This is a genomic window from Paenibacillus sp. FSL E2-0177, assembly GCF_037992975.1.
GTDB classification, from domain to species: Bacteria; Bacillota; Bacilli; order Paenibacillales; family Paenibacillaceae; genus Paenibacillus_AQ; species Paenibacillus_AQ odorifer.
This window is the reverse complement of sequence record NZ_CP150307.1, coordinates 1-230,686: the sequence shown is the minus strand read 5'-3', so window position 1 is coordinate 230,686 and position 230,686 is coordinate 1. Positions and strand designations below refer to the sequence as shown.

General features: G+C 45.5%; 190 protein-coding genes, 12 tRNA genes, 12 rRNA genes, 2 other RNA genes and 3 riboswitches (1 of these 219 cut by a window edge). Of the genes, 27 read left to right on the top strand and 189 right to left on the bottom strand.

Features of this window, described 5'->3' with window-relative positions:
- Positions 1-233, top strand: partial view of a N,N'-diacetylchitobiose phosphorylase gene (locus MHI25_RS01080; RefSeq protein ID WP_326046966.1) — the 3' end only. It extends 2,149 nt beyond the left edge of the window; only the last 233 of its 2,382 coding nucleotides appear in the window; its start codon lies off the left edge, out of view; its stop codon occupies positions 231-233.
- Positions 234-446: 213 nt separating this feature from the next.
- Here the strand turns inward: MHI25_RS01080 and MHI25_RS01075 are convergent, their stop codons facing one another.
- From MHI25_RS01075 to MHI25_RS01065, 3 genes are read right to left on the bottom strand one after another with little or no spacing between them, the layout of a single operon-like run.
- Positions 447-3,032 carry a metallophosphoesterase gene (locus tag MHI25_RS01075; RefSeq protein WP_076279930.1) on the bottom strand — a complete coding sequence of 862 codons (2,586 nt, stop codon included), beginning with the start codon at positions 3,030-3,032 and terminating at the stop codon, positions 447-449.
- Between the two features lie 3 nt (positions 3,033-3,035).
- Positions 3,036-4,301, bottom strand: a complete 1,266-nt coding sequence (locus tag MHI25_RS01070; protein WP_340394818.1) for a class I SAM-dependent methyltransferase — start codon at positions 4,299-4,301, stop codon at positions 3,036-3,038.
- A gap of 25 nt (positions 4,302-4,326) precedes the next feature.
- Positions 4,327-5,118, bottom strand: a complete 792-nt coding sequence (locus MHI25_RS01065) for a nucleotidyltransferase domain-containing protein (protein ID WP_076126909.1) — start codon at positions 5,116-5,118, stop codon at positions 4,327-4,329.
- Between the two features lie 229 nt (positions 5,119-5,347).
- Here MHI25_RS01065 and MHI25_RS01060 point away from each other — a divergent pair, with 229 nt between their 5' ends.
- The 3 genes from MHI25_RS01060 to MHI25_RS01050 all read left to right on the top strand — a co-directional run bounded on the left by MHI25_RS01060 (position 5,348) and on the right by MHI25_RS01050 (position 7,808).
- Complete coding sequence (locus MHI25_RS01060; protein WP_340394817.1) at positions 5,348-6,661, top strand: WYL domain-containing protein; 1,314 nt, start codon at positions 5,348-5,350, stop codon at positions 6,659-6,661.
- Positions 6,648-7,445, top strand: a complete 798-nt coding sequence (locus tag MHI25_RS01055) for a WYL domain-containing protein (protein ID WP_339245722.1) — start codon at positions 6,648-6,650, stop codon at positions 7,443-7,445. Before MHI25_RS01060 ends, MHI25_RS01055 begins: the two co-directional genes overlap by 14 nt.
- 141 nt (positions 7,446-7,586) lie before the next feature.
- Positions 7,587-7,808 (top strand): helix-turn-helix transcriptional regulator, encoded by a 222-nt coding sequence (locus MHI25_RS01050; RefSeq protein ID WP_076126905.1) that lies wholly within the window; start codon positions 7,587-7,589, stop codon positions 7,806-7,808.
- Between the two features lie 143 nt (positions 7,809-7,951).
- On the opposite strand, the gene MHI25_RS01045 is transcribed toward MHI25_RS01050, so the two are convergent.
- Entirely contained in the window at positions 7,952-10,087 is a 2,136-nt protein-coding gene (locus MHI25_RS01045; protein ID WP_339245719.1) for a pectate lyase, read from the bottom strand.
- Between the two features lie 344 nt (positions 10,088-10,431).
- Here MHI25_RS01045 and MHI25_RS01040 point away from each other — a divergent pair, with 344 nt between their 5' ends.
- From MHI25_RS01040 to MHI25_RS01030, 3 genes are all read left to right on the top strand, one after another.
- Positions 10,432-10,608, top strand: coding sequence for a hypothetical protein (locus MHI25_RS01040; RefSeq protein WP_169744731.1), 177 nt, complete (start codon positions 10,432-10,434; stop codon positions 10,606-10,608).
- Between the two features lie 564 nt (positions 10,609-11,172).
- Positions 11,173-11,643 carry a DinB family protein gene (locus tag MHI25_RS01035; protein WP_340394816.1) on the top strand — a complete coding sequence of 157 codons (471 nt, stop codon included), beginning with the start codon at positions 11,173-11,175 and terminating at the stop codon, positions 11,641-11,643.
- A gap of 50 nt (positions 11,644-11,693) precedes the next feature.
- The gene (locus MHI25_RS01030; RefSeq protein WP_076279925.1) at positions 11,694-12,140 is read left to right on the top strand and encodes a YdeI/OmpD-associated family protein; all 447 of its coding nucleotides are present in this window, start codon (positions 11,694-11,696) and stop codon (positions 12,138-12,140) included.
- Between the two features lie 204 nt (positions 12,141-12,344).
- Here the strand turns inward: MHI25_RS01030 and MHI25_RS01025 are convergent, their stop codons facing one another.
- The 16 genes from MHI25_RS01025 to MHI25_RS00950 form a co-directional block, all read right to left on the bottom strand.
- Positions 12,345-13,661 (bottom strand): NAD(P)/FAD-dependent oxidoreductase, encoded by a 1,317-nt coding sequence (locus MHI25_RS01025; RefSeq protein WP_340394815.1) that lies wholly within the window; start codon positions 13,659-13,661, stop codon positions 12,345-12,347.
- A gap of 31 nt (positions 13,662-13,692) precedes the next feature.
- Complete coding sequence (locus MHI25_RS01020; RefSeq protein ID WP_081382950.1) at positions 13,693-15,000, bottom strand: aminoacetone oxidase family FAD-binding enzyme; 1,308 nt, start codon at positions 14,998-15,000, stop codon at positions 13,693-13,695.
- A gap of 405 nt (positions 15,001-15,405) precedes the next feature.
- Positions 15,406-15,531 carry a hypothetical protein gene (locus MHI25_RS01015; RefSeq protein ID WP_256716106.1) on the bottom strand — a complete coding sequence of 42 codons (126 nt, stop codon included), beginning with the start codon at positions 15,529-15,531 and terminating at the stop codon, positions 15,406-15,408.
- A 309-nt stretch (positions 15,532-15,840) separates the two neighbouring features.
- Positions 15,841-21,192 (bottom strand): S-layer homology domain-containing protein, encoded by a 5,352-nt coding sequence (locus tag MHI25_RS01010; protein WP_340394814.1) that lies wholly within the window; start codon positions 21,190-21,192, stop codon positions 15,841-15,843.
- A 792-nt stretch (positions 21,193-21,984) separates the two neighbouring features.
- Positions 21,985-22,350, bottom strand: a complete 366-nt coding sequence (locus MHI25_RS01005; protein WP_076126891.1) for a hypothetical protein — start codon at positions 22,348-22,350, stop codon at positions 21,985-21,987.
- A 408-nt stretch (positions 22,351-22,758) separates the two neighbouring features.
- Positions 22,759-23,121 carry a hypothetical protein gene (locus tag MHI25_RS01000; protein WP_076126889.1) on the bottom strand — a complete coding sequence of 121 codons (363 nt, stop codon included), beginning with the start codon at positions 23,119-23,121 and terminating at the stop codon, positions 22,759-22,761.
- A 295-nt stretch (positions 23,122-23,416) separates the two neighbouring features.
- Positions 23,417-23,781, bottom strand: a transfer-messenger RNA (tmRNA) gene (gene ssrA / locus MHI25_RS00995).
- A gap of 201 nt (positions 23,782-23,982) precedes the next feature.
- A complete protein-coding gene (gene smpB, locus MHI25_RS00990) occupies positions 23,983-24,462 on the bottom strand; it encodes an SsrA-binding protein SmpB (protein ID WP_036687155.1) in 480 nt (159 codons plus the stop codon).
- Positions 24,463-25,206: 744 nt separating this feature from the next.
- On the bottom strand, positions 25,207-28,074 hold the full coding sequence (gene rnr / locus MHI25_RS00985; RefSeq protein WP_340395644.1) for a ribonuclease R: 2,868 nt from the start codon (positions 28,072-28,074) through the stop codon (positions 25,207-25,209).
- Between the two features lie 354 nt (positions 28,075-28,428).
- Positions 28,429-28,662 carry a preprotein translocase subunit SecG gene (secG, locus tag MHI25_RS00980; protein ID WP_076126868.1) on the bottom strand — a complete coding sequence of 78 codons (234 nt, stop codon included), beginning with the start codon at positions 28,660-28,662 and terminating at the stop codon, positions 28,429-28,431.
- 231 nt (positions 28,663-28,893) lie between these two features.
- Positions 28,894-30,180, bottom strand: coding sequence for a phosphopyruvate hydratase (gene eno / locus MHI25_RS00975; protein WP_036687130.1), 1,287 nt, complete (start codon positions 30,178-30,180; stop codon positions 28,894-28,896).
- Positions 30,181-30,253: 73 nt separating this feature from the next.
- Positions 30,254-31,798, bottom strand: coding sequence for a 2,3-bisphosphoglycerate-independent phosphoglycerate mutase (gene gpmI, locus MHI25_RS00970; protein ID WP_076303371.1), 1,545 nt, complete (start codon positions 31,796-31,798; stop codon positions 30,254-30,256).
- Position 31,799: 1 nt separating this feature from the next.
- A complete protein-coding gene (gene tpiA / locus MHI25_RS00965) occupies positions 31,800-32,552 on the bottom strand; it encodes a triose-phosphate isomerase (RefSeq protein ID WP_036687124.1) in 753 nt (250 codons plus the stop codon).
- 26 nt (positions 32,553-32,578) lie between these two features.
- Complete coding sequence (locus tag MHI25_RS00960; RefSeq protein ID WP_036687122.1) at positions 32,579-33,760, bottom strand: phosphoglycerate kinase; 1,182 nt, start codon at positions 33,758-33,760, stop codon at positions 32,579-32,581.
- A 116-nt stretch (positions 33,761-33,876) separates the two neighbouring features.
- Positions 33,877-34,887, bottom strand: a complete 1,011-nt coding sequence (gap, locus tag MHI25_RS00955; RefSeq protein WP_036687120.1) for a type I glyceraldehyde-3-phosphate dehydrogenase — start codon at positions 34,885-34,887, stop codon at positions 33,877-33,879.
- A 113-nt stretch (positions 34,888-35,000) separates the two neighbouring features.
- Positions 35,001-36,053 (bottom strand): sugar-binding domain-containing protein, encoded by a 1,053-nt coding sequence (locus MHI25_RS00950; protein WP_076126862.1) that lies wholly within the window; start codon positions 36,051-36,053, stop codon positions 35,001-35,003.
- Positions 36,054-36,321: 268 nt separating this feature from the next.
- Here MHI25_RS00950 and MHI25_RS00945 point away from each other — a divergent pair.
- Positions 36,322-36,396 (top strand) — tRNA-Arg (locus MHI25_RS00945).
- A gap of 193 nt (positions 36,397-36,589) precedes the next feature.
- Positions 36,590-37,186: an ATP-dependent Clp endopeptidase proteolytic subunit ClpP gene (gene clpP / locus MHI25_RS00940; RefSeq protein WP_036687113.1), complete on the top strand. Its 597-nt coding sequence runs from the start codon at positions 36,590-36,592 to the stop codon at positions 37,184-37,186.
- 89 nt (positions 37,187-37,275) lie between these two features.
- On the opposite strand, the gene MHI25_RS00935 is transcribed toward clpP, so the two are convergent.
- The 26 genes from MHI25_RS00935 to MHI25_RS00810 all read right to left on the bottom strand — a co-directional run bounded on the left by MHI25_RS00935 (position 37,276) and on the right by MHI25_RS00810 (position 65,050).
- Positions 37,276-37,914: a GDSL-type esterase/lipase family protein gene (locus tag MHI25_RS00935; protein ID WP_076126860.1), complete on the bottom strand. Its 639-nt coding sequence runs from the start codon at positions 37,912-37,914 to the stop codon at positions 37,276-37,278.
- A 111-nt stretch (positions 37,915-38,025) separates the two neighbouring features.
- Entirely contained in the window at positions 38,026-39,129 is a 1,104-nt protein-coding gene (locus MHI25_RS00930) for a DUF4163 domain-containing protein (RefSeq protein WP_340394813.1), read from the bottom strand.
- A 126-nt stretch (positions 39,130-39,255) separates the two neighbouring features.
- Positions 39,256-40,011: an SIMPL domain-containing protein gene (locus MHI25_RS00925; protein ID WP_340394812.1), complete on the bottom strand. Its 756-nt coding sequence runs from the start codon at positions 40,009-40,011 to the stop codon at positions 39,256-39,258.
- A gap of 169 nt (positions 40,012-40,180) precedes the next feature.
- A complete protein-coding gene (locus tag MHI25_RS00920; RefSeq protein ID WP_036687106.1) occupies positions 40,181-40,450 on the bottom strand; it encodes an HPr family phosphocarrier protein in 270 nt (89 codons plus the stop codon).
- 97 nt (positions 40,451-40,547) lie between these two features.
- Positions 40,548-41,477 carry a DNA-binding protein WhiA gene (whiA, locus tag MHI25_RS00915; protein WP_036687104.1) on the bottom strand — a complete coding sequence of 310 codons (930 nt, stop codon included), beginning with the start codon at positions 41,475-41,477 and terminating at the stop codon, positions 40,548-40,550.
- 45 nt (positions 41,478-41,522) lie between these two features.
- Positions 41,523-42,470, bottom strand: coding sequence for a YvcK family protein (locus tag MHI25_RS00910; protein ID WP_169744815.1), 948 nt, complete (start codon positions 42,468-42,470; stop codon positions 41,523-41,525).
- Between the two features lie 54 nt (positions 42,471-42,524).
- Positions 42,525-43,424, bottom strand: coding sequence for an RNase adapter RapZ (rapZ, locus tag MHI25_RS00905; protein ID WP_076126855.1), 900 nt, complete (start codon positions 43,422-43,424; stop codon positions 42,525-42,527).
- A gap of 46 nt (positions 43,425-43,470) precedes the next feature.
- Positions 43,471-44,421 (bottom strand): ROK family glucokinase, encoded by a 951-nt coding sequence (locus MHI25_RS00900; RefSeq protein WP_036687097.1) that lies wholly within the window; start codon positions 44,419-44,421, stop codon positions 43,471-43,473.
- A gap of 209 nt (positions 44,422-44,630) precedes the next feature.
- Complete coding sequence (locus tag MHI25_RS00895) at positions 44,631-45,890, bottom strand: DUF438 domain-containing protein (protein ID WP_339245657.1); 1,260 nt, start codon at positions 45,888-45,890, stop codon at positions 44,631-44,633.
- Positions 45,891-45,905: 15 nt separating this feature from the next.
- Positions 45,906-46,130, bottom strand: a complete 225-nt coding sequence (locus tag MHI25_RS00890) for a DUF1858 domain-containing protein (protein ID WP_076280344.1) — start codon at positions 46,128-46,130, stop codon at positions 45,906-45,908.
- 207 nt (positions 46,131-46,337) lie between these two features.
- Positions 46,338-47,828, bottom strand: coding sequence for an altronate dehydratase family protein (locus tag MHI25_RS00885; RefSeq protein ID WP_340395643.1), 1,491 nt, complete (start codon positions 47,826-47,828; stop codon positions 46,338-46,340).
- Between the two features lie 33 nt (positions 47,829-47,861).
- Positions 47,862-49,331 carry a tagaturonate reductase gene (locus tag MHI25_RS00880; RefSeq protein ID WP_340394811.1) on the bottom strand — a complete coding sequence of 490 codons (1,470 nt, stop codon included), beginning with the start codon at positions 49,329-49,331 and terminating at the stop codon, positions 47,862-47,864.
- Positions 49,332-49,488: 157 nt separating this feature from the next.
- Entirely contained in the window at positions 49,489-50,493 is a 1,005-nt protein-coding gene (locus MHI25_RS00875) for a LacI family DNA-binding transcriptional regulator (RefSeq protein ID WP_076126848.1), read from the bottom strand.
- 57 nt (positions 50,494-50,550) lie between these two features.
- Positions 50,551-51,978, bottom strand: coding sequence for a glucuronate isomerase (uxaC, locus tag MHI25_RS00870; protein WP_340394810.1), 1,428 nt, complete (start codon positions 51,976-51,978; stop codon positions 50,551-50,553).
- A gap of 351 nt (positions 51,979-52,329) precedes the next feature.
- Positions 52,330-53,283: a thioredoxin-disulfide reductase gene (trxB, locus tag MHI25_RS00865; RefSeq protein ID WP_340394809.1), complete on the bottom strand. Its 954-nt coding sequence runs from the start codon at positions 53,281-53,283 to the stop codon at positions 52,330-52,332.
- A 150-nt stretch (positions 53,284-53,433) separates the two neighbouring features.
- The gene (locus MHI25_RS00860; protein WP_076277720.1) at positions 53,434-55,173 is read right to left on the bottom strand and encodes a tetratricopeptide repeat protein; all 1,740 of its coding nucleotides are present in this window, start codon (positions 55,171-55,173) and stop codon (positions 53,434-53,436) included.
- Between the two features lie 232 nt (positions 55,174-55,405).
- Positions 55,406-56,356 (bottom strand): ribose-phosphate pyrophosphokinase, encoded by a 951-nt coding sequence (locus MHI25_RS00855; RefSeq protein ID WP_036687083.1) that lies wholly within the window; start codon positions 56,354-56,356, stop codon positions 55,406-55,408.
- A gap of 26 nt (positions 56,357-56,382) precedes the next feature.
- Positions 56,383-57,210 (bottom strand): histidinol-phosphatase HisJ, encoded by an 828-nt coding sequence (gene hisJ, locus MHI25_RS00850; RefSeq protein ID WP_340394808.1) that lies wholly within the window; start codon positions 57,208-57,210, stop codon positions 56,383-56,385.
- 14 nt (positions 57,211-57,224) lie between these two features.
- The gene (gene hisIE / locus MHI25_RS00845) at positions 57,225-57,938 is read right to left on the bottom strand and encodes a bifunctional phosphoribosyl-AMP cyclohydrolase/phosphoribosyl-ATP diphosphatase HisIE (RefSeq protein ID WP_076220888.1); all 714 of its coding nucleotides are present in this window, start codon (positions 57,936-57,938) and stop codon (positions 57,225-57,227) included.
- On the bottom strand, positions 57,935-58,693 hold the full coding sequence (hisF, locus tag MHI25_RS00840; protein ID WP_076101059.1) for an imidazole glycerol phosphate synthase subunit HisF: 759 nt from the start codon (positions 58,691-58,693) through the stop codon (positions 57,935-57,937). Before hisF ends, hisIE begins: the two co-directional genes overlap by 4 nt.
- Before the next feature lie 1,082 nt (positions 58,694-59,775).
- On the bottom strand, positions 59,776-60,513 hold the full coding sequence (gene hisA / locus MHI25_RS00835; RefSeq protein ID WP_076126839.1) for a 1-(5-phosphoribosyl)-5-[(5-phosphoribosylamino)methylideneamino]imidazole-4-carboxamide isomerase: 738 nt from the start codon (positions 60,511-60,513) through the stop codon (positions 59,776-59,778).
- 42 nt (positions 60,514-60,555) lie between these two features.
- Positions 60,556-61,179 carry an imidazole glycerol phosphate synthase subunit HisH gene (gene hisH, locus MHI25_RS00830; protein WP_076126837.1) on the bottom strand — a complete coding sequence of 208 codons (624 nt, stop codon included), beginning with the start codon at positions 61,177-61,179 and terminating at the stop codon, positions 60,556-60,558.
- Position 61,180: 1 nt separating this feature from the next.
- Positions 61,181-61,789, bottom strand: coding sequence for an imidazoleglycerol-phosphate dehydratase HisB (hisB, locus tag MHI25_RS00825; protein WP_036687073.1), 609 nt, complete (start codon positions 61,787-61,789; stop codon positions 61,181-61,183).
- Entirely contained in the window at positions 61,776-63,086 is a 1,311-nt protein-coding gene (hisD, locus tag MHI25_RS00820) for a histidinol dehydrogenase (RefSeq protein WP_076219569.1), read from the bottom strand. Before hisD ends, hisB begins: the two co-directional genes overlap by 14 nt.
- A 38-nt stretch (positions 63,087-63,124) precedes the next feature.
- A complete protein-coding gene (hisG, locus tag MHI25_RS00815; protein ID WP_036687062.1) occupies positions 63,125-63,763 on the bottom strand; it encodes an ATP phosphoribosyltransferase in 639 nt (212 codons plus the stop codon).
- Positions 63,764-63,832: 69 nt separating this feature from the next.
- A complete protein-coding gene (locus MHI25_RS00810) occupies positions 63,833-65,050 on the bottom strand; it encodes an ATP phosphoribosyltransferase regulatory subunit (RefSeq protein ID WP_340394807.1) in 1,218 nt (405 codons plus the stop codon).
- Between the two features lie 280 nt (positions 65,051-65,330).
- Between MHI25_RS00810 and gntK the strand changes: the two genes are divergently transcribed.
- Positions 65,331-66,860, top strand: coding sequence for a gluconokinase (gene gntK / locus MHI25_RS00805; protein ID WP_340395642.1), 1,530 nt, complete (start codon positions 65,331-65,333; stop codon positions 66,858-66,860).
- Between the two features lie 70 nt (positions 66,861-66,930).
- Here gntK and MHI25_RS00800 read toward each other — a convergent pair whose 3' ends face one another.
- The 35 genes from MHI25_RS00800 to rpoE form a co-directional block, all read right to left on the bottom strand.
- Complete coding sequence (locus tag MHI25_RS00800) at positions 66,931-68,088, bottom strand: acyltransferase (RefSeq protein ID WP_339189093.1); 1,158 nt, start codon at positions 68,086-68,088, stop codon at positions 66,931-66,933.
- Positions 68,089-68,199: 111 nt separating this feature from the next.
- Entirely contained in the window at positions 68,200-69,408 is a 1,209-nt protein-coding gene (locus MHI25_RS00795; RefSeq protein WP_076126831.1) for an acyltransferase, read from the bottom strand.
- Positions 69,409-69,707: 299 nt separating this feature from the next.
- Entirely contained in the window at positions 69,708-70,217 is a 510-nt protein-coding gene (locus tag MHI25_RS00790) for an acyltransferase (RefSeq protein ID WP_170914218.1), read from the bottom strand.
- Positions 70,214-70,870 carry a pyrophosphatase PpaX gene (gene ppaX / locus MHI25_RS00785; RefSeq protein ID WP_076126829.1) on the bottom strand — a complete coding sequence of 219 codons (657 nt, stop codon included), beginning with the start codon at positions 70,868-70,870 and terminating at the stop codon, positions 70,214-70,216. Before ppaX ends, MHI25_RS00790 begins: the two co-directional genes overlap by 4 nt.
- Positions 70,871-70,875: 5 nt before the next feature.
- On the bottom strand, positions 70,876-71,907 hold the full coding sequence (lgt, locus tag MHI25_RS00780) for a prolipoprotein diacylglyceryl transferase (RefSeq protein ID WP_076126827.1): 1,032 nt from the start codon (positions 71,905-71,907) through the stop codon (positions 70,876-70,878).
- 12 nt (positions 71,908-71,919) lie between these two features.
- A complete protein-coding gene (gene hprK, locus MHI25_RS00775; RefSeq protein WP_036687047.1) occupies positions 71,920-72,858 on the bottom strand; it encodes an HPr(Ser) kinase/phosphatase in 939 nt (312 codons plus the stop codon).
- Between the two features lie 210 nt (positions 72,859-73,068).
- Positions 73,069-74,190 (bottom strand): sn-glycerol-3-phosphate ABC transporter ATP-binding protein UgpC, encoded by a 1,122-nt coding sequence (gene ugpC / locus MHI25_RS00770; RefSeq protein WP_076126826.1) that lies wholly within the window; start codon positions 74,188-74,190, stop codon positions 73,069-73,071.
- Positions 74,191-74,301: 111 nt separating this feature from the next.
- Positions 74,302-75,396 (bottom strand): helix-turn-helix domain-containing protein, encoded by a 1,095-nt coding sequence (locus tag MHI25_RS00765; protein ID WP_036687042.1) that lies wholly within the window; start codon positions 75,394-75,396, stop codon positions 74,302-74,304.
- 149 nt (positions 75,397-75,545) lie between these two features.
- Positions 75,546-75,618: transfer RNA gene (locus MHI25_RS00760), tRNA-Lys, on the bottom strand.
- Positions 75,619-75,623: 5 nt separating this feature from the next.
- Positions 75,624-75,709, bottom strand: a tRNA-Tyr gene (locus MHI25_RS00755).
- Between the two features lie 8 nt (positions 75,710-75,717).
- Positions 75,718-75,790 (bottom strand) — tRNA-Phe (locus MHI25_RS00750).
- A 62-nt stretch (positions 75,791-75,852) separates the two neighbouring features.
- Positions 75,853-75,930: transfer RNA gene (locus MHI25_RS00745), tRNA-Asp, on the bottom strand.
- Positions 75,931-75,944: 14 nt separating this feature from the next.
- Positions 75,945-76,020 (bottom strand) — tRNA-Thr (locus MHI25_RS00740).
- A 32-nt stretch (positions 76,021-76,052) separates the two neighbouring features.
- Positions 76,053-76,128: transfer RNA gene (locus MHI25_RS00735), tRNA-Val, on the bottom strand.
- An 8-nt stretch (positions 76,129-76,136) separates the two neighbouring features.
- A tRNA-Met gene (locus tag MHI25_RS00730) sits at positions 76,137-76,213 on the bottom strand.
- Positions 76,214-76,243: 30 nt separating this feature from the next.
- Positions 76,244-76,335 (bottom strand) — tRNA-Ser (locus MHI25_RS00725).
- Positions 76,336-76,417: 82 nt separating this feature from the next.
- Positions 76,418-79,344 (bottom strand): 23S ribosomal RNA (locus tag MHI25_RS00720).
- 139 nt (positions 79,345-79,483) lie between these two features.
- A tRNA-Ala gene (locus MHI25_RS00715) sits at positions 79,484-79,559 on the bottom strand.
- Between the two features lie 24 nt (positions 79,560-79,583).
- Positions 79,584-79,660 (bottom strand) — tRNA-Ile (locus MHI25_RS00710).
- Positions 79,661-79,706: 46 nt separating this feature from the next.
- Positions 79,707-79,823 (bottom strand): 5S ribosomal RNA (rrf, locus tag MHI25_RS00705).
- A gap of 124 nt (positions 79,824-79,947) precedes the next feature.
- Positions 79,948-81,505: ribosomal RNA gene (locus tag MHI25_RS00700) — 16S ribosomal RNA — on the bottom strand.
- The 16S, 23S and 5S rRNA genes sit together here with 10 tRNA genes alongside, the layout of an rRNA operon.
- 302 nt (positions 81,506-81,807) lie before the next feature.
- Positions 81,808-82,074, bottom strand: coding sequence for a pro-sigmaK processing inhibitor BofA family protein (locus MHI25_RS00695; RefSeq protein WP_038568084.1), 267 nt, complete (start codon positions 82,072-82,074; stop codon positions 81,808-81,810).
- Positions 82,075-82,107: 33 nt separating this feature from the next.
- Complete coding sequence (locus tag MHI25_RS00690) at positions 82,108-82,359, bottom strand: DUF2508 family protein (RefSeq protein ID WP_340394806.1); 252 nt, start codon at positions 82,357-82,359, stop codon at positions 82,108-82,110.
- Positions 82,360-82,496: 137 nt separating this feature from the next.
- A complete protein-coding gene (gene recR / locus MHI25_RS00685) occupies positions 82,497-83,096 on the bottom strand; it encodes a recombination mediator RecR (protein ID WP_036679922.1) in 600 nt (199 codons plus the stop codon).
- A 38-nt stretch (positions 83,097-83,134) separates the two neighbouring features.
- Positions 83,135-83,446 (bottom strand): YbaB/EbfC family nucleoid-associated protein, encoded by a 312-nt coding sequence (locus tag MHI25_RS00680; RefSeq protein WP_036679924.1) that lies wholly within the window; start codon positions 83,444-83,446, stop codon positions 83,135-83,137.
- 47 nt (positions 83,447-83,493) lie between these two features.
- Positions 83,494-85,263, bottom strand: coding sequence for a DNA polymerase III subunit gamma/tau (dnaX, locus tag MHI25_RS00675; RefSeq protein ID WP_340394805.1), 1,770 nt, complete (start codon positions 85,261-85,263; stop codon positions 83,494-83,496).
- 137 nt (positions 85,264-85,400) lie between these two features.
- Positions 85,401-85,669, bottom strand: an RNA gene (ffs, locus tag MHI25_RS00670) — signal recognition particle sRNA large type.
- A 117-nt stretch (positions 85,670-85,786) separates the two neighbouring features.
- Entirely contained in the window at positions 85,787-85,984 is a 198-nt protein-coding gene (rpmE, locus tag MHI25_RS00665; protein ID WP_036679927.1) for a 50S ribosomal protein L31, read from the bottom strand.
- A 121-nt stretch (positions 85,985-86,105) separates the two neighbouring features.
- Positions 86,106-87,383, bottom strand: coding sequence for a radical SAM protein (locus tag MHI25_RS00660; RefSeq protein ID WP_038568079.1), 1,278 nt, complete (start codon positions 87,381-87,383; stop codon positions 86,106-86,108).
- A gap of 25 nt (positions 87,384-87,408) precedes the next feature.
- Entirely contained in the window at positions 87,409-88,761 is a 1,353-nt protein-coding gene (gene rho, locus MHI25_RS00655) for a transcription termination factor Rho (RefSeq protein ID WP_036679930.1), read from the bottom strand.
- A gap of 164 nt (positions 88,762-88,925) precedes the next feature.
- Positions 88,926-90,179, bottom strand: coding sequence for a UDP-N-acetylglucosamine 1-carboxyvinyltransferase (locus MHI25_RS00650; protein WP_036679932.1), 1,254 nt, complete (start codon positions 90,177-90,179; stop codon positions 88,926-88,928).
- A gap of 188 nt (positions 90,180-90,367) precedes the next feature.
- Positions 90,368-91,222 carry a class II fructose-1,6-bisphosphate aldolase gene (gene fba / locus MHI25_RS00645; RefSeq protein WP_036679934.1) on the bottom strand — a complete coding sequence of 285 codons (855 nt, stop codon included), beginning with the start codon at positions 91,220-91,222 and terminating at the stop codon, positions 90,368-90,370.
- Positions 91,223-91,429: 207 nt separating this feature from the next.
- Entirely contained in the window at positions 91,430-91,816 is a 387-nt protein-coding gene (locus MHI25_RS00640; protein ID WP_036679935.1) for a response regulator, read from the bottom strand.
- Between the two features lie 270 nt (positions 91,817-92,086).
- Entirely contained in the window at positions 92,087-93,694 is a 1,608-nt protein-coding gene (locus MHI25_RS00635) for a CTP synthase (protein WP_076130377.1), read from the bottom strand.
- Positions 93,695-94,019: 325 nt separating this feature from the next.
- Complete coding sequence (gene rpoE / locus MHI25_RS00630) at positions 94,020-94,568, bottom strand: DNA-directed RNA polymerase subunit delta (RefSeq protein ID WP_036679939.1); 549 nt, start codon at positions 94,566-94,568, stop codon at positions 94,020-94,022.
- A gap of 460 nt (positions 94,569-95,028) precedes the next feature.
- Between rpoE and MHI25_RS00625 the strand changes: the two genes are divergently transcribed.
- Positions 95,029-96,195, top strand: coding sequence for a S8 family peptidase (locus MHI25_RS00625; protein WP_036679942.1), 1,167 nt, complete (start codon positions 95,029-95,031; stop codon positions 96,193-96,195).
- 128 nt (positions 96,196-96,323) lie between these two features.
- Here MHI25_RS00625 and argS read toward each other — a convergent pair whose 3' ends face one another.
- The 3 genes from argS to MHI25_RS00610 all read right to left on the bottom strand — a co-directional run bounded on the left by argS (position 96,324) and on the right by MHI25_RS00610 (position 100,259).
- Complete coding sequence (argS, locus tag MHI25_RS00620; RefSeq protein WP_036679944.1) at positions 96,324-98,009, bottom strand: arginine--tRNA ligase; 1,686 nt, start codon at positions 98,007-98,009, stop codon at positions 96,324-96,326.
- Entirely contained in the window at positions 98,006-98,449 is a 444-nt protein-coding gene (locus tag MHI25_RS00615; RefSeq protein ID WP_036679946.1) for a DUF1934 domain-containing protein, read from the bottom strand. Before MHI25_RS00615 ends, argS begins: the two co-directional genes overlap by 4 nt.
- 625 nt (positions 98,450-99,074) lie before the next feature.
- Positions 99,075-100,259, bottom strand: a complete 1,185-nt coding sequence (locus MHI25_RS00610; protein ID WP_340394804.1) for a hypothetical protein — start codon at positions 100,257-100,259, stop codon at positions 99,075-99,077.
- 181 nt (positions 100,260-100,440) lie between these two features.
- Here MHI25_RS00610 and MHI25_RS00605 point away from each other — a divergent pair, with 181 nt between their 5' ends.
- Positions 100,441-102,507, top strand: coding sequence for a PBP1A family penicillin-binding protein (locus MHI25_RS00605; RefSeq protein WP_076305518.1), 2,067 nt, complete (start codon positions 100,441-100,443; stop codon positions 102,505-102,507).
- A 205-nt stretch (positions 102,508-102,712) separates the two neighbouring features.
- Entirely contained in the window at positions 102,713-103,186 is a 474-nt protein-coding gene (locus MHI25_RS00600) for an AbrB/MazE/SpoVT family DNA-binding domain-containing protein (RefSeq protein ID WP_038568063.1), read from the top strand.
- Positions 103,187-103,265: 79 nt separating this feature from the next.
- Here MHI25_RS00600 and MHI25_RS00595 read toward each other — a convergent pair whose 3' ends face one another.
- A complete protein-coding gene (locus tag MHI25_RS00595; RefSeq protein ID WP_036679953.1) occupies positions 103,266-103,772 on the bottom strand; it encodes a YwhD family protein in 507 nt (168 codons plus the stop codon).
- A 103-nt stretch (positions 103,773-103,875) separates the two neighbouring features.
- On the opposite strand from MHI25_RS00595, the gene MHI25_RS00590 reads away from it, so the two are divergent.
- From MHI25_RS00590 to MHI25_RS00565, 6 genes are all read left to right on the top strand, one after another.
- Positions 103,876-105,882, top strand: coding sequence for a M1 family metallopeptidase (locus tag MHI25_RS00590; RefSeq protein WP_076187210.1), 2,007 nt, complete (start codon positions 103,876-103,878; stop codon positions 105,880-105,882).
- A gap of 11 nt (positions 105,883-105,893) precedes the next feature.
- Entirely contained in the window at positions 105,894-106,724 is an 831-nt protein-coding gene (locus tag MHI25_RS00585; protein ID WP_076130393.1) for a hypothetical protein, read from the top strand.
- Between the two features lie 218 nt (positions 106,725-106,942).
- Positions 106,943-107,081: riboswitch (cyclic di-AMP (ydaO/yuaA leader) on the top strand.
- Between the two features lie 57 nt (positions 107,082-107,138).
- Positions 107,139-107,567 carry a C40 family peptidase gene (locus MHI25_RS00580; protein WP_076130394.1) on the top strand — a complete coding sequence of 143 codons (429 nt, stop codon included), beginning with the start codon at positions 107,139-107,141 and terminating at the stop codon, positions 107,565-107,567.
- A gap of 362 nt (positions 107,568-107,929) precedes the next feature.
- Positions 107,930-108,072, top strand: a riboswitch (cyclic di-AMP (ydaO/yuaA leader).
- A 44-nt stretch (positions 108,073-108,116) separates the two neighbouring features.
- Positions 108,117-108,569, top strand: a complete 453-nt coding sequence (locus MHI25_RS00575; RefSeq protein WP_232061490.1) for a C40 family peptidase — start codon at positions 108,117-108,119, stop codon at positions 108,567-108,569.
- Positions 108,570-108,758: 189 nt separating this feature from the next.
- Entirely contained in the window at positions 108,759-109,244 is a 486-nt protein-coding gene (locus MHI25_RS00570; protein WP_076280416.1) for a GNAT family N-acetyltransferase, read from the top strand.
- Between the two features lie 127 nt (positions 109,245-109,371).
- A complete protein-coding gene (locus tag MHI25_RS00565) occupies positions 109,372-109,728 on the top strand; it encodes a cytochrome c (protein WP_036679962.1) in 357 nt (118 codons plus the stop codon).
- A gap of 82 nt (positions 109,729-109,810) precedes the next feature.
- Here the strand turns inward: MHI25_RS00565 and MHI25_RS00560 are convergent, their stop codons facing one another.
- Complete coding sequence (locus tag MHI25_RS00560; RefSeq protein ID WP_076187214.1) at positions 109,811-110,098, bottom strand: 4a-hydroxytetrahydrobiopterin dehydratase; 288 nt, start codon at positions 110,096-110,098, stop codon at positions 109,811-109,813.
- 228 nt (positions 110,099-110,326) lie between these two features.
- Positions 110,327-110,620, bottom strand: a complete 294-nt coding sequence (locus tag MHI25_RS00555) for a hypothetical protein (RefSeq protein ID WP_036679966.1) — start codon at positions 110,618-110,620, stop codon at positions 110,327-110,329.
- Between the two features lie 206 nt (positions 110,621-110,826).
- On the opposite strand from MHI25_RS00555, the gene motA reads away from it, so the two are divergent.
- The gene (gene motA, locus MHI25_RS00550; RefSeq protein ID WP_036679967.1) at positions 110,827-111,627 is read left to right on the top strand and encodes a flagellar motor stator protein MotA; all 801 of its coding nucleotides are present in this window, start codon (positions 110,827-110,829) and stop codon (positions 111,625-111,627) included.
- Positions 111,611-112,426, top strand: coding sequence for a flagellar motor protein MotB (gene motB / locus MHI25_RS00545; RefSeq protein WP_036679969.1), 816 nt, complete (start codon positions 111,611-111,613; stop codon positions 112,424-112,426). Before motA ends, motB begins: the two co-directional genes overlap by 17 nt.
- 112 nt (positions 112,427-112,538) lie before the next feature.
- Here the strand turns inward: motB and rluF are convergent, their stop codons facing one another.
- Together rluF and MHI25_RS00535 are read right to left on the bottom strand one after the other, a co-directional pair.
- Positions 112,539-113,240, bottom strand: a complete 702-nt coding sequence (gene rluF / locus MHI25_RS00540) for a 23S rRNA pseudouridine(2604) synthase RluF (protein ID WP_036679985.1) — start codon at positions 113,238-113,240, stop codon at positions 112,539-112,541.
- Positions 113,230-115,557, bottom strand: a complete 2,328-nt coding sequence (locus tag MHI25_RS00535; protein ID WP_340394803.1) for an ATP-binding protein — start codon at positions 115,555-115,557, stop codon at positions 113,230-113,232. The genes rluF and MHI25_RS00535 overlap by 11 nt, the downstream gene beginning before the upstream one ends.
- 304 nt (positions 115,558-115,861) lie before the next feature.
- Here MHI25_RS00535 and tadA point away from each other — a divergent pair, with 304 nt between their 5' ends.
- Together tadA and MHI25_RS00525 are read left to right on the top strand one after the other, a co-directional pair.
- On the top strand, positions 115,862-116,383 hold the full coding sequence (tadA, locus tag MHI25_RS00530) for a tRNA adenosine(34) deaminase TadA (RefSeq protein ID WP_340395641.1): 522 nt from the start codon (positions 115,862-115,864) through the stop codon (positions 116,381-116,383).
- Positions 116,384-116,953, top strand: coding sequence for a GNAT family protein (locus MHI25_RS00525; RefSeq protein WP_076187218.1), 570 nt, complete (start codon positions 116,384-116,386; stop codon positions 116,951-116,953).
- A 105-nt stretch (positions 116,954-117,058) separates the two neighbouring features.
- Here the strand turns inward: MHI25_RS00525 and MHI25_RS00520 are convergent, their stop codons facing one another.
- The 55 genes from MHI25_RS00520 to pth form a co-directional block, all read right to left on the bottom strand.
- A complete protein-coding gene (locus MHI25_RS00520) occupies positions 117,059-118,150 on the bottom strand; it encodes a hypothetical protein (RefSeq protein ID WP_076130388.1) in 1,092 nt (363 codons plus the stop codon).
- Positions 118,151-118,255: 105 nt separating this feature from the next.
- Entirely contained in the window at positions 118,256-118,408 is a 153-nt protein-coding gene (locus MHI25_RS00515) for a small acid-soluble spore protein P (RefSeq protein WP_036679976.1), read from the bottom strand.
- An 11-nt stretch (positions 118,409-118,419) separates the two neighbouring features.
- Positions 118,420-118,761, bottom strand: coding sequence for a hypothetical protein (locus tag MHI25_RS00510; RefSeq protein WP_036679977.1), 342 nt, complete (start codon positions 118,759-118,761; stop codon positions 118,420-118,422).
- A 405-nt stretch (positions 118,762-119,166) separates the two neighbouring features.
- Positions 119,167-120,927 carry an ATP-binding protein gene (locus tag MHI25_RS00505; protein WP_340394802.1) on the bottom strand — a complete coding sequence of 587 codons (1,761 nt, stop codon included), beginning with the start codon at positions 120,925-120,927 and terminating at the stop codon, positions 119,167-119,169.
- Positions 120,920-122,122: a hypothetical protein gene (locus MHI25_RS00500; protein WP_340394801.1), complete on the bottom strand. Its 1,203-nt coding sequence runs from the start codon at positions 122,120-122,122 to the stop codon at positions 120,920-120,922. Before MHI25_RS00500 ends, MHI25_RS00505 begins: the two co-directional genes overlap by 8 nt.
- 789 nt (positions 122,123-122,911) lie before the next feature.
- Positions 122,912-123,214 (bottom strand): hypothetical protein, encoded by a 303-nt coding sequence (locus MHI25_RS00495; protein ID WP_340394800.1) that lies wholly within the window; start codon positions 123,212-123,214, stop codon positions 122,912-122,914.
- A gap of 1,059 nt (positions 123,215-124,273) precedes the next feature.
- On the bottom strand, positions 124,274-125,161 hold the full coding sequence (locus MHI25_RS00490) for a hypothetical protein (protein WP_340394799.1): 888 nt from the start codon (positions 125,159-125,161) through the stop codon (positions 124,274-124,276).
- The gene (locus tag MHI25_RS00485; RefSeq protein ID WP_340394798.1) at positions 125,158-125,349 is read right to left on the bottom strand and encodes a hypothetical protein; all 192 of its coding nucleotides are present in this window, start codon (positions 125,347-125,349) and stop codon (positions 125,158-125,160) included. Before MHI25_RS00485 ends, MHI25_RS00490 begins: the two co-directional genes overlap by 4 nt.
- Positions 125,350-125,676: 327 nt before the next feature.
- Positions 125,677-125,958 (bottom strand): hypothetical protein, encoded by a 282-nt coding sequence (locus MHI25_RS00480; RefSeq protein ID WP_340394797.1) that lies wholly within the window; start codon positions 125,956-125,958, stop codon positions 125,677-125,679.
- Positions 125,959-126,535: 577 nt separating this feature from the next.
- Positions 126,536-127,588, bottom strand: a complete 1,053-nt coding sequence (locus MHI25_RS00475) for a tyrosine-type recombinase/integrase (protein ID WP_340394796.1) — start codon at positions 127,586-127,588, stop codon at positions 126,536-126,538.
- Positions 127,589-127,721: 133 nt separating this feature from the next.
- Positions 127,722-127,810 (bottom strand) — tRNA-Ser (locus tag MHI25_RS00470).
- Between the two features lie 67 nt (positions 127,811-127,877).
- A complete protein-coding gene (serS, locus tag MHI25_RS00465) occupies positions 127,878-129,164 on the bottom strand; it encodes a serine--tRNA ligase (protein ID WP_038568043.1) in 1,287 nt (428 codons plus the stop codon).
- A 74-nt stretch (positions 129,165-129,238) separates the two neighbouring features.
- Complete coding sequence (gene pdxT, locus MHI25_RS00460; RefSeq protein ID WP_340394795.1) at positions 129,239-129,835, bottom strand: pyridoxal 5'-phosphate synthase glutaminase subunit PdxT; 597 nt, start codon at positions 129,833-129,835, stop codon at positions 129,239-129,241.
- Positions 129,836-129,853: 18 nt separating this feature from the next.
- Entirely contained in the window at positions 129,854-130,735 is an 882-nt protein-coding gene (pdxS, locus tag MHI25_RS00455; protein ID WP_036679980.1) for a pyridoxal 5'-phosphate synthase lyase subunit PdxS, read from the bottom strand.
- 112 nt (positions 130,736-130,847) lie between these two features.
- Positions 130,848-132,242 (bottom strand): D-alanyl-D-alanine carboxypeptidase family protein, encoded by a 1,395-nt coding sequence (locus MHI25_RS00450; RefSeq protein ID WP_076187220.1) that lies wholly within the window; start codon positions 132,240-132,242, stop codon positions 130,848-130,850.
- 125 nt (positions 132,243-132,367) lie between these two features.
- Entirely contained in the window at positions 132,368-133,825 is a 1,458-nt protein-coding gene (gene guaB / locus MHI25_RS00445) for an IMP dehydrogenase (RefSeq protein WP_340394794.1), read from the bottom strand.
- A 432-nt stretch (positions 133,826-134,257) separates the two neighbouring features.
- Positions 134,258-134,374: ribosomal RNA gene (gene rrf, locus MHI25_RS00440) — 5S ribosomal RNA — on the bottom strand.
- 128 nt (positions 134,375-134,502) lie between these two features.
- Positions 134,503-137,428: ribosomal RNA gene (locus tag MHI25_RS00435) — 23S ribosomal RNA — on the bottom strand.
- 232 nt (positions 137,429-137,660) lie between these two features.
- Positions 137,661-139,218: ribosomal RNA gene (locus MHI25_RS00430) — 16S ribosomal RNA — on the bottom strand.
- Between the two features lie 405 nt (positions 139,219-139,623).
- The gene (gene lysS / locus MHI25_RS00425) at positions 139,624-141,141 is read right to left on the bottom strand and encodes a lysine--tRNA ligase (protein WP_076277918.1); all 1,518 of its coding nucleotides are present in this window, start codon (positions 141,139-141,141) and stop codon (positions 139,624-139,626) included.
- A 248-nt stretch (positions 141,142-141,389) separates the two neighbouring features.
- On the bottom strand, positions 141,390-141,869 hold the full coding sequence (greA, locus tag MHI25_RS00420) for a transcription elongation factor GreA (protein WP_036678719.1): 480 nt from the start codon (positions 141,867-141,869) through the stop codon (positions 141,390-141,392).
- Between the two features lie 201 nt (positions 141,870-142,070).
- Positions 142,071-143,087: a tRNA dihydrouridine synthase DusB gene (dusB, locus tag MHI25_RS00415; protein WP_076130084.1), complete on the bottom strand. Its 1,017-nt coding sequence runs from the start codon at positions 143,085-143,087 to the stop codon at positions 142,071-142,073.
- A 33-nt stretch (positions 143,088-143,120) separates the two neighbouring features.
- Complete coding sequence (locus tag MHI25_RS00410) at positions 143,121-143,330, bottom strand: helix-turn-helix transcriptional regulator (RefSeq protein ID WP_076099929.1); 210 nt, start codon at positions 143,328-143,330, stop codon at positions 143,121-143,123.
- Entirely contained in the window at positions 143,282-143,833 is a 552-nt protein-coding gene (folK, locus tag MHI25_RS00405; protein ID WP_076186832.1) for a 2-amino-4-hydroxy-6-hydroxymethyldihydropteridine diphosphokinase, read from the bottom strand. Before folK ends, MHI25_RS00410 begins: the two co-directional genes overlap by 49 nt.
- A gap of 11 nt (positions 143,834-143,844) precedes the next feature.
- On the bottom strand, positions 143,845-144,207 hold the full coding sequence (folB, locus tag MHI25_RS00400; RefSeq protein WP_076138480.1) for a dihydroneopterin aldolase: 363 nt from the start codon (positions 144,205-144,207) through the stop codon (positions 143,845-143,847).
- Positions 144,208-144,237: 30 nt separating this feature from the next.
- Complete coding sequence (folP, locus tag MHI25_RS00395; protein ID WP_076186830.1) at positions 144,238-145,095, bottom strand: dihydropteroate synthase; 858 nt, start codon at positions 145,093-145,095, stop codon at positions 144,238-144,240.
- Positions 145,092-145,973, bottom strand: coding sequence for an aminotransferase class IV (locus MHI25_RS00390; protein WP_339281540.1), 882 nt, complete (start codon positions 145,971-145,973; stop codon positions 145,092-145,094). The genes folP and MHI25_RS00390 overlap by 4 nt, the downstream gene beginning before the upstream one ends.
- Positions 145,970-146,551, bottom strand: coding sequence for an aminodeoxychorismate/anthranilate synthase component II (gene pabA / locus MHI25_RS00385; RefSeq protein WP_036678733.1), 582 nt, complete (start codon positions 146,549-146,551; stop codon positions 145,970-145,972). Before pabA ends, MHI25_RS00390 begins: the two co-directional genes overlap by 4 nt.
- Positions 146,548-148,161 (bottom strand): anthranilate synthase component I family protein, encoded by a 1,614-nt coding sequence (locus MHI25_RS00380; RefSeq protein ID WP_339170692.1) that lies wholly within the window; start codon positions 148,159-148,161, stop codon positions 146,548-146,550. Before MHI25_RS00380 ends, pabA begins: the two co-directional genes overlap by 4 nt.
- A gap of 424 nt (positions 148,162-148,585) precedes the next feature.
- Positions 148,586-149,524 carry a cysteine synthase A gene (gene cysK, locus MHI25_RS00375; protein ID WP_036678737.1) on the bottom strand — a complete coding sequence of 313 codons (939 nt, stop codon included), beginning with the start codon at positions 149,522-149,524 and terminating at the stop codon, positions 148,586-148,588.
- Positions 149,525-149,665: 141 nt separating this feature from the next.
- Complete coding sequence (locus MHI25_RS00370) at positions 149,666-150,610, bottom strand: peptidylprolyl isomerase (protein WP_339170690.1); 945 nt, start codon at positions 150,608-150,610, stop codon at positions 149,666-149,668.
- Positions 150,611-150,619: 9 nt separating this feature from the next.
- Positions 150,620-151,504 (bottom strand): Hsp33 family molecular chaperone HslO, encoded by an 885-nt coding sequence (gene hslO, locus MHI25_RS00365; protein ID WP_036678742.1) that lies wholly within the window; start codon positions 151,502-151,504, stop codon positions 150,620-150,622.
- A gap of 47 nt (positions 151,505-151,551) precedes the next feature.
- On the bottom strand, positions 151,552-152,319 hold the full coding sequence (locus tag MHI25_RS00360) for a type III pantothenate kinase (RefSeq protein WP_036678745.1): 768 nt from the start codon (positions 152,317-152,319) through the stop codon (positions 151,552-151,554).
- Positions 152,316-153,191 (bottom strand): carboxylating nicotinate-nucleotide diphosphorylase, encoded by an 876-nt coding sequence (nadC, locus tag MHI25_RS00355; RefSeq protein WP_340394793.1) that lies wholly within the window; start codon positions 153,189-153,191, stop codon positions 152,316-152,318. Before nadC ends, MHI25_RS00360 begins: the two co-directional genes overlap by 4 nt.
- Positions 153,181-154,797: an L-aspartate oxidase gene (gene nadB / locus MHI25_RS00350; protein ID WP_076130078.1), complete on the bottom strand. Its 1,617-nt coding sequence runs from the start codon at positions 154,795-154,797 to the stop codon at positions 153,181-153,183. The genes nadC and nadB overlap by 11 nt, the downstream gene beginning before the upstream one ends.
- Before the next feature lie 39 nt (positions 154,798-154,836).
- Positions 154,837-155,775, bottom strand: a complete 939-nt coding sequence (nadA, locus tag MHI25_RS00345; protein WP_036678753.1) for a quinolinate synthase NadA — start codon at positions 155,773-155,775, stop codon at positions 154,837-154,839.
- A 259-nt stretch (positions 155,776-156,034) separates the two neighbouring features.
- Positions 156,035-158,089, bottom strand: coding sequence for an ATP-dependent zinc metalloprotease FtsH (gene ftsH, locus MHI25_RS00340; RefSeq protein WP_036678755.1), 2,055 nt, complete (start codon positions 158,087-158,089; stop codon positions 156,035-156,037).
- A gap of 109 nt (positions 158,090-158,198) precedes the next feature.
- Complete coding sequence (hpt, locus tag MHI25_RS00335; protein WP_036678757.1) at positions 158,199-158,738, bottom strand: hypoxanthine phosphoribosyltransferase; 540 nt, start codon at positions 158,736-158,738, stop codon at positions 158,199-158,201.
- Between the two features lie 46 nt (positions 158,739-158,784).
- On the bottom strand, positions 158,785-160,227 hold the full coding sequence (gene tilS, locus MHI25_RS00330) for a tRNA lysidine(34) synthetase TilS (protein ID WP_076130077.1): 1,443 nt from the start codon (positions 160,225-160,227) through the stop codon (positions 158,785-158,787).
- A 36-nt stretch (positions 160,228-160,263) separates the two neighbouring features.
- Positions 160,264-161,208, bottom strand: a complete 945-nt coding sequence (locus MHI25_RS00325) for a serine/threonine protein kinase (protein ID WP_094902328.1) — start codon at positions 161,206-161,208, stop codon at positions 160,264-160,266.
- Positions 161,192-161,938, bottom strand: coding sequence for a VWA domain-containing protein (locus MHI25_RS00320; RefSeq protein ID WP_038568031.1), 747 nt, complete (start codon positions 161,936-161,938; stop codon positions 161,192-161,194). The genes MHI25_RS00325 and MHI25_RS00320 overlap by 17 nt, the downstream gene beginning before the upstream one ends.
- 529 nt (positions 161,939-162,467) lie before the next feature.
- Positions 162,468-164,975 (bottom strand): stage II sporulation protein E, encoded by a 2,508-nt coding sequence (gene spoIIE, locus MHI25_RS00315; protein ID WP_076130076.1) that lies wholly within the window; start codon positions 164,973-164,975, stop codon positions 162,468-162,470.
- 343 nt (positions 164,976-165,318) lie between these two features.
- On the bottom strand, positions 165,319-165,819 hold the full coding sequence (locus MHI25_RS00310) for a S1 domain-containing RNA-binding protein (RefSeq protein ID WP_036678766.1): 501 nt from the start codon (positions 165,817-165,819) through the stop codon (positions 165,319-165,321).
- A gap of 124 nt (positions 165,820-165,943) precedes the next feature.
- Entirely contained in the window at positions 165,944-166,279 is a 336-nt protein-coding gene (locus tag MHI25_RS00305; protein ID WP_076130075.1) for a septum formation initiator family protein, read from the bottom strand.
- Between the two features lie 24 nt (positions 166,280-166,303).
- On the bottom strand, positions 166,304-166,867 hold the full coding sequence (yabQ, locus tag MHI25_RS00300) for a spore cortex biosynthesis protein YabQ (RefSeq protein ID WP_076186815.1): 564 nt from the start codon (positions 166,865-166,867) through the stop codon (positions 166,304-166,306).
- Positions 166,864-167,148 (bottom strand): sporulation protein YabP, encoded by a 285-nt coding sequence (yabP, locus tag MHI25_RS00295; protein WP_036678773.1) that lies wholly within the window; start codon positions 167,146-167,148, stop codon positions 166,864-166,866. The genes yabQ and yabP overlap by 4 nt, the downstream gene beginning before the upstream one ends.
- 159 nt (positions 167,149-167,307) lie before the next feature.
- A complete protein-coding gene (locus tag MHI25_RS00290; RefSeq protein WP_076130073.1) occupies positions 167,308-167,586 on the bottom strand; it encodes an RNA-binding S4 domain-containing protein in 279 nt (92 codons plus the stop codon).
- Positions 167,586-167,858, bottom strand: coding sequence for an HU family DNA-binding protein (locus tag MHI25_RS00285; RefSeq protein ID WP_036678778.1), 273 nt, complete (start codon positions 167,856-167,858; stop codon positions 167,586-167,588). The genes MHI25_RS00290 and MHI25_RS00285 overlap by 1 nt, the downstream gene beginning before the upstream one ends.
- A gap of 289 nt (positions 167,859-168,147) precedes the next feature.
- Positions 168,148-169,647 carry a nucleoside triphosphate pyrophosphohydrolase gene (gene mazG / locus MHI25_RS00280; protein WP_076280240.1) on the bottom strand — a complete coding sequence of 500 codons (1,500 nt, stop codon included), beginning with the start codon at positions 169,645-169,647 and terminating at the stop codon, positions 168,148-168,150.
- Positions 169,648-169,674: 27 nt separating this feature from the next.
- The gene (locus MHI25_RS00275; RefSeq protein WP_340394792.1) at positions 169,675-171,357 is read right to left on the bottom strand and encodes a polysaccharide biosynthesis protein; all 1,683 of its coding nucleotides are present in this window, start codon (positions 171,355-171,357) and stop codon (positions 169,675-169,677) included.
- A gap of 148 nt (positions 171,358-171,505) precedes the next feature.
- Positions 171,506-172,048 carry a stage V sporulation protein T gene (spoVT, locus tag MHI25_RS00270; protein WP_036678783.1) on the bottom strand — a complete coding sequence of 181 codons (543 nt, stop codon included), beginning with the start codon at positions 172,046-172,048 and terminating at the stop codon, positions 171,506-171,508.
- 255 nt (positions 172,049-172,303) lie between these two features.
- Positions 172,304-173,356: a peptidylprolyl isomerase gene (locus MHI25_RS00265; RefSeq protein WP_076282728.1), complete on the bottom strand. Its 1,053-nt coding sequence runs from the start codon at positions 173,354-173,356 to the stop codon at positions 172,304-172,306.
- Complete coding sequence (mfd, locus tag MHI25_RS00260) at positions 173,343-176,867, bottom strand: transcription-repair coupling factor (protein ID WP_076186834.1); 3,525 nt, start codon at positions 176,865-176,867, stop codon at positions 173,343-173,345. Before mfd ends, MHI25_RS00265 begins: the two co-directional genes overlap by 14 nt.
- Before the next feature lie 131 nt (positions 176,868-176,998).
- A complete protein-coding gene (locus tag MHI25_RS00255; protein WP_036678789.1) occupies positions 176,999-177,229 on the bottom strand; it encodes an anti-sigma-F factor Fin family protein in 231 nt (76 codons plus the stop codon).
- A gap of 84 nt (positions 177,230-177,313) precedes the next feature.
- Positions 177,314-177,874 carry an aminoacyl-tRNA hydrolase gene (gene pth / locus MHI25_RS00250; protein WP_076130069.1) on the bottom strand — a complete coding sequence of 187 codons (561 nt, stop codon included), beginning with the start codon at positions 177,872-177,874 and terminating at the stop codon, positions 177,314-177,316.
- 125 nt (positions 177,875-177,999) lie between these two features.
- On the opposite strand from pth, the gene MHI25_RS00245 reads away from it, so the two are divergent.
- Entirely contained in the window at positions 178,000-178,200 is a 201-nt protein-coding gene (locus tag MHI25_RS00245; protein ID WP_036678792.1) for a hypothetical protein, read from the top strand.
- Positions 178,201-178,288: 88 nt separating this feature from the next.
- Here the strand turns inward: MHI25_RS00245 and MHI25_RS00240 are convergent, their stop codons facing one another.
- The 13 genes from MHI25_RS00240 to MHI25_RS00180 all read right to left on the bottom strand — a co-directional run bounded on the left by MHI25_RS00240 (position 178,289) and on the right by MHI25_RS00180 (position 190,932).
- On the bottom strand, positions 178,289-179,242 hold the full coding sequence (locus MHI25_RS00240; protein WP_036678796.1) for a ribose-phosphate diphosphokinase: 954 nt from the start codon (positions 179,240-179,242) through the stop codon (positions 178,289-178,291).
- Positions 179,243-179,329: 87 nt separating this feature from the next.
- Positions 179,330-180,730, bottom strand: coding sequence for a bifunctional UDP-N-acetylglucosamine diphosphorylase/glucosamine-1-phosphate N-acetyltransferase GlmU (gene glmU, locus MHI25_RS00235; RefSeq protein WP_076138495.1), 1,401 nt, complete (start codon positions 180,728-180,730; stop codon positions 179,330-179,332).
- 272 nt (positions 180,731-181,002) lie between these two features.
- Complete coding sequence (gene spoVG / locus MHI25_RS00230) at positions 181,003-181,290, bottom strand: septation regulator SpoVG (protein ID WP_020425826.1); 288 nt, start codon at positions 181,288-181,290, stop codon at positions 181,003-181,005.
- A gap of 209 nt (positions 181,291-181,499) precedes the next feature.
- Positions 181,500-182,327 (bottom strand): pur operon repressor, encoded by an 828-nt coding sequence (gene purR / locus MHI25_RS00225; protein ID WP_036678807.1) that lies wholly within the window; start codon positions 182,325-182,327, stop codon positions 181,500-181,502.
- 75 nt (positions 182,328-182,402) lie between these two features.
- The gene (gene ispE / locus MHI25_RS00220; protein WP_076194958.1) at positions 182,403-183,257 is read right to left on the bottom strand and encodes a 4-(cytidine 5'-diphospho)-2-C-methyl-D-erythritol kinase; all 855 of its coding nucleotides are present in this window, start codon (positions 183,255-183,257) and stop codon (positions 182,403-182,405) included.
- Positions 183,258-183,397: 140 nt separating this feature from the next.
- Positions 183,398-183,574 (bottom strand): small, acid-soluble spore protein, alpha/beta type, encoded by a 177-nt coding sequence (locus tag MHI25_RS00215; protein WP_036678812.1) that lies wholly within the window; start codon positions 183,572-183,574, stop codon positions 183,398-183,400.
- Between the two features lie 143 nt (positions 183,575-183,717).
- Positions 183,718-183,993 (bottom strand): Veg family protein, encoded by a 276-nt coding sequence (locus MHI25_RS00210; RefSeq protein WP_019914493.1) that lies wholly within the window; start codon positions 183,991-183,993, stop codon positions 183,718-183,720.
- A 276-nt stretch (positions 183,994-184,269) separates the two neighbouring features.
- Entirely contained in the window at positions 184,270-185,172 is a 903-nt protein-coding gene (gene yabG, locus MHI25_RS00205; protein ID WP_036678813.1) for a sporulation peptidase YabG, read from the bottom strand.
- A 165-nt stretch (positions 185,173-185,337) separates the two neighbouring features.
- Positions 185,338-186,222: a 16S rRNA (adenine(1518)-N(6)/adenine(1519)-N(6))-dimethyltransferase RsmA gene (rsmA, locus tag MHI25_RS00200; RefSeq protein WP_076138498.1), complete on the bottom strand. Its 885-nt coding sequence runs from the start codon at positions 186,220-186,222 to the stop codon at positions 185,338-185,340.
- Positions 186,219-186,770, bottom strand: a complete 552-nt coding sequence (gene rnmV, locus MHI25_RS00195; RefSeq protein WP_036678817.1) for a ribonuclease M5 — start codon at positions 186,768-186,770, stop codon at positions 186,219-186,221. Before rnmV ends, rsmA begins: the two co-directional genes overlap by 4 nt.
- Positions 186,771-186,946: 176 nt before the next feature.
- A complete protein-coding gene (locus MHI25_RS00190) occupies positions 186,947-188,113 on the bottom strand; it encodes a 3D domain-containing protein (RefSeq protein WP_076105834.1) in 1,167 nt (388 codons plus the stop codon).
- A gap of 285 nt (positions 188,114-188,398) precedes the next feature.
- Positions 188,399-188,628: riboswitch (cyclic di-AMP (ydaO/yuaA leader) on the bottom strand.
- Positions 188,629-188,826: 198 nt separating this feature from the next.
- Positions 188,827-189,597 carry a TatD family hydrolase gene (locus MHI25_RS00185; RefSeq protein ID WP_076179633.1) on the bottom strand — a complete coding sequence of 257 codons (771 nt, stop codon included), beginning with the start codon at positions 189,595-189,597 and terminating at the stop codon, positions 188,827-188,829.
- Positions 189,598-189,648: 51 nt separating this feature from the next.
- A complete protein-coding gene (locus MHI25_RS00180) occupies positions 189,649-190,932 on the bottom strand; it encodes an HD domain-containing protein (RefSeq protein ID WP_076186801.1) in 1,284 nt (427 codons plus the stop codon).
- 295 nt (positions 190,933-191,227) lie between these two features.
- On the opposite strand from MHI25_RS00180, the gene MHI25_RS00175 reads away from it, so the two are divergent.
- Entirely contained in the window at positions 191,228-191,482 is a 255-nt protein-coding gene (locus MHI25_RS00175) for an AbrB/MazE/SpoVT family DNA-binding domain-containing protein (RefSeq protein ID WP_036678829.1), read from the top strand.
- Positions 191,483-191,901: 419 nt separating this feature from the next.
- Here the strand turns inward: MHI25_RS00175 and rsmI are convergent, their stop codons facing one another.
- The 10 genes from rsmI to MHI25_RS00125 all read right to left on the bottom strand — a co-directional run bounded on the left by rsmI (position 191,902) and on the right by MHI25_RS00125 (position 199,546).
- A complete protein-coding gene (gene rsmI, locus MHI25_RS00170; RefSeq protein WP_036678832.1) occupies positions 191,902-192,813 on the bottom strand; it encodes a 16S rRNA (cytidine(1402)-2'-O)-methyltransferase in 912 nt (303 codons plus the stop codon).
- Entirely contained in the window at positions 192,810-193,583 is a 774-nt protein-coding gene (locus MHI25_RS00165) for a tRNA1(Val) (adenine(37)-N6)-methyltransferase (RefSeq protein ID WP_036678833.1), read from the bottom strand. Before MHI25_RS00165 ends, rsmI begins: the two co-directional genes overlap by 4 nt.
- Positions 193,584-193,692: 109 nt before the next feature.
- Positions 193,693-194,058 carry a DNA replication initiation control protein YabA gene (gene yabA, locus MHI25_RS00160; protein ID WP_036678835.1) on the bottom strand — a complete coding sequence of 122 codons (366 nt, stop codon included), beginning with the start codon at positions 194,056-194,058 and terminating at the stop codon, positions 193,693-193,695.
- A gap of 30 nt (positions 194,059-194,088) precedes the next feature.
- Positions 194,089-194,889 (bottom strand): stage 0 sporulation family protein, encoded by an 801-nt coding sequence (locus MHI25_RS00155; protein WP_036678838.1) that lies wholly within the window; start codon positions 194,887-194,889, stop codon positions 194,089-194,091.
- A 139-nt stretch (positions 194,890-195,028) separates the two neighbouring features.
- Positions 195,029-196,003 carry a DNA polymerase III subunit delta' gene (holB, locus tag MHI25_RS00150; RefSeq protein WP_340394791.1) on the bottom strand — a complete coding sequence of 325 codons (975 nt, stop codon included), beginning with the start codon at positions 196,001-196,003 and terminating at the stop codon, positions 195,029-195,031.
- A 17-nt stretch (positions 196,004-196,020) separates the two neighbouring features.
- A complete protein-coding gene (locus MHI25_RS00145) occupies positions 196,021-196,464 on the bottom strand; it encodes a YaaR family protein (RefSeq protein WP_036678842.1) in 444 nt (147 codons plus the stop codon).
- A 51-nt stretch (positions 196,465-196,515) separates the two neighbouring features.
- Positions 196,516-196,845: a cyclic-di-AMP receptor gene (locus MHI25_RS00140; RefSeq protein ID WP_036678844.1), complete on the bottom strand. Its 330-nt coding sequence runs from the start codon at positions 196,843-196,845 to the stop codon at positions 196,516-196,518.
- A 126-nt stretch (positions 196,846-196,971) separates the two neighbouring features.
- Positions 196,972-197,613 carry a dTMP kinase gene (gene tmk, locus MHI25_RS00135; RefSeq protein WP_036678846.1) on the bottom strand — a complete coding sequence of 214 codons (642 nt, stop codon included), beginning with the start codon at positions 197,611-197,613 and terminating at the stop codon, positions 196,972-196,974.
- Complete coding sequence (locus tag MHI25_RS00130) at positions 197,614-199,152, bottom strand: aminotransferase class I/II-fold pyridoxal phosphate-dependent enzyme (protein ID WP_340394790.1); 1,539 nt, start codon at positions 199,150-199,152, stop codon at positions 197,614-197,616.
- A gap of 208 nt (positions 199,153-199,360) precedes the next feature.
- Complete coding sequence (locus tag MHI25_RS00125) at positions 199,361-199,546, bottom strand: sigma factor G inhibitor Gin (RefSeq protein ID WP_036678851.1); 186 nt, start codon at positions 199,544-199,546, stop codon at positions 199,361-199,363.
- Between the two features lie 209 nt (positions 199,547-199,755).
- Here MHI25_RS00125 and MHI25_RS00120 point away from each other — a divergent pair, with 209 nt between their 5' ends.
- The gene (locus MHI25_RS00120; protein WP_076130063.1) at positions 199,756-200,280 is read left to right on the top strand and encodes a hypothetical protein; all 525 of its coding nucleotides are present in this window, start codon (positions 199,756-199,758) and stop codon (positions 200,278-200,280) included.
- 63 nt (positions 200,281-200,343) lie between these two features.
- Here MHI25_RS00120 and MHI25_RS00115 read toward each other — a convergent pair whose 3' ends face one another.
- The 16 genes from MHI25_RS00115 to gyrA form a co-directional block, all read right to left on the bottom strand.
- Positions 200,344-200,757 carry a hypothetical protein gene (locus MHI25_RS00115; RefSeq protein WP_036678856.1) on the bottom strand — a complete coding sequence of 138 codons (414 nt, stop codon included), beginning with the start codon at positions 200,755-200,757 and terminating at the stop codon, positions 200,344-200,346.
- 258 nt (positions 200,758-201,015) lie between these two features.
- A 5S ribosomal RNA gene (gene rrf, locus MHI25_RS00110) occupies positions 201,016-201,132 on the bottom strand.
- A 128-nt stretch (positions 201,133-201,260) separates the two neighbouring features.
- A 23S ribosomal RNA gene (locus MHI25_RS00105) occupies positions 201,261-204,186 on the bottom strand.
- 261 nt (positions 204,187-204,447) lie between these two features.
- Positions 204,448-206,004, bottom strand: a 16S ribosomal RNA gene (locus tag MHI25_RS00100).
- Positions 206,005-206,428: 424 nt separating this feature from the next.
- Positions 206,429-207,580 (bottom strand): amidohydrolase family protein, encoded by a 1,152-nt coding sequence (locus MHI25_RS00095; RefSeq protein WP_340394789.1) that lies wholly within the window; start codon positions 207,578-207,580, stop codon positions 206,429-206,431.
- A 2-nt stretch (positions 207,581-207,582) separates the two neighbouring features.
- A complete protein-coding gene (locus MHI25_RS00090; RefSeq protein WP_340394788.1) occupies positions 207,583-208,641 on the bottom strand; it encodes an aminotransferase class V-fold PLP-dependent enzyme in 1,059 nt (352 codons plus the stop codon).
- Between the two features lie 21 nt (positions 208,642-208,662).
- Complete coding sequence (locus MHI25_RS00085; RefSeq protein ID WP_076187689.1) at positions 208,663-209,412, bottom strand: ATP-binding cassette domain-containing protein; 750 nt, start codon at positions 209,410-209,412, stop codon at positions 208,663-208,665.
- Positions 209,403-210,167: an ABC transporter ATP-binding protein gene (locus MHI25_RS00080; RefSeq protein WP_076187691.1), complete on the bottom strand. Its 765-nt coding sequence runs from the start codon at positions 210,165-210,167 to the stop codon at positions 209,403-209,405. The genes MHI25_RS00085 and MHI25_RS00080 overlap by 10 nt, the downstream gene beginning before the upstream one ends.
- On the bottom strand, positions 210,167-211,033 hold the full coding sequence (locus tag MHI25_RS00075) for an ABC transporter permease (RefSeq protein WP_139330225.1): 867 nt from the start codon (positions 211,031-211,033) through the stop codon (positions 210,167-210,169). The genes MHI25_RS00080 and MHI25_RS00075 overlap by 1 nt, the downstream gene beginning before the upstream one ends.
- Complete coding sequence (locus tag MHI25_RS00070; RefSeq protein ID WP_340394787.1) at positions 211,030-212,016, bottom strand: ABC transporter permease; 987 nt, start codon at positions 212,014-212,016, stop codon at positions 211,030-211,032. The genes MHI25_RS00075 and MHI25_RS00070 overlap by 4 nt, the downstream gene beginning before the upstream one ends.
- Positions 212,016-213,632 carry an ABC transporter substrate-binding protein gene (locus tag MHI25_RS00065; RefSeq protein ID WP_076187697.1) on the bottom strand — a complete coding sequence of 539 codons (1,617 nt, stop codon included), beginning with the start codon at positions 213,630-213,632 and terminating at the stop codon, positions 212,016-212,018. Before MHI25_RS00065 ends, MHI25_RS00070 begins: the two co-directional genes overlap by 1 nt.
- 153 nt (positions 213,633-213,785) lie before the next feature.
- Positions 213,786-213,902, bottom strand: a 5S ribosomal RNA gene (gene rrf / locus MHI25_RS00060).
- Between the two features lie 128 nt (positions 213,903-214,030).
- Positions 214,031-216,957 (bottom strand): 23S ribosomal RNA (locus tag MHI25_RS00055).
- 232 nt (positions 216,958-217,189) lie between these two features.
- A 16S ribosomal RNA gene (locus MHI25_RS00050) occupies positions 217,190-218,747 on the bottom strand.
- 379 nt (positions 218,748-219,126) lie between these two features.
- The gene (locus tag MHI25_RS00045) at positions 219,127-220,224 is read right to left on the bottom strand and encodes an HD-GYP domain-containing protein (RefSeq protein WP_076124333.1); all 1,098 of its coding nucleotides are present in this window, start codon (positions 220,222-220,224) and stop codon (positions 219,127-219,129) included.
- Positions 220,225-220,480: 256 nt separating this feature from the next.
- On the bottom strand, positions 220,481-223,045 hold the full coding sequence (gyrA, locus tag MHI25_RS00040) for a DNA gyrase subunit A (protein WP_036677722.1): 2,565 nt from the start codon (positions 223,043-223,045) through the stop codon (positions 220,481-220,483).
- A gap of 356 nt (positions 223,046-223,401) precedes the next feature.
- Between gyrA and MHI25_RS00035 the strand changes: the two genes are divergently transcribed.
- Positions 223,402-224,277 (top strand): YheC/YheD family protein, encoded by an 876-nt coding sequence (locus MHI25_RS00035; protein ID WP_076181701.1) that lies wholly within the window; start codon positions 223,402-223,404, stop codon positions 224,275-224,277.
- An 80-nt stretch (positions 224,278-224,357) separates the two neighbouring features.
- Here the strand turns inward: MHI25_RS00035 and gyrB are convergent, their stop codons facing one another.
- The 6 genes from gyrB to dnaA all read right to left on the bottom strand — a co-directional run bounded on the left by gyrB (position 224,358) and on the right by dnaA (position 230,686).
- Entirely contained in the window at positions 224,358-226,268 is a 1,911-nt protein-coding gene (gene gyrB, locus MHI25_RS00030; RefSeq protein WP_036677726.1) for a DNA topoisomerase (ATP-hydrolyzing) subunit B, read from the bottom strand.
- A gap of 47 nt (positions 226,269-226,315) precedes the next feature.
- Complete coding sequence (locus MHI25_RS00025) at positions 226,316-226,564, bottom strand: extracellular matrix/biofilm biosynthesis regulator RemA family protein (RefSeq protein ID WP_036677731.1); 249 nt, start codon at positions 226,562-226,564, stop codon at positions 226,316-226,318.
- Positions 226,565-226,581: 17 nt separating this feature from the next.
- A complete protein-coding gene (recF, locus tag MHI25_RS00020; protein ID WP_036677733.1) occupies positions 226,582-227,700 on the bottom strand; it encodes a DNA replication/repair protein RecF in 1,119 nt (372 codons plus the stop codon).
- 23 nt (positions 227,701-227,723) lie between these two features.
- A complete protein-coding gene (gene yaaA / locus MHI25_RS00015; protein ID WP_036677736.1) occupies positions 227,724-227,951 on the bottom strand; it encodes a S4 domain-containing protein YaaA in 228 nt (75 codons plus the stop codon).
- Positions 227,952-227,999: 48 nt separating this feature from the next.
- Complete coding sequence (gene dnaN / locus MHI25_RS00010) at positions 228,000-229,142, bottom strand: DNA polymerase III subunit beta (protein WP_036677739.1); 1,143 nt, start codon at positions 229,140-229,142, stop codon at positions 228,000-228,002.
- A gap of 197 nt (positions 229,143-229,339) precedes the next feature.
- Positions 229,340-230,686: a chromosomal replication initiator protein DnaA gene (dnaA, locus tag MHI25_RS00005; protein ID WP_036677741.1), complete on the bottom strand. Its 1,347-nt coding sequence runs from the start codon at positions 230,684-230,686 to the stop codon at positions 229,340-229,342.

The following is a 230,686-nucleotide window of genomic DNA, read 5'->3' as shown; positions in this document are numbered from 1 at the left end:
TTCAACCGCAATTTGATGGCCTTCGCCTCAACCCGTGTGTTCCTTCCGACTGGACAGATTTTTCCATGGTCCGGGAATTCCGTGGGAAGAAGCTGAACATCCAGGTGGAGAACAAGAAGGGTGTACAAAAAGGGGTTACCCATATCGTTATTAACGGTGAAGAAATTCAAGGCAACCTGATCCCGGTGGCCAAAATGGCGCCAGAAAACAACGTGCTCGTTATTATGGGTTAAGGCGTATTTATGAGGAATAGATAGGAGGACGGACCAATAAGGTGCGTCCTCCTGTTTTTACAATTAGAACGAGGTTTGTACACTTGCCTTCCGGATCTATGACCGCGTTTGAGCTGGATTCAAATGACGAAAAAAAGACTGCCGGGACCTTCCCGACAGCCTGAACTCATTCTCATAATTGGCAAACCAAGTTTCTTCGCCTGTAACAATCCTCTACAACCTCGGGTCGATCTCTTTCTCTTTCGTTACCTCGAATAACAGGTTTGCTGCAATTTGCTTGTAGTCCTCGTTGTCAGACGAGATCTCATCCAGCTTCACTTCTAGCATTTGTCTGCCCAGCCGGTGTTCGATTAAGGACGTCCGAAGCTTAGGAGCGATATTCTTCTGTTTCATCAGCTTGGCATACTTATGTGGAAACTTGTAGTCGTACCCGTAGATGATCGACAGGTAGCCCGGATTGCGGACCTTCATGTATGGGACTACCCCCTGCTGTTCTTGCTCCGGTTTGATTACAATTCCCTCCATATGTTTCTCTACCGTTATCTTTGCGAAATACTCCTCTGCTCTGATGTAGGCATCAGGCTCTTTCAAGTCCAAAACCAGAGATTCATCATCATTTAAGAACCTGTATAATTCGGAGGTTTTACCGTCAGGTACCCGTTCAGCACCATTCTCCAGTACTTCCTTCAGGATTGCAAAAGGTTTGTACGCTAATTCTGCATCACCCGCATACAACTCCAGTTGCTGCTTGTATACTCTGTAAGCTTCCTCACGCTGGTCAAGATCTGCATACGATTCTCTTATGTCACGGACATACTTAAAAGTCTGATAAACATGAGACCCATAGTTGTTGTTAAGCGCCTCTTTCGACATATGGTGCTGGTCTTGTTCAAACCCGCTTGCTTCAAAATCCTGTATCAGTTTACCCAGTGACTCCTCAAATCCATATTGTCTTAAGAAATCCAGCTCTGTCTCCAGCGCCTTGCTAATCGGCCGGAACTGACGCTCAATTAACCCATCCCCCAGCGCTTTCCAAGGCAGCAGCTCGCCATCCAGTAAAAGCACACGGATCCCCTGCTCAGCCATATAGGTTCCGAATCTATGCAGCAGTTGTTCGTAGATAGGCGTCAGATCGACCGCCTTAACCTTGTAGCCGTTTCGGCTAATTGCGTAACACTGCTCTATATCCCGGTAAAGGTACACACTACAGCGTGATCCCATATATTTAGGCTGCAGGACGACTTCAGATATACGACGCTCGGCAAAATAATCCAACCCTTTTCGCAGAGACTCAAGCTCACCGGCAGCCATATCCTTATCCGCAGGTGACATCGTCCCGGAGATGAAGTTGACCCGGTTCTGCGAGGAATACTGCAATCTGCGCACAGACTCGTAATCAAGCTCTAACAAGGATACGGTTTGCTGTTCCCGGAACAGGATAGGTAGCTCTTCGTGCACCGTAGTCACATGCGATTTTTGACTTTTATAGAAAGGTTTAAACGACATGCGAACAGAAGTTAGTTCATTACCCTGCGCACTCCCTGTGTCGAGGTGGAGTTTGTTTTTGATCCGAAAAGTCTGCTTGGCTGCAATATGTCCGAAGAGATGAAAGGGGTGATTACTCACAGCCTCTTGCTTTAGGAAATCAAGCTGTTCCTCAAAGGAAACCTCACGATCCAGCCGAAAGTTACGCTGATGGCGTAGTGAATTCGTATCCAGCTTACCAATGTACTTATTACGGCAAGGAGCATGAGTAACATAAAAAGAAGGACCTTGCATACCTATATAGCGGTAAAAGGGCTGAGATTGCTCCACTAAAGCCGAAAATTTACTAAAAAGCGCGGTATCCTCCTTAAGCACTTGGGTGGAATCAAAGTACGTTCTTAGCAGTTCCGGATCGGTTCCTTGAATCTCACCCTTTACGTACTTGTATACAAAGTTCTCGTGATTGCCCATAACAAATAGGAAATGCTCGCGGTTATCAAATAAGAACTCAATCGTCTCCCGTGTCTTTTTGCCCTTATCAATCCAGTCACCAGCAAGAATGACTCGTGTGTTACTGAGCTTATCTGTTGCACTTAACTTACCTTCGTGCACCCTATAGCCGTAATTACGTAATAGTCCCTGAAGCTCTTCGACGCACTCATGAACATCCCCAACCACAATATACTCTTGTGCTTGTAGAAGTACCGTAGATGCGTAAGTATCCCAATCCTGTATAATCACCCGGTAGTCCGGGTTAGGTATCCCTTCACCCTCGAGAATAAAATCTTTAGCACGCACTTTATGAATCTTGTTGTAACCTTCCCGTGACAGAACAGGCAGGACTTCTTTTCTCAGCCGGTTTAAATGATTGGAGATCAGCTTCTTCGAGCGCTCCGAGACGTAGTAATCCTCCCGTTTACGGTAATCAAACAGAATAACCTCCAGATTGTAATTATTTTGCCCGGCGATCTCACGGACTTTACTACGGTAATCTTCGGATAGCCCAATGGTATCCATCACCACAAACTCCGCATTAATTGGAAAAGAAGTGACTAACTTCAATCTCTCAAACAATAATTGAAAGGTATGCGAACTGGCCTCCAGCATAACCTGATCATACTTATCATAGTCGTAGCCCAATATCTCCTGGCGGATACTATCCGAGGATAAGTACTGCACATTCGTACGTAACCCTTTAGAAGCATCCTCTAGTTTTAACTGCGGGATCAGAACTTCTTTAGCAAAAGTTGACTTCCCGCATTCCGTTGCTCCTACAAGCAGAAATATGGTGTGTACACGTGTTTGAATTTCCATTGCCTATTCCTCCTTTCTTCGCACAATAGCGCATTGCGTCGTACGGATCTCGCCAACCCGGTCACCAACCATCAAATATTCAACCTCGACTGCTAAACCTTGAACCGTATCCAAAACCCATTGCCCGAACGCTTCCTGTCCCATTTCCCACTTGTGATCTTCATACCGGAATCCTTCCAGCTCATAGTAACGATTGAAATCAGCATTCGGTGTCGTCACAATAAGCTGTTGAAAATTCACATTACCGATTATTTGCTGAATAAGCTCTGCCGCTTCACCCTCACTCATGTGCTCTACAACTTCTGTTAGAATCACATCAACCTGCTCCCCATTGTACGACTCCAGAAAATGGTCCAGTGAGCCAAAGGTTGCAATGTTATCAATGTCCTTAGCTTTCGCTTTCCGATTCACAACCTCCAGCAACGCCTCGGCTATATCTACCGCATAATAGGTGCTCTCTATTTTTCCGGCAAACGGAATTGCATAGAAACCTTCTCCGCAGCCGATGTCCAGAATCGGCTTATTGAATGGAAGCACACTCGAAATAAAAGTACGCCGCTGCATCGCAGTACCGCCATACTCCAGCCCAATAGAATACTGGTCTGTTTGTTCGATGGAGGCTTTATATCGCTTGAACCGTTCCTTAGAGGTAAGGAAATTCCTTGCAAATAGACTTCTTATATAAAAAGGTGCATCAATGACGTTAAGGCTGCGGATATATTTATCCAAAATAGCATCCGAAATATCTATGTACTCATCCCCAAATATGGATAAGAACAAGGACAGCACACCAACAACATGTAAGAGGTGATACAAGCTTTTATGTGTGGTAATCGTCAGGGAATAGCTCTTATGTGCCTGATGCTGCAAGGAGAAGGTATATCCCTTTAAATGCTTTTGGAAAAATTCAATATAGTGTATCCGCTCAACCTGAACCATATTGATGAAAAAAGAATGCTCATATCCTTCTTCATCCCGTTCATCCTGGGCTTTGAAGGGTGTAGAGAAAAACTCATTGACCGCATTAAGCGGAAATAGAGGTGTATTAAACCGGGAGACATTTAGATACTCAAAGCTCTCGCTTCCGTTCTGCTTGTAGGATATATCGTTATCTGCGTCCTTAAAATAAACGTTATAAGTTGCCTCATCAGAATACCATCCATACGCCACTCCCTGACGAACCGGACGAAGCTGCATACCTGTCACTGGATTTTTTTTAATTAAAAAAGTGAATTTTGGATTCGTAGATTTCAGTTGTACAATAGCCACTACCATCTTCCTCCTATCAATCTTTCTATAGGGCCCGTCCCCATACTTCCTGTAAAGCTTCTCGAAATAGAGCATCCAGCTGATGATCTCTGTTGTTCTCCTTAGCATTCAAGGACGCCGCCACCTTATCCAACACTTGGAACTGTTCTTCTAAATAATCGTTAATCGCGGTTAGCTGCGGCTCGTAGTCTAGTTCCTCACCGGATTTTTTTCGTGCCAGCAATTGCTGAATCACCTGCCACAGCTCTTCATCCTGCGGAATAAGCCGCTCTACCAGTACATCGAACTCCATCGGCGGCATCTCTCCATATCGGTGAGTCCATTCACAGGCTAGAACGGGACGAAGTACATAAAAGTACTTTTTGATCTTGACCTGTTCGCCTTGCAAATAATCACGGTAGTTCCCTCTTGCCATGTTTAAGTAATGGTACATACAAGACTTCGGTGAAAATGTGTACGGGGAAATGCTTCTAAGCTTCTCTGCTGTACTGTACTTTTCTGCATATTGAATGGGTGATTGCAGCCACTCCAGCAGCGGTGGATTAGACTTCCGAAATAAATTCAGTGCTTTCCGCAAATCCCAGCCATTGATATCAAGCATATTGTTAATAGGACGCTCGATCACATCCCGCTTATCAAAAATAGATAGATACCATTCCGGTTTATGCAGATAAATAAATCTCACATCATAATCACTGTCCTGCGATGGGAATCCCCACGCCCGGCTGCCTGATTCGCAGGCATACAATATTGTAACTTGCTCCTCCTGTTCAATCTGTTCCAGCTGCTCACGGATAAGCTTGTTTATAGGATCCATCTTCATCCCTCCAGATCGGTTACTTCCCTATTCTCTACCCTTGTTACTATTCGAACGCCTCATCAGAATTGCTTCGGCTTCATGGATCTATCTTCGCTCATCTTCCCTGTAACGAACAGGGCGGAAGTATGGCGGCGGCCAAAAACACTTCCATTTTATTCAACTCTGGTGCTTAATATAATGAGTACTACTATTTTTAATGGATTCGCTACAGGCTGGAGGGATACAAATGGCCCGGGAAAGTTTTGATAAGGAGATTCAATTTCTTCGCATGCTCTCTTTAGCGGGGGGAGCTTACAGCAGACAACAATTCGCCGATCGTCTCGGCATTTCTGTACATACCTATGACAAAACGCTGCGCAACCTGAAGGGCATGGTAACCGTCTTACAACAGGACCTGCCTACAGAACAAGGAACAGAACTCTCTGAGTGGCTCCGCTATAACTACTATGAATCTGCCGACCCGCTGCTCCTGTTCTTGTTCCGGGCGAAGTCGCTTAAGGAAACGGAGAGCATCCGGCTTACTCTATTATTAACTGCGCTTCAGACTCAGGAGCTAACAGCTAAAGATCTACAGGATGTCTGCAGTGAGCAAATGCCAACCCATTATCCAATGCCCGATGAGAAGACCATCCGTGGAGATCTGAAATACCTTGAGGAAGTTGGCGTTATTCTTCGTGTAAACGAAGGCCGCCCTTATCGATACAAGGCTGCTAACGATCTGATTGATCAATTATCCGGCGATCAGCTCTTGGATCTTTACGACTATGTTGATGTCATCGCCAACACGCAAACTCCGTCTGTGCAAGGTTACCTGCTGCGCGACACCTTAAAAAAGGTTCTGCGGAAGCGGGGTTATACCCTCGAAGCTACGGAAACCCATAGATACAAATATAATTATCATTCACGTATTCTTGATGAGGCACACCTATATACGATATTTGCAGCGATTCAGCAACGAAAAAAAATTAAGTTTCTATATCTATCCCCTAAAAAGGGCAAAAACTACGCCTCTCAGAATACCAATCCTCTCTTTGAGCGGGAAACAAGGGGCGTCACAGAAACTGTTCTTCCGCTCCGCGTCATCTATGACCATCAATATGGGCGCTGGTATTTAATCGGACATAATTCACGTATGGGCATCATGAAATTCCGAATGGAGGGCCTTACTCAAATTGAGGAGGGCGACACCGTGGAAGAAGCAGAGTTTGCTCTGAAACTCAGCAATCTGGAAGAACAGATGACAAACAGCTGGGTTATAGATACCACCCGTGCGATTAAAGTGGTGGCAAGATTTTATAACCCCAATCGCTCGGGTGTTAATTTTATTCGGGAGCGGGTTGAAGCGCAGGGACAGTGGGGAGAAATTACGGAAGAGTCCGATTCTACATTCCTTTATGAGATCACAGTGAATGGTATTTATGAAATTAAGCCGTGGTTACGAAGCTTTGGTTCAAGCTGCGAGGTATTAGAACCCCCTTGGCTGCGTAAGCAATTTATCGCGGAGTGGAAGGAGATTCACAGCTATTATGAATCCATTTGAGAAAATATTTAACTTCCAAATCATTTCACGCCTCGACGAAGTGGGTTCATTAGCGCTGACCTCCCAGGAACGTTCCTGGCTGAAAACCATGTTAATGCACCCGGCCTCAGAAGCAGCTTTTACACTGGATACCTTAAGTAATTTGAACGCCATATTGGAGGCAGAAGCGTCCACAGAAGTGCGGCAAATTATTATGGAGAAAGCTAAAAGCAAAGAGCGGCAGGTCTATCATCCAATGCTTCGTACACTCCGCCGTATAATCATGCAGAATCAAGCGATCCTTATTACTTTCCATATTAAGCATGGAGGCCAACGAACTGACCAAACCGGGTTCCCTCATAAGCTGGAATACAACATGTATAAGCGGGAGTGGTATCTGCAATGGTACAGCACCCGGCAACGTTCTCTTATGTCCACTAAACTAAAAAACATTATTTCTGTTGAAGTAGCTCCCTTCCCTGCCAAACGGATTAATGATTTAAAAGCAAGGATAATACGATTATTAGAGGATCAGAAGGAATGTGCATGTATTCAAGTCATCCCCACCTTTAATGCTGAGCTATCACGAATTCTGTACGCCTTTTCCTGTTTTGATAAATCCGTGTCCTTTGATGAAAATTCGGGTATCTATCGAATCAAAGTCATCTACATGAGAGACGATAGCGAATTCCTATTGTCCAAAATCCGTTTTCTTGGCCTCCGCGTAAAAATCGTCGAGGGTGAGCATCTTAAGCGGCGCATGCTGAAATCCGCAGCTATGGCGATTGACCGGTATGGGGAATAACCGAGAATTAGTATAAGCTGGTCAACTATCCTGAAGCGCTGAAACGTGCTTATATAGTAAAGTAAAAGACACGGTTAAGATGTCTTTTACTTTACTTACAGCAGCTTTCTTAAAAACTGAGAGTTAGTGAGGGGATTAGAAGTGGGAAAGAGAGTTATAGTAAAAATATCAGAATTGACCAAAAAACATAAGATTTCCCTACGAGAATTGTCCAGAATATCCGATGTCCGACATGCCGCATTAAGTGAGTTAGCTAATGGAAAAAGGGAGAATATTAACTTTAGTCATATAGGCAAAATTGCAGAAGCTTTAAATATTGAGGATATTCGTGAGATTATTGATTTGGTTGATGATAAAGATTAATCAAATCAACACAAAATTAATAGTTTTTGAATCGACAATAACTCAAGTAATAAGATCATAAGAAAAAGCAAAGAAAAGCGACCCCTACAGGTCGCTTTTCTGCGTTTCTGATACTCCATATTAAAGTAGAGGCAGCCATTCCCCTATTCCAGCTTCATATAGTACAGATTCGCCGTACTATCTTTTGTAATGGTATGTGCACCTGCGGCAAGAGAGACAGTGGCAATGCCATTGGTTGTAGGATAACTTGTTCCATCCACTTTGATTTTCGTTCCCTCTGTGTTGAACACTAGGGTTAGCGTTGAAGCTTTAGCAGCAGTGAATTGAATGCTGGTAACACTCTCGATTTTTAGACATTGGGTTAGGGTTAAACCCTGATAGGCCACAGTTCCCTTACTTGTTGAGAGATTGCCTTGAATATTGAAGAAGCTGCTTGTTGTTCCATCCGTAGTAAAGTTGTGAACGTTTGCTCCCGCTGTCGGCACTGGCGTTGTCGTCGGTGCTGGAGTCGCTGTTGGAGCTGGGGTCGCTGTTGGCACAGGAGTTACTGTTGGCGTAGGTGTTACTGATGGAGTCGGAGTCGGGTTCGTTGGGTTTGAATTCCCCCCTACAGAGACAAGTCCCGTTGTGTAGCTTCTGATTGCAGACATCAGCGCTGTATTCAACGCATACGAAACGTCATCCACTGAATCATTAAATTCCCATGTGAAGTCTCCGCCATTCAGACGTCCGGCTTTTGCCATAACAATCTGTTCAACATTGCTTACGTTATCAATATTAGATACGTTCACTCCTGTATTTACGCTCGTGTCGAAGTTGTTATAGGCTGTTCCGCCTTTTAATGCTTTGTATGAGCTTGGGACGGTTTCATTTCTTGACGAAGCTAAGTAAGCATCAAATGAGGTAACATTAGCAGGAGCTGTCCCTGTGTTTGAATTCGCATAGATGAGACTTGAAGCCTCTACAATAAGATTGTTATAGGCTTTAATCACACCTCCATTTTCGCCTGAGAATGTGCCCTCCCCTAAAGCATCTGTACCTTGTAAGGAGATCATCATTGGAAACTTAGCATGTCTAAAATAATTAGATTCTACAAAAGCTGAAGCACCTGTAGTAACACCCACACCGTATTTGGAGATACCATCGAAAAAGTTGTTATAGATATGGACGGATGCCACTCTAATCCGCGGATGACGGGAGTCCGAATGGTCAAACCAGTTGTGGTGGAAGGTAACAAAAAATTCAGCCGGCTCACTCAAACCAACTAGCGAAGATTTTCCGGAATCCCAGTAATGGTTGTAAGAGATTGTAATATAGTTGGATCCATTTTTAAGGTCTGTGGAACCGTCGCCCTTGGCTTGGTCTGCATCGCCTCCAGCAGCTCCATAAAAAATATCATTATTATGCACCCAGACATTCATATTGCCAGAATCCATTGAAATGCCATCGTCGGGGAATAACATTACACCCAGGTTTCTTACTTCCACATTACCTACATATCTTAGAAGCATTCCCCAACCGTATGCGTAAGCATCATTTCCGATACCTTCAATAGTAATATTCATTTCCGAATAATTGTTTTTACCTTTGACTTCAAGATACCCACTGCTGTTAAGCTGTCCACTCAGATCAGCAGCTGTAACTTTCCCGATAATTCGGATCGCAAGTGGAGTGGTATCATAGCCTTTTTGTCTCAGTGCCAAAATTCCGCCCAGGCCAACCCCTGTTTGTACAGCGCCGGAGCTGTTGATTTTTACACCAAGCGTTACGGTTTGCGCATTCTGAGATGTTATATACAGCACTTGAGCACCATTCTTGAGGGTTCCATTCTCATTATAAGCCCCTGATCCTGTACCATATTGCGAACTAGTCGAAAAAGCAAACCCAGAACGGTCATATGACGTTACGGATAGCGGATTTGAAACCGCACTTACCGTCCCACCCCCTGACAACGTAGCTTCAACTTTCATCACATAATTTCCGGCTGCAAGCCCTACAGCATCCGCTCTCCAGTAGGAAGGATATTTGCGGATTAACTCATTATTAATTTGTTGATACCCAGAATCCGCTGCACTTGCCAATTTAACATAAACGTTATACCCTGTCGCATTGCTTACAGGTGACCATTCCACATATGCCGTTTCATTCCAGCCTCCACTGCCTGTTACCGCAAGACCAGCAGCATGCACCACCGTATTTGTCCATCCACCTACTATTAAAGAAAGAGCAAGAGAAAACAACACAACAATACTGGTTACCTTTGCAACTCTTTTTTTCATTTTATTTCCTCCCGATTTTAATTTGTTGCAGATATACTTGTAACCGCTTGCAAAAAAATGAAGTTTCTCTTTTCACCTCCTAAATATTTAGAAAGAGATCCTGCATCTAGCCCCTGTCCCCCTTCGAAAATAATACAAATTCTGGAACCAGAACACGTTCAACATATCAAAACTAAAAAAGGTTCCGAAACAATCATTTACTCATATCTCCCATATCTAACCGTGTTCTGAGCTAATGATTATAGGACAGCGAATGGATTGTGATCATACAACACGAATAGCCACACAGTAGCCAGCACATAATAAAATTCACAACCATTAGGTAATCAAGGAGGAATTTTCAATTGAGCGCAAATAAACCAGACAAGAATCTGATCAACACCGTAAAAGATTTGGAAGCCACGCCCGTAAACAGCCTGGAAGCCCAACAGCAACAACAAGCCCGTAATGATCGCCGCAAGCAATCTCAGCATGACAGCGACGGAAAATTCACGGAAAATGAAACCGGGAACTTTCATTAAAGTCGGGGATAATGTTGGCATCTTCTTTTCAAGCTGCAATAACGTAAAAAGACACCCTTCAAGGTGTCTTTTCTTTTACTACCTATGGAGCCGCATCATAATGTATTTTCCTCTGATCAATACGTATCAACTGCTCATCCTGTAATCCAAGCAATGATTTTGTCACGGTCTCACGCGCCGTTCCTGTCATATCCGCCAGGTGTTGATGCGTTAAATTTCAAATCGATTAGAACACCTTTATCAGAGGGCACTCCGTGCTGTTCTGTTAGACGCAACAACACGTGAGCAACTCCAGATAGAACCAGATAGTGCTCCTCTCCCTCTTCACCCTCAAAAAAGATGGACTCTCCTTTTATATAAGTACGCTCGCCACATACCTTAGCAATTTCAGCTAATTATTCATCATCAAGATGTTCAAAGAACGGAAAATCCCGTAACAGTTGGGTTTGTGATTGAGTATGTTTCACAAATTTTCCAAATGCACCATCGTAAAATGGAAGGTTTTGGTTGCTGAGAACAAGAATAAAGTTAAGATTCTAAAATTCAAGAAGTGAGTTGATGAACATGAGTGATAAGATGGTGGCTGTTTTAAGAAGACAGTTTGATCCAACCGTAGAAATGTTGAAGAATCTTATCGAAGTATGTCCTGATCATTTTTGGAAGAATGCCAAGCATAAATACTGGAAGCATATATTCCACGCTACAACCAGCATGAAATTTTGGTTTAGGCAGCAGAAGGATGAAGAATTCACGATACCTGACTTCGGTAAAGATATAACAGAAGACTTAGATAAGGAGTGCTCTGACTACCCTACTAAGGAGGAAATGACGACGTACCTAGAGGAGATATTGAGTGTGGCTCGTAATTTTTTTGCTGAACTTACTGACGGCAGATTATTGGAACCATGTGTACTATACGAAGAAATAACTAAAACTGATGTTATCCTCATGCAGATAAGGCATGTTCAACATCATATAGGTTATTGCAACAGCATATTGAATTCGAATCACCTACAAACAGCAAAGTGGCTATGATAAAATGAGTGACCGAAATCAGCTTCTTTACCCGAGGAGTGTTATTTAATATGGTTTATGAATTTGATAGTGAGATAAGGCTGCTGGAAGGTAAAATGAAATGGAAAGTAGTCTATTTCCCCTATTCAGTAAGGGAGATATTCAATACTAATGGTAAAGTACCTATTCAAATCTCTGTTGACGGGCACGAATTTGACCATACTTTATTGCCGTCAAAGAATGGGCATTATTTTGTTTATAACGAATTTATTCGAAGAGCAGTACAAAAAGAGCTCGGTGATACATTACATATAATACTTAAGAAATGTGAGGAAAATCGTAAACTGATTGTACCTGATTACATTACTACAAACCTTGAAGAGTACCACATGCTGAATACATTTCTAAACCAGCCTGATTACATTAAACGAGAGCAGATTAATTATATTGAGCTTGCTAAAAAGGAAGATACAAAAAATAGACGAATACTAACTCTAATCGATAAACTTAAGGATTAATAAAGGGACGACAATAAAGTTGAGGTAAAATAAAGACATCAGAGTTAAGCAACGAATAAAATGAGCACAAAACTTTAAAAAATCACAAAAAAAGCGATGAGAAACAATCCTCATCGCTTTCACATTACTAAAACCAGACTTGTTACAGCAAACCTCTGCCATAGTAATAGGTGATCATTTAAGAGTCAGCAACCCTCTGCCCCCTTACGTGGTGCTGGCACGTCGATTAGCAAGCGCCATAGCAGCGGCGTAGCCGGAGCTCCAAGCCCATTGCAGGTTATAGCCGCCGCAATCTCCATCCACATCCATCACTTCACCTGCCAAATACAGCCCAGGGACTAACTTAGATTCTAACGTTCCTTCGATTAGCTCCGTCGTATCGATGCCACCGGCTGTTGTTTGTGCATTCGTGAAGCTATTGGTATCGGTCACTTTAAATTCCCAATGCTTCAAGATTCGATAAAATATTTTCTTGGTTTTCCATGACAAATCCATACAAAGCAAGTGCGGCTGTTGATCAATTCCAGCCTCCTTCAGCAGAACTGGAATCAGTTTCTTGCTGACGATGCCCACAAAAGAATCGGCAACCGTCCGGTGTCCGAAGATCCCCCAGTGGATCTCCAGAAAATCAATTAATTCTTCCTCCGTGCGCTCCGGCATTAAATCAACCGACAATGTCACCGATTCTCCTATTCCGAGATTATACGCAGCCTTTCTGCTGAGCTGAAGTATGGGCGGGCCCGAGATACCATAGTCCGTAAAAAGAATCTCACCAGACTCAGTGCGGATGACTTCATTGTTTACGATAACATGGGCCTCTCCCTCAAATTTGATGCCCGATAGTTCCTTCAAATACGGATAATCCAGCTTCAATTGTACAATGCCTGGCACCGGGTTGATCAGGGTGTGCCCCAGACGTTGGACAAGCGTATAACCGGAGCCGTCCGTTCCCGTTTTGGGAGCGGTAAGGCCGCCTGCACATAGAAAAAGATAGTCGCTGGTATACACAACCTGTTCCTCTGTCTCCGTCTGGCAGGTTATCGCGAACCGCGGATGTCCCGCCGAAACGGTAACATCCAACACTTTATGTTTATAATATACGGGAACATTCCGATCCTCCAGCGCCAGCTTAAATACACCCGGCACCGAAGCCGCCTGCAGCGACATCGGATACATCCGGCCATTCTCCAAGCTTACAAAAGGAAGCCCGAGTGAGGAGAAAAATTCGATCGTTTGGCGGACACCGAATTGCCGCAATACATGTATTGGGAATCCTTCCTGATTACTGTGATACTTGCGTGATAAAGCGGCCGCTTCATCCGTACCGGTGGCGGTGGATTGGTTCGTAATGTTGCAACGCCCGTTACCCGTCGTTATTATTTTCTTCCCAAGCCGGTCATTGCTTTCAATAATTGCTGTATTAATACCTTGATCCCTCGCTGTAACTGCAGCCATTAGACCTGCAGCACCCCCACCGATAATGAACAGCTCGTGGTGCTTAGAAGTCTGATCCTTATACATGTTAATTGATGCATCCCTTTTCCTAATAAATTTATTGAATTGACTTAGCTAGCGCCATGGCGGCCACATATCCGGAACTCCAGGCCCATTGCAGGTTATAGCCGCCGAAATCTCCGTCGACATCCATCACTTCGCCAGCCAAATACAGCCCAGGCACCAGCTTGGATTCCAGCGTTCCTTCGATGAGTTCCGACGTATCAATGCCGCCGGCTGTCACTTGCGCATTCGTAAAGCCATTGGTATCCGTCACTTTAAATTCCCAACGCTTCAAGATTCGATAAAATTTCCCCTTGGTTTTCATCGATAGATCCTGGCAAAGCAGCTCTGGCTGTTGATCTAAGCCAGTCTCTTTTAGTAGGACAGAAACAAGCTTCTTATTGAAGATGCCAACAAGGCAATCCGCCACAGTCCGGTGTCCAAAGGTCTCCCAGAGCCTTTCTAAAAACTCAACTAACTCTTCCTCCGTGCGGCCCGGCATCAGATCAACCGACAATGTTACCTGTTCTCCTCTTGCAAGATGATACGCAGCCTTTCTGCTTAGCTGAAGAATTGGCGGGCCGGTAATACCATAATCCGTGAAGGCAATTTCACCCTGTTCACTGCAGATGACTTTACCGTTCACAATGATATGGGCTTGTCCCTGAGATTTGATAGTGGACAGTGCCCTCATATTCGGATATTGCAGCTTCAATTGCACAATGGCCGGCAAAGGCTCAATCAGGGTGTGCCCCAGACGTTCGGCAAGTGTATACCCAGGAGGTTCTTTTCCCGCATTTGGACCGGCAAGGCCACCCGCAGATAGAAGTAGATAGTCGCTAGTATAAACAACCTCCTCCTCTGTCTCCGTTTGGCATTTTATCTTGAAGCGCGGATGATTCTTCGAAACAGTAACATCCAACACTTTGTTATTGAGGTATACCGGAACATTCCGATCCTCCAGCGCAAGCTGGAAAATATCCAGCACCGCTGCTGCCTGCAGCGACATTGGATACATCAAGCCCTCCTTCAATCTTGTAAGTGGAAGCCCGAGAAAGGAGAAAAAATCTATAGTCTGACGGATGCCAAATTGCTGCAATACCGCAAGTGGAAATCCGGCCTGATTACTGTGATACTTGTGCGATAAAGCAATTGCTTCATCCGTACCCGTCGCAGTGGATTCATTCGTAATGTTACAGCGGCCATCACCTGTCATTAATATCTTCTTTCCAATCCGGTCGTTACCCTCCAGAATGGCAGTATCGATACCCATATCACGCGCAGTAACGGCGGCCATTAGTCCGGCAGCACCTGCGCCGATAATAAACAGCTTGTGGTGCATAGAAGTCTGATTCTCATACATGGTTGGTCAATGCATCCTTTATCCAATTTTTCTAAAACACAGAGTCACTTTATTAAATTATAGCATAAGTATACTGGTTTTCATTTATATCTCCCTATTAACTCTTCCTATCCTAGGTTTGCCTTTTTTATCCCTATATAGAACCTTAAATTTTCCTTCACACCTTCTTCACTGCAATCTTTAATTCCACATACGAAAGATACTGGATCTAGCAAGATACTCATTTTTTTGAACCGCCACGCATAGTCCAGATCATATTCTGAAAATATGAAAAAAGACACCTTTCATGGTGTCTTCAATAGTACTCCATATGGAGCCGAGCCATGGCTGTACAAATCCACAATTCGCCGCCGTGTGATGATTCGGATGTTCGGCGAGGTAGCATAGTTTAAGATCATTCCTTGGTCAGCGTATCGATGCGCGTGTGGCATTGCCCAGCGGATCAAATACGCCATTCTTCTTCCCATTGATAATACTAGCTTCTGCTTCATCTTTAATTAGATTCACTGCATAAGAGCTTGCGGTAGACATATCCGTAACTTTGCCTTTGGAAGCATCTTTATTACACTGATTTAGCCATTCAAGGAAAACAAACTCTCCTATAAAGAAAGGCGATCCTTGAGTAGCATAAAAAAGAGTTGCAACGACAACAAGACCTAGACGAAGCGTTCGAAGCGGTTAATTACAAACTTCGCAAGTACGATCAAATCTAGAAGGGGCAAATAACGGCTGAGCAGGAGTTTGTAATGGGTGATCACGAGGTAATGCATGACGAGTTCCTCTAAATATACACAAAAAAGAACCTTCAACCACTTAGCTTGTGGTTGAAGGTTCTTGCTGTTACGAACTCAGTTTGGCCGCTTCGAGCAAGCGTTGTAAAATGACGGTAGCTTCGGCACGTGTAATGACATTGTTCGGCGTAAGCTGTCCTTGATTGCCTATGATAATTCCGTATTTAACGTTAAGTGCAGCTGCCGCTCTTGCAGACAAGTCGAGCAAATGATGGTCTTTGAATGTGCTAAGCTGTTGAGCGGCTTCGCTATCGGAAATCGCTGTATCCATCCCAGCAAGCTTCATGGCTTTCCCCAGCAACACCATTGCTTCTTCTCGGCTTAGCTTCTCGTTGGGAGTGTACTGGCTGTTGTTACTTGCCGTAACTAACCCGTAGCCTTCCGCAATGGAGACCGTTTCGTAATACCATTGCCCGCTGTTGACGTCAGTAAAGCTAGTAGGCTGATCAACCGTGTGTAATCCGAGAGCCCGGACCAACATCGCCGTGAACTCAGCTCGGGTAATTTGCTTGTTCGGTTGAAAGCTCGATTCAGTGACACCTTGGACGATCAGCTTGGACGCTACTTGTTCGATATCATACTTCGCCCAATGATTCTGAATATCCGCAAAGGTTTTGTCATTCTCTATAACGGCATAGACGCTATTTGTCAGGCTATAAATGACAGCAAAGGTCTTGCCGTTCTCCCTCATCATTCGGGTAGGTACCGGCACGATGTTTCCATCCTTCGTCATCGTAATCCCCGTTATATTTTTATTGTGATCATCTGCTGAATTGGGAATGACAATCGTCCGCTCGACATAGCTAAGAAACTTGTTGAGCTCAATCGTCTTACCGCCATGTGCTGCTGTGATGTTGAAATCAATCGGCGGCGACAAGAGTCTTGCCTTCCCTATACTATTAGCAAGTTGCACGATATCGCTTTCTGGTACATTGGTAATCTCGACTTGAATCACCATGTTTCGCAGTGCATCCTCCGAACCGAAACGCTTCGTGACAAGACTCCAATCGATCCGGTTGGCAGCTAGAAGATAGGAACCAAGCTCCGTTTGAATTAGAATAACTGCGTTTCGGTCATTCAGTGTTGTGATAAGCTGACCGTTTAAGAGCAGAAGAACACGATCTGAATCATTATGGACCGGTATGTTAATGACTGGCTTATCGGGTAAGGAATCGAGGTAACGCGATAATTTCTTCTCGTCGATGGTTACCGTTGTCACTTTCTTTCCGTTCATAACAGCAGTTGTTTCTTTGGCTAAATCCTTCTGTTTAACTCCATTGATCTCGATCTCTAGCCCTAAGCTTGGAATTGGGCTTGTACTTGAGCTTGTACTTGGGTCTGAGCTTGAACCTGAACCGGATTCAGGAGTCGAGATGTTCAGCGTAAACGTGGCAATCGTCTGATTTCCTGCTTCATCGATGACGACTAGCGTGTAGTTGCCAGAAGATATAACTCTCGTTCCGGTTGTGAAGGGCTGACCGTTTAATGTAGCGGTACCTTCATTAAATCCAATCGTCAACGGACTGGTGTAGTTGCTTATTCCTACAGTTAGACCGGTTATAATCGGGTTTGTTCGATCAATTGTGAAAGAAATCATTGTGACGTTACCCGCCTCATCCGTCACCACAAGCGTATAGTCACCTTCGGCAAAAACCGTTGCGCCACTTGCGAATGGATCTCCGTTCAAGGTCGCCGTACCTTCATTGAACGTAATCGATTGATTCGTGTTATAGATAGAGCCGTCGGTCACACCGCTAATGATCGGGACCGTTTTATCGATCGTGAATGCAATGGTTGTAACGTTGCCCATCGCGTCCGTTACGATGAGTGTGTAGTCGCCCTCGGCACTGACTTCAGATCCGCTAGCAAAGGGATCTCCGTTCAATGTTGCGATTCCCGTGTTAAACGTGATCATTCTGTCGGTATTATAACTCGATCCGTAAACAACCCCATTAACGGTTGGGCCGGTTTTGTGGATCGTAAAGCTGACTGTCGTAACGTTGCCCACCGCATCGGTCACAATGAGTGTATAGTTGCCTTCAGCGGAAACGGTCTCGCCACTTGCGAATGGATCTCCGTTCAACGTTGCCGTACCTTCGTTAAAAGTGATCGTTCTGTCGGTGTTGTAGCTCACCCCGTAAACAACGCCGGTGACGGTTGGAGCGGTTCTGTCAATGATGAAGTTGGCCGTCGTAACGTTACCCGCCTCATCCGTCACCACAAGCGTATAGTCACCTTCGGCGAAAATGGTTGCGCCACTTGCAAATGGATCTCCGTTCAAGGTCGCCGTACCTTCATTGAACGTAATCGATTGATTCGTGTTATAGATAGAGCCGTCGGTCACACCGCTAATGATCGGGACTGTTTTATCGATCGTGAATGCAATGGTTGTGACGTTGCCCATCGCGTCCGTTACGATGAGTGTGTAGTCGCCCTCGGCACTGACTTCAGATCCGCTAGCAAAGGAATCGCCGTTCAACGTTGCGATTCCCGTGTTAAACGTGATCATTCTGTCGGTATTATAACTCGATCCGTAAACAACCCCAGTAACGGTTGGGCCGGTTTTGTGGATCGTAAAGCTGACTGTCGTAACGTTGCCCACCGCATCGGTCACAATGAGTGTATAGTTGCCTTCAGCGGAAACGGTCTCGCCACTTGCGAATGGATCTCCGTTCAACGTTGCCGTACCTTCGTTAAAAGTGATCGTTCTGTCGGTGTTGTAGCTCACCCCGTAAACAACGCCGGTGACGGTTGGAGCGGTTCTGTCAATGATGAAGTTGGCCGTCGTAACGTTACCCGCCTCATCCGTCACCACAAGCGTATAGTCACCTTCGGCGAAAATGGTTGCGCCACTTGCAAATGGATCTCCGTTCAAGGTCGCCGTACCTTCATTGAACGTAATCGATTGATTCGTGTTATAGATAGAGCCGTCGGTCACACCGCTAATGATCGGGACTGTTTTATCGATCGTGAATGCAATGGTTGTGACGTTGCCCATCGCGTCCGTTACGATGAGTGTGTAGTCGCCCTCGGCACTGACTTCAGATCCGCTAGCAAAGGAATCGCCGTTCAACGTTGCGATTCCCGTGTTAAACGTGATCATTCTGTCGGTATTATAACTCGATCCGTAAACAACCCCAGTAACGGTTGGGCCGGTTTTGTGGATCGTAAAGCTGACTGTCGTAACGTTGCCCACCGCATCGGTCACAATGAGTGTATAGTCGCCTTCAGCGGAAACGGTCTCGCCACTTGCGAATGGATCTCCGTTCAACGTTGCCGTACCTTCGTTAAAAGTGATCGTTCTGTCGGTGTTGTAGCTCACCCCGTAAACAACGCCGGTGACGGTTGGAGCGGTTCTGTCAATGATGAATTTCACCATCGTGACGTTGCCTGCTGCATCGGTTACAACCAGCGTATACACACCATCCTGATCAATCTTTGTACCGCTTGTATAAGCAGTTCCATTCAATTGCGCTGTCCCTTCATTAAAACTAGGAACTACCGATATATAAATTCCGCCCTCCATTACTCCCGTAACAATTGGCGCCACATTTTCGATCTCAAAGTTAACCGTTGTTACATTACCTACTGTATCGGTTACAACCAGCGTATACACACCATCCTGATCAATCCTTGTACCGCTCATATAAGCAGTTCCATTCAGCTGCGCTGTTCCTTCATTAAAACTGGGAGTTACCGACTTATAAACCCCGCCCTCGCTTACCCCTTTAATTTTAGGTGCTGTTGTGTCTATCTCAAAGTTAATCGTTGTTACATTGCCTGCTGTATCCGTTACAATCAGGGTATACACACCATCTTGTGAAACCTGTGCACCACTAACAAAAGCAGCTCCGTTTAAAGTCGCGGTTCCTTTGTTAAAGGTAATCGTTTTGATTGTGTTGTATATTACACCATTCGCTATTCCCGTTACGGTAGGTGCTATCGTATCAACCTTGAAAACCACCGTCGCACTATTGCCTGCTTGATCGGTGACGATCAGTGTATACGTTCCATCCTGGGTGATGTCTGTACCACTGGTATAGGGACTCCCATTAAGCAATCCGCTGCCTTCATAAAATAGAGGATTAACTTTGCTATTATATACTATGTTATTCACTACATTTGTAATAACAGGAGCTATTGTATCTACTGTAATTGTACTACTAATAGTTGAGTTGCTTGAATTACCAACTCTATCTTTATATTGTACATATACGTTTTTGACTCCCTGTCCAGCCGGAAGGACCCATGACCTCCCGTTCAGATCAGCGATACTGAACCAGCTGGTCTGCCAAGTCCCATTAACATTGGAGAGACGCACCTGCTCAACTCCTGAGCCGCTTCCATCCGTATAGGTTCCTTTTAAAGTGACCATCTCTGATTTCGTCCATGCAGCACCATCATTAATAATCAGTGCACCTGTTGGTGCTGTCTGATCCAATAGAATGATCTGAGAAGAACTGGCAGATATCGCATTGTTGGAATCTCTCACCTGCATATAGATGTTCTTCGCCCCATCCCCTCCACTTAGACTGAATGTTGCTGTATTGCTGAAAGGCAACCAAGATGCCGCCGATAAATTAGCAACGCTATTCGCAAATCTCATATGGGTAACACTATCACCTGCATCAGGATCTGAACCTGTTACGGATAGATTGACTGTGCTGGCGCTTGTCGCTGTTCCCTCCGCAATTTTGAAAGAGCCCGTAGGCGGGGTATTCGTCGGTCCGGTCTCATAAGTAACGACTAGCTTCGGGCGAAATGCAGCATTCGAAGCTTCTAAGGAATACAATAAAAATCTCCCGCTGTCTGCATCTGCTTCATTGCCGTTAAGTGTAAAAGTTACTGTGCGATCAGAACCACCCGTAAAGGCATCGACAGCACTCTTAACATTGAAAGTAATCGATTGATCCTGAAGATAAGTGCCCATCGGCACTTCCGCAGTGCTTTTCGCCGTAAATTTATCTGAAAAAGGGCTATTCACATCTACGAAGGGGAAGGTACCATTAAAATTATGGTCCAAACTATTCGCAGCAGAGCCCCTTGCCTCCATGTACAGCGTGTGATTCGGGACTCTTAATACAGTAGCAACCGTCACAACCAGCTCTGCTGATACAATGGTCCCTTCTGGAGCACCTAAATTGAAAGATGCGGCCATTCTATTGCGCACATTGACGAAGCCGTCATTATTGCTCATGCCGACATATAGATAACCATCTCCGTCATTATCATAGATTCCGTTATATTCCGCTTGACCATTTAATTGCATCGTATCAGCAGTTGCTGTATAGGTCTTTGTAACTGTGCCTCCTGCTGCTTCAGCACTCGGTACCAACCCGGGTGTGATTGTCGTGAATAGAATAGCAATCGTCATGAATAGAGTTAGAATTCTTTCTCTCAATGTTTCTCCCCATTTCATATAAATATCAATATAATACTTTATGTAATATAATTACATTATAAATAAATAATACAAAATAAAAATTTATAGACAATAGCCTTACGAATCCTATCTTGTCTATGTAATCTATCCATTATATAATTCCAGCATTTGAGAGAATAGTTACTGCTGTCATCACTATTGTCACATGACAAATTTGTAAATTTAACCAGTTATTATTCATCCTATTTAGGTATACTTTAGAGAACGAAAAAACTGGCCTCATGTGTGTTCAATCAGTTGAGAACTGTTACGTATCCCTTCTCGTTCAGCTACCTCCTTATAGCTCGATGAACCCTCTTAATACGCTCTGACCGCCTTTAATTTGAATTCCTCTGTATACTTCTGAAATGTTTGACCTTTTTTAGCCATAAAAAATATCCCCTCCAAGTGGCACTCAAGCCTACATGATAACATGAAGGTTTTTTTGAGTGTCTACTTGAAGGGGATAATATCAATCAGCGGGTCTTTCAAATGGAGCCGAGGGGAGTCGAACCCCTGTTCGAAGATAATGACACATAAGCTTCTACGAGTCTACTTACAGTTTTGATGTCATCCTAGAAGCATTCTAACCAATATTTGATAAGTCATTCTGATTAAGGAGACTGGTCATAGGAATAACTCCTTAGTATAGTGATCCATTTATATAAGTTAATCCTGAATATATCGGTTTTTCACAGTGCTTCTTCAATACGCAGAAAGTACCTTTGGCGCTACAGATGATGGCTGGATCCTTTTAATTTTTAGAAGTTGCTAATTCCCTGCGGAATCAAGATACGCTTCAGCTTCTTCTATCGATTCGTACAAGTTTGCAATATCTTTAAACATACGATTCATTTGCGTTTTGTAGAACGCCGTAGGCGCAACATACACCCATTTGTGTTTTGTGGACATTCCAGCTTTCACAGCATCTTCACCAGTTGGAGCAAGAATTGCCATCACCTCTTGCTTAAATACCAGACCACCAGTGATTACAGTCATACCTGTAAACCCTCGCTTAGTTTTCTTCAGTATCTTCGGAAATTGTTCTGCGTACGCAAAGGCATCCTCAACTTCCATACCGTCCGATGTTACAATAATTCTGTTTTTATTTTTAACATAATCAATAGTGAAACTCATAATAGTAATTCCCCCGAATATTTTTGCTTTTGAGTGCTTAATGCCATAATCTAATCTTATATCAGTTCGAGCTCTTATAGATGTAGTTTCGGAAAATGTGCCACTAAATATTAACTTCAAAGTGAATGATCTAATTTTAGATGTAGACAACATGTCTACAAGAATAAATACTTTTAGTTCCCCATAATTCCTTGTCTGCATTCGGTCTACAATTCAATCACTAAACAGCAAAAAAACCGCTATCTCAGCGGGTTCCTCTTATGGAGCCGAGGGAAGTCAAACCCCTGTCCGAAGATAACGGCACATAAGCTTCTACGAGTGTAGTCAGAGCTTTGATGTCACAAAATTCATGACTCCCGCCAGAAAATTGTTTTACGGTGTAGTTGTAATTCTAAACTCAAAACTGTGCTATAGCGAAAAATCGGTAACACCCTTTTTATAGGAAAATTTAAGACTATATGTTTCTTCTTTTCCATAGGGCATTGTAGCAATTTTTATACGAGTATAATCAAGCCTGCTATCTCTTAAAACTCTCTTTACCAAGGCTATACTACGTTCTTCTTCCGTAATGATACAAAATATATTAAGAGCATATTTTTTTGGGTCGGAAATGCATTTGCCCATATCAAAGCCATCAACACAACCTAAGTTAGCATCTATTAGAGATATGTCCAGGTATTCCATTACTTTATCTCTTAACCAGTTATCACGTTGGCTTCCTTTTTCACTTTTTAGAGGATACTGTACTACTAACCAAAATTTTTCACTCATTCATAATCACCAGCCAATGAAGAGATTATTATAATAATTATAACAAAGAAACTTTGCAAAAGGGTATCGTTAACAATAGTATGGGTACCATCCTCATGCGGACGGTATTCGTGGTGGTAGAGAAATCTTTTGCAGTTTAAAAATATGCATACCAAACATTCCGAGACCTCATAGTAGACATGATAAACCACAAGTACACATGTGAAATTGGCTGAAGTCATTAAAAAACATTGCCTAACTTTAATTATGAGGATACAAAAAAGCGACCCCTAAAGGTCGCTTTTTCTAATACTCCATATGGAGCCGAGGGGAGTCGAACCCCTGTCCGAAGATAACGGCACATAAGCTTCTACGAGTGTAGTCACAGTTTTGATGTCACCCGAGTATCGCCCCGTAACCGGCTATACGTTGGGTCAGCCTGATTGTCTTCTTCAGCTCACCGCAGGCGGAGATGAGACAGCGTATCCCACTATTTGTTAGCCCCTATCCCTGTCACATGGGCGATGCAGAGTAGAAGCACGCACACAGTTTCTTAGGCTGCGAAAGCGTAGTTGTTTTGTTGTTTGCCGTTTAATAGGCTTTAGCGTTGATGAAGCGGACGCGTCCCCACTACTCGCTACTCATGCTCGAACTATCCCCGTCGAATCCAAGAACGGCCCCTCATTAAAAAGGGCGCTTCGGATCAAGCGGATCTTCCAAGCAAGAGAGATCCAATCTACAGCTTCTTATTCAAGAAAACTGTAACGAAGCAATAACTAACTTACTTACTCAGTATAGCACATTTATCAACACTTTAACACGTGGGTTAAAGGAATTGAAGGTTGAAACTGGAACTCATTTGAATCGTCTAGTTCTCCCAGATTATCTGGCGATCTTTTGCTTATCACGCAGTACACGCTGGATATCACGTTGAGCATCTCGCTTGGCAGCCGAGTCACGTTTGTCATACTCCTTTTTACCTTTACCAAGACCAATCAACAGCTTCGCATAGCCATTCCGCACATAAATCTTGAGTGGCACAATCGTAAATCCATCTCGCTTGGACAAGCCCAGCAGTTTATGAATTTGCTCCTTATGCATTAACAATTTACGTGTGCGTGTGGGATCGGTAGGATTGGCACGGTTACCTTGTTCAAAAGGGCTGATATGCATGTTGTGAATCTGAATCTCACCATTGCGGATCGTAGCAAAAGCATCTCCAATATTAGCGCGGCCATTACGCAGCGACTTGATCTCTGTACCCGTCAGCACCAAGCCAGCTTCATAAGTATCCTCGATAAAATAATCATGGGAAGCTTTCTTGTTCTGGGCGAGTACTTTCCCGTCTGCTTTTTTACCCATGAGAATCACTCCTTGAATCATATTCATAAGTTAAAGTAACCATGTCTGTCTAATCTTAAACGACACAGCCATCGAACGTCTGATCTATATTGTAACAAATGGAATCAAGTGAGCGCAAGGAACCTTCAACCAAATATACCTCACCTAATTTGTCATATAGTTGTCAGTAACATTACCCAATATCTAGCATTTGTTACAAAAAACATTAATTTGAGTTGATCTGGACTTTTTTGGAAAATAGCGAGGTTACCCTTTTACTTGTGCGCCTTAATTAACAGATAGTTATCCACTAATTTCCACATATCTATATCCATCTACCCTAATTACTTATTACATATTTGTTCTCAATTATCCGCTTCCCCCTACTTGGATATACATCTATTCGACGCCTATTCAAATAGTGCCGCTTTTACCTATACTGTGCCTATCCTATACTGCACCTATCCACTTTGCTATCACCTACGTTTTCTATATAAATGTATTTCGTGCAACTATTTAAGCCTTATCACCGCCAAAAAACTAATTAGTTGCACTTTCTGCAGCTAAAAAAGCAAAGTCAGACCAATTAGAGGTAACTCATCAGATTTAGATGTACAAAATGCAATTAGCTACCACTTTTACTATATAACCCAAATTTAACTGCACATAATGCAATTAACCAAGCCTATTATGAGTTAAAAAGCACCGCCCCAAGAGGGACGGTGCTTAGTATCGTTATAGAGTTAGGCAACGCATAACCGTCATTTATTTCTTTTTACGCTTACGTGGTGCTCCTTCTGGAGCGCCGCCATTATTGTCACTTCGTTTAGAAGTGACTTGCTCAGAAGTCTCTACGTTGCCTGGTGTAACGGACTGGCCGATGAACACGCCGCCTTTGGTTTTCTTTTTGCGGCGGCCTTTGCCTGTAGGAGCGCCGTTACGGCCTTCTCCACCGCCAAAGTTCCCCCCGCGATCCTCGCGGCTGCGGAACTTCGTGCTGCCGTCCACGCCCCGCGCTTCGCCGCCGGAGGAGTCGGACGCAGGAGCGCCGTATCCGCCTTTGCCTGAGCCAAAGCCGAAGCTGATGCCGCGTCCACCACCGGCACCGCCGGTGTCTCCTCCGCGGCCTCGCCCGCCGCTGCGCTCACGCGGCGCGCCTGCGTTGCCGCCGGCTTCGCCTCCGCGCTCTGCGCCCGGCGCAGCAACTACCCGGCTCGCATCCTCGCCGGCCTCGCGCCCGCGCTTCCGCTTACCGCGGCCGCCCGCTGCGCCAACACCGGCCGCTTCGCGCGTCCCTTCACCGGCGCGCACAGCTGCGCCCGGCTTGCCCTTGCCCGCGCCTGCAGCAGCGCCGCCGGGCTTGCCTTTACCGCCGCGTCCCTTGCCCGCGGCGCCTTTGGCCCCGGCCGGCTTAATGAAGCCGCCGCCCGAACGGCCGCCCTTGCCTCCGCGGCCGCCTGCAAAGCCACCGCCGCGGTGCTCACCTGGCGCGCGTGGCTTCATGTCGACCAACTCGAAATCGATCGTGTGGTCATCCATATTTACTTTGGCGACTCGGATCTTCACCTCGTCACCAATGCGGAACACACGCGATGTGCGCTCGCCAATAAGCGCCATATGACCTTCGTCGAAGTGATAATAATCGTCGCTCATTGCACTGAGACGAATAAGACCTTCGACGGTATTATCCAGCTCGATGAACATTCCGAAGCTGGTCACACTGCTGACCATAGCCTCGAATTCCTCGCCTACTTTATCCTGCATGTATTCTGCTTTCTTCAGTTGCTCCGTATCGCGTTCAGCTTCTACCGCCACACGCTCGCGTTCCGAGGACTGCTGAGCAATGTCAGGCATCCGGCTAGACAAATAATCATGCCGTTTCTGGGTCAGTGCCCCTCCATTCTCAATCACTTCACGCATTACGCGGTGAATGACCAGATCGGGGTACCGGCGAATCGGAGAAGTGAAGTGAGAATAGTATTCCGCAGCCAGTCCGAAATGGCCCGTGCTCTCCGCATCATACTTTGCCTGCTTCATAGAACGCAACATCATCGTACTGATGACCGTCTGCTCCTTTGTGCCTTGGATTTGCTCCAACAAATCCTGCAAAGCACGTGGATGAACCGAATTGCCACGACCCTTGACGTGATATCCGAAATTGGCCGCAAAAGCCATGAAATTCTGCAGCTTCTCTGGGTCTGGATCTTCGTGAATCCGGTAAAGGAACGGAACCTTCAACCAGTGGAAATGTTCAGCTACTGTTTCATTTGCCGCCAGCATGAACTCCTCGATAATCTGTTCAGCTACAGAACGTTCACGCTTCACGATATCTACAGCCTTGCCGTTCTCATCCACGATGATTTTGCTCTCTTCAAAATCAAAATCAACCGCACCCCGGCGCATCCGCGCATCGCGCAGCTTCATCGCCAATTCTTTCATGAGGCGGAAATCGTCAATTAGTGGACTATAACGTTCCAGCAGCTCTGGATCTTCGTCTTCGAGAATTTTACGAACATTGGAGTAAGTCATTCTCTCTTTGGTGCGAATCACGCTCGTAAAGACATCGTGCTTCACAACCTTCATTTGCTCGTTAAATTCCATTTCACAGGACATTGTTAACCGGTCTACCTGTGGATTCAAGCTGCAAATCCCGTTCGATAGACGGTGCGGCAGCATCGGAATAACCCGGTCTACCAAATACACACTACAACCGCGGTCATAGGCTTCTTTATCCAGCTCAGAGCCTTCACGCACATAATAACCTACGTCTGCTATATGGACGCCCAGCTTGTAATGTCCATTCTCCAAGCGCTGTACGTTTACCGCATCATCCAAATCCTTAGCATCTTCGCCATCAATCGTAACAATGTTCAGTCCGCGCAGGTCGCGTCTTCCTTGCTCCGCAATCTCCTCTTCTGTAATTGAATCAGGAGCACTATCGGCTTCATCCATCACTTCAGCTGGAAATGCTTCAGGCAATTGATGTTTGCGGATAATGGAAAGAATATCAACACCCGGATCATCCTTATGTCCGAGAATTTCAATAATTTCACCCTCTGCCGCTGCTCGGCCTTCCGGATAACTCACAATACGCACAACGACCTTTTGACCATCTACAGCACCTTTAAAGGATTGCTTCGGAATAAAAATATCACGATTAATCCGCTTATCATCAGGCAGCACAAAACCATAGGTCTCCAGGTTCTGAAAAACACCTACCGTCTGCAACACGCCACGTTTTACAATACGTACTACTTCGCCTTCCATACGTCCGCCGGACGGACTTTTAGAGGTAATACGAATCAGAACGATATCGCCATTCATAGCTCCCTTAAGATCATTTGCATGGATATATACGTCAGGATGATCACGATCATCCGGGATTAAAAAAGCAAAACCCTTCGCATGTGCTTGTAAACGTCCACGCAGTAAATCCATCCGTTCTGGCACGCCATAACGTGCAGTACGGGTCAATACAATTCTTCCATCCTGCTCTAATTCAATCAGCAGCTCCTCGAACTTTTTAAACCCTTCACTATCCTCTAGAGCAAAATGACTCACCAGCTCTTCATAAGTCATTGGTTTATATGCAGTTTCCCGCATGAAATCGAGTAATATTTCTTGTGTTATCATGTTCGTCACCCCAGCCCTCCGCGGCTTCAAGCCGCTGGCAAATATGTATATCTTGTCCTGCCCTGCAGTAATGCCAAGTAAATTTTACCTTTACTACTTCATACCCTAGTATACACGAAATCAATCCTGCGCATCCCTGTTACTGTCATCCAAAGGTTAACACAGTACAAAATTTCCTTTAACTGCTGAAATACATCCATGCCAATTTCAGATTTACTTCCTATCGATCCAGCCTTTTTCTTTGCGAATATGAAAAGAAAAGCACCCTTAGGTGCTTTTTAACTCCTTTTAATATAACAAAAAAGCCTCCGCTCTATTCCATTTAGAACAGAGCGAGGGCTTACGGTAGATCTTTTAGTCGATTAGAATAGCAGCTAGAATCGCCATGATGAAGAAACCAGCAGCAAGTCCAACAGTTACACGTTGTAGTACAAGCTCCATACCACGAGCTTTTGTTTTACCAAAGAGATGCTCAGCACCGCCAGAGATGGCACCGGAAAGACCCGCGCTTTTCCCCTTTTGCAGAAGAACGACCGCAATAAGACCGACGGAAAAAATCAGGAGCACAACTTTCAAAAAGATATCCATTCACTTCCACCTCCTACGCCTAAGCATCACTATCTATGGTAATTTAGGTTATCACGATACATAAACAGTATTCTTATTTTATCATAGCGCTGTCGGTAATACAACAGCTTAGACTGTTAAGTCGTAGCTTTTCTTGCAAGATAAGGATAAACCTATTAAAGTCTATCTTCTTCAAATCATAAAAAAGACCCACCATAACGGCGGGTCTTCGAAGTCTGCTATAAAGGCAGATTATCTTTTAAGGTTGTAGAAGGATTTCAGGCCGTTGTATTGAGCCAATTCACCCAACTCATCTTCGATGCGAAGCAATTGGTTGTATTTAGCAACACGGTCTGTACGGGAAGGAGCACCTGTTTTGATTTGACCAGCATTAGTCGCAACAGCGATATCAGCGATTGTGCTATCTTCGGATTCACCGGAACGGTGGGAGATAACTGCTGTGTAACCAGCACGTTTAGCCATTTCGATAGCATCAAAAGTTTCAGTCAATGTACCAATTTGGTTAACCTTAACCAAGATGGAGTTACCGATACCTTTTTCGATACCTGTTGCAAGACGCTCAGTGTTAGTTACGAACAAGTCGTCACCAACCAATTGGACTTTGTCGCCCAATTTTTCAGTAAGCAATTTCCAGCCATCCCAGTCGTCTTCGGACATACCGTCTTCGATTGTGATGATAGGATATTTTTCAACCCATGAAGCAAGAAGGTCAACATACTCAGCGGAAGTGTAAGATTTACCTTCGCCAGCAAGGGTGTATTTACCGTCTTTGTAGAACTCAGTGGAAGCAACGTCCATACCCAAGAATACGTCAACACCTGGTTTGTAACCAGCTTTTTCAATAGCTTCGATGATTGTAGTGATTGCTTCTTCATTCGAACCAAGGTTCGGTGCGAAACCACCTTCGTCACCTACAGCTGTGTTCAGGCCTTTGGATTGAAGTACGGATTTCAAGTTGTGGAAGATTTCAGCACCTGTGCGAAGAGCTTCTTTGAAGCTTGGAGCTCCTACAGGAAGAACCATGAACTCTTGAACGTCGATGTTGTTGTCCGCATGCTCACCACCATTGATGATATTCATCATTGGTACTGGAAGAGTTTTAGCGTTGAATCCGCCCAGGTATACGTACAAAGGAATATCCAAAGCTGCTGCAGCTGCACGAGCTACTGCCATGGATACAGCTAGGATTGCGTTAGCGCCCAATTTACCTTTGTTAGGAGTTCCGTCCAAAGTAATCATCAATTTGTCGATGCCCACTTGGTCAAGAGCGTCCATACCGATAACTTCTGGAGCGATGATTTCATTTACGTTCTCAACAGCTTTCAGAACGCCTTTACCCATGTAACGGGATTTGTCGCCATCACGAAGTTCTACAGCTTCGTGAGCACCAGTGGAAGCGCCGGAAGGAACGATAGCGCGGCCTTTAGCACCGGATTCCAGATAAACGTCAACCTCTACAGTAGGGTTACCACGGGAGTCAAGGACTTCGCGAGCATATACATCAGAAATAATAGTCATGTAAGTTAATCTCCTTTTAACATTGTTTTGGTCTTACTTGTATAGCTTAAAATCAAAGGCGTTATACCTTACCTTACTTACGGCTAGCAATCATGGATTGTCCGGTCATTTCCGCAGGTTGCGGAAGTCCCATCAAATCTAGGATTGTTGGTGCTACGTCTGCAAGAATACCGGATTCACGCAATACAACATTCTCAGTAGTCACGATGAACGGAACAGGATTGGTTGTATGAGCTGTGAACGGGCGACCGTTCTCGTCAAATACCATATCTGCATTACCATGGTCAGCGATAATAATGGCAACGCCACCTTTGGCAACAACCGCATCCACTACTTTACCTACACACTCATCCGTCACTTCTACAGCCTTGATTGTTGGTTCCAGCATGCCGGAGTGTCCAACCATATCAGGATTGGCAAAGTTAAGAATGATAGCATCCTGTCTTTCCGCTTCGATTTCCGCTACGCAGGCTGCAGCCACTTCGTATGCGCTCATCTCAGGTTGAAGATCATAGGTTGCCACTTTAGGAGAGTTGATTAAGATCCGGGTTTCACCAGGAAGCTCCTCGTCACGTCCACCGCTGAAGAAGAAGGTTACATGCGGATATTTCTCAGTTTCCGCGATGCGCAGTTGCTTCTTGTTTTGTTGAACAAGCACTTCACCCAATGTGTTATCCAGGTTCTTCGGTGAATAGGCTACATAACCTTGTACCGTTTCGCTGAAAGTAGTTAGGCATACGAAGTGCAGGTTTTGCGGGAACAAAGGACCACGGTCGAAACCGCGGAAATCTTGATTCGTGAACACTTGTGACAATTGAATAGCACGGTCAGGACGGAAGTTGAGGAACACGACGGAATCGCCGCTCTCTACTGCCGTTACAGGTTTGCCTTCACTGTCTACAATTACACTAGGTTCAACAAATTCATCAAATACCGAGTTTTCATAAGATGAAGTGATGGCTTGCACAGCATCCGTGTATTTAGGGCCTTCACCATAAACCATAGCACGGTAGGCTTTCTCTACACGTTCCCAACGTTTATCACGATCCATTGCGTAATAACGTCCGGACACCGTTGCAATTGTACCCACGCCAACCTCTTCGATTTTAGCTACTAGATCTTGGACAAACTTCTTCCCACTATCAGGAGCTACGTCACGACCGTCCATAAAAGCATGGATATACACTTCATGCATATCTTCTTTTTTAGCCAGGTCAAGCATAGCAAACAAGTGGTTAATATGGCTATGTACCCCTCCGTCGGATACAAGCGCGTAAAGGTGAAGCTTTTTGCCAGTGTTCTTAGCATTTCTAACTGCGCTAACCAGGGTTTCGTTATCGAAGAACTCGCCCTCGCGGATCGATTTATCAATACGAGTCAAATCCTGATAAACGATCCGGCCTGCACCAATATTCAAATGCCCTACTTCGGAGTTGCCCATTTGGCCTGCCGGAAGGCCTACAGCTTCACCGCAAGCAGTGAGTGTAGTGTTAGGATATTGTTTCAGGTAACGGTCATAGTTAGGTTTGTTGGCTTGAGCAACGGCATTACCTTCTGTCGTTCCACGCAAACCAAAACCATCCATGATGATCAAAGCTACGGGTTTTGGAGCTGACATCTTACTTCGCCCCCTCAACCAATTGAACGAAGGAATCCGGTTGTAAGCTGGCACCGCCAACAAGCGCACCATCGATGTCGCTTTGGCCCATGTACTCAGTTACATTCTCAGGCTTCACGCTGCCGCCGTATTGAATACGAACAGCTTCAGCTGTTGCTGCATCATACAGATCTTTTACAAGACTGCGGATGTAAGCAATAACTTCGTTAGCATCTTGGGAAGTGGAAGATTTACCTGTGCCAATAGCCCAGATAGGTTCGTATGCAATAACAACTTTTGCTGCTTGCTCGGCACTAAGACCTTGGAATGCAGCTTCAGTTTGTACTTTACATACTGCTTTAGTTTGATCAGCTTCACGCTCTTCGAGCTTTTCGCCAACACATACGATAGGAGTAATTCCGTGACGGAATGCAGCATGCATTTTCTTATTCACGATTTCATCCGTTTCGCCAAAATAAGCGCGACGCTCAGAGTGGCCAATGATAACATAGTCCACACCAAGATCACTTAGCATTACACCACTGATCTCGCCTGTGTAAGCACCGTTATCTTCAAAGTGTAGGTTTTGTGCACCAATCTTGATGTTAGTACCTTTTGCAGCTGCTACAAGTGCAGGCAGGTTAGTAAATGGAGCGCAGATTACAGTCTCAACGCCTTCTACTTCTGCTTTGCCTTTAATTTCAGCAATAAAGCTTTCTGCTTCAGGAACTGTTTTGAACATTTTCCAGTTACCTGCAATAATAGGTGTTCTCATGACTTATGTTGCCTCCTTCTTAGGTCTTACTTATCGTTCAGTGCTTCTACGCCAGGAAGCGCCTTGCCTTCCATGAACTCAAGGGATGCACCGCCACCAGTGGAGATATGATCCATTTGATCAGCCAGGTGGAATTTCTCTGCTGCTGCTGCGGAATCTCCGCCACCAATAACAGTGTAACCTTCAGTAGTTGCACAAGCTTTTGCTACTGCAAGTGTACCTTCAGCGAATTTATCGATTTCGAATACGCCCATAGGTCCATTCCAGACAACCAGCTTGGAGTTCTTGATAATATCGGCATAAAGTTCACGAGTCTTAGGTCCGATATCAAGTCCTTCCCAACCTTCTGGGATTTCATTGTAATCAACGATCTTAGTGTTAGCGTCAGCACCAAATTTATCAGCAACAACAACATCAACAGGAAGCATGAAGTTTTTACCAAGTGCTTTTGCTTTTTCGATGAATCCAAGAGCAACGTCAAGTTTGTCGTTGTCTACTAGTGATTTACCGATTTCAAAACCTTGTGCTTTAGTGAATGTATAAGACAACCCACCGCCGATCAGGACGTTATCAGCCAAAGACAACAAGTTATCAATAACATCAATCTTGTCTTTAACTTTCGAACCACCGATGATCGCAGTGAAAGGACGTTCTGGGTTAGAAAGAGCTTTACCAAGAACAGACAATTCTTTCTCCATCAAAAGACCGGATACAGCTGGTAGGAAATGAGCGATACCTTCTGTCGATGCATGTGCACGGTGAGCCGCACCAAACGCATCATTAACAAACAAATCAGCCAATTCAGCGAATTGTTTAGCCAGTTCAGGATCGTTTTTCTCTTCACCTGGGTAGAAACGAACATTCTCAAGTACAAGTACGTCGCCTTCGCCTAGCTCAGCGATTTTTGCTTTTACAGCTTCGCCAATTGCTTCGTCAGCTTTAGCTACTGGTTTGCCAAGAAGCTCGGACAGACGTTCAGCAGCAGTAGTCAAACGCATGGAATCTACGAATTCGCCTTTAGGACGACCCATATGACTCGCAAGAATGATCTTTGCACCGTTCTCGATCAAATATTTAATGGTTGGAAGTGTTTCGCGAATACGAGTATCATCAGTAATTTTACCGTCTTCTACAGGTACGTTGAAATCCACGCGTACAAATACGCGCTTACCCTTTACTTCTACATCACGGACGCTTTTTTTGTTCATGATTAATTCCTCCACACCCAAAATTGTTTCTAGCAGGAAACAAGAAATACATTTAGAAAGAGCGGAAACAAGGAATTTCTGTTTCCGCTCTATAGATGTTGCTTATATCAAGTCAATTACTTAGCGATTTTAGCGAATTTCTCCAAAGTACGAACCAATTGTGCAGTGTAGGACATTTCATTGTCATACCAAGCAACAGTTTTAACCAGTTGTTTGTCGCCAACAGTCAATACTTTAGTTTGTGTAGCATCGAACAGGGATCCGAAAGTCATACCTTTGATGTCGGAAGATACGATTTCATCTTCAGTGTAACCATAAGTGTCTGGATCGGAAGCTGCTTTCATTGCTGCGTTGATTTCTTCAACAGTAACGCTCTTATCAAGAACAGTTACAAGCTCAGTCAGGGAACCAGTTGCAACTGGAACACGTTGAGCTGCACCATCCAATTTACCTTTAAGTTCTGGAATAACCAGACCGATTGCTTTAGCAGCACCAGTAGTGTTAGGAATGATGTTCTCAGCTGCTGCACGAGCGCGTCTGAAGTCACCTTTAGCATGTGGAGCATCCAAAGTGTTTTGGTCGCCAGTGTAAGCATGAATTGTAGTCATCAAGCCTTCAACGATACCGAACTTGTCGTTCAGTACTTTTGCCATTGGAGCTAGGCAGTTAGTTGTGCAAGATGCGCCGGAAATAACAGTCTCAGTACCATCAAGAATGTCATCGTTAACGTTGTAAACGACAGTTTTCATGTCGCCAGTAGCTGGAGCGGAGATAACTACTTTCTTAGCTCCACCTTTCAAGTGTTTTTCAGCTGCTTCTTTAGTTGTGAAGAAACCTGTGCACTCAAGTACGATATCAACGCCTAGGTCGCCCCATGGCAATTCTTCAGGGTTGCGGTTAGCAAGAACCTTAACTTCTTTACCATTGACTTTGAAGAAGCCATCATGCACTTCAACATCACCTTGGAATTTACCTTGAGTTGTATCATATTTAAGCAAATGAGCAAGCATCTTAGCGTCAGTCAAGTCGTTGATTGCTACCACTTCGATACCTTCTACATTTTGAATACGGCGGAAAGCAAGGCGTCCAATACGTCCAAAACCGTTAATTCCAACTTTTACACTCATTGAATAGTTCCTCCTAGAATTCGTTTTATTTATTCAAAACAGACGGTGAGGTCTGTCATGACAACAATGTTAAGTATGATGCAAGAAGTATGTTATTGCCTGCAATCTAAAAACTACGAAGATAGCTGTAGTTGATTGTCAATTTCCTTGCCTATTTCTACTGCAGCAGCCTCGTCCGTGACGAGAATATTCTCCTGCCCGAAACGCAGCATGGCATGAATGGCTTTGGCCTTGGGTTTGCCTCCTGCAATACCGATGACTTTCTCTGTCCGGATAATATCTTCTAGACGTAGACCCATCGTAAGCATGGTATGGACAACCTGACCCTCTTCATTGAAATAATAGCCAAAAGATTCGGCCACTGCCCCTTCACCCTGGATTTCCGAGACTGTAGCCTCGTCCAGTTTGCGGCGGCGGGTCATTTCAATGGCATCCCCAATCCCATGTACAATAATACGCGAACTACGGATGGTTTGTACAATCTCTCCAATATTAGAGTCAAGTGCCAGCGATTGGTATGCATCCCCGCTAAGCAAATCAGGGACATGCAACAACCGGTAGTTGGCTCCAACCCGCTTTGCCATGGTTGAGGCAATCGTGTTGGCTTGAATCTCCATACTCTCTCCTAATCCTCCACGCGCCGGAACAAACCAAGCGTTCTTATAGGAAAGGGACAACGGCGGTGCCAGTTGATCAGCCATATCGGCAAGCGTCGATCCACCTGTGACGGCAACTGTATCATCTGCGCGAAGTATACTCAGCAGCGCTTTCGCACCCGCTCGGCCAAGCTCTCGTTTGGTGAACGGCGATGACTCACAATCACCCGGTACTACAATAACTTTATCCAGACCATACGTTGCTCGAATTTTCTCTTCCAGCTCATCCAGACCAAATAGGCTCTTAACAACCGGCTCTAGCAAATCAAGCAGTCTACGTCCAGCAGCGCTAATGCGCATGCCAACACTCTCGATCTCAATAAGCCCTTGCGATTTCAGAAGATCCGTCTCGGCACGCAGTACCCGCTCAGTCATATCTAGCGAAGCGGCTAGCGTTCTGCGCCCAATAATATCGGACAGCATGATCTGATGAAGAATCGTGTACCGTCTCTTAAGGGTTTCCATGAGATCAGGCAGAAGCTGCTTTTGGATATCTAATAAATTACGCATACTTTCACTCCTGCAACTTCGTCTTCCTCTATTCCCTTGTTCATGGTCTCAAAACGTCCCGGGTAAACTTTTTAAGTCCCACCCATATTCTAACCAAATATTGCTCGAAGCGCAAGTCTTCCGAGAGTAGAATTCTCAAGCGCTTGTCTTCTTATACATTAATAAGGTCAGAAAAAGATATAGCGCCCGATGCCTGTCCCTAGAGCGCTTGTCCAGTATTAATATTACATTGCAATTGTGTAAAAATTGTATTATAATCATTTTTGTTGCGCCCGTGGTCCAATGGATATGACGTAGGCCTCCGAAGCCTGAGATCCAAGTTCGATTCTTGGCGGGCGCGCCATTAATTTCATTTTTGCACATAATTTAGTAGTGCCTATACTACTACTTAACCAAAGAGCCGCTTGTCGGCTCTTTTTTTTGAATATAAGTTTGACTTTCTTTGACTTTTTGTTTGAATTTGTTTATCATGTGGGTAATACGGCAAGAGTAAAAATGAATACATTTGAAGAACCAATATCAAGGAGGTTTTCCACGTGAGTTATATTCCTATGGTAGTAGAACAGAGCAACCGCGGCGAGCGCGCTTATGACATCTATTCCCGCCTGCTGAAGGACCGCATCATTTTCCTTGGAACGGAGGTTAATGACGTGGTAGCCAATTCTATCATCGCACAAATGCTGTTCTTGGCTGCCGAAGATCCTGACAAGGACATTCACCTTTACGTGAATAGCCCAGGCGGTTCCATTACTGCAGGTATGGCTATTTTTGATACAATGCAGTACATTAAACCAGACGTTTCCACCATCTGTGTGGGTATGGCAGCTTCCATGGGAGCTTTCCTGCTAAACGCTGGCGCCAAAGGCAAACGCTTCGCACTGCCTAACAGCGAGATCATGATCCACCAGCCTCTGGGTGGTGCTCAAGGTCAAGCAACGGACATTGAAATCCGTGCCCGCCGCATCCTCAAATTGCGCGATAAGCTGAACCGTATTCTAGCAGAACGTACGGGTCAACCTCTAGAACGTATTGAGAAGGATACAGATCGCGACTACTTCATGACTGCTGCAGACGCGGCTGAATACGGTATCGTAGATAAAGTAATCGAGAAGACATTGCCTAGCGGTGTGTAAGCTATAAAGTAAAAATATAAAGAGGCTGTGCTCTATCCGTTATGGTTAGAGCACAGCCTCTTTATATTTTATAGAAGACCTAAATCCAATTAAGCCAGCCCGCCATAACCTAGCGCATCCAGCTTCTCGGCAATTACGCGATAACCCCGGCCATTCGGATGCAAATGATCAATGGATAACAGCCCTCTCTCATTTCCTGCGAACTCACTGTAAATCGAAGCAAATCCACATACTCGGCTGCTGTACTGTGCTGCGTATTGATTAAACTGCCTGACCCACTCTGTCGCACCAACCACCTGAGGATAGGGGTTATATAATCCCACAATTCTAATGATAAAAGGTCTACGCGTCCTCGCCTTCAATTGTATAAGGATATTCATAATTGCAGAGAAATTTTGTTTGCATTCCTGAAGCGATCTGCGCAGCTCTGCGGATAAGTTGCCTTGCTGTCTTGCTGCTGATTTGGCCGCGTGAATCAAATCATTACCACCGATAGACACAGTGATGATATCGGCTTCTCGAACGGCTTCACGCATCATGGAATTTCCGCGCAGCCGCTGCTCCAGCTCTGAAGTAGTCATTCCGTTCACGCCTAAATTCGTAGAGGCTACAGTAGTCCGCAGTCTCCCTTCTGCCATTCTACGGTACACCGGAACAAAACCGTTACCTGGCAGAGCACCAAATCCAGTCGTCAAGGAATCGCCAATTGCAGTATATTGGTAGCCCATAGCTCTCCCCCGTTCATAAACTAGTTACTCCCTTTAGCATATGAACAAGAGACAACTCTGGTAAGGGGGAGATGTCTTGTGCCGACATTAGCGGAGACGAAGCATTTCCATTTATTTTATGCCAGCAAACGGGCTACTGCCATCCGGCAAAAGCTCTTTGAAACTAAAAGTATACTCAGGGAAGCCTGCAGCATACGCTGTGTACTCATATAATTGGAAGAACAGAACAACCTTGTCGTCCTTCAGATAGAAATATTTCTCCGTATTCAATCCGTTGAATCCTCCCAAATAACTATCCTCTGCCTTCAGTAGCTTGCTCAGCTTTGCATTCAGCTGTTTTTTGTAGTTTGGATTAGCTCCAAACAGGTCGCCCAACAGTAGACGTTTACCATCCTTAAGCGAGAAGGTGAAGGCTTCACGGTTAGTCATTCCATGGGCGCCGCCCGTATCACTATACTGATGCATCACTATGCTGATCACACCATTCTGATTGTAGGTCACTACATAACCTGAATCATAGGTGTATTTGGGCTCTGCTCCATCTCGATCGGAGATATCCTGTTCTGCACCCGCCGCGAATTTCATAACACTTTCCTTCAAAGTATTATTAATAGCTTGTTGCGCACTGGAGTTGCCCAATCCACTGATCTTCGGATAATCAAGCTGAATAAAAGCTGCTGCCCGATCTTTAGCATAAGTTTCCGTGGTTACCGTCAGCGCGTTCTGCGGTCTGTTCACCACATTCAGCCTACTGGCGGCCCGACTCCAATCTACCTTATAACCCATATAATCATTTAACAATCCTGATGGAACATAGAGGCGATTATTAATTAACTTCCCTTCATACTCTCGAATGAAATAGTTGTTCACCCACACAGATGTACCGTAGCTGGATAACATCAACTTGGCCTTGGCCGATCCTTTTCCAATCATGTACGCATTTTCCTTCTTATCATACACAAGCGGTAATCCCAACACATCTCGCATAAAAGTTATGGGAATCCAGGCCAGTCCTTCCTTCAAAATACCTTCCTGCAACGAATTTATCCCGTTCGCCTTTAAAACGATACGCGAATCAATAGCTTTATTCTCCGTTTTACTAGCTGCTGCATAACCCGTTTCGCTGGGCAGCAGGCCTCCAACAAACAATAAACCTGCTGACATCAGACCTATGCCCCATTTGCGCGCTGATTCTTTTGAAATAATATTCATCATCTTATTTTTCCTCTCCTTTCCAATTTATTAAACAGAATCGTAGAGAACTTACACAAAAAAAGAGGCGCCCCCCACTATTACTAGTGGAAGATCACCTCTCCTCTCTGCATTCACCTTGTTCTGATACTATTTCAATTCATACATTACGCTCAGCTGAGTTGTAACTTTAACTACTCCGGGTTGCACGGATGTGCTTGCACCAGCATCTGCTGCAGTCATATTCATTTTTAGATTCTGTTCAAAATAAACCGGAGTGATATCGCCATCATTTTGGCTGACCGTGATCACTTGACCCAAGCTGCGTTTAGCTGCCTTAGCAATAGCCCCTGCTTTAACATCTGCATTCGCCATCGCCTTTTCAATCACCTGAGCTTCAAATGCAGAAGTATCTTCCACAGAAAAACGTGCATTTCCGATATTATTCGCCCCTGCCGCAGATGCAGCGTCCAGCAATTCACCAACCTTGGTCAGATCTCTATAAGACACTAACAGCGTATGATTGGCGTTGTACCCCTTCACTTGCTGTCCTTCTTTTTCGCTGTAACTATAATTGGGTTGCACATAAAACTGCGTGCTTTGAATATCTTTATCTGCAATTTTCCAAGTATTCTTCAGTAAAGTCATAATCTTCTGAATTTTAGCGGCATTGGTCTTCTGCGCTTCTTGCGCAGTTGTGGCCGTAGTATCCACACCGATGGACAAGTATACGATATCCGGCTTGAGGGACAATTCGCCTTTACCTACTACACTAACGACATTTTTCTGCACTTCATCTGCGTAAGCCTTTGCAGGACCTTGGAAAACACCACTCATGCTGATCCCTCCAATTAACAAACTCCCTACGATCATCACTGAACCAATTTTCTTCAATAAACCTTTCATATTTGCCAGCCCCTTTCATTTCTTGTGATTTGTTATTATCCTCTAGACGAGTCTTTTTGGTAAATGTTGCACGTTCTCCATCTATTTTTTGGTATTAAAAAAAGCCCCGAAGGGCTTTTGGTCATGCGATAAATAAAGTCTTCCTAGCAGAAACGATGTTGTCTTCCTATTATTGGTTCTCAAGCTCTTCTTTGCTGACCAGACTTGTCAAAGCGTTTACAGCTTGATCGGCATCCGCACCGTCCGCGCTAATGTAAATCTCCGTGCCGGAACTGATAGCGAGGCTCATAATCCCCATAATACTTTTAGCATTTACTTTTTTATCATCTTTTTCCACGAAAATCTCCGACGAAAACTTGTTAGCTTCTTGCACAAACAATGCTGCCGGTCGGGCATGAAGCCCTGTCTTCAACCGAACAACTACCGGGTGCTTTGTCATGAAACGCTTACCCCCTAATTGAGTTCTCCCCAAAAGTTTCACATTAATTTTATATTATTATATCATTATAACGTAAACCACACTAGAAAAAAAGTAATTAGCCGCCTCGAACCTTGTCCGCCAGCTCATCAATCTTACGAAGCCGATGATTTACTCCCGACTTACTGACTGTACCTTTGAGCATTTCACCAACCTCCTTGAGGTTGATATCTGGATGCGCCATTCGAATTTCTGCTACTTCACGCAGTTTATCCGGCAAATTCTCCAGTCCCATTTCTCGCTGCAACAGCTTGATATTTTCAATCTGCCGCACCGCAGCACTTATTGTTTTGTTGAGATTTGCGGTCTCGCAGTTCACGATCCGATTCACGGAATTACGCATATCGCGCATAATTCTTACATCCTCAAATTTGAACAGCGCCTGATGCGCTCCAATCAAACTTAAGAATTCAATAATCTTCTCGCCTTCTTTAATGTAAAGAATGAACCCTTTTTTACGTTCAATACAGCGTGCGTTTAGGTGGAATTCCCCAGCCAGATCCACTAATGCTTTACAATGTTCCTCATACATCGAGGAAATCTCCAAATGGTAGGAGGAGCCTTCCGGATTATTAACCGATCCGCCAGCCAGAAAGGCACCGCGCAAATAAGCACGCTTGCAGCAGTTATTCCCAACAATCTCATCATCAATACCATCGGTAAAAATAAATCCTTCCGACACAATTCTAAGATCCTTTAAGATCTCTTGTACACGGTTTGGGATTCTGACGATATAGACGTTATTTTTCTTCAAACGCATTTTTTTACGCACGAGTAGCTCAATATGGACCTGGTAATATTTCTTAAGTAAAGAATATACCCGCCTTGCAATCGCGGCGTTCTCCGTCGAAATGTCGAGAATAACCTTTTTGCTTGAAAGCTGCACAGATCCATTCATACGGATAAGCGCTGACATTTCCGCCTTCTCGCAGCAGGGTTCACTCTCCACCATCGTCAGCTCTTTTTTGGTAAGGGCCGCAAAAGACAAGGGTCTCACCTCTTTCTTGATAAGTACTTCGTTCTCATCTATAAGTTATACCCTAGGGTTTCTGTTTATCCAATCCTGCACAAGCTGATAAATGTGATGACTAAGCTTATCGGTATCATGTCTCAAATAAGTTCGGAATAAAACCAGTTTATCGGCTATAACCTTGTATCCATTGCCATCCAGCGCTTCTTTATCAAGCTGCACCGGGCGCGCACCCTTCTCGGCGTACTTCGTCTGGACCTGTTCCGGAATCTCACCGTCATTAACAATAACATAATCGAATAAATCGATCCCGATATGATCATATACAGCTTGAAGATGATCGCTGACGGTATAGTTATCCGTTTCACCCGGCTGAGTCATTACGTTGCAGACGAAAATTTTGATAGCATTCGAAGATACAACCGCTTCTGCCAGTTTCGGAACAAGCAGGTTGGGAAGAATGCTCGTATACAGACTGCCAGGACCCAGCAGGATCGCATCTGCATTCCGAATCGCCTCAAGCGCTTCGGGCAACGGTTCTACATCTGGCGGCTCCAAGGACACTCGTCTGATGATCCCGCCAGCTTCAGGGATTTTGGACTCCCCCGTGATAATCGTGCCGTCCGACATTTCTGCATGCAGGATTACAGCCTCACCGGCCGCAGGCAATACCCGGCCGCGAACAGCGAATAATCGACTGAGCTCCCGTACAGCTGTAACGAAATCGCCGGATATATCCGTGAGCGCAGCAAGAATCAAGTTGCCGAGACTATGACCAGCTAGTCCCTCACCCGTGTTGAAACGGTATCTCATAATCTCTGCCATGAGCGGCTCAACATCAGCCATAGCTGTCAATACGTTGCGGATGTCCCCAGGAGGAGGCATTTGCAGTTCACTGCGCAAAATACCTGAGCTTCCCCCATCATCGGCAACGGTAACAATAGCAGTAATATCTAATGGCTTCTCTTTTAAACCACGAAGCATAACAGATAACCCCGTGCCACCGCCCATAACGACGATACGTGGACGCTGTCTTTGTTCTTCAGCCACTATGACCCCTTCTCTCTAGTGCCGATCACGCTCGGAATCCCGATGACTAACGGTTACGGATTCCGTCTCGCTAACGCCCAGCATTTTACCCAAATACTCGGATATGGCTACGGAACGGTGTTTACCTCCCGTACAGCCAATGCCAATGATAATCTGGGACTTACCTTCCTTACGATATTGCGGAATTAGAAAATGAAGCATATCGAGCAGTTTGGTCAGGAACACCTGTGTTTCAGGCCACTTCATTACATAATCGTAGACTTCACTGTCCTGGCCGGTTTTAGGCCGCAGATGGTCCACATAATGTGGGTTAGGCAAGAAGCGGACATCAAAGACAAGATCTGCATCAATAGGGATACCGTACTTAAATCCGAAGGATGTAATATTGACGGAAAGCGTACTTTTTCCTAGATGCGAAAACCGTGAAACGATCTTCTCCTTAAGCTGCACGGGCTTCATACTGCTGGTATCTAAACATAACGTAGCTGAATTTTTCAATTCTTCAAGCATTTTACGTTCTAGCTTGATACCATCAAGCGGCAGCCCCTTAGGTGCTAATGGATGATGACGTCGACTTTCCTTGTAACGCTGAACAAGTACTGAATCTGTAGCATCCAAAAACAAGATCTCACAGCCAATGGTTGACTCATCCTTGATATAGGCAAGAGACTCAGACAAAGCAGTGAAGAATTCTCGACCACGCAGGTCAATTACAAGGGCTACCTTGGCAATCTTACCCTTTGATTGTTCAATTAGCTCTGCGAACTTGGGAATCAGCACCGGTGGTAAATTATCGACACAGAAGAACCCTAGGTCTTCCAGACTCTGTACAGCAATTGTCTTCCCCGCACCTGACATTCCCGTAATAATAATCAGGGTGGCTCCAGCCGTTGGGGTATTGTCCAATTCGGTCATAAAAGCGTCCCCTCCCTAGATTTAGTATATGAATACTTCCCGTCTTTTAAGAACGCAGCAAAAGGCCGGCAGCCCCAACAATACCTGCGTCATTGCCAAGCTCAGCTGGAATAATCGAAACACCAGTTTGAAGCGGAGCCGGTGTCAATTTCGCAAACACACGACGAACCTCATCAAATAGAATATCTCCAGCCTTAGACACACCGCCGCCAACGATAAATACTTCAGGGTTAAGCACAGCCGCAACAGAAGCCATGGATTTACCCAGATAGTATGCTGCACGATTCACTATACGGATAGCTACTTCATCGCCAGCCTTAGCCGCATCAAAGACTTCTTTCGCAGCAATCTTCTCTACCATAGAGAGGGAAGTACGATCGCCACGAGCTACTGCATCATTAGCCATGCGGATAATACCTGTAGCGGAGGAAACGGTTTCCAGACAGCCCATGTTGCCACAGCCGCATTGAATAGCTTCCAGATCCGGCACTACTGTGATATGACCAAGCTCACCAGCTAATCCCGCAAAGCCTTGATAAATCTTTCCATTAATAATGATTCCGCCACCGACACCTGTTCCAAGCGTATAGCAGACACAGTTATCAACGCCACGTCCCGCACCGCTCCAAGCTTCGCCCAGTGCAGCCACATTCGCATCATTGTCTATTTTGACAGGCTTGTTCCAACGATCTTCCAAAATGGAACGGATCGGCACATCTCTAAATCCTATGTTAGGCGCAAGGATGATGATTCCTTCACGAATATTTGTGAACCCGGCTACACCCGCTCCTACACCTGCAAGCTGATCCCAAGAGTACGGGGAATCCTCCACAATTTGGCGTACATACTTCTCGATATTATCGATAACAGTATCGACACCCTCTGCAGTTCCTGTAGGTCCCTCATAAGTATGTAGCAGGGTACCTTCAGCATTACAGATTCCAACCTTAATTGCAGTTCCACCCAAATCCACGCCAACGTAGATATTCTCAGACATGTAACAAGCCACCTTTTTTTATACTAAAATAGTTAATCCTAAGTACCAACTATAATAGAAGCCCTCTCTGTGGTCAAGGAAAGACAACACACCCGGGAATTCCTTATTTTAAGAGTATACTCTATTATATTCTAAAAAGACCCCCTTACGCCTAAGTAAGAGAGTCTTGTACCTATATTATTATCTGGAAAATAACCCAACGCACCGATTTATTCTGATAAAATGCGCTTTTGGCCCTCTAATGCTCGGATTGGAGCGATATTCTGTGTGAACTCTAGCGTGCCCATATATTGGCCTGACTCGTCTCGTACAGCGAAGTAACGGATGTAGATAAACTTATCCTTGATATTGATCCAGAAGTCTTCAGCATCCTTACGGCCTGCCTTAAAGTCTTCCAAAAGCTTCTCTACCACATGAACACTTTGCGGGGGATGACAGTTCTGTACTGTACGGCCGATAACCGCTTTAGTTCGGGCAAAGATACGTTCCTTCCCGTGTGAAAAATATCGGACAACATCATTCTCATCAATGAAGGTTAGATCTACAGGAAGATGGTTGAGTACGGTCTCCAGCTGATGCAGTGACAACAACCCTGTCTCAAAACGGATGAACCCGCCTTGCGGCGTAGCTCCTTCTGTTTCTTCCAGCACTGTGCCGTCCGGCTCAGCGGCCCGCTCAGGGATCCACTCCTGCTCCGGTGCGGTTAGGCAGAACCCGATCTCATCACTCTCCCGGGCGATTTTGACCCATTCATCTTCCGTCAGTTTGTCCAGGGCCATGGGCAATAGAATATTTTCTTCCTTAAAGATCATTTCATTAACTTCCTTGATGATCTCCTCAAGCTGAATGCCTATTTCTGCTGCGTTTCCGCTATAAGTGCTGAGCGCAGCTTTTGCCTCTTTAATCATACGGCGGATATTATCATCCACTCCCCACATTACCTTGGTTGGGCCATAAATGCCGTATTTTTCGAGGTATGGGAACAGCAGATTTTCTTTTCGGCTATAGTGTTTATCAAGATCCAGCAGCAAGCTAAGATCCTCCAACAATTTGAAGATCAGTTCCTCACTATCATTCTTTTGAAACTTTGTTGCGTGCAGATCCATGCGGAAGTTAACAAGTTTTTCGATCTCACGATTCTCCAATTTGAAGGTGTGTACTGGATGGCCTGGCTGCTCCTCGGGCTGGGACGAGCGGTGAATTTGCTCAATAGAGCCTTTAAAAATGGCTGTATGCACCGAACAAAGACGTTGGACCTCGGATACCGGAATTCCTTCTTCGGTCATTAATGAATGCTCCATCGCGGAAATCTCCGCTACGGTAACATCACCCACAGCTTCGGCGAATCGCGCCTTAACCTCTTCTACACTTTTCCCTGCATGCAGCTCTTTAATAATCTCCTTAAGCATAGCCTGGCGACGAGTCTGTTCCGGCACATCAACTTCACGGTTGTTAATCAGTTCGCTCATATTAACACTCCTTTATTAAATAATCTCGAAACCATGACGTTCAAAAGTTTGCTTCACGTGCTCGAGATCCATTTTTTTCAGCTTAATTCCTTTGGATAAGGTCATGAAACGGCCAGCAGTCTGCAGCATGCCAGGCTTGGCAATATCCTTAAAGCCCAGCTCTACCATAATCTCGATGACCTCCGGATGCCGTGATACCATCTCGAATATAGATTCATCCAAACTCAGCACTTTTTCCATCTGACTCTTCTCCTTTATGTGAGAACTATTCTCAATAAAAGATTAGCACAGGCCGTACAGGACCATTGTGATTGCAATCACTAATTCAAAAGAAAGCAATTATCGTTCTTTTTAAGACGGATTATGTATGCTGTGAACCTAAAAAAACTGCCCCCTACGCTTAAAAAGCATAAGAGACAGCCTGATTTGTCATTAATTAATGATTTATTATAGCGTTACTCCTGTTTTGAATATGGAGATCTCACGGAAATTATTCTTTTCATTATTAACCCATCCACCGCTGGCCACCGCAATAATATAGTTTATGAAGCTGCGCAGGACCTCATCTGGAGAACCATCTTCCACCAACACACCTGCATTAAAATCGATCCAATGACGTTTGCCTTCATACAATGGGGTATTGGTAGATACTTTCATCGTAGGCACGAATGTACCAAATGGTGTTCCCCGCCCGGTCGTAAAGATCACCAATTGGCAGCCAGCAGCAGCCAGTGCAGAGGAAGCCACAAGATCATTGCCAGGTGCGTTAAGGAGATTTAAGCCTTTATTAGTGATAAGCTCCCCGTACTTGAGGACATCCATAACTGTAGCGTTCCCGGATTTTTGAGTACAACCCAATGATTTATCCTCAAGCGTAGTAATTCCTCCGGCTTTATTCCCTGGAGAAGGATTTTCATATACCGGCTGTTTATAGTCCATAAAATACTGCTTAAAGTCATTAATGAGATCGACAATTTTGTTGAAAATAGTTTCGTCCGCAGCACGTTCCATTAGAATTTTTTCGGCGCCAAACATTTCAGGCACTTCTGTCAGTACAGTGGTCCCGCCTTGAGCAGCCATATAATCAGACAGACGTCCAAGGAGCGGATTCGCAGTAATACCGGATAACCCGTCGGAGCCTCCACATTTCAGACCGATCTTCAGCTCGGAGAGTGATACCTCTTCCCGTTGATCACCTTGTACATTATTGTAGATTTCCTTCAGCAGCTTCACGCCTTCTTCAATCTCATTCCCAACCTCCTGGGAGACAAGGAAACGCACACGATCCTCATCATAGCTGCCCAGCATGTCTTTAAAAATATGCAAATTGTTATTCTCACAGCCCAATCCGAGCACAAGCACGCCGCCCGCATTCGGGTGTTTAACCGCGTTAGCCAGAATCGTACGTGTATTGTCATGATCATCGCCCAGCTGGGAGCAACCGTAGTTATGCTTAAGCACGAGCACGTTATCGAAAGGTGCGATATCTCCAACCTCTGCTTTGAAAATATTGATGATCTGCTCCGCCACTCCATTCACACAACCAACAGTAGGGACGATCCAGAGCTCATTGCGGATACCTACAGATCCATCAAAGCGGCGATACCCCTTAAAGGTCAAATTCTCCGCTGCAAAAGGATTCGGCGTCAGCTTCTGCTCAAAGGTATATTCCTCTACCCCTGTTAGGTTTGTCTTAGTGTTATGGGTATGCACCCACTGCCCCGGCGCGATAGACGCTATAGCATGACCAATGGGGTAACCATATTTCAATACGTTTTCACCTTCGCTAATGCTGGATAGTGCAATTTTATGGCCTCTAGCGATATCTTCAGTAATTTTAATCTCTTTTGAACCAATCACAATGGTGTCGCCTGCTTTATAGTCTTTTAGTGCAACAGCGACATTATCAGCCTCATTAATCTGCAATACTTCTTTCATCGTCTTGATCATATCATTGTCACCTCCAGGGTATTAGTTGTGTGCCGGTCTCTTCACGAACGCTTTTAAGGCTTGCTTCATGCCATTTTTCTCAATCGCAATCAGCCCTTCTGTCACCTTGTCAGTAAGTTCAGACACTTCATTCAGGTCACAGCCCCAGCGATTGGTTGCGGCAAGTACTTCGACGGCCAGTGCGCGCAGCCCGGTGTCTGTGCCATCCCATCCTCCCCATAAGGAGGCGAACCATTCCAAAATATCCGCATCATCAGCCAGTTGAATGTTTTCTTCCCCTCTGCGTCCTCTATAAAAGGCAATTAATGCGCTCAATGAGAAGACGAGCTTTTCAGGCAATTGTCCTTTGGCCTCTACATACTGCAGTAAAGAAGGCAGATCTCTTGTCTTAAACTTCGATATAGAATTAAGGGAAATGCTCATCAAGTAATGCTGCACATAAGGGTTCAGGAATCTTTCTAATACCGCGTCTGCAAAAGAATTCAATTCTTCTGCCGGCAGATCCAGCGTTGGAATAATCTCATCATAGATTAAGGACTTCACGTACGCCCCAACCTCTTCGTGCTCAATGGCTTCAGCAACCGTATCAATACCGTACAAATACGCTACTGGTGTCATAGCTGTATGAGCTCCGTTTAAAATTCTCACTTTACGAGTGCGATAAGGGGCCATGTCATCCACCACCAGCACATTAAGACCTGCTAGTTCAGCCGGGAACTCCTTTTTAATCCACTGTGGTCCTTCAATCACCCAAAGATGAAATTGCTCGCCGACAACGACCAGCTTATCCTCATAACCCAGCTCTTCTGTAATCTCGGCAATGCTGTCTCTTGGATAACCGGGAACAATGCGGTCCACCAGACTGCAGCAGAAGGTATTAGCTTCATTCAACCAGTTCACAAAACCTTCTCCAAGATTCCACAGCTCAGCATATTTCAAAATAACCTTTTTGAGCTCATCACCATTCCGGTCAATCAGCTCGCATGGAATGATGATAAAACCTTTAGAAGCATCCCCATTAAAAATTTGATAACGTTTGTACAATAAGGCCGTCAGCTTGCCTGGGAAACTACTCTGCGGCGTATCGGTTAACTTGTCACCAGCTTCAAAAGCAATTCCCGCTTCAGTAGTATTAGACACGATAAAGCGCAGCTCAGGGTTCTCAGCCAGCTTCATATACTCCTCATGCTGTGAATAGGGATTAAGCGTCCGCGTAATACAATTAATTACCTCGTGTTCTTTTACAGCCGCTCCGTCTTTAATGCCTTGCAGATAAAGGGTATACAGCCCATCCTGATCATTCAGCATTTCTGCCAGTCCGTTAGCCAATGGCTGTACAACAACCAATCCACCATTGAAATCCGTTTTTTGATTCATGGTATGAATCTGCCAATCTACAAAGGCGCGCATGAAATTGCCTTCGCCAAATTGTAGAACCTTCTCAGGATACTGCTTGTAAGCTGTCCAATTATCACTATTTAATCTTTTCATATTAACGCCTCCTAATAGTAAATGCACACGATAAACTTATTAAATAAACTATATAAAATCATATTTATATTACTGATTAATTAAATATATGCACACGTGAAAATTATAGATCGCAACCCTTTACGAAGGTAAAGGATCAGGCTGCTATGCGCAGCCTCTACTTCTGCAACTTCCTGACTGATTCTCTGGCAATAAGCTCTGTTTCGATCGAGATCCGCCCGTCTTTTTCTGAGGGTTCCTTGACCAAGCTTAACAGCTGGCGAGCGCCTTGCTCACTAATCTTCTCAATAGGACGTTTGACCGTGGTGAGTGAAGGATTGGCAAAAAGTGAAAACCCAATGTCGTCAAAACCAACAACAGAGATATCATTTGGCACCTGCAGCCCTCGCTCAAACACGCCTTTCATAGCCCCGATCGCCATATCATCATTGGAGCAAAATACAGCAGTCGGTGGCTTCTCGAGATCCAGCAGCTTGCCCATCGCCTCATATCCACTTTGCATATCATAACTACCGCTTATCATGTAGTCATTACGAACAGGGATATTATGGTCAATCAAAGCTTTTATAAAGCCATCTCTGCGTTCCTGTGTGGATTTAAAGCCCTCGACACCTTCAATAATTGCAATGTCTTGATGCCCGTTTTCGATCAGGTATTTGCCTGCATTATAAGCACCTTCCCGGTCGTTCGAGATGATGTTGATAATGGAACGGTCATCAATTTGCCGGTTCAGCACAACGATTGGAATGCCTTGCTGGACAACATGGTAAATGAATTTATTATCTGCTTCACTCTGGCTCATTAGAATAATTCCATCAAAACGTTTGCGATGAATAGAGGAGTAATCCGCATAATCGTCGATCCCACGGATGAACAGATTGTACTCTACATCTATGACCCTATTTACACCACGAATCGTATCAGAGAAGAAACCAGAAGTTGTGCCGTTGGCAATACTCGTGAAGAACAGACCAATGGTATAGGATCGCTGCATCACAAGGCTTTTGGCATTGTAATTAGGGACGTAACCCACTTGCGCAGCGATCTCGGCAATTTTTTTACGTGTGACCTCTTTAATTAGTGGACTATTGTTAAGTGCTCTCGATACAGTTGTATGCGATACATTCGCCAATTTGGCGATATCCTTGATTGTAGGTGCCATGGGTCAACCTTCCTTATTAAACGGGTTTGGCTCTTCCATGTAAGGATATCATAACGATTACCTAGTCACCAATGCCTGTTTCGAGAAATTAAAATAATGATCAGCGTTATTGTAACAGATGTTCTCAATCATACTGCCCATTAACTCCATATCATCCGGGGCTTCTCCAGCTTCTACCCAAGAGCCTACTAGATCACACAAGATTCTTCTAAAGTACTCATGTCTGGTATACGATAAAAAGCTTCTGGAGTCTGTTAACATCCCAACAAATTGGCTAAGTACGCCTAGATTAGCAAGTGTCTTCATCTGTTCCAGCATGCCGTCTTTATTATCGTTGTACCACCATGCGGTTCCGAATTGAATCTTCCCTGGAATACCGCCGCCCTGGAAGCTGCCCATTAGACTGGCAATAACATGATTATCATTAGGGTTCAATGAGTACAAAATGGTCTTAGGCAGCGCATTCTCACGATCCAGCGCATCGAGCAGACCCGCCAAAGGCTTAGCAATCACGCCATCATTGATAGAATCATAACCCGTGTCAGGTCCGAGACGTCCGAACATTACGCTGTTGTTATTCCGTAGCGCATGAATATGGAATTGCATCGCCCAATCCAGCTCGTTATACAATTTGCCGAGGAATACTAGCGTGAATCCTTTATATTTCTTTTCTTCACTCTCACTTACAGTGCCTTCATAAAGTGCTTTAGCGAATATAGCTGTAGCTTCCTCCAAGGTAGTAGGCTCAAACATTACCGCATCCAAAGCATGGTCAGATACACGGCCGGCTCTGGCGTGGAAGAATCTCACTCTGCTCTCCAATGCTGCAAGAAACTGTCCGTAATTCTTAACAGCCATTCCCGAAACTTCGCTTAGCTGAGCTACCCAAGGCTGGAAGGTAGGACGGTTGATTTCAAGCGCTTTATCTGGCCGGAATCCCGGCACAACGCTAGCATTGAATCCACTCAGAGTACTGATTTTCTCATGATATTCCAGATTATCTACAGGATCATCGGTAGTACAAACCGTAGTCACCTTCGATTTAATGATCAAATCTCTTGCTCCGTATCCTTCACCCTGTAACTGTCTATTCACTTCATCCCAAATTTTTGGTGCGTTAGCTTCATTCAGCAACTCATATACACCGAAGAAACGTTGCAGCTCCAGATGCGTCCAATGGTATAGCGGATTCCCGATAATCATCGGAACCGTTCTAGCCCAAGCTAAAAATTTATCATAATCACTGGCATCGCCAGTAATGAATTTCTCTTCTATACCGTTAGCGCGCATCACTCTCCATTTATAATGGTCGCCATACAGCCAAGCTTCGGTGATATTGTTGAACGTTTTGTTCTCATAAATTTCTTTTGGGCTGAGGTGGCAATGATAATCGATAATGGGCATGTCTTTCGCATGATGATGAAACAGCTTAATTGCGGTCTCGTTCAACAATAGGAAGTTCTCATCCATGAATTTTTTACTCATGAGGTTTGCTGCTCTCCTTTAAGTTCGAATGGGAGTTACACAAAGTTTAACGTGAACATTTATTCAATCGGTCGATTTCTTAATAAATATTTTAAACTTAAAATTATTGTTTATAATAGGGTTTGTGTAAATTGTTCACGTTAACATTATATCTTCATTGTAAACGTATTTTTAAAATGCGCAAGTCTTTTTATAAAGACATTGTTACAGTTATTTTAACTTCCGAGCGGTAATAAATAAACAACATATTTAATATCTGGACACGGCCCCGCCAATATTGAAAAAAGCAGGCAACCCTTTAGAAAAAGGATTACCTGCTTATATGTCATCGGACTAAGATTTCTCGCAAAATTAACTATCCAGTGTTTCGCTCCAGTCATGCACCATCGTACCCTCTAGGTACTTCTCAGCATCCATTGCTGCCATACAGCCGGATCCCGCTGCAGAAATTGCCTGACGATAACGGGTATCCTGCACGTCGCCACAAGCGAATACGCCCGGGATGTTCGTTTCTGTCGTTCCAGGGTTGACCACAATGTAGCCGTTGGTATCGGTCGTAATTTGCCCCCCTAAAAATCCGGTGTTCGGCGTGTGCCCGATCGCGACAAACACTCCGTCCGCTTCGATGAGTTCATCAATTCCCGTCTCATTGTTGCGAACCGTCAGCCCCTTAACGCCAGACTCGTCGGTTGTAACCTCAAGCGGTGTACGGTTAAGAGCCCACGATACCTTACTGTTATCCCGTGCGCGAGCCTGCATAATCTTCGAAGCTCTAAGCTCATCACGACGGTGAACCAATGTTACATTAGAAGCGAATCGGGTTAAAAAGCTGGCTTCCTCCATCGCTGAATCTCCACCACCGACGACAATAATCTTTTTGCCACGGAAAAAGAATCCGTCACAAGTAGCACAAGTGCTGACCCCACGGCCCACATTCTCCTGCTCCCCGGGGATTCCTAAATATCTGGCAGATGCACCGGTTGAGATGATCACTGACTCCGCCTCTAATACTCCCAATCCATCTACAGTCACTTTAAATGGACGCTGTGAAAAATTAACTGAATCCACCCAACCATTCTTAAATTCAGCCCCAAAACGTTCAGCCTGCTTGCGCATGTTGTCCATTAAATCCGGGCCTAGAATTCCTTCAGGAAAGCCTGGGAAGTTCTCGACTTCTGTTGTCGTTGTCAGTTGTCCACCCGGTTGCATACCTTCAATCACAAGTGGGTTTAGGTTGGCACGTGCCAAATAAATTGCAGCAGTAAGCCCGGCTGGGCCTGTTCCGATTACAATCGTTTTGTACATAACAGTGGCCTCCTCACAATAGGGTTTATTTAGAAGAAACGGGCCCTTTTTTGGCAAGCATAGCCGCCTTCGGTGCCCCTATAAGGAACATTAGCGTTACGCAAGACATATAAAAAGGGCTCCGTTTCTACGAAATACTACATGATCGATTTAGATATTCTCGGTAAATGGCGGAAGGCTGTCGCTCACACTTCCCTCGAAACTACATTCCTCATCTATGCGCCGAGCATAACGACTGACCATAGAAACGGAAACATTGTAACGCTGGGCTACTTCACGGTAGGTGACCGGCAGGTTATGCGTTTTAGCAATTAGATATTCTAAGGCAGCACACCAGCCATTCGCATGACGGATAAACGGAACATCCGGATAAAGGCTGCTCAGAAATTGCTTCCACAGTAATTCAGCATCTTTTTTGTGGATTGCATCATATCTTCGATCCATCATACTAAGGGTCTGGTCGATAACTTTCTGCCAATCCTCTCTCCATTCCGGCAGTCCCTTCAGACGCGGGGAAGAGGTTTCTTTGACTTCCTGAAGCACATTCTCTTCAGGAACACTTCCAATCAGCCGCTGCAGACTAAGAAGTGCCGCTTCTTGCAGCTTTTCTTCCTGCAAGGGCTGCTGCTTCAGAAGTCCTTGCAGAATTTCGGACATCTCTTCATCTTCGATCCACCGCAGAGCTTCTGTAACCTGAAGCTTCGTATTGGCATCCCCGTAGCGGAGCGCCCAGAAGAAGGAAGAGCGAAGCAGCGGATTGTTCCGTACCTCTTCGGTAAAGCTGCCCTTGTTGTCCTTCCACAGCTTCAGCTGCTCCTGAAAAGGAAGCTGATAGTTGTAGCTGACCAGCGACAGCGTTTTACCTTCCCCCTGCGCCTGCTGCAGCTGAGCCAGAAAAAATCTCGGCACAGCCGATTCCGGATCGAGCTTAGCCGCCTTCTGCCAGCAGCGCTGCGCTTCTGTATACAGGCCACTATTGCTGGCAGCTGCCGCACAGTAATGATAGAGACTGGCGTCGCCACCGACCTCTTCATCCTTCAACAGACGTCTAAAATGGCCATAGGCGGTTCTATGGCGTCCCAGAATCCCCATGGTGGTGGCCATTTTGAACAGATGCTCCTGATGAAACGGAATGGTGGTCTCCAGAAGGTGTAACAATCCATCCAGTTGCCCGCGGTCACCTTCATACTGAAGGAAGATCGCTAAGTTACAGAGTGCATGCAAATTCCCGGAATCCAGCTCCAGCACCCGCATAATACATTCCTTAGCTTTGGTAAAACGACCCATATAAAAATACGCTAGGGCTAGGTTGTTATGTGCCGCCAGGAAGTCAGGCGTATTGCTCACAATCTCTTCAAGCAAAGTGACGGCTTGTGTAAACTTGCCCTCCTCCAACAGTGCTCGGGCTCGCTCATGCTCTATTACACCTTCCCGGCTTCTAATCCGGATAAGTGGAGCAGGACGGTCCAGCTCATATTGCAGCAGCTCCATCAATTCTTCCGATTCGGCCAGAAATTCACCGTTCACATCTTCTTCGAGATAAGTGACGAGTGAGCGTTCTGCCTCCTCATAGCTTTCCATATTGGCGAAGTTGTTAGCCATATAGAAATAACATTCCGTCATTGCCGGATCAATATTCTCCAGTACATGGGTTAAAATGTCGTTGGACGCTTCATAATTACCCATTTCTGATAATACGCCAGCCACGTTGCAATGATTGACCGGATTCTCCGGCTCGTACTCTACAGCTTTGCGAAAATTCTTTAATGCCTTATCATATTGAAAGCGATCCAAGGACCGAACGGCTCTTTCAAAGAAAAAATTGGCATTCAGAGTTACAGGAATCACATTATCATTCCCCAGTTCATACTCTGAAGTTCTCTCAATCATGGAAGCAAGGCACCTCCCTTATAAGAAGCTTCCTTATACTAACGAAAAATAGGAGGGCGGCGCCCTATGGGGTATGCCGGAGCTCCATCCTTAATCGCTATTCCGTTCCCTTATTGGGCGCGGGTATCTCCACACAGTATACCACATGTGACAGCGAGAATCTCAAGTTGAGAAAGACTCTACCACTCTGCTTACAACATCTTTTTTGACAAAAAATAAAAAAGACGGGGAATTAAATTCCCGCGTCTCTAAATAGCTTATCGATCGAACCACCCTCGAGGATGATGTGTGTGGCCTGAGCAAGCATCGGTGCAACAGATAATACTGTAAACCGACTTGAATGGTCATCAGGTAGTGCAATAGAATCTGTCGTAACCACTTCCTGAATAGAAGGATGGTCAAGCCGCTGTAGCGCGGGCCCTGAGAATAATCCGTGCGTCGCGCAGACAATACTGTCCTTCGCACCTCTCTCCTTCAGGCCTTCTACCACATTCACAATGGTCGTCCCAGTATCGATCAGATCCTCAATAATGATAGGTGTCCGTCCCTCGACATCACCAATGACATGAGTGATTACCGATTCATTATGGGCTGGGCGCTTCTTGATCATAATGGCAAAAGGTGAATCCAGCTTATTCGCCAGCTTCTCAGCCATAGACGCACGCCCTGCATCCGGGGAAACAATGACCAGGTCAGACATTGCCTTGGCTTTCAAATGGCTGCTGATCAAATCGAGTGCAGTCAGATGATCGACCGGAATGTTGAAAAAGCCTTGAATCGCCGCTGCGTGCAAATCGATGGTGATTACGCGGGTTGCTCCAGCGGTCGTCAACACATCAGCCACCATCTTAGCCGAGATCGGCTCACGAGGTGCGGACTTCCGCTCCTGCCGAGCGTACCCATAATACGGCACAATAATGTTCACTGTACGAGCCGATGCCCGTTTGGCAGCATCTATCATCACCAGCAGCTCCACGAACATCTCATTAATGGGATGCGAAAGGGATTGCACCAAAAATACGTCGCAGTTCCGGATGCTTTCTTCGTAATGCACGTAAATCTCGCCGCTCATGAAGCGGGTCAGCTTTATCTGCCCCAATTCAACACCAAGTCGCTCCGCAATATCAGCCGCTAACTTTGGATTCGACGAACCGGAAAAAATACGTAATTGTTGATGATGCATAATACCCTCCTGCGGATTATAAATTATTATAGTTTGAACTGAACAGTGGTACGGCGGCGTCCCTCAAATACAGCCAGCTCACGAAAACCAGTCTGCCAAAGCATACTACGCGCCTCTTGCAGCCCGTCCCCCAGCTTGGCAGGATCATGTGCATCGGAGCCTAATGTCAGCGGTATGCCGAGCTTTAGGGCCTCCTGTAGCAGATGCTCGGCCGGGAACATCTCAGCGCAAGGCTTCGTAAGTCCGGATGCATTCAGCTCCATGGCGATTCCGCTATCCGCTATAACCTTTAAGGTCTCTAGCTCCAGCGCCCTTACCTCAGCCGTGCCCTCCGGTGTTTGTGGGCCATAACCGAACCGTTTAATAACATCCATATGTCCTATAATATCATATAATCCCGATAACGCCGACTTCTTTACCGCATCGTAATAAAGACGATATACCTCTAGCGCATCTTTGCCTTCCCAACCATGAACCTGGCGGTGATCCGTAATATCCCACTCCCCAAGAAAATGTACAGAACCTATAAGATAATCCCATGGATACGGCGACAAAATCTCGCGGATTTGCTCTTCATAGCCTTCGATATAATCAGCTTCCAGCCCCACCCGCAGATCTATGACTCCACGGTAACGCTCCTTTAAGGTTAGACATTCCTCCACATAACGAGGCAGCTCAGCCATTGGCATAGCCATTTCTGGATAATAGCTGGCGGGATCTACGTGGATGAGCGGCAAGTGGTCGGATAACCCCAGCTGCTGAAGTCCAAGCTCTATCCCGCGCTGTACATACTCCTCAAGCTTACCCACGGCATGGCCACAGCGTTCATGATGCGTGTGGTAATCAATATGCATCACTCAGTCCTCCCTTAGTACTGATCCCGGCGTGGGCGTTCGTGACGGGTACTCAACTCTTCCATAATCTCATCCAGTGGAAGCTTGCGCTCTTGCAGCAATACCAACAGATGATAGATCAGATCACTGACCTCAAGACGCAGCTCGGCGTTATCTTTATTTTTGGCGGCAATTATGGTCTCGGAAGCTTCCTCGCCTACCTTTTTGAGGATCTTATCCACGCCTTTATCAAACAGATAAGTGGTATACGCGCCTTCCGGGCGTTCCACTTCCCGTTCAGCAATCACACGCTCCAGCTCACCAAGAACAGCAAAACGCTCACCATCCGTCAGACTAGACACTGATTTCGAAGCATCCGTTGTTGGGTTATTCAAAGGAATCTCACGGAAAAAGCATGACGTAGCTCCAGTATGGCAAGCTGGTCCTTCAGGCACAACCTTCACGAGTAGTGTGTCGCTATCACAATCATAGGATATGGAGGTAATAGCTTGTGTGTTGCCTGAGGTTCCGCCTTTATGCCAAAGTTCGCTGCGTGAGCGGCTCCAAAACCAAGTCTGGCCACTCTCCAGTGAGAGCTGTAACGATTCGGAGTTCATATAAGCAACCATCAGTACCTCTAAACTGCTAGCATCCTGAACAACGGCAGGCACTAGACCCGCTTCATTCCAGCGAATGCCTGCCAGAGCTTCTTTTTGGCTTAATGTGGTATTGTTTTGTGTTTCGCTCATCGGATTTCTACCCCTTTTTGCTTCAAATCTGCCTTTAAATCATTAATTGCAATCTCTTTATAGTGAAAAATGGTCGCCGCAAGTCCCGCATCGGCTTTCCCTTCCGTAAATACATCGTAAAAATGCTCCTTCTTCCCAGCGCCGCCAGAAGCAATCACAGGAATACTGAGCAAATCGCATACTGCCGAGGTTAGCTTCAGGTCGAAGCCGTCTTTTGTGCCATCTGCATCCATGCTAGTGAGCAAAATCTCGCCTGCGCCCAGCTTCTCAGCTTCTTTAGCCCAAGCCAGAGCACGGATGCCGGTGGGCTTACGCCCGCCATGAGTGTAAACTTCCCATTCACCAAAAGCCTCATTATATTTAGCATCTATCGCTACTACAATACACTGGGAGCCAAATCGGCGAGCACCCTCCAGAATGAGCTGAGGATTAGTGATGGCTGCCGTATTAATGCCGATTTTGTCTGCGCCTGCACGAAGAATCCTTTTCATATCATCAGTTGTAGAGATCCCTCCACCCACTGTAAAAGGAATGGCAATCTCACCAGCGGTCTGCCGCACAACCTCGATCATCGTTGCTCTACCTTCTACGGAAGCCGATATATCGAGAAACACAAGCTCGTCTGCGCCCTCACGGTCATACAGCGCCGCTAGCTCTACCGGATCTCCAGCATCACGCAGATTCACAAAGTTAACGCCTTTGACTACCCGTCCATCCTTAACGTCAAGACAGGGGATGATACGTTTTGCTAACATTATGAAATCCCCCTTTCTTTAAAAAGCGTTTCAAGCACCTAAAGTGTGTCGGTACCCCTAAAGCCCTCTTAGCCCAGGGGGAGCCCAAGGGCCCCTGCCCCCTCTGGAAACCTTGATTGTTGGCATGGCGGATCATAGCCCATCCGGCTGAACCATAGCCCACACTACTGAACATGTGCTATGATCGCTAACCCCTTCGTGGCCGCTTTCTAGATCCATAACACCCTCATGTTCCGCGGTTTTGGCCCTTATGTGGTCGGAAGGGCTCACGCCACCTGCAAGCCCACGAGTATTTAATTGCACAACGTGCAGTTATTTTATCAGCCTTTTTGCAAGCTACTCTTTTAACTGCATTTCGTACAACTAAATCTGGGGATGAGCTTATAAATCAACTCATCTCTGAGTTATAGCTGCACGAAATACAACTAAATTAGCTAATCAGCTCTAAATGTGAAAAATAGCTGTATAAAGTACACTTAAATCATCATCCGAGGAAAAATACCCTTCCCGCCGCCTCATTACGCCTATTGTAGCAGATTGTGCAGCGGGTTTTAGCTAGCGGGTAACCTCCATTTTCACAGGTATTAAGATTTCACCGGATCCCTCGTTGAAACAGCGCCCAATTCGTTACGCCATTCGTAATGAGATTTTTACAAAGTGCAAACACATTAGCTAGTTGGGTTTGTTGCTTTATTGGCCAGCTGGTTTGTTTTAGCTCTTTTGTTGGTTTATTGCTTTGTTGCTTTGTTATTAAGCCCTTTTGCTGGTTTGCTGGTTTGTTCGTTTAACTTTTGCTAGTTTGCTTCTCTGGGCGTTCATTTAATTATCATTAGTTACTCATTTACTGTTACGTCTATTTCTTTAACCCACTGCTCATTTACTAGTTCATCTATTGTCTTTTTGTTCATTCGCTCGTTTATTAATTAGTTTGGTGATTTAGAGATTTGTGTTCACTACGTTACTGTTAAGTCTATTTCTTTAACCCACTGTTGGTTCTGTCTGTTTCATTGATCCACTATTCCTTGGCTAGCTCATGTCGTCTTTTTGTTCATCCGCTCATTAATTAGCGCGCTCGCCCAACGCTATTTCTGCCCAAGCGCTCGCAAAGCTCCAGAAAGATCAATATTGCCCGTGTATAACGCCTTGCCAACAATAGCTCCACCTACACCACTGCCGCTGTGTACGTTCAGACGCAACAGATCATCAAGACTGGTGACTCCGCCGGACGCGATCACAGTTTTACCGCTGGCCTGCGCCATGGACAGGATACCGTCCACGTTCGGCCCCTGCATCATCCCGTCGCGGGAGATGTCGGTGTAAATGAATGTCTCGGCTCCTTTTGCAGCCAATTCCTTGGCAAGAGCTTCAGCACGTACTTCAGAGGTGTTCAGCCAGCCGTGTGTCGCAACATAACCGTTGCGTGCATCAATGCCGATCGCGACTTTATCGCCGTATTTTGCCAATACCTCTTCGGTAAAAGCATGATCATTAATCGCAGCAGTACCGATAATGACGCGGCTAACGCCAAGTCCGAGCAATTTCTCTACGTCCGCAAGATTGCGAAGACCGCCGCCCACCTGCACAGGAACGTTAGCATTAGCAGCAATAGCACCGATAATCGCATCGTTCACAGGATGACCCGCTTTCGCACCATCTAAGTCCACCAAATGAATGAACTTTCCACCTTGCTCTTCCCATGATTTTGCCACCTTTAGTGGACTATCATTGTATATCGTTTCCTGATTGTAATCCCCCTGCTGCAGCCTGACGCATTTTCCATCCCGGATATCAATCGCCGGATATACAATAAAAGAAGACATTTGGCGCTCCCCACTTTCGTTACATTATATTTATAGCGTGGCTTACGCCCGCTCTCTCTTAATCTTCAAAAAATTACCCAACAGCTTGATTCCCAGCTCTCCGCTTTTTTCCGGATGGAACTGCATACCGAACACATTATCTTGCCCGACAATAGCCGTGACTGGGTAACCATAATCTGTGACAGCCAGCAGATCACTCTCTTTTGCTACAAGCGCGTGATAAGAGTGGACAAAATACACATGCCCCTCCTCAAGGCCAACAAAAAGTGGATTCTCCGGCTGTCTGAAGCTGAGCTTGTTCCACCCCATATGCGGCACCTTATAGCCATCTCTAGGAGCGAACCGCACCACTGAACCCGAGAGAATATCTAGCCCCTCATGGCTGCCATGCTCTTCACCGGTGCTAAACAACAGCTGCATGCCAAGACAGATCCCAAGCAGAGGCTGCTCTCCAGCGGCTACCTGTTTGACGACAAGATCCAAACCATTCTCCCGCAAATGCCCCATCGCATCGCCAAATGCACCGACACCTGGCAGAATGACACTATCAGCAGCGAGAATTTGCTCGGCATCACCCGTCACTACACACTCATAACCGAGACGTTCTACCGCCTTACTCACACTGTGCAGGTTGCCCATGCCATAATCGACGATTGCAACAGTCATCCTACAGCACTCCCTTCGTAGAAGGCACACCCTTCACACGGGGATCAATCAAAGTTGCCTCATCCAGCGCCCGTCCAAGCGCTTTGAATACAGCCTCAATCATGTGATGAGTGTTAGAACCGTAGTGTACGATAACATGTAACGTAATCCGTGCTTCGAGCGCAAACTTCCACAGGAACTCCTGAACAAGCTCCGTCGAAAAGCTGCCCACCTGCTGTGAAGGATAGGTTGCACGATATTCAAAGTGCGGGCGATTGCTGATATCGATCACAACCTGCGCCAACGCCTCATCCATCGGTACAAAAACACTCGCATAACGTTTGATTCCTTTTTTATCACCCAGTGCTTCGTGCAGGGCCTGCCCTAGGCAGATCCCAATGTCTTCAACCGTGTGGTGATCATCAATCTCGATGTCTCCACGCGCCTGTACAGACAGGTCAAATTGTCCGTGCTTTGTGAACAGATCCAACATATGATTCAGAAAAGGAACATCCGTCTCCAGCTCTGAAACTCCACTTCCATCTACATTAAGAGACAACTTTATATCCGTCTCGTTTGTTTTACGGCTTAATCCAGCTTGGCGCAGGGCTTGTTCATTATTGTTCTCCATATCCGTCTCCACCTTTTCCTTCGTTCTTGATTCGAATCTCAATGGCTCGTGCGTGGCCTTCTAAGCCTTCGCGACGTGCCAGCTCTATAATGGTCTTCCCATCACGCAAGAGTGCTTCCTTACTGTAATAGATCAGACTTGATTTTTTAATAAAATCATCCACATCCACTGGTGACGAGAAACGTGCGGTCCCATTGGTTGGGATAATATGATTTGGCCCGGCAAAATAATCACCCACGGGCTCGGAGCTATACGCTCCCAGGAAGATGGCTCCAGCATTCTCAATGCTGCCTACGAGGCCCATAGGATCTTCGACAACAATCTCCAGATGCTCTGGTGCCAGTCTATTCACTACGGAGATCCCTTCCTCCATAGATTCCACAACAATGATCGCGCCGTAATTCTCTACCGAAGAACGGGCGATCGCCTGACGCGGCAGCTCTTGCAGCTGACGCTCCACTTCGGCCGCCACGTTATCCGCCAGGCTCTGCGATGGCGTGACCAGAATCGCCGAGGCCATCTCGTCATGCTCGGCCTGCGAAAGTAGATCCGCTGCGACATAAGCCGGCTCAGCGGTCTCATCTGCCAGCACGACAATTTCGCTTGGACCCGCGATACTGTCGATATCCACGGCGCCATATACCTCGCGTTTAGCCAGCGCAACGTATATGTTGCCGGGCCCACATATTTTATCTACCGGCGCTATGCTCTCCGTACCAAAAGCCAAAGCAGCTACCGCCTGTGCTCCGCCCACACGGTAGATTTCATTCACACCTGCTTCTGCGGCAGCAACCAGGATATAAGGGTCAATCCCTTCCTTGCCGCCGGTGGATGGCGGAGTCACCATGACGATCTCCGGCACACCCGCGATCTGTGCTGGGATCACGTTCATCAGCACCGAGGAGGGATAAGCTGCTTTGCCACCAGGTACATATACCCCTACCCGCTTCAGCGGACGAATAATCTGCCCCAGAATCGTGCCATCCGGCTGCAAATCCATCCATGAATTCCGTTTCTGTCTGGCATGGAACGCCCGGATATTGGCTGCAGCTGCTTGAATAGCAGATACGAAAGATTGCTCTACTCGGCCATACGCTGCCTGAAGCTCTTCCGGCGTTACCCGCAGTTGATTCGGCGTAAGTGCAACCCGGTCAAATTGCTCCGTATAGCGAAGAAGCGCTGTGTCTCCTTCTTTTTTAATGGCGGCCACAATTTCCTTTACCGCCTGATTTTGCTCTGGCGTACCATACTCCACTTCCCGCTCTAGCTTAAAGTCCTTGCTCGACACAACCTTCATCGCTGGTTCCTCCCTTTACCCCTAACATCTGTTGCCGCCTACCGCAAATTAGGTTGCCCTATAACTGCCTGTAGTCGGTCACACAGTTGCTGTATCTCTTCATTTTTCATCCGATAGCTCACACGATTTGCCACCAGGCGGCTTGTAATTTCGAATATACTCTTCATTTCGATTAATCCGTTGTCCCGCAGCGTTTGCCCGGTCTCTACCATATCCACAATACGATCGGCCAGACCAATCAGTGGTGCAAGCTCGATGGATCCATTCAGCTTCACGACCTCGACCTGTTGGCCCTGCTCCCTAAAATACCTTGAAGCTACATTCGGATATTTCGTCGCTACACGCTGCTGAATTCCCGGCTGCCAGTTCGGCAATCCGATGATCGACATCCGGCAGCGGGCAATGCCAAGATCAAGCAGCTCGTATACATCACGATCTTCCTCCAGCAAAACATCCTTGCCCACGATCCCAATATCCGCCACGCCATATTCTACATATGTAGGTACATCTACTGGTTTCGCCAATATAAACTCCATCCCTGCCTCAGGCAGCGGAATAACAAGCTTGCGTGATGCCTCACCGTCCGGTGGAATCGGAAGACCTGCCTGGCGGAACAGCTCAGCAGCCTTTTCGTAAATCCGGCCTTTTGGCATAGCCACCTTCAATATCTGTGCCATTGTTAAGTTGCCTCCTTTTCCATCTCCATGCAAAATTTATGTTAATCGCTTTTTGTACTAGCGATATCCTCAGCCATGCTCACTTACAAAAGATACGAATGTATAGATCTCACCGTACCGTACACCCTCTGCTTCAACCGTGTCCGTATCCAAACGCTTCACCGTTTCAAGCTCTTCTGGACCTGCAGCAAGTCTAGTAACGACTGCATGACCCTCTGACCGCAGGCGTGTTGCCTCTTCCAAGCCTTCTTTTCTGCGAATCGCATCATATTGGATCAAAATAGGCAGCTCTTGCTCTTCGACCACTCCAGTTACACCATCCAGGATGCGATTCGTTTTTAAGGAAAATCCTGTGGATGGGATCGGACGCCCAAACTGTTGCAGCAGATTGTCATATCTACCACCACTGCATACCGGAAATCCTAACTCCGCTGCATAACCTTCAAAAGTCATGCCTGTATAATAGGAAAAGTCCCCGATCATCGTCAGATCAATCAGTACATGCTGTGATACGCCGTAAGAGACCAGCACCTCCCACACCTTGCACAAATGATCAATCGAATGACGCGCGAGCGGATGATTGCTCAGCTCTAGCGCCTGTCCACAAATCTCCTTGCCTCCGCGCAGACGCAGCAGCCCATCCAGTTCGTTCTTCTGCGCTTCTGTAAGATCCAGCCGCCGTAAAGTCTCCCGGAAAGAAACATAGTCACGGCCCAGCAAATGACTTTTCAGCTCCTCTTGAGCCTCAGGCAGTTCAGGAAGTGCCTCTTGAAATAACCCATTCAGAAAGCCTACATGCCCCATAGCGATCTTAAAAGACTTCACACCCGCGGCTTGCAGCGAAGAAATAGCAAGCGCCACTACCTCCGCATCAGCCTCAGGTGAATCATCACCTACCAGCTCTACACCTGTCTGGAAGAACTCCGCTTCCCGCCCCGCTTCTTCCTCAATGGCACGGAATACATTCGCGTGATATGACAGACGCAATGGCAGTGGCTCATCCTTCAATAGAGAGGCAACAACACGGGCAACCGGGGCAGTCATTTCTGATCGAAGCACCAAAGCCTGACCACGATTGTTAAGTAATTTATAGAGCTTCTGGTCCGACGTAGAGCTAGCCACGCCAACTGTATCGTAATATTCCAACGTTGGAGTCATCATTTGCCGATATCCCCAGCGACTCATGCAATGCAGTACATCGTTCTCAATTTTGCGCAATTTCGTTACGGCCCGGGGCAGATAGTCCCGAACGCCAGACGGCTTCTCAAATCCCTTTGGTTTGGACATCTTCATTGTTCACCTCGTCAGTTATCATTAGATACTGTTTATGTTTACTTTACTATGGTAAAGTGGTAGCAAATTAAAGTATTTTCAATATCGTATCATGTTCACTGCTTTTTCGTCAATCAAACCCTTAGTCGAGCGTTTGGCATTTTCTTTATTTTTGCCTCCCCGCTTATCGAATACTATAATGAGCTAATACGATTGTACTTCATAATTTTGTAATTGGTGTTCTAAAAATATACTTTCAACTAGAAAGAAGGGCTAACGCTTGACTAAATCCTATATGATTGGCGTTGATATTGGTACTACAAGTACAAAGGCAGTTCTCTTCGAGGAGAATGGAGCCATAGTTGCACAAGCGAATATGGGTTATCCCTTGCATCAACCCTCCCCTTCTATAGCGGAGCAGGACCCAGAGCAAATCCTACGTGCAGTGTTTCATACCCTCTCTAATGTCATGCGGCAAAGCGCCGTATCTCCAGATAAGATCCTATTCGTCTCCTTCAGTTCAGCCATGCACAGTGTCATTGCAATTGATCAGCTGGGTAAACCACTTACCGCCTGCATCACTTGGGCTGACAACCGTAGTGCCGGGTCTGCACTTCGCCTGAAGAAAGAGTTCAACGGACATGAGTTGTATTTGCGCACAGGAACGCCTATTCATCCTATGTCACCGATTACCAAGCTAATGTGGCTTCGGGAAGAGCAGCCTCAGTTGTTTCAACAAACCTATAAATTCATTTCTATAAAAGAATACATATTCGCTCGGCTGTTCGGCGAATACATCATCGATCATTCCATTGCCTCTTCTACAGGCATGCTCAACCTTGAACTTTTGGAGTGGGATAAAGAGGCCCTGGAGATAGCCCATATTTCACCGGATCAACTCTCACGGCTTGTTCCCACCACAGAGATCATGCAAGGCCTGCTTCCCGGTCTAGCAGAGGAGCTGTTACTGCTCCCGACGACACCTTTTGTCGTAGGAGCCAGTGATGGCGTCTTGTCCAACCTTGGCGTAGGCGCGATTAAACCCGGTGTAGTGGCCGCAACGATTGGAACAAGCGGAGCGATTCGCACCGTAGTGGATCACCCGCTTACCGACCCTAAAGGACGGACCTTCTGTTATAACTTAACCCCAAAACATTGGGTGATCGGAGGGCCCGTTAATAACGGTGGTATGCTGTTCCGCTGGGTACGGGATGAGTTCGCTGCTTCTGAAGTCGAAACCGCCAAACGTCTTGGCATTGACCCTTACGAGGTTCTAACTCGCATCGCGGAACAAGTTCCGGCAGGTAGCGGTGGTCTTCTATTCCATCCTTACTTAACTGGTGAACGGGCACCGCTGTGGAATCCTGATGCTCGTGGCTCCTTCTTCGGCCTTTCTATGAATCACCATAAGGAGCATATGATTCGCTCGGTACTAGAAGGCGTAATCTTCAATATGTATATGGTTCTGCTGGCTATGGAAGAGCAAATCGGGCGTCCTAGCAAAATTCTGGCTACAGGCGGCTTCGCCCGTTCCTCAGTCTGGCGGCAGATGATGTCTGATATTTTTGATCAAGAGGTCATCATTCCGGAGAGTATTGAAAGCTCCTGCCTCGGAGCAGTAGTGCTTGGTCTTTACGCAACGGGCCGCGTGGACTCCTTAGATGTTGTATTCGACATGATCGGTTCAACTTACCAGCATGATCCGATTGATGAACATACCAAAGTGTACAAGCAGCTGCTGCCGATTTATATTTCCGTCTACCGTAGTCTGGAAAGCCAGTATCAAGCTATTGCGGAGTTTCAGCGGGAACAAGCTGGAGAATAGACAAAATATAAAAGCGCCGGTCAACCCGCATATACGGGAGACCGGCGCTTTTATATTACCTAGCAGTAGACTATGCGCTTATGGAGCCTGTTTTTGCTTTCTTTGGTGCGCCTGATCCGAAAATAATCCAAGACGCAGGCACATACCGGAAGACGAGAGCCACTGCCAGCCATGAAACCAGCAGCGCAACAAGCCATCCTCCTACAATCGCTGCGATGTACGCAAGAGAACCCCCGTGAAACGGTAATTTTCTATAGAAATACAGCAGCATAGGGTGCAATAGATAAATTCCGAAGGAGCATGCTCCCACAGATACCAAAAGTCTTGTCAGCAAGCTACGACCCGCCCCATAGAGCAAGAAGGAGATTTGCAACAGCACCACACAAGAGAGCAGCGCATGTAAATTAGAGAAACCCTCATACCATAAGCTGTTGATGACAGTTTTTTTCGTGTAATTGTTAAACCATAGCTCAACATGAACAACCCCTGCTACAATCCATAACAACCACAACGTAATCCAAACCGGACCTTTACCGGCGCGCCAGCCTTCACGTGAAGGCACTAACCATTTTTTCAAAGAAGAGTAATACACTGCAATCCCAGCACCCAGCAGGAAATACGAGAAATAAGTGATCGCCAGACTCCCCTTGGATAACTGCCAATACCCGTGATTGGTCATGTATTTATTCAGCAGCACAAAACCCCACTGTAGTAATAACCCGATCAGTGGCGCCCAAGCCGCCAGATGACGAACCTTTTGCAAACACCACAAAATAAGCGGAAATAACACGTAAAACTGAATAATGATAATAATATAATACAGATGCGTATATGCTGTTCCTGTCCATAAATACTTCCATAGCTTAGAAGCCATCTCCCCCGGAGGTAAGCCCCAAGTATTCCCGGCATTCATTTTTAACGCAAAATACAGCAGTGAAAATACTACATAAGGCACAATAATATAAAGCAGCCTTCTAGTGTAGAACTTTCCTAGCGTTTTGCCACCCAGCGGACGGTCAATATAGTTATAGAAGAGCACGAACCCACTCAAAAATATGAATGAAGGTACGGCGAACTGGCTGAATTTATTAATAAATAAGAACGGATGAAACATGTTTGTACCTAGTGTCTCCGCCAACGTTCGTGAAGTAGCATGAATAGCCAGCACTGCAAAAATAGCAATCGCCCGAAAAATATCCAGCTGCGGAATTCTTTCTTTTTGTCTCATAATCTTTCCTCCTGTTAAGCTCCGCATCGAAATGATGCCTTTTTAATCAAATATTATGAAGGCTACTTCCCCACGTTTTAGCGTGTGCGTGTATCAGACCTTCTTCTAACGCTATTTCTCCTGCTGCACGAACCCCTTTGCCCGTTCCTCAGAGATATAACCTGACTTTTCCTCCGGACTGGATTCCAAAGAGCGAGGCACGCTTCCAAAAATAATCCATGAACCCGGAACTCGCCGGAAAGCAAACTGCACAATAAGCCAGCTCCCTCCCAGTGCGACCACAAGCCCTCCGTAGATGAACAAAACATATGTTAGCGACTCTAGGGGAATCTGATATCGGAACCTGCGATATACCGCCAGCAATAGCGGATGAATCAAATATATCGCAAATGAGAGTTCACCCAAACGTGTTAAAAAAGCAACAATCCCGCGAGAGGCCTTACGATAGATCAGGAATGTAGCATACAACAGAACCAATGCTGATAACATCGTATGGACATTCCATAATAGCTCGTACCACAGCGAATCCGTCCACACCCCAAAATGGCGGGCCACATACCATAGCTGCACATGGATAAAGGCTGCAATTAACCACCCGCTCACTAACAGGGCAGTCCATCCTTTTTGCTTGGCAGTTAGCCCCCTCCATGGCTTCATCAGCCAAGTCTTCACCTTCTCAAAGTGAATTGCGATATAAGCACCCATCATATAATAAGCCAGATAAGAGATCGCGAGGCTCCCTTTTTCAACAATGTGCAGTTCGTATTTATTCCAGAAAATAAACCCCCACTGAAGTGCCAATCCGAGCGGAACCGCCCATTTAATTAAAAAGCGGGAACTCTGGAGTAGCTTAAGCAGTACTGGAAAAAGCAAATAAAACTGAATGCTGATAAATACAAAATACAAATGCGCATATGCGGAACCTGAGAATAACGCTCTAATAAAGCTGTACAGGTTGCCACCGAGGTTCTGGGTCAATCGTCCGTTCACATATAAGGTTAGTGCGTAATAGCCCGTAGAGGCTAGCAGATAAGGTAATAAAATATACTTTAATCGACGACGGTAGAAATTAATAATCAAGCTGCGTGTCACAGGACGCCCATAATAATTATAAAACAATACGAAGCTGCTCAGAAAAATAAATGAGGGCGTACCGAATTTAAAGAAAATGTTGATCCAGTTCAGCCAGTAATAATAAGGGGAATGCAGTGCCTGCTCTCCAGCCGCAAAAGATGAGGAATGCACATGCAATACGCCTAAGATCGCTAATGCTCTGAAAATATCCAGCTGGGGCAGCCTTTCCTGTCTCGCAGTGTTCATATTATATTCCTCTTCTCTACTATGATGGTTGTTCATAGAGACGCTAAGCGGAATGTGGAAACTGAAAATACCAGGAAGCCTGCACCTGCTGATTTTACATTCTGATATTTGAAGCTGAATGCCTAGCGTGGGATTCGCCTTATCCTTATCACTAACGCTAATTATATCGAATGTATCTGTTCTAAAAACTTAAGAAGAACTTAAAGTTTCCTTAATAATCTTCTCTAAGACGCAAGAAACCCTGCAGAACCTGCGCTAAAAAAACGCAATATGTAACTGCAGGGTTAAAAAAGCATCGTTTACACTTGTTCCGCATGTTCTTCCGTTGAAGAGGGGCGCAGCTCTCGCAGAGGATTGCCTCCGACAAAAGAGCCAGCCGCCACATTTTTGTGCACCACGGAGCCAGCAGCTATAACTGCCCAATCTCCAATGGTTACACCGGGAAGAATCGTTGTATTCGCGCCGATCAATACATTTTCACCGATCACCACTTCGCCCAGGCGATATTCCTTGATCAGATACTCATGCGCCAGAATCGTCGTGTTATAACCAATAATAGAATTCTCACCTACCGTTATTTTCTCCGGAAAAAACACATCCACCATTGCCATAAGACCAAAAGCCGTGTGTTTACCAACCTTCATCCCCAGCATCCGTCGATAGATCCAATTCTTTAACGGTAGAATCGGACAATAGCGGGCAATCTGAATAAAAATAAAGTTGCGGACACCCTTCCAAGGGCTGACCGTACGGTAAATATACCAAAGTGAGTTATGACCTTCTACTGGATAACGGGTTACGTTTCTCACGATTCATTCGTTCCTCGCTCCATAATTTCTATAATATCCTTCATGTTATGGATGATAAAGTCCGGATCATACTTGCGGAGCGTATCCTCGCCCTTCAAAGACCAAGATACTCCAGCAGCGTATACACCGGCAGCTTTGGCTGATTGAATATCAACTGCACTGTCACCTATCATTAAGGTTTTGCGAGGATCAACACCAAGGTTGTGGACCGCTGTCAGTACGGGCTCCGGATGTGGCTTTGGTTCAGTAACATCGTTCACAGTCACAATCGTATCCATGTACTTAAGCAAATCGAACCTTTCCAGGGTCTTGATCGTTGTTGGACGGATCTTAGTAGTTACAATCCCAAGTTTGATCCCACGACGCGAGAGCTCCTCTATGGTCTCCTTTACAAGCGGAAAGGAACGCACTAACTCATCATGATGCTCATTATTATAAGAACGATAGGACTTTTCTAACGTACCATTTACATCCTCTAGTCCAGAGAATACTCTCATCTGTTGCTGAAGGGTTGTTCCCATATGCGGAATTATCTCTTCTCTGGTCAGTGGAGCCAGACCATTGTCCTTCAGCGCGTACATAAATGAGCTAATGATTAGCTCATTCGTATCGACAATCGTTCCATCCAGATCAAAAAGAACGCATTCTATCATAAGTTTTACTGCTCCTTCTTATCTCCATCCGCTGGCTGTCCTTGCTCAGGTTGTGTTCCTTGACGAGTTTTCTGCGGTGTATTTACTGCGCTTTCTGGCACTACAGTATCTGCTTGGATCGGTTTAGTACATACGATAGGGTCAGAATAATGTGCTTTAGGCTCTCCGGTTACTCTGCGAATAACGATCAGCAATATAGCTGCCACAATAATCAGTAGAGAAAGCAGCTGAGAAATACGAATATTACCATAGGCAGGATCCAGATATCCTTGTTCAAAACCTAACCATTCCATCGGACTCCATAAGCCATTTATAAACGAAGCCAATCCTGCACTTCCGTTAAAAGCTAAACTGTCAGTACGCACAGCCTCGATGAAGAACCGACCGATGGAATACCATATAAAGTAAGACATGAAGATTTCTCCAGCACGTACAAACTTCTGACGACGGAGAACCATCAATAACGCAATCCCTAGTAAGCTCCAAAGAGATTCATACAGGAAGGTCGGATGATGAAAAGCATCTCCTATGTACATTTGATTAACGATGAAGTCAGGTAAATGCAGTTTATCCCGTAAAAAAGATTCCTCAACTACGCTGCCGTATGCCTCTTGGTTGACAAAGTTTCCCCAGCGGCCAATCATTTGACCCGCCAGTAGTCCAGGTGCACAAATATCAACAATACGCCAGAAAGGGTAACCCTTATAACGGAAATAAATAATTCCGCAAATAATCGCTCCTATTAATGCGCCGTAAATGGCGATGCCGCCATTCCAGATCTTAAAGACGTCTATCAGATTATGCTTATAATCGTCCCATTTAAAAGCTACAAAATAAATCCGTGCCCCTATAATTGCCGAGGGTACACCCAGTAGCAGCATATCCATAAAGAATTCTTGCGGGATTCCGAACCGTTTGCCCTCGCGGATCGCAAGAAATAATCCCGCGAGTGCACCGACCCCTAGTATTAACCCGTACCAGTGTACAGGTAGTGATCCAATTGAGAATACAATAGGATCTATTGCTAATGGGAACATTGTCTCACACTCCTAATCGAGATCGTCCATATCCTCAGATATGGTCGCAGTTAACTTATTCGTAAACTGCAGGGCTGCATTAAAGCCCATTTGCTTCAGGCGATAGTTCATCGCAGCAACCTCAATAATAACGGCAAGGTTACGTCCTGGACGTACAGGAATGGTTACAAGTGGAACATCGGTATCAATAATCCGCGTTGTTTCCTCATCAAGTCCAAGCCGGTCATACTGCTTGTCTTGCTGCCACGCCTCTAATCTAACGACAAGTGTAATCCGTTTATGATTACGGATAGCACCCGCACCAAAAAGTGTCATTACGTTAATGATACCTACTCCGCGAATTTCCAACAAGTGACGGATCAACTCAGGGGCTGTACCATGCAGCTGGTTATCTGAAGTCTGGCGGATTTCCACGGCATCATCAGCGATCAGTCTATGTCCACGTTTTACAAGTTCAAGGGCTGTCTCACTCTTACCAATACCACTACTACCAGTAATCAGCATACCTACACCATATACATCACAGAGTACACCATGAATCGTTGCTGTAGGGGCTAATCTCCCTTCTAAGAAGCTTGTCAAACGGCTGGAGAAAATAGTCGTAGCCATCGAGCTACGAAGCACAGGAAGTCCCTTTTCATTACTTATATCAATTAACTCCTGTGGCACATCCAAACTACGGGTAATTACGATACAAGGGGTATTGTCATTACAGATTCCACGAAGCCTACTTTTACGTTCAGCTTCAGGCAGCATGGAGAAGAATGCGAGTTCTGTCTTACCTAATAATTGAACACGTTCTTCCGGATAATATTCGAAATAACCAGCAATCTCTAGTCCAGGGCGATTCAGGTCATCGACCGTAATAGGTCGTTTTAGACCTTCCTGGCCGGAAATAACCTCTAATTGAAAATGTTGTACCAATTCAGATACTTTTACTTTCTTAGCCATGTAAATTCGTCCTTTCGTCACCTGCGGTATATGTCCGCTTACTGCGTCCGGTTGACAGCGATCTCATTACAATTCCGGAGGTAATTCTCCTGCTATCTTAATTGATAACGCTTGTGAATGCAATCTTAACGCCTATCCATTACGACCCTAATTAAACAATAAAGCCACCCTTTCGGGTGGCTTTATCAAGAGAGAAAAGATCCTGCGATCTTATCCCAACAGAATGTTAACTTCGGATTCTTTATCGAAGAAGTGAACTTTGTTCATATCGATAGCCAATTTTGGCTTGCTGCCTTCGCGAGTAGTGGAACGTCCATCTACACGAGCGATTACAGTAGATTTACCAAGGCCGCTCAAGTAAAGGAGCATTTCGTGACCAAGGTTTTCAGTTACATCAACCAATGAAGTAAAGATTGTGTTCGGGGAAGCTTCCAAGAATACTGGCTCTTCATGGATATCTTCTGGACGAACGCCCATAATTACTTCTTTGCCAATGTAGCCTTTGCTGCGGATGATTTGAGCTTTTCCGCCTGGTACTTCAACATCAAGGTTCTCAGCGCGGAAACGGATAGAACCGTTTGCTTCGGACAAAGTACCATTGATAAAGTTCATTGTAGGGGATCCGATAAATCCAGCTACGAACAGGTTAGTTGGTTCATTGTACAACTCTTCAGGGGAAGCAGCTTGTTGAATGATACCATCATACATAACTACGATACGGTCACCCATTGTCATAGCTTCTGTTTGGTCATGCGTTACGTAGATACAAGTGGTTTCAAGGCGTTTAACCAGTTTAGTGATTTCAGCGCGCATTTGACCACGAAGTTTAGCATCCAAGTTGGAAAGAGGCTCATCCATCAAGAAGACTTGTGGATCACGTACGATAGCGCGTCCCAAAGCGACACGTTGGCGTTGACCACCGGAAAGTGCTTTTGGTTTACGATCTAGCAAATGCTCGATATCGAGAATTCTAGCAGCTTCACGTACTTTCTTGTCGATTTCATCTTTCTTCACTTTACGAAGTTTCAAACCGAAAGCCATGTTTTGGTATACGCTCATATGCGGATACAGGGCGTAGGATTGGAATACCATCGCGATATCGCGGTCTTTAGGTGCAACGTCGTTGACTACACGATCGCCAATGTACATTTTACCTTCGGAGATTTCTTCCAGACCAGCGATCATACGCAAAGTTGTGGATTTACCGCAACCGGATGGTCCAACCAATACTAGAAATTCCTTATCTTTAATATCAAGATTGATATCCATTACTGTTGCTTTATCTGAACCCGGGTATTTTTTGAAAATATGCTCTAAACGTACGCCTGCCATTGTATTTCCCCCTCGAGTTAATTATTGATTAATTGAAAAATTCTTTTTTCCTTGTACATTTATATTACCCTAGACGGGACACGGTGGCTATTTGTAACGTTCACAAAAAACCTATTTCCTTTTCGTCACTTTATACAAAAGCATAGTAAGCTTCACAATAGCAGCGTCCCCAAAGCTACGCACATCGGCACCCGTCTCCTGTTTTATCTTGTCCAGACGGTATAAAAGCGTGTTGCGATGAATATATAGCTTCTTGGCTGTTTCACTTACATTACAATCCATCTCAAAAAACGTCTCCAGGGTCATCAGCATCTCTTTATCCGATAGTACGGAAGAATAGTCGCCAATCTGTCCAAGTAACTGTTTACGCCGTGCATCAGGAATGCTGTTAACCAAACGTTCCAAATGCAGCTCCCAAGGTAAATGAATATATTCACCCACTTGGAAAATACGTCCGAGTACAATGGTCTCCCTCAGCAAGGCCACGGATCCCGTCAATCCCTTAACAGGGACTATAGCCGGAGCTACAGCCAAATGGAATACACCTACCCATTCGCTGGCTATCAGTTCGTGTAAGCCCATACTGGTCTGAGCCAGAATTTCATCTACACTCTCTTCTTCCTCATCCTTATCATCTCCGCCCGTGAGTAGTTCCTTCCGGGCCAATATTAACCATTCTTTTTCTTGAAGAGGTATAAGCAGAATTTCATTCTCAAAATAGCTGCGCAGCAGCTTCATTAAGGAACGATAAGTGATCTGCGGGCTATGTGCATTCTCACTGCTAAGTAGGAATGGAACCATATCTCCGAATAAACGTCCCTTTAGAGCCATCTCATCGGGTATCTCAGAGTCATTTTTCTCTTGCTCCAGTTCGGTGTTCAACCAGGTACCCAGCTGCCGAGCCTCCGCTTCCCCTTCTTCTCTAACCCCAGTAGCTTTTAGTGCAATTGCAAAGTTTCGAACTGCATAATTCACTAATTGTATTTCCAAAGAGTTAAGTCCATCCAATTCCACCCAGACAGCGGTTACACGTCCATCAGTCTCATATAATGGTGCCCAAAGATGACCTTCATGGATTACCGGCTGTTCTTGTGCTTCCAATCCCAGGCTAAAAAGAGAAGCTGAATGTTGCCTCCCTAACTGCTTGATTCCGGTTTTCTTTCCGGTGAGCTGCTCTAACTTTTTTCGCAATGTTTCGCTATCCATAGTCACCATACTCCACCACTTTTGCTCTTTTCGCCTATTTTAGCATATTCTCTAATATTATGTTAATCACTGCAGCAGCGCGCTACTATAATACGACATAAAAACACAAAAAAAGCCACCACCCTAAGGTGATGACTTTCTGTTTGGGATGAGCCATGAAGGACTCGAACCTTCGACACCCTGATTAAAAGTCAGGTGCTCTACCAACTGAGCTAATGGCTCATAAATGGTGGGGGATGATGGATTCGAACCACCGAACACGTACGTGAGCAGATTTACAGTCTGATGCGTTTGGCCACTTCGCTAATCCCCCAAAAAAGGTGGCTCGGGACGGAATCGAACCGCCGACACGAGGATTTTCAGTCCTCTGCTCTACCGACTGAGCTACCGAGCCATAAGATTACATGACAATTAAGCGGAAAAGTCTTACACTTCCCACTCATTTTGTGGAAAAAATGGCGGAACCGACGGGATTCGAACCCGCGGTCTCCTGCGTGACAGGCAGGCATGTTAGGCCAACTACACCACGGTTCCGCATTAATTAAAAATGGTGCCGGCGAGAGGACTTGAACCCCCAACCTACTGATTACAAGTCAGTTGCTCTACCAGTTGAGCTACACCGGCACGGTGTAAAAGCAATTCTAAAAAGATGAAAATGGTGGAGGCTGAGGGGATCGAACCCCCGACCCTCTGCTTGTAAGGCAGATGCTCTCCCAGCTGAGCTAAGCCTCCAGGTATTATGGTAGCGGCGAAGGGGATCGAACCCCCGACCTCACGGGTATGAACCGTACGCTCTAGCCAGCTGAGCTACACCGCCACAATAATTAGTATTGCTATGGATTGAAAATGGCGGAGAGAGTGGGATTCGAACCCACGCACCGCTTACGCAGTCTAACCCCTTAGCAGAGGGTCCCCTTATAGCCACTTGGGTATCTCTCCAAACGATATCAGTACCACAGCAATCCAAACAGGAATTTGACTCCCTGAAAACTGAATCCGAAACGAATTTGCATTCTACGTATAGGATAAGCCCTCGACCGATTAGTATTGGTCAGCTCCATGCATTGCTGCACTTCCACCTCCAACCTATCTACCTCGTCGTCTTCAAGGGGTCTTACTAATTGGGAAATCTCATCTTGAGGGGGGCTTCACGCTTAGATGCTTTCAGCGCTTATCCCGTCCGTACGTAGCTACCCAGCCATGCTCCTGGCGGAACAACTGGTGCACCAGCGGTACGTCCATCCCGGTCCTCTCGTACTAAGGACAGCTCCTCTCAAATTTCCTGCGCCCACGACAGATAGGGACCGAACTGTCTCACGACGTTCTGAACCCAGCTCGCGTACCGCTTTAATGGGCGAACAGCCCAACCCTTGGGACCTACTTCAGCCCCAGGATGCGATGAGCCGACATCGAGGTGCCAAACCTCCCCGTCGATGTGGACTCTTGGGGGAGATAAGCCTGTTATCCCCAGGGTAGCTTTTATCCGTTGAGCGATGGCCCTTCCATGCGGTACCACCGGATCACTAAGTCCGACTTTCGTCCCTGCTCGACTTGTAGGTCTCGCAGTCAAGCTCCCTTATGCCTTTGCACTCTGCGAATGATTTCCAACCATTCTGAGGGAACCTTGGAACGCCTCCGTTACTCTTTAGGAGGCGACCGCCCCAGTCAAACTGCCCGCCTGACACGGTCCCCGTACCCGGTAAGGGTACTAGGTTAGAACCTAGATACGATCAGGGTGGTATCCCAACGGCGCCTCCACCGAAGCTTGCGCTCCGATTTCTACGGCTCCCACCTATCCTGTACAGATCGTACCCAAATTCAATATCAAGCTGCAGTAAAGCTCCATGGGGTCTTTCCGTCTTGTCGCGGGTAACCTGCATCTTCACAGGTATTAAAATTTCACCGGATCTCTCGTTGAGACAGCGCCCAAGTCGTTACGCCATTCGTGCGGGTCAGAATTTACCTGACAAGGAATTTCGCTACCTTAGGACCGTTATAGTTACGGCCGCCGTTTACTGGGGCTTCGGTTCATAGCTTCGGGTTACCCCTAACCACTCCCCTTAACCTTCCAGCACCGGGCAGGCGTCAGCCCGTATACTTCGCCTTGCGGCTTCGCACAGACCTGTGTTTTTGCTAAACAGTCGCTTGGGCCTTTTCACTGCGGCCCCCTCGTGCTATTCACACTACCGGGGCACCCCTTCTCCCGAAGTTACGGGGTCATTTTGCCGAGTTCCTTAACGAGAGTTCTTCCGCGCGCCTTAGAATTCTCTTCTCGCCTACCTGTGTCGGTTTGCGGTACGGGCACCTTCTCCTGGCTAGAGGCTTTTCTTGGCAGTGTGAGATCATGACCTTCGCTACTATAATTTTCGCTCCCCATCACAGCCCAGCCTTAATGATGTGCGGATTTGCCTACACATCAGCCTCACTGCTTAGACGGACATCCATCAGTCCGCGTCACTACCCTCCTGCGTCACCCCATCGCTCATAGCGGATTACGGTGGTACAGTAATTTCAAACTGTTGTCCTTCGACTACGCCTTTCGGCCTCGCCTTAGGTCCCGACTTACCCTGAGCGGACGAGCCTTCCTCAGGAAACCTTGGGCTTTCGGCGGATCAGATTCTCACTGATCTTTTCGTTACTCATACCGGCATTCTCACTTGTGTAGTGTCCAGCGCTCTTTTCAGTACACCTTCAACCCCTACACAACGCTCCCCTACCCCAGATACATACGTATCTAGCCATAGCTTCGGTGGTGTGTTTAGCCCCGTTACATTTTCGGCGCAGAGTCACTCGACCAGTGAGCTATTACGCACTCTTTCAATGGTGGCTGCTTCTAAGCCAACATCCTGGTTGTCTGTGCAACTCCACATCCTTTCCCACTTAACACACACTTGGGGACCTTAGCTGATGGTCTGGGCTGTTTCCCTTTTGACAATGGATCTTAGCACTCACTGTCTGACTCCCGGCAATAAGTATATGGCATTCGGAGTTTGACTGAGCTTGGTAATCCTTGCGGACCCCGCACCCAATCAGTGCTCTACCTCCACTACTCTTATACCGAGGCTAGCCCTAAAGCTATTTCGGGGAGAACCAGCTATCTCCGAGTTCGATTGGAATTTCTCCGCTACCCCCACCTCATCCCCGCACTTTTCAACGTACGTGGGTTCGGGCCTCCAGTGCGTGTTACCGCACCTTCACCCTGGACAGGGGTAGATCACACGGTTTCGGGTCTACGTCCACATACTAATTCGCCCTATTCAGACTCGCTTTCGCTGCGGCTCCACCTTCTCGGCTTAACCTTGCATGTTAAACGTAACTCGCCGGTTCATTCTACAAAAGGCACGCCATCACCCATTAATAGGGCTCTGACTTTTTGTAAGCACACGGTTTCAGGTTCTATTTCACTCCCCTTCCGGGGTGCTTTTCACCTTTCCCTCACGGTACTGTTTCACTATCGGTCGCCAGGTAGTATTTAGCCTTAGCAGATGGTCCTGCTGGATTCATACGGGGTTTCACGTGCCCCGCACTACTCGGGATCCGTCTCGGAGAGAACACAGTTTAGGCTACAGGGCTTTTACCTCTATCGCGGGCCTTTCCAGACCTCTTCACCTACCATATTCCTTTGTAACTCCATGTGAGACGTCCCACAACCCCTAAGAGCAAGCTCTTAGGTTTAGGCTGTTCCGCGTTCGCTCGCCGCTACTGACGGAATCACTATTGTTTTCTCTTCCTCAGGGTACTTAGATGTTTCAGTTCCCCTGGTCTGCCTCTACATTTCCTATGTATTCAGAAATGAGTAACTGCGAATTACCACAGCTGGGTTTCCCCATTCGGACACCCCCGGATCAAAGCTTGCTTACAGCTCCCCGAGGCAGTTTCGTTGTTCGCCACGTCCTTCGTCGGCTCCTGGCGCCTAGGCATCCTCCGTGTGCTCTTATTAGCTTAACCTTGATTCTTCCGAAGAAAAATCTCACTAATAACATTTACTTGTTTGCACAAGTTGCTAAAAGATGTTCTAAAACGCAAATTCGTTTCGGTATCCAGTTTTCAAGGATCAAGTTGAAAAAGTTATTCATTCAAAAATTTATGGTGGAGCCAAGCGGGATCGAACCGCTGACCTCCTGCTTGCAAGGCAGGCGCTCTCCCAGCTGAGCTATGGCCCCATAAAATTACTCTATAATGTTATATGGTGGGCCTTGGTGGACTCGAACCACCGACCTCACCCTTATCAGAGGTGCGCTCTAACCAACTGAGCTAAAAGCCCATATAACATGTATAACATTGTGAATCAACCAATCAATTGGTTGTCCGCTTGGCAACGTCCTACTCTCCCAGGACCCTTCGGTCCAAGTACCATCGGCGCTGGAGGGCTTAACGGTCGTGTTCGGGATGGGTACGTGTGGAACCCCTCCGCTATCGCCACCAAACGCATACGAAAGAGACTTGCTCTTTCAAAACTGAACACGAGTGAGTGTTCGAACCCGAAGGTTCTATTGCGGAAGCTAAGCTTCCGATTTGAATGTTCTCATTGCAGAGAACGATTCTCCATAGAAAGGAGGTGATCCAGCCGCACCTTCCGATACGGCTACCTTGTTACGACTTCACCCCAATCATCTACCCCACCTTCGGCGGCTGGCTCCCTTGCGGGTTACCCCACCGACTTCGGGTGTTGTAAACTCTCGTGGTGTGACGGGCGGTGTGTACAAGACCCGGGAACGTATTCACCGCGGCATGCTGATCCGCGATTACTAGCAATTCCGACTTCATGCAGGCGAGTTGCAGCCTGCAATCCGAACTGAGACCGGCTTTGATGGGATTGGCTCCACCTCGCGGCTTCGCTTCCCGTTGTACCGGCCATTGTAGTACGTGTGTAGCCCAGGTCATAAGGGGCATGATGATTTGACGTCATCCCCACCTTCCTCCGGTTTGTCACCGGCAGTCACTCTAGAGTGCCCAGCATTACCTGCTGGCAACTAAAGTTAAGGGTTGCGCTCGTTGCGGGACTTAACCCAACATCTCACGACACGAGCTGACGACAACCATGCACCACCTGTCTCCTCTGTCCCGAAGGCCGCTGCTATCTCTAGCAGATTCAGAGGGATGTCAAGACCTGGTAAGGTTCTTCGCGTTGCTTCGAATTAAACCACATACTCCACTGCTTGTGCGGGTCCCCGTCAATTCCTTTGAGTTTCAGTCTTGCGACCGTACTCCCCAGGCGGAGTGCTTACTGTGTTAACTTCGGCACCAAGGGTATCGAAACCCCTAACACCTAGCACTCATCGTTTACGGCGTGGACTACCAGGGTATCTAATCCTGTTTGCTCCCCACGCTTTCGCGCCTCAGCGTCAGTTACAGCCCAGAAAGTCGCCTTCGCCACTGGTGTTCCTCCACATATCTACGCATTTCACCGCTACACGTGGAATTCCACTTTCCTCTTCTGTACTCAAGCCACCCAGTTTCCAGTGCGACCTCAGGTTGAGCCCAAGGTTTAAACACCAGACTTAAATAGCCGCCTGCGCGCGCTTTACGCCCAATAATTCCGGACAACGCTTGCCCCCTACGTATTACCGCGGCTGCTGGCACGTAGTTAGCCGGGGCTTTCTTCTCAGGTACCGTCACTCCGGTAGCAGTTACTCTACCGGACGTTCTTCCCTGGCAACAGAGCTTTACGATCCGAAAACCTTCATCACTCACGCGGCGTTGCTCCGTCAGGCTTTCGCCCATTGCGGAAGATTCCCTACTGCTGCCTCCCGTAGGAGTCTGGGCCGTGTCTCAGTCCCAGTGTGGCCGTTCACCCTCTCAGGTCGGCTACGCATCGTCGCCTTGGTGGGCCGTTACCCCACCAACTAGCTAATGCGCCGCAGGCCCATCCCTCAGTGACAGATTGCTCCGTCTTTCATTCTTCTCTCAGGAGAAAAAAGAAATTATCCGGTATTAGCTACCGTTTCCGGTAGTTATCCCAGTCTGAAGGGCAGGTTGCCTACGTGTTACTCACCCGTCCGCCGCTAAGTTATTTTGAAAGCAAGCTTTCAAAGTAACTCCGCTCGACTTGCATGTATTAGGCACGCCGCCAGCGTTCGTCCTGAGCCAGGATCAAACTCTCCAATTAGTATTGAAAAGAGCGATATGCTCATTTTGAAACATCTGACGAGAAAATTAATTCTCTAATTTTGGATTTCACTTGCGTGATTTCCCACTCACTCGTTGTTCAGTTTTCAAAGATCAATGTCTCATCTTTCGTCGTCGTTGCTTGTCAGCAGCGACCTTTATAATATATCACAGCGCCTTTGTTTTCGTCAAGCATTTTTTTAATTTCTTTTTTTGCTTGACCATTTCAGCAAGTTGTTAATCAACAGCTTGTCCAAACGGGCGAGACTTAATGTATCATATTTTTCAAAGCCACGTCAAGCATTAAAATAAAATTATTCTTAATCCGAGTAACATAACCACGCCAGGAAGCCCAAGAACCGTTACTGCGCCTATAGTTGCAGGGTTCAAAGGGATATACACCTGCGTGAGCAAACCTGAGAAGTTCACTACATATATCCCGAGTGCAGCCAATACCAAATGAACCCCAAATAAACTTAGCCACCCAAAACCCAGCTTTTTTCTAAATACAACTAAACCTAATAAGATAACGGATAATATCAATACGCCCATAGCTATCATTCTAAGCATGTAGATCCCCCTTATACATTTATTTATAAGCCCTTATATTTGACTGCTGTTCAACCCCAAGCTTTTTGCATGTTTGAGATGTATCTGATATTTACGTTCTGCAGCCTCCAAAATATATATCGCGTAATCTATCTGATCCTGTCCCAACGCCTCGTCGAACATCAGGTACGCCCTCTCCCACTCTGAATGCGCCTTACGGACCTCTAGGAGGGTTTCCCATCCCTCACTTTCCTTTTCGACTTGTTCCTTATCCACTCCCCACCACAGCTCTCTCCACCATCCCATTTCAATTCCTCCTCAGAATAATTTTGATGCAAAATACACATCTCGTTATTCTCATTCATATCGGGATAGGGACAAACTTAGAACAAAAAAAAGGAAACCCGAGGGCTTCCTTTTTGAAAAATACCACTATAGAGCTGCTAGAATAGCTCGCGACGGCCTTCCAACGCTTTGGACAAAGTAACTTCATCAGCGTATTCAAGATCGCCACCTACAGGCAAGCCATGAGCTATCCTGGTGATTTTAATCTCAAACGGCCGAACAAGACGAGAAATGTACATCGCCGTTGCTTCTCCCTCAATGTTGGGATTAGTCGCCATAATAAGCTCGCTTACTCTCTCATCACTCAGACGGGTTAATAATTCTTTCAGGCGAATATCATCAGGGCCGATACCCTCCATAGGTGAAATAGCGCCCTGAAGAACATGGTAATATCCATTAAACTCCTTGGTTCGTTCTATAGCCACCAAATCCTTAGAGTCTTGAATCACACATATCACTGAAGGATCTCTAGTTTTGTCCTGACATATCTTACATGGGTCCGTATCCGTAATATTACAGCAGACCGAGCAATAGTGAAGATTGCGTTTGACGCTTACTAGCGCTTTTGCAAAATCAATGACTTCATCCTCTTTCATGTTAAGCACATGAAAAGCTAACCGGGCGGCTGTCTTCGGTCCAATCCCGGGCAAACGCGTAAAAGCATCGATCAGCTTAGCTAGCGGTTCGGGATAATACAAATTAATAATTCTCCTTTAGACTGAAGTGGAGTGGGCTATTAGAACAAGCCTGGGATCTTCATTCCACCAGTGAATTTACCCATGTCATTGTTAGCAAGCTCTTCAGCTTGAGTCAATGCATCATTTACAGCAGTGATTACAAGATCTTGCAGCATTTCAACATCTTCCGGATCAACGGCTTCCGGTTTAATTTGAATAGACAGCAATTTTTTGTGGCCGTTTACTTGAACAGTAACTACGCCGCCACCTGATGAACCCTCAATAACCTTGCCTCCGAGTTCCTCTTGAGCTTTAAGCATTTGCTCCTGCATTTTCTTAACTTGCTTCATCATTTGGTTCATATTATTCATACATCGTCTCTCCTTTGGAATGCGCAATTAGCGCTAATATGTTTATATTACTCTTTTATGACAACAAGGTCTTCTCCAAAAAGCTGGATAGCCTCATCAATCCAAGGTTCAGGTTTAGCTCCTGCAGTATCGTGTTCATGCTCCAATTGCAGTTCTTCTTTGCCAGTCTGTCCCACAGACTTCTGGGCAGCTTCATTCCAGTCACGAAGCATCATGGTTACAAGTCTATAAGGTTTGCCTAGACGCGCTGCAAGCACACTCTCAATAACCTGTCTGTTTGCCGGCTTCTCAGTAGTATCGCGGTGAATCGTGTTCTTGAATGCAACAAGCACCGCATCCTCCATAATTGACACTGGCTCACCGTCTACAAACCATGCATGAACCGTTACCTTTTCCTCTTTTACTCCCTGCAGGACAAGGCTCCACTGTTTATAGATAGCTGCAAAATCGGGACTATCCTTACCAGCAATAAACCTATCTACGTTAGGAGGCATTTTGGAGGCTGAAGAAACCCGCGGTGTTGGAACCGCGTGCGATTTCGGTGCAGGAGCACCATCACGCCCTCCTCCGGAAATACCACCGGATTGCATTGCCTGTTCCAGCTTCTTCTCCAGTGCAGCGATCTGTCTTTTGAGAAGATCCAGTTCACCAGAGTCAATGCTCGAATGATTCGCGCTTACTCCGGCATTTGTTTCACCTAACGGAGCAAATGCGGCGCTCTGACTTACCTCTTGCTGCAAGCTGCAAAGCTTCATCAGCGCCACTTCAAACAGTGTCTGAGGATGTGTTGCGTATTTCATTTCACCTAGGTATTTATTGATTGTATCTACAATCTGAAATAGACGCTCCCGAGAAAATGCGGTGGCCATATCTTTAAATTCAGCAGGATTCAGCACCCTCTCTGTTAATTGATCGGCCTCGGGTACCATCTTAATCATCAATAAATCACGGAAATAATACATGAGATTCTCTAGGCATTTATCTGCACTTTTACCTTCATGCATAAGCTGCTCAACGAGCTCCAGAAGAAGACCCATATCACCTTCTAATATGGCAGTGGCAAGACGTGCAAATTGCTCGGAGGGAATTCCTCCTGTCATTCCTAACACTTGCTCGTACGTAACATTACCATCTGTAAAGGATGAAATCTGATCCAGCAAGCTCAATGCATCACGCATACCACCATCAGATAGACGGGCAATATACTGCAATGCGTTGTTATCCGCTGTAATCCCTTCCTTCTCACAAATAGCAGTCAGATGGGCGGTCTGTTCTTCTAACGCCACTCTACGGAAGTCAAAACGCTGACAACGGGAGATTATTGTCGCCGGCAACTTGTGAGGTTCCGTTGTCGCAAGAATGAACATCGCATGTGACGGCGGTTCCTCCAAAGTCTTTAATAGAGCATTAAAAGCTTCTGTCGTCAGCATATGCACTTCATCAATGATATACACTTTACGGCGCACCTCGGTAGGTGCATACTTCACCTTCTCACGCAGATCACGAATCTCCTCTACGCCCCGGTTTGATGCCGCATCTATTTCCTGCACATCCATTACATTACCCGCAGCGATTCGCAGGCAGGATGGACATTCGTTACAAGGTTCCGGACCTGGCCCACGTTCACAGTTAACCGCTTTAGCTAAGACTTTAGCAGCACTTGTCTTACCAGTTCCCCGCGGACCGCTGAACAGATAGGCATGCGAAACCCGCTGTTCACGAATTGCGTTCTGCAGCGTTTGGATAATGTGCTGTTGTCCAACCATGTCTTGAAACGACTGCGGCCGCCAAGCACGGTACAGCGCGATATGTTCCACTATGCATTACCCTCTCTTAAGCTGCCGCTTTCCCGGCATTTGTCGCAAATTTATTATACTATATTCATCGGCTATTGACCAAAAACAAAAAGCATCTTTGCTTGTGGCAAAGATGCTATGATAAACAGAATTATAAACCGTGCACCTGTTATTGATGGCTACGATCCAAGCGGCAACCCTACATGACTGCTCGAGTTAGGCCACCCTCCGGCACAAGAGTAATCTTACTTATGGCTGCTTCCTTCCGGACCTGACCAGGTTCATAAGCACTCATTGCGGAGGACCCAACTGTCAACACAGCCCGTAGGAACCAAGGCCTCACATCGATAGCACCTCTAACAGGAATTCAACCTCGCTACAGCGGATTGCGAGTTACAGGGCACCGCTACCTCCCCGTCTAGCACGGCGAAGATAAGTATAGCTCACGCTCGGACAAAAATCAACTCCAAGACATAAAATGAGCCCCTCAGCTATACAACTGGGGGCTCAATCTAACCGTTAAGCCGCAAAGCGACTGTTCAAATTAGATACCATATTTCTTCTTAAATTTATCAACGCGACCGCCGGCATCCAAGAACTTCTGCTTGCCAGTGAAGAACGGATGGCAGTTGGAGCAAATTTCGACACGAAGCTCTTGTTTAACAGAGCCAGCTTCGAAAGTGTTGCCACATGCGCAGGTTACCTTAGTTACATTATACTTTGGTTGAATTGCTTCTTGCATTTTGAATTTCACCTCTCATGCCCTAAGCCTCATGCGGACCCAGAGTTATATGATTACACTGTGGTATTTTAGCACGAAATATCAAATTGGGCAATATGTTTCATTTTTACATTTTAGCTGCTTAAATATTGATTCCCCGCCGCTTAGCCCGCGCCATATCTGCTGGTGGCACATGTGTATAAGAGCCTATAACTACATCCGGCAGTTCATCGCGGAAAATATCAAGCATCGTCTTCATCCCAAGGATTTCACCCTGGGCAGGAGGAATCAACTCTAAATAACTCTCCGGGTCAATGTTTAGATTGCGCATCTGAATAAGCTTAAGATCAGTACGTCTTACAAACTCCAGCATCGCTTCAATCTCTTCTTCGCGATCAGTCACTCCAGGGAAGATCAGATAATTGATCGATGTGTAAACCCCTTGCGAAGCAGCGTATTTCAAAGATTTTTCTACATTGGCCAATGTATAACCGCGTGGTTTGTAATAAGCATTATAATGGTCATCAAGGGCACTGATAGTGCTGACGCGCATCAAATCGAGCCCAGCATCAACGATTCCTCGCATATGATCGCTTAATCCCGCATTGGTGTTGATATTGATATAGCCCATATCAGTAATCGAGCGCACTTCACGAATAGCTTCTATAATAAGTTTTGCCTGCGTGGAAGGTTCCCCTTCACAGCCTTGTCCAAAGCTGATAATCGATTCAGGCGTCTTTAAATGCTCCAACATAACTTGTGAAATTTCGTTGACCGTAGGCCGGAAATTCATCCGAGTCTGCGGAGATACAAAGCCGCTATCATCAGGTTGCTCAGAAATACAGCCAAAACATCCAGCATTACATGAATAAGAGACGGGCACACCGCCCTCCCAACGCCCTAAAAAGGTATTAGAGGAAGTCAGGCATTCATAGCCAAGCGCACAGTTAGAAAGATGCTCATAGAGGCGGTTATCAGGATATTTGGCTGTCATCTCACCAACACTGACTTCAAGATCTTCTTTGTCACAATTAAGTGGATTCCATTTCTCTGGATTATCGGTAGGGTCTGCCGCAACATAGAACCCGCCATCCTTCCACACTACAGCCGAATACCCAAACAGAGGAAGCTTATAAGACTTATCTGTCTTCACATAACCAGGAAGACATAGACGAGTGTAGCCTTGCGGCAGCAGCGCTCCGACAGCCTGCGAACCTTCCGGCAAAGACATCATTTCACCCGTCTCAGGATTCATACCCACAGCACGTGTACTAGGCAAGCCCACGAGCGTAGCACCTTCTGGTAATGGAATTAATTCTTCCTCCAGCATTTCAACAATCATATCCCCACTACGGGCTAGCCCGTACAGTTCAGGATGATCATATACGTTTCCTTGCCCGTCGGCATATACCAAATACATGTTAGTCTCCTCTTATTATCAATTCTCAAGTTGTAGGTACTGAAGGTGTCTTCGCCCGTGTGGTACGACGAGCAGCTGTACCGCTGTTGGAGGTGCCTCCGTTACTTGCAGTCCCGTTTGGTGTTGTTTTTGCCCCAGCAACGTCAAAGGATGCCAAGAACTCAGCATTAGTCTTCGTATCACGCAGCTTTTTGATGAATCCCTCCACAAAATCGTAGGATTCGTTCATATTTTTGCGAATCGCCCAAATCGTATCCAGTTCTTCTTTGCTCAAGAGCACTTCTTCGCGACGTGTACCTGAACGACGAATATCGATAGCTGGGAATATCCGGCGTTCCGCCAATTTGCGGTCCAAATGAAGCTCCATATTACCGGTACCCTTAAATTCTTCATATATAATATCATCCATACGTGAGCCAGTATCTATTAATGCTGTTGCCAAAATAGTTAATGAGCCGCCTTCTTCCACATTCCGTGCAGAACCAAAAAACCGCTTCGGCCGGTGAAAAGCCGCCGGGTCAATCCCCCCGCTAAGTGTACGTCCAGATGGTGGAACCACCAGATTATAAGCACGCGCCAGACGCGTAATGCTATCCAAAAGAATAACTACATCCTTCTTGTGCTCAACTAAACGAAGTGCCCTTTGCAACACAAGCTCAGCCACTTTAATATGATTCTCTGGAAGCTCATCAAACGTCGATGCAACCACTTCGCCTTTTACAGAACGCTGCATATCGGTTACTTCTTCAGGACGTTCATCAATCAGCAATACAAAGAGCTCAATCTCAGGATTATTAGTGGAAATACTATTGGCAATTTCTTTTAAGAGGAGCGTTTTTCCTGCTTTTGGAGGTGCTACAATCAAACCCCGCTGCCCCAAACCTACAGGAGCGAGCAAATCCATTATTCGGGTAGACAAATGAGTAGGGGATGTTTCAAGCGGTAGCTTGTCTTGCGGATAAAGTGGTGTTAATGCTGGAAAATGAAGACGCTCCGCTGCACTAGCAGGGTTCTCGCCATTAACTGCATTGACTTGAAGCAGGCCAAAATATCGTTCATTTTCTTTTGGTGTCCGACATTTACCAGACACAAGATCTCCGCTTCTGAGATCAAACTTACGAATTTGTGAAGCTGAGATGTAAATATCTTCAGCACTGGGCAAATAGTTAATCGGCCTAAGAAATCCATAGCCCTCAGGCAAAATTTCTAGTACGCCTTCCATAAACATGAGACCGCTCTGCTCTGCCTGTGCCCGAAGGATCGCAAAGATCAGTTCCCGTTTCTTCAGCTGTCCGTAATAAGGAATCTGGTATTTCTTGGCCAGCTTATATAACTCGGTCAGCTTCATTTCTTCCAGATCGGAAATTTGAAGATCCATGTAATAACCACCTATTCAATTTTTAAATGAGTTCTTCCTAGTCTATCTACTAGGCAAAAATATGATTCTATTAAAATGCTCATTAGGTTAGTATTACCCCAAATGGAAGGAAATATGCGGTTTGGCCGCAAATTAATACTCCTTCCAAGCGGGATATCCTAATATTATTCATTCTCACGCCAAACATGAGCACCAAGTTGCCGAAGGTTGCTCACTAAATTATCATAACCACGATCAATATACTCTACGCCGGTCACTTCAGTAATACCATCTTCTACTGTTAACCCGGCAATGACAAGGGCTGCACCCGCACGCAGATCAGCTGCCTTTACTTTAGCAGCATTAAGTTTACTGCCCTCAATAATTGCAGATCGGCCTTCAACACGAATCTTTGCGCCCATTCTTACCAACTCTGGCACATGCTTGAAGCGGTTGCTGTAGACGAAATCGCTAAGCACACTAACCCCTTCTGCCTGTGTCAGCATACTTGTCATAGGAGATTGTAAATCTGTAGGAAATCCAGGATAGGTCAGTGCTTTAACATCTGCATGTTCATAATTAGCTCTACCTATAACTCGGATACTTTCATCAAGTTCTTCAATATCCACGCCCATCTCTAAAAGCTTGGCTGTTAAGGCTTCCAAGTGCTTAGGAATAACATTATCTATCAACACATTACCGCGCGTAGCCGCAGCGGCAATCATATAAGTTCCTGCTTGAATCCGATCGGGAATAATGGAATGACGGCAACCGTGCATTTCCGAGACCCCTTCGATCCGGATGGTTTCTGTACCAGCGCCTTTAATAACAGCGCCCATAGAGTTCAATAGGGTAGCTACATCTATAATCTCAGGCTCTTTAGCCGCATTTTCAATAATTGTAGAGCCTTTGGCTCGTGAAGCCGCCAGCATGATGTTTATAGTGGCACCTACGCTTGATACGTCCAGATAAATCTTCGCACCGCGTAGCTCTTTTGCATATAAGTGGATAGAACCATGTTCGTTGGTAACTGTTGCTCCCAAAGCCTCGAATCCCTTGATATGTTGATCAATTGGACGAGGTTCAAAATTACAGCCACCAGGAAGACCTATTGTCGCTTCTTTGAATCTTCCAAGCAGAGCTCCCATCATATAATACGAAGCTCTAAGTTTCTTAACCGGCCCATTGGGCATTGGAATAGATACAATACGTGAAGGGTCAATTCTCATCTGATTGCCTGACCAGGATACATTAGCGCCAAGCTCTTGCAAGATTTCGGAGTATACGGCTACATCACTAAGGGACGGTAAATTATCCAGAACAACTTCAGATTCGGCCAAAATTGCCGCAGGAATAAGCGCGATGGCACTATTCTTTGCTCCACTGATGGTTACAACGCCCTCTAGCGGACGTCCACCGCCAATCATTAATTTTTCCATAGATTTATCAATTTCCCCCTACGTGTATTGCAGCTGGGTGGGCAATACGTGCTGTGGACTTTTAGTGATGAAAATGGAAAGACACCGGCTAAGCGGTGTGCTTTCCTCATCAAACTATTAAACTGGACAGAGTAATAGCCCTATCCTTTAACAAATTGCTTGTCCACCTGAGGCGGAAGCTACAATGATTAGGCTTTGTTGTTGGATCCAAATTCGCGAATTTTACCAATAACGGTTTCTTTGATTGCATCGCGACCTGGTGCGATGAATGTACGTGGATCATAAGCATCAGGTTTAGCAGCTAGAACTTCGCGAACCACTTTTGCGAACACGATTTGGTTCTCAGTGTTCACGTTGATTTTGGAAGTACCCAGGGAGATGGCTTTCTTGATGTCATGTTCAGGAATACCTGTACCACCATGAAGAACCATTGGGATGTTAGTAGCGTCACGGATTTCTTCCATTTCTTTGAATCCGAGGTTAGGCTCGCCATGGTAAGGTCCATGAACGGAACCAAGTGCAGGAGCCAGGGTGTCGATACCTGTTTCTTTCACAATACGTACGCACTCATCAAGCTTAGCATACATGATGCCGCCGATAACGTCGTCTTCTTGTCCACCAACAGTACCTACTTCAGCTTCTACAGAAACGCCTTTAGCGTGAGCATATTCAACGACTTTTTTAGTCATATCGATGTTCTCATCGATTGGGTGATGGGAACCGTCGATCATTACGGATGTAAATCCAGCATCAATTGCTGCTTTACATTTATCAAAGCTAGATCCATGGTCAAGGTGGATAGCTACAGGAACAGTGATATTCATGTCAATAATTAGACCTTCAACCATTTTAACAACAGTAGTGAAGCCGCCCATGTGGCGTGCTGCGCCTTCAGATACACCAAGGATTACTGGTGATTTTTCTTGTTCAGCGGCACCAAGAATAGCTTGAGTCCACTCCAAGTTGTTAATGTTGTACTGACCTACTGCATATTTTCCTTCAAGTGCTTTGTTCAACATGTCTGTCATAGATACTAATGGCATGGTTTCATCCTCCTAAGAATGTTGGTTGGCTATGTTTTTAAACCGACATCACATACAGGCTTATTATAGCACATCCTGTGTCAAATACTAAATAGGGTAAACAAAAAAATGTCCCGGTGGGACGATTTTTATCCAGCCCATATAACAATTACACTCATCCTCTTCGGAGTCACCACGCGAAATAGGACCGATACAGAAATCACCGTTCTAACTGCATTGATCCACAGACTTGTTATGAAGATGCATGTTTACCGCTACGCGCATTTCGTCTATGTCGAACGGCTTTGTAAAATGCATTAACGCCCCTAGCTTGGTCGCCTCCTTAATCATGTCCAGTTCACCATATGCCGTCATCATAATGACCTTAATGGACGGATTGATCTCCTTTAGATGCTTCAGAATCTCGAGTCCATCCATTCCCGGTATTTTCATATCGAGTAAGACCAAATCGGGTGACTCGCTGCGAACAATGTCTAATGCCAATTTTCCGTTAGCCGCTTGAAATGTTGTATATCCCTCACTATTGAACACTTCCATAAGAAGAATCCGGATCCCATTCTGATCATCGACAATTAATACTTTCTTCTTTTCCATACGATACCCTCCCAGAAATTAAGGCAGATTGACTATACCGCGCTCTCCACAGCGACCGGCCCCTTTAGAAACTACTCCATACGAAACCTATTATTCGTGCTTTACTGTCCAAATCCTGCTAATTGGATAAAATGGGTAAATAAAGAGTCTAAAATGAAATAAATGTCAGTTACAATATTTCTATTAAAGGGTAATACAAAAAGAGAGCCTTCGGATGAAGGCTCTCTTCGACTATTTAAGAACCGAGGGTTCTTTCTGTCTGTGTATAAATTATTGCTGCTCGGAATGCGTCAAAGAGGCTTTGACAAATTCACGGAATAGCGGTTGCGGGCGGTTCGGACGTGAAGTGAATTCCGGGTGGAATTGAACCGAGAGGAACCACGGATGCTCTGGAAGCTCTACGATCTCAACTAGACGGCCATCCGGAGAAGTTCCGGAGATAACCAGTCCTGCTTTTTCAATTTCGTCACGGTAAGCATTGTTGAACTCATACCGGTGACGGTGACGCTCATATACCAGTTCATCATCATAGCAAGACATTGCCAGAGAGTCCGGAATAATCTTACAAGGATACAACCCAAGACGCATAGTGCCGCCCATATCTTCAATATCTTTTTGCTCAGGAAGCAAATCAATCAATGGATATTGTGTATTTGGATCGATTTCGGAGCTGTTTGCACCTTGTAGTCCAAGAACAGAACGGCCATATTCAATTACAGAAACCTGCATTCCAAGGCAAATGCCAAAGAAAGGTATCAATTGCTCACGGGCATAACGAATAGCGGAGATTTTACCTTCGATTCCCCGATCACCGAAACCACCAGGAACAAGAATACCGCCAATACCACGCAGCATTTCGTCCACGTTCTCATCCGTAATTTCCTCTGCATTCACCCAGCGGATCTTAACCTCTGCATTCGCAGCAAAACCTGCGTGTGAAAGTGATTCAACAACGCTCAAATAAGCGTCATGCAGTGCTACGTACTTACCTACAATTGCGATTTCTACTGTCTTCTCTAATTTCTGAATCCGGCTAAGCATACTTTCCCATTCGCGCATATCTGGCGCAGGTGTTGTAAGCTTCAAATGATTAACAACAATCTCGTCCAATCCTTCATCACGAAGGTTCAATGGAACTTCATATAACGTCGAAGCATCGCGGCATTCCACAACAGCATTAGCATCAATATCGCAAAAGAGTGCGATTTTGGCTTTCATATCTGCGGAAAGCTCATATTCCGTACGGCATACGATGACATTCGGTTGAATACCGATACTGCGCAGCTCTTTAACGCTATGCTGTGTCGGCTTCGTCTTCACTTCTCCAGCAGCCTTGATATAAGGAATCAAGGTTACGTGGATATACATCACATTTTCCCGGCCAATATCACTCTTGATTTGACGAATCGCTTCCAGGAACGGAAGACTTTCAATATCCCCTACAGTACCGCCGATCTCTGTGATAACAACATCAGAGTTGGTCTCGCGGCCCGCGCGGAACACGCGTTCTTTGATCTCATTCGTAATATGCGGGATAACTTGTACAGTTCCACCCAAGTACTCTCCACGACGTTCCTTGCTGATTACGGATGAATAGATCTTACCTGTCGTCACATTGCTGTTCTTCGACAGATTGATATCAATAAACCGTTCATAGTGCCCAAGGTCAAGGTCAGTCTCTGCACCGTCATCCGTTACGAAGACTTCTCCGTGCTGGTAAGGGCTCATTGTTCCAGGGTCTACGTTAAGATACGGATCAAATTTCTGAATCGTTACCTTTAGACCTCTGTTCTTGAGCAGCCTGCCCAGCGAAGCGGCGGTAATGCCTTTACCCAGGGAAGACACAACGCCACCCGTTACAAAAATATACTTTGTCACTGTAAAACCCTCCTAAATAAAGTCCAAACATAAAAGCGGCACATGGTGTTTATCGTAACCCGTTTTACTATCATCAAAACAGGGGAAATCAAAAGTTTAATTCACCGGGGAAAACATAAACCGTCATCCCTCAAATTCCATTAATCTACAGCTACTTTGCATCTAAAAAAACAAAAAAGTGACACCCGTAGAACCGGGGCACTTTTTATTTTAGAAAACACGTTTATTAACTTACATGATAAGCCCATGCAATAGTTTACTCTGACGATCCCCCACTGTCAAGGGAGGAATTATGCCACAGACAAGACTCTTCTGATTATTGATCTTACTTGTCATCCTCGGAATCTTCATCGTCGCCATCTTCTGCATCGTCTTCGTCCGTATCGTCTTCGTCTATGTCATCTTCATCGATCACGACATCTTCGTCGACTTCTTCTTCGCTGTCGTCGTCAGAATAGAGGTCGTCGCGATCTTCATCGATAGCGTCGAAATCCTCTTCTTCAGCTGTGTAGTTTTCTTCTTCATCAGCAAAATCGTCATCTTCCAAATCATCGTCTTCATCGTTGATGATGCGCACCCGTTTAGTGTTACCAACCGGATCATCGGAGCGCTCAAGAGGATACCAGCGTTTCAGTCCCCAAAGGTTGGTTCCGACACAGGCAAAACGCCCGTCAATGTTAATCTCGGTATATAACTGGGCAATAGTATCTTGGCTTTCTTGATCGGTCATGCCGCGTAACTTGGCTACCTCGACCATCAGATCACGGTAATAATACGGTGTATTGGCTGCTTTAAGCACCAGAAAGGCAAGATCCACCATTGGCATTTCTTTAACTTTCTCAGGGTCTAGCTTTAAATTGAGTGGCGTACTCACTAAAGGACACTTCCTCTCACGCATTGTTCACATTACGGTTTATTTCAATAATATCCATTAACAAAACTAAGTAAAACCTATTTAACAACAAAATGCAAGTCAAATGCAAGAACCGTCCAACAGAAAAAGCCTCCTGCTTATTATCCATACAGGAAACCTGTCTTCATCAAGAAGAGTTGATATGTAATTGTAGCAAGGTTCGCCGCACCCAAAGTTTTTAGAAATGGGATTTAAAAAGGCGGAGGAAGACCTCCGCGCATGACTGTATCCACGCCAAGGATCGGCTCCTTACGGGATGTTACAAAGAGAGTTTTAATCTCTTCTGTTTATTTTATGTAAAGCGCCGTCTTTTGACACGCTGGGCAGCCCATTTCCTTAAAAAAGGGCAAGTTCCCATTCGGACCCCTCCCTCCGCTCATACAATATGGCAGCAGGGCACCGAGGAGGGACAGCGAAACCTATGGACTATTACAAATTTTGGAACATGCTTCTTGAAGAAATATCGGTTGCCCCCAAAAATGGTGAGCGGCGTATTCTTACCTTCAACGATCCCCGCCAGTATGCCGGAGCTTTCTCACAATGGAAGGCTCTAAAAGCAAAGCAGCCCGAGCTGCGGCAAGTACAGGTATCTCCGCTGATTCGGGCCTTCTTCGTGCCCGCTGCCGCTGGAAAGCTGATGAACCGATTTGCAGACCTTCTAAATGTCGAAGACGATCTGCAAATCCAAATCCATTCCATAGCTAACGAAAAAAGCGGAATCGCAGCGCTCCCATGGGGGGTGAAAGCGATTCATGCTCCTCAGGCATGGTCTAAATCAACCGGAGTTCACGTCAAAATCGGCGTCATTGACACCGGCGCGGATTACCGTCATCCCGATCTGAAGCATTCATTAGCCACTGGAGTCAACCTACTACACCGCGGAATGCTGCCGCTGGATGATAATGGGCACGGAACTCATATCGCCGGAACCTTAGCGGCAGCAGGGGGGAATCGCGGAATGATGGGAGTGGCGCCGCGAGCGCTGCTATATCCAGTCAAGGCTTTTGATCATAGTGGATCAGCCTATGTATCCGATATTGTGCTAGGTATTGATTGGTGTGTGCAGAACCGAATCGACGTCATTAATATGAGCTTTGGAATGAAGACTAGAAGCAAGGCGCTCCACAATGTGGTTATAAAAGCGTATCGGGCCGGAATCGCCGTCATTGCCTCCTCTGGGAATGACGGCAAACGTGGCGGGGACTATCCCGCACGTTATCCCGAGACGATAGCCGTGGGTGCCATCGATAAGAGACACCGGGTTGCCGGCTTCAGCAATCGCGGTTCATATATCGATGTATACGCGCCCGGCGAAGGCGTGCCCTCCTGCTGGCTGAAGGAGGGCTACAAAGAAATGAGCGGCACCTCCATGGCGACCTCGCATGTCACGGGAGCCGCCGCACTGCTGCTCGCACTGCGACCGGGCCTCACGCCAAGGGAGCTGAAGCTGCTCTTGCGCCGCACCGCGTCCCCGGTGCGGCTGCGTAAGGGGCAGCGCCGCGCATCCCTAGGCGGCGGCTCTGCCGATGCCCTACGCCTGCTGAGAGCAGGAGTAAGGGCGAAGCGTTCGGTCTCCGCGAACGTGTAGACCCCGCCCGGGCACCGGGTGGGTCACTCTGACGTTAGCGCAGCTGATGCCGGTGCGAAGAACGGCAGCAAAGAAAAATCCGCCCCCCAGGAAACCGGAAGGCGGATTTTTTGTCGTTTGCTGTTGATTTACATGCGATCCGGTGCAGAAACTCCGACAAGACGCAGTACATTGGCAATAGTAGTACGTGTTGCGCCAAGCAGAGCAAGACGCGCCACGGTTTGAGCAGCATCCTCAGTAATTACACGTTCAGCTTTGTAATAACTGTGGAACATCGCAGCCAGCTCATATACATAACGAATGAGGCGATGTGGAGCATAACCTTCAGCCGCAACAGCGATTTCTGCCGGGAGCTCACCAATTTTGCGCAGCAGGTCATATTCATGCACTGCTGTCAGCTTGGAGAAGTCAATTTCAGCGTAATCAGGGATAGAAATCCCTTGCTCCTCTGCCTGACGGAAAATACTGCAAATACGCGCATGCGCATATTGAACATAGAATACAGGATTTTCATTAGAAGTAGAGATCGCCAAATCCATATCGAAATCAAGATGAGAATCCATGCTGCGCATGGTGAAGAAATAACGAATCGCATCGATCCCTACTTCCTCCATCAAATCTTCCATCGTAACCGCTTTGCCGGTACGTTTGGACATTTTGACCTTTTCACCATTCTGGAACAGGCTGACCATCTGAGCAATCAGAACCACTAGCTTCTCAGGATCATTGCCAAGGGCTGACATTGCCGCCTTCATCCGCGGAATATAACCATGGTGATCAGCGCCCCAAATGTTAATCATTTTATCGTAACCGCGGCCATACTTATCGCTGTGATAAGCAATATCCGGGGTAAGGTAGGTATATGTGCCATCATTTTTGATCAAGACACGGTCTTTATCATCCCCGTATTTTGTCGTTTGCAGCCAGGTTGCCCCATCTTGCTCATACACTTCTCCACGATCACGGAGCTCGTCCAGCGAGCGCAGTACTTCTCCGTTCTCATACAGCGAGGTTTCACTGAACCAGATATCGAAGTTTACACGGAAAAGACCTAGATCACGTTTGATTTTATCCAACTCTTTATTAAGTCCATAGGTCCGGAAAAAAGCAGCGCGCTCACTAGGGCTCATCTCGAGCAAGGTATCGCCCTTTTCTGCCACAAGCTCCTTCGCAAAACCCTTAATATCCTCACCATGGTAACCATCTTCCGGCATTTCTGCCTCTTGTCCCAGCTCCTGAAGGTATCTGGTTTCAATGGATTTACACAGATTAGCCACTTGGTTACCGGCATCATTAATATAATATTCCCGGGTCACCTCATAACCTGCATAATCAAGCACATTACACAGCGCATCACCGACAGCAGCACCACGGGCATGCCCTAAATGTAGGCTACCCGTTGGATTGGCACTGACGAACTCCATTTCAACCTTCTGACCTTGACCCAGATTAATACGGCCATAGTCATCCCCCTGCTCAGCAACAAGGCTGATGATTGGGTACAAGTAATTCTTAGACAGGGTAAAGTTAATAAAGCCTGGTCCTGCAATCTCCGCTTTCTCAATAGAAGCTCGGCTCGTATCCAAATGCTCAATAATAGCTTCAGCAATCTGGCGTGGATTACGTTTAGCAATTTTGGTCAACTGCATGGCAGCATTCGTAGCCAAATCACCATGCGCCTTATCTCTTGGCACTTCAAGTACAATATCCGGAACCTCTTCCGGTGCAACCAGCCCAGCATTCACAATCGCATCGGCGATGGCTTCTTTTACCCGTTCATTTACAAGCTCTAACGGATTCTTACTATGTGTCATAATTTCGGTTCCTCCTGTATATGCAAACTAATAGCGAACTTTCCTGTCAATTCCTCGTAAACGTACAAATCATATTCCCAGGCAACCGTTAAAGAACGCCCTTCGCGCACAACTTCCAGCTTGTTCGTTTCCGTAGAAAGATTGAACTGCGTATATGGCGAGCGGTAGAATCCTGGCAGACGCCGTCCAGCTTCAAAGCTCTGCTCCGACTGAATCCCGCCATGGCGGATTAGCTTCAGTTGATTGCCTGCAATCTTTATCGTTGTACGAACAGAAACTTCCTCTCCGCGAGGACCCTGCTCTAATTCTTCATATTGAATATATAGATGCGGTCCCTTGGATGTTACTTCTCCATTCGCTTCCATAACATTTCGCTGACCATCTTGAAGGCTCACGAGCGTAATAGAGACATCATATTTGTCAGACTGTATTTCAGGCATCACACGTTCCTCCATTCTGCAAGCCTCTGCATTCTGCATAAGAAAAACGTCTAATGGCAAAGCTTAAACATTTTTATATTAATCAAAGGCCTATTTCGCTTTCCCATTGTACACTATAATCCAGTTCAAAGAAGTATTTCAATACAGAATCAAGCATATCTTCATAAGCACATAAAATATTACCATATTGATGATTAAAAGCACACTTTGAACGTCCATTCTCTATGTATATCATTTACTTCGATTATATTTGCACCTACCAAGCACCTATCGGACATAGATGACCTTAAACGCAGTATGATTCCATATTCGGTGTGATAACGGACCCCTTAGTCGCTATTGGCATAAAAAGCAACCCATTTGAACCTCTTTCTAGGCGATAGTGTTACTGGAGTCCGAAACCCTATCCCAAAGGCCGAAAATTTGCAAATAACGTCAACTGGGTCCGTACCCCTCCGAGGATGAGGGATCTGATAAGGCCACTGATAAGGGTACTATTCAAGCAAGCAACCAAGGATAAAAAATACAGAGCAGCGATTCTCCAAGTATCCGGAGAATCGCTGCTCTGCTGTTTATTTGCGATGTTTACAATACTTCGGACCCTTATATTTTTTATTGAAGAGAATTATTGGGTCATCACTTTTAAAGAAAACCTGCGTTCCCATGAAGCTCCGCCGTCTTTGGTCACATACAAGGAAGAGTAATCAAGCTCACGGATGGCGAGCCAGCCCTCTTTATTACTAGTGAAGGAGATTACCCCGTCATAACCAGCGAGCTCCGGAAGATTAGTCCATTGCTTACCGCCGTTATAAGAGCGTCCAACTGCCACTTTCTCTGCTGCTGGAGAAAATCCCACTAAAAAAGATGTGCTGTTTCCCACAAGCTGCAGGTTCCCGGGTTTGCCAGCGGCTGGCCCTTTATTGAATTCAGCCTTGCCACTGCCTGGTGCAGGTCCGCCGCCGGCAGTTTCCTGAGCGATCACACGATTCCAACTTTTCCCCCTGTTCGCACTTTCATACAGCGAGTAGGAGGTCTGACTCATCCCCGTACCGCCATAGAGCACTACAGCGACCTGATCTCCCTTAGCGGAGATTTGTCCAAACTCGGGCTCGGCAAAAGCCGCCTTCAGTGAAAGGCTCCAAGTTCCCCCTCCATCTGTGGTCTTCATTACCCGATATCCGCTTCCCGGCACGATTACAACCGCCCAGCCGGTATTCCGGTCACTAAAATAAGCGCCTCGTGTATTGGGTGGGGTGGAAATTTTACTCCAGCTCAGCCCCCCGTCTTTGGTGTAAAACGTGGCGGCTCTCTCATAAGCAAAACCTTTCTTACTATCGATAAAATTTATTCTTTCAAAGCTGACGGCTTTGGTCGAAAGTCTCTTCCACTCCGAGCCACCGTTAGAGGTACCAATTAAATATTGAGCCTGCCCCTCCTCTACAGAAGCAAGAGCAAAGCCATGTACATTATCGGGAAAATCGAATTGTTTGAAGCCCCATTGTCCTTGATAGATCTCTTGAAAATGGCAACCTCCGTCAGAGGTACCAATCATAAATCCATTACCTGCTGCCCGTCCAATATTCCGATTCAAAAACTGAACATCAGAAAAGCTTAGCGGTGTAGATACATCACCTGAATGCTTGTTTTGCAGGGCCTGTAGCAAGCCGTGATCTCCCGTGCCGCAAGTCGCTGGTGCTGGTGCAGCCGCAGCATGTACAGAAGTTACAGGTGCACTCCAGCCTGAAACCATAATAAGCGTCGCCGAGAGGGCGGTTATTGTCGTCTTATGAATCCTTTTCATCCATTTCATGATGACACCTCCTAATATGTATATACCCTTACTCACAATCCCTACTCTGTTATACCGCCAGAGAGGATACCCTATCTACCTTAAACAATCACAAAATAGAAACAATTTGTTACCCTCCATATCCCTAATGAATATCCTTCCAGATCCTTCCCCATAATATGAAAGAAAGGAGTCTGGTGCCATGACACGCGAATCAACGAATCCACCGAAACGAAAAAGCCGCTTCCGGCGTTTATTTCGGCTGCTGGCAGCCTTGATCATATTATTTGTATTAACCACCGGAGCTCTGCTCGGTTATCTATATCAAAAAGATCTTCCACCGATTAGCGATGATGTGCGCTCCAAGCTGTTTGACTCCCGGGGCAATGTTCTTGCCACCTTTACCTCAGACGGCCGCAGCCGTGAACCCGTCAAATTAAGTCAAATTTCTCCCCTGCTCATTGAAGCTACACTAGCAGTCGAGGATCGTAAATTTTATGAGCATTCCGGATTTGATCTGAAAGGGATGGCACGAGCTGTTCTTGTCAATCTGGAAGAGGGGAACCGGTCGCAGGGTGCTAGTACGCTAACTCAACAGCTCGCACGTAACCTCTACCTATCCCATGAAAAAACGTGGACGCGCAAGGCTAAAGAAGCTGTCTATACGATGCAGCTGGAGATGAAATACAGCAAAGATGAAATCCTGAACATGTATTTAAATAATATCTATTATGGCCACGGTGCTTACGGCATTGAAGCAGCCTCACGGATGTATTTTGGTAAATCTGCAGCTGATTTAGACCTGGCAGAGAGTACCATGCTGGCTGGAATTCCAAAGGGACCTACCTATTATTCACCATACAACCACATGGACAATGCTAAAAAGCGCCAGAGAATCATCCTGACCGTCATGGCGAATTTAGGTAATATCACTCAGGAAGAAGCCGGACAAGCTGTCCAAGAGAACTTAAACTTCAAGCCGCAAGGGCAAAAGGATACGCTTGTAGCTGCGCCTTATTTCCGGGATTATATCCGCAATTTGGCTATAGAATCGCTCCACATCAGTAATGATGAGCTGGAGCAAGGCGGACTAAATGTCTATACCACCCTTGACCCTGACATGCAGCATGCCGCAGAAAATGCCGTTGACACAGAGATGGATCAAACTAGTGATCTGGAGACTGCGCTTGTATCCATCGATCCTCGCACCGGTTACATCAAAGCAATGGTCGGCGGAAAAAATTATCGTACCAACCAGTACAATCATGCTTTGGCCACCACACGCCAGCCGGGTTCTTCCTTTAAGCCGATTATGTATTTGGCCGCACTCTCTTCCAAAGAGATGACAGGACTTTCGGTCTTCAATAGTCAGCCAACGATGTTTCATTATGATAACAACCGCAAAACGTATCAGCCCCGAAACTTTGGGGATAAGTATCTGGGTGAAATTAATATGCGGCAAGCTATCGCAGCATCGGACAATATCTATGCTGTTAATACAATTATGAAGATCGGCGCGGATAAAGTAAGCGAAATGGCTGCGAAGATGGGCATTGACAGTCCACTTCAAAGCGTACCTTCGCTGGCACTAGGCACTTCACCGATCAGTCCGCTTGAAATGGCTGCGGCTTTTGCTGTAATTGGAAACAGCGGTCAGAAAATGCCGACCACAGCCATTCTAAAAATAACCGATTCAAATGGCATGGTCCTGTATGAAGCACCTCAACCCAAAGGAGTAACCGTCGTAGAACCTTCAGCTGCCTATGTCCTGACTCGTTTAATGGAGGGGGTATTCGAGACTGGGGGGACGGGCAATCGTGTGGCTTCCATAATCAAACGTCCGGTAGCCGGCAAGACCGGCACTACGGATACAGATGGCTGGATGGTAGGATTCACCCCGGAGCTATCCACGGCAGTCTGGGTTGGATACGACAAGGGGCGCGACATCGCAACTACCGACGGACGGCGTGCGGCTCCTATTTTCGCCCAATTTACTGAAAAAGCGCTGGAAAATGTCCCTCCAAAAATTTTCCCCATTCCAGATGGAGTGGTCAGCGTATACGTCAATCCGCAATCCGGTAAACTTGCTACAGCAGCATGTCCCGACAAAGAACTGGAAACCTTTATTAGTGGAACTGAGCCCACCGAATACTGCGAATTGCATGGAACTGGCGCCGCTCCTGCTGTCGATGACACACAAAGCAAGGTAGATCCTGCTGAAGAGAATCGTTCCCTATGGAAGAACATTAAACGCTGGTGGTTGAATTAGCTCCTTCATTTATATTGAAGGGATTTTTCTTTTTTTATAAGTTATATATTGTAGTAACAACAGGATTTCCAAATTCAAATATCACTTATCACATAAGGGATGTAACCGTTTTATTTATTATGCTTACCCCATTCTCTTAACTCTCAATTACTGCTATAATAGTTATTAGAAACCAAAATATAATGATGTAAATGAGGGACATGGGATGAAGGATACAGGCATGATCCGGAGTTTAGACAGTCTTGGGAGAATTGTGGTTCCCGCAGAAATCCGTATGACGCGTAATATCGACATTGGTGATCCTATCGAATTTTTTGTTTTAGACGAAAAAATCATCGTCCTTAGGAAGTACACCTCGACAGAGTGTACATTTTGCAGAAGCCACGACCATGTCACCTACTATAAAGAGCAGTTTATTTGTAGCAGCTGTCTAAAAGAAATTGTCGATCCTGAACGCATGTCTCAATTGCCAGAGTCACGTGAGGATTTTGTTGTTGAGGCACCTGAGCACAACACCAGCATCCGAAAGTCGAAGACAGAGGAAATGTGCCAACGTCTGGAACAAGCTATTGAAGATCATCCCTATGCCAACCAAAAAGAACTTGCAGAAATCCTCGGGATTAGCCAAGCCAGAGTGAGTCAGCTCAAACGCAAGCTTAGCAGCACAAGCAAATCATAAATTAAAAAAGCTTCGACGCTCCTATTTCCGGAGGTCGAAGCTTTTTCTATATCGGATAACCCTTCTGAAGGCTCCTATACTATTCAGTCAGTGCAGCTTTAAGCTCATCTGAGGATGCATTCCACCATGCTTCATTATGAGAGATCAGAAGGGATTTGAGCGCCGACTTCTCAATGGCTCCAAGCCCTGCCACATCGATCTTGCGTTTAAGAGCTGCATCCAGCTTATTGACATGCTCGGCAAGAATTTTCCATCCGCGGCGCGCTTCTGTATCAATCCACATTTCACAGGCTGTGATTCCACCATAAAATTGAGCTTCCAATGTACGGTCTACCGCTACCCATACCACCCAAACCTGTCTTCCATTCGGTACATCTTCACGATTCATGGAAAATTTAATTCCTTTTTCCACCTTGCTCTTGGCATGCATGGCACCGATATCAATAACCGCCACATCACCATCAATAATGACAGGTGAAACGTTGTTGAGATCTATAGAGCCTGCTCCAAAGCCTTTATGTTTACTTTTAGCGTTCACAATATTTAAGGCAATCTGTTTCTTGCCCTCCGGTTGTATGTTGTCCACGAGTGCACACCCTTCCTCTTACGAATAATTTAATTTTAGCTAATAATGCGGCGATTGCAAACATATACATCCCGTAGATGCTTGTCACGGGAGGAATCACACTATGAAGTCACTGTCATTAAAGTACATCATCTTTGCGACCCTGGCCATCCTCGCGCTGCTGGGAGGAGGAATATGGGCCTTTTCAGGGGATAGCTCAACAGCTTCTGTTACTAGCTTTGCTTCAAAAGAGGCCAAGTCCTCCAGCGGCACAGCGCCTGCAGCCGTACCACAGCAGGTATTGCCTGAGAGCGCACCCGTCCCGGCAGAGGAGGCTTTAAGCCAGCGGGTAGTCGAGTATCACATTGATGTCCAGCTTGTTCCTGACACAGAAACCTTAAAAGCTTCTGAGACAGTAACCTGGACACACCCCGGAGTAAAGCCAGTAAGTGATTTATATTTTCACATGTATCCAAATGCATTTGCCTCATCAGATACCACCTTTATGAAGGAATCCGGGGGGACGCTCAGAGGCGACAGCATGCCTGAGAACGGCTTCGGAAATATGACGCTGACCGATCTGCGCACGACAGAGGGAACTTCGCTAATGCAAAGAGTGCAATATGTTCAACCTGATGACGGCAATATCAACGATAAGACGCTTCTAAAGGTACATCTTCCTCAGCCTGTTAATGGTGGGGAAAGTGTAACACTTAAGCTTCAGTATGAAGTCCAGCTGCCCAAAATCTTTGCTCGCATGGGTGCTTCAGGTAACTTCGTTATGGCTGGGCAATGGTTCCCTAAGCTTAGTGTATACGAGCCTAAGGGCACACGCGGAGTTAAAGAAGAAGGCTGGGACCTGCATCAGTATCACGGGACCTCTGAGTTTTACAGTGATTTTGGCATCTTTAATGTAACGATTGCCGTTCCTTCCAACTATACGGTGGCTGCGACCGGATTTCCTGTAAAAAATGCCAAGCTCAAACAAGATCAAAAAATATATCAGTTCTACGCCGATGATGTCCACGACTTCGCTTGGGCTGCATCCCCTGATTTTACAGTAGCAGAGGAAGCTTTCTCTACGCCGGAAGTGCCTGGAGTACGAATTAAGGTGTATCTCGACCCACTGCACAAAGACTTACAAGAGCGTTACCTTCAAGCTGCCAAGGCTGCCCTGACCTACTTCAGCAAATGGTATGGCCCTTATCCCTACTCTACGCTGTCTATTATCGTCCCACCTAAGGAGGGAAACGGCGCTGGAGGAATGGAATATCCTACCCTTATTACAGCCTTTGGGGCCGCAGATTCTTCTCCAGATACCTCACTTGAAAGAACCGTCATTCATGAGATCGGCCATCAATACTTCTACGGTATGGTAGCCAGTAATGAATTCGAAGAGGCTTGGCTGGATGAAAGCTTTACTTCCTATGCCGAAGACAGACTTATGGAACAAGAATACGGTATCAAGTCTAATTTGCCTTTACAGGCCAGCCTGGTGACTATACCTGAGCCGTTAAATCTGGAAACGTGGAAATATGCAGGGGCGGATTCCTATAGCCGAAATGTTTATATCCGCGGCAAGCTTGTACTTAAAGATATCGAACGCCAGGTAGGTACCAAAGCAATGAACAACATCATGTCCTCCTACGCTCGTAAGTTCCGTTTCCAGCATCCCGCTACGTCAGATTTTCAGAAAGTCGTTGAGAAGGTAACCAAAAAATCATGGCAGGCATATTTCGATGATTACATTTATGGTGATGGTGCGCCTGACTTCTCAGTAGATACGATTACTTTTAAAAAAAATAACAGCGGCGATGCTCAAAGCTACGAATCATTAGTGAAGATTTCAAATAAAGGGAGCCATTACGTTGATGTTCCCGTGAAATTCACATTCGCCGACAGCTCTTCGGTGCAGCGGGTCTGGAACGGTGAAGGAGCAGAGACTACGTTTCAATTGTTAAGCGATAAGCCTCTTCTCTCTGCTGAGATTGACCCTGAGCATTCCATCTTATTGGAGAGCAAACATTTAAACAACTTTAGGCTGGCGGAAATAGAGCCCAAGACGCTCTCTCGCTGGACGTTAAGTGTAACTAAACTACTTGAAACCGTGCTCGGAACTCTTGTCTGGTGAGGTGAATGATTGTGAGAACATCGATAACCCGCGGCTGGCAAAGCATGAAGGAGCAATTTTATATTTTAATTCTGCTCTTCATCTACCGACTGCTCTGGGGCTACTTTATGTATGGTTTCATCCGATCTGCTATTATTCCAATTCTACTGCGCTATCCAGATAAAGACGCCGGCGGCAGCGGTATGGGCAGACTGTTGTATTATATCGAGGGACAGTTCAGCTTGAATACTGACCCTGCGATACGCACTTGGTTATGGATGCTTCTAGGACTTGTTGTCTTGCGACTTCTGCTTTCTCCTTTCATAAGGGCAGGATTGCTGCATGAGCTGCACCAGGAGCGAAAGGGCGAGCGCGGGCTGTTCTTTTTCCCCGGCATGAAGATCTATGGACTACCTGTCTTAGTCTTTAGCCTAATCGAATGGGTGCTGACCCTGCTGCCGCTTTACTGGCTTGCTCCAAAAATGTACGGGCTGTTCTTATCCTCTTTGTTTAACTACACTTTGTTACTTCATTTAGTACCATACGTATTGGCATGGCTTATATATATTTTTATCGTGCGCCTGTTTCTTCTATATATGCAGTTTGGTTACACCGGCGGTACAGGAATGTTCTCCTCACTGTTCATCTGCTTGCGGTCACTGATTCCTGCTATAGGTGTTTCCATTGTACTTGGTGCGGGAGGCTTGCTCTTACTGCTAGTGTGCGGACTGACGGGTCTGTTCTGTCCCGGCCTGCCGGCACTTATAATACGGCAAATCTCACCACTACCTTCTACGCTCTTAAAAATGTGGGGAATCTCTGCACAATATCATCTATGGTGTAGCAAAGCATTTCCACAATAAATTAACCTTATTTGACGTAATAAAAAGGTCCCAATTCCTGTATTCAGGAGCTGGGACTTTTTCTCATTACGGATAACTTAAGAGTATTTGCAAAATCATAAAAGCTCTGTTACAATAAGTCCTGTGCTATTAGTAACAATTTTGTAATCAATTGAAACGATTCCTACATAACTAAATGTATTTATCGTAAGTGTAACTGTCGAAACGTCATTCTCTTGGTGCTTAACACGCCTAATTCCTTTGCACCGGGAAGTGGGGGAACCATATTTTGGGTGAATTGATCTCGCTTTACAGGGATCATAGGGAATCTTCTACCGAACCCTTAAGCTAACCTCGCAGGCCTTGGAAGGAGTACATCTTTTGAAAAGACATAATTTAAGAAAAAAATGCGTCGCTGCGGCGCTAGGACTTGTAATGGCATTATCTATTGGTGGAGGAAGCGCCTTTGCCGACTCTAAGATGGACACTGTAATCTCAAAGACTATTGGAGTTGCCTATAAAACCGGAGGTACAAGCACTGCCGGATTTGATTGCTCTGGATTTACAAAATATGTATTCAAGAATGTGGGTCTTACTTTACCTCGTACATCAAAAGCTCAATATAGCGTTGGAACTGCTGTATCCAAAAGCAATCTGCGTTCTGGTGATCTAGTGTTCTTTAACACACTTGGCAATGGAGTATCCCATGTCGGCATTTATGTTGGAAACGGAAAATTCGCACAATCGTCCTCTTCGCGTGGAGTGACCATCACTTCACTCAGTCAGGCCTACTGGGCCAATCGTTATGTTGGCGCTAAAAGAGTAATGAGTACTTCAGCTTATCAAGCTGTAGCCTTCGATTGAAACCTTCCTCACAACTATAACCTCATAATTACAACTATATGAACCTGAATCTGATTATTCCCGTAATCAAATTCGGGTTTTTCTTTTTTCCATAATATATTTTTACACTAATAGAGCCCAATTGAAACACGTTTATTTGATAAAAATTGCAATTATATTAAAAATTAGGTCATTATTAACGCTTACATATGCCTTTCTACCGTAAAAATGCCAATTTTTCTGCATTAATATGTTAAAAACGATTGCCAAGCGGCTTTCTGTTTGTTACAATTAGCGCAGTGAGATTTTAGTAACATTTTTGTAATCATTAAGTTGTTATTTACAAAGGTTTTGTCATGTATTGATTACAAGCTAATCCTAATCAACAGTATGAGCCGAGTTTCCTAACTATTAGGAAAACGGGGGAACCAACTTTGGGTGAATTGACCTCCATTATATAGAGGGGTCATAGGGGACCTTCAACCGAACCCTTAAGCTAACCTCGTAGGCATTTGGAAGGGGTATACACTTTTGAAGAAGAAGTTAGCAGCAGCAGTACTAAGCTTTTCCATCATCCTCACCATCGGAGCAGGAAGCGCTTTCGCAGATTCCAAAATGGATAAAGTGATTGACAAGGCCATCGGTACTAAATACGTATCCGGCGGTATATCCACTAACGGATTTGATTGCTCCGGATTTACAATGTATGTGTTTGATAAGATTGGCATTAACCTTCCACACCAATCAGGTTCCCAATATCAAATGGGCACAGCAATCTCCCGTGATGATATAAGAGCCGGAGATCTTGTATTCTTCAATACAAGTGGCAAAGGTGTCTCACATGTCGGCATTTATGTCGGTGAAGGTAAGTTCGCACACGCTTCTACCTCACGCGGTGTTACGATTAGCTCTCTGAGTGATAGCTACTACGTGAAACGCTACGTTGGTGCCAAGCGCATTATGAGCACAGACGCTTATCAATCGGTTGCTGCTGAATCGGAAGACAATGATGATGTGCAATAAGTAACGTACATAGGCTCTTTTCCAAGGTAACTCTTGGAGGAGAGCTTGTTTTTTTGTCTTATTACTTATTTACCCCTCTCATAATTTGTAAAACATTCCTCTCATATAAAGTTTCTGAGTCGAACCTCCCCCATTTTGTATATAATTAGTAATATAGCAATGTCCTCGTGAAAGGAGATCGTTGACTTTATGATAAATCCCTCGGTAACTTTTCATGTTGTTCCTATGGAGGCAATTCACGGAGAAGCTATTTGTAAGTGGAGCTATACGCCCCCATATAATATTTATGGCTGGATGCCGTGGGAGCAGATGCAGGCTCTTGGCATCGAGTTTGGTGATCCGCAGCTCCGGGAGGAACAATATATCTCCATATTAAATGAACAAGAGGTTTTGTGCGGATTCGCACAGTTGTTCCCGATGGAAGGAGTCGTCCGTTTAGGAGTTGGGATGCGCCCCGATCTATGCGGCCATGGTTTAGGCAAACTATTCGTAGATGCCATCGTCCAGACAGCCTTGAGTCGTTATCCTGATCGAGAGATAGATCTAGAAGTCCTGACCTGGAACCAACGCGCCATTCGAACTTATCAAAAATGTGGATTTACGATTACAGATACGTATGAACGCCGCACACCTACAGGAGACAAACCTTTTTATTGCATGGTCTATGACAAATGATATTAAATACCAGATATTTCATAAGAATGATTGTATTCTCGTTCATTTTTTTGTCACAAACCCTATGATAACGCTTCACCATAAGCTATAATGTAGGGAGCAGCTTACATAGAAGGGACGAATTGGGATGCAGAAATGGATCATGAGCGGTTTGTTTTTTGCCGCCTGTGCCTTTGCGGTAGTACTCATGTTTACACTTCCGGGTAAAGAAGAGGTAGCTGAAGAAAACAAGCCCACGATGCCGGTAGTTCAACTGGACGCGGCAAAGGCAGAAGCAACCGTGAAAGCCAGCTGTATCACCTGTCACGGCGATCAGCTTCAAGGTGGAGTTGGACCAAGTCTTCAGAATGAAGGTGGCCAGCATGACGCTGAGGAAATCTATAGCATCGTCACTAAAGGACGTGGCCAAATGCCTTCCTTTAAGGAGAAACTAGCGCCTGAAGAGATCGCCAACGTCGCACTCTGGCTCTCAGAGAAAAAGTAACCCACCCAAGCAACTAAAAACGCCCGTGTATGAGATAGGTGACTATCTCTGCACGGGCGTTTATTTTATGATTTCGGCTAAACTAGTGATTTTTTTCAAAGGCTTCATTAAATTGATGCGCCTCTCGAAGATCTAGAGCCGTAATCCCATCTTCTTCATTAGATTCCAGTCGCAGTGTAACTGTTTTATAATCAATCGTAATATGTGGATGATGATCGAAGGCTTCTGAAATCGTGGCTACTTCATCAACAAACGCAATGCCCTTCATATATTGGCTGAACATATATTTTCGTACCATAACGTTATCTTCCAGCTTCCAGCCCTCTAGCTTGGTGATCTCCTCACGCAGTTCCTCTTCCGTAAATAACAATTCGTTTCCTCCCTTACAAAAAATTGCAGTAAAGTGCGCAGTTCCCTTTACTTGTCTTAGGCTTTAAACAAAACATCCCTTAGCTTCTGAGGTCCAAGGGATGTGCCAGGATAAAGGCGATATTTTCGATTTAATGTATTCACAAATCCCAGCGATTATAACTCTGCCTTATCAATTTTAACACGGGCTACTAACTACGGGCAAATTACGTCCAGACGTCTCCTCTGCCTAAATCAAAACCACTGAAGCCAAATCCTCTTCGCCAACTAAAATATTAATGCGGTGCGTATCTTTATCGTAAATAATTACGCCGCTCCCCACTTCAATCATAGGTTCATTACCCAGCGCGAAGAAAAGATCCTCAGCCAATGCTTCCCATACCTCCAGCTTTGATTCTTGGGGTAGTTCCTGCCACTCGTCCGGATCCATCTCAAAAAATAAATATCCATCGGAAATTCGTCCGACGGCTTCGGTCAAATCTGTTAGAATTTCACCGTAATCTCTACCATGCTTTACACCCACGTATATCACTCCGTTTTCTTCACAGATGAATAATTACTTACCTTATCCATTATAGCCGAAAAAATGACTTCACAAAAAACCGAATGATGTCGATAAATAAGAATATACGTTAATTCGGTTTCGCACAGAGTGCCCTGCCGCTGTTTCAAGGATGATATACGCGGCATTGTCGGAACACATCTTAAATCTCACGGACGAGGTGCAAAATGGAAATTTCAACAATAATTGGTTTAATTTTTGGTTTGGTTGCTGTAATCTGGGGCATGATCCTCAAGCACGCTCCACTTCATGCTTTGGCCACACCTGCTGCTTACGTTATTATCTTGGTGGGTACGGCAGCGTCTATTTTCATGGCCTTTCCTTTCAACGAGGTCAAAAAGATTCCAAGTCTGTTCAAAATGATCTTTATCAAAAAGAAATTAATCAGTAAACCCGAATTAATCACTATGTTTATGGAATGGGCTTCTATCACACGGCGTGAAGGTCTGTTGGCTCTAGAATCAAAGGTCGATGAAATAGAAGATAACTTCCTCAGGAATGGCATGCGGATGATCATTGATGGAAATGATCAGGATTTTGTCCGCGATGTCCTCATGGAGGATATCCACGCCACAGAGGATAGACATAAAGCAGGAGCGCTCATTTTCTCACAGGCAGGTATGTATGCTCCTACCCTTGGGGTGCTCGGGGCGGTTATCGGCCTCATCGCCGCTCTGGCTGATATGAGTGATATGAACAAATTGGCTGCGGCAATCGGGGCTGCCTTCATCGCCACTTTGCTTGGTATCTTTACAGGTTACGTATTATGGCATCCTATTGCTAATAAGCTGAAACGTCTCTCCAAACAAGAAATCGAAGTTCGAATGATGATGGTCGAAGGTCTTTTGTCCATACAGTCCGGTGTATCTACTATTGCCATCAATCAGAAGCTTGCTGTATTCCTAACACCTTCGCAACGCGTTAAGTTAAATGAGAAGGACGGTGGATCAGGTGAGCAAAAAGACTAGACACGAAGAGCATGAAGAACATGCCGATGAATCGTGGCTGTTACCTTATTCCGACCTCATGACTCTTCTGGTGGCTCTGTTCATCGTTATGTATTCTATGAGCGCAACGGATGCCAAGAAATTTGAAGAGATGAGTCAAGCCTTCAGTTCCGCACTTAATGGCGGTACAGGTATTCTTGAAGAGCGGGCAGCAATGCCTAGTAAGACTCAAGAAGATCTAGGGAAAAATGATAAGATGGGTAGCTCTACTTCCAAGAAAGCTGAAGAAGCAGAAATGGCAAAGCTACGACAAAAGGAACAAGAGGATTTAGAGAAGCTTAAGAAACAATTCGATCAATATATTAAGAGCAACGGTCTAACTGATCTGCTCAGTACGAAGCTTAATCAATCTCAGCTAATGATTACGATCAGTGATAACGCATTGTTCGCCTCTGGCCAAGCCATTGTTAAGGATGATTCGCGGCAATTAGCTAAATCCATCTCAACGATGCTGCAGCAATTCCCGGATTATGATGTAGTAGTGCAAGGGCACACCGACGATATTCCGATTTCTAATAGCAACTATTCATCCAACTGGGATCTGAGTGCGGATCGGGCACTTCAGTTTATGAAGATTTTGCTGCAGAACACGAATCTAAATCCGCGCAAATTTAGTGCGATTGGATACGGCGAGTATCATCCTATTTCGGATAATGACACAGCTACCGGTCGAAGCAAGAATCGCCGGGTAGAGGTTTCCATTATTCGCAAATATCAAGAAACCAAAGAGTTTACAGGGATTGTTCCCTCTGCTGAATAAGTGATTTCGTAAGGTAATAAAAAGAGCTGTCCAAAGGTCTTAGACCCCGGACAGCTCTTTTTTTTTTGCAGTACTACATTCTATATGGAACTGTATTATTGTAATGACACTCCTACAGTAACTCGTAGTTCAGCGTAGCTCCAAGCTCTTTCTTCTCATCAGCAGACAGCTCCCGCCATTCTCCCGTTTGCAATGCCCCCAGGCGAATATTCATAATCCGAATGCGTTGCAGCTTTCGAACCTCATAGCCAAAAGCGCTGCACATACGACGAATCTGACGATTTTTGCCCTCTGTCAAAATAATACGGAAGACACGCTCCGTAATACGCGTGACCTCACAGGGCAGCGTCTTCTCACCTAATATTTTCACGCCGCTGGACATGCCGGTAATAAATGATGGCGTAATGGGTCTGTCCACGGTAACCACATATTCTTTTTCATGCCGGCCTTCCGCCCGCAAAATTTTATTAACGATGTCACCATCATTAGTAAGCAAGATTAATCCTTCCGAATCCTTATCGAGACGACCAATCGGGAATATACGCTCATGATGACCTACAAAATCGACAATATTCCCCTTGATATGCTGTTCTGTGGTTGATGTAATCCCTACCGGCTTGTTTAGAGCAATGTAGACCGTCTGGCTTGAGGTTTCAAGCGCTATACCATCTATTCGCACATCATCGCCCGGAACAGCCTGACTGCCCAGCACAGCAGGCTCTCCGTTGATCGTAACTCTGCCGGCATCCACAAGCTTGTCTGCTTCTCGGCGTGAACAGTACCCTGTCTCACTGATGAATTTATTAATTCTCACGTTGTTCTTCACTCCGTTCATCCTTAATGTTGAGCCAAGGTGTAACCCCTCCAGCTGCAGGCAGCTTAATCATAACGGTTGTCCCCCGGCCAACTTCACTTTGTATTTCCAAATGACCCTTATGAGCCTGAATAATACGCTGGCTAATCATTAACCCAAGACCAGTCCCCGATTCCTTATTCGTGAAGAACGGTTCACCCAGCTTAGGCAGCACGTCCTCTGGAATCCCTTCACCCTGATCTTTGATTACAATAAAGACGCAATCCACAGAGTTCCACAGTTCCATTGAAATGACGCCACCCTCAGGCATAGCCTCAATTGCATTTTTAACAATATTAATAAATACCTGCTTCAGCTGGTTCTCTTCACAATGTACAGTAGCAGGTTGTTCAGAGAATTTCGTACTAAATTGAATATCATGTAGATGAGCCTGACTATCCAATAGAGAAACTACATCACCTAATATGTAGCGAAGATCTTTCTCCTGAAAATGAACGGCTTGCGGCTTAGCCAGGATTAAAAATTCACTGACGATAAGATTAATCCGCTCCAGCTCGGATAACATCAGCTCTACATGAAGCGGAACCAAGAGCTCCTTCTCCTGTTGAAGCTGTAGAAATCCTTTTAACGTGGTAAGCGGGTTACGAATCTCATGAGCTACTCCTGCGGCCAATTGGCCGACTGTAGTTAGTTTCTCAGAGCGTCTAAGCAGCTCCTCCATTCGATTGCGTTCCGTCATATCACGAGAAACGTGAATAAAGGAATGGGGATAACCCTCTTCATCTCGAATTATCGAGGTACTAACGCTAACTTCAACTAATGATCCGTCCCGTTTAAGTCTCACTGTCTCGATCGGCGGCAGAACTGCACCATTTCTTAACGCGTCAAGCCGCTCTTCCTCTTGCTTAAGCGCTGTCGCGGGTACAAGATATGGCATATTGCCTATCACTTCTGTTGCACTCCATCCGTACAGCTCCTCAAAGGCTCTGTTAGTGCTAGTGATTCGTCCCTCCATATCCAACGTATGAATCGCATCCGACGTACCGTTAATTACGGATTCCAAATGCTCCTTAACCGCCCGGTTCTCTTCCAGCGTCTGCTTAAGACGATTGGTGCGTTGCATAAGATGAGAAGTCATAGCGTTAATCCGCAAGGCTAATTGACCTAACTCATCACGAGAGGTTACCTTTAATGGAGGTTCGAACTTACCTCGCGCTACGTCATTGACTTTGGCAAGTATATCCTGAATTGGACGAGTAATAAAACCTGAAAGTATGTAACTACATAGCAAAAATAATGCCAGCAATAACAGAGACGTAGTCAAATAATTGGCTAATTGTTCATGAACTACGGATGAAATCACAGAATAATCCAAAACTACACCGATTACGTAAGGCTCCATTTTAGGATTCTGAATAGGAATGAAGCTTTTGAGCACTCTTTTCCCATGTACCTTCGTCTCCAGTGTAACTGGCTTCTGCTTCTGCTGAGCTAATAGAATAGCCGCTTTATCTTGCTCCACATTACCATAAGTATAGGTACCGAACTTAATTGGGCGGTTGCCAAGTTTCTTTTTAAATGCATCGCTTCCATCACCCGCCATACTTGCTAAACCAAATGTTGTTGGATTAAATCCTGTAAGCTCTAAAATCCCAGGATTAACTTCTTTGGTTCGCTCTACAATTTGATCGGGGTTGGTGATTTCGATATATTCACTTGCCGCAGTATTGAGAATAACAGGATTAATGATGTAGTTGCTTGCTTCATCATGATAATAACCCCACTTCTCAATGAAATCGGGATTGTAGGTTGAATATTCAAATGGGCCTGACCAAAAATGATCCAATGCCTGACCTTGTCCCACAGTGACTTCCTGATTATCAAATAACTCCAAAAGGGCAAGGTACCAGTACCCCCAACCTTGAGTGGACATTCCAATATCAATCGGATTTGATGCCCTTGTCACCACGATATCATTATCAGTCTTTACCAGAATTGAAATATTAGACACGCCCAACTTGGAAGTTAGGGCCTTAAGTTGAGCGTTGGTTATATTCTTATAATCCGGACCCAATTCCTTAGAGGCAAAGATGGCAGCCATTCTTAAGTTATGCGCGATTTGATATTCTACATAGTTAGAGCTATAGTTACTTTGTTCTACAGAAACAGCCATTTGCATAGCGGTGATCTGCATATTATTTACGTTTTCATTTCTTAGATTATTCTGAGCGGCATAAAGGTTAAATGTCAGATTCAATGCTAAAATTAGCAGTACCGCTCCAAAAATAATAGCAGATAGTTTTGTCTTTATGGACAAACTGTTATTCACCTCTTATCCACTGGTAAATCCTTGCGGAGCCTATAATAAACATCATACCTTTTGCCCCCTCATTTGAAAAGGACATTTAAAACAAGCCTATTAATTCACCAAATATTGAAATTCAAAAGGTGTTTCTCTACAATATATAAGAAACCATCCACATCTTATGCACATATAAACAAATTATTAAAGTCCGGTGTGTACAAAAATGTGTATAAGTAGGCTGTTATCCACAGAGTTATGCACATTTTGTTAAGAACGAATATTTGTTCGTTGTACAATGGTTATAGAAGAAGGGAAGATGATCTTGAATATTAAAGCCAGTGAATCGCCAGAAGATATACAAGCGGTTCATGAATATTGGATGAGGCAGGCGATCGCAGAAGCACGTAAAGCTGAGGCATTAGGTGAGGTTCCTATTGGCGCTGTCATTGTTCGACATGGTGAAATTATAGGACGTGGATACAATTTACGAGAAACGACAATGGATTCGACAGCCCATGCTGAGATGGTAGCCATTCGTGAGGCCAGCAATGTCATGAATTCTTGGCGTCTGCTGGATTGCCAGCTGTACGTCACCCTAGAACCTTGTCCGATGTGTGCAGGAGCAATAGTGCAATCCAGAGTGCCTCTCACGGTATATGGAACGCCTGACCCTAAAGCTGGATGTGCCGGGACCCTCATGAACTTGCTTGAAGAGCCGCGATTTAATCATAGAACTGAGGTAATACAGGATGTTTTACAAGAAGAATGTGCAGATCTACTCACCTCCTTCTTTCGCCGTTTACGTAAAAAGCCAATTAAACAAAAGGAGGACTCCTAAATGACCCTTACTCTATATCATACCTCTCAAGGGATCTATATTTCTCCACTTGAGCTTAAGGATGCACAGAGCCTGCTGGAGCTTCGTTTAAATAACCGGGTAACCCACGAACCGTTTGAGCCAAAACGTGATGAGCACTTCTTTACCCTGGAGAGTCAGCAACAGATCATCAATCAGCGTATTGAGGACGCCCTACAGGACAGAGCTTATATGTTCGGCATTTATCTGCTGGATGGACAGCTAATCGGTCAGATCACATTGTCCAACGTCTCACGAGGTGTAGCACAATATGCTGATTTAGGATATTTAATGGATCATCGGATGCAAGGACAAGGTTATATGACAGCAGCGGTCGGATTAGTCCTTGGCTATGCTTTCCGAGCCTTAGGTCTACATAGAGTTCAGGCAGCTATTTTATTGCATAATGAAGCTTCCCGAAGAGTCCTGGAGAAGAGTGGGTTTAAACCTGAAGGGGTTGCCCGTCAGTATCTTAAAATAAATGGACAGTGGCAGGATCACCAAACCTACGCAATCTTAACTGAAGATGTGCTGACAGAGGAACAGAAATAGGATTCTGCATTGTCGCAGGAATCAGTGCTACTTTTTTTCCTAAAAAAAGACCCGCATGGGCGTATAATATACGCCTCATGCGGGTCTTTATCTTGCGAACTGGGATTAATAAGTTCCCAAACCACCGAATTCTTCTCCAAGTTGATCCATTGTAATTACATCATCACCTTGAGGGATACCAATCTTGAATACCGGCTTTTCGTTGATCTTGCTGTATTGGCCCGTTCCATTTACTGAGAAGGCCACTTTTGTGCCATCTTCCGGATCATTTACTTTAACATCCATCAATAAATCCTGATACACAGCGTATCCGTCCTTATTGATCGCAGTATTATAGTGGAACTGGTTGATGGTAAGGTACTTATCAAGATCAGCTAAGCCCTTATCCAATTCAGTTCTAGCTTCACCTGATGTCAGTTCTTCTTTAGCCTTAGCTAGATCTGCATCTTTAATCTGCAGCATATCCTTGTATTCTTCCTTGCTTACGATATCAATGATTTTTGGCAGGGCATTATTCACCAAGATAGTGATTGCTTCTTTAACATTATCGTTAGTCACTTGGAACTGAACGACTTGTTTAGCTTCCACACCTTCTGGTAAATTAGCATCTTTGGGATCAATCTCGTTAAAATATTTTTCTTCGTCATATTCAGCTAGGACAGTGTCCACCACTTCATTAGACAGCTTCTGCATTTTTTGAGTATCCATCGTACTTGGGTTAAATTCTGCACCCTCCTGCTCTGCCAACGCCTTCAGATCAACCTCTACAAACTTATTGAGGATCGTCTCAGGAATCGGTACGAAAGGAATAGATGGAATCTTAACATACAACTTCTCGGCAGTCATTACCATAGGAACATTAAAGCTCATGCTCATATCGCCTTTCAGATTCAGAACCATAGTTAGTTCTGTCTGCATTGGCTCTGCTTGATATACCCCATCAATGGTAATATCAGCATTCTTAAGCATACTAAGTACCTGTGTAGTCATTGCAGCAGATTCAGCGTCAGAGGTCTCGATCGTAAGATCGTTGATCGTGAATTTACTCTTCATCTCATAAGATGACATTGTAGTCGCTTTAGTAGCGGCTGATTTTAAGGCCTCTTTTGGCGCCTCCTGTTTACTTGCACATCCCGGCAGAATTACTGCTGCTGTAAGCAGCAATGCAGCGGCCGACAAACCCCACTTTTTGTTCATTATTGTTCTCCTCTCCCATTGTAAAAGAAATCTCTCCCCCTCCTATGATAAACCATTTGTAAAAATCAAGAAACACTTCTTTAAAATTCTTAACGTTTTTATTTGTTAACCTTGTGGATTATGGTGGTCAACATGGTTTGCTTGTTTCACCTTTTTAGAACCTGAAAGCGGTTCTGGACCTGAAGGAGCATGGTCTTTTCTCCGCTCACCACTTGTTGGCTCTGCCCCAGGAACAGGGATACTTTTTGGTTTCGACATTTTCATTCCTCCTAAGGATTGGTCAAGTTCTGAAGAGCCTGAGCACATTCATGAATTTGCCGTGAGTATTGCTGTGCCAGCTGCTGTACGGCATCGCTACGCTCATCAATATGGAGACCGCTCTGTTCCACATCCAGCAGATCCACTGCCACTTCTCTGCTATCTACATACTTGCAGCGAAAATCCAGTGAATAGCCTTGATGACCTGCCGCATTAAAATGAATCAGCAAGCTATTCGGATCCCCATTATCCGCCAGCACACTGAAACTATCCCCATCATCCATCAACGCCGGCAAACGCTCCTGCCAGGCTGAGACAAGCTTATGCTGATCAACTTCTAATGATCTATCCATGATTATGATCATCCTCCTTCTCTAATACATTGCGGAGAAATGAAGCTTTTTATTCTCAATAGAACTAGGTCTACCAAACAAAACAAAAAAACCGTCCCCCAGAGGGAACGGTTTCTATCTAATTATTCTTTAAGTTCATAAAGGAATGGCGGAGAGGATGGGATTCGAACCCATGTGGGCTTGCACCCTAACGGTTTTCAAGACCGCCCCTCGCTGTAAAAACCCGCAATCCCTTATGCTGATTGACTTCATGGCACTTTTTTGTTGAACCGCTACAGCGGTCTGAGTTAAAACGTTAATTTCGGTACGTGACCGTTGGATAACTTCATCTTAATACTCTTTGTATACATGGGTCAATCTTAGAAAGAAAACAATATTCTTATCAGTCGAAAAGCAATAAACTCCCTATTCCTTTTTCCACCGTCTAATCACATCTTCAAAAGTGATATCCTTCCACGATGTATCCCACTCCTTGACAAATGGAATATCATCTGAAGAAGGGGCAGGATTAGGCATATTTAGTTGAACTAGGGCTGGTATAGGAACGCTGTCTCCAACTAAAAGGCACTGTCCCTTTCCAAGCGAAGGTAGAACATCACTTATCGAAGCGATACTGTCTGGCAAAAGTCTTTTTACAAAGTTCTGGTCATTAGGATTAGTAAGTCTTAAAGCTACAAAGTTATTACATTGAGCAAGAATAGTTTCCGATATCTCTGAAGGTCTTTGACTAACAATCATAGAACCAAGCCCATATTTCCTACCTTCCTTAGCTATTCTTTCAACAGACCTTTTTACAGATTTATATGACGATTCTGTACTTCTAGGAATATAGTTATGAGCTTCTTCAAATACAATCAATATTGGGTTATCGTTTAATGCATTTGCTTCGTTCTTAATTTTAGAGTAGTGGAAGGAGAAATCAAAAATTATACGTGAAATTAGACTGACGGTAATACTGAGTACTTCAAAGGGAACACCACTTAAATCGATTATAGACACGTTCGATTTGTTAATATACCCTATAAATTGCTTTAAGATTTCTGTGAAATCCTCTGTCTTAAATTCAGTGCCGTCTTCTTTCAAAGGCTCAGTAATAAACTTAATTCTCTTGTCATTCAGTGTAGTATTTAACCTGATTACGAACCTGTCAAACTCTGTTGCAAAAGGTCCATCATTTATCTTTCCTCTATCTTTAGGTCTAAATTGAATATTCTCAAAAAGTTGATACTCTTCGCTATCTAACCCCTGAACTGGATTCACAAACTGCAATTCCCCAGTGTTTGCATCTTTAGTAGCTACATTACTATTATAAATATAGTTGTAAACTTCCTTTATACTAAAGTATACAGGAGTATCATAATCAACCTTCGATATATCACGATTATACTTCTCTTTGTTTAAAATAATCGCTTTCCTAAGTATAGAGATTTGATTATGAGAATTACCCTCATTACTTTCAATAAATAAATTCTCTAATTCCTCAGAGTTCATAAGCCAATATGGTAACTTTAGAGTAGATACATCTAAATAGTTAAGAGTAAACCCTTCATGTTCAGCTAAACTAAACGCTTTTTTATACTCGGAATGCATATCAAATATAATTATATGAGAGTTCTTTTGAACTTCCTTGTGTTTGTTTGCGTTCTCATTAATACCCACAGCATTTTGTAAAATTCTCGCTACAGTACATGACTTTCCTGAACCGGTAGAACCTACTACTGCAATATGTTTTCCGAAAAATTTATCACCGTCAATAAATAACGGTACTGAATCGTTTTGAAGAAGTGTACCGAACTCAAAATTGAAATCATCACTTCGTGAGAAAATCGTGCTAATTATGTCATCGTCAAGTACATGTACATCCTCCAAAGGTATCGGCAAGGAATTACTTCCTCTCCTAAACACATCCCCTTGTATTGTTCCTATTGGCTGAGTTTCTACGATGAATTTCCCATAATCACCTGTATATCCTTCTGCACTATTCACTTCTTTTGCTTTTATATTTTGAATTGAACATATAACCTTATTTAAGTTACCATCATCAATACTCAAAAATTTCCCTACTTGTAGATTCTTTTTGTTTTTCTCAAATACAGACGCCTCATTAATTTCAACCCATACCGATTGTGGAGAACTATAAATAACTTTGCCGACTTTCTCACTCATGTTCATAGCCCCTTCGAAGTTGGAATATATAATTAAGGTAATTAAAAGACGTAAAATTCAAAACCTCTTTTCGCGCTTCAGGAATTACAATTTCAGTTACATCATTATCCAGCACATAATAATCATCAATGTTACTAAGAGTGCGTAATACATCTATATTATTTCGATTAATTATTTTTAAATGGTGTTCAGGCTTAATTATTTTTTTCCCTATTGTAACCACTGGAGGTGAATGTATAAATCTTGCTGGTATAAATTCGTCAGCTACATACCCATCCCATGAAATTATACCTTGGTGATACAATAATCTACGTACTTCATTGAAATCAGCATCGCAGAGATTAAGACAAACAATAGGTTCGTATCTAGCTAAATCCGATGCATAATACTTCTGTAATATTTCCTTAATGAATGTGACTATATGTTCAGTTTTTTCTGATAAAAATTTATTGAATATGAAAACTCGTCTTCTTAGACGACTATTTAATGGTCCATGTAATAACTCTTTCTTAGTCTTTAATAGCGTGTTAAAGCTAGCGTATTCTTTAACCCACTTACTAACAAGCAACTTTCTTTGTTGCTTCAGCTTCTGTAAGATATGACGCCTAGTTATTTTTCTCTCCTCTACAGTGCTCTTTATACTTAGTTCACTAATATAATGAATTAGATTTGGAAGAATGATGTTATCAATTTCTTCTTGTTTAAATCCTTCATTAATCAGTGCTGTATTAATTAGCTCGACTAATTCTTCATATCTATGACCGATTTGAAACTGAAATTTTGCGAGAAAGGCTTCTAAGTCAACACCCTGGACTTGCTGTATGTATGTACGGTAGCGTTTGTCTTTACTACCCAATATTTCCTCACACTGTGCTTTGACTAATGCCTTGATACCCAATGGTTCGTTTGGAAAAAAAGCATACAATCGATAATTAAGGGTCGTTAATTCTGGGTACTGAACAAAATGCTTCATCATTAACAATACTGGTTTATATATACTACTTAATGTGAAGTTTTCAACTGCCTCATGGTATTTGCATTGTATAACTTCAATAGTATCATCATCACTAATATCAATGTCCTCGATACCTTCACATGTAATCTCCGTATCAAGTGGAGCATCAAGTATAAACTTGATGGTTAATAGGAACTGATACAAAAAACCTTTGATAGAGTGGTCAGCTTGTCTATCCATTTACTCACCTAATTCCATATTTTAAAGATAATTTCTCACTCCCTATTATTCGACCCTTTCCGTCAATTTCCTTCTTGTACCAGTTAGTATCTTAATACACAGTCACGGATGGTATTGTTACACACAGTTTAAGTAACTTACGACATACAATTTAATATTTGGCGCTTACAATTATCTGAACGATTATGATATCGCAATTGATTTACACTATAAGCCAAACTATTATCCTAATGGAAGTGCATACGCCTTAATACTATCACTCCTTAATCCTAGTCTTCCGATAATATACCTTATCTGAATTGGGGGAGGGGGATATTCGCCGGAACGGACCACGCAAACTATTTAGCGGCATACGCAGGATAAGGCAAGAAACCCCAGTTTTTCAGGGGGTGCTTTACTCGGATAAAGTGTATTCTCCCCTATTCTGATGGAGGTGGGGGGGCTAAACTAGATGAATATACTTCCGATATTATATTAAAATCGGCGGCTACAAAAAAATCGGGGCCGACGGCGGTATTTTAGGGACAAAAAACCCCGCGAAGTCTGGACGAGAAGTCAAAACAATAAAAAAAGTAGGGCTTCACTCTGCTATAAGTGATTGACCTACTTTACCTTAATGTTATTCATTCCTCACACAAGAGGTGCTTATTTACGAATTCTCTATTTTCACAAACAGCATCATCAAGAAAATCCCTTATAACCTCTGACTTACCTAACCCTGTAGCTAACGCATACAATTCGATGAATTTGTCTTGAGTAGCGGTTATGCTAAATGTAACTCGTTTGATATTATCCAACATAATCACCGCCAATCTCTGGTTCCGCTCCCTCCAATGCCTTCAAAACAGCCCTCTTAGCTTCAGCCATATGTTCTCCCATCCTGCTAATATTGAGCAACTGGAATAACATTGGCAAGCATCTCATTCTGACTATTCTTATCTTTCCCCCTTCAGCAGACCTTATATAGTCAATAGAGTTTCTAACCCCCATATCATTACCAGCGACTTTTATGATTTCTTCTTCTGATAGCCCTGTCACCCTAGATATGCTTTGTAAGTCTGCATAATTAACTCTGTGATGGTTCATTACCATAGGATTCTTAACAGTCAGTACCCTAATACCGTCTAGAATTTCTTCTCTAATTAATTTCAGCTCAATAATATGAATCTTCTCCTTCTATTTAATAAAAACGTACGGAGAGGAGATACTCCTCTCTATATATGAAGTAAATGAATTGGGATACACAGTCATAACTTCCTACTCGCATTCGATTGATGCTGTTTATGTGCAAATCTATTTATATTAAATAGTGCTTCTATAAATCACAAGCTATACAGCTTAGTGATTTAATCATCTTAGCTTAGTGTCTTAGCATGGGCATAGCTAGATGATTATTATTTCAAGGTCTCATAGCTTGATGATAACGACCTGCCTATGATTATGTATTCATCAGGGGGCAACATTCTACTAAGCAACATTCTGGTTGGCAATATTTTGGTTGGCAATATTTTGACAAGCCCATAACATCTTTCCACCTGAATCTTAGCGCCCGCCACCACCAGGAGTAATTTCGTGAGCGCTTAGATTAAGACGACCACTTGCATAAGGTATATCTTATCCATTGGCAAGTAGAGTATTGTTTGGATATTAATACGTCATATTGTTTATTCCTTTGCCAATGCATATTTGATTTTAAACATGCGGATATATTTCATTCCAGTTCAGGCGGTAAGTACCCTAACCATTTAACTAAGATGGCTGGGTACTTCAATCATATATATGTTATATCATTATCTCAGCTATATATTCTTTGCTAATGCCTATAATTTGAATCGTCAACAGGGACATGTTGAATAAGATTGACGATTGCTTGCTTCGCGGTAAACGGATTTTTTTGGGTAATAAACAACCTAACACCTTTGCCTAAGGTTATAACTTTAATAATTATATATATCTTCTAAGATAAGAGAGATACTACTTTTGGGAAATCCGTGAAACCCTTATGGCTCTAAGGCTGAGACCACTTTAAAGTTTGCAAAAATACCCCTCGGTTGTTCAATATTCCTGCAAAAATACCCCTCGATTGAGATTGCATTTCCTCTTAAAAATTTGTGAATATCACTTTCCGGTACATGGTACAGGAACAGCGCATTAATTACGGCTCTGTTCCGTCAAAGTAAAGTCTGCTTTCACTAGTTCCGATGCAATACCTCGATAGAATAATGATGGATTGACTTTGTAAACACTGTTCTTGCCAGCCTTAAACGAGCCAAAAACATGCTCGCCAGACAACTTAATTCTAAGATGTTCCTTGACATTCTTTTCATCCATACCAGTGATTTCTACTACATCCCTTAGAGATAGTGCTTCTGCACTGGATAAATCCTTTTCGTAAGGATGCCTTACAAGGTGATTACTTTCAAAGTGCATATATGGGAGTATGCGATATAAGAAACCAATATCAGCGGGCTTTATATCCTGCTGACAGTACAGTTCATGCATAGCTTCGATGAAAATCTTGACTAGCTTGTTCTCTTTGCTTGTTCCCCTTAGGCAATAGGCTTTACTGATGTAAAGCGCTTCATATTCTTTCTTAAATAAAGAAACCCTCTGGCTTTGTATTAAGCCTAGTTCCATGAACTTTCTGAGCAAGTTGGAATATGTTCTCTTATCTCTTATCCTTAGTACTTCCGCTAGTCCCTTCTCCGTCATAGGTTTTCTTGCATCTAACGACATTTTAAGCATGTTGTCATAACCTATATATGATTGAAGCACCAAGAAATACCCCAACTCCTTTGTACTCAACCTTCCCATTGTCGCTACTTGTCTTGCCCCTTCCATATTCACCATTGTAAATGGATTTTCCGTCCTGTTCCTGTAAGTCTCCAGCTTCCCCCTCCTTCTAGCCGCTTCCCGCATCTCAGGAGTTATTACTATGCAATCGGTTCGTTCTTCCCCATTCCCATCTATTACTCTATTAACTCTACTTCTCTTTAATCTTTTGTCTGCTTCTTCGAGTAGCTCACGCGCTATAGTCATTCTTTTCCCGCTCCTGCCGCCATAACTTTATTAGCTTCAATCCATTTAGCCACTTCTTTAAGCTGATACCTAACCATGTTGTATGATAATTTGACTGAAGGTAATCCCTCAAGTTTCCATCTGCATAGCGTACGCTTAGAAATGCTGTACTTCTCACACACTACTTTTGAACTCACTAAACTTTCCATTTCCACTTCTCCTTTGATTAATCTTCTATAGTAGAACTTTGATTCGTCCTAATATGCCTTATTCAGACACATCTATATATTTAAGAAGACAGCTTCAGAATTCCCCTCATAGTCGAATGAAATTTAAACTCATAATGGATGCTGGAGAGGGAAGCGGGAACAAAACATGTAGAATGTTGATAATGCCAAAGTCGCGGAAACAGAGAAAAAGACGACCTCCGTTTAGGAAGTCGCCTATACAATCAAATATTAGATTTTTAAGGAGAAGTATAGTCTTCTCTTTCTTACTGAAATCCGAGGAATTTACGGCGGCGGGAAAGATAAATATTAGCCCTGCTTTTTCTTCCAGTTTTCAACAAATTCAACGAACTCTTCTTTTGTATCCCTTCCTAGTGCGAGCCTATCTAAACCGCGAACTAAATCGTAATCAGCATTAAATCGCCCTCCACATGTGTAAGGCTCTAAGATTATATCTTTAAGCATGATTGTCATATCGTCTAACTTTGTACGAGCATTTTCAGCATACTGAAAATACTCACCAACCATCTCCAGTAACCTCAAAGCTTTTTCATCTTCGATAATGTGCTCTAACGGCTTTATAGAACTCATAACCCTCACTCCTATTAATCATGTTTGTTGTTCCGCAACTTTCTCAATCTACTCGTCTTTTCTTCTCTTTTGACGACTTCATTTGTTCTGCCGTCAGTTTCTTAATAGGTTCTGGTTTAGAATGTTTCCTTAAAGTCTTTATCCTTCTGTGTTTCTCAATTCCAATGATTCTACTCTCTTGCTTAAAATGTGCCCCTCCTCAAAGTTATTTCTTAAACTTTTGCTCAATCAGATACAATATGGCACCAAATAACATTCCAATTACAAACCAATATGTTTTCAAAAATTCTTTAAATCCATTACTTAGATTAGTATCAAAATGGTTAAGAATATTGGTTAAAAACATAGCAAAACACCCCCCTTACTAAAAAATAAGGGGGGTAGTAAAGTTATATTATAGTTGTATTTTAAGTGGTATTCCCTCCCATATTATATCATAAAAAATAACGCTAATGTTAGCCTATATAGTGCTCATCATCTTATCTACAGCAACGTTTACATATTTTCTGCAAATGCCCAGAAGTTCAGGTGGCAGTTACACCATCTTCCCAGCTATACCTTAGTCTGTAAACACCGCTCAGTCTCCTCTGTTCATAAACTTCTCGTATTGCTCACGAACATCAGCAACATCTTGATTAACATAACGGTTGACCATCTCCATTGAAGAATGCCCAAGCAATCGACGTAATGAAAAAGGGTCTCCTGTTGCCTTTATATAACGAGTAGCAAATGTATGTCGGAATGTGTGAGGGCTTATACGAACCCCTGTAACCTTTGCCTTCTTCCCTATGAAGCTGATACATCTGGTTGCCCAATTCTTATCTAACGGCTGACCATATTCATTTAAGAATAAATTTGGAGCTTGTCCGTTCATCTCATGCCAAGCCAGGTAAATAACCAATAGCTCTTGGGTTCTTACTCCAAAGTAAACTGTTCGAGCTTTTCTAGTTTTAGCTGATTCTGCACGCACGGAAGCAGAGCGATTCTGTAAATCAACTTCCTCTACAAATATTCTCATACACTCTCCAATACGTACTCCTGTATCAAGCAGAAAAGACATCAATAATGCATCACGCAGTCCTAAGAAGGTAGTCAATTCACAGCAATTAAAAAGCTTCCGTTCCTGTGCCTTTGAAATTACTTGGAAGTCTTCTTCAGGTACTTTCAATAATTCTACATTCTCAAAAGGGGATTCTCTAATAATCCCTTCACTTATAGCCCAATTAAACATTGCCTTAACAGTACGTAATCTGATATTTATTGTTGAGGGCTTCAACTTCTGCACTGTCAACATAGAAGAAATCCATACACGAATGACATCACGGTTAGGTACAAAGTTATCAAGACCGCTGTACTCCGCTGCTAAGAAACGCCGAAACCAGTTCATATGCTTCCTATAGTCTTCTAAGGTGCGTTCTGCCGCCCCTGCCGCTTGTCGTGCGGCGTAGTAGCGGTTAAATAGCTTATCCAGTGTCAACGTATCAGGGCAAGGTTTCTCGGCTTCTTGAAGCGCGGAGCGGGGCGTTTCCAAGACCGAAGAAGTAAGGCGGTCTAATAACCGCTGAGGTATGTCTAAATTATTCTTTCTTTGCCCCCGTTTATGGGCTGTTTTTCCTGTGTTCACATTCATATTAAATACCTCCCGTTAGATTCTCCTCTAACGGTCACGAACACAAAAAAACGCACCAGACCGCTGTTCAACAGTCTAGTGCGTTTCAATCATAATCACCGCAAATCCTTATGCGGCGTGTCATGTAAAGGAATGGCGGAGAGGATGGGATTCGAACCCATGTGGGCTTGCACCCTAACGGTTTTCAAGACCGCCCCGTTATGACCGCTTCGGTACCTCTCCAAATGCATTTAAATTTCACATGCATTAGGATTGTACCATACAATGCAAAGAAAAAGCAACTATATCTTTAAATAGTTTTTGGTTGTATCGATTTTACATTGCGCATATAAGGTTGTAGGCATTCTGGAATCAGAACACTGCCATCCTCTTGCTGATAATTCTCAAGAATTGCAGCAACCGTACGTCCAACAGCCAAAGCAGAGCCGTTCAGCGTATGAACAAATTCAGGCTTCGATTTTGGATCCTTACGGAAACGAATATTTGCCCGGCGTGCTTGGAAGTCTTCTGTATTTGAGCAAGAGGATATCTCACGGTACATCCCACTCTCAGGCAACCACACTTCCAAATCGTACGTCTTAGCCGATGTAAAGCCCATATCAGCCGTACATAACCCAAGTACACGATAAGGCAGTCCTAACAGCTGTAGCACACTTTCAGCGTCTGCTGTCATTTTTTCTAATTCCTCATAAGAGGATTCAGGGGTGGTGAGCTTCACCAACTCTACCTTGTTGAATTGATGCTGGCGAATCAAACCGCGAGTATCACGGCCCGCCGAGCCCGCCTCAGAACGGAAACAAGAGCTGTAAGCTACATGGTATTTAGGCAGGTCAGCTGCCGTCAAAATCTCTTCGCGATAGTAGTTCGTTACCGGTACTTCAGCTGTAGGAATCAAATAGTATTCGGTATCCCGCAGCTTGAACAGATCCTCTTCGAATTTAGGCAGTTGTCCTGTACCATACAAGCTGTCTTTGTTTACAATGTAAGGCGGCAGCATTTCCTCATAGTTATGCTCACCACTGTGAAGATCCATCATAAAGTTAATCAGCGCCCGTTCTAGACGTGCTCCAAGTCCTTTATAGAAAACAAACCGGGATCCTGTAACCTTTGCTGCAGCTTCAAAATCAATAATATCAAGCTGCTGCGCAAGCTCCCAATGTGATTTCGGAGTGAATCCGAACTCTTTGGGCTCCGACCAGCGGCGTAATTCAACGTTATCATCCTCGGATTTCCCTACTGGAACTGAATCATGAGGAATATTAGGGATATTCATAGTAAGATCAGCAATCTGAGCTTCCAGTTCACGTACTTCATCATCAAGCTCTTTAATTCGGTCAGATACTGTACGCATTTCTGTAATTAGATCATCTGCTGGCTCGCCGTTCTTTTTCTTTTTCGCTACTTCACCTGAAACTGTATTACGACGGTTCTTAAGACCTTCGGTTTCTTGCAGTAATTCACGTCGACGCAAATCAAGTTGTGGAAAATCAGCAATTAAGTCCAGTGATTTGCCCCGTTTTTCTAAAGCCTCTTCCACTCTTGCGTAATCACTACGTAGTATTTTTACATCTAACACAAAGTTTCCCTCCTGAAAACAGCCTAAACTCTTTCAAAATGCTGATTACAGCTTTGAAAGAGTCAGGATGTTCTTTATATGCGATTTTGTTGTTGGACTTCCCTATTCGCCTCTACCATATCGGCAAAATATTGGTGCAGTCTGAAATCATCGGTCAGTTCTGGATGAAAAGAACACACCAGCAAGTTGCCTTCGCGCGCGGTTACAATCTCATCATTATAGACTGTAAGCACATCAACTCCCGGTCCTACCTCGTTGATAAGCGGTGCACGTATAAACACAGCACGAACCGGCTCATCAATGCCTTTAACCTCCAGATCACATTCAAAGCTTTCCCGTTGGCGGCCGAATGCATTCCGGGCTACGGTAATATCCATCAGCTCCAAATGCCCCGGTTCACCACCGGCAATTTTTTTGGCCAGCACAATCATACCCGCACATGTGCCAAAAATAGGCTTGCCTTGATTAGAAAAATCACGGATGGCTTCTATGAAGCCATATTTCCGCATTAGCTTTCCAATCGTTGTACTTTCTCCGCCGGGGATAATCAGGCCTTCAACCTCTTCTAGCTGCTCCACACGCTTGATAGGCACGCCTTCTGCACCGGTCTTCTCTATACTAACAATATGCTCCGTAACAGCGCCTTGCAGCGCCAATACTCCTATCTTCATCCTACAACCTTCTCTCTATTAACGGCCACGCTCCGACATACGTTCAGCCGGGGTGAGAGTTGCAATATCAATCCCCTTCATTGGTGCACCAAGGTTCTTGGATACTTCAGCAATCAGTTTGTAATCAGTATAGTGTGTAGTGGCTTCAACAATCGCACGCGCAAATTTCTCAGGATTGTCCGATTTAAAAATACCCGAGCCTACGAATACACCATCAGCACCCAAATGCATCATAAGAGCAGCATCTGCAGGAGTAGCTACACCCCCAGCGGCAAAGTTAACAACCGGCAGTTTGCCAAGCTCATGTACTTCGAGCAACAGCTCGTAGGAAACTCCCAGGTTCTTTGCTTCATTATATAGCTCGTCCTTGGACAAATTCGTTACTTTACGGATTTGACTGTTGATAAAGCGCATGTGACGCACGGCCTCAACAATGTTGCCTGTTCCTGGTTCACCTTTTGTACGGATCATGGAGGCACCTTCGTTAATACGTCTCAGTGCTTCTCCCAGATCCTTCGCTCCACATACAAAAGGAACGGTGAACTCATGTTTATCAATATGGAATACTTCATCAGCAGGAGTAAGAACTTCACTCTCATCCAAGTAATCAACACCCAAAGATTCTAGAACTTTCGCTTCTACATAATGGCCGATACGAGCCTTAGCCATAACAGGGATACTTACCACCTTGAGAACCTCTTCTACAATTGTAGGATCGGCCATCCGTGCTACACCGCCAGCTGCACGAATGTCAGAAGGTACGCGTTCCAGAGCCATAACAGCAACTGCACCAGCAGCCTCAGCAATTTTTGCTTGCTCTGCATTCATGACGTCCATAATGACGCCGCCTTTTTGCATTTCTGCCATGCCTCTTTTAACTCGCGATGTACCTGTTTCCATGTCCTAACCCCCCGAATGATCTATCTTAATCTAACTTGTAATTTTACCCCAATGAAGGGAAATCTACAACCCATTTACTCGGATTTACTGCTGATTTCGACACCAAACTGCATTAGAACAAGTTCTTGATCCCTGAAAATAAATCACCGAAGAAATCGCCAATCGCTCTAAGGAACAACTTGAACCAGCCAGCCTTCTCAGCTTCCTCTACTGTGATCAGATTAACTGTTTTCTCCTGTGCTGCTTGCATGCCTTCAGCCTTGTAGGAATAGGTAACTTTACCTACTTTAGAGGATTGAGCTATAGGAGCAACCAAAGTTGCAGGGTCATTTGTTACAACAGTTGTAGTAACTTCAGGAGAAACCGTTCCCTTAGGAACAATGAAAGAAACTCCTTCATCAGTAACTATAGAAACATCTTTATTCTTTCCTTTCAGTACCGGAACTGTTTCCGTGCCAGCAATAACAGCCTTCGGAGCTACAACCTGTTTGATTTCAAAGTTGTTAAATCCGTAGTCGAGCACTTTTTTTGTTTCTGTGAATCGATGTGCCTCCGAGTTAGCACCCATAACAACACTGATTAGACGCATTCCATCACGCACAGCAGTACCTGTAAAGCAGTTACCTGCATTTGTGGTATGGCCAGTCTTCAGTCCATCTAGACCTGGATAAGCATATGCCTTAAAGTTGGGAATACTTTTGTTAGCTTCCAGCATCCAGTTGTAGTTAATGATCGGCGCTGTATCCCGATCACGGAATTTATAAGACTGAATCGTTGTAAATTCAGTGAAGTCCGGGTGGTCAGTAACTATAAATTTAGCAAGAGTAGCTGCATCTCTAGCTGACATTACAGTCTCTTTATCAAGATCAGGACGGAATTTCTTCGGCATGTCTGCCCGATCAAGTCCAGTTGAGTTAATAAAATAGGTATTTTTCATGCCCATCTTCTGTGCAGTCTGATTCATTAGTTCTACAAATTGTTCTTCTGAACCCGATACCAATTCTGCCAAAGCAACCGTGGCATCATTCGCCGATCCTACAGCCATCGCTATGTATAGCTCTTTAACCGTATGTTCATCTCCAGCCGCCAGAAAAATTCGTGATCCGACCTGTTTGGAAGCATTCTCTTGAATGATAACCTTTTGATCCCAAGAGATGTCTCCTTTTTTCACGGCATCAGATACAAGATATTCAGTCATCATCTTGGTCATACTCGCAGGTGGGAGTGGTGTATCTGGATTTAGAGCCATAAGTACTTGGCCTGTAGTTGGTTCTATTAGAATAGCAGAACTCAATTCCAAGTTAAGAGATTCCACAGAAGGGATCTTAACTGCGTTGGTCTTGGGTGCAGTTTCAGTAGCAGTTGCGGCACCTTCGGTTGTAACCGGAGTTTTGCCCGCTTCAGCCAATGCTGGAATTACAGGGTTCATTAACATATTTAAAAGCAGACCTACAGTCGCTGTCTTAATTACAATTTGCTTACCATTAAATTTTCGTTTGTGCTTCAATGATTACGACTCTCCTTTAAATCTCATATCAATAGCTTGTTCTATTCTAACACAGGGGTACCCGCAAAAAAAGACAGACAGGACGAAATAGTCCTGTCTGTCCAAAAAATAATACGGTTAGTCCATTATACGGAATAGTTTGGTGCTTCTTTTGTAATTTGCACATCATGCGGGTGGCTTTCACGAAGTCCAGCACTTGTGATGCGAATGAAAGAAGTATCGTTACGCAGTTCTTCCAATGACTTCGTACCGCAATAGCCCATACCTGAGCGCAATCCGCCGATCAATTGATGAACGGTATCCGAAAGAGGCCCTTTAAAAGCGATACGACCTTCAATTCCTTCAGGAACAAGCTTCTTATCATCATCTTGGAAATAACGGTCTTTACTGCCTTGTTTCATGGCACTCATGCTGCCCATACCACGATATACTTTAAATTTACGGCCTTGATAAAGCTCGGATTCCCCCGGGCTTTCTTCTGTACCTGCAAACATACTTCCCATCATTACAGCATGAGCACCAGCTGCGATAGCCTTAGTGATCTCCCCAGAATACTTAATACCGCCATCAGCGATAATAGGAATTCCGTACTCACGAGCAACTGTCGCACAATCATAAATGGCTGTAACCTGAGGTACGCCGATACCAGCGATAACGCGTGTTGTACAGATCGATCCTGGTCCAATACCTACTTTAACTACTGATGCACCAGCTTCAATAAGTTCACGGGTTGCTTCGCCTGTAGCTACGTTACCAGCAACAATCGTAAGATCAGGATACAGCTCACGAATTTGGCGAACCGCTTCAATTATATTAATGTGGTGACCATGTGCAGAATCGACGACGATCAAGTCCACACCAGCTTTTACTAATGCTGCAGTACGTTCGAAGGTGTCTTTAGAGATACCAACAGCTGCTCCAACAAGTAGACGGCCATGTGCATCTTTGGCTCCGTTAGGGAATTGAATAGCTTTTTCAATATCCTTAATGGTGATGAGGCCCTTAAGAATATTATTCTCGTCCACAAGAGGAAGCTTCTCGATCTTATGACGTTGCAGGATACCTTCTGCTTCCTGAAGGGTTGTACCCACAGCAGCTGTTACAAGATTCTCATGTGTCATAACTTCTTTAATTTGAATATTGAAATCATGAATAAAGCGTAAGTCTCTATTAGTCAGAATACCGACAAGTTTATTGTCACTGTCTACAATCGGCACTCCGGAAATGCGATATTTACCCATTAAAAGCTCTGCATCAGATACCATGTGTTCTGCCGTAAGTGAGAATGGATTCGTAATAACTCCGCTCTCGGAACGCTTCACACGATCTACTTCTTCCGCTTGCTGCTCTATAGGCATATTCTTGTGTATAATCCCGATGCCACCCTCACGAGCAATTGCAATGGCCATGGCTGCTTCTGTGACTGTGTCCATACCTGCACTCATAAGTGGAATATTCAACTTCACATTCTTACTTAGAACTGTGGTCAAATCCACTTCTTTAGGCAGTACCTCAGATTTACGCGGAACCAGCAGCACATCATCAAAAGTTAGACCTTCTTTACCAAACTTATCTTTCCACACCTGGGTCATTCCTCCTCGGTTGTTTTAAATTATACCCGCCTACAAACTTTATGAAAGAAGAACCTTTGACTCCAGTCCATTCACGACAGACAATTCTGTACATCTGGGGGCTGAACAAGTGTAGATCTTCAATTAAGGTTTGAGATGCTTATCCAAAAATATATTATTGCCATCTTAGCAAAGGGCATTTGGACTGTCAAGAACATTACATCATCAGAGTAGGTATTCAAAAAACGGCCGCCGAGTAAGCGAATTATTGGACGTTAGTCCGTGCTGAGAGGACAATTTAGTGTGTTAAAAATTTACAGTTTGCCTCTGTTCACCTTTTAAACCACGCTTATCTCCATCTTAGTATCTCAAAATATAGCCCAATGAATTCTCTATTTACATAACAAAAAGACCACTGTCGATTACTCAACAGTGGTCTTGCGTGCTTGGCAACGTCCTACTCTCCCAGGACCCTTCGGTCCAAGTACCATCGGCGCTGGAGGGCTTAACGGTCGTGTTCGGGATGGGTACGCGTGGAACCCCTCCGCTATCGCCACCAAACATGCGTCTGTGAAACAGACGCTGCCGCGTGAAATTCGGTTCATCACCTGAAGTGACAATGAATTTCTAAGCGTGTTACAGGCTTGATGCCTGAAAACTGAATCCGAAACGAATCTGCATTCTACGTATAGGATAAGCCCTCGACCGATTAGTATTGGTCAGCTCCATGCATTGCTGCACTTCCACCTCCAACCTATCTACCTCGTCGTCTTCAAGGGGTCTTACTAATTGGGAAATCTCATCTTGAGGGGGCTTCACGCTTAGATGCTTTCAGCGCTTATCCCGTCCGTACGTAGCTACCCAGCCATGCTCCTGGCGGAACAACTGGTGCACCAGCGGTACGTCCATCCCGGTCCTCTCGTACTAAGGACAGCTCCTCTCAAATTTCCTGCGCCCACGACAGATAGGGACCGAACTGTCTCACGACGTTCTGAACCCAGCTCGCGTACCGCTTTAATGGGCGAACAGCCCAACCCTTGGGACCTACTTCAGCCCCAGGATGCGATGAGCCGACATCGAGGTGCCAAACCTCCCCGTCGATGTGGACTCTTGGGGGAGATAAGCCTGTTATCCCCAGGGTAGCTTTTATCCGTTGAGCGATGGCCCTTCCATGCGGTACCACCGGATCACTAAGTCCGACTTTCGTCCCTGCTCGACTTGTAGGTCTCGCAGTCAAGCTCCCTTATGCCTTTGCACTCTGCGAATGATTTCCAACCATTCTGAGGGAACCTTGGAACGCCTCCGTTACTCTTTAGGAGGCGACCGCCCCAGTCAAACTGCCCGCCTGACACGGTCCCCGTACCCGGTAAGGGCACTAGGTTAGAACCTAGATACGATCAGGGTGGTATCCCAACGGCGCCTCCACCGAAGCTTGCGCTCCGATTTCTACGGCTCCCACCTATCCTGTACAGATCGTACCCAAATTCAATATCAAGCTGCAGTAAAGCTCCATGGGGTCTTTCCGTCTTGTCGCGGGTAACCTGCATCTTCACAGGTATTAAAATTTCACCGGATCTCTCGTTGAGACAGCGCCCAAGTCGTTACGCCATTCGTGCGGGTCAGAATTTACCTGACAAGGAATTTCGCTACCTTAGGACCGTTATAGTTACGGCCGCCGTTTACTGGGGCTTCGGTTCATAGCTTCGGGTTACCCCTAACCACTCCCCTTAACCTTCCAGCACCGGGCAGGCGTCAGCCCGTATACTTCGCCTTGCGGCTTCGCACAGACCTGTGTTTTTGCTAAACAGTCGCTTGGGCCTTTTCACTGCGGCCCCCTCGTGCTATTCACACTACCGGGGCACCCCTTCTCCCGAAGTTACGGGGTCATTTTGCCGAGTTCCTTAACGAGAGTTCTTCCGCGCGCCTTAGAATTCTCTTCTCGCCTACCTGTGTCGGTTTGCGGTACGGGCACCTTCTCCTGGCTAGAGGCTTTTCTTGGCAGTGTGAGATCATGACCTTCGCTACTATAATTTTCGCTCCCCATCACAGCCCAGCCTTATCGATGTGCGGATTTGCCTACACATCAGCCTCACTGCTTAGACGGACATCCATCAGTCCGCGTCACTACCCTCCTGCGTCACCCCATCGCTCATAGCGGATTACGGTGGTACAGTAATTTCAAACTGTTGTCCTTCGACTACGCCTTTCGGCCTCGCCTTAGGTCCCGACTTACCCTGAGCGGACGAGCCTTCCTCAGGAAACCTTGGGCTTTCGGCGGATCAGATTCTCACTGATCTTTTCGTTACTCATACCGGCATTCTCACTTGTGTAGTGTCCAGCGCTCTTTTCAGTACACCTTCAACCCCTACACAACGCTCCCCTACCCCAGATACATACGTATCTAGCCATAGCTTCGGTGGTGTGTTTAGCCCCGTTACATTTTCGGCGCAGAGTCACTCGACCAGTGAGCTATTACGCACTCTTTCAATGGTGGCTGCTTCTAAGCCAACATCCTGGTTGTCTGTGCAACTCCACATCCTTTCCCACTTAACACACACTTGGGGACCTTAGCTGATGGTCTGGGCTGTTTCCCTTTTGACAATGGATCTTAGCACTCACTGTCTGACTCCCGGCAATAAGTATATGGCATTCGGAGTTTGACTGAGCTTGGTAATCCTTGCGGACCCCGCACCCAATCAGTGCTCTACCTCCACTACTCTTATACCGAGGCTAGCCCTAAAGCTATTTCGGGGAGAACCAGCTATCTCCGAGTTCGATTGGAATTTCTCCGCTACCCCCACCTCATCCCCGCACTTTTCAACGTACGTGGGTTCGGGCCTCCAGTGCGTGTTACCGCACCTTCACCCTGGACAGGGGTAGATCACACGGTTTCGGGTCTACGTCCACATACTAATTCGCCCTATTCAGACTCGCTTTCGCTGCGGCTCCACCTTCTCGGCTTAACCTTGCATGTTAAACGTAACTCGCCGGTTCATTCTACAAAAGGCACGCCATCACCCATTAATAGGGCTCTGACTTTTTGTAAGCACACGGTTTCAGGTTCTATTTCACTCCCCTTCCGGGGTGCTTTTCACCTTTCCCTCACGGTACTGTTTCACTATCGGTCGCCAGGTAGTATTTAGCCTTAGCAGATGGTCCTGCTGGATTCATACGGGGTTTCACGTGCCCCGCACTACTCGGGATCCGTCTCGGAGAGAATACAGTTTAGGTTACAGGGCTTTTACCTCTATCGCGGGCCTTTCCAGACCTCTTCGCCTACCATATTCCTTTGTAACTCCATGTGAGACGTCCCACAACCCCTAAGAGCAAGCTCTTAGGTTTAGGCTGTTCCGCGTTCGCTCGCCGCTACTGACGGAATCACTATTGTTTTCTCTTCCTCAGGGTACTTAGATGTTTCAGTTCCCCTGGTCTGCCTCTACATTTCCTATGTATTCAGAAATGAGTAACTGCGAATTACCACAGCTGGGTTTCCCCATTCGGACACCCCCGGATCAAAGCTTGCTTACAGCTCCCCGAGGCAGTTTCGTTGTTCGCCACGTCCTTCGTCGGCTCCTGGCGCCTAGGCATCCTCCGTGTGCTCTTATTAGCTTAACCTTGATTCTTCCGAAGAAAAATCTCACTAATAACATTTACTTGTTTACACAAGTTGCTAAAAGATGTTCTAAAACGCAAATTCGTTTCGGTATCCAGTTTTCAAGGATCAAGTCTTACTTGAGAGCTTAAACTCTCAAAACTGAGCAACGAGTGAGTAACAGGCCTAAACCTGAGTTTTGGAAGCTTAGCTTCCGATTTGAATGTTCTCATTGCAGAGAACGATTCTCCATAGAAAGGAGGTGATCCAGCCGCACCTTCCGATACGGCTACCTTGTTACGACTTCACCCCAATCATCTACCCCACCTTCGGCGGCTGGCTCCCTTGCGGGTTACCCCACCGACTTCGGGTGTTGTAAACTCTCGTGGTGTGACGGGCGGTGTGTACAAGACCCGGGAACGTATTCACCGCGGCATGCTGATCCGCGATTACTAGCAATTCCGACTTCATGCAGGCGAGTTGCAGCCTGCAATCCGAACTGAGACCGGCTTTGATGGGATTGGCTCCACCTCGCGGCTTCGCTTCCCGTTGTACCGGCCATTGTAGTACGTGTGTAGCCCAGGTCATAAGGGGCATGATGATTTGACGTCATCCCCACCTTCCTCCGGTTTGTCACCGGCAGTCACTCTAGAGTGCCCAGCATTACCTGCTGGCAACTAAAGTTAAGGGTTGCGCTCGTTGCGGGACTTAACCCAACATCTCACGACACGAGCTGACGACAACCATGCACCACCTGTCTCCTCTGTCCCGAAGGCCGCTGCTATCTCTAGCAGATTCAGAGGGATGTCAAGACCTGGTAAGGTTCTTCGCGTTGCTTCGAATTAAACCACATACTCCACTGCTTGTGCGGGTCCCCGTCAATTCCTTTGAGTTTCAGTCTTGCGACCGTACTCCCCAGGCGGAGTGCTTACTGTGTTAACTTCGGCACCAAGGGTATCGAAACCCCTAACACCTAGCACTCATCGTTTACGGCGTGGACTACCAGGGTATCTAATCCTGTTTGCTCCCCACGCTTTCGCGCCTCAGCGTCAGTTACAGCCCAGAAAGTCGCCTTCGCCACTGGTGTTCCTCCACATATCTACGCATTTCACCGCTACACGTGGAATTCCACTTTCCTCTTCTGTACTCAAGCCACCCAGTTTCCAGTGCGACCTCAGGTTGAGCCCAAGGTTTAAACACCAGACTTAAATAGCCGCCTGCGCGCGCTTTACGCCCAATAATTCCGGACAACGCTTGCCCCCTACGTATTACCGCGGCTGCTGGCACGTAGTTAGCCGGGGCTTTCTTCTCAGGTACCGTCACTCCGGTAACAGTTACTCTACCGGACGTTCTTCCCTGGCAACAGAGCTTTACGATCCGAAAACCTTCATCACTCACGCGGCGTTGCTCCGTCAGGCTTTCGCCCATTGCGGAAGATTCCCTACTGCTGCCTCCCGTAGGAGTCTGGGCCGTGTCTCAGTCCCAGTGTGGCCGTTCACCCTCTCAGGTCGGCTACGCATCGTCGCCTTGGTGGGCCGTTACCCCACCAACTAGCTAATGCGCCGCAGGCCCATCCCTCAGTGACAGATTGCTCCGTCTTTCATTCTTCTCTCAGGAGAAAAAAGAAATTATCCGGTATTAGCTACCGTTTCCGGTAGTTATCCCAGTCTGAAGGGCAGGTTGCCTACGTGTTACTCACCCGTCCGCCGCTGAGTTGTTTTGAAAGCAAGCTTTCAAAACAACTCCGCTCGACTTGCATGTATTAGGCACGCCGCCAGCGTTCGTCCTGAGCCAGGATCAAACTCTCCAATTAGTATTGAAAAGAGCGATATGCTCATTTTGAAACATCTGACGAGAAAATTAATTCTCTAATTTTGGATTTCACTTACGTGATTTCCTACTCACTCGTTGTTCAGTTTTCAAAGATCAAGTTCTCGTTGGCGCCGTTTAATGTCTCAGCAGCAACTCTTATACTATATCATGTTCGGCTATTTAATGTCAAGCTCTTTTTTAACTTCTTTTTCGAGCTCGGCATGTGTACTTATTGGCCGGACTTAGAATATATCATGTATGGAGATGCATTGCAAGAGTTTTTTTGAAACTAATATTAAATCTCTACATTCTATAGGAGCAATGAAGTGAAAGCACCGCTTCTAATCAACAGTAGCTGAGAGAACTGCCCTTAGACAGCTCCCTTAAGCCCTGTGTTCTATAGATACTATTCAGTACGGTTACGCATATGTGGAAACAGCAATACATCGCGAATCGATGCAGAATTGGTAAGCAGCATGATCAAACGGTCTACGCCGATTCCCAGTCCGCCAGTAGGTGGCATACCATATTCCAGGGCGCGGATGAAATCATCGTCCATCTCATGAGCTTCGTCATTACCTTGCTCTTTCTCCTGGATCTGTGCCTCAAAGCGTTGACGTTGGTCAATCGGATCATTCAATTCACTAAATGCATTAGCGTGCTCACGACCCACAATAAACAGCTCAAAACGATCGGTAAAGCGTGGATCCTCATCGTTTTTCTTCGCAAGTGGTGAAATCTCAACAGGGTGTCCCATTACAAAGGTTGGCTGAATTAGAGTTTCCTCTACAAATTGCTCGAAGAAAGCGTTAAGGATATGACCGAACGTCATATGTTTCTCAACAGGCACACGATGTTCTTTTGCCAAAGCTTGTGCTTCGTCATCTGTCATGTGAACGCTGAAATCAACACCGGTTACTTCTTTAACAGCATCAACCATAGTTACACGACGCCATCCTGGAGACAGATTTACCTCTTTGCCTTGGTAATCCAGCAGTTGTGTACCTAATACCTCTTGGGCAATATGTGCAATCATATTCTCCGTGAGATTCATGATGTCCTTGTAGTCGGCATATGCTTCGTACAACTCAATCATAGTGAACTCTGGATTATGACGAGTCGACATTCCCTCGTTACGGTAGACACGACCGATTTCGTACACTTTTTCCAAACCGCCAACGATAAGGCGTTTCAAGTGAAGCTCGATAGCAATCCGCATATACAGCTGCATTTCAAGTGTGTTGTGGTAAGTAATAAATGGACGCGCAGCTGCTCCACCGGCGATCGTATGAAGTGTAGGTGTTTCAACTTCAAGATAACCAAGTGAATCCAAATAACGACGCATCGATTGAATAATTCTTGAACGGGCAATAAAGGTCTGTTGAACTTCCGGATTAATAATCAAATCAACATAGCGCTGGCGATAACGCAGTTCTACATCTTTAAGACCATGATATTTTTCAGGAAGTGGCAGCAGGGATTTGGACAAGACTTCGAGATTATGCACTTTGATGGAGGTCTCGCCTGTTTTGGTTTTGAATACTGTTCCACGAACGCCGATAATATCTCCCAGATCGAGAACATTAAACGCCGTGTATTGAGTTTCAGGAATGCTGTCTTGACGAACATAAAGCTGAATTCTTCCGCTAAGGTCCTGGATATGCGCAAAGCTGGCTTTACCCATAACGCGTTTTGCCATAATACGCCCAGCAATGCTCACTTCAACAGAAAGCTCGTCCAATTCCTCTTTGGAAAGTCCATCATACTTAGCTACGATATCGCCAGCGTTAGCTGTGCGCTCGTATTTTTTGCCAAAAGGATCAATACCAAGTCCTCTTAGCTCGTCCAGTTTGGCACGGCGGATCTGCAAAAGCTCACTAAGTTCGTTCTCTGCATTGTCCACATTGTTCATTTCCTCGGTCATGCGATTCATCCCCTTATAACTCAGTAATATCATATACACAAGAAGAAACGGCTCCGTCTCCATAGTTAGAGGACAGTCCCGTTCCAGCTCAAAATATAAGCAGTTTGTTTTACCTATCGTTTCTGGATGATTTGAAAAAAGCTTCCCTAAGGAAGCTTTCCCAAACATGTTCCCTTATCTACCTATGTACAGTGAAGTGACTAATACATATGGCAGCACATCTATTTACAGACATTAAGGTCTGTATATTACTTCATTCTGATATCGAGAATTTTATATTGAATAACTCCTGCAGGTGTAGAAACATCAACTACCGTACCTATTTTTTTTCCGATAATAGCTTTGCCTACCGGACTTTCGTTGGAAATCTTGTTATTCAGTGGATCAGATTCTGCTGTACCTACGATCGTATACTCCATAGTGTCCCCATATTCCAAATCCTCGACACTTACAGTAACACCAATACTTACTACGTCAGTAACGATCTCGTCGCTATTGATGATACGCGCGTTGCGAAGCATCTTCTCCAAAGTGAGAACGCGTCCTTCGATAAAAGCTTGCTCATTCTTCGCGTCTTCATACTCCGAGTTCTCACTGATATCTCCGTAGCCAATCGCTACCTTAATCCGTTCAGCAACCTCACGGCGTTTTACGGATTTGAGGGTCTCCAGCTCATCTTCCAGACGTTTTAGCCCGTCCGGCGTAAGGATGACTTCTTTATCGCTCATCTCAACCGATTCTCCTGTCGTATACAATTATTGAAAACACCATACTATATGCTAATCTAGAAGGATAAGAACCCTCCCTGCTGCATTGCTCTTACTGTAACGGCGATTTTATACTGTGAAATTATATTGGAACCGCTACAAAATGTCAATGACACCACATATAAAGTCAGATGTGTTCAAATATCAGCAGAAAAAAGGCGATTATACAGCAGAAGAAGACATTTCAATGCCCTTGCTCTCTTCTTCATGCTTTAATTGAACGACAAAATCATTCAATATCCTCACCATTCCATCGCGTTTTGTTTCTGTCATAAGGACATCCTTCACTCTAGCGGCAGCCTTCAAGCCTTTTAAATACCAAGCCATATGCTTACGCATCTCACGGACAGCTACAGCTTCTCCCTTAAGAGCTACCAGACGATCCATATGAAGAATAGCAACCTTAATCTTCTCATCCAAACCAGGTTCAGGCATAAGCTCGCCGGTGCTCAAATATTGAATGGTACGATACAACATCCAAGGATTACCGAGTGCTCCACGGCCGATCATTACACCATCGCAGCCAGTCTGATCCAACATAGCCCGAGCATCTTCAGGTGTATTAACATCCCCGTTGCCAATAACGGGAATGGAAACTGCTTCTTTTGCCATCTTGATGTAGTTCCAGTCCGCATGGCCTGTGTAAAGCTGCTCGCGGGTACGACCGTGTACGCTGACAGCCTTACCCCCGGCACGTTCAACCGCACGCGCATTATCTTCGACAAAAATATGCTCGCTATCCCAGCCAATCCGCATTTTCACGGTTACCGGTTTATCGACAACATCGACAACCGCAGAGACCATTTCATAGATTTTGTCGGGATTCAAAAGCCAGCGGGCTCCCGCATCACATTTAGTCACTTTTGGCACTGGGCATCCCATATTGATATCGATAATATCAGCATTGGTTTCTTTATCAACGACTTTAGCTGCTTGTACCAGTGATGCTCTATCCCCGCCAAAAATCTGCAAACTAAGCGGTTTCTCCCGTTCATCTACAAACAACATTTCGCGAGTACGTGTATTTCCGTGAATAATGGCCTTATCGCTTACCATTTCCGCACAGACCAGACCTGTACCAAATTCCTTAGCGATCAGACGAAAAGCCGGATTGCACACGCCAGCCATAGGTGCCAGAACAACCTGATTTTTCATCTCAATATCGCCAATCTTCAGCATTCGTATCACTTCCTGCCTTTTAATTCTTGGAAATTATGAGTTGGGATCCACAAGCTCTTCTGTTGTAACCCCTAGAACATTCGCAATTTTATCTAAAATTTGATCTTCTAATCGTCTGTTACCCCTCTCGACTGCACCAAGCACAGCCAAGGAAATTCCGGCAAGATCCGCAAGATCCTGTTGAGTATACCCTTTTAGCTTACGGAATGCCCTGACCCTCCGTCCCAAACGCTTGTTGTCCACAACCGAATTCCTTCCTTCCCGTCTATGTCTTGAAGCGCTGCTGTAATCAGCTTGCGAAGTCCGGAAGATTGTTCATTCTGTGGAACGATGTCACTGAGCGGAAACAATACAAAAGCACGCTCTAACATGCGTGGATGCGGTAACGTTAAATGTGGTGTATCGAGCATCTGACCCTCAACCCACAACAAATCCAAATCTACCGTTCTCGGTCCATAGCGGATATCCCGGATACGACCCAACTGCGTTTCAATCCCCAACATCACTTCCAGCAAGGACTCGGGCGCAAGTGTCGTTCGCAAAGCTGCTGCCATATTGAGAAACTGCGGCTGATCTAAATAACCAACTGGCTCTGTCTCGTAAACTTTGGAGCAGCGGACCACCGATATTTCATCATGAGCGTCCAGTCTGTTCAAAGCCTCTGACAGTGTGCCCTCGCGGTCACCCAAATTAGCCCCTAAAGCAATATAAGCCTCTGATTCTTCAGAGGTGGAATGTATATTCATGGACCTTGTTCTCACTTTCTAGTTCTGCGCAGCTCTACAGTCACTCCCTGAAAATGAATGTCGAAAGGCGGATGAGGTTTAGTTACCTTAACCGTTACTGCATTGATAACAGTATAAGTGTCCAGTACGGAGGATGCAATATATTCTGCCAAAGCTTCAATCAACTTAAAAGACTTTATTTCGACAATATTTTTGACTAATTCATGAACTTCAGCATAATTCACAGTTTGATTCAAATCATCATTCAAGCCCGCACCCTGCAAATCAAGCTCAAGCTCTAAATCAATGTAAAAACGTTGTCCCAGCTTACGCTCTTCCTCAAATACACCGTGGTATCCGTAATATTCCATGCGATGCATTGTCATTTTATCCATGATTAATCCGCCCTTTTTCGTAAAATATAGCTATTCACGCACCACTGGAGGTGCAGCATACAACATCGCATCACACATCTTAACCGTTCGTTTAATTAGAGATACATCATGTACACGGACGATCTGGCAACCCTGAGCAATACCAAAAGCTACTGTAGCTGCGGTGCCTTCCACAACATCATCAGACGGCAAATCAAGTACCGTGCGGATGAATTTTTTGCGGGACGTCGCCAGTAACAACGGATAGCCTAACTCAGTCAACCCGTCTAAAAGCATCATTGCCTGCAGGTTTTCATTATAATCTTTAGCAAAGCCGATACCTGGATCCAATATGATATTGGCCGGCTTAACACCTGCGGCTAACGCAAGATCAATACTTTCCTTAAGGTCAGCCGACATATCCGCACTCAGATTCGTATAATTACGGTCCTGCCGGTTATGCATCAAAATAATAGGACAGTCAGCAGCAGCGGCCACTGCCGCCATTTCCGGATCAGCCTTACAACCCCATATATCATTAATGATATGGGCACCCGCAGCCATAGCTTGGCGGGCTACTTCAGCTTTATAGGTATCGATGGATAACGGAAGATGAGGTGCCGCCTTATGAATACTCTCGATCACAGGCAATACACGGGCTAACTCCTCTTCAAGTCCCACCGGTTGATGACCAGGACGAGTAGATTCACCGCCGATATCAATAATATCAGCACCCTCTGCAGCCATACGCAGCGCATGCTCAACGGCTTTGTCCGGATGATCCCAAAGTCCTCCATCTGAAAAAGAATCAGGGGTAACATTAAGGATGCCCATAATCAATGTTCGATTTCCTAACTCCAAGTCTGTATTTCCACAACGGTATGTCCGCTTAAAGAGGACTGGTCTCATTTCGCAATCGCCGTCCTATCTCTATATAATGAAATCAAGCCAGCAGTAATTGTTCCACACTGGCCAGTACCTATAGTAAATCTTGCATCTCCGTGCCACACCCCGGTAACAGGAACAATTTCTTGTACGGAATTGGTAAGAAACACTTCATCAGCAGCTTTCAACTGCTCCCAGTGATATGTTCCTTCTTCAACACTAAGGCCTACACTAAGAGCCAGCTCCAGCACCATTTCCCGGGTAATTCCCGGAAGAATGCCTGTGGTGAGATCTGGGGTATAGAGCCTGTTGTTTTTAATAAAAAAGATGTTGCTGACAATGCCCTCCGCAATAAATTCTTCTGCCGTCAGCATTAGTCCTTCAGCACCATTTGCCGCAGAAGCATACCCTCTAAGCTCACGCTTAGCCAGAATGTTATTCATATAATGCAGCGACTTGAATCGCACAGTTCCCTCAGGAGTATTACGCCGCAAGGACAACAGCTGCAGCTCTTTGCCTTCACTGTAAAGATTATCTGATACTTTCGGCAGCGCTTTGATGTACAACAAATGATTGGGCTTTTGATAATCACCAGCAGGTAATCCGAGAATATCCTCACCGGCTGTTACGGTATAGCGTATATAAGCTTCTTTTAATTCATTTTTGTCCATAACGCGCTTAATCCAGTCAAGTAGATGTGCCGCTTCTGCCTCAAATGGAATGCCCAGTTCCTTGCACCCCTCTGCCATACGCTTCAAATGACGCTCCAGCAAAAAGGGAACTCCCCCATAGGTCCGAAAGGTTTCGAACAAGCCAATGCCGTACAAAAAGCCGTGATCCAAGGCAGAAACCACGGCTTCTCTGGCGTCAATGACACCATTGTTAAATCCTATATATTTCATGCCGTTTCTCCGGCTCTCCGTTTCAAGAAGTTACGCAGCATCGTATGACCATGATCCGTAATAATAGATTCCGGGTGGAACTGTACACCTTCAATAGGGTATTCTTTATGGCGCAATGCCATAATCTCCCCTTCTTCAGTCTCAGCCGTAATCTCCAAGCAATCTGGGAGACTCTCCCGCTCTACAATCAGTGAATGATATCGGGTAGCTGTAAAAGGAGACTCCAGACCTTCAAAAACTGAGGTCCCGTTATGGTAAATAGGCGATGTCTTCCCATGCATCAAACGCTCAGCACGGATGACATTGCCACCAAATGCTTGTCCAATCGCTTGATGTCCAAGGCATACGCCGAAGATCGGAATGATCCCCTTGAAATGATGCAACAATTCCAGACTAATTCCCGCTTCATTTGGTGTACATGGGCCTGGTGAAATTAGAATATGGTCAGGTGCCAGCTTTTCAATCTCTTCGATGGTAATTTCATCATTGCGGTGCACTTTAACCTCTTCCCCAAGCTCACCTAAATACTGTACGAGGTTATACGTAAAGGAATCATAATTATCGATGACCAAGATCACAGTGCTACTCCCCCTTCGGCTTCGCTGGTAGCTGGCAATTCCTGCTGCAGTTCACTACAGAGTACTGCCTTCACTACCGCTTTGGCTTTATTATGGCATTCACGGTATTCACGGTAGGGATCGGAATCGATCACTATGCCGGCACCTGTCTGAATATATCCGACCCCGTCTTTTACAGCCAGCGTTCTTATAATAATATTTAATTCCATATTGCCGTTATAGTCAATAAAACCCATCGAACCTGTATAGGGTCCACGTCGAACCGGCTCCAGTTCTTCGATAATCTCCATTGTCCTTACCTTGGGAGCCCCTGTGATGGTTCCCCCCGGGAATAAAGCTGCGATAACCGCATAAGCGTCTTTATCCGGCGCAATCTGGCCCTCTACCTGCGAAACGAGATGCATCACATGAGAGTAGCGCTCCACCGTCATCAGCTCCGGCACGCTGACGGAACCGTATGCAGCGACACGTCCGATGTCGTTGCGTTCCAGATCGACAAGCATGATATGCTCGGCGATCTCTTTTTCGCTCCCGCGAAGCTCCGCCTCCATGGCGGCATCCTCCGCGGGAGTGAGTCCCCGGCGCCGGGTGCCGGCGATGGGCCGGGCGCTCACTTTGTCCCCATGCAGCTTGACGAGCAGCTCTGGTGAGGCGCTGGACAGCGCGAAGCCGGGCGACCGCAAGAGCCCCATGTACGGGGACGGGTTGAGCTTGCGCAGCCACTCGTAAACATCCTCCGGCGAGGACTTCAGCTGCGCCTCCTGGCGCAGCGAGAGATTCACTTGGAATACATCGCCTTGGCGGATGTATTCCTGAACGTCCAGCACTGCTTGCTGAAACTTCTCAGGCGAGAAAGCCGAAGCCATGCCCGGCCACTCTCCTGATGAAACTGTAAGGGCCTCAATGCTGCCCACAGCCTCATCATCCAATCCTGCAGCTGAAGATATCAGCTGCCACTGCTCTACCATTTGCCCAGCCTGTTCTATACTGCCAAGATAGAGATTTTGCAGATCCTCCAGCCCACAGTCTGCTGGAACTGGAACGTGGACAGCACAATACAGCACATGCTCTTCGTGATCATAAATCCATATCTCGTCAAACCTCATAAAAAGATAATCAGGAAAACCAGGATCATCTTGGGCAAGAGACGGCAATCGTTCCAAAGAACGAACCACATCATAACCAAGGAATCCAATACATCCACCAGAGAAAGGAGGAACATCTTCATCCTTTAACTTAGGCGACGTAAAATCCGACATCCATTGCTGCAGTAGCTCCAGCGGTTGTCCATGCAGTGTTGTTGCCTCAGGTGTCCTCTCCTCGTCCACTGATGCTGATTCCAAAGATTCAGTAGGGAAGCTAAATACTTCCGCGTTATCCTCCTTGCCTTTCAATATCGAAACAGGATTTAAGCCCAAGTACGTATAACGGCCACCCTTACCACTTTCTAAAACTACAGAATACTGGGAAGCTAACTCCCAGGCTTGCTCCCAGGACGCGGGTAATTCGTTGGTGCACCGGGGGGATTTTATAATCAAGGGAAACATGCTCCAGTCTTCAGCAGCCCATTGTTCCCACTCGTTCCAGGTTGTTATGATTTCCAAAGCCATCCTCCTAAAAGTTTTATGAAGCCATTACTTCGTAGAAATCACTTCGCAATAAAACTCGCTTCGTAAGCATTTGCTTAGTTTTATGAAGCCATTACTTCGTAGAAATCACTTCGTAATAGAACTCGCTTCGTAAGCATTTGCTTAAGTTTTGTCCAGACTTTAATTATTTTAAATCGTCAGTAGTATATTGCCTGTCAGTATACTGTACTTAAGGCATGATTGAAAAGCCCTCAGCGATAGGAAATTATTATGATTTTTTCGTTTTCTGCAAAAACCAGAGCTTTTTTCAACAATAATAAAATTACCACGTCTAGCCTGCCATATATGCACAGTACCTAATGCCTGTTAAATCAACGAAAAGAGTCTCCATCACCACCAAAAAAGTGGTATGAAGACTCTTATAGATTTACGTTATTGCAAACAATTACGCTTCGAAATTGTAAAGTGGTGTGCTCAGGTAACGTTCGCCGTTACTTGGGATAATGACTACTACTTTTTTGCCAGGGCCTAAATCTTTAGCTACTTTAAGAGCGGCAAATACAGCAGCACCTGAAGAAATACCAGACAAGACGCCTTCTTCTTTAGCTACACGACGTGCAGTTTCGAAAGCTTCATCATTCTCAACGTGGATGATTTCATCATAGATATCTTGGTTCAAAATCTCAGGGATGAAGTTAGCTCCGATACCCTGGATTTTGTGAGGGCCTGGTTTGCCTCCAGCCAAGATTGGGGAAGCAGCAGGCTCCACAGCATAGATCTTAATATCAGGATATTGGCTTTTCAGCACTTCACCCGCACCAGTGATCGTTCCGCCTGTTCCGATACCTGCAATAAAAGCATCCAAAGGACCGCCGATGGATTCAATAGCGTCAATGATTTCAGGTCCAGTAGTCTCACGGTGAATCTTCACGTTCGCTTTATTCTTGAATTGCTCGGATGGGAAATAGCTTGGGTTCTCTTTCAGAATTTCGTCTGCTTTCTTAACCGCACCATTCATACCTTCCGATCCTGGGGTCAGCACCAATTCCGCTCCATATGCGCGAAGGAGATTACGGCGCTCCAAGCTCATTGTTTCCGGCATTACGATAACTGCCTTATAACCTTTAGCAGCAGCTACAAGTGCCAGGCCGATACCAGTGTTACCACTAGTAGCTTCTACAATCGTACCTCCTGGTTTCAGTAGACCTTCACGCTCAGCTTCTTCCACGATGCTGATTGCAATCCGGTCTTTTACGCTTGATCCCGGGTTCTGATATTCCAATTTCAAATAAATATCTGCGGAGCCTTCCTGTGCCAGACGATTCAAACGAACGAGCGGAGTACCTCCGATCAATTCTGTTACGTTGTTAACGACTTTAGCCATGAGCAAAAACCTCCTTAGAATGATAAATGCGATATAAGAACGTAAATTATGACTTTATGCTTCTGTGTATGGAGTTTAAATTGTTGACCACCGTCAGTTATTTCCGACTAAAACGGTAGGGTTTACGTTAATATCATATTATCAATCTTGCAGGCTGTTGTCAATATTTATTGACACCTCATATTTATTGCGTAAATCGCTTTCCACCTGCTGCAAGGGAGGGGCTTGCTCCAAAGCCAGCTCTTGACGTACAAGCGCCCGAATTTCTTTCTGATCCGGCATTTCTGGAGAGTGAATACTCTCCAAGCGGATAATGGCGAAGTCTTCCCCTGTCTCGATCGGACCGGCTATATCACCCACATCCAATCCAGCGGCAGTCTTTAACATTCCCTCTGGCCAAAAAGGGTCGTCTTCCTCTACTTTACCTAAGCTGCCTCCGTGCTGCCGACTCTCATCATCATTAGACACTTCCCTAGCCAAATCAGCGAAATTCTCACCCTGTTCCAAGCGATCCATTACCTGCTGACCTTCCTCATAGGATGAAACCTTGATCATAGAAAGCTGCATTTCCTTTTTTGGAATGAAGCGCTCGGCATTTTGCTCTAAATAAGCATCTATATCAGCATCACTGATTGTAATGCCCTCCGTGGCTATCGCTTGTAAGGACAGACGATAAGCTGTCTCTGCGAACACTTCCTGACGAGATAATCCGAGCTGAGATTGCATTTGAGCATAATATTGCGCTTCTGATTCGTACCCAACTATAGTGCGTGCCAGTTCCTGCTTAACCTCATCGTCTGTCACGGTAATTCCTAAAGCCTTAGCTTCCATGTTCACGACAATATGGTTAAGCATACTGATTAACACTTCTTCTCCATGCTTTCTTTTGAGCTCATCCATCCACTGCTGATCCGTTATCGGTTGTCCGCCTGCAGTCGCTACATCCGGTGATTCATTGTCTGTTGTATCTCCTTTAAGAAGGGCCATGGCGCGTAAACTCCAGAATAATAGACCCCCGAGCATTAAAGTTGCAACAGCTAGAATAATAACCGTATTGCGAAGTGCACGTTCCTGTCTCGTCATCATCCCAATGCCCTACGAATTCGCTTGTTCTAAAATGACCTGTAAATCGTCCTTATTGAAAACATAAGCCTCATTGCAAAAATGGCATACGACTTCAGCCTGTTCATCTTCTGCAATTAATCTCTCCAGTTCATCCCGCCCTAAGCTAACCAATGTCTGCTCTACCCGCTCACGCGAACACTGACAAGCAAAGTTAATATCCAGTTCATCCATAACCACTGCATCCGGCAACAGGTAGCGCAGCATTTCTTCTGGCTCCAGCCCCTGATCGAGAAGCGCCGTTACTGAAGGCATTGCCCCTACAGCTTTTTCAATCTCTGTGATCTCCGCATCAGTCAGACCAGGAAGAAGCTGAACAATAAAGCCTCCAGCCACAATTACTGACTCATCGGTATCTACCAGTACACCTAGGCCAACCGCAGCTGGAGTTTGCTCAGAAACCGCAAAATAATAAGTAAAATCATCGCCAAGCTCCCCCGAGATAATAGGAATACTACCGCGGTATGGCTCTTTCATACCTAAATCTTTTATAACATCAATGAACCCTTCAGTTCCCACCGCTCCAGCTACATCCAGCTTCCCCATGCTATTGCTCGGTAAATGAATGTGAGGATTATGCACATAACCACGCACTTCTCCCAACGCATTGGATTCTGCAACGATTTGTCCGATCGGTCCATTCCCTTTAACCATAATACTCAGCTTCTCACTACCCTTGAGCATAGCGCCCATCATGGCTGCAGCGGTAACTGTACGTCCCATTGCGGCTGTAGCCGTTGGATACGTATCGTGTCTGCGTCTCAGTTCTTCAACCAATTCAGTTGTGCGGACAGCAAACGCTCTCACTTTACCATTAAGAGCCGTGCCGCGGATTAGTCGATCCTTCTTTTTTTCCATTGGGTGCATAGCCCTCCTATCTCTTCGCCTTTTAGGCTTCTTTATCTTTATTGGTTACGATCGTAAATAATTCTTAATCCTTCTAGCGTTAACATAGGATTTACTTCATCGATACAGTCCGTTTCACCCGCAATTAGCGAGGCGAGGCCTCCGGTCGAAATAACCTTCAGTTCGGGAGCGTTCATCTCGACTTTAATTCGTTTAACAATGCCCTCAACCTGACCCGCATAGCCAAAAATAATCCCGGCCTGCATCGCGTGCACCGTATTACGTCCGATGACCTTTTTAGGCTTCTCCAATTCAATTCGCGGCAGCTTAGATGCCCGCTGGTATAATGCCTCTGTTGAAATGCCTAGGCCGGGGACAATCGCCCCACCAAGATAATTAGCACCTGCATCAATGCAATCAAAAGTCGTAGCCGTACCAAAATCAACAACGACAAGTGGACATTTGTATTGTTCAATCGCAGCAACTGCATTAACAATCCGGTCTGCGCCAATTTCACGCGGATTCTCATAACGTAAGTTAAGCCCCGTCTTAATCCCTGGTCCAACAATCAATGGGTCTTTGCCTATATATTTAATACACATATCCTCAATAGTCTTAACTAGTGGCGGAACAACCGAAGATATAATTACACCTTCAACGTCTTTGACAGATATACCTGACATGTGAAAAAGATTGTGTATCATTACTCCATATTCATCCACGGTCGATTGACGCGCAGTACTTAGCCGAAAATGATGCAGCAATTCGCGTTTTCTATATACACCGAGAACAATATTGGTATTACCGATATCGACAGCAAGCATCATGACAAAGGCCCTTCCTTCTTGGCATTAAGGTCTAGACTGATATCCAGACTGGAGAAGGAGTACGTAAGGCGCCCGACAGAAATCACATCCACACCCGTTTCAGCAATCCCGCGTAAGGTTTCTAACGATACATTGCCAGAAGCCTCTGTCTTAACATGCGGAGCTTTCGATTTAATCCTAGCCACGGCTTGCTTCATCATATCGTTAGACATGTTATCGAGCATTATAATATCAGCACCTGCTGCCAGCGCCTCTTCGACTTGCTCTAAATTCTCGGTCTCCACTTCGATGCTCATCGTATGCGGGATGTTCTTCCGGGCACGACCTACAGCCTGCCGAATACCACCCGCGCCTTTGATATGATTATCCTTGATCATAACTGCATCATATAACCCAAAACGGTGATTAAAGCCTCCACCAATACGAACAGCATATTTCTCTAGCATCCGGTGACCTGGTGTAGTCTTACGTGTGTCCACTAGACGAGTCGGTAATCCCTCCAGCACCTGCACGAAAGAAGCTGTACGTGATGCCACACCCGAAAGACGCTGCATCAAGTTAAGCGCAAGCCGCTCACCTGTTAGAATCGCATGTGTGCTGCCCTCAACCTCAATAATTACTGTCCCTTTAGTTACAACTTGGCCTTCTTCGACAAGAGCTGTAAAACTAAGTGCCGGATCCACAATTTCAAAGACCAGCTCTGCAATTGGAATGCCACAAATTATACCGTCTTCCTTGGCATGAATAATCCCTTTGGACTCATGGCCCACTGGAATCGTCATCTGCGTGGTTACATCTCCGGAACCAACATCTTCCCGCAACCAAGCCTTGATGGATTGTACTAGTTCTTCATTGTAACCATTAAACATCATCGCTTAATTCCTCCACTATTCCCAGTTCGCGAATTTGAAGCAGGTGCTTACGCCACTGATCATCATCCCGCTGCGGATAATCCTCACGGTAATGCGCCCCACGGCTCTCTTCCCGTGCCAGAGCGGACTCTGTCACAAGCAAACAGCAGGTCAGCATATTAGCAAATTCATATTCCTCACGTTTGGACAATGCTGATCCAAAGATTGGCAGCTGTCGTTTTAATTCATCTAGTCCTTTAAGTAACATCTCTTCGTTACGACGTAGTCCGGCATATCGAACCATTACCTTCTGTAGCTTCAAACGACGTTCCACAATAGCTTGAGTTGGCGAATCTACACGTCCCTCGTTACTGTTAACCGATAAAACATCACGGTCCAGCGGGGAAAGCTCATGAATTCGATCAATAATACGCTGTCCGAATACAATGGCCTCAGATAATGAATTACTAGCTAAACGGTTAGCGCCATGCAGGCCTGTGGAGGAAACCTCTCCGCAAGCAAACAGACGTGGGATGGTGCTCTCTCCATTCAGATCGGTCTTAATCCCCCCCATCATATAATGCGCAGCGGGAGCCACTGGAATCCAATCACTTGTAATATCCAGTCCATAGCCCATACATGTCTCATATATTGTGGGAAACCGATGCTTCACCATCTCTGGAGATTCATGTGTAATATCCAAATAAACGAACGTTGATTTAGTATGTTCCATTTCACTTACAATAGCTCGTGCTACAATATCCCGCGGAGCCAGCTCAAGCAGGTCATGATAACGTTCCATGAACCGTTCTCCATTAATATTGCGCAAGACTGCTCCTTCCCCACGCACAGCTTCGGAGATTAAAAATCTAGGAGCTCCCGGGTAACTAAGTGCTGTAGGATGAAATTGAATAAATTCCATATCTCGTATATGAGCCCCAGCGCGATAGGCGATTGCTACTCCATCTCCTGTAGCTACTTCTGGGTTGGTAGTGTATCGATATAATTGTCCTGCTCCACCAGAGCACAGAATGGTCGCATCCCCTTGCAGGAACAACCTTCCACCACCGGGCCGTTGCAATAATGCGCCTACACATTCTCCACCTTCAGTGATGAGATCGATAACATAATGATCATCCCAGACCTCAATATTCTCATGTTCGGCTACCTGTTCCGCCAATGCACGAACAATCTCATAACCTGTAGCATCCCCATTAGCATGTAAAATACGGCGATGGCTGTGCGCACCTTCCTGAGTCAAAGCCAGTACCCCATCTTCCTTATCAAACAGAGTTCCTAAGCGAATTAACTCATGAACGCCTTCCGGCCCTTCATTAACAAGTGCATCGACAGCTGTTGAGGAGCAAAGACCTGCTCCGGCCATTAAGGTATCCTGCCGGTGGTAAGCAGGGGAATCATCCTCAGCTATAACAGCTGCGATCCCCCCCTGTGCATAGCGAGTATTACTTTCCATTACTGATTTCTTTGTGATCATTATGACACGCCGATCTTCACTGGCTTTAATAGCTGTGAATAACCCGGCAATCCCTGAACCAATAACAATACAATCTGTCTTTACCGTAGGAATATCCCGAAGATCAAAATCAACCAAATATTGTGGAATCATGACCGCTTTTCACCTGTTTCAACGAAAGAGTAGCGCATGCTACCGGACTTGTAGCATGCGCTCTAGGGATGTTCTGGCTTTGTCGGCGACAGCAGGCGGTACATAGATTTGTGGCTTCATCGTCTCCAGGCATTTCACCAGTTTTTTTAGATTATTAACTTTCATATTAGGACAAACAAGAAATTTGGTAGCAAAATGGAATTCTTTATCTGGACTATCCTTACGAAGCTGATATCCGGTACCATCTTCCGTTCCAACGATAAATTGCTTACGATCCGATTTCCGGCAATACTCCAGAATTGATGTAGTGCTGCCTACATAGTCACCCATGGCGACTACTTCAGGACGACACTCTGGATGAACTACAAATTCCGCATCTGGATATTTTGCTCTCATTTCTACTACATCTTTGACGGTCAACATGTCGTGAGTGTTGCAATAGCCTTCCCAAATAATCAGCTTCTTGCCCGTCTGATCTTGTACATATTGACCAAGATTCTTATCTGGGACCCAAATAATCTCTTCGGCGTCAAGGGATTCGATTACTTTCACAGCATTAGCAGAGGTACAACAAATATCGGTTTCTGCTTTAATCTCGGCGGACGAGTTGATATAAGTGACTACTTTAGCATTTGGATGTTGAGCTTTTAGCTTACGCAAACCGTCTACATTGACCATATCTGCCATTGGACAGCCTGCACGTTCATCAGGAATAAGGACGGTTTTGTTCGGGGCTAGAATTTTTGCACTTTCCCCCATGAAATGAACACCGCAGAATACAATAACTTCTGCATCTGTCTCTGCAGCCTTCTGAGCGAGTAAAAAAGAGTCGCCCCGGAAATCGGCAACCTCCTGAATTTCATCACGTTGATAATAATGAGCTAAAATGATTGCGTTTCGTTCCTTTTTAAGCTGTTCAAGACGTATACGAAGTTCTCGATTCTGTTCCTGCTTGCGCTCAAGCGCCAGAGCTTCCACCGATTGTTCTCCCCCTTAAATCCTCGCGGCTTTTCGCCGACATGATGTTATCAAATGGCATGCGCCATCATGGTGAAAAAATGAACATGCTGATATAAATAGTAAGTAATATTAATCACTAATGTACACAACGTTCCAGCCTCTGTCAATGTAACTGGACAGGCTTTAAGGCATAGAATCCCTTAAAAATTAAAATAAAAAATCCGGAGAACAGTTACGTTCTCCGGATAAATTTACATCATATGAATGGTGGACCCAATTAGGTAAGGCTAGTGCCCCCACCTTTGTTGTCATCACCGGAACCGTCATTACCCTCAGAATCAGGGTTATTCGGGATATCCTTCGACAGGTCAGGAAGTGTGGACTGTTCATCCTCAGGCTTGCCTTGAATGCGAACTCGCACATCACCGATATTGTCGATGACAGGCTCGCCAACTTCATGGGCAACACCTTCGCCACCCTCTGGTTTACCATCCTCGGAAAGGAATCCTTGTTCAATCAGTTGTGTGATCTGATCAAGCTCAAGTGTTTCTTTCTCAAGTAATGTATTGGCAATCAAGTGCATTTCTTTGGAGTGTTTGATCAACAGATCTTTACAACGTTCGTAACTCGAAGTAATAAAGTTCTGCATTTCCTGATCAATCTCATAAGCAATGGAGTCACTGTAATTCTGTTCATGCCCAATATCACGACCCAAGAATACTTGACCTTGAGAAGATCCGAACTGCATAGGTCCAAGCTTATCGCTCATACCGTACTCCATAATCATGGCACGCACGATGCGCGTAGCCTGTTGGAAGTCACTGTATGCACCCGTACCGATCTCACCAATAAACAATTCTTCAGCAACACGTCCACCAAGTAATCCAGTAACCTTATCCAAAAGCTCCTGCTTGGTAACGATCATCCGATCTTCCTTCGGAAGCATAATAACATATCCGCCTGCACGTCCGCGTGGGATAATAGTAACTTTATGCACCATATCGGCGTGCTCAAGGAAGTAACCTGCAATAGTATGGCCTGCTTCATGATAAGCTACAATACGTTTCTCGCGGTCACTGATCACACGGCTGCGTTTCTCAGTACCTACGATAACACGGTCAATAGCTTCATCCACTTCAATCATGGAAATATCTTTACGGTTACGACGTGCAGCTAGCAAAGCTGCCTCATTCAGCAGATTCTCCAGATCAGCACCTGTGAATCCGGTTGTGCGTTTAGCAACAACATCCAGTCTTACATCTTTCGTAAGCGGTTTGTTACGAGCGTGAACCTTAAGTACAGCTTCACGGCCTTTCACATCAGGACGGTCAACCGTAATTTGACGGTCAAAACGTCCTGGACGAAGCAATGCCGGATCAAGTATATCAGCGCGGTTAGTCGCCGCTACAATAATAATGCCTTCGTTACCACCGAATCCATCCATCTCAACCAGCAATTGGTTAAGCGTCTGTTCACGCTCGTCATGTCCGCCACCAAGACCGGCGCCACGCTGACGACCCACAGCATCAATTTCATCAATGAAGATAATACATGGAGCATTCTTCTTAGCATTCTCGAACAAATCACGTACCCGAGAAGCACCGACACCCACGAACATTTCCACAAAGTCAGAACCGGAAATACTAAAGAAAGGAACGCCAGCTTCACCTGCTACCGCACGGGCAAGCAATGTTTTACCTGTTCCCGGAGGACCTACAAGCAATACGCCCTTAGGAATACGTGCGCCGACAGCTGCAAATTTGCGTGGATCTTTTAGGAACTCAACGACTTCGACAAGCTCTTGCTTCTCTTCGTCCGCCCCTGCTACATCCTCAAAGCTGATTTTCTTCTTCTCTTCATTATATAACCGAGCCTTGCTCTTGCCGAAATTCATGACTTTACCGCCGCCACCTTGCGCCTGGTTAAACAGGAAGAAGAACAAGATGAACATAATTACCAGTGGGATAATTGAAGAAAGGAATGTCAGCCAAATGCTGGTACCTTCCATTTTCTTCTGAGTTAATTCAATCCCATTAACATCACTGGCTTGAATCAGTTCATTGATAGCGGCATCTGTAGGAGGAATATATGTGGAGAAGCTTTTCGATTTAGTATCGGCAGGCAGCTCTCTATACTCACCTGTGACCAGAAAGGCATTACCCTCAAACTGAACCGTCAAATCCTTCACATTGTTGTTCTTGATCTCCTGCCGTAACTCGTCGTATCTAGGGAAATCGGCGGCTTCATTTCCATTGCTCACAAACTGGACAATACCCACCACGACTAAAAATAAAATCAAATAAAAACCAGAATTCCGGATGAACCGATTCATCCCCTACCTCCTCTCACAACACTCAAGTTATTGTACCATAGCCTCTTGGGACACCTCAAATAAAGGAAGTTGTGGGTATCCGATCCGTATGATCGAGGCAGTCCTTAGTTCAATTGGAATAAATCTCAGGTTTCAGTACTCCAACATATGGGAGGTTCCGATACCGCTCGGCATAATCCAATCCGTAGCCTACTACAAATTCGTCAGGTAACACGAAGCCTGTGTAGCTGGCTTCAAGATTAACAGTGCGGCCTGATGGTTTATCAAACAAGGTAACCACAGAGATAGTAGCAGCATTCCGGTTGCGGAGCAACTCAATTAAATAGCTGAGTGTAAGACCACTGTCAATAATATCTTCAACGATCAAGATATCGCGGCCTTCTACCGATACATCCAAATCCTTAATAATTTTGACTACTCCAGAGGACTTGGTGGATGCTCCATAGCTGGACACTGCCATGAAATCCATCTCAACAGGTACTGTAATGGCTTTAACCAAATCTGCCATAAATATAAACGCACCTTTTAGTACACAAATTACTAAAGGGGTACGACCTGCGTATTCTTCGCTCAGTGTTCGACCGAGCTCCTTAATTTTCTGCTGAAGTTCCTCTTCGGTGATCAATACTTCTTGAATATCGTTTTGCAACTTGCGAAACCTCCTAAGTTATACTATGAAAGACTTACTTCGACCATTACGTGACTTCGTGGTCATCCAGCTCTGCCAGAGACAATAGAAGTACGGAGGTCGTGTGCCGCCCTACTGCGGCATGCATCGAGCGTCTTACGCCCGGAATCCAGACGATATTGCCCAAACCATCACAAACGAGGGGAATCAATGACCGTTCGGAAGCAGGTATTTTATCATCAATATAAATATCTTTTACCTTTTTGCTTCCGTTTAATCCCATGATCCTTATGGTATCTCCAGGCAATCGGGATCGTATCGTCAGTGGAAAGACCAGTTCATCACGGTCAAACCAAGCCGACATCTTCCCATAATCCTCCCCCTGTACAAAAAAGTTTTCTCTCTCCAGTACCGCCATCGACATCACCTTACCTATTTCCTCCAATTTAAGCTCAGAGTCCGGTAAAAACAGACGATATGTATAGCTTGCCTGTGGCGTCGTGGGCTTGGACGAGAACAAGATACTATCATATTGCCGCACACAAGTCAGGCCTCCACCCAAATCCAAGCTCCAGGTGGTGGGATAGCTCTGCAGCGTTCCCCGACGTACAGCTTCAATCTTGGGGAAATCAAGGGCAGATAAATCCGCCGACAGATAATTTAATATTAGTTTAATCAAACGCCGTTGTAAAGCGGAGGGTATGGCAGCAAATGAAGCTCTGTTAAAGGTGTATTTCCCATCCCCTTCCGAAACTAGCTCTTCAAAGCATTTTGCCGCAGACGCTTCCATATACTCATCTTCAGCTCCCGCAATTTCCGCAAGCTGTACGAGGGATTGCCTCACTCTACCATTATACTTTTCCAGAAAAGGAAGAACTTCCAAACGAATGGCGTTCCGCTTATATTTCGTCAGCAGATTGGTGGCATCCTCAGCATAAGTGAAACCTTCATTTTGGCATAACCCTAAAAGTGCTGTTTTGTTAATACGTAGGAATGGGCGAATGAGTTCCACCTTTTTTTCTGTTCTTTTCCACTTGATACCCGACAGTCCAGATAAGCCACTTCCGCGTAATAGACGCATAATTACAGTTTCTGCCTGATCATCAGCATGATGAGCCAGAGCAACAGAACGCGCCCCATATCGGTGCGCCGTATCAATCAGAAATTCGTACCGCTTCTCACGTGCAGTACCCTCAGGACCAAGTCCACTCTCTTTAGCCAAGGAGGGAATATCGAATTCCGCAAACTCAAAGGGCAGTCCCAATTCTTCAGCCATACCACGTACGAGCTCTGCCTCTTCCTTCGACTCCGGCCTAAATCCATGATTCACATGAGCACATATTAAGGTAAGCGGTATAAATTTTAAAGATATTTCATGTAAAACATGCAAAAGAGCCACAGAATCCGGGCCGCCGGAAACTGCGACTACAATGGTGTCATGGGGCGCCCACAGCTCATGCTCGGCTGCTGACTCCAATACAGACTCCACCAGTCCATTCATTTGCTCCATATGCGCCCCCCTCTCTCTCCAACTATATGTATGAGTTCAAAAACGGAATACCCAATAAATCGTAAAGGCGAGCAAAAACAAAGACAATGCGAATGCATTTTTTAACCACCGAGGGGTGTCCATACTATCCGGGCGCTTTCTGCGCGAGTTATAAATATGGTTTCGCCAGACCTCAGTAGCATCCGCAGAGCCTGAGAACCCCCCTTTTAACGCCATACAAATCCAGGAGGATAGTTTCTTATTGGGTAAATTTCTAGCCAGCTTAAATAATTCGTCCACACTTCTCGTCTGCGGCAGCTGTAAGGCTGCCTTTTTGAGCCCTTCTTCATTGAGCAAACGAAGACACAGCACAGCAAATGCGAAAAGATCGTAACCCTCATCGCTGATTCGACTGCCCGCATTCCAGAAACCACGATCATGCCATTCGGTAAACTGCTTCACGCTACGACCAATAGGGCTTGTGCCCCCAAAGTCGATCAGTTCCACTTCACCGTATTTAGATACCATGACGTTCTCGGGCTTCAAATCACCGAACACAAATCCACATTCATGCAGTGTGCGCAGCTTTTCAAGCAGACCAAGACCTACCAGGCCTAACCAATCGGGACCGTTTTTCGATAAAAAATGATGCAGCGGTTTGCCTTCAACATACCTCATCACATAGAAGGGGATATTATCCCCATTCGCAAAATCATCCGCTTCCAAAAAATAAGAAGACAATGGATTCTCACGACGAGCCCGATGTTCATTCCGCTTTCGTCGCGATTGCAGCGAGGTCAGTACATTGATCTCCGATTGAAGTTCAAGTGTATCGTATCCGATTTTTAGCGCGTACCTTTCCCGTCTGCCTTCTCTTTGCACAAGATATACGGTTCCGTTCGCGCCCCTTCCCAGCATCCGCTCAACGACATAACGGTTACCCCGCCATTTGCCGTTAATTAAGGTACCAGTAGGATAGGACGGATTAGACGACATACCCACCAATCATCCCTTCTCTTTCGTCGTGGTCATCGCTTAGTCGGCGTCCACGATGTTCATCCAGTGTATCATAACGATAATGTTCAAGCACCTTGAAAATAGCTGGGCCAGTCGGTGTTGCGCCTCTCATGTGTAATTTAGAGAATAGCGTACGAATACCTGACATGTCATGCGTCCAATCCAGATCAAGCTTGGCATCTTCACTGCTGTTATTTCCGGGAAAATGAAACACAGCAATCTCACTCTTGCCTTCCCGCGCTTCTAAACTGAGCGCCAAATCGCGAATTGCATCTTCGACAGCACCCAGTTTAGGCTTCATACTGGCACTGGCATCGATAAGAAGTGCAATGCGCAGCGGCGTTGTTTCTGTGAGTTCATCTACAACTGTAACAACCTGTGAACGTTGAACAGGAGGCAGCTGATCCAGTGAGCCATCGCCTAGTATCTTTTTTACCTCTTTATTAACCGCCTGCTGGATCGTCTGAACCACGGTCTTGCGTGTCATCATCTGAATCGTCTGCGCCAGTTGTGGTGTTCCGACTATTCGGCTAAGGCCTCCCCCGGCCTTGGCAATGTCGGCAATCTCCCGGCTGCCGATTTCACCGATCGTACCATAATCAACTACACCGACCACATTTACGGTGATTCCCTCCTGAAGGGCATGCGCCGCTGCCAACACCGGACTTTCTCCTACATTCGAACAACCGTCAGTAATGAGCATAATTTGCTTCATAACCCTCAACTCCCCCTTTGTTTGAACCTCTGTTTCTAGCATATCCAGAAATGAGAGATTTCAAACGGTCGATATTAAGTGTGGGAATTTCGATCAAATAGGGGGGGGTAGTGAATAGGGGAACTGCGAGAAATGTTTGGGCTTTCGATCGCTGTTGTCCTCAGATTCCTTGATTAGAACCGCCTCTCGCGGTTGGAATCCGAGGACAAAGGCGAACGCTCCGCTTCTACAGCTCCAAACTTTCTCTCCGTTCCATACCTTCACTAGTAAACAGTTTAGATCTACAGACTCCGTCCCAAGTCAACCGACCATTGAAACGAGAATAGTAGAGGCCGGCGAGTTACACATCACGGACTCGCCTCGACTGCCTCCATTAGCACGACGCCTTACGCGTGCTACAAACTCACAAGCAACACGACGCTTCGCGCGTGCCCCCAAGCGGCACGATATCTTGCGCGTGCCTTAAACTATACAAGCAATACGACGCTTCGCGCGTACCCAACATTAAAACCTACTAAACCTAAAATAACTAACTTACCGTACGCGGGCGCTCCATACGGCCGATGCCCGGCATATGCAGGCTGGACCATTCCGGATGGAAATGATCAAGACGGCTGACGACAATAGTCATGTCATCAAGGATCTCATTACCCTGATAACGGATCACTTTCTCCAACAGGCTGTCCGCTAAATCCTGAGGATCATCACCCTCAAGCTCTTGGATCATCCGTTTCATCCATATCTCCTTATTAACGGCATATCCAGGCGCATCATAAATACCATCTGTCATCATAATTAAAATATCGCCAGGGCGAAGCTGCATACTGATTAAATCCACATCAATATCTTTAATGATTCCTATCGGCAGATTGCTAGAGGTTATTGGAATGACCTCACTCCCCCTCCGGATGAAGCTTGGTGCTGAAGCAATCTTCATAAACGTTGTCTGCGCAGAATATTGATCGATTAAAGCCATGTCCACAGTAGCATAGAATTCATCAGGGGAGCGTAATAAAAGAATTGAGTTGACCGACTTTACAGCCAGCTTCTCATCCATTCCGGATTGCAGCAGCTTTTCTAACATGCCGAGTGCGGCACTGCTCTCCATCCTTGCCCGCTCACCATTCCCCATACCATCACTAATGGATACTGCAAAGGTGCCATTTCCAAGCTCTACGGTGCTGAAACTATCGCCAGATAGCATATCTCCACCTTTAGAAACAACTGCCACACCCGTGTTTACCTCAAAGGCTTTGGCTGAACCAAAGGTAACCATCGAGAGTCCTTCCCGGGGATGAACCGCCGTCTCACTCATGACAGCAATATTCTCATCCAGAATGTCGGAGAGGAGTGGGGCAATCATTTTACGGCATTCATCAAAACCGCGATTATAAGCGTGCACTACTTCTATTTCTACGCGTCCTGGGTCCAGACTTAAAATTTCAATGCCATGAATAGACAGTCCCAATTTCTCAAGAGCCTCGCGGATTTGCGCTTCCTGCCGATACATGGCCTGTCCCTCACGCTTAATTTCCTTGGCCAAGTCTTCCATAACCTGTGACACGCCTGACAACTGCTCGGCAACAAATTGGCGACTATCGTATATTTGTCTTTTCCACCGCATATCATGTTGGTAGAGATCATATTGTCCCTTCATGACCTCAAGCACTTCTCCGGTTTTGCCACAAATACGGCTCCATTCCGGTGGCAGCTGAGCAGCCGTAATATCAGGGCATTCCTCAACAGTTGTCATCATATCTGTCATGTATCTATATGTCTGATAGAATTTTGCATCCCAGCAGTGGGTACGGCGAATGCATCCAGCACAGGCGCCTTCTGTGACCGTATTCATAAAATCTTCCATTTCACGATCCGATTTGCCCACTTCTCCGGCACGTGGAATCTGACCAAAGCTACTGGAGAGCTGTTGGAATACCTGTGAGAATTGAGTGACCCGTTCTGCAGTCAGATCCCTGACCCTGCGGGCATATTCATGTTGAGATCGGCTATGATCTGACGTGCCCGGTACATATTTTGCAATCGCCGATATCATCGCCTTAGGCGTTATTAGAAACAGCACTATTGCTGCGCAGGTCTCCCATGTTGAGGCCATCATATCACCCGGACCCGTAAAATAGACGGAAAGGATCGTTGATCCTAGCAACATGCCAATAGATACCGCACCCTTTCGCCCACCCTGCATCATTCCCGCTAGCATTCCGGAAAAAGCAAGCAGACTCATCTGATAGATAGCACTGATATCGGCCAGGCTGAGGATCAACCCCGTCACCACCCCAACAGCTGCACCGAGGGGAGCGCCCCCCGCCATGGCAAAGAGCAGAATTAAATAACGAGACAATATATGCTCTAATGACCAACCATTAAGGGTCCAGCCCACAAGGCCTGTCATTACGGAGGCTAACAGAATAATAAGGCATAAAACCTCCTCGTTCCTCAGCGATCTGCTCTTTTGTTTGTAAGTTAGTAGAGGAAGTGCCTGAATGAACACAAGGGTAAGAACAAACCCAAGTAAAGCATCCAGAGTTGTCATCATAAAGGGGTACCAGGAAAGAGACGGTCCGAGAACAATCTTGAACAGGCCAACCATAAACGAGGATACGAATACCATAAGGGGTGCATAAGACAAATCTATTCGTTCGAAACTTTCAAGCCCTCTATAAACAAGAAAAAATATAATTAGTTCAGCCGTAGTAACCAAGGCACCCGGAAACGGAGTGAAGAGACTTCCAGCTATAATAGCACCTGCTACAGGTAACATAGAGTCTCGACGCATAAACACAATGACGGCAAAATATGCGACAGCAAAAGGGGACAGCTCGTCCAGAATCATAGCTCTACCTAGCAGAAACCCCATAAAGCTTAACAGAAGCATCCACTTCTTCGCTGTAATAAGCTGAATATATCGCTGCTTCTGACCCCAAGCTATAATACGCGTGCCTAAGGCTTGTCTCTGCTTCTTATCTTCGCTTCCCACTCTTGTCCACTCTGGCAAATTCACCACATTGCTTTTACTCATTTCCCTACACCACCCGTTTAAGAATTTATGGTTCTCATTATATAGCGGGTCATTTGAGAAAGTTTGTCAGAAATGGAGGGACAGTCATAAGAAATTTCCGACAAAAAAGCCTTTGTTCATTATTCCTAAAAAAATAGATCGATCCCTTGCGCCGCAGTAGGTTGCTTCTCCTTAAGCTTGTTTCCAGTGCAGTTTTAGGCGCAAGCCTGGCGGTCATTCGCCAGCGATTGCCCTAGAGTTATGTGAGAATGACATGGATGCTGTCGGCAAGTTTATATGACACGACAAAAAAACCGCAAGGGCGAAATGCCCTTGCGGTTATTTATGATGTACAGGTATTGGATTATACGCGTTTGGCTCCACGGCCTCCGCGCTTTCCTTCTGTGTTCTTCTTAATCGAAGATATCCGTTCTTCGCTGTCTTTCAGGAATCGCGACATTTTATCCTCGAATGAAGGTTTACCGGCTGCAGGCTTAAATGGACGCCCACCCCGTTCACGATTGAATCCACCGCCGCCTCCACCACTGCCGCCACCGCCGCCGAAACGGTCTCCGCCGCTAGGACGTTCTGGTCTTGGAGCTCTAGGCGGACGTACTTCCGATGCTGGCTTGTCAACAGCCTGCTTAATGGAAAGTCCGATCTTGCCGTCCTTATCGACGTTGATCACCTTGACGGTTACTACATCACTAATCTTCAGATGATCGTTAACATCCTTGACGTAATTATCGGCGATTTCCGAGATGTGAACGAGACCTGTGACACCTCCTGACAGATCCACAAATGCTCCGAAATGCGTGATGCCTGTCACTTTGCCTTCTAACTTGGTGCCCACTTCAATTGCCATAGAATAAAATGATCCTCCCTTAAAAATATACAGACGAATATTAAGGTCATCCTGTCTGCGGTGATTTGATTATACAGTAAAGAGCAAAGCAAGGCAACAGAGTAAAAGCCTCTTTTAGCCAGTATTATTGCTCTGATTGCTCTGTTCGAATAGGAGTTTCCCCTTGAGGATAGATATTGTACCATTTACGCGCTAATTGGCCAATATACTCATCATCATTAAGTCTGGACACTTCATATTTCAGTTGATTCAAAGATGCTGTGACACTCTCACTAGTCTTTTGTTTCTTGGCCAGTTGCTCGCCCTTGTCCGTAATTGCCGCACTTTGATTGAAGTAAGTATAACCCGCCCAGCCAAAAAATACTGCCACAAAGAGAATCCACATGACTCTTCTTCTCTTCGCGCCTGCGGCCGAATTTTTGCTGGGATTACTTTTCTCTTCCGCAGTGAATCTGTTCATGCAGCGTACCCCCTAATTCAAAGGTCAGCGTTTCCGCCATTTGGTAATCCATCCAGTAATCTTCACGATCCAGGCGCTATGCTTAAGCCGAGATAACCATGGAGAAATCCACCTTACTGGTAATACCCAAATTGGCTTCGTTAGACGCAGCAGAAGCTTAAGGATGAATAATAGAATACGACCTAGCAGCACTAGCAACCCTATAATAAGGCGCCAAAGCCAGCGAAGAGGTTTACCTATTAGAATCTCCACAAGTCTCCATAGCAATCTGCACATATACTGAACCGATTGAATTAACATTAACACAAAACGCCGCACCGTAACACTGAAGATCAAAAAATAGATCCATATTCCTAGAAATAAACCTAAAAAGACATAAAATCGCAATTGCCCCTGATTTCCGGCATAGAGCATTCTAAAAACAAACAAAGCAGCACAAAGCCAATACAGCAGGTCAAGCATGGCATTCAGCCATTTGGGAAAATTGAACTTGAGCGACAGCACCCGGTAGCTGTCATAGGCCAGTCCCATTGTCACCCCGGCCAATATCATGTAGAACAGCGTCAGCCACTGAACTGCAGGATTCATTTAAATAGCTTACCGAGTAGACCTTTATTTTTGCCCTGCGATCCGGGATCTAGATAAATCAGGGAATGTACATTGCCCTCCAAGGACAACAGTCCATTCTCCAGACTTAAATTTTTGATATGTAAATGATTCCCGCGAATGGTGAGATGGCCGAGTTCTGTACGAAGCAAAAATTCCTCGCTATCAAAGCTCTCCACATTTTGCACGCCCGTCAACTCTAGCTGTTTACGACTGCGCATGTGCAGATCATGCTGTTTATTTACCTTTCCTGGCTCGATCATAGCATGTACCCCTCCTTCTTACCTCTAATCTATGGCAGTAGAAGAAGTTATAGAACATTCCAATCCACTAAAATAAGAGAGATAAAAAAAGAAAAAAGAAGGCACAACTCTACAATATGTAAAGTTGTGCCTTCTTTTTTACTATTAACTATGTTACTCCTACCAGTCCAAGCCGGTGCTTTTGGCAACAGGCTCTTCCCGAAGTAGAGTATACATACCAGCGGCTTCGTCCTTGCGTGTCGTTTCGACTAGCTTTTCGACTTTGACCGTTACAAGCTTTTGTCCAAATTGCACAGTAATCTCGTCACCGATCTTAACTGCACTACTTGGCTTAGATTCCCGCCCGTTAATCAGCACCCGGCCTTGTTCGGACACATCCTTGGCCACTGTACGGCGCTTGATTAATCGGGACACTTTCAGGAATTTGTCAAGACGCATTAGTTAACGGCTTCTTTAAGCTTGTTACCAGCTTTAAATGCCGGTACAGTTGATTCTGGAATTTCAATCGTTGTGCCCGTTTGCGGGTTGCGACCAGTACGTCCTGCACGTTTACGAGTTTCGAATGTACCGAAACCGATCAGTTGAACTTTATCGCCTTTTGCCAAAGCTTCTGTGATCTCACCCAAGAATCCGTTCAATACTGCTTCTACATCTTTTTTTGCCAATCCGTTTTTCTCGGAAATGTTGTTTACCAAATCTGTCTTGTTCATAATTTAAAGTTCCTCCTAGGATACGAAAAAATAAATGAAACGAGATTCACCGCCATATTATGGGGCAAGTCGTCATTTCGTCTTTATGATATTCTTGATGTCATCTTAAAATCCTGCCACGAATCGTCGTTTTTTTAAAAAAGAAACAGTTATTTCTCAGAAATCGTCGCAGAATCTATTCTATAGCACTATTAAACTACTCGCCATAATCTAAATCAGAGATGAATGCTACTTTCACAGCATTGCCTCATCTTAAGGTCCGTATACCGTACATAGTCTGAGAAAATTACTATACTTTTCGTTCCTCAGTCTTTGCCTCCTGCCACAACTCTTCCATCTCTTCCAAGCTACTATCTTCTACACTCATACCCTTGGCTCGCAGACTTTGCTCGATATACTGAAACCGACGCACAAATTTGCGGTTGGTCCGGGTTAAAGCTTCTTCCGGATCTGCGCCAATAAATCGGGCAACATTGGTAACAGCAAATAACAGGTCGCCCAGCTCCAGAATTTGATCCTCGGCGGCTGCATCAGTATCGATGGCTTCTTGCAGCTCTTCTATTTCTTCACGAACCTTAGCTAAGCAATCCGTAGCGTTGTCCCAATCAAAGCCCACCTTGGATGCTTTTTTCTGAAGCTTGTACGCCTTCATAAGAGCGGGCAAATCACGCGGAACCCCACTGAGGGCGGATAATTCCTCTGGCTTCACGCCTTTACGCCGCTTCTCCTCCGCCTTCATGCCCTCCCAATTGATCAGAGCTTCTTCAGCGTCATTCGCATTCTTGTCACCAAATACATGGGGATGGCGGAAGATAAGCTTATCATTCAGTCCTTCTATGACGTCAAATACGTTAAACGTGCCCAGCTCCTCTTCCATTTGGGAGTGCAGCATGATCTGCAGCAAAAGGTCGCCCAGCTCCTCTTTCATATGGTCTGGGTCATCCTCATCAATCGTCTCCAGCACTTCGTAGGTTTCTTCGATTAGATTTTTACGCAAAGATTCATGAGTCTGCTCCCGATCCCACGGACAACCGTCCGGACTACGCAAAATATCGACAATCTCATGCAAGCGAGCGAAAGTACGATTTCTTAGCTTCTCCTCACGATTCGCAGGTACATAGACCAGAGACAAATTACCATAACCCTCAAGCCGATCCAATTCGTATAGAGGAACAGTCACAATGTTTTCTTCGTTCTCCACGCCAAGGGCATGACCCACCACCACTTCATATTCGGGCGGATACAGCTCCATCAGACATAACTTTGTCTCCGAAGCTGTAAAGCTGTCATAAACCTGGCCAATCAGAGTATGCAATTCAGGTTGAAGCTGAGCGCTGCGAATGCCTGAAGCATCTAATAACTGGAAGCCTTCAATAGGGTCGAACCCCAGTCGCACAAACGCCTCGTCCAGAAAACTCTCCCCGCCTAATATTTGCAGTTCTATTCCTTCTTCCGGGCAACGCTGACGCAGCTGTGAAACAGCTGACTCTGCAACCATGGGATGCCCCGGAACCGCATAGACAATATCTGTACCCTCTGCGGCGGAGCGAGCCTCTTCAATCAATTTTGAAGTAATTGCAGCATAAACCTCAGGAAACGAAGCTAATGTTTCATACAGTCCATCAAAGGATTGCGTGGCGATTTCAAGCTCGGTGAGAGCAGCCATGACTGGATGCTCTTGGGTACGAACGTAGACAACGGATGCTGCCTTCAGTTTTTTTATAATTCCTAGTGTCAGCCGATCGGGATTACCTGACCCGAGACCAACAACTGTTAATGTTGCACTCATATCTGTTCCTCCTTTTAAGCGGGTTAATTATGGAAATAAACGCAGCTTTTTGAACTTGTCCGCCAGAGACGGGCCGATGCCCGGAAGCTGGCGAAGCTCGCTTTCGCTGAGCAGCCGCAGCAGCACCGCGCCTACGGCAAAGACAACGCAGCCTGCGAGCACCCCGAGCAGGCTCTGCGCCAAGCTGGCGGTGCGTCCGCCGCCGATGCCAGCGGCCGTAGCCGCGGCGCCAGTGCCCCAGCTGGCAGCTGCGGCGGCAAGAGCCAGGCCCGCTGTGAGCAGCGCGGGCCGTGCCAGGGCATCTGCGAGGCGAAGCCGCAGATGGCCCTGGCGGTACAGCAGCAGCACGTTAAGCGCTGCTGCGAACGAATGCGCGGCCACGCCAGCGATGGCCGCGCCGGTAATGCCCTGCTGCGGAACCAGCAGCAGGTTCAGGGCCGCCTTGAGCAGCGCGGCGGCCAAAAGGTGCAGGGCCGGGGCGCGCACGTAGCCGAGGCCCTGCAGGAGCGCAGCAGAGATGATGCTGACTGTACCGCCAACAGCGGTAAAAGCCAGCCAAGTCATTGTGCTGCTGCCAGCGGTATCGCCGTAAAGAGCCATATTAATCGGCTCAGCAAGCACTGCAAGGCCCGCTGAGGCCGCTAGACCTAACAGCCAGAACCAACGCAGCGACAAGCTGCAGCGGGTCTCAATCAGCTTCATATCTCCCTTGTACTTCGCTTCCGCCAAAGCTGGAATGAACACAACAGACAGTGAGGTGGCAATCATCGTTATAATCTGCACAAGTGGCAAACCCCGATTGTACACACCAAACTGGGCCATCGCAGCTACTTCACTTCCGTCAGACGACAGCAGTCGAGGCACAGTGAATACATCTACAAGACCGATAAGAGGCATAGCCAGTGCACCTAGCATTACGGGAATTCCATAAGCCAGCAGTGTACCTGCTTTAATGCCCATAAACCCTTGTTTGGAACCTAGTCCATGTCCTGCATCCAGCGCTCTTACACGCTGACTTTCGACAGCAGCAGCTACTTCAGCAGCAGCTTCCTGTTTTACCCTCCGGCGGTGACGTCTCAAGTACAGCAGCATAATTACAAGCCCTGCGGCTCCCCCTCCGGCAGAACCAAGCAGCGCGCCAGCAGCGATACTCTCGGCTCCTGCTCCCTGCGAAGTGAGATATAACAGAAGAATAATCATCACTGTAACCCGTACAGACTGCTCTACAATCTGTGACACGGCTGTAGGAACCATATTATGCAGCCCCTGAAAGTACCCGCGTATGGCTGACATGACAGGGACAACAGCCAGACCCCAGGCGCTTGTCCGCAAGGCAGGCATTACATGTGAGTTACCTACCCATTCGGCAATGATGGGTGCACCTGCATAGGTGATGGCGCCGATAATCAAGCCGCTGATGCCTGTAATTAGCGCGGATAATAGTAGAATCCGGCGGCCTTCTTCATCGCGTCTCCCAGCCGAAGCTTCGGCGACAAATTTGGAGATCGCCGCAGGCAGACCTAGCATAGCTACCGTTAACAGCATTGTATACAAGGGATACACTGTGTTGTATATACCAAATACAGCATCTCCGCCTAGATTTTGCAGCGGAATTTTTTGAAGTGTGCCAATAAGCTTTGAGATAATGGCCGCGGCACTAAGGATAAATGCGCCTTGCAGCAATCGTGATGTTTGTGTATTAGATTTCATATAATACCTGCTTCTACAACTTTGATGGGATGAATTTCTATATTATAACGTATGTATGCCCACAAGTAGAAACGGTTTTGTGTAAACGACAAAACCCCGTTTGCCCTTTGTATATCTTACCAAAAGGAAAGCGGGGTCTAAATTAAGATTACTGCTCCATTTGTTTGCCCAGGAAAGCGGCAGCCGTTTCGGCCATTTTTATTTCCATTTGCGCCATCTTCGCCGAATCATCCTTGCTCACCATCACTACACAACCAATAGGATCTCCACCGGAAATGATCGGTGAGGCTACATATGAGGACACCAAATCCGGATGATCTTTAGCAATTTCATAACTGCCTTCATTGGTTTCTAACACAGTCTTACGGCTGTCCATGACTTTCTCCAGCAGCACTCCTACCTGTTTCTCCAAATAATCTTTTTTGGAGCCGCCTGCAAGGGCAATGAAGGTGTCACGATCAGCAATCATCGTAATGTGTCCAGTACCTTCGAACAATGACTCCGCGTACTCTTTTGCAAAGTCACCCAACTCACCAATCGGAGAATATTTCTTGAGAATGACTTCACCGTCCCGATCGACGAATATTTCCAGTGGGTCTCCTTCTCTAATACGAAGAGTACGTCTAATTTCTTTGGGAATAACCACGCGTCCGAGGTCATCAATACGGCGAACAATTCCAGTAGCTTTCATTTCACATGTGCCCCGCTTTCTTAAGAAGTATGGTCTTACTACTGTCCATTATGGGAAAGGATAATCCCAGTGATTTATCGTAATATCTGACCATAGTATTCATCTCTTCCCAGATCCTTATACATAAGCTGACATGTATTAATATCTGCATCAAGATAAAGGTAGTTCTTCAACCGTTTCTGCGAAATAAAAAGCCATCTTCACTTTAAGTGAAGATGGCTTTTCTAAGGTAAGCTTGTCCATATTTACCGATGTTTATTCAGCGGCATCTGTAGCACTTGGAGAAGCACTTGGGGATGCGCTTGGAGCTGTAGTGGCTTCTGTTCCACTATTTGTTCCGGTTTCATCTGCGGCAGCAGAGCTTTTTGGCAGATTGATGTTCTCAATAATGGCTTCCAGATCCTTTTCCATGAACGTTTCTAGGTTCTTGGATACAATTGAGCTCTTAATGCCTTCTTTTTGCTCATCCGTTAACTGGTCAAAAGTCTTGTCTGTACGGGACTCCACCTTGATGATGTGGTAACCGTAAGAAGTTTCTACAGGATCACTGATGGTATTTAGAGGCAAGGTCTGAGCAGCCTTCTTAAACTCCTCCACATAAGTGCCTACAGCTTTATCTTTATATTCTCCGCCTGCCTCTTTAGAGCCAGTATCGTCAGAATATTCCTTAGCGATGGCTGCGAAATCAGCACCGCCATCCAGCTTCGCCTTAACTTCTTTCGCTATTTTAAGCGCTTCTTCGCTGGTACGCTCTTTGTTGTCTGCATCTGTCAGACCAATTAGCACATGACGCAGTGTGGCAACCGTAAAGTCGCCTTTAGTCGCTTCGAATTCTTTGACAACTTCATCATCAGTCACTTTAAGCAGCATATCCTGATAAACTGTCAGCACACGCTCCATATAAGTACGAATATCTTTCTCTGTAACGTCAGCATCTTTCAATGTCTTCTTATAGGTATCGCCCAACTGTTCCTTAATGCTTGCGATTTGAGTATCGGCTTCTTTCTCCGCTTGCTTTTTCGCTTCATCCGTTGCTTGGGAAGCCAAATATTCAAAGCCCACTTCTTGCTTCAGAATGGACTCCTTAAACGCATCGATTTCTAAATATTGCGCTTGTTGTGGAGAGAGAAATTTCATGATTTTCTGATCCATTGCAAATTCCTTTTGTGTAATCGTTCCACCTTTATAAGTGGCCACAGCTTGATTATCATCCGCACTATTTCCACATGCTGCTAGCATAGAAAAGGAAACTGCCGCTGCCAATGAAACGAGCAGCACTTTCCATGATTTTGTTTTATTTAACGACATTGTGTAGTTCTCCCTTCGATTTAAAAGACTGTTTAGCTTCCTTAAGAAACTGTTCAAGCAAGTCAAGCAGCTGTTTATCACTTAAATCTTTCGATTTGACCCGGATACTGGCTTTCGCATCCCTATCAAATTGTACACGTCTTTCGAAGCTATTTCCAACTTTGGCGAGTTTCGCTGTGTCTAAAGCGCCGAGACTTCCCTCATAGAAATTCAAGGTAACATCATCTCCGCGTCTAATCATGGAATCAATGCCATACATTTTTCCATACACTTTCAAACGAGCGACCGATAGTAGATTCACCACGGCTTCAGGTAACTCACCGAACCGATCCAAGAGCTCATCTTCAAGCTCGGAAGCATCATCGAAGGAGGTTACTGCCGCCACTTTTTTATAAATTTCAATTTTTTGGATACTGTCGTAAATATACTCTGACGGCAGATACGCGTCAATCGACAAATCAATGACTGTATTGCCTTCTTTCAGGGATGTATCTTCCTCCCCAAGCACAGTAACCTTACGCTTACGAATTTCCTCCGCCAGCATTTGTGAGTACAGATCAAACCCCACGGATGCGATAAAGCCATGCTGCTCTGCACCCAGCAAGTTACCTGCACCGCGAATAGACAGATCTCGCATCGCTATTTTGAAACCAGAGCCCAGCTCCGTAAATTCCTTAATAGACTGCAGACGTTTCTCTGCAACCTCTGTCAGCACCTTGTCCCGTTGATACGTGAAATAAGCGTAAGCGATCCGATTGGACCGGCCTACACGTCCACGCAGCTGATAGAGCTGAGACAAGCCCATTTTATCCGCATCATGCACAATAAGTGTATTAACGTTCGGAATATCTACGCCCGTCTCAATAATACTTGTGCTGACGAGCACATCGTATTCTCCGTCAAGGAAATCGAGAATGGTCTTCTCCAGCTCAGATTCCGACATTTGACCATGTCCGATGCCAACTCTAGCCTCAGGAACAAGCATAGAGATTTGAGCGGCCATTTCTTGAATGCCCTGCACACGATTATAGAGATAATAGACTTGACCACCACGGGCTAATTCCCGCTCTACAGCTTCCCGCGTAAGGGTCTGGCTATGCTCCACTACATACGTCTGTACAGGGAATCTGTTCTCTGGCGGGGTCTCAATGACAGACAAATCCCGCACTCCGAGCATCGACATATGTAGCGTACGAGGAATTGGAGTTGCAGTCAGCGTAAGAACGTCTACATTCGTTTTCAGTTTTTTCAGCTTTTCTTTATGAGTCACGCCGAAACGCTGTTCTTCATCCACAATTAATAACCCCAGATCCTTGAATACAAGGTCCTGAGATAACAGACGATGTGTACCGATAACTACGTCGACAGTTCCTGCCCTAACGCCTTTAATCGTCTCGTTCTGCTCTTTACGGCTGCGGAAACGACTTAAGACCTGAATATTAAGCGGGTAATTAGCGAAACGTTCCCGGAAGGTCTCATAATGCTGCTGAGCCAAAATCGTTGTCGGGACTAGCACCGCCACCTGTTTACCTTCAATCGCTGATTTAAAAGCCGCCCGAATAGCCACTTCAGTCTTACCATACCCAACATCACCGCAAAGCAATCGGTCCATTGGCCGGTTTTGTTCCATATCCTTCTTAATCTCTTCGATAGCCCGAAGCTGATCTCGGGTCTCCTCGTAAGGGAACATTTCTTCAAATTCATGCTGTTCCTGTGTATCCTTTTCAAAACCATATCCTGCGGCACTTTGGCGCTCAGCATATAGCTTTATCAAATCATCAGCAATATTCTGAACGGAGGAACGAACCTTATTGGTCACTCGTGTCCATTCGTTGCCGCCTAGCTTATATACTTTCGGCTCTTTATCTTCGGAACCGACATATTTCTGAATCAGGTCAATCTGCTCAATCGGAACTGAGAGCTTATCGCCGCCAGCATACAGAATATGCATGTAATCACGGTGAATACCGCTGACCTCAAGCGTGCCGATTCCCATATATTTTCCGATACCATGGTTCTGATGGACGACATAATCACCGATTTTCAGCTCTGTGTAACTCTTGATCCGTTCTGCATTATCTATTCCTTTGGAGATCTTCCGTGCCTTCCGCTGCTTCTGAGAGAACATTTCTCCCTCAGTTATAACAGCTAGATGAATAGAGGGCAGCTCAAAACCAGAACCCAGATTTCCTTGTACAATCATCGGCTCGTTAATGCCGTAATCATAAAGAACTCTGCGCACTCGTTCAATCCGTTCCTCACTGCTCGCAAGCATCATTACCTTAACACCGGACTTCTGCCAACGCTCCATTTCCGATTTCAGCACATTCATCTGGCCATGGAAATCCTGCATTCCACGACTGATAAACCCAAGAATGTTCTGAGGCTGAATATGCGGAACCTGACGTAAAAAGATTGACATAAACAGGCTTTGGAACGGGCGCTGATACATAACAACATCCGTATCGACAGAGAGATCTAGATCCGGCAATGATTTGCCGTTTTGCAGCAAATGCAGATTCCATTCCGATTCATCCCGTTCAAGCTGTCTCGCCGTTTCGAGCAGTCTTGTCGGCTCATCTAGAATAAGAATGGTATCCTGGGCCATGTAATCAAATAAATGAGAGCGTTCAGGATATAAAAGACTGATATATTTATAGATCTCCGGGAAATAAGTACCTTCCCGCAGCATTTCCAGCTCACGGCCAATTTCTTCCCGCAGCCTGAGCTTCGCCTGGCGATCCGCCATCTTCTCCAACTGTCGCTCCATCATAGCTGAGGCTTCAGCAGAAGCAGATTCCTGGCGCAATCTACTAGCTATAATCTCTTTAGCCGGTGTAATCTTCACACTACGTACCTTATCAATAGAACGCTGATCCACTGGATCAAAAGTTCTTATGGAATCAACCTCATCGTCAAATAACTCAACCCGATAAGCAAAAGGAGATGTCATTGGATAAAAATCAATTATTCCACCCCGTACGCTCAGTTCACCACGATTTTCAACCCGCTCTACTCTTTCATAGCCCATTTCAATCATGGACATCAAAAATTCATCCAGAGCAAGCGTTCCATCTTGGGAAACGGTGACTTGTGCCTCTGCCATAACCTCTGGGGCTGGCAGCAATCTACGCACTCCTGAGTAAGGAACTACAACAATACCACGGAAGCCCTGAGCGCATTTGGTCAGCACATCTATACGCTGAGCCAGTGTCTCTGGGCTTGATACAGCCGCTTCTGCAGCCACTAGTTCATTGGCGGGATAGAGCAGAACCCGGTCAGGGGAAAGCGCTTCCTGCAAATCATCGGCCATCTTCTGGGCCGAAAACATATTATGAGTCACTACAAGTAAGGGACGAGTTGTCTCTTCATGTAATGCTGCAAGCATAATCTGTCTAGCAGAACCTGTAAGCCCCGAAATGAGCTGCTCTTTCATACCTGCAGCAACACCATGGGTGATAGACTGGAAATCGGGATCCTTGGAAAAAGCTTCTATAAGACCTTGTAACAACAGGCGCACCTCTCTTACTAAACAGGCTAACGGTGGCATAGCCACCGTCACCTATTATGATTGGAATCGAAAAGAAGCCTCAGCTGTAACGCCAAGGCTTGCGGATGACGATAGAGACAGGCGCTTCCACCTTACTGAAGCGGACTTGTCAGCAGGCTAAGCTCCGGATTGTTCTCTAAAGCCTCCTTGCAATAGTCGCAAGTAACCTTTACCGTGATTTCACCTTCTGAATTATACGCTATTATATCTCTGCGCTCCGCAGGGGTCAAGGAATGAAGGCCCAACTGCATTTCTGTAACATCACTTCTATTAATACTGCCTAGAGATGTCTTACAGTGCCTACAAACATAGTTTATTGCCATCTATATGCCTCCTGAAGGTACTATATACCTTCAGTATGTCCGGGCAGCTTCATCTTTAGCCTTAAAAACAACAGGGTTTACAGATTAACCATTGAACTTAGCCATTGTCTGCTCGAATGAATGCTGTAAGCTGTATTCCAGTGCATCACAAGTATTAAGGATCATTTGCTTAAGCGGATCGCTTTCCTTCTTAGGAAAAGTAGAAAGAACATAATCGACAATAGCAAAACCTGGCTCAGGACGAGAAATACCCATTCGTACCCGATTGAAATTCTGTGTTCCTACATGCTGTATGATGGATTTAATTCCATTATGTCCACCAGCGCTTCCTTGATAACGCAAGCGGACTTTTCCGATTTCTGTATCCAAATCATCATAAACGACGATCATATCTTCAAGTTGAACTTTGTAATAATCCATATAAGCGCGAACGGCCTCACCGGATAAGTTCATAAAGGTCATGGGCTTAATCAATACGGTTTTGACGCCACCAATGACCCCTTCACCGATGACGGATTTACATTTGCTCTGGTTGAAGGCAATTCCGTTCTGGGCAGCAAGCTCATCCAAAGCCATAAAGCCAACATTATGCCTTGTTTTCGCGTACTGTGTTCCGGGATTTCCCAATCCGACAATCCATTTCATTATCGAACCTTTCCTTTCCGTTCGGGCTCTCCGGCAAGAGGAGTCCGTTTTTGGTACAATAGATCTAATCTACATATCTCTGTGCAACCAGAGCGAAATTATACTCCGAAGACAGGTGATAACCCATGCCGCACAAAGGCGAATTATTGACACATCAACGCCATTTTCAGTACCACATCCAATATGCTGTGCCCGTGGAAATATACAAGGGCGACGTGCATATTGATATCGGTGTATTAACAGCGGTAGACGAAGCTTTCGTGGAGCTACAAGGGACACTATATAACCGCAGTTTATTCACCTTTGTCTCCCGTCCCGGATATTAAATCCAGTAGTTCTACCTGTAGCACGCCGATAAGGGTTACATCTCCGAGAACGGAGGTGTAACCCTTTTGTACTATTCATTCGTTATATTTATTCAATCTCGAACAATTTACTAATCGACAACTCTTCATGAACGCGGATAATTGCCTCACCCATAAGTGGAGCCACGGACAACACCTTGAGCTTAGAGGTTGGATTCGCGCTGCGAATTGGAATGGTATCCGTCACGATAATTTCTTTGATTGGAGAATTCTCCAGACGCTCGTGTGCAGGACCAGACAATACTGGGTGTGTACAGCATGCGTATACTTCCTTCACGCCGCCTTCCATCAAAGCATTAGCACCAAGTACGATCGTTCCAGCGGTATCGATGATATCATCGATCAGGATGGCTGTTTTGCCTTCGATATTACCGATGATGTTCATAACTTCGCTGACGTTAGGTTCTGGACGACGCTTGTCTATAATAGCCAGTGGAGCGTTCAGGAAATCAGCAAGCTTTCTTGCACGTACTACACCGCCATGGTCCGGCGATACGACAACTGGGTTCTCGATTTGCTTGGAACGGAAATACTGAGCCAGAATCGGTACACCAAGCAAGTGATCCACTGGAATATCGAAGAATCCTTGAATCTGCATGGCATGAAGATCCATCGTGATTACACGGTGAGCGCCAGCCTTTTCAATTAGATTCGCTACCAGCTTAGCGGTAATGGGGTCACGGGAACGGGCTTTACGATCTTGACGGGCATATCCGTAGTAAGGGATAACCACGTTGATGCTTTTTGCGGAGGCACGTTTAAGCGCATCTACCATAACCAAAAGCTCCATCAGGTTATCATTTACAGGGCCACAAGTGGATTGAACAATATAAACATGGCATCCCCGAACGCTTTCTGACAGCTTGACCTGAATTTCTCCATCGCTGAAACTTGTGGTGTGTGATTCACCCATCGGAATCCCGATGTAATCAGCAATTTGACTAGCTAGCTTAGGATTGGAGTTACAGGTGAAAATCTTTAACTTGGAATCACAATAAGTCATAAAATATAAACCCTCCGTGACGGAATTTAGCTTTCCAAAGGCGCCGGCGCGGAAATATAAGTCCGTCCGGCGCTTCTTAGCAACGCTTTACGATGGACTCGAGTGGTCTTTCTTCGCTTTTGCACGGGAACGGATCTTCTCTGCATATCCCGGTTTGTTCTCTTGTCTTACTCTAGCTACAGCCAGATCGTTCTCGGAAACGGAACGTGTAATTGTCGAACCTGCTACAACAAAAGCCCCTTTGCCCACAGTAACTGGAGCAATAAGGTTAACATTACTGCCAATAAAGGCATCGTCTGCGATTGTTGTCTTGAATTTATTATACCCGTCGTAGTTAACGGTAATCGCACCGCACCCGACGTTTACATTCTTACCTACAGATGCGTCGCCGACATAACTAAGATGTGACACTTTTGAACCGTCACCAATAGTAGCATTCTTGATCTCGACGAAATCTCCAACCTTAACTTCTTCTCCAAGCACAGAGCCTGGACGCAAATAGGCAAAAGGCCCAACGGTTGTCCGTGCGCCGACTTGAGCTTGATTCAATACGGACTGCTTAATCGTTGCATCATCCATAATCTGACAGTCTTCGATTTCACTAGCCGGTCCGATCACACAATTGTCCCCGATTACAGTCTTCCCTTTCAGGATGGTTCCTGGATAAAGCGTAGTATCTGATCCGATAACTACATCTGCTCCGATATAAGTGGAGGCTGGATCAATGATGGTCACACCGCCCAGCATGTGTTTACGATTAATACGTTGACGCATAAAGGCTTCCGCTTCGGACAAAGCTAAACGATCATTAACGCCGATAGACTCAGCTGCGTCATGGGTCTGATATCCTAGTACGGTATCCCCTTGTGAACGAAGAATCCCAATCACATCAGTCAAATAATACTCCTGCTGGTTATTACTGTTCGTTACCTTCTCGAGTGCAGCAAATAATTTAGCATTATCAAAACAATAAGTGCCTGTATTGATTTCTTGAACGGCATCTTCTTCAGTAGTGCAATCCTTCTGCTCTACAATCTTCAGAACGCCGCCATCTTCACCACGAATAATTCTTCCGTAGCCTGTAGGCTTTTCCATAACAGCTGTCAATACGGTTGCAGCCGCATTACGCTGTTCATGAAGCGCCATGAGTCCTTCCAGGGTCTCCGTGGTTACGAGTGGTGTGTCTCCACAAATAACTATAGTTGTTCCTTCTTCGCCAGCAAGTAAATCCTTTGCTTGTTTGACAGCATGGCCAGTGCCGAGCTGAGTTTCCTGCAGAACGTATTCCGCTCCTTCACCTACATAGGCCTTAACTTTCTCTGCGCCATGCCCAACAACAACAACGGTGCGCTGGCATCCGGTCGCTTTTACTGTATCAAGCACGTGCCCTACCATCGGCTTACCGCAAACGGGGTGCAGCACCTTATATAATTTAGATTTCATTCGCTTGCCTTGACCTGCGGCAAGTACTACAGCCATTCTTTTCAAGAATGCCAACCTCCTACTCTTGAACTCACTACTGAATATATCTCATTCCGGGCAAAAAGAAAAGAGAACCATGAAGTCATGGTTCTCTTTTCTATAAACCCCAAGTTAGAAAAGCATTTATCGCTGCCTTTCGAAGATGTCGTCAAATCCTTCACCAGCAATAGCTTTTCTTGCAAGATCAGGCTGCTAATTCATGAAGTGTATGTCGGTGTGATCTTATCAAAAACGGCGGATCCTACGCCACCCAAAAGGTAGCCGTCTTCCGAGGAAGCCTAAGCTCCCTCTTCAATAACTTCTTCTTCTTCCGTAGCGGCGCGATCGTACTCGGCCAGAACCGCGGATTGAATCTTCTCGCGTGTTCCCGAAGAGATCGGGTGCGCGATATCGCGGAATTCGCCGTCCGGTGTACGCTTGCTGGGCATTGCAACAAACATCCCATTATTGCCATCGATGACGCGAATGTCATGAACAACAAACTCGTTATCGATGGTAATGGATGCGATTGCTTTCATTCTCCCCTCAGAGTTAACGCGGCGGAGTCTGACATCCGTAATTTGCATGTGTGTGTTCACCACCTTTTTCCATCAGAGACTTGGTGTATAATTCCACACAGCAAAGCGAATTCCTTCTTTTTGATTCCATAAAATACCTAAAAAAGAAATATATTTTTTGGGATATGTTGTTTTCGACATACATCGAGTAGTTTTCTTAATATTCCTTACGTTTTCGACAATTTCCACGCTTTTTGAAAATGTAAGAGAATGGCTAATCAAGAGGAAAAGTAGTTGCCCGGATGCGCCGAAATTCTCCGCTCTTTCGAGTCTACTTCACTTAGTTTTACCAAGGACACGTAATCGTGCAACAGACGCTCTTCCGTCTCTACAGCGCCTGATTCCACTAAAACGCCTACCCCAGCAACCTCGGCATTAAATTCACCGAGCAGATCGACCATACCACGTACAGTCCCTCCCGCCTTCATGAAGTCATCTACGATAAGTACTCGCGATTTCTCCTTGAGTGCACGTCTGGAGAGAGACATTGTGTGTATGCTTTTATGAGATCCTGATACGTAGTTAATACTTACTGCTGATCCCTCTGTAACCTGATGGTCACGTCGCACAAGCACTACCGGCAAGCCTAGCTGTGCTGCTGTTGCATAGGCTAGTGGAATGCCTTTCGTTTCAACGGTCATCACCACATCGATTTCCGATCCGTAAAAGGCCGTTGCGATGATCTTACCCGCCTGTTCCATCAAAGACGGCAACCCAAGTAGATCCGACATATACAAATAACCGCCAGGCAATATCCGGTCAGTCTGCTCTAGCTGCACACATAAGCGCTGCACAAAGGTAAGCGCCATATCTTTAGGCATAACCGGGATATAACGTACTCCACCCGCTGCACCAGCTAAAGTCTGCAGCTCTCCGATGCCTTCACCTTCAAATACTTCTTTTATGATTGCCAAATCTTCACTAATGGAGGACTTAGCCGCTCCATAGCGATCGGCAAATATAGACAGCGGCAGTAGTTCATGCGGCCGCTCAAGTAAAAACTGAGTCATGTCTACCAAACGTTGGCTTCTTTTTAATTTCTTCACGGAATGCTCCTCGCCAAAACCGAATATTTTAGAAAAATATATCACTTTTGTACGGGTTTACACAAGAGAAGCAGACTAATTCAGTGATCTCACTGCGTAGACTTCCTTGCAGAACCCTCGCAGTCCGTTGTAAATCCTTGCTACTTTAGACTGCTTGGACACTAACCCGAATACGGTAGGTCCGCTGCCTGACATCAGTACGCCATCTGCTCCAAGCTTTATCATCGCTTCCTTAAGCTGCTGAACCTCTGGATGCAGCTTTAGGGTAACATCTTCAAGCACGTTGCCTAGATGGTTGCACACGCCCCCAAAGTCTCCAGCTTCTATCGCTTGCTGCATCTTTCGAGCAGAAGGATGAACCGCTATATTATTGCTCCGAACGCGTCCATACACTTCTGCAGTCGATACATTGATCGGTGGTTTCGCCAACACAACCCAGCATTGTGGCGGGTTATTGATTGGTGTCAGCTTTTCGCCTCGTCCTGTAGCCAAGGCTGTGCCGCCTGTGACGCAGAAAGGTACATCAGAACCCAGCTCAGCGCCAAGCTCCTGTAGCTCCTGCGCAGGAATACCCAGACGCCACAGACGGTTTAGACCGCGTAGCGTAGCTGCGGCATCACTGCTGCCGCCAGCCAGGCCAGCCGCAACCGGAATTCTTTTATCCAGATGGATATGTACCCCATTCTTCACGTTATAACGGTCTTTAATAAGCCTTGCCGCCTGGAAAGCTAAATTTTTCTCGTCCAGGGGAATATAACCAGCCTGACTTGATATTATAATAGTATCCCTTGGCAGCTCAGACAGCTCTAAGCGGTCTGCTAAATCTACCATGGTCATAATCATTTCCACCTCATGAAAACCGTCAGCACGTTTGTGCAGCACATCCAGCATCAAATTAATTTTAGCTGGTGCCTTTTCATACATTTTCAAGGCGTTCACCCACCTTCAGCTTTTCCCGTAAAAACAACTTAACATATTATATGAGAAACTTCTAATGAAGTCCAATAATAAAAGGGTGTCGCCATTTAGACGCACCCTTTTTCAGTAATATTCACTTTATAGCCTAAAATTTAAGATTTCCGCGCAGCCTGTTCAGCAAGCTGTATCGCTTTTTTCACCATGTTGCCAGCGTCTTGAGTTGTAATTCCACCCCAGCCCTCACGTTCCACGGTTTCATAAAAACCCAGCTCCTTGGCTAACTCTGTCTTCAATTCCTCCGACATCATGCCTCGTTTTCTGCGGCTCATTACGGAATTCCTCCCTTATGAAAATAAATGATTAACCCGTTGCCCAATTAGTATGCTTGCTTAGCACACGGATCATGCACCAAATATTTGTCCCAAAAAACGCAAACAAAAAACAGCCTCCAAGGGAGACTGTTCGTGAAACATTAAGCTTTAATATACATAATCCGCATCTGCCCATCGTCTTCACAAACTGTGATTTCCACAGATTCAGTAAGTATATCGGCATAGCTATAGGAGACTCGCTTAAAAGTTTGCTGCTCCTGATCCAGTTTGACAATAAATACAGAAGGGTACGTTTCTTCCAGGACACCTGTGCGTTCAACGGTTTTACGACGACCTCCGTTTGCACGCAATGTGATCTTATGACCGACGTGAGCTTCAAGACTGCGTTTGATTTCCAACAGCGCGTTATTAGCCATTACCTGACGACCACCTCTTTTCTTGTCCATTATACAACTTTTTCAGGACAATGTCAAAGCAAATAAATAATTAATTATAGTTGATGCATATTTCGTTGTCAACGGAATTTTTTTGCGAGAAATCAGCGCCGGACTAATATCCTTGTTATCTGTAATATAGGCATTACAAAGAAAAAAAGAAAGGGTTAAGCTCAGCGCTCACCCTTTCTTTCGGATATTCTATTCAGCCCATTCAAATTACCTATATTCCTGACACCATAGACCTATCTCTGCCGCTTAAATGGCTGATGGTGTCACTTTTAGCGCCGACAGATTCTGCAGTCGCGGCATTCCGATGCGGAAGCTGCCACGGGTCTCAACACCACCAATACCCTGATTGCCGCTGATGGTATTATTCAGAACATCGCTAAGATTTACAGTATCCCTGATGGAAGTAAAGGATGATTTTGCTGCTACATACACGGGATCCAGAGCATGGATCAAAATTCGACCAGGTGAACTGGCAAAATTAGCTCCAGCTCCAAGTAAGGCCTCGAAATGAGATTGGCAAGCACCGGCAACAATAGTCAACGCATCAAAATTCCGCTCATACTCCCTAGCTACCCTAATAGCAGCTATAAAGTTTTGCGAATTTTTATAGCTATTCAGACTATACAGATCGTAAGTATGCTGTTGCTTCAGTACCCCATCATGACCAGTGATCACTACAATATCTGGGCGTACACGGGGCAACAGCCGGTATAACGTATCAGCCATTGCAGATTCATGAACATGATGCCCTTCAGCGGGAATCCGCAGCTGCTCGTATAAGCTAAGGCTCTTATTCAAATATGCCGGATCGCCATCCAGATGCAGTACTTTACCTGGCACTTCAAAATAAGGAGCTTCCTTGGACGGTGGAGCCCATGTCCCCTCTGTTAGGGTTCCCCCGCTCCGCTGACTTTGCTCCTGACGGTCCTTCCGCAGCTGTGTCAGTGATTCCTTCGCTTTGATCTGTGCTTGCTGTCCCCGTTCCGTTATTCGGGTAGGAGGCACTTGAACCAGGTCATCCAGAGGAGAATCCGCCAACAGGCGGAAATCTGTGCCTTTAATGACGGCTCTATCCTGCACGATATTATCTACACGAAATGTTAAATCACCGCCATAAGATTTGCGAACGACCAAGTCTCCTAAATTCATTACAACCACCACCTCTACCCCATCGTATGGGCAAAGGCCTCAGTTGGTTCATAACTCGCCATATTTTTAAAATATAAGAATGTATAATGCTCCACCAAAATAACATCCTTATATTTCTACGAGAAACGGTTGTCGTCCTTTAAGACAACAACCGTTTCTTATTGCTTATTCAATTCCAGCGGCTAGCAAAACACTGCTTAAGCGGGCGTATTCTTCAAGACTGAGTGTTTCTCCGCGACGGGTCGGTTCAATACCCGCTTCTGCGAGTAAAGCCTCCAGCTGCTCACGTCCTTGTTCAGGGAAGTAACGAGCCTTCAGATTGTTAGCAATCGTCTTGCGGCGCTGTGTGAAAGAAGCGTGAACCACTTCAAAGAAATGCTTCTCACTCTCCACCTTTACCGGAGGATGCTCTCTAACCTTCAGACGGATAACAGCAGACTCCACATTAGGTTGAGGGATGAATACCGTACGTGGCACGATACAGACGAGCTCAGGCTCGCTGTAGTACTGCACGGCAATGCTAAGACTTCCGTATTCCTTTCCACCTGGAGATGCAGCCATACGCTCCGCAACCTCCTTCTGAATCATTACAACGATGTTATCAAGGGGAAGCTTCTCTTCGAGCAGCTTCATCAGAATCGGAGTAGTCACATAATAAGGCAGGTTAGCAACCACACTGACCTTGTTCACAGTGGTGAAATCTTCCTTGAACATTTCCTGCAAGTTCACATTGAGGACATCATCGTTACGAACCTTAACATGGGGATAGGGGGAAAGTACGTCTTTTAATATTGGAATCAGTCTACGGTCAATCTCTACGGCAGTTACAGCACCCGCTGTTAGTGCCAGACGCTCCGTCAGCGCTCCAATTCCCGGCCCGATCTCCAGCGCCCCAGAATCGCTATCTAGTCCAGCAGCGTCTACAATCTTGTCCAAAATATTTTGATCAATCAAAAAATTCTGTCCCAGGCTTTTCTTGAACTTGAATCCATAACGTTGAATAATCTCTTTGGTCCGTTTTGGAGTCGAAATTTCCTCTCTACCACTCATGAAGTAATGCCTCCCTGATCAATTTGGGCGAGAGCCCCGGCAAATTCCTCCCGCGTAATCCCAAACATCGCCAGCCGCTTGTACAGCTGTTTGCCGTTACAATATCCGATTCCAAGCAAATTACCAAGCGCCATACGTCTTTCAGCAGCCCGAGGGTGTACAAGCATTCCAGCGGCCATAAGATCATCAATACCAATCAAAGCAGGTGCTCCTTCAAAAGAGGTATGTACATTACGCAGCGCATGACGAATCGCCTCTGGCGATGCATTCTCTACACCGATATCCCCTTTTCGAGTTGCGTCCTTCTCTGGAATAAAAGCATGCTTGCAGCCCGGCACCTTCGCTGAAACGATTTTACGAATTCGCTCCCCAGCATGGTCCGGGTCCGTAAGAATAATAACCCCTCTACGTTCCATAGCAAGCGCGATCTTAGCAATTACAGTCCGGTTTACAGCAGAGCCGCCTGTCTCAATGGTATCCGCTTCTACAGCACGCTTAATGGCTACGGTATCGCTTTTGCCTTCAACGACGATTAATTCCTTAATCATATTTCTTGACTCCTTCCAAAAAAAGCAAAAAGAAGAGGATTCGCTCCTCTTCTTTTGGTTAAAGAATGTATAAGTGATGAGCGGTTGCTCTGCGATCAACGAAATGATCATCCAGCGTTCCTTAACGGTTATCATCACTATAGCTTATCAAAGGATTTTTTGCAAAAGCTTCAGTTCTAGTTAAGCTCTGGTTTCACAGGTCCAATCACATAAACGGTACGTGATTTACGGCCGAAATTACGAGCATGGCTCAGGGAATCATAATAGACATCCACTTTATTGCCTTTAATGGCACCGCCAGTATCCTCTGCACGGCGGAATCCAAGCCCATCGATATAAACCCACCAGCCAATAGGAATTACATTCGGATCTACTGCAATTGTACGACCTTCCGTTACGCGTGTTCCGGAGGCAGTTTTAGTACCTATCCCTGGCTCTTCTGACGAATAAGCTGTCATGGAGACGTTCTTAATCATCTTCTTGTACTCAAAGTCTACGCCAGCCTTGCTTGTGACGTTCTTAGTCTTAGCGCTAACTTTAGTCGTTTTGGAGGTAGTGCTTGATTTGGAAGTTGTTGTAGCTTTAGCAACTACAGTAGGCTTAGGAAGTGCTTTAGTACCAACGGCAATGATCTTATCTTTTGTTACCGTTTGTACTTCCTTGCCGATCATGCGCATAGAGGCCAGTTCTCCGTCTTGATAGATCTTTTCAATATGCTGAACCATGACGCCTGGTTTGCCTGCCTGTGCCACTCTAACTGTTCCCACAGTAAGGGAGGGATCTGCTGTCTTAATAACACGGAAAGGTAAGTTAGTTGTTCGCTGTACCGTTTGCTTGTTGATACGAACGATCTTAATCTCCATGTCAGCAGAGATGGTGGTGTCTAACGAAGGAAAAATCTTATCATAGCCTTCTAGGTTGATACCCAGTTTGTCAATCGCTTGACCGATAGTGTCTTCGGTCGTATATAACGTTTTTGTTGCTCCGTCCGCAGTAAGGCTAAATTTCTGCGCACGATTGATAACGACACGGTCACCGTCTTTTATTTCATCACTCAGACCTAAAGATAATTCATCATGCGGCTGCAGCGAAATTTGCTCTTTCTCCAACACATCACCAAGAAGTGCTTCTCGCGTTTCAAGTGTCTGTGTTTGCCCGTCTATTACTAAAACTAATTGTTTATTACTTTGACCGTGTACGTACAGCAGAATTAACAGCGCGATTGCGATTGAAATCACACCTGCAAGTAAAAGTACGCGAGTATTTACTTGCTCCCACCGTAATGCGAAAGACCTGCTGGATGACTGCGAATCATGGGATACCTCTGGTTGGAATAAGCCCATTCTCTCCATCCTCCTTACATAGCCTCGTCGTCAATTTGTATATCATGAGGACTGAATTTCTTTGACGAAACTATTTGAGATTGTCACAGGATACGCACGTATTAACTTAGCGTCTCCTGCTCATGGATCGCCTGCTCGGCACAGCTACTCCCACACCTGTTATATAACAGTATGCGGGCAACATTCAGTTTATTCAAAAATAAAGAAGCCTAAAAAGAGTTCTCTTGAGGACTCTTTCGTGGCTTCTCCGATGTCAGAATACGCGGGAATGTTTGTGCACGAGGTTGCCTCTCTTACTTGCGCTTACGGGGTTAGCTGTCGGGTTCGGACGAAAGAGAGACGCCCTATTTCAGGTCACCCGCTCACGGCGGTTGCCCTTAAATTCACCCCAAAGACCACGTGAAGAAATCAAATATTGTTCTGCGGCAATTCCTAGTCGTATTCAAGATACAGGCATGCGGCAGTTCAATATTGGTTCCCCCGTTCTCCATACGGAGACTCAGCGAGACGATCCATGAATCAATGGCTGTCACAATAACAACAGCTCACATCACTGAAAAGATGATATCCTGTTTTGATGCATGTTGTAAAGGACGATTCAACCACGTTTACGCAAATATATGGTTAAAATATTGTAATAATCAGCCGTTTTTATATTAAAAAAGTTTAATATATCGGCCATTCTCTATTTTTCACCCGTTTTACTCCTGTTTTCAGACAATCCCAAATCGTTCCAGTGCGTTCGTATACGTAATTTTAGCCAATTCTTCCCATGTTAACCCTTTAATTTCAGCCGCAGCCTCTGCTACTAACTTCACATGAGCACTCTCATTTCGCTTGCCTCGGAAGGGGTGTGGAGTCAAATATGGAGCGTCTGTTTCGATCAATAATCGGTCCAATGGCGTCTGTGCAAGCACCTCTTTAGGCACTCTGGCATTTTTGAACGTGATCGGTCCTCCAAATGACAAATGAAATCCTAGATCTAGACACATTTTTGCGGTTTCCCAGCTGCCTGAGAAAGAATGCATTACGCCACCAATTTCATTTGCTTTTTCCTCCCGTAAAATCCGTACGACATCTTCATGGGCATCACGGTCATGTATGCAGATTGGCATTTTTAGTTCACGGGCTAGTCCAATTTGTTTGCGGAAGACCTCCTGCTGCACATCCTTGGGAGAGGTATCCCAATAATAATCCAACCCAATCTCTCCGATGGCCACCACTTTCTCATGGCTGCAAAGAGAGGCGATCCAATCGAGGTCCCCCTCTTTCATATCAATCGCATCCTGTGGATGCCAGCCCACCGCTGCATAAATATAATCATAAGATTCAGCCAGCTTCATCGTTGAAGGGATCGTTTCCCGATTAAATCCAATATTGATCATCTTGCTAACTCCGGCCTCTACTGCACGAGCTATAACTTCCTCGCGATCCTCGTCGAATTGAGGCGCATCTAAATGTGTATGAGTGTCGAACAGATACATTTTAAAGCTCACTCCTTGTTGTTTTTATCAATAGTTCCATAAATATTTGTATTATTTTGCAAAAATCTCTGCTACAGAAGAGGGCAACCGTGTAAGGGCTTTTTTCAGCTTATCCTGTGGGAAATATAGGTGATATCTGCCACGATGAATCCCGCTTATTGAGCGCACAATATCCGATACCTCTGAAATTTCCCGCAATTGCTCATTCCGATCAAGCAGTAAAATTTGATTATTGTCGAAGGCTGCTCCTGGACGGAACACATCATAAGGCAAATCTGTCGGATAATCAATCTCTAAGTCATATTCTGGGTTAAGTCCCGCTCCCGCAAAACTGCTGCGGATTTCCGTAATCATATCTGTATCCAAATTCTCGATCTCTACATATTTATACAGTTTACGATGAATAAAACGGGTACACAAGTCGCTTAATAACTCATCTTCTTCAAGGGTCCATTGCATAAAAGCAGTCTGTACCAGTGCCTCATCAAGCATTAAATATTGCTTCACTGTTACTTCTCCTCGAAAGAGATCTTCCAGCGGAGCGATCATAAAGCGAAATTTGTATCCCTCTTGGAACAACTCTTTAGCTCTACGGAAGATTTGACGCAAAATAATTTCAGAGCTGCGCGTCACCGGATGAAAATATACCTGCCAGTACATTTGATAACGCGACATTAAATAATCTTCAATGGCATGCATACCTGATTCTTTTACTACAATCCGCCCATTATAAGGACGAAGCATTCTCAAAATCCGATCAATATCGATGGTTCCATAGTTTACACCTGTATAGTACGCATCACGCAGCAAATAATCCATACGATCAGCATCCAGTGGACTGGAAACCAAATTGACAACAATTTCATGCTCATATGTCTTAGAGATAACTGAGGCTACTTTACGAGGAAAATCTTCCTCCACATCACGCAATATTTCGGTAATCTCCGTGTCCTCCAAAATAATCCGGCAGGTCCAATCCTCATGGTTCATTTCAAAAGCTTCTTCTATAGAATGTGAAAATGGGCCATGCCCTAAATCATGCAGCAAAGCCGCACACAAAGTAAGCAAACTTTCTTCTGGAATCCAATCCTTATACCCGCTGCGCTCAAATTGCGAAATGATTCTGCGTGTAATTTCATATACTCCTAAAGAATGAGAAAAACGACTATGCTCTGCACCATGAAAAGTGAGATATGAGGTACCTAACTGGCGAATCCGGCGTAAACGCTGAAATTCTTTTGTATTAATTAGTCGCCAAATAATCGTATCCTGTACGTGAATATAATTATGAACGGGATCCTTGAAAACTTTTTCTTCCGTGAGCGGCTGCTTCATGAGATCAACTCCTTCTAATAATTTAATATGATTTTAACTAATATCAGTATATAATAAGTAATTATGTCGTACTTTGTCGAAAAGTATCATTTTTGGTCTTGGTAAATCGACAAAATGCTTTCAGGGTAATTCTTAATTTTTATAGGGACATTCAAAGTTCTTATGGAAATTTTCTTATTCAGCCTATGAAAAAAGGTTGACTGATTTGGGAATCGTTGGTATTATAAGTATCATAAAACAGTGAACAATGTCGAATAATGACGTTTTTGGAACATTGAGAGGAGTAACGATTGTTATGATGAAATCAACAGGAATTGTAAGAAAAGTAGACGAACTTGGACGGGTTGTTATTCCTATTGAATTACGCCGTACACTTGGCATTGGCGAAAAGGACGCACTGGAAATTTACGTTGATGGCGAACGGATTATGCTTAAAAAGTATGAGCCTGCCTGCATTTTCTGTGGCAACGCTGAGAACGTAACTTACTTTAAAGGAAAAATAGTTTGTCATGAATGCATATCTTCCATCCCTACCCCTGTGACAAACTAAATTAAATAGTATATAATAGAACTAATCAAATTGTTAATTCTAACCTTTTCATATCTCCTTGACCTCCCGTGACCGCGGGAGGTATTTTTTATGTCTGGGTTTGCCCTCCTGGTTATCCCCTTCCTAAGGGCAATGTGCTTCAAGACGGAACTAGTAATACTTAGTTGTATTTCTTACAGTTATTTTAAATGCTTTTTACCATTAAACGAATTAATTGTATTTTGTACACTTATATTTCCTATATCTCCGTGAAATCAATCCTTTCCACCTTTATAACTGTATGAAGTACAACTAAACGAACAAATACATAAAAAAATTCAAAAATAACTGTACAAAATACATTTAACCCGCAGATAAATCATTCAAGCTCGAAACGGCTCCGAAAATCCTTAGTTATTCTAGGAATTCGTCTATAACACTTACTCTTCTGCTCTATCAAGCAACGCATTATAAATATCCCGTTTGGCTACACCCCGGTCTGATGCCGCTTTTTTCATAGCCTCTTTCCGTGGTACATCCTGTGCTTCGTAATGAGCTACATGATCTTCAATGCTTAACTGACGCCACCACGCCGATTCTGCGATTTCTGCATCTTCCTTGCTCTCCCCTTCTACGACAATAACATATTCGCCTAGCGGAGGATGTTCAGCCAGCCATAGTGTACATTCCTCAATCGAACCGCGTAGAAACTCCTCATATCTTTTCGTTAATTCACGTGCCAACACAATCTGGCGATTACCGAATGCTTCTTGAAGATGAGCAAGTGTCTTAACTACGCGATGGGGAGATTCGTAGAACAACAAAGTGCCTTGAGCCGAACGAAGTGGACTTAATACTGCTCGGATGTCCTTACGCTCTCGGGGAAGAAAGCCGATAAAGGTGAACGTATTCGTAGATAGACCAGAAGCGATCAAAGCTGACAACGCTGCGTTAGCTCCAGGGATAGGAATCACCGGAATTCCATGACTTATTGCAAGGGCTACAAGATCCGCTCCAGGGTCAGAAATCGCTGGTAAACCGGCATCGCTGACGAGTGCCAAATTTTTTCCTTCTATTATATAGCGTACAAGCTCAGGTCCACTGGCGGCCTTATTATGCTCATGATAACTAAACAACATCGAAGGTGAAATCTCAAAGTGGCTGAGTAATTTTCGGGTCTGTCTCGTATCTTCCGCGGCAATAATATCACATTCCTGCAATGTACGGACTGCACGATAGGTCATATCCTCCAGATTACCGATAGGTGTAGCCACCAGAAAAAGCGACCCTGTTGTCTCCTGAGTACTGGTATTAGTCTTGTTTTGAAAACTGCTTTGGCATGATATCGTCATGATTTACCCTCTTTAGCACCATAGTAGATGTCCATAATCTCTGGACAGTATTGATTGTCCTCATTATATACGATGAGCGGTGGTTGTAAACGAACCTCAGGCTTTCCATCACGTGCGGCTTCGATTAATACCATATTTGCCTCCAGGTGGGCACGTGGATGTACAAACCGAATAATCTTTGGCTCGAGTCTATATTGTCTCATAAGACTGATAATATCAACCAACCGTTGTGGTTTATGAACCATACTTACCTTTCCGCCCGTCCGAACCAATCGCACACAAGCCTGAATGACCTCCTCCAGTGTACAGCCTATCTCATGGCGAGCCATAGCTTGATGGTTGTTCAGCTTCAGATCACTGCCATTAAGCGGCATATAAGGAGGGTTCACCGTTATTGCATCATACACACCATGTCCTGCGGTAGTATATAACTCGCGCAAATCACCTTCATGAATTACAACCTGATCCTGAAGGCCATTTAGAGCCACGCTACGACGAGCCATATCAGCTAAACGAGGTTGTATTTCAATGCCTTCAATAGAAGCTTTTGTCCGGGTAGTCATTAAAATCGGTATTACACCATTTCCCGTACAAAGATCTAGAACTCTTCCACGTGGCGGAACACTGGCGAAACGAGCAAGCAATACAGCATCCATAGAAAAACTAAATACTTCATCACTTTGAATAATGCGCAGATCATGTGTTAGTAAATCATCCACCCGCTCCGTCGGTAACAAGGGGACAGATATATCATTAAAAGAATTCGTCATTTAATAATCTCCTAAAGGTTTTGTTGAGAAAAACTTGCTTCAAAGCCATATGCCTATGGGCTAAAATTCAAAAAAAACCGTAGGATTAATCTCCTACGGCTGGATATCCTCATTTATTAAGAAAAGAAAGACAGAACAGACAGTCACCTTCCGTGCGTAAATGTCCAAAATAAACATTACAGATGTGAAAGCCTTCGTGGTAAAGCCGAGCCAAGTTGTCATAACCTTCCCCGACAACCTCTTCTGTTCCCTCTCCGGTAGCTAAAAGAGCTTCCGCCTCCGCAGAATCTACGGTAGGATCCAAAGGTGCATCCCGCTTTAAAATTTTGCGAAGCTGTTCATTCTCCAGAGTTAACCTCTGGTTAGCTTCCATCAGTTCTTTTACCGTCTGTTTCCATTCTCCAAGATTGGCGCGCATCGTTTCCATCTGCGCTTCCATATCCTGCATGTGTGCAAATATATTTTTCTTCTCCAAGTTTCCACCCCGAAAGTAACCTTATATGGTTTACTTGACGACAACATCATCCATTGGAAGTTCCTTAACTTTGCCCACTTCAAACAACTGTACATGAACCGTACGGTTTCCGGCATTGATTCCTACTACTTTGCCATCCCCCAATGAGGTCACGACAATCTTGCCGACCGCTGGCATTTCTTCCTTTACACTCTCATAATTGTCATGCTCAAATTTCAAACAACACATCAGACGTCCACAAAGTCCGGAAATCTTCGTCGGATTAAGTGAAAGGTTCTGATCCTTGGCCATTTTTATGGATACGGGTTCAAAATCCCCTAACCAAGAGGAGCAGCAAAGCACTCGTCCACAAGGTCCAAGTCCACCTAGCATCTTAGCTTCATCACGTACCCCAATTTGCCGAAGCTCAATGCGGGTCCGAAAAATACTTGCCAGATCCTTAACCAATTCTCTAAAGTCAACGCGTCCTTCAGCCGTAAAGTAAAATATAATCTTATTACGGTCAAAAGTAAACTCTACATCTACGAGCTTCATTTTGAGGCCGTGGTCGCGTATTTTATTTAAACAGGTGGTAAAAGCCTCCTTAGCGGCGCTTTTGTTCTCCTCAACAACGCGTGCGTCGGTTTCTCCGGCAATACGCATCACTTTTTTGAGGGGTAGTACAACATCGGACTCCTCCACCTCTTTTTTGCCTACGACAACCTTACCGTATTCCACCCCACGTGCTGTCTCAACAATAACACATTGATCTCGTTCAATCGGAAAATCAAGTGGATCAAAATAATATATTTTACCCGCTTTTTTAAAACGGACACCTACTACGCTGTACAAAAATTAACCCCCTTGTTTGCCGGTAAAAGGAACCTATGGGCATGTCCGCTCCCTGATGATCCATGCTTGTCCTTCCTCGTCTGTTAAAACGATACTTCCAGGTAAAGCGACATCCGGAGGATATATCATTGCTAATCCTTTAACTTTCCAGTCGGATTAAGAACTGCTCCAGACACAACTGGGCATTGGCATTGGAACGCAGCTTCTTAGTACTCTCTGCAGCATATCCCATATAAGCCACCCATTGTTCCGCACTGCGCCCACGGGCATGCCTGGAAATAAAGTCTAACTGATCTATAAAAACGATACTTTCGTGCTTGCGGTACAGGAAGTAGAGCATATCTTTAAACCATAGATGGAACATGCTGAAAAGGATATCCAAATGTTCAGCGAGCCCAGTCTTGAACAGCTTCTGCCCGGCAGTTGATACCGTGGAGCTGCCCTTGCTTAAGGACTCCTTAGCTAATTGTAACACTAGATTTCTCATTTCTGCAAACCAATTCTGTTCCAAAAGTTCCCTGCAACCATCAAGTCCCGAACTAAGTGATACTGCACATCGAGCTAAGGGGATCGGCACACCCTCACTTGCTAGCGCTTGAAGCATAATATCCGGATTTAACGGACTAAATGGGATCCGCTGAGTCCGTGACTGAATCGTCGGCAATAAAGAACGACTATTATCAGATATTAGGATTCCTACTGCCGGAGCTGGCGGTTCTTCCAGAAACTTCAACAAACTATTGGCAGCTTGTACCGTCATTTTGTCTGCCCCATCTATAATATAAACCTTTGGATTCACACCCTCAGATCGATAGGAAAAGACACGCTGCAGCTCACGGATCTGATCTATTTTTATGCTTGCACCGTCGGGCTGCAGCAATGACAAATCAGGATGGTTTCCATGCTCAACCTTTCGGCACTCTAGACATTCGCCACAGGCGTCATCCTTGCTTTCCGTGCAAAAAATTGCTTGGGCAAACATCAGCGCCGTCTTCATTTGTCCACTGCCTGCTGGTCCTGTAAATAAATAAGCATGGCTCACAGCGTCCTTGCGCAAGGCATTTTGGAGTAGCCGTTTAGCATGCTCCTGGCCTACTATATCATGAAAAGGCATAATTTCCTCCCAAAACTTTAAAAAGAAAGGTTGATTAACAACCCGCGAATTTCTCCAACACGTCCCAACAGATCTATTCGGCCCTGCTCACTATTCAGCAGATCGTCTGCCATAGATAGCAAAGCCGCATCAATTTCCTCAAGCAGCTTGTAACGCTTACCCCGCCCACGTCTATCCCATCCACGTGTCTCTTTCAGTATAACGCCTCTACGAGCGGTTTCTTCCAGAAACCTTTTGATCATCATCCGGTAAATGGTGAGTTCACGAATGGTCATAGACTTAGATAAACGGTCGCCTTGTGACTGTATTTCTTTGATCTGGCGGTTTAGTTCATCTTTGGTTTTCTGTTCACCTTGCTGCTGAAAAACGTCAGAGAACGATTTCTGCTGAACAGGCTTATTAGCCCCTTCTGCATTTGGAAGCTCACTCTTTAAGGGCCTATATCCCGGATTGATCTTCAAAGGTTATCTACCGCCCCTTTTTTGTAAATGACTTGCTCATTTATATTATACTTAATAATGTTCGAAACGATCTACAGGAAGCACGAATACAGTAGCGCCACCGACCTGTACTTCAACAGGGAGCGGTAAATAGGAATCCGTCGTGCCACTCATCGGAGTTACTGGAGTGACTAGTTGTTCACGCACTTTACAGCTGTTACGGATAACGTTCAATACAGCTTCGATCTGACTGTCTTCCACCCCAATCATAAATGTCGTATTTCCCGCCCGCAGAAATCCACCTGTACTTGCGAGTTTGGTAGCACGGAAATTGGCTTTTACTAGCTCACTGGATAACCGGTTACTGTCTTTATCCTGGATAATTGCAATGATCAACTTCATCTTCGCATTCCCTCCCAAAAAAGTTTTATGGAGTATTACTACTTAATGTGTTCTTAGTAGTAACCTCACTTCATAAGCAAACGCTTAGTTATATGCCACTTCTCTTATTATATTAGACAAAACACCCTAAAAACCCTTTAATACTCTCTCTTCAAGAGTTCTCACGATATCTTGTTCTACCAGATGAATAGGGCGGTTTGCATCAAGAACTACTATTCTCTCCGGATTCGCCTTAATTAATAAATGATAACCTTCACGAACCTTCTGATGAAAGGCAAGACTCTCCATATCCAGACGATTGACTTCGCGATCTTGATTGGCCGCAATCCGTGATAATCCAATCTCAGGGTCTACATCCAGATAAAAGGTTAGATCGGGCATGCGATTTCCAATAGCAAAACGGTTAATACTCCACACCTCTTCCATACCTAATCCTCTTGCATGTCCTTGATAAACGAGACTGCTGTCTACAAAGCGGTCACAGAGGACTGTAAGCCCTTCTCTAAGAGCTGGCTCTACTACTTCAGCGAGATGTTGGCTTCTTGATGCAGCGTACAGCAATGCCTCTGTACGTGCATCCATTGCAGTATGGGCAGGATCCAGAATAATAGAGCGAATTTTTTCGGCGATTTCTATGCCTCCAGGTTCACGTGTAATTCGATAGGGCATGGACCGATTCTGCAAATATGCTGCTACTCTGCCCAGTACCGTTGTTTTTCCGGAGCCTTCGCCCCCTTCTAATGTTATGAAGAAACCTTCTTTGCCCACTTATACTTCTCCGCCCTTCTGAATGTTGTATACCTTAATACGCTGTAAGACCGGATCAGCACAAGCCTGGAACTTCGCGCCTCCATAAGCTAAACCAGTCAGTCTTTGCTGTATCTGATCTGTGATGACCTCACCCGGATATAATAATGGAATGCCTGGTGGATAGGGAATTACCATTTCTGCAGCTACTCTCCCCACGCTGTGTTCAAGATTAATACTTTCTACCTCATTGGCTGACACCGGCTTCAAAGAGAAGGGAACGGGTACCGAGATTTGTAAAACATTCAAATTGTTCCACGTGGAAATATTTTGAGATTCTAAAATGCCAGCGGTGTGCGGTGATTCGGATGTAACCTCCGAATCTATTTCCCGCAGCGCCTGCAATAACCTTGCTGCATGTTCAGCCTTCGAACCGAGGCTGAACAGCAGCACTACGTGCCGGTCGTCACTCATCTCCGGCACACAGCCCTTAGCCTCGAGCCTGCGCTGCAGCTCGAAACCGCCTAGGACCCCGGTGGCGTCATAAATGACGACTTTGAAGGGGTCCTGCGTCTCGTACGCCGCCTTATGCAGCGGCGTGCCGTCGTGCAGCGGCTCTGCCGGCTGCACCAATCCATAGCGCGGCAGCTCGGCAAGGCCGCGCCGCAGGACATCCACGGCGGCCAGCCCCGCCGTGAAAGCATCGCTGCCCCGGCTGTGCAGCAGCCGCCGGGCAAGATCAAGCGACGCCATCATAGGATATGATGGGCTGGAGCTCTGCACCATGGCGAGCCGCTGCGAGAGCAGGGCGCGGTCGAGCCGCTGCCCTTGAACATGCAGCATAGCGCCCATGGTCATCGCAGTGAGCATCTTGTGCGTGGACTGCACTACGCCGTCCGCGCCACAAGCAAGCGCCCCGGCAGGCAGTGCCGGGTGCTGCCCGTAATGCGCCCCATGCGCTTCATCGACAAGCAGCGGTACACCGCTGTCGTGGCAAATACGCGCGAGGGGCGCAAGGTCACTGCCCATGCCGTAGTAATTGGGCATGGTGACAAATACAGCGGCGGCTTCAGGATAGGCTGCAAGTGCAGCCTCAACAGCTTCTGCCGCCGGCGCTACTGCCAAGCCGCTGAGTGGATCAATCAGCGGTTCGACGAAAACAGCCCTCACTCCAGCTAACATAAGACCATGAATCACTGATTTATGCACATTTCGTTGAAGAATCAGAATCATTCCCGGCTCGGGGCAAGCCGTTAGAATCAGCGCCAGGTTACCCGCCGTACTTCCGCCAACTAGAAAAAAACTCTCCTCTGCTCCAAAGCAATCAGCAGCCAACTCCTGTGCTTCCTTAATGACTCCCTCAGGATGATGAAGATCATCCGTGCCGGTAATCTCCGTAACATCGTACTTCATGACCTCATCTAGAAACCCAGCGCCTTCTACGCCATCATATGCCGCTCCATTTTTATGTCCCGGCACATGATAAGATATATTACCCACAATTCTATATTGCTCCAGCATTTCGTATACAGGTGCCCTACATCGTTGTAATTTATTCATATTAAATTCCTTCCCATAGGGTTCCTTCTATTTTAACGTAAATATTCAGAAACTCCTATGTTTCCTCATAAAAGCATCTGACTGAACAGCAAAACGGCTCCCCCCGCTTAAACAACGAGGAAGCCGTATATGAATATCTCTAATGCAGCCCTTATATCTTTCATCCAGACTGCTCTCTTATCCGCATCAATTAACAGAGTTACTCTACTTAAGCGTTCTTTTGCAATCCGATCTTCTTCATCTGGCCAATAAAAAAACGGTACTTAGCATCTTCTGCCTCGGTACGGATCATTTCTGCCTCACAATCCTCACAAATAAAATGCGAGACAATCACAATACCTTCTTCTTTTTCCTGCCCACAAATGATACAAGCTTGCCCGGTTTGCTGTTCCATAACCATCCCACCTTGACTCTTTTAAGAACAGTATGATACACCTTCTATCATTTTAAACCTTTTCATAGTTTTTTCATATCCTTCGTTTCGTGTATTATATATATTCCGCTGCCCCTATATCGGTGAATATTCGCCCATAGTTTAATAAAATGCTTTCATTCGCCGATATTAAGAACATATGAATCTGTGAGGAGGTTAGTCTATTTTATATGGAACCCAACACCAAAGGCGCTGCTACATTCTATCAATATAAATTAATCAAAAAAATTAATCTAACGGCACCTCTGCTGCGTGTTTATATTTTGCTCCCTCTTTTGGTCCTTGTGCTCGAGACAGTCTTTCTTTCTTGGTGGAGTATTCTCTACTTAATTATAGCTGCTCCGGTTATGTTCTGGGTTCAATATGTTATTTCACGCTCAGTACTTCTAATCTCCGGGCATCCTATTTCAAAAAGATGGTCCATCTCATTTAAAATCCCGTGGCTTGGCTTCATGCCAGATCAACACATTAGTTACCGCATTTTCCGTAAAGTACAGTTACATAATTTTTATATTGGTCTTTGTATCGCAGCTCTCTTTATTTTTTGGTCACCACCGGCATTTACAGTATCCCTGATTATTTGCCACTTGTGGCTTTTATTGCCCCGTCTCTATACACTGTTCAAAATAAATCAACGCAACAAGGAAGGCATGCTTAAGTTTAATCCAACCGATGCCTCCTATTACTCTCAATAGATTACGATTAATCTGTATTCGCATATAAATAAATAATCGCCATCCATAAAGGACGGCGATTATTTATTTTGTCTTAAGACCTTTAATTAAGGCCTTCTTTTCTTTAGGGATCATAACTATAAAATAATCATCATGCACTGTTAAATGAACCGTTACTCCATCCTTCTGAAAAACACCAGATGAATCGGTATTCTCCTCTTCCTGTTCAACCCATCCCCAGGCCTTAATAGTATCCATATACTCCTCTGGGATGCCGTTCTTCTCCTTTAATCCAGGTAAAGAATAACGCACATAATCCATAGCAACGTTTGTCGTAGTCTGGTCTGGTGAGTACGCCTCTTGGGGCACAGGGAAATTTTTCTCGTTTAGCGCACCCTCAAAAGCATCCCAGCTGGGCGCTTTCGTACCGCAGCCTGCCAGTATTAAAGCTACTATACACGAAAAAATTAATATCTTAATAATTCTTGTTTGTTTCATGCCTTAAATCCTCCTTACCTCCACAATGCATCTAAAGACACAAGAAAATTCAAAGTTAGAATTTATGAGTAGTTCCTTCGTATTAGAGATGTTGCTTATTATTTGCACTTATCTATTATACTTGTATCGACCTCAGCGTCGGTAACAAAAATGTCACTCAATTACTGCCCCTTCAGATGTTGTACTCCCCTTCAAACAACACTCTTGTCCAAAAAAAACAAAAAAGCCACTGCTGATAAATCAACAATGGCTTAATGTGCTTGGCAACGTCCTACTCTCCCAGGACCCTTCGGTCCAAGTACCATCGGCGCTGGAGGGCTTAACGGTCGTGTTCGGGATGGGTACGCGTGGAACCCCTCCGCTATCGCCACCAAACATGCGTCTGTGAAACAGACGCTGCCGCGTGAAATTCAGTTCATCACCAGAAGTGACAATGAATTTCTAAGCGTGTTACAGGCTTGATGCCTGAAAACTGAATCCGAAACGAATCTGCATTCTACGTATAGGATAAGCCCTCGACCGATTAGTATTGGTCAGCTCCATGCATTGCTGCACTTCCACCTCCAACCTATCTACCTCGTCGTCTTCAAGGGGTCTTACTAATTGGGAAATCTCATCTTGAGGGGGCTTCACGCTTAGATGCTTTCAGCGCTTATCCCGTCCGTACGTAGCTACCCAGCCATGCTCCTGGCGGAACAACTGGTGCACCAGCGGTACGTCCATCCCGGTCCTCTCGTACTAAGGACAGCTCCTCTCAAATTTCCTGCGCCCACGACAGATAGGGACCGAACTGTCTCACGACGTTCTGAACCCAGCTCGCGTACCGCTTTAATGGGCGAACAGCCCAACCCTTGGGACCTACTTCAGCCCCAGGATGCGATGAGCCGACATCGAGGTGCCAAACCTCCCCGTCGATGTGGACTCTTGGGGGAGATAAGCCTGTTATCCCCAGGGTAGCTTTTATCCGTTGAGCGATGGCCCTTCCATGCGGTACCACCGGATCACTAAGTCCGACTTTCGTCCCTGCTCGACTTGTAGGTCTCGCAGTCAAGCTCCCTTATGCCTTTGCACTCTGCGAATGATTTCCAACCATTCTGAGGGAACCTTGGAACGCCTCCGTTACTCTTTAGGAGGCGACCGCCCCAGTCAAACTGCCCGCCTGACACGGTCCCCGTACCCGGTAAGGGTACTAGGTTAGAACCTAGATACGATCAGGGTGGTATCCCAACGGCGCCTCCACCGAAGCTTGCGCTCCGATTTCTACGGCTCCCACCTATCCTGTACAGATCGTACCCAAATTCAATATCAAGCTGCAGTAAAGCTCCATGGGGTCTTTCCGTCTTGTCGCGGGTAACCTGCATCTTCACAGGTATTAAAATTTCACCGGATCTCTCGTTGAGACAGCGCCCAAGTCGTTACGCCATTCGTGCGGGTCAGAATTTACCTGACAAGGAATTTCGCTACCTTAGGACCGTTATAGTTACGGCCGCCGTTTACTGGGGCTTCGGTTCATAGCTTCGGGTTACCCCTAACCACTCCCCTTAACCTTCCAGCACCGGGCAGGCGTCAGCCCGTATACTTCGCCTTGCGGCTTCGCACAGACCTGTGTTTTTGCTAAACAGTCGCTTGGGCCTTTTCACTGCGGCCCCCTCGTGCTATTCACACTACCGGGGCACCCCTTCTCCCGAAGTTACGGGGTCATTTTGCCGAGTTCCTTAACGAGAGTTCTTCCGCGCGCCTTAGAATTCTCTTCTCGCCTACCTGTGTCGGTTTGCGGTACGGGCACCTTCTCCTGGCTAGAGGCTTTTCTTGGCAGTGTGAGATCATGACCTTCGCTACTATAATTTTCGCTCCCCATCACAGCCCAGCCTTAATGATGTGCGGATTTGCCTACACATCAGCCTCACTGCTTAGACGGACATCCATCAGTCCGCGTCACTACCCTCCTGCGTCACCCCATCGCTCATACCGGATTACGGTGGTACAGTAATTTCAAACTGTTGTCCTTCGACTACGCCTTTCGGCCTCGCCTTAGGTCCCGACTTACCCTGAGCGGACGAGCCTTCCTCAGGAAACCTTGGGCTTTCGGCGGATCAGATTCTCACTGATCTTTTCGTTACTCATACCGGCATTCTCACTTGTGTAGTGTCCAGCGCTCTTTTCAGTACACCTTCAACCCCTACACAACGCTCCCCTACCCCAGATACATACGTATCTAGCCATAGCTTCGGTGGTGTGTTTAGCCCCGTTACATTTTCGGCGCAGAGTCACTCGACCAGTGAGCTATTACGCACTCTTTCAATGGTGGCTGCTTCTAAGCCAACATCCTGGTTGTCTGTGCAACTCCACATCCTTTCCCACTTAACACACACTTGGGGACCTTAGCTGATGGTCTGGGCTGTTTCCCTTTTGACAATGGATCTTAGCACTCACTGTCTGACTCCCGGCAATAAGTATATGGCATTCGGAGTTTGACTGAGCTTGGTAATCCTTGCGGACCCCGCACCCAATCAGTGCTCTACCTCCACTACTCTTATACCGAGGCTAGCCCTAAAGCTATTTCGGGGAGAACCAGCTATCTCCGAGTTCGATTGGAATTTCTCCGCTACCCCCACCTCATCCCCGCACTTTTCAACGTACGTGGGTTCGGGCCTCCAGTGCGTGTTACCGCACCTTCACCCTGGACAGGGGTAGATCACACGGTTTCGGGTCTACGTCCACATACTAATTCGCCCTATTCAGACTCGCTTTCGCTGCGGCTCCACCTTCTCGGCTTAACCTTGCATGTTAAACGTAACTCGCCGGTTCATTCTACAAAAGGCACGCCATCACCCATTAATAGGGCTCTGACTTTTTGTAAGCACACGGTTTCAGGTTCTATTTCACTCCCCTTCCGGGGTGCTTTTCACCTTTCCCTCACGGTACTGTTTCACTATCGGTCGCCAGGTAGTATTTAGCCTTAGCAGATGGTCCTGCTGGATTCATACGGGGTTTCACGTGCCCCGCACTACTCGGGATCCGTCTCGGAGAGAATACAGTTTAGGTTACAGGGCTTTTACCTCTATCGCAGGCCTTTCCAGACCTCTTCACCTACCATATTCCTTTGTAACTCCATGTGAGACGTCCCACAACCCCTAAGAGCAAGCTCTTAGGTTTAGGCTGTTCCGCGTTCGCTCGCCGCTACTGACGGAATCACTATTGTTTTCTCTTCCTCAGGGTACTTAGATGTTTCAGTTCCCCTGGTCTGCCTCTACATTTCCTATGTATTCAGAAATGAGTAACTGCGAATTACCACAGCTGGGTTTCCCCATTCGGACACCCCCGGATCAAAGCTTGCTTACAGCTCCCCGAGGCAGTTTCGTTGTTCGCCACGTCCTTCGTCGGCTCCTGGCGCCTAGGCATCCTCCGTGTGCTCTTATTAGCTTAACCTTGATTTTTCCGCAGGAAAATATCATACGATACATTCTCTTTGGAATCATCTCACTAATAACATTTACTTGTTTGCACAAGTTGCTAAAAGATGTTCTAAAACGCAAATTCGTTTCGGTATCCAGTTTTCAAGGATCAAGTCTTACTTGAGAGCTTAAACTCTCAAAACTGAGCAACGAGTGAGTAACAGGCCTAAACCTGAGTTTTGGAAGCTGAGCTTCCGATTTGAATGTTCTCATTGCAGAGAACGATTCTCCATAGAAAGGAGGTGATCCAGCCGCACCTTCCGATACGGCTACCTTGTTACGACTTCACCCCAATCATCTACCCCACCTTCGGCGGCTGGCTCCCTTGCGGGTTACCCCACCGACTTCGGGTGTTGTAAACTCTCGTGGTGTGACGGGCGGTGTGTACAAGACCCGGGAACGTATTCACCGCGGCATGCTGATCCGCGATTACTAGCAATTCCGACTTCATGCAGGCGAGTTGCAGCCTGCAATCCGAACTGAGACCGGCTTTGATGGGATTGGCTCCACCTCGCGGCTTCGCTTCCCGTTGTACCGGCCATTGTAGTACGTGTGTAGCCCAGGTCATAAGGGGCATGATGATTTGACGTCATCCCCACCTTCCTCCGGTTTGTCACCGGCAGTCACTCTAGAGTGCCCAGCATTACCTGCTGGCAACTAAAGTTAAGGGTTGCGCTCGTTGCGGGACTTAACCCAACATCTCACGACACGAGCTGACGACAACCATGCACCACCTGTCTCCTCTGTCCCGAAGGCCGCTGCTATCTCTAGCAGATTCAGAGGGATGTCAAGACCTGGTAAGGTTCTTCGCGTTGCTTCGAATTAAACCACATACTCCACTGCTTGTGCGGGTCCCCGTCAATTCCTTTGAGTTTCAGTCTTGCGACCGTACTCCCCAGGCGGAGTGCTTACTGTGTTAACTTCGGCACCAAGGGTATCGAAACCCCTAACACCTAGCACTCATCGTTTACGGCGTGGACTACCAGGGTATCTAATCCTGTTTGCTCCCCACGCTTTCGCGCCTCAGCGTCAGTTACAGCCCAGAAAGTCGCCTTCGCCACTGGTGTTCCTCCACATATCTACGCATTTCACCGCTACACGTGGAATTCCACTTTCCTCTTCTGTACTCAAGCCACCCAGTTTCCAGTGCGACCTCAGGTTGAGCCCAAGGTTTAAACACCAGACTTAAATAGCCGCCTGCGCGCGCTTTACGCCCAATAATTCCGGACAACGCTTGCCCCCTACGTATTACCGCGGCTGCTGGCACGTAGTTAGCCGGGGCTTTCTTCTCAGGTACCGTCACTCCGGTAGCAGTTACTCTACCGGACGTTCTTCCCTGGCAACAGAGCTTTACGATCCGAAAACCTTCATCACTCACGCGGCGTTGCTCCGTCAGGCTTTCGCCCATTGCGGAAGATTCCCTACTGCTGCCTCCCGTAGGAGTCTGGGCCGTGTCTCAGTCCCAGTGTGGCCGTTCACCCTCTCAGGTCGGCTACGCATCGTCGCCTTGGTGGGCCGTTACCCCACCAACTAGCTAATGCGCCGCAGGCCCATCCCTCAGTGACAGATTGCTCCGTCTTTCATTCTTCTCTCAGGAGAAAAAGAAATTATCCGGTATTAGCTACCGTTTCCGGTAGTTATCCCAGTCTGAAGGGCAGGTTGCCTACGTGTTACTCACCCGTCCGCCGCTAAGTCATTTTGAAAGCAAGCTTTCAAAATGACTCCGCTCGACTTGCATGTATTAGGCACGCCGCCAGCGTTCGTCCTGAGCCAGGATCAAACTCTCCAATTAGTATTGAAAAGAGCGATATGCTCATTTTGAAACATCTGACGAGAAAATTAATTCTCTAATTTTGGATTTCACTTGCGTGATTTCCTACTCACTCGTTGTTCAGTTTTCAAAGATCAAGTTCTCGTTGGCGCCGTTTAATGTCTCAGCAGCAACTCTTATACTATATCATGTTCGGCTATTTAATGTCAAGCTCTTTTTTTAACTTCTTTTTCGAGCTCGGCATGTGTACTTCTTGGCCGGACTTAGAATATATCATGTATGGAGATGCATTGCAAGAGTTTTTTATATAAAATCAAAAGCATAAAACATCATCTATGTATTATCGTATTATAATAACTACCTCCCCTTATCATCTAATTATCTAGAAAGTAAAAAAACAACTGCAGAAGATAACAGTTGTTTTTTAGAAGAAGCTTAGACGATTCTAGATTAATTCCGCTTCCTTCGCTCCAGTAATTACGGCAATGATATTACTTCGAAGTGCCTCCGCATTGTGCGCTTCATATGGATCCACTTTGAAAACAACAGCATCTGCAATAAAACCTTCTGCAATTTTTCCCAGCTCGTTACCGCTCCCCAGAATATCTGCAGCACTTTTAGTCGCAGCCTGCCACGCTTCTCTCCGAGTTAAGCCATAATCAATCAATGTATCCAGTTCTTGAAGGTTATAGCCATGTAGTGCAGGTGTGGCATAATCTGTACCGAATCCAATACGAACGCCTTCTCTTTTTGCATAATGAATGGCCTTGGAATGACATTCGGCAGCGCGGGCAGCTCGGTCGCAAATGATCGGGTTCAACGCTAGAACGCCTTTTGGGTCTGCAGCAATACGATAAATTGATGTGGTGGGTACAAACGCTACCCTCGAGTTAGCAAGTCTTCCTGCCTGATCCTCAGTTAGAAACATCCCATGCTCTATTGATTCCACGCCGGCCTGGATGGACCAGTCTATCGTCACTCCGCCCCAGGTATGAACCAGTACCTTCTTATCATGGGCATGTGCATTACGAACAATGAACGAGAACTCTTCTTCGGAAAAGATCGGGTCAACGACTTTCTCGGTAGGTGCTCCAAGCCCGCCTGTGGCCATGATTTTTATCCAACCCGCTCCTGTAGCAAAGATTTCCGCCATGCGTTGTTCTAAATGCTTGAGACCACGGGCATCTGCTGCTCCAATCATATCGCTACTGGTCTGCACTCTTAATGGATGCTGATATTGCTGAACAAGATGCTGCACTGTGCTCGGCAGAATCCCACCTGCATCACGGGCAGTCGTTACACCCGTTCTAAGAGTAGCTTCAAAAGCTTGTGCCTGCATAATTTCGATCTCGTTGGCATCGCGCTTCAATTGATCAGAGTGGTCAAAATCTGTCCAAGCTAAATGCGTATGAAGATCAATAATACCCGGACTTAGCCACAGATCTGTTCCTGCAAGATTTGACTCTACTTGATGCGGATCCGCTTCAGTAATGGATGAAAAACGCCCATCCTTTATCACGACATCAAAACGTCTGCCTTCGATCCCTGCTATAAAAATGTCATTGAACGTTTGCAGCTCTGGATGCTTATGAATCATCTTCATTCCCCCCATGCCAGCCGAACAGCTGCTAATGCCTGAACAGGGTCTTGTTTCAACAGTTCGGCAAGCGTGGATATAGCCTTCTCCACACTTTGCCGCTCAGCATTCGTTCCAAAATGGTTGATCCGTAGAAGATGGCCAAATAATTCTCCGTCTCCGGGAGCCACAATGCCTATAGGCTGCTCAATCCGCAACTCTTGCTTTCCAGAAATCCGCACCGTTGTAGTCAGCGTAGAATAATGTCTGCTGTCCTTTTGCCAAGGCTCAAGCCCCAAGGATTTAATACCAGCTACAGCAGCTGCTGCGGCTCGCTCATGGCGTTTGATTACTTGATCCAATCCTTCTTCTTCAATTCGTGTCAAAGCTTGAGTCAAGGCTCTAGCCTCCAGCGTAGGAATGTTTGGGGCAACCCGCAATGGCGCGGCGTCTCCAAGTGATGGTTTCAGCTCCAGCAAGGATAAAATAGAATTGCGTGGAGCATTTTCATTCGACTCAAGAAATTCCCAGCCACGTGGAGAAATACTTACGGCACTAACACCGTTGGGTCCAGCTAAGGCTTTTTGCGCACCTATAACTGCAAAATCAACGGACCATTCATCCACCAGCAGGGCCTCTCCCCCAACCGCAGATACGGAGTCCGACACAGTAATTAGATTGAATTCTTTTGCAATTTCAAATATTTCTTTAGCAGGATTAGAGCCTCCAGTAACCACTTCAGCTTGAACAAAAGAAAGGGCACAAGGTTTAAACTCCTTAATCGCGGAAGCAACTTGGTCGCTAGTGACCACTTCATCAAAAGGAACCTTTACTTCAACAACCGTTGCTCCACCCCGCTCAAGCCATTTTCCAAATAAACTTCCATAAGGACCTGTTACTATATTTACAATGGTTCGACCAGGTGCAGCTATTCCGGCGGCTACCGCCTCGATTCCAAGGATTGCCTCAGCCGGAATGATAACTGGAGGGTGCTCAGTAAACAAGACTTTGGAAATTAAATGTGTTAGCTTACTGTACTCAGCCAGTGAAAGTGGCACGTATCCTTTATGTTCTCGGTTCATAAAAAAACCTCCTGATGTACTTTATTTTGGCATTTTTGGAACCGCCGACAACAGCTCATAACTGTATTCATGTTTAGGACGGATGAAGAATTGATCCCGCGGACTCTGCTCCACGAGCTTTCCTTGCCGCATAACTGCTACCGTATCGCTAATTGCATTGATTACTCCTAGATCATGAGAAATAAAAAGCATGGTGAGATTAAGCTCAGCCTTCAGCGTATTGAACAGTTCGAGCACACTAAGCTGCACAGATACATCCAACGCACTTGTAGGTTCATCCGCGATCAGGATGTTTGGCTCAACACTTAATGCACGAGCGATCGCTATCCGTTGACGCTGGCCGCCGGAAAATTCATGTGGGAATTTGTCTAACGCCTTTTGTTCTAAATGAACTTGATTCAAAAGCTCTTTGCATCTTTGTTCAACATCTGTACGCCCCACTATTTTATGAAACAATAAGGGCTCAGAAAGAATTTGCCTAATCGAATGTTTAGGATTTAGCGAAGCATCTGGATTTTGGAAAATCATCTGGATTGTTTTGTGCTGCTCACGGCTTCTTTTCTTTTTTAATTCTTGGGTACCCAACAGAATCTGTCCCTCATTTGGGGCAATCAGTCCAGCAATTACTCGCGCCAGCGTAGATTTCCCTGATCCGGATTCTCCAACAAGCCCAAGGGTGGTGTGCTGCTCAAGATTCAGATTGATACGATCCAGTGCAGTAAAGCCGCCATAATGAACAGTTAAATCTTTTATTTGCAAGGCTAATTCCATGAGTCTCTACTCCCTTCAAGCTCTGGCAAAGGAAGCACCGAATCAATCAGCATCTGTGTGTAAGGGTCTTTCGGATTTTGCAAAATATCAAGAGTATTGCCCTGCTCAACAATCTGTCCCTGTTTCATTACACATAGCCGTGAACACAAGTTTGCTGCAATCGCTAGGTTATGCGTAACAAATACCATGGCAAAACTGAGCTCATGCTGGAGGCTCGTGATCGTCTCAATAATTTGCCGTTGAACCGTGACGTCCAGTGCCGTTGTCGGCTCATCACAGAGAAGTATGCCTGGCTTGCACGCCAGTGCCAGAGCGATGACTACCCGTTGACACTGACCGCCTGACAGCTGACTCGGATACCGGTCCTTTTTCTTCAATGAATCGGGGAGACCAAGCCTTTCGAGCAGTTCCAGTGCAATTACCCGCGAAGTCTTACGGCTTACTCTCTGTCTGTAATACACAACTTCAGCCAGTTGTTTGACAACCGTACAGAGCGGATCAAGCGCACCTCTTGGATCTTGAAATACCATCGCACTGCTTACGTCACTTTTAATGGTGCCACCAGTCTGTTCAACACCATTTGGAAGCAAGCCTAAAATTGCACGCAGCGTAAGCGATTTTCCTGATCCCGATTCACCTACTAATCCCAGACTCTCCCCTTTACCCAGCGAAAAACTAACATTATTGACCAATCTCTCATTTGACTTAGCTGCCAGCGATAGCGCCTCTATTTCTAAAATGGGTTGTATAGACATTATTTTTTCCTCCATATGTCTGCCAAACCATCACCTAGGAGCGACAAAGCTATCCCCGTATACACCACTGCAAATCCCGGAACGGCCGAGAGCCACCAAGCTGTAGTGATGAAGGGCTGTCCATCTGAAATCATCGTCCCCCAGTCAGGAGTTGGCGGTGTAATGCCGATACCAAGATACCCGAGCGTAACAATGGCAACAAGCAATCCAATCATATCTGTCATAAGGACGACCACGGCTTGCGGAAGTACATTCGGCAGGAGATGACGCAAAATAATTTTCACTCCTGGTAGCCCTAAGGTTTGAGCGGACGCCACCCATTCCTGATTACGAAAAGAAGCACTAAGACCTCTGACGACACGGGCAAAGACAATCCATCCTACAAAGATAAAAGTAATATAAATGCCTCGTTCTCCTGCTCCACTGGCAAAAGCCACGATAATAACGATCAGATAAAAAGGAAAGGCGATGAATGTATCTGACAACAGCGTAATAACTGTATCGATCCATTTGCCGTAATATCCTGCCAGCATTCCTAGAAATACACCTGTGCAAAAGGGAATGATTTCTGCCAAGACCATGATTTTCAAATCAGTCCTCGCTGCATAAACCAGTCTGGTAAACAGATCACGCCCTAATTGATCAGTTCCCAACCAATGCTCGGCTGACGGAGGCTGTAAAAAGGCACTCAAATTTTGCTCAGAGGGGTCATAAGGACTTATATAAGGTATAAACACAGTCAAGAGAATAAGAGCTGCAAACATAATAATTCCCACTAGAAGTGATGGGGTATTCCATATTCGCTTTAAGCCGCTTGTTATCTTACCGTCTTCATACAATCGCGAGTCTAGTCTTATAGTTTTCATTGTTTTCCTTTCGTTCTGGGATCAAGCCACCAGGAAATGATTTCAATCAAGAGACTGATGATCACAACAGATAGCGCACAGTAAAGTGCTATTCCTTGAATAACCGGAAAGTCCCGTTTCGAAATTGAAGTGAACAATAAGCTGCCAATTCCCTTAATTCCAAATACCTGCTCAACGACCAAGGTGCCTCCGATTAAATAAGAAATATTCACACCCAGCAGCATTAGCGTAGGAAGAGCAGAGTTGCGCAGCACATGTTTAAATAAAATAACCCTGTTTGGTATGCCCGCAGCCTTAAGGGTGACTACAAAATCCGATTCTAACACTTCAAGCATCTGCGCTCTTAATGAACGAACAAGCGTAGGAACCTGTGAAAAAGCAACAGTGATTGCTGGAAGTGCAAGACTATGCAAGGTTCCGACCCACCCTTCACTTACTCCCCCAACAGGGAACCAGCCAAGCCGGACACTAAAGAGCAAAATTAAAAGTAAGCCAACCCAGAAGATTGGCATACCTAGAGTAATTGTAGGAAAAATACGTATCAAATGGTCCAGCAGTTTATCCTTATGCGTAGAGGCTACCGTAGCGAGCAGAAGGGATACAAAAATCGCCAACACACAAGCCATCACGATGAGCAGCAAAGTAACAGGGGCCCGTTGTGTAATCAACTCTCTTGTTGATGTCCCCATAATAATGGAGTTTCCAGTATCTCCTTGAGTAAACAGCGTCTTCACAAATCGGATGAATTGCTCCCATAAAGGGAGGTCCAGCCCAAGAGTATGATGCATACTCTTGAGCGCCTCAGGGGTACTGTATTCTCCCAAAATCATTTTTGCTGGATCTCCCGGCACGATTCGAATGATGAAAAAGACTGCTATCATTACGCAGAAGATCACTGCCAGTGCTTTTATAAGAGATATCACAAGCCAGTTGTAAGAGCCCTTGCTTCCTTTCGGTTGATTTAACACCTGCTTAAGATTCATCATTGGCTGATGCGGACATCTTGGAAACGGGCACTGCCGTTCGGTAGAACAACAAGACCGTCAACTGAAGAACGAATACCTTTTAAAACATCTGGATAGTAAAGCGGAATATAAGGAACTTCATCAGCAAGGGTCTGCAGCAGCTTAGTATAGATTTGTGCACGTTCATCGCCATCCGCAGTTTTTTGTCCCTCATATAGAAGCTTCGTTACTTCATCATTTGTATAATGCGTCCAATATGATTTGCTGAAGCCTTCCGGATCGGTCTGGAAAGCAATAATAGAGTTCGCTTCAGGGGAATCCGCTTGGCCGCTGTTCAGCATTGCCGCAAAATCATATGCGAAGAAACGTTCACGGAAAGTGGCAAGTTCAATCGATTCAATCTCAATCTTAATCCCGATCGTTTGACCCGCTGCCTGAATAATTTGTGCCTCTTGAGCTCTTGTGCTATTACCGGATGCTACAAGTAATTTGGTAGTGAAGCCATTAGGGAAGGCAGATTTTGCAAGCTCCTCCTTGGCTGCTTCGATATTAAAGTTCAGTGCTTTGATTGTATCATTTGCGTTATAAGGAATCGTTGTTGGCAGCAATGAGTTTGCTGTTTGTGCATAACCAAAGGTTAGCGCCTTGGTCAAGCCCTCACGATCAAGCGCCAGCGCCAGAGCACGACGGACATGCACATCAGAAAAATGTTCATCCAACGTATTAAAGAACAATTGCTCTGTCACCCAACTACCGTTAGTAACTACTTTAGTGTCAGCCCCATCTTTAATCTCATTGGCATTTTGCAGGGCCAAAGATTCAATAGCATTAACTTCTCCAGCCTTCAGCTGGTTAATTGCTTGGCTGTCATCTTCAATCAGCTTATAAACGAGCTTATCAATATAGGGTTTACCTTCTTGCCAGTAGAATGTATTCTTAGTGAAGGTCAGATCACCAGCAGTGTCCCATGTTTCAACAACAAAAGGTCCCGTACCGATCGGTTTCTTGAAGAATTCTTCTTCTGATACTCCGCCGAAATTGTTAGGAAGGATACCATTTGAGAAATTAGATAGCTCCGAGATAAATGGTGTATAAGGCTCTTTAAGTGTAATAACAAGCGTTTTGTTATCTTGCGCTTTGATTGTGTCGACTTTTGCGGATATTGCCAGCGGGCCGCCTACCTTCAAGTGCCGCTCAAGAGAGAATACAGCATCTTCTGCGGTCACATCCGTACCATTGGAAAACTTCAACCCATCACGAAGCTCGAATGTATACGTCAGACCATCTTCACTGATATTATGTGACTTAGCAAGCCAATCTACAATTTCACCTTTGCTGTCAAAAGCGACTAATGATTCAAAAACTTTGTCGATTGCAAAAGCATTGTTGGACGTAATCTGATTATGCAAATCCAGCGAAGTTACAGAAGCAGGTCGTCCATAGACGAAAGTCCCTCCCGTTGCAGGTTCTGCAGTTTGAGGACTTTGAGTTGCCGGACTCGCACTTTCCTGTGCCTCTTTATTTGAATCAGCCTTATTATTAGACCCCGAGCACCCTGCAATTAACATCAATAGCAAAACTGCTATTGCCCCCAACAGAATCGGTTTCTTAATAGATACACTAAAGTACGACATAATTCGCTCCCCTATAATTCTTATATGTTTAGTATGAATTGTATTATGGGTTAAACACTCTAGTCTGTCAAACATAATTTAATTTGCAACAATCCTTAAGTAAATATACATAACAAAAAGACCACTGTCGATTACTCAACAGTGGTCTTGTGTGCTTGGCAACGTCCTACTCTCCCAGGACCCTTCGGTCCAAGTACCATCGGCGCTGGAGGGCTTAACGGTCGTGTTCGGGATGGGTACGCGTGGAACCCCTCCGCTATCGCCACCAAACATGCGTCTGTGAAACAGACGCTGCCGCGTGAAATTCAGTTCATCACCAGAAGTGACAATGAATTTCTAAGCGTGTTACAGGCTTGATGCCTGAAAACTGAATCCGAAACGAATCTGCATTCTACGTATAGGATAAGCCCTCGACCGATTAGTATTGGTCAGCTCCATGCATTGCTGCACTTCCACCTCCAACCTATCTACCTCGTCGTCTTCAAGGGGTCTTACTAATTGGGAAATCTCATCTTGAGGGGGGCTTCACGCTTAGATGCTTTCAGCGCTTATCCCGTCCGTACGTAGCTACCCAGCCATGCTCCTGGCGGAACAACTGGTGCACCAGCGGTACGTCCATCCCGGTCCTCTCGTACTAAGGACAGCTCCTCTCAAATTTCCTGCGCCCACGACAGATAGGGACCGAACTGTCTCACGACGTTCTGAACCCAGCTCGCGTACCGCTTTAATGGGCGAACAGCCCAACCCTTGGGACCTACTTCAGCCCCAGGATGCGATGAGCCGACATCGAGGTGCCAAACCTCCCCGTCGATGTGGACTCTTGGGGGAGATAAGCCTGTTATCCCCAGGGTAGCTTTTATCCGTTGAGCGATGGCCCTTCCATGCGGTACCACCGGATCACTAAGTCCGACTTTCGTCCCTGCTCGACTTGTAGGTCTCGCAGTCAAGCTCCCTTATGCCTTTGCACTCTGCGAATGATTTCCAACCATTCTGAGGGAACCTTGGAACGCCTCCGTTACTCTTTAGGAGGCGACCGCCCCAGTCAAACTGCCCGCCTGACACGGTCCCCGTACCCGATAAGGGTACTAGGTTAGAACCTAGATACGATCAGGGTGGTATCCCAACGGCGCCTCCACCGAAGCTTGCGCTCCGATTTCTACGGCTCCCACCTATCCTGTACAGATCGTACCCAAATTCAATATCAAGCTGCAGTAAAGCTCCATGGGGTCTTTCCGTCTTGTCGCGGGTAACCTGCATCTTCACAGGTATTAAAATTTCACCGGATCTCTCGTTGAGACAGCGCCCAAGTCGTTACGCCATTCGTGCGGGTCAGAATTTACCTGACAAGGAATTTCGCTACCTTAGGACCGTTATAGTTACGGCCGCCGTTTACTGGGGCTTCGGTTCATAGCTTCGGGTTACCCCTAACCACTCCCCTTAACCTTCCAGCACCGGGCAGGCGTCAGCCCGTATACTTCGCCTTGCGGCTTCGCACAGACCTGTGTTTTTGCTAAACAGTCGCTTGGGCCTTTTCACTGCGGCCCCCTCGTGCTATTCACACTACCGGGGCACCCCTTCTCCCGAAGTTACGGGGTCATTTTGCCGAGTTCCTTAACGAGAGTTCTTCCGCGCGCCTTAGAATTCTCTTCTCGCCTACCTGTGTCGGTTTGCGGTACGGGCACCTTCTCCTGGCTAGAGGCTTTTCTTGGCAGTGTGAGATCATGACCTTCGCTACTATAATTTTCGCTCCCCATCACAGCCCAGCCTTAATGATGTGCGGATTTGCCTACACATCAGCCTCACTGCTTAGACGGACATCCATCAGTCCGCGTCACTACCCTCCTGCGTCACCCCATCGCTCATAGCGGATTACGGTGGTACAGTAATTTCAAACTGTTGTCCTTCGACTACGCCTTTCGGCCTCGCCTTAGGTCCCGACTTACCCTGAGCGGACGAGCCTTCCTCAGGAAACCTTGGGCTTTCGGCGGATCAGATTCTCACTGATCTTTTCGTTACTCATACCGGCATTCTCACTTGTGTAGTGTCCAGCGCTCTTTTCAGTACACCTTCAACCCCTACACAACGCTCCCCTACCCCAGATACATACGTATCTAGCCATAGCTTCGGTGGTGTGTTTAGCCCCGTTACATTTTCGGCGCAGAGTCACTCGACCAGTGAGCTATTACGCACTCTTTCAATGGTGGCTGCTTCTAAGCCAACATCCTGGTTGTCTGTGCAACTCCACATCCTTTCCCACTTAACACACACTTGGGGACCTTAGCTGATGGTCTGGGCTGTTTCCCTTTTGACAATGGATCTTAGCACTCACTGTCTGACTCCCGGCAATAAGTATATGGCATTCGGAGTTTGACTGAGCTTGGTAATCCTTGCGGACCCCGCACCCAATCAGTGCTCTACCTCCACTACTCTTATACCGAGGCTAGCCCTAAAGCTATTTCGGGGAGAACCAGCTATCTCCGAGTTCGATTGGAATTTCTCCGCTACCCCCACCTCATCCCCGCACTTTTCAACGTACGTGGGTTCGGGCCTCCAGTGCGTGTTACCGCACCTTCACCCTGGACAGGGGTAGATCACACGGTTTCGGGTCTACGTCCACATACTAATTCGCCCTATTCAGACTCGCTTTCGCTGCGGCTCCACCTTCTCGGCTTAACCTTGCATGTTAAACGTAACTCGCCGGTTCATTCTACAAAAGGCACGCCATCACCCATTAATAGGGCTCTGACTTTTTGTAAGCACACGGTTTCAGGTTCTATTTCACTCCCCTTCCGGGGTGCTTTTCACCTTTCCCTCACGGTACTGTTTCACTATCGGTCGCCAGGTAGTATTTAGCCTTAGCAGATGGTCCTGCTGGATTCATACGGGGTTTCACGTGCCCCGCACTACTCGGGATCCGTCTCGGAGAGAACACAGTTTAGGTTACAGGGCTTTTACCTCTATCGCGGGCCTTTCCAGACCTCTTCGCCTACCATATTCCTTTGTAACTCCACGTGAGACGTCCCACAACCCCTAAGAGCAAGCTCTTAGGTTTAGGCTGTTCCGCGTTCGCTCGCCGCTACTGACGGAATCACTATTGTTTTCTCTTCCTCAGGGTACTTAGATGTTTCAGTTCCCCTGGTCTGCCTCTACATTTCCTATGTATTCAGAAATGAGTAACTGCGAATTACCACAGCTGGGTTTCCCCATTCGGACACCCCCGGATCAAAGCTTGCTTACAGCTCCCCGAGGCAGTTTCGTTGTTCGCCACGTCCTTCGTCGGCTCCTGGCGCCTAGGCATCCTCCGTGTGCTCTTATTAGCTTAACCTTGATTCTTCCGAAGAAAAATCTCACTAATAACATTTACTTGTTTACACAAGTTGCTAAAAGATGTTCTAAAACGCAAATTCGTTTCGGTATCCAGTTTTCAAGGATCAAGTCTTACTTGAGAGCTTAAACTCTCAAAACTGAGCAACGAGTGAGTAACAGGCCTAAACCTGAGTTTTGGAAGCTTAGCTTCCGATTTGAATGTTCTCATTGCAGAGAACGATTCTCCATAGAAAGGAGGTGATCCAGCCGCACCTTCCGATACGGCTACCTTGTTACGACTTCACCCCAATCATCTACCCCACCTTCGGCGGCTGGCTCCCTTGCGGGTTACCCCACCGACTTCGGGTGTTGTAAACTCTCGTGGTGTGACGGGCGGTGTGTACAAGACCCGGGAACGTATTCACCGCGGCATGCTGATCCGCGATTACTAGCAATTCCGACTTCATGCAGGCGAGTTGCAGCCTGCAATCCGAACTGAGACCGGCTTTGATGGGATTGGCTCCACCTCGCGGCTTCGCTTCCCGTTGTACCGGCCATTGTAGTACGTGTGTAGCCCAGGTCATAAGGGGCATGATGATTTGACGTCATCCCCACCTTCCTCCGGTTTGTCACCGGCAGTCACTCTAGAGTGCCCAGCATTACCTGCTGGCAACTAAAGTTAAGGGTTGCGCTCGTTGCGGGACTTAACCCAACATCTCACGACACGAGCTGACGACAACCATGCACCACCTGTCTCCTCTGTCCCGAAGGCCGCTGCTATCTCTAGCAGATTCAGAGGGATGTCAAGACCTGGTAAGGTTCTTCGCGTTGCTTCGAATTAAACCACATACTCCACTGCTTGTGCGGGTCCCCGTCAATTCCTTTGAGTTTCAGTCTTGCGACCGTACTCCCCAGGCGGAGTGCTTACTGTGTTAACTTCGGCACCAAGGGTATCGAAACCCCTAACACCTAGCACTCATCGTTTACGGCGTGGACTACCAGGGTATCTAATCCTGTTTGCTCCCCACGCTTTCGCGCCTCAGCGTCAGTTACAGCCCAGAAAGTCGCCTTCGCCACTGGTGTTCCTCCACATATCTACGCATTTCACCGCTACACGTGGAATTCCACTTTCCTCTTCTGTACTCAAGCCACCCAGTTTCCAGTGCGACCTCAGGTTGAGCCCAAGGTTTAAACACCAAACTTAAATAGCCGCCTGCGCGCGCTTTACGCCCAATAATTCCGGACAACGCTTGCCCCCTACGTATTACCGCGGCTGCTGGCACGTAGTTAGCCGGGGCTTTCTTCTCAGGTACCGTCACTCCGATAGCAGTTACTCTACCGGACGTTCTTCCCTGGCAACAGAGCTTTACGATCCGAAAACCTTCATCACTCACGCGGCGTTGCTCCGTCAGGCTTTCGCCCATTGCGGAAGATTCCCTACTGCTGCCTCCCGTAGGAGTCTGGGCCGTGTCTCAGTCCCAGTGTGGCCGTTCACCCTCTCAGGTCGGCTACGCATCGTCGCCTTGGTGGGCCGTTACCCCACCAACTAGCTAATGCGCCGCAGGCCCATCCCTCAGTGACAGATTGCTCCGTCTTTCATTCTTCTCTCAGGAGAAAAAAGAAATTATCCGGTATTAGCTACCGTTTCCGGTAGTTATCCCAGTCTGAAGGGCAGGTTGCCTACGTGTTACTCACCCGTCCGCCGCTAAGTCATTTTGAAAGCAAGCTTTCAAAATGACTCCGCTCGACTTGCATGTATTAGGCACGCCGCCAGCGTTCGTCCTGAGCCAGGATCAAACTCTCCAATTAGTATTGAAAAGAGCGATATGCTCATTTTGAAACATCTGACGAGAAAATTAATTCTCTAATTTGGATTTCACTTACGTGATTTCCTACTCACTCGTTGTTCAGTTTTCAAAGATCAAGTTCTCGTTGGCGCCGTTTAATGTCTCAGCAGCAACTCTTATACTATATCATGTTCGGCTATTTAATGTCAAGCTCTTTTTTTAACTTCTTTTTCGAGCTCGGCATGTGTACTTCTTGGCCGGACTTAGAATATATCATGTATGGAGATGCATTGCAAGTCTTTTTTTGAAATATAATAGATAAATGAGAGACTGTGCTGCCATAAGCCTCAATACTGCGATATATAATGGCTAGCACAGCCTTATTCCCTTGTACCTACGCCCTAAGCAATGATCTCTTGAATATACAATTCACGTTCCAACATCAAGTTAACTATTGTTTCCTCTATTTTAACCATCGGACGTGTAGGGTTTGCGCGATCAGTGAAGATAATCTCCCCATGACGGCCATCACTTAATTTGATTCTAGTGCCATTAAAGAGATCAGTACTCTTCTGTATAAACGTCTGCACAATCACTGGGTCAAGCTTACCGAAGCTTTCTGTCAGAATCTGCTCTAGTACCAAATAAGGAGACTGTGCTCTTCTGTAGGCTCTTTCTAAGGTCATAGCATGGAATATATCTGCTACTGCGACTACTTTAGCGTAGAAATGAATCTGACTGCCGTCCAGCTTCAATGGATAACCAGAGCCATCAATCTTCTCATGATGCTGCAAGGCGGCAAGTCTTACCCCTTCATTAATCGCTGTAACATTGCGTAATAATTGATAACCATATGTAGTGTGTCGGCGAACCTCTTCTATTTCACTATTGTTAAGTGACTCCGGTTTCTGTAAAAGTGAGCTGTCTACTTTTGCATTGCCGATATCATGTAATAATCCTGCAAAAGCAATCTGCATCCAATCCTTTTGTGGGTACCCACACCACTGAGCAATTTTATAGGAGGTCAACGCGGACAACACAGCATTGTGATAGTTGTAATCCTCATATTTTAAAGTGCGCGGTGTAAACTTCAAGACATGATAATCCTTCAAATAACCTATTAATGTCTCTAACTGACTGCGAAGCTCAAAAATAGGAAGTGAAGCTGCCGTTACCGATCGATAGCTGTTCTTAATAAGAGTGAGCATTTTATCGTATTCATCATGTAGAGGAGAATTAGTCTTGGCCAACATCGATTCGTTGATAATGGCTCCAGCTTTAGGGGAAGCTTGCTTAGCTGTTGTTTTGGCTCCATCCGAACTCGCCTCACCTTGGTCACCTTCGATTTCCACTTGCCCAATCAAAAAAGCCTGTAAAATATCTAGATCACGAGGGAGCAATATTTTTCCCTTAGTGAATAAAGTCCCCCCTAAAGGTGTAATTACATCCTTTATTATCTTTGAGCCTGCTTTAACTTCTCCAACCAATATATTTGGCATATACTCAGCCCCTTAATTTCTATAAGCCGTACACCCAGCATTACCTCACATTGATAAGACAGATAATTTCTGAGAAATTAGTACTTTATAGGATTCTATTGGCTAATTATAGTACGGATAAATGGAAGACACTAGTGCAGTGAAAACTATTCTTTCAAAATATTTATTTTATTTTTTGAAGCATCGGTCATTCAAAAAGCAACAAAAAGAGCAAGAACTTCTGTAATAGAAGCCCTTGCTCTTTTTTGAATTCAACCTATTCTAAGTCAGTGTCTTCGTCCTCAGTCAGGATCTCAGGCTGATCAATATCGCCAGATTCCTCGACTGTATCTTGCCCATCCAGGCCTTCTTGCCCTTCCAAGCCTTCCAGACCTTCCACTTCCTCAGATTCATCCTCTTCGTTCTTGTCAGCTCTACACAGGGTAGCTACTGCGTCATCCTCACGGATGTTAATCAGCTTAACCCCTTGAGCATAACGGCCCATAGTAGAAATTCCATCCATGCTGGTACGAATCAGGGTACCGCTAGTCGTAATGATCATTAAGTCTTCATCCTTCTTAACGACCTTAAGACCCACGACAGGACCATTCTTATCGGTGAGATTAATGGTCTTGATCCCTTTACCGCCACGAGTCTGGGAACGATAATCACCGGCTGGTGTCCGTTTACCATAGCCCTTGGTAGTAACAATCAGAACCTCAAGCTCCTTATCGACACAGTCCATACCAATGACATGGTCATTTCCGTCAAGCGTAATGCCCTTAACGCCAGTCGCGCTACGTCCCATAGAACGCACATCATTCTCTGAGAACGTGATCGACATTCCGCGAGCTGTACCGATAATGAGATTTTGCTGTCCATCAGTCAGCTTAACCTCGATCAGGGAATCTTCTTCACGAAGATTAATAGCAATAAGACCGCCTTTACGGATGTTGTTATAATCCCCAAGAGGCGTCTTCTTCACGATACCCTCGCGGGTAGCAAAGAATAAATATTTATCGCTATCGCCATCTTCCACTTGGATTACTGCACTAATCTTCTCACCTTGTTCGATTTGAATCAGGTTGATGATTGGCGTCCCCCGGGCTGTACGGCCCAATTCTGGGATCTCATAAGCTTTAATCCGGTAAACTTTACCCTTATCGGTAAAGAACATCAGATAGTTATGAGAGTTACTCACGAAGAGATGCTCCACAAAATCCTGGTCCTTGGTGTCCATCCCCATGACTCCGCGACCTCCGCGCTTCTGACTGCGGTAGGTGCTGACAGGTAGACGTTTGATATATCCTGTATGTGTAATAGTGATAACAACCTCTTCACGTGGAATAAGGTCTTCATCCAGGATACTTTCTTCACCAACCGTGATCTCTGTCCGGCGTTCATCAGAATATCTATCACGGATATCCTGCAGCTCGTTGCTGATGATTTCCAGTACAAGATGCTCGTTAGCCAGAATTTCACGGTACTCTGCAATTTTAACGATCAATTCGTTATATTCATTCTCGATCTTTTCCCGTTCCAGACCGGTCAGACGTTGCATCCGCATATCGAGGATAGCCTGAGCCTGCTCTAAACTGAGGCTAAAGGTGCTCATTAAGCCTTCGCGGGCTATATCAGTTGTCCGTGAAGCACGGATTAACGCAATCACCTCATCCAGATGATCAAGCGCAATGCGCAGACCTTCTAAGATATGAGCGCGTGCTTCAGCTTTTTTAAGATCAAATATAGTACGACGACGAATAACTTCAATCTGGTGCTGCAAATAATGATAAAGTACATCACGCAGATTAAGAATTTTCGGCTCGTTATTTACGATGGCAAGCATGTTGATCCCAAATGTGGATTGCATAGAAGTATGTTTATATAGATTGTTTAATACTACATTTGGATTAACATCGCGTCTCATCTCAACAACTACACGCATACCGTTACGGTCAGACTCATCTCGAAGATCCGTTATACCTTCGATCCGTTTCTCACGTACTAATTCTGCGATTTTCTCAACCAATCTTGCTTTGTTAACCTGGTATGGAAGCTCATGCACAATGATGCGAGCCTTGCCGTTGTTCTCTTCGATCGTTGCCTTCGCACGCATGGTCACTGAACCACGTCCCGTACGATAAGCCTGACGAATGCCCTCACGACCCAAAATATATCCAGCCGTAGGGAAATCCGGACCTTGGATAAACTCCATCAATTCCATTGGCGTGATATCAGGATTCTTAATCATCGCCTGCACACCATCGATAACTTCACCAAGGTTATGCGGTGGAATATTAGTAGCCATACCTACAGCAATACCAGATACCCCATTTACGAGCAGATTCGGATAACGGGCTGGCAATACAACCGGCTCATTCTCTTCACCATCATAGTTGGGTGCGAAGTCAACTGTCTCTTTGTTCAAATCACGAAGCATTTCGCCTGCAATCTTGGAAAGACGGGCTTCTGTGTACCGCATCGCCGCGGCCATATCACCATCAATCGAACCAAAGTTCCCGTGACCGTCTACAAGCATATAGCGCATCGAGAAATCCTGAGCCATCCGTACCATTGTTTCATAGACAGCTGAGTCACCGTGAGGGTGGTACTTACCGATAACCTCACCGACGATTCTTGCAGATTTCTTATGAGGCTTATCCGCAGACATTCCAAGCTCCGACATCGCAAACAAAATGCGTCGGTGAACCGGCTTGAGTCCGTCCCGCACATCTGGCAAAGCCCGGCTAACAATGATGCTCATTGCGTAATCCATAAAGGATTCACGCATTTCCACGCCAATGTCCCGATCTTTGACTTGTGGGTTATTTTGTTCAGCCATGAGTTGCTGGACCTCCTTCAGTTAAAAAACCGCTACCCTTAATTATATTACTTTCACAAAAGTAGCACAATTAAACATGATAGCCTTTTATCTTCTAATATTGATTTCTTTTTGCGCTTATCAGGGTATTTGCCCTTTCCGCAAATATCTTTACTACATAGACTGTAAAGACAAGAAACACGGTTTTATTATCCTAATATCGTTCGATAAGGCATAACCCCATATCCTTATATTATACCATTGTTTAGGTAGCTTGTCCTGATTTTCAGCTGTCAAAGATTATGCTGCCACTGCATTTTTTACAACAAGGAACCCAAAGGACCTATTCCTGCACAAAACTCATAAGGAGGAAGATAATGAAGATTCAACGCGTCCCAAGCAAATGGGCTAAAACGAAAGTCATCCTTCAAAATCACTCTCTATTGCAATATGTGCCTGATACCCGTAAATTCGATGTCAATGCTCTTAAGGAGATGCTTGCGTTATATACAATGGTCTATATTAAGCCAGATCGAGGAAGTTATGGTATCGGTGTAATGAGAGCTGAGCAGCGTACTGTAACTCTTAGCACTAGCAAACAGAAAGCTGAACACGGTGCCGACCTCGATAATGTTAATAAAGAAGAGCCCGAAGAACAGATCTTGTATATTTTAAGATATGGGAAGACTGCGGAAGTGTTTTTCTCACCAGAAGAGCTGTATGAGAACTTACAGAAACGAATTCAGAATCGAACCTATTTGATTCAAAAAGGGATTGACCTTCTGCGTCATCAAGACCGCCCTTTTGATCTTCGGGTTCTTACCCAAAAGACTCCATCAGGAGTATGGGAAACAACAGGAATGCTTGGAAGAGTAGCTGCCCCTCAAAAAATCGTCACCAATTATCACAGTGGAGGCAGTATCCTTTCCGTAAGTACTCTACTAAAAAATTATATGCCGCCCTCTGAAGTCCTAGTTACGATCAATCACTTAAAAGCTTTGGGTATACAAATCGCGACACAGCTTCAATCTGCCTATCCAGGAATCAAAGAGATTGGTCTGGATATTGCCATGGATCAACATCTGGATATGTGGCTGCTGGAAGTCAACACTCTTCCGTCCATTGCTGTATTCAAATTATTTCCTGATAAATCAATCTATCGTAAAATACATCGCTATGCCGTAGCCTATGGACGTGTAAAAGCAAGAAAATCCCCTTATTCGACCCGCAATAAACAATCCACAAGAGCCTAAAAAAAAGCTTGAAATCAAAGAACCTCCAGCGTTCTCATTCCGTTAGGAATAGAAGCCGGAGGTTGTATTAAATATTGTTCTTACACATCAAGGTATCTAACGTTCTTGGCATGCTCATGGATAAAGTCACGTCTTGGTTCAACATTGTCACCCATAAGTGTATCAAAAATACTATCTGCCAGCATCGCATCTTCAATCGTAACCTGGAGCATCATACGGGTCTCAGGGTCCATCGTTGTGTCCCAAAGTTGGGTTGCATTCATCTCTCCCAAACCTTTGTAACGTTGGACGTTAACCTTAGCATTTTCTCCAAAAGAAGCGATAATATCATCGCGTTCCTTCTCGCTGCCTGCATAGCGGATAACCTTATTGCGCTCAATCTTAAAGAGAGGAGGCTGTGCAATATAGATATAACCCGCGTCTACTAGCTTCCGCATGTAACGATAGAAGAACGTTAATAATAGCGTTCTAATATGGGCTCCATCGACGTCGGCATCGGTCATAATAACGACTTTATGATAGCGAGCCTTCGATAAGTCAAAGTCATCGCTGATCCCTGTGCCCAAAGCCGTAATGATGGCGCGGATCTCGGCGTTAGATAAAATACGGTCAAGGCGAGCTTTCTCAACGTTTAGGATCTTACCACGCAACGGTAGAATCGCTTGGAAATGGCGATCCCGGCCTTGCTTAGCCGATCCACCCGCTGAGTCACCTTCGACGATGTATAGTTCGCTGATCGAGGCATCCTTGGATGAACAGTCGGCGAGTTTACCAGGCAGAGCACTGACTTCAAGCGCACTCTTCCGACGGGTTAACTCACGTGCCTTACGAGCAGCTTCTCGCGCGCGTGAAGCGGAAAGTGATTTCTCAAGAACGCGACGTGACACTGCTGGGTTTTCTTCCAGGAACTCTTGTAATTTCTCTCCGAACAGTGATTCTACGATACCCCGAACTTCACTATTTCCGAGCTTAGTTTTCGTTTGACCTTCGAATTGTGGATCTGGAATTTTGACAGAAATAATGGCTGTCAATCCTTCACGCACGTCATCACCAGTCAGATTCGAATTGCTATCCTTCAGTACTCCCGCTTTACGAGCATAATCGTTGATGATACGGGTCAGCGCACTTTTAAAGCCGGATTCATGCGTTCCGCCCTCATGCGTATTAATATTATTCGCAAAAGAGTAGATGTTCTCAGTATACGAATCGTTATATTGGAGAGCCACTTCAACTTGGATCATATCGCGTGAACCTTCCACGTAGATCGGATCCTCATGTAGCGCTTCTTTTTTCTCATTCAAATATTTCACATATTCAACGATACCACCCTCGTATTTGAACACGTTGGTGACATCCGTCCGCTCATCATGAAGTGAAAGCTCGATTCCTTTGTTAAGAAAAGCCAGCTCCCGAATACGAGTAAGCAGTGTCGAATATTCAAAAACTGTAGTTTCCGTAAATATTTCAGGATCCGGATGAAAGGTTGTAGTCGTTCCTGTCTCATCTGAATCGCCAACGATTTTGATGTCATACTGCGGTGCACCACGTCTATATTCCTGTTGGTAGATATGACCGTCACGTTTGACCTTAACAAGGACCTTTTCAGACAAGGCATTCACTACAGAGATACCCACACCATGCAAACCACCGGAAACTTTATATCCGCCACCGCCGAATTTACCGCCTGCATGCAGCACGGTCATTACGACTTCAAGCGTCGACTTCTTAAGCTTTACATTCTCACCTACAGGTATGCCACGTCCATTATCGATAACAGTGATCGCGTTATCCTCATGTATAATCACTTGAATCCGGTCACAATAACCTGCGAGTGCCTCATCGATACTATTATCGACGACCTCCCATACCAAGTGATGGAGACCTTTAGAACTAGTCGAACCAATATACATGCCCGGACGTTTCCGAACCGCTTCCAGCCCTTCCAGTACCTGAATCTGGCTCTCATCATATGTCGGTTGATTCATTGACATGCCTTCACCTACTTCTTTCTGATTATCTCTTTGTTACCCAATGCAAGTTATATTTCGAGCAAAATTTTGGCTCTTTTTTTAAGAGTGGAGGAGGAAATGGGGGAGTAATACACGATATTTTTAGTTACGACAATAGATTTTGCTTCCTCTTCGCCAATCCGCTCAAGCTTCTTATCCTGCTCAGAGTGAATAACGAATTGCTTAGATACCTTGGAAGATTTCTCAATCGAAATATCAAATATAGCAATTAACTCCGAAGACCTAATGATCTTCTCCCCGCCCAAATGAATATACATGATCGTCCTCCGCTCTTTTATAACTCAACTTTTCCATCATGAACATGAAATAGGCTGGCGCCCTTTAATTTATCGGCATTCAGACCCTCAATTCCTGTAGCGGTAATGAATGTCTGTACCTTGCTTTGAAAGGTTTCAATAAGCTGGGTCTGGCGGTAAGGATCAAGCTCGGATAAAACATCATCAAGAAGCAGCACAGGATATTCTCCGATTTCCTCATGGATCAGCTCGATTTCCGCCAGCTTAAGCGATAAAGCCGTGGTACGCTGCTGTCCTTGAGAACCGTAGACCTGAGCTTCCCTTCCGTTGATAAAAAAGGACAGGTCATCCCGATGGGGACCCGTCAGCGTCATGCCGCGCCTGATTTCTTGTTCTCTCGTTTGTGATAACTTTAACATAAAATTGTCTAATAAGACAGCTTCATCTTCCTCATCCCGATCGCCGAAAGAGGGGACATAGAGCAATTTCAGTTCTTCTCCGCCGTTCGTAATCCCCCGGTGAATGCTTTCAGCCCATATTTGCAGCTTCTTTATGAATTGTTTCCTTTTTTTGACGATTTTAACACCATGCTCTACAAGTTGAGCATCCCAGATTTCCAGAAGCTCTTTCCCTGCAGCCTCTTTTCCCCATAATTGCTTTAAGAGATTACCTCTTTGCAAGAGAATTTTTTGATACTGCTGTAGGTGAAATAGATAACTAGGCTGGACTTGGCCGATCTCCATATCAAGAAAACGCCGTCTGATACCAGGGGTCCCTTTTACAATCTCTAAATCTTCCGGTGCAAACATGACCACATTCAGAGATCCAACAAACTCACTAAGGCGCCGCTGCTCCAAACCATTGATCTTGGCTTTTTTACCTTTGGCAGATAGGGTGAGCTCCAGCTTGAGATCGCCATACTTGCGTTCCACCTCGGCAACGATCTGAGCTGCATCTCCGGGGGCATCGAAGGAGATAAGTTCGCGGTCCTTAGAGGTGCGGTGGCTTTTGGTCATCGCCAGGACGAACAATGCCTCCATGAGGTTTGTTTTGCCTTGGGCGTTCTGACCCAGAATCAGATTCACATCGCCCAGGCTCTCCAGACGCAGCAGCCCGTAATTCCGATAATGCTGCAGACCGATATTTTTAACAAACACGAAATGGTTCCTCCCCTAGCGTACTACTCTTTTACTCCTCCGCCTTCAACCTCAAAGGTACCGTTATCCTGCACTTCGATTTTGTCACCCGGATAAAGTTTTCTGCCGCGCCGTTCCTCTACCTCTCCGTTGACCAATACGTGACCTTCCTGCAATAAAGCTTTGGCCATTCCACCTGTGGATACACAATCTGCGAGTTTCAGAAATTGGTCCAGCTTAATGTATCCACTGTGGATAAGTATTTTTTTCATGGTTTTTATCCTTTCAGCCACTTATCCACATGTTCATGAATGTTGGCATTAATTTGTTGTACGGTAAGGCAAAATGATATACAAGCTATTGGTTTGGTCAAGTGGTTTCAAAATGATCGGACTCATCATCCCTGTAAATGCAATAACGAGCTGCTCGCTCTCTATGACCTTTAATACATCAAGCATATATTTCGAGTTGAAAGATATTTTGAGAGGTTCACCTTTGAAATCAATGACTTCAAGTTCCTCGCGAACCTTACCCAGCTCTGATGAGCTTGAAGAAATTTCAATACCGCCTTGATCAAGCGTCTGCATACGAACAATATTTGTTTTTTCTTCCCGGGACAGCAAATAAGCACGATCAATCGATTCGCTTAATTTTTTTGTATCTAAAGTTAGTTCTGTTTTGTAGGTTGTTGGAATAATTCTAGAAGTATCAGGATAAATCCCATCTAGGATCCGTGAATAAAACAGTACTTTGTCGATTTTGAAGAGAACTTGATTATCCGCAACGACAATATCAACCAGCATATTTTGGTCAGGGATAATTTTGCTGAGCTCATTAAGGGTTTTACCGGCAATAACAATATTTCCGAAATTGACATTTTCCGTGCCTTCAAGTTTAGCAGCTCTTGTTGCCAAGCGGTGACGGTCAGTCGCTGTAAACTTAAACTCATTGTCGCTCAGATTCCATAGTATACCCGTTAATATCGGAGTTGTCTCTTGGGTAGAAATAGAAAAGGCTGTTTGTTTAATCATATTTTTCAGCAAATCACCTGGTAGAGAGATCGTGTCATTCTCTTCAATGCTCGGTAACACTGGGAATTCTTCAGGGTCTAAACCTACCATCTGAATCTCAGTGGATCCGGAAGAAATGTACGTTTGGAATCCTTCTTTTACTTCCATGTGGATTTCTTTGGAGGGCAGCTTCTTAATAATCTCGACGAAAAATTTAGCGGGAAGGACAACACTTCCTGGCTGATCTATCTTCACGATGGTGTGGCTGTCATTCTCTGCTGGAATAAACGATTGAATAGAAATATCGGTATCACTTGCAGTTAATGTGACGCCTTGATGGCTAACTTCCAGTTTAATACCGGTCAAAATAGGGATTGTTGTTCTGCTGGATATAGCTTTGGATACGTGTTGAATGGATTCGTTGAGCTCATTTTTAAGAATGCTTATTTTCATGATTTCACTCCTAGCTGAAAAATTGGGAATTTCGATGGATTTGAGTCTGTTAATTACGCGTCTTTACATGATGAATTATTATAGTTATTTAATAGTATTAGTAGTAGGGGCGACGAATATGTGGATAACCCCACCAAACAGCATAAAATTAAGCCTACCCACATGTGTATAGATTGTGTATAGGCTCTTTGTTCCTCTTAGGAAGGATTTTTAATTTTCTCCGCAAGATTATTTACCACTTTGTACAACTCCTGATCGACCTTTAATGCCTGTGTAATTTTATCGTGCGCATGAATTACGGTCGTATGGTCACGTCCTCCGAAAGCCTCACCAATCTTAGGCAGCGAATAATCCGTTAGTTCACGGGATAGATACATTGCGATTTGACGTGGAAACGCTACGGCTTTGGTTCTTTTGCGTGCTTTGAAGTCTTCAAGGCGCAAATTGTAGTATTCTCCGACTTTTTGCTGAATATCAGCGATGGTGATCATCTTGGGACGACTGGAAGGAATAATATCCTTGAGCGCTTCAGCTGCCAAATGAGTGGTTACATCCTGGTTGGTAAGCGAAGAATAAGCAACTACCCGGATTAATGCACCCTCAAGCTCACGAATATTGGTGTCAATCTGGTTGGCAATATACATCATGGCCTCATTAGGGATATCAAGGTTCTCTGCCTTAGCCTTTTTGCGTAAAATCGCAATCCGGGTCTCCAGATCTGGTGGTTGAATATCCGTAATCAAGCCCCATTCGAACCGGGAACGCAGCCGTTCTTCCAGTGTGGGAATTTCCTTTGGTGGTCGGTCGCTGGAGATGATAATTTGCTTGCGTTCTTCGTGGAGCGCATTGAAAGTATGGAAAAACTCCTCCTGTGTAGACTCTTTTCCAGCGAGGAATTGAATGTCGTCGATAAGCAAAATGTCAACATTACGATACTTGTTACGGAAGCTTTCACCGCGGTTATCACGGATCGAATTGATAAATTCATTCGTGAATTTCTCAGACGAGATGTAAATTACCTTGTTATTTGGGTTATGTTCCAGGACATAGTGCCCAATTGCGTGCATCAAATGGGTTTTGCCCAGACCTACACCACCGTATAAAAACAAGGGATTGTATGCTTTGGCTGGTGCTTCGGCTACTGCCAGTGAGGCTGCATGCGCAAAGCGGTTCCCAGAGCCGATTACAAAGGTGTCAAAAGTGTACTTTGGATTGAGCAGATGCGTTTGTGCTTCTTCTCTTGATACTACGGGAGTCGGAGCGGATTGTTGAACCACAAGCTCAGGCGGCTTGCTTTCTTCAATCACGAATTTTACATCCACTTGTTTCCCTGTGACTTCGTAGACGGTTGCTCCTACCAGTTTGGTGTAACGACTTTCCAGCCATTCTACTGCAAACGTTGTAGGTGCCGAGATAATGAGAACCTGGGAGTTGAAGGTTATCGCTTTAGTAGCCTTAAACCAGGTATCAAAGCTCGGCTTGCTTAATTTGGTTTGAATAATCGATAAAATTTGCTGCCATAATTCGGAAGTATGGCTGTCCAC

Excerpts from the sequence above, each read along its gene's own strand:
- MHI25_RS01075 (WP_076279930.1), bottom strand. The coding sequence starts at position 3,032 with ATGGAAATTCAAACACGTGTACACACCATATTTCTGCTTGTAGGAGCA.
- MHI25_RS01065 (WP_076126909.1), bottom strand. The coding sequence starts at position 5,118 with ATGGATCCTATAAACAAGCTTATCCGTGAGCAGCTGGAACAGATTGAA.
- MHI25_RS01060 (WP_340394817.1), top strand. The coding sequence starts at position 5,348 with ATGGCCCGGGAAAGTTTTGATAAGGAGATTCAATTTCTTCGCATGCTC.
- MHI25_RS01055 (WP_339245722.1), top strand. The coding sequence starts at position 6,648 with ATGAATCCATTTGAGAAAATATTTAACTTCCAAATCATTTCACGCCTC.
- MHI25_RS01045 (WP_339245719.1), bottom strand. The coding sequence starts at position 10,087 with ATGAAAAAAAGAGTTGCAAAGGTAACCAGTATTGTTGTGTTGTTTTCT.
- MHI25_RS01035 (WP_340394816.1), top strand. The coding sequence starts at position 11,173 with ATGAGTGATAAGATGGTGGCTGTTTTAAGAAGACAGTTTGATCCAACC.
- MHI25_RS01030 (WP_076279925.1), top strand. The coding sequence starts at position 11,694 with ATGGTTTATGAATTTGATAGTGAGATAAGGCTGCTGGAAGGTAAAATG.
- MHI25_RS01025 (WP_340394815.1), bottom strand. The coding sequence starts at position 13,661 with ATGTATAAGGATCAGACTTCTAAGCACCACGAGCTGTTCATTATCGGT.
- MHI25_RS01020 (WP_081382950.1), bottom strand. The coding sequence starts at position 15,000 with ATGTATGAGAATCAGACTTCTATGCACCACAAGCTGTTTATTATCGGC.
- MHI25_RS01015 (WP_256716106.1), bottom strand. The coding sequence starts at position 15,531 with ATGTCTACCGCAAGCTCTTATGCAGTGAATCTAATTAAAGATGAAGCA.
- MHI25_RS01005 (WP_076126891.1), bottom strand. The coding sequence starts at position 22,350 with ATGAGTTTCACTATTGATTATGTTAAAAATAAAAACAGAATTATTGTA.
- MHI25_RS01000 (WP_076126889.1), bottom strand. The coding sequence starts at position 23,121 with ATGAGTGAAAAATTTTGGTTAGTAGTACAGTATCCTCTAAAAAGTGAA.
- smpB (WP_036687155.1), bottom strand. The coding sequence starts at position 24,462 with ATGGGTAAAAAAGCAGACGGGAAAGTACTCGCCCAGAACAAGAAAGCT.
- rnr (WP_340395644.1), bottom strand. The coding sequence starts at position 28,074 with ATGATAACACAAGAAATATTACTCGATTTCATGCGGGAAACTGCATAT.
- secG (WP_076126868.1), bottom strand. The coding sequence starts at position 28,662 with ATGGATATCTTTTTGAAAGTTGTGCTCCTGATTTTTTCCGTCGGTCTT.
- eno (WP_036687130.1), bottom strand. The coding sequence starts at position 30,180 with ATGACTATTATTTCTGATGTATATGCTCGCGAAGTCCTTGACTCCCGT.
- gpmI (WP_076303371.1), bottom strand. The coding sequence starts at position 31,798 with ATGTCAGCTCCAAAACCCGTAGCTTTGATCATCATGGATGGTTTTGGT.
- tpiA (WP_036687124.1), bottom strand. The coding sequence starts at position 32,552 with ATGAGAACACCTATTATTGCAGGTAACTGGAAAATGTTCAAAACAGTT.
- MHI25_RS00960 (WP_036687122.1), bottom strand. The coding sequence starts at position 33,760 with ATGAACAAAAAAAGCGTCCGTGATGTAGAAGTAAAGGGTAAGCGCGTA.
- gap (WP_036687120.1), bottom strand. The coding sequence starts at position 34,887 with ATGAGTGTAAAAGTTGGAATTAACGGTTTTGGACGTATTGGACGCCTT.
- MHI25_RS00950 (WP_076126862.1), bottom strand. The coding sequence starts at position 36,053 with ATGCGTAATTTATTAGATATCCAAAAGCAGCTTCTGCCTGATCTCATG.
- MHI25_RS00935 (WP_076126860.1), bottom strand. The coding sequence starts at position 37,914 with ATGGGCTACCAATATACTGCAATTGGCGATTCCTTGACGACTGGATTT.
- MHI25_RS00930 (WP_340394813.1), bottom strand. The coding sequence starts at position 39,129 with ATGATGAATATTATTTCAAAAGAATCAGCGCGCAAATGGGGCATAGGT.
- MHI25_RS00925 (WP_340394812.1), bottom strand. The coding sequence starts at position 40,011 with ATGAAAGGTTTATTGAAGAAAATTGGTTCAGTGATGATCGTAGGGAGT.
- MHI25_RS00920 (WP_036687106.1), bottom strand. The coding sequence starts at position 40,450 with ATGACAAAGCACCCGGTAGTTGTTCGGTTGAAGACAGGGCTTCATGCC.
- MHI25_RS00910 (WP_169744815.1), bottom strand. The coding sequence starts at position 42,470 with ATGGGCGGTGGCACGGGGTTATCTGTTATGCTTCGTGGTTTAAAAGAG.
- rapZ (WP_076126855.1), bottom strand. The coding sequence starts at position 43,424 with ATGACCGAATTGGACAATACCCCAACGGCTGGAGCCACCCTGATTATT.
- MHI25_RS00900 (WP_036687097.1), bottom strand. The coding sequence starts at position 44,421 with ATGTCTGAGAATATCTACGTTGGCGTGGATTTGGGTGGAACTGCAATT.
- MHI25_RS00895 (WP_339245657.1), bottom strand. The coding sequence starts at position 45,890 with ATGAGCGAACTGATTAACAACCGTGAAGTTGATGTGCCGGAACAGACT.
- MHI25_RS00890 (WP_076280344.1), bottom strand. The coding sequence starts at position 46,130 with ATGGAAAAAGTGCTGAGTTTGGATGAATCTATATTCGAGATGGTATCA.
- MHI25_RS00885 (WP_340395643.1), bottom strand. The coding sequence starts at position 47,828 with ATGAAAGAAGTATTGCAGATTAATGAGGCTGATAATGTCGCTGTTGCA.
- MHI25_RS00880 (WP_340394811.1), bottom strand. The coding sequence starts at position 49,331 with ATGAAAAGATTAAATAGTGATAATTGGACAGCTTACAAGCAGTATCCT.
- MHI25_RS00875 (WP_076126848.1), bottom strand. The coding sequence starts at position 50,493 with ATGGCACCTACAATCAAGGATATCGCCAAATTGGCGAATGTATCGCAT.
- uxaC (WP_340394810.1), bottom strand. The coding sequence starts at position 51,978 with ATGAGTAAAAAATTCATGGATGAGAACTTCCTATTGTTGAACGAGACC.
- trxB (WP_340394809.1), bottom strand. The coding sequence starts at position 53,283 with ATGTACAAAACGATTGTAATCGGAACAGGCCCAGCCGGGCTTACTGCT.
- MHI25_RS00860 (WP_076277720.1), bottom strand. The coding sequence starts at position 55,173 with ATGATTGAGAGAACTTCAGAGTATGAACTGGGGAATGATAATGTGATT.
- MHI25_RS00855 (WP_036687083.1), bottom strand. The coding sequence starts at position 56,356 with ATGCATCATCAACAATTACGTATTTTTTCCGGTTCGTCGAATCCAAAG.
- hisJ (WP_340394808.1), bottom strand. The coding sequence starts at position 57,210 with ATGCATATTGATTACCACACGCATCATGAACGCTGTGGCCATGCCGTG.
- hisIE (WP_076220888.1), bottom strand. The coding sequence starts at position 57,938 with ATGAGCGAAACACAAAACAATACCACATTAAGCCAAAAAGAAGCTCTG.
- hisF (WP_076101059.1), bottom strand. The coding sequence starts at position 58,693 with ATGTTAGCAAAACGTATCATCCCCTGTCTTGACGTTAAGGATGGACGG.
- hisA (WP_076126839.1), bottom strand. The coding sequence starts at position 60,513 with ATGTCTTCTTTTATTGTATATCCGGCGATTGATATCCGGGATGGAAAA.
- hisH (WP_076126837.1), bottom strand. The coding sequence starts at position 61,179 with ATGACTGTTGCAATCGTCGATTATGGCATGGGCAACCTGCACAGTGTG.
- hisB (WP_036687073.1), bottom strand. The coding sequence starts at position 61,789 with ATGGAGAACAATAATGAACAAGCCCTGCGCCAAGCTGGATTAAGCCGT.
- hisD (WP_076219569.1), bottom strand. The coding sequence starts at position 63,086 with ATGAAGGTTGTGTCGAGCAAGGACTTTAAGCTAGAGCGGGAAGTGGAG.
- hisG (WP_036687062.1), bottom strand. The coding sequence starts at position 63,763 with ATGGCACAGATATTGAAGGTGGCTATGCCAAAAGGCCGGATTTACGAA.
- MHI25_RS00810 (WP_340394807.1), bottom strand. The coding sequence starts at position 65,050 with ATGTCCAAACCAAAGGGATTTGAGAAGCCGTCTGGCGTTCGGGACTAT.
- gntK (WP_340395642.1), top strand. The coding sequence starts at position 65,331 with ATGATTGGCGTTGATATTGGTACTACAAGTACAAAGGCAGTTCTCTTC.
- MHI25_RS00800 (WP_339189093.1), bottom strand. The coding sequence starts at position 68,088 with ATGAGACAAAAAGAAAGAATTCCGCAGCTGGATATTTTTCGGGCGATT.
- MHI25_RS00795 (WP_076126831.1), bottom strand. The coding sequence starts at position 69,408 with ATGAACACTGCGAGACAGGAAAGGCTGCCCCAGCTGGATATTTTCAGA.
- ppaX (WP_076126829.1), bottom strand. The coding sequence starts at position 70,870 with ATGATAGAATGCGTTCTTTTTGATCTGGATGGAACGATTGTCGATACG.
- lgt (WP_076126827.1), bottom strand. The coding sequence starts at position 71,907 with ATGTTCCCATTAGCAATAGATCCTATTGTATTCTCAATTGGATCACTA.
- hprK (WP_036687047.1), bottom strand. The coding sequence starts at position 72,858 with ATGGCTAAGAAAGTAAAAGTATCTGAATTGGTACAACATTTTCAATTA.
- ugpC (WP_076126826.1), bottom strand. The coding sequence starts at position 74,190 with ATGGCAGGCGTACGTTTAGAGCATATTTTCAAAAAATACCCGGGTTCA.
- MHI25_RS00765 (WP_036687042.1), bottom strand. The coding sequence starts at position 75,396 with ATGGATAGCGAAACATTGCGAAAAAAGTTAGAGCAGCTCACCGGAAAG.
- MHI25_RS00695 (WP_038568084.1), bottom strand. The coding sequence starts at position 82,074 with ATGCTTAGAATGATAGCTATGGGCGTATTGATATTATCCGTTATCTTA.
- MHI25_RS00690 (WP_340394806.1), bottom strand. The coding sequence starts at position 82,359 with ATGGGATGGTGGAGAGAGCTGTGGTGGGGAGTGGATAAGGAACAAGTC.
- MHI25_RS00680 (WP_036679924.1), bottom strand. The coding sequence starts at position 83,446 with ATGAATAATATGAACCAAATGATGAAGCAAGTTAAGAAAATGCAGGAG.
- rpmE (WP_036679927.1), bottom strand. The coding sequence starts at position 85,984 with ATGCAAGAAGCAATTCAACCAAAGTATAATGTAACTAAGGTAACCTGC.
- MHI25_RS00660 (WP_038568079.1), bottom strand. The coding sequence starts at position 87,383 with ATGTATTTGGTATATGCCGACGGGCAAGGAAACGTATATGATCATCCT.
- rho (WP_036679930.1), bottom strand. The coding sequence starts at position 88,761 with ATGGATCTTCAAATTTCCGATCTGGAAGAAATGAAGCTGACCGAGTTA.
- MHI25_RS00650 (WP_036679932.1), bottom strand. The coding sequence starts at position 90,179 with ATGGAAAAATTAATGATTGGCGGTGGACGTCCGCTAGAGGGCGTTGTA.
- fba (WP_036679934.1), bottom strand. The coding sequence starts at position 91,222 with ATGCCATTAGTATCTATGACAGACATGTTGAACAAAGCACTTGAAGGA.
- MHI25_RS00640 (WP_036679935.1), bottom strand. The coding sequence starts at position 91,816 with ATGGAAAAGAAGAAAGTATTAATTGTCGATGATCAGAATGGGATCCGG.
- MHI25_RS00625 (WP_036679942.1), top strand. The coding sequence starts at position 95,029 with ATGGACTATTACAAATTTTGGAACATGCTTCTTGAAGAAATATCGGTT.
- argS (WP_036679944.1), bottom strand. The coding sequence starts at position 98,009 with ATGACACATAGTAAGAATCCGTTAGAGCTTGTAAATGAACGGGTAAAA.
- MHI25_RS00615 (WP_036679946.1), bottom strand. The coding sequence starts at position 98,449 with ATGCCTGAAATACAGTCTGACAAATATGATGTCTCTATTACGCTCGTG.
- MHI25_RS00610 (WP_340394804.1), bottom strand. The coding sequence starts at position 100,259 with ATGAAATGGATGAAAAGGATTCATAAGACGACAATAACCGCCCTCTCG.
- MHI25_RS00605 (WP_076305518.1), top strand. The coding sequence starts at position 100,441 with ATGACACGCGAATCAACGAATCCACCGAAACGAAAAAGCCGCTTCCGG.
- MHI25_RS00600 (WP_038568063.1), top strand. The coding sequence starts at position 102,713 with ATGAAGGATACAGGCATGATCCGGAGTTTAGACAGTCTTGGGAGAATT.
- MHI25_RS00590 (WP_076187210.1), top strand. The coding sequence starts at position 103,876 with ATGAAGTCACTGTCATTAAAGTACATCATCTTTGCGACCCTGGCCATC.
- MHI25_RS00580 (WP_076130394.1), top strand. The coding sequence starts at position 107,139 with ATGGCATTATCTATTGGTGGAGGAAGCGCCTTTGCCGACTCTAAGATG.
- MHI25_RS00570 (WP_076280416.1), top strand. The coding sequence starts at position 108,759 with ATGATAAATCCCTCGGTAACTTTTCATGTTGTTCCTATGGAGGCAATT.
- MHI25_RS00565 (WP_036679962.1), top strand. The coding sequence starts at position 109,372 with ATGCAGAAATGGATCATGAGCGGTTTGTTTTTTGCCGCCTGTGCCTTT.
- motA (WP_036679967.1), top strand. The coding sequence starts at position 110,827 with ATGGAAATTTCAACAATAATTGGTTTAATTTTTGGTTTGGTTGCTGTA.
- tadA (WP_340395641.1), top strand. The coding sequence starts at position 115,862 with ATGATCTTGAATATTAAAGCCAGTGAATCGCCAGAAGATATACAAGCG.
- MHI25_RS00525 (WP_076187218.1), top strand. The coding sequence starts at position 116,384 with ATGACCCTTACTCTATATCATACCTCTCAAGGGATCTATATTTCTCCA.
- MHI25_RS00520 (WP_076130388.1), bottom strand. The coding sequence starts at position 118,150 with ATGAACAAAAAGTGGGGTTTGTCGGCCGCTGCATTGCTGCTTACAGCA.
- MHI25_RS00515 (WP_036679976.1), bottom strand. The coding sequence starts at position 118,408 with ATGTCGAAACCAAAAAGTATCCCTGTTCCTGGGGCAGAGCCAACAAGT.
- MHI25_RS00510 (WP_036679977.1), bottom strand. The coding sequence starts at position 118,761 with ATGGATAGATCATTAGAAGTTGATCAGCATAAGCTTGTCTCAGCCTGG.
- MHI25_RS00505 (WP_340394802.1), bottom strand. The coding sequence starts at position 120,927 with ATGAGTGAGAAAGTCGGCAAAGTTATTTATAGTTCTCCACAATCGGTA.
- MHI25_RS00500 (WP_340394801.1), bottom strand. The coding sequence starts at position 122,122 with ATGGATAGACAAGCTGACCACTCTATCAAAGGTTTTTTGTATCAGTTC.
- MHI25_RS00495 (WP_340394800.1), bottom strand. The coding sequence starts at position 123,214 with ATGGTAATGAACCATCACAGAGTTAATTATGCAGACTTACAAAGCATA.
- MHI25_RS00490 (WP_340394799.1), bottom strand. The coding sequence starts at position 125,161 with ATGACTATAGCGCGTGAGCTACTCGAAGAAGCAGACAAAAGATTAAAG.
- MHI25_RS00485 (WP_340394798.1), bottom strand. The coding sequence starts at position 125,349 with ATGGAAAGTTTAGTGAGTTCAAAAGTAGTGTGTGAGAAGTACAGCATT.
- MHI25_RS00480 (WP_340394797.1), bottom strand. The coding sequence starts at position 125,958 with ATGAGTTCTATAAAGCCGTTAGAGCACATTATCGAAGATGAAAAAGCT.
- MHI25_RS00475 (WP_340394796.1), bottom strand. The coding sequence starts at position 127,588 with ATGAATGTGAACACAGGAAAAACAGCCCATAAACGGGGGCAAAGAAAG.
- pdxT (WP_340394795.1), bottom strand. The coding sequence starts at position 129,835 with ATGAAGATAGGAGTATTGGCGCTGCAAGGCGCTGTTACGGAGCATATT.
- pdxS (WP_036679980.1), bottom strand. The coding sequence starts at position 130,735 with ATGGAAACAGGTACATCGCGAGTTAAAAGAGGCATGGCAGAAATGCAA.
- lysS (WP_076277918.1), bottom strand. The coding sequence starts at position 141,141 with ATGACCGAGGAAATGAACAATGTGGACAATGCAGAGAACGAACTTAGT.
- greA (WP_036678719.1), bottom strand. The coding sequence starts at position 141,869 with ATGAGCGATAAAGAAGTCATCCTTACGCCGGACGGGCTAAAACGTCTG.
- dusB (WP_076130084.1), bottom strand. The coding sequence starts at position 143,087 with ATGCTGAAGATTGGCGATATTGAGATGAAAAATCAGGTTGTTCTGGCA.
- folK (WP_076186832.1), bottom strand. The coding sequence starts at position 143,833 with ATGAATATACATTCCACCTCTGAAGAATCAGAGGCTTATATTGCTTTA.
- folB (WP_076138480.1), bottom strand. The coding sequence starts at position 144,207 with ATGGATAAAATGACAATGCATCGCATGGAATATTACGGATACCACGGT.
- folP (WP_076186830.1), bottom strand. The coding sequence starts at position 145,095 with ATGAGACCAGTCCTCTTTAAGCGGACATACCGTTGTGGAAATACAGAC.
- MHI25_RS00390 (WP_339281540.1), bottom strand. The coding sequence starts at position 145,973 with ATGAAATATATAGGATTTAACAATGGTGTCATTGACGCCAGAGAAGCC.
- MHI25_RS00380 (WP_339170692.1), bottom strand. The coding sequence starts at position 148,161 with ATGGCTTTGGAAATCATAACAACCTGGAACGAGTGGGAACAATGGGCT.
- cysK (WP_036678737.1), bottom strand. The coding sequence starts at position 149,524 with ATGGCTAAAGTCGTTAACAACGTAACAGAATTGATCGGAGGTACTCCG.
- MHI25_RS00370 (WP_339170690.1), bottom strand. The coding sequence starts at position 150,610 with ATGATGACGAGACAGGAACGTGCACTTCGCAATACGGTTATTATTCTA.
- hslO (WP_036678742.1), bottom strand. The coding sequence starts at position 151,504 with ATGGAAAAAAAGAAGGATCGACTAATCCGCGGCACGGCTCTTAATGGT.
- MHI25_RS00360 (WP_036678745.1), bottom strand. The coding sequence starts at position 152,319 with ATGATGCTTGCTGTCGATATCGGTAATACCAATATTGTTCTCGGTGTA.
- nadC (WP_340394793.1), bottom strand. The coding sequence starts at position 153,191 with ATGATGTTTAATGGTTACAATGAAGAACTAGTACAATCCATCAAGGCT.
- nadB (WP_076130078.1), bottom strand. The coding sequence starts at position 154,797 with ATGATTCCACAATATTTGGTTGATTTTGATCTTCGGGATATTCCTACG.
- ftsH (WP_036678755.1), bottom strand. The coding sequence starts at position 158,089 with ATGAATCGGTTCATCCGGAATTCTGGTTTTTATTTGATTTTATTTTTA.
- tilS (WP_076130077.1), bottom strand. The coding sequence starts at position 160,227 with ATGGAGCAAATGAATGGACTGGTGGAGTCTGTATTGGAGTCAGCAGCC.
- MHI25_RS00320 (WP_038568031.1), bottom strand. The coding sequence starts at position 161,938 with ATGAAGCAAATTATGCTCATTACTGACGGTTGTTCGAATGTAGGAGAA.
- spoIIE (WP_076130076.1), bottom strand. The coding sequence starts at position 164,975 with ATGAGTAAAAGCAATGTGGTGAATTTGCCAGAGTGGACAAGAGTGGGA.
- MHI25_RS00310 (WP_036678766.1), bottom strand. The coding sequence starts at position 165,819 with ATGGCAATTGAAGTGGGCACCAAGTTAGAAGGCAAAGTGACAGGCATC.
- MHI25_RS00305 (WP_076130075.1), bottom strand. The coding sequence starts at position 166,279 with ATGAACAGATTCACTGCGGAAGAGAAAAGTAATCCCAGCAAAAATTCG.
- yabQ (WP_076186815.1), bottom strand. The coding sequence starts at position 166,867 with ATGAATCCTGCAGTTCAGTGGCTGACGCTGTTCTACATGATATTGGCC.
- yabP (WP_036678773.1), bottom strand. The coding sequence starts at position 167,148 with ATGATCGAGCCAGGAAAGGTAAATAAACAGCATGATCTGCACATGCGC.
- MHI25_RS00290 (WP_076130073.1), bottom strand. The coding sequence starts at position 167,586 with ATGCGTCTTGACAAATTCCTGAAAGTGTCCCGATTAATCAAGCGCCGT.
- MHI25_RS00285 (WP_036678778.1), bottom strand. The coding sequence starts at position 167,858 with ATGAACAAGACAGATTTGGTAAACAACATTTCCGAGAAAAACGGATTG.
- mazG (WP_076280240.1), bottom strand. The coding sequence starts at position 169,647 with ATGAGTGCAACATTAACAGTTGTTGGTCTCGGGTCAGGTAATCCCGAT.
- MHI25_RS00275 (WP_340394792.1), bottom strand. The coding sequence starts at position 171,357 with ATGAAATCTAATACACAAACATCACGATTGCTGCAAGGCGCATTTATC.
- spoVT (WP_036678783.1), bottom strand. The coding sequence starts at position 172,048 with ATGAAAGCTACTGGAATTGTTCGCCGTATTGATGACCTCGGACGCGTG.
- MHI25_RS00265 (WP_076282728.1), bottom strand. The coding sequence starts at position 173,356 with ATGTCGTTAAATAAAACAAAATCATGGAAAGTGCTGCTCGTTTCATTG.
- MHI25_RS00255 (WP_036678789.1), bottom strand. The coding sequence starts at position 177,229 with ATGGCAATAAACTATGTTTGTAGGCACTGTAAGACATCTCTAGGCAGT.
- pth (WP_076130069.1), bottom strand. The coding sequence starts at position 177,874 with ATGAAATGGATTGTCGGATTGGGAAATCCCGGAACACAGTACGCGAAA.
- MHI25_RS00245 (WP_036678792.1), top strand. The coding sequence starts at position 178,000 with ATGCCGCACAAAGGCGAATTATTGACACATCAACGCCATTTTCAGTAC.
- MHI25_RS00240 (WP_036678796.1), bottom strand. The coding sequence starts at position 179,242 with ATGACTTATTGTGATTCCAAGTTAAAGATTTTCACCTGTAACTCCAAT.
- spoVG (WP_020425826.1), bottom strand. The coding sequence starts at position 181,290 with ATGCAAATTACGGATGTCAGACTCCGCCGCGTTAACTCTGAGGGGAGA.
- MHI25_RS00215 (WP_036678812.1), bottom strand. The coding sequence starts at position 183,574 with ATGAGCCGCAGAAAACGAGGCATGATGTCGGAGGAATTGAAGACAGAG.
- MHI25_RS00210 (WP_019914493.1), bottom strand. The coding sequence starts at position 183,993 with ATGGCTAATAACGCGCTGTTGGAAATCAAACGCAGTCTTGAAGCTCAC.
- yabG (WP_036678813.1), bottom strand. The coding sequence starts at position 185,172 with ATGAATTTAGGAGACTTGGTCGTTCGCAAATCTTATGGCGGTGATTTA.
- rsmA (WP_076138498.1), bottom strand. The coding sequence starts at position 186,222 with ATGAGTGGTAGAGAGGAAATTTCGACTCCAAAACGGACCAAAGAGATT.
- rnmV (WP_036678817.1), bottom strand. The coding sequence starts at position 186,770 with ATGATTAAGGAATTAATCGTCGTTGAAGGCAAAAGCGATACCGTAGCC.
- MHI25_RS00190 (WP_076105834.1), bottom strand. The coding sequence starts at position 188,113 with ATGGGCTTATTCCAACCAGAGGTATCCCATGATTCGCAGTCATCCAGC.
- MHI25_RS00185 (WP_076179633.1), bottom strand. The coding sequence starts at position 189,597 with ATGTATCTGTTCGACACTCATACACATTTAGATGCGCCTCAATTCGAC.
- MHI25_RS00180 (WP_076186801.1), bottom strand. The coding sequence starts at position 190,932 with ATGAAGCAGCCGCTCACGGAAGAAAAAGTTTTCAAGGATCCCGTTCAT.
- MHI25_RS00175 (WP_036678829.1), top strand. The coding sequence starts at position 191,228 with ATGATGAAATCAACAGGAATTGTAAGAAAAGTAGACGAACTTGGACGG.
- rsmI (WP_036678832.1), bottom strand. The coding sequence starts at position 192,813 with ATGACGATATCATGCCAAAGCAGTTTTCAAAACAAGACTAATACCAGT.
- MHI25_RS00165 (WP_036678833.1), bottom strand. The coding sequence starts at position 193,583 with ATGACGAATTCTTTTAATGATATATCTGTCCCCTTGTTACCGACGGAG.
- holB (WP_340394791.1), bottom strand. The coding sequence starts at position 196,003 with ATGCCTTTTCATGATATAGTAGGCCAGGAGCATGCTAAACGGCTACTC.
- MHI25_RS00140 (WP_036678844.1), bottom strand. The coding sequence starts at position 196,845 with ATGAAGTTGATCATTGCAATTATCCAGGATAAAGACAGTAACCGGTTA.
- MHI25_RS00130 (WP_340394790.1), bottom strand. The coding sequence starts at position 199,152 with ATGAATAAATTACAACGATGTAGGGCACCTGTATACGAAATGCTGGAG.
- MHI25_RS00125 (WP_036678851.1), bottom strand. The coding sequence starts at position 199,546 with ATGGAACAGCAAACCGGGCAAGCTTGTATCATTTGTGGGCAGGAAAAA.
- MHI25_RS00120 (WP_076130063.1), top strand. The coding sequence starts at position 199,756 with ATGGAACCCAACACCAAAGGCGCTGCTACATTCTATCAATATAAATTA.
- MHI25_RS00115 (WP_036678856.1), bottom strand. The coding sequence starts at position 200,757 with ATGAAACAAACAAGAATTATTAAGATATTAATTTTTTCGTGTATAGTA.
- MHI25_RS00095 (WP_340394789.1), bottom strand. The coding sequence starts at position 207,580 with ATGATTCATAAGCATCCAGAGCTGCAAACGTTCAATGACATTTTTATA.
- MHI25_RS00090 (WP_340394788.1), bottom strand. The coding sequence starts at position 208,641 with ATGAACCGAGAACATAAAGGATACGTGCCACTTTCACTGGCTGAGTAC.
- MHI25_RS00085 (WP_076187689.1), bottom strand. The coding sequence starts at position 209,412 with ATGGAATTAGCCTTGCAAATAAAAGATTTAACTGTTCATTATGGCGGC.
- MHI25_RS00080 (WP_076187691.1), bottom strand. The coding sequence starts at position 210,167 with ATGTCTATACAACCCATTTTAGAAATAGAGGCGCTATCGCTGGCAGCT.
- MHI25_RS00075 (WP_139330225.1), bottom strand. The coding sequence starts at position 211,033 with ATGAAAACTATAAGACTAGACTCGCGATTGTATGAAGACGGTAAGATA.
- MHI25_RS00070 (WP_340394787.1), bottom strand. The coding sequence starts at position 212,016 with ATGAATCTTAAGCAGGTGTTAAATCAACCGAAAGGAAGCAAGGGCTCT.
- MHI25_RS00065 (WP_076187697.1), bottom strand. The coding sequence starts at position 213,632 with ATGTCGTACTTTAGTGTATCTATTAAGAAACCGATTCTGTTGGGGGCA.
- MHI25_RS00045 (WP_076124333.1), bottom strand. The coding sequence starts at position 220,224 with ATGCCAAATATATTGGTTGGAGAAGTTAAAGCAGGCTCAAAGATAATA.
- gyrA (WP_036677722.1), bottom strand. The coding sequence starts at position 223,045 with ATGGCTGAACAAAATAACCCACAAGTCAAAGATCGGGACATTGGCGTG.
- MHI25_RS00035 (WP_076181701.1), top strand. The coding sequence starts at position 223,402 with ATGAAGATTCAACGCGTCCCAAGCAAATGGGCTAAAACGAAAGTCATC.
- gyrB (WP_036677726.1), bottom strand. The coding sequence starts at position 226,268 with ATGTCAATGAATCAACCGACATATGATGAGAGCCAGATTCAGGTACTG.
- MHI25_RS00025 (WP_036677731.1), bottom strand. The coding sequence starts at position 226,564 with ATGTATATTCATTTGGGCGGGGAGAAGATCATTAGGTCTTCGGAGTTA.
- yaaA (WP_036677736.1), bottom strand. The coding sequence starts at position 227,951 with ATGAAAAAAATACTTATCCACAGTGGATACATTAAGCTGGACCAATTT.
- dnaN (WP_036677739.1), bottom strand. The coding sequence starts at position 229,142 with ATGAAAATAAGCATTCTTAAAAATGAGCTCAACGAATCCATTCAACAC.